Here is a 224,883-nt window from a genome sequence, read left to right as displayed (position 1 = left end):
AAGTAGTCCCAGGCCTTGCCGTCCTGGCCGACTTCGCTGGCCAGGATGCCGTACACCGGCGCCGACAACGTGGAGTCGTGGGTGGTGACGGCCTCGTAGTAATCGAAGTCGCGGCGCTTCGCGCCCAGATCGACGCCATCGCCAGCCAGCACCATCGCCATCACCACGTCAGCCTGCTTGCAGACCTGGTGGCGGTACAGGGTGAGCGGGTGGTAATCGAGCAACAGCGGGCGATGCGGCCCTTCGCGCCTGGGGAACGGCCAGCGCGGCTTGGCGAGGAAATCGTCGTCCTGCGGATGGATGCCGAGCGCCTCGTCCACCGGCAGGTGCATCGCGTCGGCGGCGCGCTGCCAGAGCGCGACTTCATCGGCATCGAGCCCGATGCGGCTGGCGAGGGTGCGCAGTGCGTCGGGGCGATCGGCGGACAGGCGGGCCCAGGCGTCGACGGCGCGCTGCAGGTGCCGCTGCGCCATGCGGTTGGTGTACCAGTTGTTGTTGACCAGCGTGGTGTATTCGTCCGGTCCCGTGACCTCGTGGATGCAGAACGCACCGTCGAGCCGCGGATTGAAATGGCCGGCCTGCGGCCAGATGCGCGCGGTCTCGAAAAGAATCTCGGCGCCAGCCTCGCTGAGGAAGTCGAGATCATCGCTGGCGTCGAGATAAAGCCCGATCCCGTAGGCGATGGCGGCATTGATGTGGTACGCCGCCGAGCCGCTGGGATAGTGCGCGGAACATTCGCGGCCGGCGATGGTGCGCCAGGGGTACAGCGCACCGCGGGGATGGTTCATGGCACGCGCGGTGTCGCGTGCGCCGTCCAGCGTGCGGAAGCGGTACATCAGCATCGCGCGCGCCACGTCCGGCGCGGTGAACGCCATGACCGGCAGCACGAAAGCTTCGGTATCCCAGAAGCAGTGGCCTTCATAGCCTTCGCCCGTGATGCCCTTTGCGGCCGTGCCGTTGATGCCGTCGCGTCCGGCCGACTGCAGCAGGTGGAACAAGTTGAAGCGCAGCGCGAGTTCCGCCGCGGCATCGCCCTCCACGGACAGGCCGGCGCGCTGCCAGAACGCATGCATGGCGTCGGCCTGCGCGGCCGCGATGCCGTCGAAACCGTCGTGCAATGCGAGCGCCAGCACGGCGTCCACGCCGTCCAGCGCCTGGCCGTTGCCGTCGTCGTAAGCGACGTATTTCTCGATCACCACGGACGCCCCTGGCGTCAGCGTGGCGCCGAAGCGCTGCTCCACGCGGCCATCGCCCGCCTGCGCGACGGTGAACACCAAGCCCGGCGACAGCCGGTGCTGCTGTGCGCACACCAGGGCGACGCCGCTGTGATGGGTGCGCTGCGTCAGCCGGGCGCCTTGGGCATCGGCGTGCTCGTCCGCGACGTGCAACTCTTTGCCGCCGTGCACGCCGATGCGGGGATCATCGCCCTGTTCGACAGCCGGGCGTCCGGTCTCGATCGATGAACACAGCGTCAGTGGGCCCGCATAGTCGATGGACGCCACTTCGAACCGGATGGCGAGCAACGCGCGCTCGGCCAGCGGCACCACGCGGCGCGCGCGAATCTCGAGCGTATGCCCCTGCGCGGTTTTCAGGCGCAGGCGGCGCTCGAGCGCCCCGGCGGCGAGATCCAGCGTGCGCTCGAAGTCGAGCCACTCCGCTTCCTGCAGGCGCAGCGGCGTGTCGCCGAGTTGCAGCCGGAGGTGCTTGCCCTCGGCGACCGGCACCCGCGTGTCGGTGCTGCGGGTGAAGCCGGGGAAACGCTCGTGGTAGTGGATGGGGTTCTGCTCGAACACGCTCGACAGGAACGTGCCGTCGCTGGGGCTGTCGTCTTCCTCCAGCGCCCCGCGCACACCCAGGGTGCCGTTGGCGAGGGCGAACAGGGTTTCATCACGCGCCGCGCGCTCGGCGTCGAACGCCCGTTGGGTAAGCCGCCAGGGATCGGACCGGCTTTCGCCCGCCGTGCCCTGACCCGATGTATGCGCCTGCTTCTGTTCCACCGACATCCTCGTGCTCACCTGTTACCGGCCGTGGCGGGACCACGGGCGGGGGCACGCTAGAAGTCGTTGTTATCGATGTCAAGTTATCGATGTCAAAGATGCCTCTCAAGGTCCGGAACCCTGCCAACGCCAAGGCAGGGACACAGACAAAACCCTTTTTATTCAATGGTTTGGCGGCAACAAGACGCGGATCGACGCGCCCGGATGTCCACCGGGTGGCCGCTGCGATGCAGCAGCACAATGCGCTCAGGTCGTGCGGACGACCAGATGGGTCGGCAGCGTCTCGGAAACCGCCTGGTCGCCCTCGATCAGGGCGCGCACCTTGCGGGCCAGCAGCACGCCGGCATCGATGAAGTTCTGGTGCACCGAGGTCAGCGGCGGCACGTAGGTCGCGCCCAGCGGGGAGTCGTCGTAGCCGATCACCGAGACATCCTCGGGTACCCGCCGCCCACGTTCGATCAGCGCGCGGATCGCGCCGATGGCCAACAGATCGCTGGCGGCGAACAGCGCGTCCACCTGGGGGTTCGCCAGCAACAGCGCATGCACCGCATCCGCGCCCGCACCGACGGTGAAACTGGTGACGGTCGGCGCGATCGGCGTGATGCCATGGCGCGCCAACGCGGCGCTGAAACCTTCCAGGCGTTCGGCGAACTCGCCATGGGCCGGATCGCCGAGGAACGCGGGGCGGCTGCGACCGAGCGCGATGAAACGCTCCGCCGCCAATGCACCGCCGCGGCGATTGTCGCTGCCGACCACGACCTGCGATTCGTGCCGGCTGACCGCACCCCACACCACCATCGGCCGGCCCCAGCGCTGCACTTCGTGCATCGCGTCCTCATGCGCGCCCTGGCCCAGCAGGATCACGCCGTCGGCGGCCTGCACGTTCGGCAGCGAACCGCCCTGCAGCGAGGTCAGCAGCACGCTGTAGCCGGTGGAGGTCAGTTCCTGGGTGATGCCGCCCAGCAGATCGAGCGGATAAGGCCCCGACATCTGGCGCTCGACGGTGGGCTTCATTTCCACCACCACCGCCACCGTCATGCTGCGGCGGAGCTTGAGGTTGCGCGCGCTGACATTGAACGAATATCCGTACTGTTGGGCGACCTCGCGCACGCGTGCGCGGGTTTCCGCATTCACCAGCGGGCTGTCGCGCAACGCGCGCGAGACGGTGATCGCCGATACGCCAGCCACTTTCGCCAGATCCGCCATGGTCAGGTGGTCGCCGGGCGACGGCAGCGCCGTGGCGCCGGTACGGCGCTTGCGTTTGGCAGGGGGCATGCGGGTCACGTCCGTGCGCGGCTGGCTTCGTATTGTGCAATAAGCGTGTCCACCGGCGTGGAGGCGATCACGCGGCCGATCACTTCGGGCAGCAGCTCGGCCGGCTTCTTGAAGCGCAGGCAGCTCTTGCCCATGTCCAGCTTCATGCCGGCGTCCGCGTAGGCGTTGCGCAGCACTACGTCCTGCGCGGAGTTCGCGTAGCACACCGTCAGGTAGAGCGCGTAGTACTGCTTCTGCGCGGCCAGCGCGACATACGGCAACGGCTGCTTGTTGTAGGTGGTCGGATAGCGCGACAGCGGCACCTCCCACGCGATCATGCCCCAGCTCATCGCCTCGACGTAGCCGTCGGGGATGTGCCGGTTGACCAGGTCGCGGACCGAGGCGATCACCGTGCGGCGATCCTCGGGCAGTTCCGCGAGGTATTCCTCGACCGTCTTCGCCTTGCTGCTCGCCATGGCGCCACTCCGTTTGCGCGAACAGTAGCGCAGGCCGGGGCGACCCGCCATGCCTGGCGGCGCCCCACGTAGCGATCGCTGGCACGGCGCAGGGCGTGAATGACGGGCCGCACGCGCTCAGCGAAATGCAGGCACCGTGAAATCGAAGCGCGAAAGGGTGCATTTTCAGCGCCGTTCTCGATTGGTTCACGTCGCGCAGCAGGAGGCATTCATGCAGTGGTGGTTACGGTGCGCTCGCCCTGACGGCGACGACGCATCACGCATCGCAACGCACGGAAGGGACATAAGAAAACAGAACAGGAGATTCCTGCATGAAATCCATTCGTACCCTCACGATTGCCCTGGCTTCCCTCATTGCCGTACCTGCCCTGGCGCAGGATGCAACGACCGATACGACGTCCGATGCCGCCAGCAAGCGCTTCGCCGTGGTCGGCGGCGCCGCCATCCTCAAGCCCGATCGCGATCCCGCGCCCGGCCTGAAGATCGACGGTGACGTGGCGCCCGTGATCAGCGCCAGCTGGTATGCCACCCCCAACATCGCCGTTGAACTGTGGGGCGCCGCCGACAAGTTCAACCACCGTGTCAAGGCCGATGGCGCCGGCAAGATCGGTACCGTCGACCAGCAGCCGATTGCGCTGAGCGGCCAGTACCACTTCGGTACGCCTGACCAGGTGATGCGCCCGTTCCTGGGCCTGGGCTACTACGAGTCCAATTTCAGCAACGAGAGCATCGGCGGTGACGGCGCGCATGTGGGCCTGGAAACCGCCAAGGGCGCCATCGCCACGGCGGGCATGGACTTCAACATCAACGAAATCTGGTTCGCGCGGACCGACGTGCGCTACATGAAGGGTGACGCCGGCGTGCGCGTGGCCGGCCAGGGTACCGGCGAAGAACTGACGATCGACCCGTGGGTCGTGGGCGTGGGTATCGGCGCGCGCTTCTGATCCATCGCTCCAACGCGCCGATAGGGCGGCGGGCTTCCGGGCCCGCCGCCTTTCTGCTTTCCGCCGTCAATGCGCGCCGTATCCCCGCAGCCGCTCCAGGCGCGCGACGCGCCACTTGGCGCCCCAGGCGTAGACCAGGTAGTAGCCGAGCAGCAGGCCGCCGACCGCGAGCAGGCTGCCATGCCCGCTCAGCAGGGCGTGCGTGGCGGGTTCGGCCTGCGAGCGCCAGTACTCCACCATCTGCACCATCCCCCACACGATGCGTGCGGCGACGATGACGACCAGCAGCAGGGCCAGCCAGGCATTGGGCTGGTAGAACACGCCCTGCGGCGCGACTTCCCAGCGCGTCAGCCACAGGCCCAGCAGGCCCAGCATGACGCCGGCCGCCAATCCCGCGCCCGCACCCAGCAGGCTGTCGGGCCACCAGATCAGGCCGAATGCACTGACGACGAGGAAGATCGCGACCGAGACCAGCAGGCTCCAGGCGTTGAGCGCCAGCAGCCACCCACGCGCCATGCGTCGCGAGCGCCCATAGCGGTATCGCTGCCACAGCGACAGCGGAAGCAGCACCACCCACAGGGCGAGCAGCAGGAAGACGAACAGCAGGACGAGGACGATGGGCATGCGCGCATGATGCCGCAAAACGCGGCGGCGTCAGGGGTGTTCCGACTCCACGTGCACGTTCTCCCGGCGCAGCAGATACAGGCCACTGGCGACGATGATGCCGGCGCCGATCCAGGTCACGCCGTCGGGCAGCACCGACCACAGCGTGACATCGAGGATCACGCCCCAGATCAGCGCGGTGTATTCGAGCGGCGCGATCAACGACGCCTCGCCGCGGCGGAAGGCTTCGGTCAGCGCGACCTGCGCCAGCGAGCCGGACACGCCCACCCCGGCGATGATCCAGCCGTGCGAGGCCTGCAGCGGCTTCCATGCGGGCAGTGCCAGCAACGACGCCCCGAGCGACAGCAGCACGACGAACCAGAGCACCAGCGCCTGCGTGCTGTCGCGTTGCGCGAGCATGCGCACGGTGACCGCGCCCAGCGCATAGCAGATGGCCGCAACGAGAATGGCCAGGCCACCGGCGGTCAACATGCCTTCGCCGGTCGGCCGCAGGATCACCAGGACGCCGACCAGACCGATGACGATCGCGGTCCAGCGCCCCGCCCCCACCCGCTCCTTCAACAGCGGCCCCGCCATCGCGGTGACCAGCAGCGGCGCCACGAAGGTGATCGCATAGGCCGTGGACAAGGGCATGGTGCGCAAGCCGTAGACGAAGCCGGCCATCATCGCGATGCCCAGCGCGCCGCGCAGCAGGTGCAGCGGCCAGTGCACGCGCAACAGGGAAACGGCCGGCACCGTCGCCAGCACCCAGATCGCCACCAGCGGCAGCGAAGACAGCCCACGCAGCGCTGCGACCTGCAGCGGCGGGTACTGCGCAGAGAGCAGCTTCAGGCCGGCATCCATCAGCGCGAACAGCAGCACCGCGGCCAGCATCAGCAGGACGGCGGACGTAAGCGAGGAACGGGGGGTGGTCATGCGGCATTATCGCCTCCCTGGTCATGTTCCGCCGCGCGTGCGCTACCCTGCGCGCGTCCATCCTGCAGGCAGGCCCATGACTGTGATCGCTCCAGGCACCCCTGCATCGCCCCGCTCGCGGCTTGCGGTGCGCTTGGCCTGGGCGGTGCTGTGGCTGTTGCTCGGGCTCGCCAGCATCGAGTTCCTGATCGCCGCGTATGGGAAATATCGGCATCTCGATTCGACCGCCTACGGCATGTTCATGACGAGGCGGGGCTGGCTGTGGATGCATCTGGCCGGCGGACTCACGACGGTATTGCTGGGTCCGGTGCAGTTCTTCACCCAGTCGCGCCGACGCCATCCGCGCATGCACCGCGTGATGGGCCGCGTCTACCTGTCGGGCATGCTGGTCGCCGCGACCGGCGCGGCCGGACTGATCGCCAGCTCGCCTGCGCCGCTCGCCATCCGCATCGCGTTCTCGTCGACCGCACTGGCTTGGCTGGCCACCGCGCTGGTCGGCTTCATCGCGATCAGGCGCGGAGGCGTGGACCGCCACCGCCGCTGGATGGTCCGCAACTACGCGGTGACGCTGGCGCCGATCGTCTTCCGCCTGTCGCTGCCCCTCGCCATTGCCAGCGGACTCATGCCGTCGCCGACCCTGATCGCGACCCTGCTCTGGTGCAGCTGGATCGTCCCGCTGTTGCTGTGCGAAACGGTGCGCCGCCTCGTGGGGCGACGACGTCCAGCCACCGCGCTGCCCTCGGCCGACGCGATCCGGCTTCCCGGCGCACGGTAGAATTCCGCGCCCGGTAACAGGAATCCCCCATGCCCTCCTTCGACGTCGTCTCCGAAGTCAACGTCCACGAGCTCACCAACGCCGTGGACCAGGCCAACCGCGAACTCTCCACCCGTTTCGACTTCAAGGGCGTGGATGCCAAGTTCGTGCTGGAAGAGAAGCTGATCACCCAGTCCGCGCCCAGCGATTTCCAGCTCAAGCAGATGACCGACATCCTGCGCGCGCGCCTGATCGCGCGCCAGATCGACGCCCGCTGCCTGGAGTTCGGCGATGTGGAAACCAACCTGGCCGGCGCGCGCCAGAAGATCACCGTCAAGCAGGGCATCGAGCAGAAGCTGGCGAAGAAGATCGTCACCACCATCAAGGACGCCAAGCTGAAGGTCGAAGCGCAGATCAACGGCGACAAGCTACGCGTCACCGGCAAGAAGCGCGACGACCTGCAGGACGTCATCGCGCTGCTGAAGAAGACCGAGTTCGAGCTGCCGCTGCAGTTCGACAACTTCCGTGACTGATATGCCGGCCACCACGGGCGCAGCAAACGACCCCATCGACGCCACGCGTCGCTGGGTGGAGCGCGCGGTGATCGGGCTTAACCTGTGCCCGTTCGCCAAGGCAGTGTACGTGAAGCAGCAGGTGCGCTTCGTGCTGAGCGATGCCAGCACGCCGGAAGCCCTGCTCGAGGAACTGGCGGAAGAACTGGTGCTGTTGCGCGACACCGATCCCGAGCAGGTCGACACCACGCTGATCGTGCACCCGGATGTGCTGACGGATTTCCTGGACTACAACGACTTCCTCGACAATGCCGATGCGGCCGTCGAGGCGCTCGACCTGCAAGGCGTCATCCAGGTCGCCAGCTTCCATCCGGACTACCAGTTCGCCGGCACGATGCCGGACGACATCAGCAACTACACCAACCGTTCGCCCTACCCCACCCTGCACCTCCTGCGCGAAGCCAGCATCGATCGCGCGGTGGAAGCCTTTCCGGACCCCGACATCATCGTCGAGCGCAACGTGAAGACGCTGGATGCGCTGGGACATGCGGGCTGGGCGAAGCTGTTTGCGGAGTGAGGACGAGGCTGCAGGATGGAGAAGTGATGTGGGAGCGACGTAAGTCGCGACGCTTTCAGCAATCATCAAACGGTCGCAGCCGTGTCGTTGCTTATCCAGACAGCATCCCACCACGCGTATTCCCCAACGCTGCATGCGAGTCCCGCACGCAGCGGATTCGCCACGACATATCGGGCGGTCGCAAGCACGCCGGATGCATCGCGCAACGCGCGATCATGAAACCCCTTCTCCCAGACCTGGCCGGTATCCGGATGACGCAAGCGGACGATCCTGGCGCTGTTCGATTTCAATCGCTGGACCAGCGTTGGCAGACTATCCAGTTCGCCCAGCTCGATCACGCCATGCCAATGATCCGGCATCAACACCCAGCACAGCAGTCTCGAGCGATACCACAGCCGTGAGCAGGTCATCGCGCGGCAGGCATCCATGGCCCGCCCTGGTTGCTTGAACAATGGCTTGCGTTCCGCTGTTGTGAAGGTCACCAAGTAGGCTCGACCGGGCTGGGAAACGCGCCCTTTTCTCAGATCCGAATATCCCGACATGCCAACCCTCCTGTAAAGGAGGTCAGCTTGGCGAACACCGCGCGAAGCGCCATCAGCGAATTCCCCAGCAGCGCCTCGGACTTTCGCTGAAACAGCTTCGCGACTTACGTCGCTCCCACGTCAGGTACGCGAAGACATCGCCAATCGCTGCTCCAGCAACAGTCGCGCATCGTCCAGCGACGGCAGGATGAGATGGCCGAGCGCACGCACCGCATCGTCCGGCACCAGCAGGTCGGGAATCTGTATCGGGTACATGCCGGCTGCCAGTGCGGCACGCACGCCCGTGGGGGAATCCTCCAGTACCAGGCAGCGCGACGGCTCGATGCCGAGCGATCGCGCGGCCAGCAGGTAGATGTCCGGGGCAGGCTTGGGATGTTCGACGTCGCTGCTTGTGCAGATCGCATCGAACCGGGTCAGCAGGCCGGCAGCCTCCAGCTTCTTCAACGCCAGCGGACGGCGCGTCGATGTCGCCACCGCGCGCGGGATGCCCTGCACCTGCAGGAAGTCCAGCATCTCGATGATGCCCGGCCGGTGTGGCATGCCAGCCGCGACAACGGCGTCGTACAGCACATGCGAGCGTCGCAGGATCCGTTCTCGCTCCGCCTCGCCGACTGCCTCGTCCAGCAAGTGGCGGCACACGGCTTCGCTATGGCCGACCATCGACAGCCACAGCAGCTCGGGCAGATCGTGGCCGCGCTCGCGCGCCGCCTCCGCCAGGCACGCGATGATGGCGCGCTCACTGTCCAGCATTAGCCCGTCCATGTCGAAGATCACCGCCGCCGGCGTGAACGGCAGTGCCGGTGTGCTCACGCGGTCGCCTCGAACAGCCGACGCAGGTCATCCGCATCCAGGATGCGCCACTGGCCTTCCGGCAGCCCGTCCAGCGTCAGTCCGCCCACCCGACTGCGATGCAGCGCCTCCACATGGTTGCCGACGGCGGCGAACATGCGGCGCACCTGGTGGTAGCGGCCCTCGGTAAGCGTCAGCTGCGCATGGCGCGGATCGATGACGTGCAGGCGGGCCGGCGCAAGCGGCGTTTGCTCCGACTCCAGCATCAGCGTGCCGCTGGCGAAGAGCGCGCCTTCGTCGCCGCGCAGGTCCTGCGCCAGCGTCGCGTCGTAGACCTTGGGAAGGTTGGCCTTGGGCGAAATGATCCGGTGCAGCAGGCCACCGTCGTCGGTGAGCAGCAGCAGGCCACTGGTCTCGCGATCCAGGCGCCCGACCGTGGACAGCACCGGCGAGCGATCGCGGAACCGGGGCGGGAACAGGTCGTAGACGATGCGTCCGGTGTCCTTGGTCGAGCAGGTGTAGCCCACCGGCTTGTGCAGCAGGATCGCGACGCCCGGTGCAGGGTCGAGCGGCTCGCCATCCACGCGGATGGCGTCGTGATCGACCGGATCATCGGCGTACAACACCTCGCCCGCGGCGTCGGTGATCCGGCCTTCGCGGAACATCCATTGCACGTCCTTGCGGCTGCCATAGCCGAGGTTGGCGATGTGCTTGACGATCTTCATGCGGTCACCGCCTCGCCTTGGTGGCGGCAATCACCTTGAAACCGTCACGCTCGCCGGCCACGCGCACGTCGCCGAAGCTGTCATTCAAGGTCTGCTCGTACGGCAAATGGCGATTGGCCACCAGCCACAACCGGCCGCCCGGCTTGAGTGCGGCGGCCGCGGCAGTGATGAAACGCTGGCCGATGTCCGGACGGTCCGCACGGCTTTGCGTGTGGAACGGTGGATTGCTGACGATGAAGTCGTAGCGCTGCGGCAATCCCGCAGTGACGTCGTGCCAGTGGAAATCGAGCGTTGCGCTCGCACCGGCATCCGCGAGGTTCTCCCTGGCCAGCGACAACGCACGCGCCTCGGCCTCGTACAGGTCGAGCGCGGTGATGCCGGGATTGCGCGCCAGCAGCGACAGCGACAGGAATCCCCATCCCGCGCCCAGGTCGGCGCCGTGTCCGGCGATATCCGTCGGCAGACATTCGACCAGCAGCGCAGAGGCCGGATCGATCCGGTTCCAGGCGAACACGCCCGGACGGCTGAGGTAGCGGCCACGCTCGATCCGGCGCGGCGCATCCAGCGCCGACCATTGCGCGAGCAACGCCTCGTCGACGCTGTCCGCGCGCTTGCGCGTCCAGAACGTGCGGCAATGGAACTTGGTCAGCGTGCCCGCCAGTCCCGCGAGTTGCTTCAGGTCGGTTTCGCCCGACTTGGCGCCCTCGTTGTTGGTCATCGCGGCGACGACGACGCCATCCGGCGCCGCCAGTTGCACGGCGCGCGCAAGCAACGCGCGCGCTTCTTCGCGCTGGCGCGGCGGCAACACCAGCACCAGGGCGTAGCGCGTCGGTTCGACCGCTGCATCGGCGACGACGCGCAGGCCATCGCGTTCCAGCAGTTCGGCGTCGGGACGGAAACTCTGTTCGCATACCAGCTGCGACAGCGGGAACTGGCGCAACGCGGCGCCATCGCGCGCGCGCAGGAACAGCACCGGCCCGGACGGCCAGGCGAGCACGCCCTGTGCGAAGGGCAGCATCAGGGCATCGAGAGCGGGATCGGAGAAAGGAGAGGCCACGATGCGACGCGCAGGCAGGGAATGAGGCGTCATTCTAACGGCAGCCACTCGCCACTGATTTCGCCGCCGCTGGTCGGGCATCGAAAATAAAATGAAAAAAGTGTTGCGCATCGCAAACAAGCGGCGTATTGTCCGCGCCCGTCGGCCACGTGGCCGTTTTTTCAGCAATCGAATTCTTCCCATGAAGCCCGCCTATTCCTTCGACAGCAAGCCCGCCCTGCAGCCATCGCGCTGCGGCCTGGCGCTGCGTGCGAACGGCAGCGACCTGCGCGATATCGAACGCGCACGGCACCTGGACTTCTGACATCCGGCTGACTCCCTGGGAGATCGGCCACCCCGATCTCCCGAGGAACGCGAACGCCCTCGGGTCGCCATACCCGGGGGCGTTTTGTTTTCAGCGTTCGCGGAGGATGCGCATGCATCGAGGTTCGTTTCTTTCCACCACGGAAGTTCCTTTCCGCCCTGGGGCATCCGGGTAGCGCGCGTGCGCGCCCCGAGGCAGGGGCGCGGCTGCGACTGGCGCATGTGCGCTGCGTCGTGATGCCCCGACGCGGGCTGCACGTGGAGAGAACACCCACAAGGGCGCGTCGCGCCCGAACGGATTGCCGGTTGGCGACAGCCGGCAATGGGGAACATCGATCGAACACGCTACAGCGGTACGGGCTAGCGTCCCGTCCGGTGCGCGCGGCGCTGCCGTGGCGTATGCCGAAGCGTGGGAGACGGTGTTCCTCGAGCGGACGGAAGCTCAGAGGCAGAGCAGCGGCGCATGCCGTTGGCCACCGGTTCGAATCCGGTTCGTCCACCACTGGATAGCTCAGATGGGTAGAGCATCGGACAGTTAATCCGAGTGTCGCGGGTTCGATTCCCGCTCCAACGCCTGCAAGGGCACATGACCTTTCACGTCATGACACCGGGACGCGAGTCCCACACAGGGAACGCCCCGTGCGGCGCGCCGTCTTTCCGCGATGGACTGCAGAAGACGGCGCGGCGCAGCGGGGTCGAAGCCGGTACCGCGCCCTCGACGCCGAAGCGCGCAGCGTTCGGCGCAGTCCATGGACCGCGCCCTCGTTGCGATGCTTCCGCCGACAGCGCCGATCGCCCGCATCGCCTCCGTCCAGGGGCGTTTCCACCTTCTTCCGTCGATCGCGAATCGCGATGGGCACCTTTCGTCGCGGGATTCGATCCACCGCGGCGATCCGTTGGATCCGGATCGAACCACCAGAGCCAACAAGGAGAACAACGCCATGTTCTGGACCAAGAGGGTCGTGATCGGTGACGGCGAGCGCGGCCTGGTGTATCGCAACCGTCGGTTCGAGCAATTGCTCGCGCCCGGCGTGTACCGCCGGTTCGACCCGATGGGTCGGATCGAGGTGCGCACCTTCAACATCGCAGCACCGGAATACGCCGGCCACGACGTCGACGCGCTGATCGCGCGCCTCGGCGAGCGCCTGGGCGACACCTTCGTCCTCGCCGACATCGGCGTGGACGAGGTGGGCCTGGTGCTGAAGAACGGCAAGCTGGAAGACGTGCTGCCGCCCGGCACGCGGCGCCTGTACTGGATCGGCCTGGTGAAGGTCGACGTGCAGGCGGTGGCGCTCGCCAAGCCGGACGTGGACGTCGCCGTCGCGCGGCGCCTGCGCCAGCTGGGCGCGTTGTCGAAGCTGGCGGTGGTGGCCGACGTGCCGGCGGAGTTCGCCGGCCTGGTGTTCATCGACGGCAAGCTCGAGCGCACGCTCGCCCCGGGCAGCTACGCCTTCTGGAATTTCCAGAAGAACGTGGTCGTGGACATCGTCGACCTGCGCGTGCAGGCGATCGAGGTCTCGGGCCAGGAGCTCCTGACCCGCGACAAGGTCAGCCTGCGCGTGAACCTGGCCGCCAGCACCCGCGTCACCGACGTGGTGGCCGCGCGCACCAAGGTCGCGAAGGTCGGCGACTTCGTCTACCGCGAGCTGCAGTACGGCCTGCGCAAGGCGGTCTCCGCCAAGACGCTGGACGAACTGCTGGGCGACAAGGCCTCGCTGGACGCCGACATCTTCGCCTACGTGCGCGGCCAGATGGCCGGGCTCGGCGTCGAGGTGCTGGGCGTGGGCGTGAAGGACGTGATCCTGCCGGGCGAGATGAAGGAGATCCTCAACGGGGTGGTGCAGGCGGAGAAGACGGCGCAAGCCAACGTGATCCGCCGCCGCGAGGAGGCGAACGCCACGCGCTCCCTGCTCAACACCGCGAAGCTGATCGACGAGTCGCCGGTGCTGATGCGCCTGAAGGAGCTCGAGGCCCTGGAGAAGGTCACCGAGAAGATCGACAAGCTCACCGTGTTCGGCGGCCTGGATGGCGTGCTGAAGCAATTGGTGACATTGAAGTAGCAAACCGTGGCGGCCGCATGGACGCGGCCGTCGCGGTCCACAAGGATGAAAGGACGACACATGCGCAACGACATGTTCAAGGTCATCGTGGAGCGGCCGCGACGCGGCGGAAGTCACGCCCGCGAGCGTGCGCCGCACGCCAACGATGAGGGCGCGCCGATGCAGGAAAGCCTGCGCTGGCGCCACCAGCACCGGAAATGGCTCAACGAGAATCTGCGACCGCTGGAACGCTACCTGCACGGACAGGTCGGCAGGCCGTGGGACAAGGTGTATTCGGAGATCTGTGCCGGCATTGATCGGCGAAGCACCGTGCAGCAGCACATCCACCAGCACCTGGCCGATTTCGTGGCGATGCGGCTGTCGATCATCGATGGCCGGCTGCACTGGCTCAAGGGCTGGGGACAACCGATGCCGTTGGCCGACCGCTGGGCACCGAAGCTCTACGTGGATCCCGCGACGGGACTTCTGCGCCGCAATCGCGAACGCGAGCAGCTTCGTCGGCAGGAACGGGTAACGTGGTCGATGCTCGAACAGACGCCCGACCGCATCGACCTGGGGCCGCTGCGTCAGCTGCACCGCCTGAAGGGCATCTGGTACGAGGTCGAGTTGGCCTTGATCCCGCCCGCCGGTCGTGGCCGAGGCGTCACCGACGTGGTGCGAGGCTGCACCGTCGTGGCCCACGGCCATCGCGGCGCAGGGCGGCACGTCGTCCAGGGCGACCGCGCGCTCTATGGCAGTGGCGAGGTCTACGCGCGCCACAAGCGACAGCTCGGTACACGCGAACTGCGCGTGCATCGACTCCACAACACGCAATGAAAGAGATCCGTCCGGGGCGCCGATGCTCGCGGACGAAAGGAAAAGGAACATGAGCACTACGTTTGAACTGCTGCACGCCGAGGGCAGCACCACGCCGATCAAGGGCTGGGTGCGCGGCGTACCCCTGGACCAGGGCGCCCACGAGCAGCTGCGGAACATCGCGGCCGTCCCCTTCGTCGGCCCGTGGGTCGCGGTGATGCCCGACGTGCACCTGGGCAAGGGCGCGACCGTGGGCTCGGTCATCCCGACGCGCGGCGCCATCATTCCGGCGGCGGTCGGCGTGGACATCGGCTGTGGCATGGCTGCGGTGCGGACCACGCTGCGCGCGAAGGACTTGCCGGACAACCTGGCGCAACTGCGCTCGAGCATCGAGCGCAGCGTGCCGGTCGGCAACGGGCGCGGCGGGGAGCACTGGAAGCTGCCGGACAGCATCCGCACGCGCATCACGCAGTCGGGACTGGAACCACGCCTGGAGGCGATCAAGCAGAAGCACCGCAAGATCCGTACCGACAAGCTGGATCGCCAGATCGGCACGCTGGGCGGCGGCAACCACTTCATCGAGATCTGCCTGGACGAGGCCGATGCCGTGTGGGTGATGCTGCACAGCGGTTCGCGCGGCACCGGCAACCTGATCGGCAACTACTTCATCGAGCGGGCGCGCGAGCAACTGGCGCACCGTGTGCTGGGCTTCCACCTGCCGGACAAGGACCTGGCCTTCTTCATGGAAGGCGAGCCCTTGTTCGACGACTACGTGGAAGCGGTCTCGTGGGCGCAGGACTACGCCCGCGAGAACCGCGAAGCGATGATGTCGCGCGTACTGGCGGAGATGCGCCACCGTCTGCCGAAGTTCCAGTTGGAGAAGATGGCGGTGAACTGCCACCACAACTACGTGCAGAAGGAAACGCATGGCGGCGTGGACCTGCTGGTGACCCGCAAGGGCGCGGTGAGCGCGCGCGCAGGCGAGCTGGGGATCATTCCCGGCAGCATGGGCGCGAAGAGCTTCATCGTGCGCGGCAAGGGCAACGCGGACAGCTTCCACAGCTGCAGCCACGGCGCCGGCCGCGTACTGAGCCGTACCGCGGCGCGCCAGCAGATCACGCTGTCGCAGCACCGCGAGGCGACGGCGCACGTCGAATGCCGCAAGGATGCCGGCGTGATCGACGAATCGCCGGCCGCCTACAAGGACATCGACGCGGTCATGGCCGCGCAGTCCGACCTGGTGGAGATCGTCCACACGCTGCGCCAGGTGGTGTGCATCAAGGGGTGAGCTTCGGCTCGCCCCTTTCTTTTAACGCTCTTGTGGGAGCGACGTAAGTCGCGATGAAGCTTTACCGGTAACCCATCGCGACTTACATCGCTCCCACACCAGCCAGACGCTTCAGCCCTGCAGCTCGCGCAGCGTCACCGACGGCGGCGCATCCAGCACCTTGCGCGTGGCGAACAGGCCGGCGCCCAGCGCTGCCAGCATGCCCAGGCCACCGCCGATGGCGGCCAGCTGCCAATTCGCCTTCCACGGCAGATCGAACACCTGCGTGGCGACCACGCCGGACAAGACCGAGGCCGCGATGGCGGCGACCAACCCTGCCAACAACCCGATGGCGGCGAACTCCGAGGCCTGTGCCAGCCGCAGCTGGCGGCGGCTGCCACCCAGCACGCGCATCACGCCACCTTCCAGCAGCCGTTCGTCCTGGCTGGCGCTCACGGCGGCCATCAGCACCAGCAGACCGGCCGCCAGCGAGAACCAGAACACCACCTGCACCACCTGCGAGACCTGCTCGGCCGTGCTGCGTACCTGCTTGAGCACCGCCTCCACGTCGATCACCGACAGATTGGGGAACTGATTGACCAGTTCGCGGGTGAAGGCGGCATCGCCGGAGGGCACGCTGACCGCGGTGATGTAGCTGGCGGAATAGCCGTCGAGTGCGCCCGGCGAGGCGACGACGAAGAAATTCGGCCGGAAGCTTTCCCAGTCCACGCTGCGCAGGCTGGTGATGCGACCTTCGAAACGCTGGCCGGCAATGTCGAAGGCGACGCGATCGCCGAGCTTCCAGCCCAGGTCTTCGGCGAAGCCCTCTTCCACCGACAATTCCGGCGACGTCGGGGTATGCCCGGTCCAGAACGCGCCCGCGGTCACCTTGTTGTCGTCGCGCAAGGTCGCCGCCATCGACAGGTTGAACTCGCGGTCGGCGCGCCGCTGCGCACGCGCGTCGGCCCCTTCGTAGTCGGCGCCGCTGGCGGGCTTGCCGTTGAGCTCGACCAGCCGGCCGCGGATCATCGGATACAGGTCCACCGCCGACAGCCCGCGCGACTGCATGAAGGATTTCACCGGGTCGACCTGGTCCGGCTGCACGTTGACGATGAAGCGGTTGGGTGCATTGGCCGAGAGCGCCAGTTGCCAGCGGTCCAGCAGGTCCGTGCGCACGAAGGTCAGCAGCAGCAGCGCCATCAGGCCCAGTCCCAGCGCGGATACCTGCGCGATCGACGTGCCCGCGCGACGGCTGACGTTGGCCAGTCCGTAGCGCAGGCTGCCGCGCAGGCGCGAGCGCACACGCCGGACCAGCAGGATCAGCAGCCACGCCAGCAGGGCGAGCACGGCGAGCGTGCCGACGATGCCCACCAGCATCGCGGTGCCGAGCGTCGGCGAGCCCGCCTTCCACCACAACAGCGCGCCCAGGCCAGCGAAGCCCGTCAGCGCGACCAGCCATGCGCTGGGCTCCGTGCGGTCCAGGTCGCGACGCAGCACGCGCAGCGCGGGCACGCGCCGCAGCGCCAGTACCGGCGGCGCACCGAAGGCGAGCAGCACGATCATGCCCACGCCATAGCCCTGCAGGGCCGGCAACATGCCCGCCGGCGGGATATCGATCTTCAACGATTGCTGCAGCCAGCTGCCTATACCCCATTGCAGGCCGAAGGCGATCAGCACGCCCACCGTGCACGCGGCCAGGCCCAGCAGCACCAGTTCGCCTACATGGATGCCGACCAGCGTGCGCTGCTGCGCACCCAGGCAGCGCATCACCGCCGTCCCGGACAGATGGCGTTCGCTGTGCCGGCGTGCCGCCATCGCGACCGCGACCGCGGCCAGCACCACCGACACCAGCGCGGCGAGGCCGAGGAAGCGGCTGGCGCGATCCAGCGCGGAGCGCACCTCGGGTCGCGCGTCCTGGATCGTTTCCATGCGCTGGCCGCGCGCGAGTTGCGGTTTGACGGCGGCGGTGAAGGTTTCGACCGCGGCTGCATCGCCGGCCACGACAAGGCGGTAGCGCAGGCGACTGCCTTCCTGCACGAGGCCGGTTGAAGGCAGGTCGGCGAGGTTGAGGAAAACCTTCGGGGCGACATTGAAGTAATCCAGCGCCGCGTCGGGCTCCTGCGTCACCAGCGCCGCAAGTTGCAACGTGCGCGTGCCGATGCCGATCCCGTCGCCGAGCCTGGCGCCCAGCGTCTCGGCGCCCGCCTGGCTGATCCAGACCGTGCCCGGCGCGGGAATGCCGGTCGCATTGCGCTCGGCAGCGCCGGAGGCGTCGATCACGCGGAAACTGCCGCGCAGCGGGAAGCCCTCGCCCAGCGCGCGCAGGTCGCCCAGCGACAGCGATTCGCCGGCGCGGATCATGCTCTGCAGTTCCTGCGTCTCGGTCACGCGCAGGCCGGGCGCATTCGCCAGCGCACGCAATGCCTCCGTCGGCGGCGCGTCGCCGCGCACGACCACGTCGCCCCCCAGCAGGCGGTTCGCTTCGATGGCCAGCGCGCGTTCGGCGCGGTCGGTGACGAAACCGACGGCCGTCACCGCCACGACTGCGAGCACGAGGGCGGCGAACAGGATGCGCACGTCGCCGGCCACCAAGTCACGGCGCAACTGGCGCCAGGCCAGGGCGAGGGTCCTCATGCGGCGGCGCCCTGCAGCCGCCCGGCATCGAGCCGGAGCAACCGCTGGCAGCGCGCCGCCAGATGGTCGTCGTGCGTCACCAGTACCAGCGTGGTACCGGCATCGGCGTTCAGCGCGAACAGCAGCTCGATGATCGCCTGCCCGGTGTGGGTGTCGAGATTGCCGGTGGGTTCGTCGGCGAACAGCAGCGAGGGACGGGTGACGAAGGCGCGCGCCAGCGCCACGCGCTGCTGCTCACCGCCGGACAGCTGGCGCGGATAGTGGCCCAGGCGCTTGCCCAGGCCGACCTTCTCGAGGATCTGCCGCGCGGGACCCTCCACGTCGGCATCGCCGCGCAGTTCCAGGGGCAGCATGACGTTCTCGAGCGCGGTCAGCGACGGCAGCAGCTGGAAGCTCTGGAAGACGAAGCCGACCTTCTCGCCGCGCACGCGGGCACGGCCGTCCTCGTCCATGTCCGACAGGCGCTCGCCATCCAGCGTCACGCTGCCCGCACTGGGCACGTCCAGGCCGGCGAGCAGCGACAGCAACGTACTCTTGCCCGAGCCCGAGGCGCCCACGATGGCGACCGTGTCGCCGTGTTCGATGCGGAACCCGATATCGTCGAGTATGGTCAGCGCGCCTTCGGGCAACGGCACCTGCTTGCCCAGTCCCTGCACGTCGAGCACGGCGTGGCGCGCGGCGGCGGGGGCTTCAGTGTGGAGTCTGCTGGCGTCGGCCATGATCGTCTCGTCGGTCGTTTCGTGAATCATCGGGAGCACGGATTAAATGTTTCTTAATTTGACCAGGTATGGGGTTGCGGGCGCGCGCATGCAATGGGCCGTGGGCCTGGCCCTGTTGCTGCTCGTCGCATTATCCGCACGGCCCGCCGCAGCGCAGGCGCCGTCGGCCGCGCCGGCACAGGGCGCACGCACCGTGCTGGTGATGGGCGATTCGCTGTCGGCCGCCTATGGGCTTGCGCCCGCGCAGGGCTGGGTCGCGCTGACCGCGGACCGCATCGCCAAGACCAGGCCGGGCTGGCGCGTGGTCAATGCCAGCATCAGCGGTGAGACCACCGCAGGCGGGGCGTCGCGTATCGCCGCGGAGCTGCAACGCCACCAGCCCGCCATCGTCGTCATCGCGCTCGGCGCCAACGACGGTCTTCGCGGGCTGCCGCTCGCGCAGACGCGCGCCAACCTCGAGAAGATGATCAAGGCCGCGCAGGCCCGCAAGGCGAAGGTCCTGCTGGTCGGCATGCGCATGCCGCCGAACTACGGCCCGGAGTACACGCGCGGTTTCGAACAGAACTTCAGTGCGCTGTCCAGGCAGTACGGCACGGCCCTGCTGCCCTTCCTGCTGGAGCCCATCGCGCTGGACCGCAATGCCTACCAGGCCGACAACCTGCACCCCGTCGCCAGCGCGCAACCCAAGCTGCGCGACCACGTGTGGAAGGCGCTGGAACCGCTCCTGCGCTGACTCCGGCCGCCTTCCTACCTTCGCGCAGGATTTTTCCTACGCGGATCCGGGGCATCCGCCGAATGTGAGAGCTGGCACATTCGCGCACAGTGCGCTCGCCGGTTCCCTGCCCGGCGCGTTGACCGGAGTCCATCATGCCCCGCCTGCTGTTCACCATCGCCGCCAATGACAAAGGCTGGCAACTCTACGAAGGCCAGTTCGGCCGTGACTGGTTCGACAACCTCGGCGATGCGCGCGAGAGCGCCAAGCTGCTCGCCGCCACGCTGCACCAGCACCACGGCATCCAGACCGCCGTCGTCGTCGAGATGCCCAGCAACGAATCCGTGTTGTTGGCGAGGCACGGCTGAGCATCCGGCGGCCTCCCGCGGCGGCACCCGTCGCGACCTCCAGGACATGAAAGAGCGTCGTGCCAGCGCATGCGCCCATCGCGCCCCCGCCTGACGCCCTGCCATCTGTCGGGCGGCGCGCTTTCCGGATCCGGACTCGCACGCCCCGCGGTCGCGACTCACGTCGCCCCTACAATGACTGTCCGGACAAGCCTGCCAGTTGCCGCAGCGCCTGCTCGAACACCTCGGGCGGCTGGCCGCCCTGCACCAGGTGGCGGTCGTTGAAGATCACCGACGGCACTGCGCGGATGCCCTGCTCCTGGTAGAAGCGCTCGCGCTCGCGCACCTGTTGCGCATACGCATCCGTGTCGAGGACCCGGCGCGCGTCCTCACCGTCGAGACCGGCGTTCGCGGCGATATCGACCAGCGTGTCGCGGTCCGACAGGTTCCGTCCCTCGCCGTGGTACGCCTGCAGCAGCGCGCGCTTGAGCGCGAGCTGCGATGCGGCGCCGCGCTCGGCCGCCCACTGCAGGAGGCGGTGGGCGTCGAAGGTGTTGTAGATGCGGTCGCGCTTCTGCAGGTCGAAACGGAACCCCAGCGCCTCGCCGCGCCGGCGCAGGGCTTCGCCGTTCTGCGCGAGCTGCTCCGCACTCAGCCCGTACTTCTTCGCGAGATGTTCCGCGATTGATTCTCCCTGCGGTTCCATGCCGGGATTGAGCTCGAACGGCTGGAACCGCAGCTCGACCTGCGGGTCGCCGCCGATGTCCGCCATCGCGCGTTCGAGCGCGGCCAGGCCGATCGCGCACCAGGGGCACGCGACGTCGGAAACGAAATCGATCTTCACGGGATTCGGCATTCGGCGGCGCTCACTCGTTCGCGTTCTTGTACACGCGGCCCTGCTTCATCACGAAGCCGACCCTCTCCAGCACGGAAACATCCTGCAGCGGATCGCCGTCGACGGCGATCAGGTCAGCGGAATAGCCCGGCTTCAGCACGCCCACGTCCTTGTCGATGCCGAACAGGCGTGCGTTCACCACGGTGGCCGAGCGGATGGCCTGCAGCGGCGTCATGCCGAACTGCACCATGCGCGAGAACTGGCGCGCATTGAGGCCATGCGGATACACGCCGCCATCGGTGCCGAAGCCCATGACCGCGCCGGCCTGGTGCGCCTTGCGGAAGTTCTCGCGCTGGGTGGCGCCCACGCGGCGTTCCTTCTCCAGCGATTCGGGCAGGAAGCCGGCCTTCTCGCCTTCGCCCAGGATGTATTCGGTGTTGTAGATGTCCATCACCAGCACGGTGCCGTTCTTCTTCGCCAGTGCGATGCCTTCGTCGTCGATGAAGCTGGCGTGCTCGATGGAATCCACGCCGGCCAGCAGTGCATTGCGGATGCCGGTGGCGCCATGCGCGTGCGAGGCGACCTTGCGGCCCAGCGCATGCGCTTCATCGACGAGTGCTTTCAGCTCCTCGAGCGAATATTGCGGCGCACCGACCTCGGTGCCCTTGGACAGCACGCCGCCGGTCGAGCAGGTCTTGATGAAATCTGCCCCGAACTTGACGTTCTGCCGCACCTTCTGCCGCGCGGCCCAGGGACCGTCGGCCACGCCCTCGCCCACCGCCTTGTATTCGGCCGGCAGCAGGTTGTTGTCGCTGCAGTGCCCGCCGGTGATGCCGATGGACACGCCACCCGCGAGGATGCGCGGACCATCGACTTCGCCCGTTGCGATCGCATCGCGCAGGGCGACGTCCGCGTAACCGGGTGAACCCGGCACGCGCACGGTGGTGAAGCCGGCCAGCAGCGTGGTGCGCGCGTTCTTCGCGCCCTTGATGGCGGCGGCCGGCAGCGAGATCGCCAGCCGCCGGTAGCCCTGCAGGTCCGCATCGCCATGCAGGTGTACGTGCGCGTCCATCAGGCCGGGCAGCACGGTCTTCGTCGACAGGTCGTGCACCGTTGCGCCCGCCGGCACCGACGTGGTCGCGGCCGGACCGATGGCGGTGATGCGCGCATCCTCGATGACGATGGCCTGGTCGGTCAGCAGGCGACCGGATTCGACATCGAGCAGGCGCCCGGCCTTGACGTAGGTGGTGGCTGCGAACGCAGGCGCGCAGGCGACGGACAGGACGGCGGCGAGGACACACAGGCGCATGGAGGACCCGGAAGTCGAATGAAGAGAAGGCGAATGTAGCAAGCCCACCCGGTAGGAGCGACGTAAATCGCGACCACGCACCTGGCCGCTCACGGAAAGCCGATGTTTTCTTTTAAGGGCGCGCTGCTGCGCGTTCTTGTTTCTGCACGGGGTATGGGCGCGGTCGCGACTTACGTCGCTCCCGCGGGGATTCCGTTGTGCGGCACGATCAGACCGGCGTGGGATTGCGGTAGGCGAAGCCGGCCTGGTGCCAGTAGGGGTAGGGCTTCGGGCGCTGGCTGGCCTTGTCCAGTTTCGCCACCTGCTCCGGGGTGAGGTTCCAGCCCACAGCGCCGAGGTTCTGCTTCAGCTGCTCCTCGTTGCGCGCGCCGATCACCACGGTGCTGACGGTGGGCCGCTGCAGCAGCCAGTTCAGCGCGACCTGCGGGATCGACTTGCCGGTTTCCTGCGCGACCGCGTCCAGGGCGTCGACCACGTCGTACAGATAGTCCATGTCAACCTGCGGACCGGCATCGTTGGCGGCCTGGGACTGCAGGCGGCTGGTCTCGGGCAGCGCCTGGCCGCGGCGGATCTTGCCGGTGAGGCGGCCCCATCCCAGCGGACTCCAGACCACCGCACCCACGCCCTGGTCGACGCCCAGCGGCATCAGCTCCCATTCGTAGTCGCGACCGACCAGCGAGTAGTACGCCTGGTGCGCGACGTAGCGCGTCCACCCGTGGCGATCGGCGGCGGCGAGCGACTTCATCAGGTGCCAGCCGGAAAAGTTGGACACGCCGAGGTAGCGGATCTTGCCGGCCTTCACCAGCGTGTCGAGCGTGGACAGCACTTCCTCGACCGGCGGACGCGCATCGAAGCCATGCAGCTGGAACAGGTCGATGTAGTCGGTGCCCAGACGCTTGAGAGCAGCGTCCACGGCGTGGATCAGATGATGGCGCGAAGAACCCACCTGGTTTTCGCCGTCGCCGAACCGGAACGTGGCCTTGGTGGAAATGATCAGCGAGTCGCGCGGCCTGCCCTTGATCGCTTCACCGAGGATCTCTTCGGCCGCACCCTTGGAGTAGATGTCGGCGCTGTCGAACATGTTCAGGCCGGCGTCGAGGCAGACATCGACCAGGCGGCGCGCTTCGGCCACGTCGGTACTGCCCCACGCGCTGAACAAGGCGCCCTGCCCGCCGAAGGTGCCGGTACCGAAGGAGAGCACGGGGACGCGGAAGCCGGAGGCGCCGAGATAGCGGTATTCCATGACGAGGGTCCTGAAACGGGGGAGTGCGCCATTGCACTCCCCCGCCACTGCAACGGCAAGCCCTCGCGATGGAACGCTTAGTTCGCGCTCGCGGCAGGCCGCACGATGACTTCGCTGACATCGACGTCGTCCGGCTGCTCCACCGCATAGGCGATGGCCCGCGCGACGGCCTCGGCGGGAATCGCGACTTGGCGGAAATCCTCAAGCCACGCCTTGATGCCGGCATCGCTGGTGGTCTCGGCCAGTTCGCTGGTGGTCACGCCCGGCGACACCACGGTGACGCGGAGATCGTCATGCTCCTGGCGCAGGCCTTCGGAGATGGCCAGCACCGCGTGCTTGGTGGCGCAGTAGACCGCCGCGCTGGGCCACACGCGATGGCCGGCGGTCGACGCGACGTTGATGATCTGGCCACCGCCCTGTGCCTGCATCACCGGCAGCGCAGCGGCGATTCCGTGCAGGACGCCGCGGATGTTGACGTCGATCATCTGGTTCCATTCGTCGATCTTCAGCGCGGCCAGCGGCGACAGCGGCATCACGCCCGCGTTGTTGACGATCACGTCGAGCCGGCCGAACTCGCTGCGGGCGAAGTCGACGAAGGCCTGCACGTCGTCGAGTCGGGTGACGTCGAGCGCACGCTGGCGGGCGGTGCCGCCGGCGGCTTCGATCCCGGCGACCAGCTTTTCCAGCCGGTCGGTGCGGCGTGCGCCCAGCACCACCTTCGCACCGCGACGGGCGAGTTCGCGTGCGGTGGCATCACCGATGCCGCTGCTGGCACCGGTGATGGCGATGACTTTTCCTTCGATTCCGGACATGGGATACCTCGTTTGGGGGAAACACGGCGCGGGGTGCGCCGGGACGGGGCGCAGTCTGGGCGCCGCTGCCGATGCGTCGATATCCGGTTCCTCCACGATCCTTGCCTGATCCTGCGAGCGCCCGGTCTATCCCATTCCATCGCCGGATCCACTGCGTAGACTCGCTGCATGCCCCACGTCCACCCCACAGGCGTTCCCATGCCCGATTCGCCCACCCCGCTCGATGACCGCGTCCGCGAACTCGCCGCGCTGATTGAACGATCCACCGGCACGGACGGTTTCCACACCACGGCGATCCCGGCCCTGAACTTCTCGCGACTGAGCGCGCCCATGCAGCTGCCGATGCGTGGGGTGCAGGAAGCCGCGCTGTGCCTGATCGTGCAGGGCGCCAAGCGCGCGATCCTGGCCGACGAGGTCTACGAGTACGATGCCAGCCGCTTCGTGGTGGCTTCGGTCGACCTGCCGGTGACCGGCCAGGTGGTCGAAGCGTCCGCCGAGGCGCCGTACCTGTGCCTGATCCTGAAACTGTCGGCCGCCACCATCGCCGAAATGGTCACCGAGGCCGAATCGGCGCAGGCACCGTTGCCGCCGCCGTCGCGCGGGCTGTTCCTCCAGCCCAGCAGCGTGGAGATGCTGGACGCGGCGACCAGGCTGGTGAAACTGCTCGATACGCCGCGCGACATCCCGCTGCTCGCACCGCTGGTCGAACGCGAAATCCTGTACCGCGTGCTGTGCAGCCCGCAGGGCGCGATGCTGCGCCACATCGGCATCGCCGACAGCCAGGGCCAGCGCGTGGCGAAAGCGATCCATTGGCTGCGCGAGCATTACGCCAAACCGCTGCGCATCGACCACATCGCCCGCGAGGTGCACATGAGCGCCTCGGCCCTGCACCACCACTTCAAGGCGGTCACCGCGATGAGCCCGCTGCAGTACCAGAAGCAGTTGCGCCTGCAGGAAGCGCGCCGGCTGATGCTCAGCGAAGTGCTGGATGCCGCCAGCGCCGGGCACCGCGTCGGCTACGAAAGCCCGTCGCAGTTCAGCCGCGAGTACAGCCGCATGTTCGGTGCTCCACCGGTGCGCGATGTCGAGCGCCTGCGCAACCTCTGAACCGTCCGGAAACCGTGACTGAACGTCGCGCCACGACGCGGGGCAGGCCGGTTGTTCCCCCTCCTGCGCGGGCGCACACTCTCGTGTGACACCTACGGAGGACCCGCCATGAAGGCGCCTGCCCTGCTGCTTACCGCCGTCGTCGCCCTGGCCATCGCCGTACCCGGCATGGCCAGATCCAGGAACGTCACCGATCCTGGCCTGCCGCGCAGCGTACCCACCGAAGGCGGCGCAGTGAGCGTCAGCTGGACCGATCCGGCCGCCTTCAGCGAGCTCAAGTACAGCGGCAACCGCTGGGAAGCAGAGCGCGGCACGTGGGTCACGGATCTGGCGACCTATCTGCGCGACGAAGCCGGCCAGCGTCTCGCCCGTGGCCAGACCCTGGACATCACCATCACCGACATCGAGCGTGCCGGCCGCTATGAGCCGGTCGTGCGCACGGGGATGGACCACATCCGCATCGTCAAGGACATCTACCCGCCGCGCATGAAGCTGAACTTCGTGGTGAAGGGTCCCGACGGGCAGGTGATCGCCGAAGGCGAGCGCAAGCTCGTCGACCATGGTTTCCTGACCGGATCCAACCTCAACAGCAGTGATGCGCTGCGCTACGAGAAGCGCATGGTCGACGACTGGTTGCGCCGCGAGTTCAAGGCCAACGCGGCGCTGACCTCGACGCCCTGATCCCGGGGCTCACGGCGCCGCATCGCGCGGCGCCGGTTCGTGCGGATAGACCGCCGATACCGAACACTGCACCCGTATGCCACGGCGCGACCAGCGCCGCTCGTCGCCGGGGATCCACGCATCCGCGTTGCCCGAATCGAAAAGGCTGTTGCCGCCGCTGTCCTGGGCGACGACGCGGTCGCCGGGATTGCCGCAGATGAGGCCGATGCCCACGCCGGAGCGGAAGGTGATGGCCGGTGCCGAATCCAGATCCGGGCAGCTCTGTGCGAGCTCGACCCGGTAGTAACGGTGTCCACCCGAACGTCGCGGCGAAAGCTCCACCAGCATGCCCTGGCTGTCCTCCGACCACGCGCGCAGGTAGCGCGGGTTGAAGCAGAAGCTCGAAGAACCGGCGAAACCGCGCCGCTTCGGCGCACGCACTTCCACCGTCTCCAGCGTGGTCAGGCCATCGTCCGCCGGCACCGTCGCGGCACGCGCCATCGCGGCGTATTCGCGTGCATCGATGGTGGCGATGGCCGTCACCGCGCAGGTCGCTTCGCCGATGCGCACATATTCCTTCCCGGTGCCGCACACCCAGCCTTCGCGGGCCAGCAGGACGGCATCGTCCCCGCCGGCGCCCGGACAGCCGCTGGACAGCGCGATGCGGAAACGCTGCCCGTCGCGGCCCTGCACGGCCAGTTCCGTCGACGAAGCCTGGCGCACTTCCGCCATCTGGCGGGCATCCAGGCAGCCCGGGGCGGGCGCAACGCGCGGCGGCGCGTCGGGGGCCTGCGCATGCGCCGCCGCGGGCAGCACCAGCGCCATCAACAAGGCCAAGCTCCATCGCATCCGTGCCATCTCCCCGGGGAACGCGGCGATGGTAAACCAGGGTTGTGGCATGCGGGTGGCGGCACCATATCGGGGACATCCCTCCCGCGGAGCACGTCCATGACTACCTTCGACCTCACCCCGCCCTCCGATGCCCAGCGCACGGCGTTGATCGCCGGCCTCAGCGAAGACGAGCGTCGGGTGCTGCTGCAGCACGGTACCGAAGCGCCGTTCTGCGGCGTGTTCCTGGACAACAAGCAGGACGGTACCTACACCTGCCGCCTGTGCGGCCTGCCGCTGTTCCGTTCCAGCGCGAAGTTCGACTCCGGCACGGGCTGGCCGAGTTTCTTCCAGCCCGTGGACGAGGCGCACATCGGCCGCATCCGCGACGCCAGCTATGGCATGGTCCGGACGGAGATCGTCTGCGCGCGCTGCCAGTCGCACCTGGGCCACGTGTTCCCGGACGGTCCCCCGCCGACCGGCGAGCGGCACTGCCTGAATTCGGTCTCGCTGGCCTTCACGCCACAAGGCGAGCCGCTCCCGGATCCGCTGCAGCGCGGCGGCGCGGAAGCGCAACCGGCCGGCTAGCGCCGCCGCTGTCACGGGACGGGCACATGACGGCGGTAGCCTGACCGTCATCCCACCGTCGTCCGGCGGTCACGCATGGCCGCATCCTCCGACACGCACGCGTTAACGGCGCCCCCTGGCGGGCTGCCGGGTGCGCTCTGGCTGTACCGGTTCGATGGCGAAGGGCGCGCGCACGCGCTCGACGCCGCATCCACCGGCTTCGGTGCGCCGGGCGCGCCCAACGCAGGCTGGCATTGGGTGCACCTGGACCTCAGCGACGTGCGCAGCGCGCAGGTGGTGGCGTGCCTGCCGATCCCCGACGACGCGCGCGACACACTGCTGTCGCCGGATTCGCACGTGAACCTGCAACGCGAAGGCCGCGCGATCCATGGGGCTTTCGTCGACTGGGTGCACCAGCGTGGCGTCGACCTGGCGGCCGAGGGCCAGCTGCGGGGCGACGACGGCATCGGCTGGCTGCACTTCGCGATGACGGAACACCTGCTGGTCACCGCACGCCGCCAAGCCCTGCGGTCGGTGGAAGCGGCGCGCCGCGCGCTGATCGCAGGCGCACCTGCGGAGACGCCGGTGCGCCTGCTGGAACTGGTGGCCAGTCGCTTCGCGGACACGGTCGAGCGCAGCAGCGACGGGCTGTCGACCCGGCTGGACCGCATCGAGGACCGCGTGCTGGCGGACAGCATCGGCGAAGAGCGACGCGACCTGGCCCAGCTGCGCCACCAGACCGTGCGCCTGCATCGGCCGCTCACCGCGATGCGGCGCGTGCTGAAGCCGTTCGAGCAACGCCACGCGGGGGATGCCGACGACGAACTGCTGTCCGCCATCGCGCGCCTCAACCAGCGCTTCGACGACCTCGACGGCGATGTCGGCACCCTGCAGGAGCGTGCGCGCCTGCTGCAGGACGAAGTGGCCGCCAAGCTCGCCGAACGCACCAACCGGCATCTCTACGTGCTGTCGATGATCACCGCGCTGCTGCTGCCGCCGAGCCTGGTCGCCGGCCTGTTCGGCATGAACCTGCCGGGGTTGCCGTTCGCGCACAGCTCCCACGGGCTGGCGTTCGCGCTGCTGCTGGGCGTGGCCTCGAGCGCGCTGGTCTACGGGCTGCTGCGGCGCATGGGCGTGGCGCGCTCGACCTGAGCGTCCCGTGCGGCCGCGCTATCCTAGCGGCCTGATGACGCTTCCCCTCCGCATCGCCACCCGTTACGTCACCCCGCTGCGCGAAGGCGGCTCGATGCCTGCCGTGGTCGAGGCCGACGACGACGGCCTGTATGTCCTGAAGTTCCGCGGCGCCGGCCAGGGACCGAAGGCGCTGGTGGCGGAAGTGATCGCCGGCGGTCTGGCGAAGGCGTTGAAGTTGCCGATGCCCCACCTGGCACTGATGGACCTGGATGCCGACCTCGCCCGCACCGAAGGCGATCCGGAGATTCAGGACCTGATCAAGGCCAGTGCAGGGCTCAACCTGGCGATGGACTACCTGCCCGGCGCCGTCAATTTCGATCCGGTGGCGGAACAGCCCGACGCGGACCTCGCCTCGCGGATCGTCTGGTTCGACGCCTTCATCAGCAATGTCGACCGCACGGCGCGCAACACCAACCTGCTGATGTGGCACCGCCGGCTCTACCTGATCGACCATGGGGCGGCGTTGTATTTCCACCACGGCTGGGATGGCGATACCACCGGAGCCGGCAAGCCGTTTCCGCTGATCCACGACCACGTGCTGCTGCGCTGGGCGTCCCGGTTGGCCGATGTCGATGGCGAGCTGGCATCGGCCCTGGCGGACGACGTGATCGCAACGATCGTGGCCGAGGTACCCGACGCCTGGCTGCAAGGCCCCGATGGCTTCGGCGACCCCGCGACGCAGCGCGCCGCCTACGTCGAGTACCTGGTCCGTCGGGTGGCGCAGCGTGGCGCCTTCGTGCAGGAGGCGATCCGTGCACGCGGCTGAAACGTACGATTACGCGGTGATCCGCGTGGTCCCGCGCGTGGAGCGCGAGGAGTTCGTCAACGTCGGCATCATCCTGTCGTGCGAGCGCGCGGGCTTCCTCGAGGCGCGCATCGAACTGGACGAGGCGCGCCTGCGCGCGCTCGATCCCGCGATGGATATCGAATCGCTGCGTCGCCACCTGCAGACCATTCCCGCGATCTGCCGCGGCGGCGAAGCGGCCGCGCCGATCGGACTGTTGCCCCCGCGCGCGCGCTTCCACTGGCTCACCGCCAAGCGCAGTTCGATCATCCAGACCTCGCCCGTGCACATGGGGCGCTGCGGCGATCTGCCGGCGACGCTGGAGCACCTGATGGACCGCATGGTGCGGCCGCCGAAGGCCACCACGCCCCGATGAGCGTCTATGTGGACGATGCGGTCACCGTGTGGCGCGGCCGCCGCTGGGCCCACCTGATGGCGGACACCCTGGACGAACTGCACGCGATGGCGGAACGGCTGGGCGTGCCGCGGCGCGCGTTCCAGGACAAGCGCAGCGGCGCGCACTACGACCTGACCGAAGAACTGCGCGAGGACGCGCTGCGGCTGGGGGCTCTGGCCATTTCCCGCCACCGCGACCGCGAGCAGGTCCGTGCGGTCATCCGCATCGCGCGCGCGCAGTGGAGCGGCCACGCGGCAGACCCCTGATGCCGTAGAGCCGAGCTCGCTCGGCTCCTTGGTCTTTCAATCCCCCGGTGGAGCCGGAGAGCAGCGGAGCAAGCTCCGCTCTACGGGGCACTCAGAGCTGTTGCGCCTTGCCGCTGCGGATCGCCTCGTCCAGCAGGCGATCGACGTCCCGCTGCAGCCTGTCGGTCGCCGCCATCTGCTTGCGCGCCAACGCCTCCTGCTGCCGCGCGAGCGGCTCCTGCTGGCGGGCGAGGACCTCCTGCTGGCGGGCCAAGGCCTCCTGTTCGTCCTGCAGCGCCTTCATGCGGCGGTCGTTGGCGGCATCGCGGGTGTCGTCGCCACGCAGCGCGGCGGCGGCCTGATGCTGCGCGATCTCCGACATCTTCACGCCCAGCTCGCCCTGTCTCGAGCCCAGCTCGCCCTGGCGTTCGCCGAGCGCCCCCTGCTGTTCGCCGAGCTTGCCCTGCTGCTCGCCCAGCGCATGGACCGGTGCATGCGCGTCTTTCATCCGCTGCACCGTGGCGGCATCGCGCACCACGTACTGCTTGCCGTTCTTCCGCACCCACAGCACCGGGGCTTTGCCCTGCCGCAGGCGCTGGGCGGTGCGGATGTCGTCGCTGTGGCCCGCCATCGTCACGTCGTCGCCTTCGATCAGCACGTAGGCATCGCCGCCGCGCGTATCACTGATGCTGAAGGTGCCCCGCGTGCGGAGCGTGGGCGGCGGCGGCGGTGCCGGCGGCGCGATGGTCGGCGCTGCGGGGGGAGCGGGCGGGGCTGGAGGGGCCGGCATGTCGCGCGCGTCGGCGACCACGACGGCACGGGGCGCGGCGCGCGGGGACGGCGCCACGGTGGGCGTGGCCGGTGGCGCGGGCGCGACGACGATCGGCACCACCGGTGCGGGAGGCGCCGGAGGCGCGGCCGGCGTGCCGCTGGCGATCACGCGGTACGGCACCACGCCCAGCAGCACGATGCCAAGGGTCAGGGCCAGCGCGCTGGCGCGGAGGGGGGAAGCGGTGTACTGCAGCATCAGCAGTCTCCTCTTGAGGATGCGGAACGTGGGGGACGCGCCGGCGAGTGCCGGTGTCGGGGTGTGGGAGACGCCCAGCTTCACCAGCAGGCGTCCGTAGTCGTGGGCGGCGTGCTGTTCGTCCTGCAGCACGGCGGCATCGCAGGCGACCTCGCGGGCGAAGGCGTATTCGCGCGCGGCCAGGTGCGCGACCGGATGGAAGAAGAACAGGTGCTGCGCTAGCGCCGGCATCCAGGCCCACCACAGGTCACGGCGCTGCAGGTGCGCGAGTTCGTGGTGCAGCGACATGTGCAGGTCGTTGTCGCTCATCGCGGCGATGCCGGTGGCCGGCAGCATCAGCACGGGGCGCCAGGGGCGGGCCAGCATCGGCGAATCGATCTCGTCGCTGACCATCAGTTCGGGCGCTGTCGCGATGTCGAGTCGGCCCACCAGCACGTCGTACACCGCGCGTACCCGGCGGTCGCGACACGGACGGGCGCGTGCGATCTGCCCATGCAGCCGCCAGGCGTGGCGCAGTGTGGTGGCCAGCATCACCGCGATGCCGGCGAGCCAGGCCGCAAGCAGCAGCACGCCGGTGTCGATCTGCGATGCCTGCGTCGTTGCCGTCGGCACGACCGTCATCGTGGTTCCGGCAGACGCCGAGGGTTCCGCCGTCATCGCCATCACCACGGGGGCGACGGCGGGCTCCGCCGGCAACAGCGGCAACCCCACCGGGGCGTGCCAGACCAGGCCCACCACCATCTGCGTGGCGACCAGCCACCACAGCCAGGCCCGCGTGCGCGCATCGAGGCGGGGCAGGAACCGGCACAGCGCCCAGACCAGGGCGGCCAGCAGCACGGCTTGCCCGCCGACAGCGAGCAGGCGCGACGCGATCAGGTCAGCGAAGGCGGCCAGGCCCATCTCAGCTCTCCTTCCGCTTGGATTGCAGGTTGGCCACCAGGGCTTCGAGTTCGGCCAGTTCGTCGTCGCTCACTTCCGAGCGTTGCGACATCCACGCGACGAAGGGAGAAAGCGAGCCCTGCAGGGTCTTCTCCACGAAACTGCCCACCGCCGTGCGCATGACATCGTCGGACTGGGCCACCGGCGCGTAGCGGTACACGCCGTCCACGGGCCGACGGCGCAGGTAGGCCTTGGCCCGCAGCCGCTCCATCATGGTCAGCACAGTGGAACGGGCAAGGCCGCGCGGTTCGCCGAACGCGGCGGCCACCTCGCCGACGCTGGCCTCGCCGTGTTCGGACAGGTGCTGCAGCAGCGCCAGTTCCTGGTCGCCGATGGACTTGCGGGCCTTGCCGGGCATGGGATCGCCTTGTGACTACAGTTGTCGTCAACATGCCCGTGACGACAATTGTAGTCAACCCTGCCGAAGGTCACTCCCGGGGCCATCCCGACGAACGGTCGCCCCTCAAGAAACCGGTGGACGGGCCGATCCAGAGGGAACCCCACCCCTGCCTCGTGTCGCCATGCTCATCATCGTCGGCTTCATCATCGTCACCCTGAGCGTGATCGGCGGCTACCTCGGCTCGCACGGCAAGCTCGGCGCCCTGTGGCAGCCTTTCGAGCTGGTCATCATCGGCGGCGCCGCGCTGGGCGCGTTCATGGCCAGCAATCCGACCAAGGTGGTCAAGAGCACGATCTCGGCGACGCTGTCGGTCTTCAAGGGCGCGAAGTACAAGTCGTCCGACTACCTCGACGTGCTGACGCTGATCCACGAAATGCTCAACAAGGCGCGCCGCGATGGCTTCATGTCGCTGGAAGAGCACATCGAGAACCCGACCAACAGTCCGCTGTTCCAGAAGTACCCCAAGATCCTCGCCGACCACCATCTGCTCGACTTCCTGACCGAGTGCCTGCGCCTGATGGTGGGCAGCAACATCGAACCGCACGAACTGGAGCCGCTGCTCGAGCTGGAGCTGGAGAAGCACCACCACGAAGCGATGGCGCCGGCGCATGCGCTGCAGAAAGTCTCCGATGGCCTGCCCGGCTTCGGCATCGTGGCCGCGGTGCTCGGCATCATCGTGACGATGGGCTCGATCGGCGGCGACATCGCCGCGGTCGGCGCGCACGTCGCCGCCGCGCTGGTCGGCACCTTCCTCGGCATCCTGCTGGCGTATGGTTTCGTCTCGCCGCTGGCCGCCGCCATCGAGGCGCAGGTGGAGCAGGACAGCCGCATGTACGAGTCGGTGAAGACCGCCCTGCTCGCCTGCCTGCGCGGCTACAACCCGGCCGTCGCGCTGGAGTTCGCCCGAAAGACGCTGCCCTCGGACGTGCGCCCGCCGTTCGCCGAGTTCGAAGCGCACCTGAAGGCCAACAAGTAAGCCTGCGGCGATGAGCGAGCAACGTCCCACCATCATCGTCCGCCGGGTCAAGAAGGTCGCCGGCGGCGGCCATCATGGCGGCTCGTGGAAGGTCGCCTACGCGGACTTCGTGACCGCGATGATGGCGTTCTTCCTGGTGATGTGGCTGATGGGCGCCACCACCAACAAGGAACGCGCGGCGATCTCGGAATATTTCCGCAATCCCAGCCCGCTGAGCGGCAAGAGCTTCTCGCCTGCCCCCGGTCCTGCCGGTCCCGGCGGCGCGAGTACGTCCATGATCAAGTTGGGCGGCACGATGGACCTGCCGAAGGGCGAAAGCGACAACCCGTTCGACAAGCCGCCGGGCGATGCGGACCAGGTGTCCGAAGAACAGCAGAAAGCGCAGGAGAAGCAGCGCCTGGAGACGCTGATGCAGGCGCTGGAGGAAGCCATCGGCAAGAGCCAGGCGCTGGAGCCGTTCAAGGACCAGCTGCTGCTCGACCTCACCCCGGAAGGCCTGCGCATCCAGATCGTCGACCAGCAGAACCGGCCGATGTTCGACCTGGGCGGCACGGTGCTGAAACCCTATACGCAGGCGATCCTGGGCGAGCTGGCCGGCTTCATCAACCAGGTGCCGAACCACATCAGCATCACCGGGCATACCGACGTCACCCAGTACTCGTCGAACCGCGGCTACACCAACTGGGAACTCAGCGCCGAGCGCGCCAACGCCGCGCGCCGCGCGCTGGTGGTGGGCGGCATGCACGAGGACAAGGTATCGCGCGTGGTCGGCCTGTCGTCGTCGGTCCTGTTCGACAAGGAACATCCGCAGAATCCGATCAACCGCCGCATCAGCATCGTGGTGATGACGAAGGCAGCGGAAGAAGCGCTGCAGGGCGAAGGCAAGCTGCTCGCACCGGGCGCGCCCAAGCCCGATGCCGACACCGCCATGCCGGGCGCTCCCGCGCAGGCGACCGCCGCGTTGACGCCTGCGGCGGCGCAGGATTCCGCCATTCGCTGAGGCGCCTGCATGGCGGCGTCGCCACGCCGATGCCCGACCCGACTCAGTCCACCGCGATGTCGAAGTGCATCACGTCCTCGCGCGTGCCCAGCTTGGTATACAGCGCCACCGCAGGGTCGTCGCCGTAGTCCGCCTGCACGAACACCACCCACGCGTCCTGCGCGGCGGCGATCCTTCGCAACTCGGCGATCAGCGCGGTCGCGATGCCGCGGCGGCGGTACGCATCCGCCACGGCAAGGTCATAGAGGTAGACCTCGCTGCGCGCCTGCTCGAACTTGGGCAACACGTAGGCGGCCAGCCCGCCGACCACCTCATCGCCCTGCACCGCCGCCACCGCGATGAACGTGTCGCGCGCGAGAAGGCGGCCCAGGTAAGCGTCATCCGGCGGGGCAGCGGTGTAGGTCGGCATGTCGTCGAACTCACGGCCGAATATCCGCAGCATGTCCCGCATCAGCCCCAGGTCGGAGGGACCCAGCGCGCGGATCGCGACCTCCGGCTCAGGCGCCGCCATCGGTGTCTCCCTGCGGCAGCGAAGCAGGCCGCGCCAGCGAGCGCACCAAGTCGTCCGGCACGGTGCGCACATGCAGGTCCTGCTGCGGGAAGGGGATCTCGATGCCCGCTGCGCCGAGTGCGGCGTGCAGCCGCATCATCAGGTCGCTGCGGATCGTGGACCAGTCGTCGTAGCGGCGACTCCATGCACGGATGGCGAAGTCCAGCGAACTGGCGCCAAAGCCGGTGAACAGCACGGCAGGCGCGGGGTCGTCGGCGATGCCGGGCGTCGCCCGCGTGGTCTCCTGCAGCAGCTGCATCACCCGCGTCACGTCGCTGCCGTAGGCCACCCCCACGTCAACATCGACGCGGCGGTTCTGGTCCATCAGCGTCCAGTTGGTCACCTTGTCGGACAGCAGCATGCCGTTCGGCACGATGACGTCGGCGCCTTCGAACGTGCGCACGGTGGTGGCGCGCATGCCGATGGCGCGCACACGGCCGGCGGTACCGCTGATGTCGACCGCATCGCCGGGTTTCACCGGACGCTCGAACATCAGGATCAGGCCGGAGACGAAGTTCTTCACCACGTCCTGCAGGCCCAGGCCGATCCCCACCCCGAGTGCGCCGAACATGAAGGCCAGTTGCCCGATCTTGAAGCCCGCGGCGGACAGCGCGGCCAGCAGTCCCAGCAACAGCAGCACGTAGTAGCTGAGCGAGGCGATGCTGTTGTCCACGCCGCGCGGCAGCGACATCCGCGGCAGGACTTCTTCGCGCAGCAGCGCGCGCAGCGTGCGCGCCACCCAGACCGCCAACACCACGCCGATGCAGAACACCAGCACGTGGCCCAGGCTTAGCGAGAGTTCGCCGTACTCGAAGCGGTGCGTGACGATGGCCCTGGCGACGTCGTACACCGGCCGGAAGATGCGGAAGCGGATCATCGTGTAGACGATCCAGCCGATCACCGCCGCGACGCGCGCCCACCGCGCGAGCGTGTCGAGCAGGTGGCCGCCATGCCGGCGCATCAACCACAGCCGACGCACTTCGGGGCGCGCGCCCAGCCGGCGCAACAAGGCTTCCAGCACCGTCACCGCCGCATACAGGACCAGCGCGAAGTAGCCGCTCTCGATGATGCCGGCCGTCAGCATTTCCGCCAGCGACACGTTGCCCACGACGTTCGCGACGATCGCCGTCGACAGGATCGCGACGCCGCCCCAGGCCAGGCCGTGGACCAGCTGTCCGGCACGACCGGCCACGCCGGCGTAGCGCTCGCCGCGCGAACGCCACAGCAGCCAGCCGGTGGCCGCGAGCGCCAGCAGGGAGAGCACCAGGTAGTACAGCCGGTACAGGTAATCGCTGGCCATCAGCAAGACAGCCAAATGCTGCAGCAGGTAGAACGCGGTCGCCAGGTAGGGCCACGGTCCCAGCAGGCGACGGCCTTGCTGCGGCATCAGCCGCAACACCGGCACCAGCGCGACCAGCATCGCCAGCTGGTGCAGGAACAGCGGCGCGTTCGGTTCGAACACCAGCACGCCGATCATGGACAGCAGCAACCAGGTGGAGAACGGACGTCCCACCACGCGCGACTCCGCGTCCGTCGCCAGCGCCGCCGTCGGATCCAGGCGGCGGCGCCGATGCCGCCACGCGATCCACAGCAGCGCCGGCAGCAACATCAACTGCAGCAGATGCAGCAACCGCTGGTTGCCGACATCCGCCGCGGTGTACTGGGCGACGAAGCTGTTCTCCTGCTGGACCTCACGCTTCAGGCTGTCGGCCACGTCCTGCCGCAGGACCGTGCGGTCCTGCACCTGCCACAAGGGCGACGCATCCAGGCGGAACAGGCGCCGGTCGGCGTAGGCGATGGCATCGTCCACCGCCTGCTGGCCGGCCTGGATGCGTGCGGCGAGCAGGTTGGCGCGTTGCCCCAGCCGGATCTGCCCCGCCAGCGGCGTGGACAGCGCCTGCTCGGCCGCCTGCAGCCGCGCGGACACGCCTTCCACGCGCGAGCGCAGCGCATCCGGCGTGCCGTCCGCGGCCATGCCCTGCCGGGTGAGTTCCCAGTCGGCGCGGCGCAGCGCCAGCTCCGCCGCATCCTGCGCATACGGTGCCACCGAAGCCTGCATGTCGCCGCGCCAGCGCGCGTACTGGCGCGCATCGAACTTCCAGTGGCGCTCCATGCTTTCCAGCCGCAGCACGGGCAGCGTGCGCAGTTCCCCGTAGGCGAACAGGCCGTTCTTCTCAGCCACCGACTTCTCGATGGTCGTCAGCCGCGGCACAAGTCGGCCGAGCGGATCGGCGCGCGCCGCGCGCAGCGACACTTCCTCCGCGTAGCGCTCGTCGGCATCGGCACGACCGGGGATGTCGGCCAGCGCGATCGCTTCGGGCGCCTTCGGCTTGGAAGGCGACAGCAGCGTGGTGACGTCCTGCGCCTTCGCGGCATTCGCCACCGACAGCACCAGGCAGGCAAGGCAGGCGAGCAGCACGCGCATGACGGACGATCCCGGAACGGAGGCGACGACGCGAGTCTAGCGTGCGCGCCATCGCGCGGTCGCGGTCAGAACGCGTCGCTGCCCGGCCGGATCTCCACGCCCATCACCGCGGCCAGCTGCTGCATGCCGTCGTCGTCGCGACGCAGCGCCATCCATCCGGCGTAGGCGTCGCCCCCCGTGTTCCAGTTCCACAGCGTGTAGCCATGCTCGCGCAGGCGGTCGTAGGCCGTGGCCATCAAGGCGGGAACGTCGGTCCCGTCGAGGAAATCCTCGTCGCTGGTATCGCCCCCCCAGTCGATCTCGACGGCATAGCGCGCGGCCAGCTGGTTGACGCAGTCGATGAAGGACTCCGTGTCCTTCCAGTCCACGTAGAAGCCCGACGTCCAGTCGATGGCGTCCTTCAGCGTCCACAGCACCTGGTCCGGCTCGACGCCGTCTTCGCCGCTCGCATCGCGATAGGCCGCGAACTGCCGCAGTGCGGTTTCCTCATCGCCGGGATTGATCAGCACCAGCAGGTTCCAGACCAGTGCCTCGGTGTCGTCCAGATCCCTGTCGTCTTCGTCGTCGAAGGCGTGGCGGAAGTTGTCGTCGGGATCGAATTCGTGGTCGGGCTGGGTCATGGGGCGTCTTCGTGTGGGTGCATGACGTCGCGCTGCGCGGCGCGGGCGATGTCAAGGTTGGCTGAATATTAAGGCCACGTGATGCATCCGCGCGTGAGGCCGTGGCGTACATGAGTCCGCAAGCGCAACAACCACACCCTCATCCACCCAGGAGATACCCATGAACCGTACCGTCCTTTCCGTCGCCCTGCTCGCCGCCTTCACCGCTGCTGCGTGCTCGCCGAAGACCGCCGAAGCCGAAGCCGACGCCGGCGCCGCCCCGATGCCGGTGGCCGAAGCCAGCGATCCGGCACCCGCCGATGCCGCCGCACCGGCCGTCGAGCAGAAGGACGTGGTGGATACCGCCATCGGTTCGCCGGACCACACCACGCTGGTCAGTGCGGTGCAGGCCGCGGGCCTGGTCGATACGCTGAAGGGCGCAGGCCCGTTCACGGTGTTCGCACCCACCAACGCCGCCTTCGAAGCGCTGCCCGCCGGCACCGTCGACACGCTGCTGAAGCCGGAGAGCAAGGCCGACCTGACCGCCGTGCTGACCTACCACGTGGTGCCCGGCATGGTGGACGCCGCCACGCTGACGCAGCAGATCCAGGCCAGCGGTGGTACCGCCACGTTGAAGACCGTGCAGGGCGGTGAACTGAAGGCGCAGGTAGTCGATGGCGGCGTCACCCTGACCGATGCCAAGGGCAACACCGTCAAGGTCACCACCGCCGACCTGAAGGCCAGCAACGGCGTGATCCACGTGGTCGACAAGGTGCTGATGCCGTAATTCCTCGACGGCAGCACACGCCGGGGCGGTCGTGGTGGGCCGCCCCGGCGTTCTTTTGTCTCCACCACCGCGAAGGTCTATCGTGGCGCCGCCGGCCCGCATGCCGGCGCCCGCGGGAGACCGTGCCATGTTCAACCCACGTCCCTCGGTGACGCAGGTTCCGCTGGGGCAGGGTCGCATCTGCGTCGTCCTCGACGACGCCCTGCTGTCGCCGGAACGCCTGCCCGCCTTTGCGGACGCCTACCGGGAAGACTTCCACCCCGCTTCGCCCGACGTGTTTCCGGGTCTCCGACTGCGCATGCCGGACGACTTCACCGGCTTGCTGCATGACGTACTGCGCGACCATGCCCGCCACGCGCTCGGCGTGCGACGCATCCTGCGCAGCACCAGCCGTCTTTCGCTGTTGACCCTGGCAGGCGACGCATTGCCGCCTTCGCACTGGCTGCCGCGTCGCGAGCGTTGGCCCGAACCCGACCAGCGCCTCGTCGCCGCAGAGCTGTTCCTGTTCCGGGACGCCACGCTGGGCGGGACGCATTTCTTCCTGCCCCTCGTGTCGCCGAAGCAGGTGGCGGAGATCGAACACGACGCCGATGCCCTGTCGCCGGACGCGTTCTCCCAACGCCATGGCGTGGCAGCGGGCCATCCGCACGCGTCCACGATCGCCTGCTTCGCGCACGCGGTCACGGTACCGGCACGCTGGAACCGCCTGGTGATGCACGATGCCGACGTATTCCGCGCCCCTGCGGTGCCGCATGGCGTCCGGCTGGACACCGCTCCGCGCCGCGGGCGGCTGACGCTGCAGGCCACGCTTGTCTGCAGCCGCAACCGCGTGGCCTGGTGAGGCGGGCGCTTCGGTTATCCTTGCGCCCCCGACGACCACGCGACGCCTTCCATGTCCGACACGCCTCCCGACCACCTGGCTTCCGACCCGCGCAGCCCCTTCTACAACGCCGAGGCGATGGACCGCGGCGTCGGCATCCGCTTCAACGGCGTGGAGCGCGACAACGTGGAGGAGTACTGCATCAGCGAAGGCTGGGTCCGCGTGCCGGTCGGCAAGTCGAAGGACCGCCGCGGCAACCCGATGACGATGAAGGTCAAGGGCACCGTGGAAGCGTGGTATAGATCGCCTGCGGGCGAGTGATCCGGGCACTGCCCGCGCCTGAACGGCTCTGTCATGCCCGCGTGGCACAATCCCGTCCTGCACGGCACGCCGGGAGGGCGCATGAAGTTCCTGTTGATGATCTACACGGATGACCAGCTGCTGGATGCGCTGCCCGAGGGCGCGTTCGACCGCATGATGCGCGGCTGCATCACCCACGCCGACGAACTGAAGGCCGAGGGTACGTTGATCGACTCCCAGCAGCTCGAGCATGGCAGCACCGCGCGTACCGTGCGCGTGCGCAACGGCAAGACGCACGTCGTCGACGGCCCCTTCGCCGAAACGAAGGAGATCCTCGGCGGCTATAACCTGATCGAGGCCGACAGCCTGGACGAGGCGGTACGCATCGCGCAGGAATTCCCGTGGATCGGCACCGGCAGCATCGAGGTGCGGCCGGTGCGCGATTTCGAGGCGGTACGCAGGCGCGTCGGCGCCTGATCCCCGGCTACTTCGCCTTCGCGCCGCCCAGGTGGCGCGACAGGAAGTCCAGCAACCTGGTGTAGTAGGTGCGTCGGTTGGCTTCGGCATAGAAGCCGTGGCCTTCGGTGCGCACGTACAGCGTCTCCACCGGCACGCCCACGGCCTTCAGCGCCTTCTCCATGCGCTCGGTGTGCGCCTGCGGCGCGATCTCGTCCTTCCCGCCCGCCGCCAGGAACACCGGCACCCTGATCTTCGCTGCCAGCGAAGTGGGCGAAATGTCGGCCAGCGCGGTGCGATCGTCACCCACCCAGTCGTTCATGTAGTTGCCGACCCATTTGGCATTGCGCGATTTCTGCCGGTGCATCAGCTCCAGGTCGTACACGCCGACATAGCCGGCCGCGCAGCGGTACATCGCCGGCTCCTTGGCCACGCCCATCAGGGCCGCATAGCCGCCATAGCTCGCCCCATACAGGCAGATCCGCTGCGGGTCCGCGATCTTCTGCTCGATCGCCCAGCGCGTTGCGTCGGTCAGGTCGTCCTGCATCGCGCCGCCCCACTCGCGCGCACCGGCCTGCATGTGCGCGCGCCCGTAATTGCCCGAGCCGCGGAAATTGAGGCGTAGCACCGCGTACCCGGCGCGCGCCAGCATCTGCGCCTCGTCGTCGATCTCCCAGCGGTCGAAGATGCCGATCGGCCCCCCATGCGGCATCACCACCAGCGGCAGCGGCCCCTGGCTACCGCGCGGACGCGTCAGGTAACCATGCAGCGGAAGACCGTCCCGCGCTTTCAACGCCACTGATTCGCTGGGCGACAGCGTCGCTGGATCCAACCATTTGCGCCTGCTGAAGATCAGATCGGCAGCATTGGTCTGCGTGTCGAACAGATAGAAATCGCCGGGACTGGTGTCGTTCCAGATATGGACGATCTTCAACTTGCCGTCGCGCGTGCCGGATGTAATCAGGATCGAATGTCCAGGAAACGATCGCTCCAGCTTGCGATACAGGCGCGCAGTCTCCGATTTTTCGTCGAAGAACACCGTGCGGAGCCGGTCGTGCATGAAGAAGCTGCCCACGGGCGTGCGCCCGCCCGGTGCGCGGATGATCCGGTAGGGATCCACCACTGCATCGCGCAGCACCTGCGTGCGCTCGCCGGTCTCCGTATCCAGGGCCACGATCGCGTCCGGCCCTTCGCGCTGCTCGACCTGCAGGTAGGCCGTGCGGCCATCGGGCGCGAAACCCAGCGGCACCTCGACACGCCGCGTCGCGTTCTCGTCGTTGACCAGCGCCCACGGGGTACCGCCACTGGGGCGGTGATAAAGCTTGCTGGCGTTGTCTTCGCCGGCCCCGAGCGCGAAGCGGACCTCGCCCGTCGCATCGACGACGAAGTCGGCACGGCGCACCGGGGCGGTGGCGAGCGTGTCCAGGCTGCCGTTGTAGGCATCCAGGCTCATCAACCGCGTGTTCGGCATGGACGTGTCGAGCGCGTACATGCTGATCAGCACCTTGCGCGGATCATTCGGCATCGGATCGACCAGCTCGGCCGCGCGCGGCTGGACCTCGTTTCCGTCCAGGCCATAGCGCGCAAAGATCTGCCGACGCACGGAGCCGTCCACGTTCGTCGCATACAGCTCGCCGGTGGCGTAGGGCTGGTCGCGCGAACCGTACTTCTTCGCCACCGACACGACGACGCGGTCGTCGCTCACCCACCAGACGTCGTCGATCACACTGTCCGCGCCGGCGCTGATCTTGGCGGTGATCTGACGGTCGCTGCGCCGCTGCACCGCGAGGATGGTCTGGTCCTCCAGCGGCACCGTCAGCGCGTAGTACTCGCCGGTGGGCGAGATCTTCAGGGTTTCCAGCACGTCCTGCTTAAGGAACGGCTCCAGGTCCACCTGCGCGTGCGCCCATGGCGCAAACAGGCATCCCAGCAGGATGCCCACACTCCTTGCTACCCGTTCCATGGATGCCTCCCGTGGCATCGTTTTCCCCGGGCGGATTAGACCGCAGGGCGACAGGAAGCGACAAGCATGTCTCAGCGCGCTAGCGCGGCAGGCTCGCGCTGTGGTTCTGCCGGCGCAGTCAGGGTGGGCGGCAATTCGTGCAGGCGCTGCTGCCCAGACCGCAACCACGCCTGTCCCGTCTCTCCGTGCAACTGCTCGCGCGCTAGGCGTTCGATCGCTCCGCCATCGCCCCGGCCTGCCGCGTCGAGCAGTTGCTCGACCATGCGGCCGTCACGGACGGGTTCCGCGGGTACCGCGCCGATGGCGACCGGCCGCCACGCCAGCGTCGAGGCCATCGCCTCGTTGCGCGGTTGCGCGTCCAGGCAGTCGATCCTGCACAGCGGCGCCGGCGCGAGTTCTTCCTGCATCCCGCGCACGCCGGCCCTGTCGTAGATCGAGGTGCGGTAGAAGAACTGGTGCTCCTCGGACCGATGGATGACGTTGCGCGCGGGATCCATCGGTTCCTCGCGCTTGGCCAGGTAGGGCCTGTCGCTCAGCGCATTGAGGTAGTCGATCATCAGGTTGCCGCTGCGGACGCCGATGCCGTCCTGGGTGTACCCGCCGCCGATGTCGCTGTGCGCGCCCGCGACGGTGACATTGAGGAAGCGTCCCCCATCGGTCACGCCCGGATCCATCACGCGCGTGGACTGGAACAGGTTGCGCCGCTCGTCGTCGGCGGTGATCTGGAAGCCCGACACCACAGAGGGCGGCAGACGGCGGTCGTGATCGCGCGGCTCGCCCGTACCGACCGGATCGAACAGGCCGACGGCCTGGATGACGGTGCCGGGTTCGCGCAGATTGGGGCGGGTCGGCTCCAGCCTTTCGATGCGGCCGTTGTGGTCGCGCACGACGTCCATGCCTCTCGGATCCTGGATACCCCGCTCCTCCACCAGGCGCGTGAAGCCCGCCGCCTGCTCGGCACCACGGCTGAATCCGATGGCGGCAATGCGGATGTCGGCGTCGGGATTGTCGCGCAACCACGCCGAAGCCTGCTGGATGAACTGGAAATACATTTCCTCCATGCGGGGTTCATAGGTACCGCCGGTGGCCTGGTCGATGACACCACCCAGTCCACCCTGCGTACCGGGACCTTCGACGTACCCAAAGCCGATCGTCGGATCCTTCGACTGCTCGAGCTGTTTCGCGATGCGCGCCACGTTGGTGTGGTTCTCCGGCGCATCCTTGTACATGCTGTTGCCGGTGCCGTCGAAGGCAGCGACGAACAGCCGGTGATCCGGCGCATCGCCGTCGCGGAGCAACGGCGCCGAGAAGCTCGCGAGTTGCCTGCTGGCGTCCGGGAATGTCGCCAGATCCGATGCCGTCGCCGGTACCGTGCTTACACCATCGGGATGCCGTTCGCCACCCATGCTCCACTCCCTGGAGGTGCGTCAGTAGGTTCTCGTCCAGGCCAGGACGAGATCGTCGCGGAAGCCGCTGTACTTGTTGCCCGGCACCTGCAGTGTCTTCGTCGGCACGAAGGCGCGCATGTAGACATTGATGGTGCGATCGTTGACTTCGAGGATGATGTCCGGATCACCCAGGTCTCCATGGATCTCCTCGCGCGGCACGTTGTGCAACACGATGCGGTCCTTGAAGATCTCGCCGATATCGACCTCGGCCTCATGCGGCACGCCGTCCTTGGAGCGCCATTGCACTTTCGCTGGTGCCGGAAAATTGCGCCGGGCGATGTGCCCAGCGCTGAGAAGCTTTTCGTGACTCGCACGATACGAAGAGATGGGAGGGCTTACCTCGTCGTCACGGTCGACGCCGTGGACGAAACCGCTGTACACGATCTTGCACCCGATGGTATCGAAGCAGTGCGCGCCGAAGTTGTGCTGGAAAAACTTCAATGGCCATGCCGACGCAGCCGTGTCGCCGGCCTTCCTTTCCTCAAGAGCTGATTCCTGCGTCATGGCCATGCTCTGGCATCCTGCGGTTGAGACGATCATCGCCGATATCAGCGCCAGCGATCGCGCGTGGCGCGAAGAAGGTCCGGGGAGTGTCGGCTTCCTGCCCTGCATTCATGCACCTCTCGCCTCATGCGTCGCTTCATCATTTACGACAGATGCACGACGCATGCAAGCTTTCGCAGCCGGTTCCGGGCGTCTGGCCGCCTACATTCATGTACATCAATCCGCCGGCATGGCGCCTTCGTCCATGTGCACGACCTCCCACAGGTGGCCATCGGGATCCTGGAAGCTGCGTTGGTACATGAAGCCGTAATCCTTGGCTTCCATCGGTTCGGTGCCGCCGGCGGCGAGGGCCTTGCCGACCATGGCGTCGACGGCCGCACGGTTGTCGGCGGACAGGCAGAGGATCACTTCCGTATGCGTGCGCGCGTCGCAGATCGCCTTGCGCGTGAAGCCCTGGAAGAACGGCTCCACCAGCAGCATGACGTAGATGGTGTCGCTGATGACGACGCAGGCCGCGTTCTCGTCGGTGAATTGCGGATTGGTCGCATGGCCTAGCGCGGCGAAGAAGGCCTTGGACTTGTCCAGGTCGCGGACCGGCAGGTTGACGAAGATCTGGGTGCTCATGAAAGTCCACTCACGGTTGATGGTCTGGCGAGATCTGCGCGGCGAGCCGTGCTTCCTGCTCGCGCAGCTCCGGCGTCAGCGCATCGCCGAAATCGTCGGCGTCGAACACCGGCCGCAGTTCGATCTCCGCGCCGCCATCGAACGGCGCGCGCTTGATCCACTCGATGGCTTCGTCGAGGCTGCGGACCTGCCAAAGCCAGAAGCCGGCTACCAGTTCCTTCGTTTCGCCGAAGGGTCCGTCGACGACCGTGCGCTGCCTGCCGTCGAAGCGCACGCGTACACCCCGCGAGCTGGGATGCAATCCCTCGCCGGCCAGCATGATGCCGGCCTTGACCAGCGCCTCGTTGAACCTGCCCATCTCCGTGAGCAATTCGGTATCCGGCATCCGGCCGGCTTCCGAATCGGCACTGGCCTTCACGATGACCATGACGCGCATTGCACCCTCCCGATCGTGCGGACCGGACACTCCGGCCGCTTTCAGGAGAACGACGAACCGCCAGGGCGCGGATCGACACGATGCTCCGGAACACTCACGGGCGCGGTTTCCCGCTACGGGAGCCGCAACTTCAGGTCGCGGCGACCCTGTGCCTCGTTGCCGCTGTAGTCGCGGGCGGTGATCCTGAGCGTGTAGTCGCCGGGCGAGAGTTCGCCGGCCCGCCATGCGCCTTCGGCCCAGTGGCCGTCGCGGACGGTATTGGTGACGCTGTATCGGAACCGGGTGACCGCACTGCCATGCACGGTGATGCCGCTTCCCGGTGCGTACGCCACCTGCACCGCATCGTCGGACGGCAACCGGAGGAAATCGAGCGTCATGCGCGGCGCTTCGAACCCCGCGACGGGCGTGCCGTCGTCGTGCAGCAGCTGGTAGCCCAAGGCATGCACGCCGAGGCGACGGCGCGGCAGGTTGCGGTCCACCTGGTCCCAGGCCTCCACGACGATGCGCACGCCCTGCAGGTCCCGGGGCACCAGCACGCGTCCGTCCGCGCGCTGGTCGATCGGCTGGTCCAGCGTGTCGAACAGCGCGACGTCGTCGATGCGCGGCGGATAGGTGTCGGTGAACCCGGTGAAGCCGAGCGCGATCGCGTTGCGCTCGTAGCCCGAAGGGCCGATCGACAGGTGCACGTGCGCCATGCGGTTGACCGTGCCCAGCGGGTCGCCCGCGGCGAAGCGCGTGCCGCGTCGCACGCGGATGCGGCTGGGCGCGCCACTGAGGTCGTGGAGCAGCTGGAAGCGCGCCGGATCCAGCAGCTCTCCGCGCGGCGTGCGGCCGACGCGCATGTGGATGTAGTCGAGCGGGCCAAGACCGAGTCCTTCGCTCAGGCCATCGAAGTTCCAGGCGGCGGATGGACTGCTGACCTTGCCGTCGGCGATGGCGAGAACGGTGGCGCCGACGTCGCCGCGGATGTCGAGACCGCCGTGCAGGTGGTGGCGACTTTCCCCGCTGTAGTCGCCCCGGACTTCGCCGAGCGTGCCGACTACCTCATGCCACTGGTCCTGCGGCTGCAGGGGCCAGCGACCTGCGGTGACGGGCAGTGGATCCTCCGCCGACGGACCGACGGTCGCGGGGGCAGGCGCGACGCCGGACGCCAGCGGCGCGATGCGATGCACCCGATGGGCACCCGCATCGGTGACGTGCACATCGCCACGCGCATCCACCGCCAGCCCCGCCGTGCGCGACAGCCGTTGCCCCGGCAGATGGCCGGCCAACACGTGCCAACGCCCATCGCGCATCACCTGCATCACCCGACCGGTGAACAGTTCGCCGACATACAGATGGCCATCGTGCGTGAGCGCCAGCGACAACGGCCTGCGCGGGCCTGCCTGCGTCGGCAGGTCCGGCTGCAGCGGCAAGGTGCTGACCCCGCCCTGCGGCCCGATCCTGCGGATGGCGTCGTTGCGCAGGTCCGCGACCCACGCAACGCCGGTGGCATCCACGGCGATGCCGGTCGGCGTGTCGAAGCGCGCTTCGCCGCCGGTGCCATCCACGAAACCGGGCGCATCGCCGCCGGCCAGCGTGGTGACCACGCCGTCCGGGGAGATCAGGCGGATGCGGTCGTTGTAGGTGTCGGCGACATAGACGCGACCGCTGCCATCCACCGCGACCCCGATGGGTCCGTTGAACTGCGCCTGCATCGCCGCGCCGTCGCGGAAGCCCGGCTCGCCCGTGCCGGCCAACGTCGTCACCACGCCCTGCGGCGTGACCTTGCGGATGGCGTGGTTGCCGGTATCGGCCACGTAGAGATTGCCCTGCGCATCGCGCGCCAGCGCGGACGGCGTATGGAAGGCCGCCACGGTGCCGGCGCCGTCGATGAACCCCTCGCGCCCCCCGGCCAGCGTCGCCACGCTGCCATCGCGCGCGATGCGGCGGATGCGGTTGTTGTCGCCGGCATCGGCGACATAGCGCGTGCCGTCTTCCATCACGACGATGCCCCAGGGATCGTCGAAGCGCGCGTTCGCACCCAGCCCGTCGCTCGCGCCACGCACGCCGTCACCGGCCGCCAGCGACAGCTGGCCGGTCCAGCCGAACGGCGTGACCGGCGGGCCGGCCTCGGGGACGGGAACGGGAAAACGCGGCGTGACCAGGAAGGTCGCGGCCAGCGCGATGGCGGTCGACAGCACCACCACCCACAGCCAGGCGGTACGGCTCATTGCATCAGTGGGGCGAAGAACGGAGCCGCATCATGGAGATTCGCCCCGCGCTTGGGAAGCTCGCCGGGAATCAGAGTCCGCTGGCCGTGACCTGGCAGGGCACGGTGAAGGTCACGGTGCCGCCCGATGGCAAAGTCGGCACGGCCACGCCGCCACTGACCAGCGTCGGCAACGCCGCCGCCCCCGGACACGCCGCGCCACCGCTGGCGACGCAGCTGATCGGGCTGCCGGATACCGGACAGCTCAGGCCTGCGCCCGGCGTATCGCTGACCACCGCGCCATCGGCCGCGGTGGGACCCGCGTTCGACACGACCACGGTGAAGTTGGTCACCTGTCCACTGGTGGCGGTGGCGGACGCGCTCGACTTCACCACCGACACATCCGTCACGCGCGCCCGGTTGGTGATCGTGCAGACGATGGCCTGGCCCGCGTGCGCGGCGGTCAGCGTCAACGTGTTGCCGCTGAGGTTGCCACCCGAGCAGGTCCAGGCACTGGCGGTATACGTGCGTGCGTTGCCGGCCGCCAGGGTTTCGGCCAGCGTGATGACGTTGCCCGGCACGACCTGCACGGCGGAGCCGGTGTCGGTCTCGGCAGCGCTGTTCGCGGTGGAGGCCAGCGATGCGGCATTGGCGCCGCCGGTCGCGGACAGCGTCGCGGTGTCGTTGATCGCGGCGTCGATCCACGTCTTGGCCAACGCGAGCGTCGCGGTCGCACTGTTGGTCAGCGTGCAGGTGAGGGTCTGGTTGGCGCGGTAGTCGCCCGCGGCGATCGTGACCTGGCGCGCGGCCGTGTTGACGGTCGCGGTGACGGCGGCGTTGTTCTGGTCCGTACAGGTGGCGCCCGTCAGCGCGTAGCCCGTCGGGACCGTGGTCTCGGTCAGCGTGATCGCGCCGGCGTGGTTCGTCACCGGGTAAGTCGTGGACGACACGGGCGTGTTCTGCGCGGTCGTCACCAGGTTGAACGCCTGCGCCAGTGCGTTGCTGGCGGTGATGCCGAAGGTGCCGGTGCCGCCGACCGATTGCTTTCGCACGATGACGTTGCTGCCCTGGAAGCTCCAGCGCAGCTCCACTTCGTCGCCGCCCGCCGGGCCGACCTGGGTGGTGGTGAAGGTCAGGCTGGTGATGCCGGTGCCGTTGAAGCGCACGGAACCGCAGGCGGTACCGCTGGCGACGGTGGCCGCGTTGCCCGAAAGACACTCGGCATTCGCGGTGCCGGAGAAGGCTGTGCCGGTCGAACGCACAAACGTGCTGCCGGATACCTGGAACTGCGTATTGCCGCTGAGCCGCGTCAGCGACACCGCACCGCCCTGGGCCACCGAATTGCTGAGCGTCCAGCGCGAACTGTTCGGATCGTTGCCCAGTGCGCCGCCGAGACGATCGACATGCAGCACCGGGTTGTCCACCGGCTTGCTGAAGGTGATCGTGTACGTGCGGCTGGCCGTTTCGTGGAGCAGCGTCAGCGAGCGGCCACCGGCGACCGTCTCGCCGTAGGGATCGCTCCAGCGGCTCGCATTGGTGGTGTTGAACGTCCCGTTGGCATAGGCCTGGTCGGACGTGCCGGTCCAGGTCACGGTGATGCCGTCGAGGGTGGTGGTCGCCGAGGTCGCGCCGTTGAGCGTCCACACCCCGGTGATCAACGCCAGCGCCGAGCCGGCCGCCAGCAGCGTGGCCAGCAGCAGTCCGGCCTGGAGGGCACGGCGCAGCCCGCGGCGCGACGTCGCGGCATCGGAACAAGGACGGGAAGACGGACGGACGGAACGCGCGCCCTGCGGGCGCAGCACATCACTGGCGCGGTACGACATCGATGGACGGATCCCCTGACGCTTCTGTGGAAGAGGCGTTCCCCGGGTTCGTCCGACTCACCGACTTTCCCGCCTGCCCCTGCTGGCACGCCGACCCAAGACGCCGTCCAGGCAAGGAGGGGCGGACTGCAAATGTGATCCGTATCTTAGCTTACGGAATTCACATTTGCGATCCACGTCACACTGTTCCGGAATGGCGGACCCTCCCCGGACAGGCCGGTGGCCACGGCGACATCCCGCCGTTGCAGCCCGTCCGGCCGGATCAGCCGGTCTCCCGGGGTTTGAACGGGGAATCCAGGACCACCGGACGCTGCGGGTCCGTGCCGCCGGCGGAGGCGGCCCTGCACTCGGGCGACTGCGCAGCCTGTTCCTTTTCCGCCCGCTCCGCGCGCCGCATGCCCATGCCGCCGCCCATGGCGAAATCCACCGGGATCGCCAGCTGGGTGGCGATCGGTACCCCATCGACCTGCTCGGGCACGTACCGCATCGCGGCCACCCAGTCGCGCAACGTCTTCTCGAACGGCTTCAGCGAGCCCTCCAACGGATCGATGCTGCCAACCGTCGCGGTACCGTCCTGGCCGACATTGATCACCACGCGAAACCTACCTTCGCGTGCCATACGTGCCGCATCCACCGGATACCGCGGCGGTGCTGCAAAAAGAGCGCCCTGCGCGAGAGCCGGGCCATTGGAACGGTAGTCCAGCGCCATGCGCATGCCGCCATCGGGCAGCGGCACGGCGCAGGCATCCATGAAGACATGGGTCACGCCGGTCTTGGCGACACCGCCCACCCGCGCCGGCTCGAAACGCCAGCGCAGCACGCGCTCCTCGATGACGCCACGCACCACGGCCGGCAGCTTCTCGTTCGCCTGCACCTGCTGCGGCACGCCCTGTTCGTCCAGGACGACGCGCGCATTGGCGTAGAACCTGACCGGCTCCGCTGCCTTCTCGCCGGCCGTCAGCGTGAACGACACGGCCAGCAACCCCACTGCGACACTGCCTTTCATATCCCTGCCCCTTCCCCGTCGAGGGAAGGAGCATAGCCCCATCGCGGCTCAACGCGCGGGCAGCGCGTCTTCCTTGTAGATCGCCACGTGCGGCACGCCGTCGGTCCCGATCCAGCCGCGGTACATGCCCTCGGTATTGAAGGGGAACGCCATGCTGCCGTCGGCGCCCAGCGCGATGGCGCCGCCGTCGCCGCCGGCTTTCGGAATGTCGCGGTTAATCACGCCCTCGGCGGCGCGTGCGATGCCGTAGCCGGCCAGGCGCACGCGCGCGCAGACCTCGTGCGCGGCGGATGCGCGGATGTAGTACTCGCCCCAACCGGTACCGGAGAACGCACAACGGTCATCGGCCCAGGTACCGGCGCCGATGATCGGCGAGTCGCCCACGCGGCCGTAGCGCTTGTTGGTCATGCCGCCGGTCGACGTACCCGCCGCCAGCTGCCCCTTCGCATCGAGCGCCAGCGCACCGACCGTGCCGAAGTAGGCCTTGCCAGGCAGTTCCAGCGGCGTGTTGCTCGCCTGCGCCTGCTTCTCTTCCTTCAGCGCATCCTGCAGCTGCTGCCAGCGCTTCTCGGTACGGAAGTACGACGGATCGACCAGGGTGACGCCCTGCTCCTTCGCGAACGCTTCGGCGCCGCCGCCGACCATCATCACGTGCCGGGATTTCTCCATCACCGCGCGTGCCAGGGTGATCGGATTCTTCACGCGATGCACGCCCGCGACCGCGCCGGCCTTGCCGGTGGCGCCGTCCATGATGGAGGAATCCAGTTCGTTCTTTCCGTCGTGCGTGAACACCGCGCCGCGGCCCGCGTTGAACTGCGGCGCATCCTCCAGCACGGTGATCGCCGCGGTCACAGCATCGAGCGCGGGCTTGCCGGCCTTCAGCTGCGCGTGGCCGGCGCGCAGTGCGGCTTCCAGCGCCTTGCGTGCGGCATCCTCGTCCGCCGGCGTCATGCCGGCGCGCTCGACGCCCGCACCCCCGTGGATCACCAGCAGCGGCGAATCCAGCGCCGCCAGCACGCCGTTGCGCACCGCGTAGCGGCGCTCGGCGGCAGGCTTGTCGACGCGCCCACTCGGCAGGTGCAGCACGGAATCGACGCCGGCGATGACGGTGTCGACACGCTCGAGGTTCATCGGTTCGTCTTCGACCTGCTTCTGTGCGAACCCGCCCTTCACCACCGTCGCACCCGCACCGGGCGTCGTGGCGTACACGCGCGCCGTCCCGTCGCCTTCCACGGCGACCGCGGCATCTTCATCCACGCCCAGCCCCAGGAGCGGGCGACCCGCCATCGACTCGGCCTTGGCGACGAACGCGATCAGCCGGCCCAGCCGGTTGCGTTCGCTGAAGTGCGTGTCGGTGAGCACGCCCTTCAGCAGCGCCAGTTGCAGGAAGCCCGTCTCGATCGTGTTGTCCGGGCCGAGCGGATCGGCCAGCGCACGCGGACTGATCTGGCTGCCGCCGTCCATCGCGCCGTACAGGTATTCGCCCTGCATCGCCAGGCCGGCGCTGGTGCCGCCCAGCGGCTTGCCGGCGCGCACGTGCGCATCCAGCGCCTCGCCTACCGGCGTGCCGCGCCAGTAGCGCACGTAGCGCGACTGGTCGCCGCCGGCCAGAAAGATGCCGTCGGCGCGCTTCAGGCTGCGCAGTACGGCCGGATCGCTCGCGCTTTCGCGGTCGCTGAAGACCCAGGTCTCCACCGAGGCGATGCCGCCGACCTCGTTGAAGAACTCCTCGCCGATCTCGCCCGCCTGCGAGGCGCGCAGCACGACGATGTGGCCGTTGCCGGCCTTCTTCATGAACCAGCGCATCGCATCGAAGTTGCGGTCGCCCCCGCCCATCAGCAGCAGCCCGGGCTGTACCTTTCCCGGCGTTTTCGCCGCGGTGTCGCCCAGCACGTAATGCGCGGGTGTGGCGGCGAACGCCGGCAGTGACAGGGCAAGCGCCACCACGCAGACCGCGCCGCGCCGCAACATGCCGAAGACAGACACCATGCCGTACTCCCTGAGTCGAAGGTCGCGGCAGGATGCCACGCGCCGATGACGTAGGGAGACGAACCGAGGGCACCGTTCCCCCATGCGGAAGCGTTCGTGCTTGGGCTAGAGTGCGGCCATGCCCACCGAATTCGACGACTGGTTCGTTCGCGAAGTGCTCGTCCACGAGCGCGCGCTGGCGCTGTTCCTGCAACGCAGCTGGCCGCACCGCGACGAGTGGCACGACCTTCGACAGGAGGTCTACGCGCGCGTCTACGAAGCGGCGGGCCGCGTGCGTCCGGACGCGCCGAAGGCATTCCTGTTCGCGACCGCACGGCATCTGATGACCGACCGCCTGCGTCGCAGCCGGGTGGTGTCGATCGAGCCAGTGGGTGATTTCGAGTCCTCGAACGTCTACCTGATCGACGAGGTGTCGCCCGAGCGGTGGACCGGGACCCGCCAGGCGCTCAAGCGCGTGGTCGAGGCCCTGGACCGGCTCCCCGACCGTTGCCGCGAAGTGGTGTGGCTGCGGCGCGTGGAGGAACTGCCGCAGAAGGATGTCGCCCGCCAACTGGGCATCAGCGAGAAGACCGTGGAAAAGCATTTGGCCAAGGGGATGCGCCTGATCGCCGACCACCTGTACGGCGGCGACGCCGTGCCCGCGCTGGAGGGGCGACGTGCCCGGCCCGTCACGGACGAGGACGACGGACATGGCCGACAGCAGACAGATTGAAGAGCAGGCCGCCGACTGGCTGGCGCGCCGCGACGCGGAGGGCTGGACGGCGGGCGAGCAACAGTCGCTGGAGGCCTGGCTTGCCGCATCGGCGCGCCACAAGGTCGCCTACCTGCGGCTGCAGGCGGCCTGGGCGGAAACCGGCCGCCTGCAGGCGCTCGCCGCCGGCCTGCCGGCGGGCGTGACGCCGCCGCGCAGGATGTCGGCGCCCGCGCGTCCGGATGCACGACCCGACCTGAGCGAGGTCACCTTCGCGCCGCGCGCGCGCCGCGGTGCGCGGCGACGTGGCTGGCAGCAGGGACTGGCGGCGACGCTGGCCGTGCTGGCGCTGGGCTCGCTCGCCTGGGGCAGCTGGCAACTGACCGGTCGCGAACAGGCCACCTATGCCAGTACCGTAGGCGAGATCCGGACGGTCACGCTCCCGGACGGCTCCACGGCGACGCTGAGCAGCGACAGCCGGCTGGACGTGCGCATCAGCCGGGGCGAGCGCCACCTGGCGCTGGCGCGCGGCGAAGCGTTCTTCGACGTGGCCCACGACACCCGGCGTCCGTTCGTGGTGGACACGGATGGGCGCCGCGTCGCCGCCGTCGGCACCCGCTTCTCCGTGCGCCGCGATCCGGACGAGATCCGCGTGGTGGTCACCGAGGGCAAGGTACGCCTGGAAAGCCGCGCCGGCCCCGACGGCCGCGCGCAGCCGGTGTCGCTGCTGCCCGCCGGCAGCGTGGCGACGGCCGGCCGCAATGGCGTGCTGGTGCGGTCGCTGCCGCTGGCCGACGCCGAGCGCTACCTGGAATGGCGCGACGGCTTCCTGACCTTCGATGACACCTCGCTGGCGGAGGCTGCCGCCGAATTCAACCGGTTCAACACGCGCAAGCTGGAGCTGGGCGACGCCACCGTCGCCGACCTGCGCGTGGGCGGCAATTTCCGCTGGTCCAACGCCGAAGGGTTCGCGCACCTGCTGGAACAGGGGTTCCCGGTGCGCGCGGAGCGGCATGCGGACCGCATCGTGCTGCACACGCGGTAGGTCGCCCGCGCCACGACGAAGGTCATGGGGGGATTTGCGCGGTTCGTTCGTCCTGATAGCCAATAGGTGCCATACCGAGCACCCCGGGGAGAGAGTCGATGCGGTATCCGATGCGCGTCCTGTTGTTGAGTACGGCCTGTAGCGTGGCGCTCGCTGCGCAGGCCCAGGCGGCCCCGGGCCGCATCGACCTGCCTGCGGGCGAACTGACGACGGCGCTCAACACGCTGGCCAAGCAGTCGGGCACGCAGCTGGTCTATCGCGCCGACCAGCTGAAGGGACGGCGCACCCGCGGGGTGCAGGGCGCCGCCACCACCGACCAGGCCCTCGACCGCCTGCTGCAGGGCAGCGGTTTCCAGGCGAGACGCGACGCGTCCGGCGCCGTGCTCATCGTGCAGGCGGACGCCACGCCGCGGCGCGCACCGGCGCCGCGTCCCGCGCCCCAGGAGGCGCCTCCCGGGGGCGGTGCCGCCCAGGCTGAAGAACCCGTGACCCAGCTGGAAACGCTGCAAGTCACCGGCTCGCGCATCCCGCGCGCGCAGATCGAAGGCCCGGCACCGATCACGGTGGTGACCGCCGAACAGATCCAGGCGGCCGGCTTCACCTCCGTGCCCGACGTGCTGCGCTCGCTCAGCCAGAACAGTGGCAGCGTGCAGGGACAGCAGAACACCACCAGCGCCCAGTCGACGCCAGGTGCACAGGCGGTCGACCTGCGCGGGTTGGGACCCAACCACACGCTGGTGCTGATCAACGGCCGCCGCACGGCGGACTTCCCGCTGCCGCTCAACGGCCGCAGCAACTTCACCGACATCGGCAACATTCCGCTCGGCATGATCGACCGCATCGAAGTGCTGACCGGCAGCGCATCGGCGGTCTACGGCTCCGACGCCATGGCCGGCGTCATCAACTTCATCCTCAAGAAGTCCACCGACGGCACCATCCTCGACTACCGCTACGGCAACACCGAGCGCGGCGGCGGCGAATCGCACCGGCTGACCGTGACGTCCGGCTTCGAACGCGATGCCTTCAGCGGCATCGTCGGCCTGGAGTTGCTCGACAAGCGCCCGCTGTGGGGCTACGAGCGCAAGAACCAGGATTCGACCCTCGACGCGCCGACCACCCGCCGCCAGCTGCCGCGCCTGACCGCCCAGCGCTACGACTGGGACGACGACGTCAACATCGCCCCCGACGACGATTGCGCAGCGATGGCGGGCCTGAACGACGGCACCACCGTGCTGGCGGAAGACCGCTTCGGCGAACCTTACTGCGGCAGCGAGCGCGCCATCGCGTATCGCACGATCCAGAACGAGCGCAAGGGCTTCACCGCGTACGGTTCGTTCGAATACCGCTTCTCGGACAGCCTGTCCTGGTTCGCCGATGTCCAGCTCGGCCGCCAGGAAGTGCGGCTGCTGACCGGCACCAACGGCAACGACGTGGTCAGCGATGTCATGGGCTGGGAGTTCCACGACCCCAACTCCACCGACAACAACGACAAGATCTTCTACAACGCGGTGACCGGCCACTACGAAATCTGGTCGCGCCAGTTCACGCCCGAGGAAATCGGCGGCCTGCGCAACCGCATGAACGTCACCACCCAGAAGACGTTCGCGGTGACCACGGGCCTGCAGGGCGCGTTCGGCGACAACTGGAACTGGGAAGCCGCCTACAACCACTCGCAGTACAAGGCCGACGTGGGCATGCCCCGCATCCGGGCCGCGGCCGCCAACCGCCTGTTCCTGGGGGAACAGCAGGGCTATGACGCGGATGGCTATGCGATCTTCAGTCCGGATCCGGACCGCCTGTTCACGCCGCTGACGCAGGCCGAGTTCGCATCGATCGCCGCGATGTCCACGTTCCGCCCCAAGGCCGACAACGACAACCTCAGCTTCACTGTCGATACGCCGACGCTGTTCACCCTGCCGGCCGGCGATGTCGGCTTCGCGGGCGCGATCGAGTACGGCCAGCAGTCGTACGAGATCAACCCCGATCCGCTCGCCCTGACCGCCGATGCCTACTACGGCCCGCGCTATGGCGACGGCAGCGGCGACCGCGACCGCTGGAGCGTGGCCGGCGAGTTCCGCCTGCCGCTGCTGTCCTCGCTGCAGGCCAGCCTGGCCGGCCGCTACGACCGCTACGAGTACGGCGACAAGAACCCGGGCAAGTTCACCTACAGCGCGGGCCTGGAATGGCGCCCCGTCGACACACTGCTGGTGCGCGGCTCCTACGGCACCGGCTTCCGTGCGCCCGACATGCACTACCTGTTCGCCGGCGACGACTACTACCGCACCTTGTCGACCGACTACTACCAGTGCCGCACAGATGAACCCACCTTCAGCGATGCCGACTGCTACGACGACGGCACGTGGGACATCAACACGTTCGACGTGTACACCGGCAACATGGACCTGGATGTCGAGACCAGCAAGTCGTTCTCGGCGGGCATCGTGTGGTCGCCCTTCGCCAACTTCGACCTGGCGCTGGACTACTACAAGATCCGCGTGGAGAACCAGGTGCAGAGCCAGAGCCGCGAGCAGCTGCGCATCGACGAGGCCAACTGTCGCCTCGGCACCAACGAGAACGGCGACCCCGTCGACATCAACTCGCCGACCTGCGTGGATGCCATCGCGCGCGTCATCCGCGATGCGGACGGCAACATCACCAGCGTCCGCTTCGCACCGATCAACATCGCCAACGAAGAGACGACGGGCGTCGACCTGACCGCCAACTACCGGCTGCAGACCGCCAGCGCCGGTGACTTCCGCTTCACCGGCACCTATACGTGGACGGACACGCACACGCGCCAGCAGTATCCCGGCGACCCCGAAGAGGACATGCTGGACCTCAGCTTCAGCGCCACCACCCTGCCTCGCCACAAGGGCAACCTGGGTGCCAGCTGGGATCGGGACAACCTGGGCGTGAGCCTGTTCGGCAACTACCTGGGACGGGTGGCGAACTACAACAACGATGCCTGGACCGGTTCCACCTGGCGTTTCAACGCGGGCGCGCGCTACGACATCACCGACCACCTGCGCCTGTCGCTGAGCATCAACAACCTGATGGACAAGATGCCGCCGAAGGATGCGACCTGGGCGAACTATCCGTACTACGACACCTCGTGGTTCGATTCCATGGGCCGCAGCTACTACCTGCAGGTCACGTGGAAACTGGGTGGCGAAGCGCTGTAAGCCTGTTCCGCCGCATCAGCGAAAAGGCCCACCGCAAGGTGGGCCTTTTACTTGCAGGTGGAAATCCCTGACGACGCAGCCGACGTGGCACCTCACCCCGCCATCCCAGCGCACGCGGGGACGACGTTGCTTCATCATCCCGGCGGCATTCAACCGCTGAAGGCTGGTCAGGCCTGGACCTGGCGTCTTGCGTGCGACACGCCGGCGATCAGGCCCATCACCGCGCGCCTCATACCGTCCCGCGATTCTTGCCCTGCCACGGCTGGTACCACGCGCGGATCGCGGCCATGTCGGTCTCCATGTCGCCCGTGGGGTAATACACGTCGCCGATGCCCACGACCTTGTCGGGGTAGTGGAAATAGGCCATCAGGATCGGCACCTGCGCCTGCTGCGCGATCTTCAGGAACCCACCCTTCCACTTGTCCACGCGCTTGCGCGTGCCTTCGGGCGTCAGCGCGAACCACATCCGGTCGGACTGGCGGATCATCCGCACCGCCTGTTCGACGGTGCCCTGCGGCGAGCTGCGATCCACCGGTACCACGCCCAGCTTGCGCAACAGCGTCGACAGCGGCCACCAGAACAGCTGCGCCTTGCCCAGCACGCGCACCTGGAAGCCCATGGCGATCTTCGCCGCCATGCCCCAGATGCCGTCCCAGTTGGACGAATGCGGGGCGACGATCATCACCAGCTTGGGGATGTCCGGCAGCGTGCCCACGATCTTCCAGCCGAACATCCGCAGGAACGTACGCCCCATCCAGCGGGTGAACCGGTTGGGCGGCACCTGCGGCATGTTGGGCGGGATGCGCGGAACGATGTCGTGGCTCAAACGGTTACTCCCATTGGTTCTTCTGCGAACGGCCGCGCTTGACCTGGCTGCGCTCGCGCTTGGCATCCAGCCGCCGCGCCTTCGCCGCACGCGACGGCTTGGTGGCGACACGCGTCTTCGGCACCACCAGCGCGGCGGCGATGATCGCCGCCAGGCGCTCGCGCGCGTCCTGGCGGTTGCGGTCCTGCGTGCGGAAGCGCTGCGCATCGATCACCAGCACGCCCTCGTCGGTCAGGCGGCGGTCGCGCCTGGCCAGCAGGCGCTCCCGCAACACATCCGGCAGCGATGGCGACCCCGCCACGTCGAAGCGCAGCTCCACCGCCGTGGCGACCTTGTTGACGTTCTGTCCGCCGGCACCGCTCGCCCGCACGAAACGTTCGACCAGTTCGTCGTCCGGAATCGCCAGTGTCGGCGTGATCTCGAGTGCGGTGCTCCCCATGCGGCGGATTGTAGTCAGGATGGGCGACGGTTCGTAGCGTGCTGCCGCGGGATCGCCGCCCGTTAACGGCAGTTTTACCCGTCGACAGGCACCCTGTGGCCCCGTTCCACGCCACCGCATCGCATGATCGCTGCCTCGCTGACCGCGGCCCGCCGTCTTTCCCTGCTGCTTCTCGCCACCGTGGCCCTGGCCTGCGCAAGTACGGCCTTTGCGGCCGAGCCCTCCGATGCCGACATCGATCGCCTGCTGAAGGCCTCCCGCGCAGAAAGCCTGCTCGCGGGCGTGGTGCCCCAAATGGAGGCGGTGCAGCAGCAGGAGTTCGACAAGCATTTCGCCGGCCAGGCGATGACGGAAGAGCAGAAGGCCGAGGTCGCGCGCATCCAGGCCAAGACCCGGGAGATCGTGCGAAAGGCGCTGTCGTGGGAAGAGATGCGGCCGGTCTACCTGGACGTCTACAAGAAGACCTACACGCGCGAGGACGTGCGCGCCATCACCAAGTTCTACGAGAGCGCCGCCGGCAAGCGCATGCTCGACAAGAATCCGGCCCTGATGCAGAACATCCTGACCGCCGTGCAGCAGAAGATGGTGCCGATGCTGGAGGAGCTTCAGGGCGAGATCAAGAACATCCCGGTCACCCCGCCCCCGCCCGTCTCACCGCCGCAGAAGCGTCGCCGTACGCGCTGACGCCGGACCCAGGATTCTCGGCTGTGGGAGCGACGTAAGTCGCGATGATTCGCCAGTAGTGCCTCATCGCGACTTACGTCGCTCCCACAACACCCCAAATGGATGGATCATGGTTCGTGCGCACGGCGCACGCTAGAGGACCAGCTTTTCCCGCGGCGGCAACCGCCAGTCGATGGGCGCCTGTCCGCGTTGCGCGAGGTACTGGTTGGTGGCGGAGAAATGCCCGCATCCCAGGAAGCCCCGGTGCGCCGACAACGGCGACGGGTGCGGTGCGCGCAGTACGCGGTGACGGCGCGTGTCGATGACCTTGCCCTTGGCCTGCGCGTAGCTGCCCCACAGCAGGAAGACCAGCCCCTCGCGTTCGCGCGCCAGGGTTTCGATGGCATGGTCGGTGAAGCCTTCCCATCCCTTGCCCTGGTGTGCGCCGGCACGTCCTTCCTCGACCGTCAGCACGGCGTTCAGCAGCAGCACGCCCTGCCGCGCCCAAGGCAGCAGGCAGCCGTGATCCGGCGGCGCGATGCCGAGGTCGGCGTTGATTTCCTTGTAGATGTTCATCAGCGACGGCGGCACCGGCACGCCCGGCAGCACCGAGAAACACAGCCCGTGCGCCTGCCCCGGACCGTGGTACGGGTCCTGCCCCAGGATCACCACCTTCACGGCATCGAACGGCGTGGCATCGAAGGCCGCGAAGATCTGCGGCCCCGGCGGATAGATGCGTGCACCCGCCGACTTGCGCTGGCGCAGAAAGGCCGACAGGTCGCGCATGTCCGGCCGCTGCAGCCAGTCGCCGATACGCGCCTTCCACGAAGGTTCCAGCTTGATGCGGTCGTCGTCGGTCATGCGCGTCGCGTGGCTCAGACCAGGCTGCGCGTTTCGTCCATGCGCGCCAGGCGCAGCTGGAAGAGCACCTTGGTCACCAGCAGGCGTTCGGCGATGGGCTTGAGCACCAGGTCGTTGGCGCCGGCCTGCAGCAACTCGGCCTGGTTGTCGCGATTGCTGTCGCCGGTCATCACCAGGATCGGCAGGCGCCGCTTGCCGTAGGCGAAGTCGATGCGGATGCGCTGCACGATGTCGCGACCGCTCAGTTCGCCCTTCAGGATCACGTCGGTCAGCACCAGGTCGAACTTGTGCGTCGACAGGCCCAGCGACTCGGCGGTGAGCAGCGCGAACGCGTCTTCCGCCTTCATCACATGCACCACGTTGAGCGACTGCCGTTCCAGCATGCGCCGCGTGGTCTCGGCGACGACGCGACTGTCTTCGATGTAGAGGATCGTGGCGCCCACCACCGGTTCGGGCTGCACGTAGCCGCGGATGAAGGCCGCCAGCGCCTCGTGGCCAAGCGCCTTGTCGAAATAGTCGGTGACGAATTCGGTGAACCGGCGTTCTTCGAGATGCTGCTGGGCATCGCCGGACACCACGATGACCGGCACGTACGCCTGGCCCGCGGCCTCGCGCACGCTGCGCGCGATCTCCAGGCCATCGCCATCCGGCAGGGCCAGGGCAGTGGTGACCAGGTGCACCTCGCCCGCCGCCAGCGCGGAACGCGCCTCGGCGATGCTCGCGCAGCCGATCACCTGCACGCCCGGCAACTCGCGTTGCAGGACATCGGCGATCAGCTTGCGGACCAGCTTCGACCCGTCCACCACCATCACGCGGGGCGCGTCGCTGATCAGATGCCGGAGCTCTTGGGCCATGAAGATGCGGGGGATGTCAGGTGGCGGTCGGGCGAGTCTGACGCAAGAAGTGCCCCGTCACCAGCCATGCGCCCAGCCAGCCGATCACCGTCGCCACGCCCATGACGATCGCCGCGCCGACCGGATCCAGTCCTGCGAGCACGAACGGGCTTCCGTAGCTGCGTGCCAGCGCGGCCAGCGGATCCCGCAACGCCCATGCCGCCAGCGTCAGCAGGCCGAGCGCCAGTGCGCCGGCGGCCAGCCCGTACCAGGCGCCCAGGTAGATGAAGGGACGGCGGATGAACCCGTCGCTCGCGCCCAGCAACTGCAGCACGCCGATCTCCTCGCGCCGCGACTGGATGTCCAGCCGCACGGTGTTCCCGACCACCAGCAGCGCGCCGAGTCCGAACAAGGACGCCAGCACCCACACCAGCCGCTTGCCGAAGCCCATCCAGCCGGCCAGGCGTTCGCGCCAGGCGGCGTCGTGCTGCAGCAGATCGGTTTCGGGCAGGGCTTCCAGCGCGGCGATGAGCCGCACCTCGTCGCCTTCGGGCACCACGACCAGCAGGCTCGGCAGCGGATTGCCGTCCAGCAGCGCCAGCGAATCGGCTAGGCCACTGCGCTCGCGGAATTCCGCCAGGCCCTGCTCGGGGGTGCGCAGCTCGACGCGGGCGACATCGTCGCGGGCGCGCAGCGATTCCGCGAGCGCCTGCGCGCGCGCGACCGGGGTGTCCGGGGCCAGGAACAGATCGATCTCGCGCGACTGCTGCACGTCACCGGCGAAGTGACCCACGTTCTGCAACGCCAGCCACAGGCCCAGCGGCAGCACGAAGGCCACCGCCATCACGCCGATCGTCAGCAACGTCGCCCAGGGGCGACGCACGGTGCGGCCAAGGCTGGAAACGAAACTGTAGAGATGCTGGTCCAGCCAGATGCCGAACCCGGAGCGCGCCTGCGCCCGGCTGTTCTTCGCGTCGCTCATTCGGCCAGGTCCGCGGGGGAAATGTCGTCGACCAGCTTGCCGTGGTCGAGGATCAGCACGCGCTTCTTCATGCGCTTGAGCAGCGACAGGTCGTGGCTGACGACCAGCACGCTGGTGCCACGCTCGGGCATGGACGCGAACAGCGACATGATTTCCGCCGCCAGCGTGGGATCGAGGTTGCCGGTCGGCTCGTCCGCCACCAGCAGGCGCGGTTCGGCGACGATGGCGCGCGCGATGCCGACACGCTGCTGCTCGCCGGCGGACAACTGCGTGGGCAGCGCGTTTTCGCGATGACCCAGGCCCAGCCGCGCCAGCACTTCGCGCACGCGCTTGCCGATGTCGCCGCGGCGGTCGCCGCGCAGGATCAGCGGCAGCGATACGTTCTCCATCACCGTGCGGTCGGTGAGCAGGCGATGGTCCTGGTAGACCGCGCCGACTTCGCGACGGTGCAGCGGAATGCGGCCACCGCGCACCTTCAACAGGTTCTTGCCGGCGAACAGGACCGCCCCCCGGCTGGGCCGCTCGCTCAGGTGGATCAACTTCAGCAGCGTGCTCTTGCCCGCGCCGGAATGACCGGTGACGAAGAGCATCTCGCCTTCGGCGACCTCGAAGCTGACGTCCTCCAGCGCCGCGTGGCCACCGGGGTACTGCTTGCTGACGTTTTCGAATCGAAGGACGCTCATGTGCGTCGATTATGCCGGACCGATCAAGAGGCTGGCGATGCCGATGCGCAAAGAAAAAGCCGGGACGTGCCCGGCTTCTTCTCGATACCCATGAGGGCGCAGGTCAGTTGCCCGAGACCAGCGAGCGGATCTTGCGCCCCAACTTCGTCAGGAAGCCTGCGTTGTCGTCGACCGGCTTCGGCGCGGCGGACGGCGTCGCGGCGACCGGCGCGGCATTCGCCACGACGCCCTCCGCACCCTCGAGCCGCTTGCCATGGCGACGGCGACGACGCTTCCTCGGTGGCTTGCGCTCGCCTTCCGGCAGCGCGACGGCGTCGGTGCGGACCGCGTCGTTCGCCGGCCGGGGCGCCGGCGGCTTCGCGGCTTCGCCCTCCGGACGCGCGGCGCGCGGCGGACGGGGCGGGCGCGGCTTGCCGTCGGCCGAACGCGGACCTTCGCGGCGACCGCCTTCACGACGACCCGCGCCACCGGAGCCACCGGGCTTGCGGCCACCGCCACGGCGCTCTTCGTCGGCGGCCTTCTGCTCGCGCGCTTCGCGGAAGATCTGCCCGATGCTCTCTTCTTCCTCGTCGACCTCGCCGGCGGCCGGCTTCGGACGCTCCGGGCGCGGCAGCGCGGTCAGCAGCTCGGCGGTGACCGGCTCGGACGGGATCTTCTGCTCGATGTAGGCCTCGATGTCGGGCAGCGACATCGCATAGCGCTCACAGGCGAAGCTGATCGCGTCGCCCTCCGCACCCAGGCGCGCGGTGCGGCCGATGCGGTGGACATAGTCTTCGGCATCGAACGGCAGGTCGTAGTTGAAGACGTGCGACACGCCGTCGATGTGCAGGCCGCGCGCGGCCACGTCGGTCGCCACCAGCAGCTCCAGCTGGCCGGCCTGGAAACGCTTCAGCAACGACTCGCGCTTCTTCTGCGGTACGTCGCCCGACAGCACGCCGACGCGGTAGCCGGCACGCTCCAGCGCGCGCGCCACTCGCTCGACGAACGCCTTGGTGTTCACGAACACCATCGTGCGCGCGCCTTCGCTGCGCGACAGCAGGCCGATCAGCAGCGGGATCTTCTCCTCGTCGGCCGGGTAGTACAGCTTCTGCCGCACCTTGGCCGCGGTGATGAATTCGGTCTCCACGACGAGCTTCTCCGGCTCGTTCATGTGCTCGTAGGCCAGTTCCAGCACGCGGTGCGACAGCGTGGCCGAGAACAGCAGCGTCTGCCGCGTGGTGCGCTCCGGCATGCGGCGCAGCAGGAAGCGGATGTCCTTGATGAAGCCGAGGTCGAACATGCGGTCGGCTTCGTCCAGCACGCACATCTCGCAGGCGTGCAGGCTGACCACCTTGTGCTGCTTGACGTAGTCGATCAGGCGGCCCGGGGTGGCGATGATGACGTCCACGCCCTGCTGGAGGATCTCACGCTGCTTGTCGTAGTCCACGCCGCCGTAGACCAGCGCGAAGCGCAGTCCGAGGTCGGCACCGAACTTCACGGCGTCCTTGTGGATCTGGATGGCCAGCTCACGGGTCGGCGCCAGGATCAGCGCGCGCGGGTCCTCGGGCTTGCGTTCGGCCAGGGCCGGACGCGTCAGCAGGCGGTTCATCACGGCGACGAGGAAGGCCAGTGTCTTGCCGGTGCCGGTCTGCGCCTGCCCGGCGACATCACGGCCCGCAAGGGCGACCGGCAGCGTCATCGCCTGGATCGGCGTGCAGCGGGAAAAACCTGCGCCTTCCAGGCCGGCAAGCAGCGCCGGATGCAGGTCGAACGAAGAGAAAGTTATATCGGTTAACGGTTTGTCGCTCATGCCTTCTTCTTTGCGTCGCTGTGTTCCGCGCGCGTCTCGTATGAATGCGGTGGGTGTGCTTGCAACGGCCTGACCGGCGTCGCACACTGCGCCCCCTGTGCCGGGTTGCGCGACCACCTGGGTTACCTTGAAAAGGTCGCGGAACGCCCCAGTTTACCCCAATCGTGGTGGCCGTCCCGGCCCGAACCCGTCCGCGCCTGCCCGCGGACCCCGCAGGAGATCCCCGTGAGCGACAAAGTGACCCACGTCGGCGATGCCGATTTCGATGCTGCCGTGCTGCAGTCCGGCGAGCCGGTGCTGGTGGACTTCTGGGCCGAATGGTGCGGCCCGTGCAAGATGATCTCGCCGGTCCTCGATGAACTGGCCGAGACCTATGGCGGCAAGCTGAAGGTCGCCAAGGTCAACGTGGACGAGAACCGCGCCACCGCCATCAAGTACCACGTCCGCTCGATCCCGATGCTGTTGCTGTTCAAGGATGGCCAGATCCAGGCGACCCAGATCGGCGCCGTCGGCAAGGGCCAGCTGACCCAGATGATCGACAAGGCCCTGGGCACCCAGGCCGCCTGAGTCTCCCCGCCACGCCCCCGCACTGCCGGGGGCGCCGGCTGAATCCGCTTGAACCCGACGCCTGCCCACCGCTTGCCGCCTTCCGGGGCCGGTGATAGTGTCGGACCCGAAATCCGGCGCAGGGGACGCGCCGCACCCATCTGAATACCCACTCTTCACTTCACCCCGCCGCCGCAACGCCGGCGCTCGCCACCTAGCGAGGATTCGCAACTTGTCCGACAGCAGCAACGAAACCGGCGCTCCCGCCGAGAAGCGCGTGCGCAAGACCCGCGCCCCCAAGACCCCGACCGCCGACACCGCCGCAGCGCCGGCCGAGCGCGCGCCCGAGATGGCGCCGCCGCTCCCGCTGCCGCCGGTCGCGGCCGAACGCGCACCCGCTTCCGCGGCGCCCCCTGCTCCCGCACCGTCCCAGGACGGAGGCGGCCAGGGCGATGCCCCGCCGCAGGCGCAGGGTGGCGGCCAGCACGATGGCGGCGAGCAGCGCGACGGCAACCGCTTCAACAACAACCGCCGCGACCGCTTCCGCAACCGCCGCGAGCGGAATCGCGACCGCCAGGGCCACGACGGCATGCCGCAGGACGGCAATGGCGGTGGTCAGGAGCAGTTCGTGCCGCGTGCGATGCCGAACGTGCCGGAGGGCTTCCCCCAGTATTCGCTGGGCGACCTCAAGCGCATGCCCGCGCCCAAGCTGCTGGACATCGCCGAGCAGCTGAACATCCAGGAAGGCGTCGCCCGCGCCCGCAAGCAGGACGTCATCTTCGCCCTGCTGAAGGTGCTGACCCGCCACGGTGAAGGCGTCGCCGCCGACGGCGTGCTGGAAATCCTGCCGGACGGCTTCGGCTTCCTGCGCGCGGCCGAGGCCAGCTACCTGGCCGGCCCGGACGACGTCTACATCAGCCCCAGCCAGATCCGCCGCTTCAACCTGCGCACCGGCGACCACCTGGCCGGCCGCATCCGCTGGCCGAAGGACGGCGAGCGCTACTTCGCGCTGTCGACGATCGACACGATCAACGGCGAACCGCTGGAAGCGTCGAAGAACAAGGTGCTGTTCGAGAACCTGACCCCGCTGTTCCCGCGCCGCCGCTTCACGCTGGAGCGCGGCAACGGTTCGTCGGAAGACATCGCCGGCCGCATCCTCGACCTGATGGCGCCGCAGGGCAAGGGCCAGCGCGCGCTGATCGTGTCGCCGCCCAAGGCCGGCAAGACGATCATGATGCAGCAGATCGCCACCGCCATCACGACCAACCACCCCGACGTGCACCTGATCGTGCTGCTGGTGGACGAGCGTCCGGAAGAAGTGACCGAAATGCAGCGCACCGTGCGCGGCGAAGTGGTGTCTTCGACCTTCGACGAACCGGCCGCCCGCCACGTGCAGGTCGCCGAGATGGTGATCGAGCGCGCCAAGCGCCTGGTCGAGCACAAGAAGGACGTGGTGATCATGCTGGACTCGATCACCCGCCTGGCCCGCGCCTACAACAACGTCGTGCCGAGCTCCGGCAAGGTGCTGACCGGCGGCGTGGACGCCAACGCCCTGCACCGCCCGAAGCGCTTCTTCGGCGCCGCGCGCAACGTGGAAGAAGGCGGCTCGCTGACCATCATCGCCACCGCGCTGGTCGAGACGGGCAGCAAGATGGACGAGGTGATCTACGAAGAGTTCAAGGGCACCGGCAACAGCGAAGTGCACCTGAACCGCCGCATCACCGAGAAGCGCGTCTATCCGGCCATCGACATCAACCGCTCCGGCACGCGCCGCGAGGACCTGCTGATCGAACCGGAACTGCTGCAGAAGATCTGGATTCTGCGCAAGCTGCTGCATCCGATGGATGAGATCGCCGCAATGGAATTCCTGCTGGACAAGATGAAGAACACGAAGTCCAACGACGAGTTCTTCAGCTCGATGAAGCGCTGATCCAGCGCGTCGTCCAGGAAAAAGCCCCGCAATGCGGGGCTTTTTCGTTGGGCGGAGCTTGCGTCCTCCAGACCTGCCTCTTCCATCGCGGCCTGCTGCAGGCCGCACGGTGGATCAGGATGCCGATTCCGCACGCAAAAAGCGGGGCCGCGCGCTATGCGCCGTCCAACGGCGTCAGCAGTTTCGGGCCCTGCTTGCCACCGGCCATGTGCACACCGCCTTCCGCGAGCGCGTCGGGCGAGAAGCCGGGGCGCTCGTCGTCCTGCGCCCAGGACACATGCTCGCGCGGGCCCGGCACATAGACTTCCCACTTGCCGTAGCGGGGCTTCTCGCCGAAGTTGAAATCGACCGGCACGCGCACGACCCAGTGCGGCTGCTCCGCGGCATCGCCGCGGGTGGGGGTATTGAAGGTCCACTTTTGCGCCGCGCCGATCGCCGCGCGCGCGAAGCGTTCGCGGAACTGGCGCATCTGCCCTTCGCTGGCGACCATGCGCAGGTTCACCTGCTCCGCGACCACGTCGTCGACAGTGCCGTCGCGGCCGATCTTCAACAGCAGGTACACGGTTCCCTGGACGCCGCCCTGGGCCGCCGCCATCGGATAACCCGGCGGTTTCATGCCGATGCTGCTGATGCGCTCCTCCGCCGGCATGGCCTGGTAGTCCCCGAAGTCCGCACCCCGGACAGTGACCTGCATCTTGCCGTCTCCGGTCGACTTCGCCACCAGGCGGGCGCTCATCCGCGTGCGCACCTGCCTGACGACGCCTTCCACCATGACCGGCTCGAAGCGCCACGACGTCGCGACCTGGGTCACGAAGGGCGCGATGCCCTCCGGCAACCGGTCCGGCGTGTCCAGGTCCACGGCGGCCACGCTGCCATCGGTGCGGATGGTGATCATGCCAGTGACCAGCATGCTGCCTTCGACCTGCTTGCGGACGGCACGCGGGCCCTCCGCATGGGCGCCCTGCGCGAACGCCACCAGCCCCACGAGCACCCACACCAGCCAGGCCATGCGCTGCTTCATACGTTCTCCTCGATCCCTGGAAACGGGTCCGTCGTGACCCTGTCCGCCGCATACTATCCCCGCGAGGTGACGCATGCACGGTAGTGGTCTGGAGTTGGCGCTGGTGTTCCTGCTGGCCGCGGTGATCGCGGTGCCGGTGTTCAAGCGGTTCGGGTTGGGGGCGGTGCTGGCCTATCTGGTGGCCGGGGTGGTGCTGGGGCCGGACGGGCTGGCGCTGGTGCGCGATGCCGATCGCATCCTCAACGCCGCGGAGATCGGCGTGGTGATGATGCTGTTCGTCATCGGCCTGGAACTGTCGCCTTCGCGCCTGCGGGTGATGCGCAAGCCGGTGTTCGGCGCCGGCGGCCTGCAGGTGCTGCTGAGCGCGCTGGTGCTGGGCGGCGTCGCGCTGCTGTTCGAACATCATTGGAAGACCGCGCTGGTGGTCGGCCTGGGCCTGGCGCTGTCGTCCACCGCCGTCAGCCTGCAGCTGCTGTCCGAACACAAGGAACTGACCAGCGAGCACGGCCGCCTCGGTTTCGCGATCCTGCTGTTCCAGGACCTGGTGGCGATCCCCCTGCTTGCCGCCATCCCGTTGCTCGGCGGTGCGAAGAACGAAACGCTGACATGGACGATGGTGTTCCACGCCGTCGGTGCCATCGCGATCGTCATCCTCGGCGGCCGGCTGGTGCTGCGGCAGCTGTTCCGCATCGTCGCGCGCACGCGCATGCCCGAGGTGTTCACCGCCACGGCGCTGCTGGTGGTGCTGGGCATCGCCTGGTTCATGCAGCTGGCCGGCCTGAGCGCGGGCCTGGGCGCGTTCCTGGCCGGCGTGCTGCTGTCCGACTCGGAGTTCCGCCACGAGCTGGAATCGCAGATCGATCCGTTCAAGGGATTGCTGCTGGGGCTGTTCTTCATCGCGGTCGGCATGGACATCGACCTGGATGCGGTGGCCGAGCAGCCGGAACTGATCGCTTCGGGCGTGCTGATCCTGCTGACGGTGAAGTTCGCCCTGCTGTTCGGCGTCGGCCGCTGGCCGGGCCGGCTCGATCCGCGCGGCGCGCTGATGCTGGCCGGCACGTTGTGGTTGGGCGGCGAATTCGCCTTCGTGGTGTTCAGCGAGGCCGCGCGCGTGAAGCTGATGGACGTGGCGCTGCGCAACCAGTTGAGTGCGATCGTGGGCCTGTCGATGGCGCTGACCCCCTTGCTGTTGCTGGGCCTGCACCGTCTGCTTGCCGACGTGAAACGGCCGACGGCCGCGCCGCGCTCGTTCGACGAGATCCCGGACGAGCAGCCGCAGGTGCTGATCGCGGGCATGGGCCGCTTCGGCCAGATCGTCGCCCGCTTGCTGACCGCGCAGCGCATCCCGTTCGTCGCGCTGGAGCACAGCCCCGAGACGGTGGACACCCTGCGGCGGTTCGGCAACATCCGGCTCTACTACGGCGATCCGACCCGGCCGGACCTGCTGAGGTCCGCGGGCGGCCAGCACGTGAAGGTGTTCGTGATCGCCATGGACGACCCGGACACGAACATCAAGGCGACCCGCTTGATCCGCCGCATGTTCCCCGACGCGCGCGTGCTGGCGCGTGCGCGCAACCGGCAGCATGCGTGGCGGCTGATGGACCTGAGTGCGGAGGCCTATCGCGAAACGCTGGGGTCGAGCCTCGAGATGGCGCAGCAGGTGCTGGTGGAACTCGGCATGCCGCCGGAAACCGCCGCCGAACACGCGCGGCGGTTCCGCCAGCACGACGAGAAGCTGCTGCGGGCGCAGTACCTGGTGTACGACGACGACGGCGCGGTGATCCAGACCGCGCGCGATGCGGTCAGCGACCTGGAGAAACTGTTCGAGGCCGATGCGACCGGCCAGGACGCGCCGGCGAAGTGAGCGCGCGCGTCAGCCGCGGTCGCGGAGGAAGCGGGCCATCGATGCGCCGGCGCCCGGCGTGGCGGGAACGAATTCCGCCGCTACGTCGATGAATCCGCGCATCACCGCGATCTCGCGCGGCGTCCGGTTCAGCGTGTCCCGCAGCTCCGGATCTGCGCCTGCCCGCAACAGGCGGCTGACGACGCGCAACAGGCCGTGCAGCGACGCCAGGTGCAGCGGACCGAAACCGCGCGGATCCTGCACGTCCAGCGAGACGCCTTCGTCCAGCAGGCGTTCCAGGCCCGCCAGCACCACCTCTTCGTCGCACGCGGTCCCCGGTTCGGCGCGCGCGCCCAGCAACAGCAGCAGCGGCGTCACCGCGCCTGCCGCCATCGCTTCGGATTCCGCACCGGACAACAGCAGCGTATCCAGCAGCGCCAGCAACCGCGGCTTCTCGCGGGCGGTGAATCCGTAGAGCGCGGCGCAGTGCAGCGGCGTGAGGCCCTGCGCATCGCCGGCCTGCACGTTGGCGCCGGCGGTGATCAGGCGGGCGGCGATCTCCGGCAGGCCGAGCGCCGCGGCCAGCATCAGCACGGTCACGCCACCGGGCAGGCGGTATTCGATGTCGGCGCCGGCCGCGAGCAGCGCGCCGACGATCTCGACCTGGCGCATGCTCACCGCAGCCGACAGCGGCGTGGCGCCGGTATGGGCGGCACGCTGCGCGTCGGCGCCGCGCGCGAGCAGCAGCTCGACGACGGCCGTGAAGCCTCCCCCCGCGGCGCGCAGCAGCGCCGTGCAGCCTTGCGCATCGGGCGAATCGACATCGAAGCCGAGATCCAGCAGGCGTCGCACGGCATCGCGATCACCGGCCATCGCCGCTGCCGGCAGGTCGGCGGGACGCAGCGCGCGCCGCGGCAGCGGCCAGATGCGCCAGTCGAGCCAGTCGGCCAGGTCGCGACGCCCGCACGCCAGGGCGACGCCGAGCGGGGTCTGGCCATCGGCTGCACGCGCATCCGGCGAGGCCCCCTTCGCGACCAGGTGCTTGAGCGCCGTCTCGCGGCCCAGCACGGCGGCCAGATGCAGCGCCGTCATGCCGTGGCTGTCGCGCGCTTCGCGGTCCACGCCGATGTCGAGCAGGCGGTCGAGCACGCGCTGCCACCCCAGGCGCACCGCCAGGGACAACGCCGGATCGCCCTGCCCCGACGACGCGAACGGATCGGCGCCACGTTCCAGCAGGTCCAGGGCACAGGATTCGAGTGCGCGCGCCGCCTGGTCGTCCGCCGCGCAGGCCGCCATGAAACGCGCAAGACCGCCGGCGCCGGAAGGCGATACCCCGCGTGCCAGCAGAGTGGCCAGCGCGGGCTGGCCAGCGACGCCCTGTGCCAGCACGGCGAAGACCAGACTGTCGCCACGCTCATTGCGGGTGTCGGGGTCGGCGCCGTGGCGCAGCAGCCACGCCAGGCGCGCGGGCCGCTGCATGTCGGCGTCGTGCAGCAGTGCACCCAGTTCGTCGCGGGAGCACAGCCGCGCCAGCGCATCCAGACCATCGAACTGCCCGCTCGCCAAGCCGTCGCGCAGCAGCGCCGAGGGGGCACGGTCGGGCGGCGTTTCGTCGTCGGCCGCAGCGACGGCGGTGGGCAACGCGTAACCGGGATCGAGGGCCGACACCAGCGCCCAGCGTCCGGCTTCGGCCGCTGCATCGACCGCGCGCCGGCCTTCCGCATCGGCAGCGGCAGGATCGACACCCCATTCCAGCAAGCGCCTCACCAGCGCGGGCGATGCATGGTCCGCGGTGCACGCCAGCATCAGGGCGTTGCGATGCCCGGCGTCGACGGCGGCGCGATCGGCGCCCGCGTCGGCCAGCTTTTCCAGCATGGCCAGATGCCCGCCGCGGGCGGCTTCCAGCCACGGCGTGCGCTGCTGGCTGTCGCGCGCATGCACGTCGGCACCCGCCGCCAGCAAGGTTGCGGCGATCTCGGCGTGGCCGGCGAAGGCAGCTTCGTGCAGGGCGCTACGGCGCTGCGCGTCGCGCGCGTCGACCTTGGCCTTGTGCTTGAGCAGCAACTGGACGCCCGCCGGGTCGTCCTCTTCGGTGGACGCAGCGGCCAGCAGAACCGGCTGCCCGCCCTGCGGGTCAGGGCGCGCGCCGCGTTCGAGCAGGAACTTCGCCAGCCGCCAGTTGCCGGCCACGCAGGCGACGCCGAGCGGCGTCAGTCCATCGTGGTTCAGTGCATCCAGTTCCGCCGCCGCGTCGCGCAGCAGTGCCACCACGCCGGGGTCGGAACTGCGGGCAGCGTGGTGCAGCGGCGTGTTGCCATCGCCGTCGGCAATGCGAGGGTCGGCACCGTTGGCCAGCAGGGTCGTGACGGCATCGGGGCGGCCATGCCAGCTGTCGCGCGTCGCCGCCAGCAGCGGAGTGACGCCGGCATGCGCGTGGTTGAGGTCGACCCCGTGGGCGATCAGCGTGCGCAGCAGCCGGAGGTCGGGCAGTACCGCAGCGAGGGCGCCGAGGCTGCGCTGGTCGCGCGCGCCTTCTGCCGGCAGCGCATGCGGGTCCGCGCCGGCGTCGATCAATTCCAGCGCGCGCTCGACGCGGCCGGTCCGCGCGGCGTCGAACAGCGCCTGCTCCAGGTCGGTCACCGGTCCGGCGGAGACCGGAACCTCCGCGAAGGCGTCGACGTCGACATCGCCGTCGGGCATCTCCACCACCGGCAGGACGCCTGCCCCCTGCAGCCGTTGCACGCCCAGGTGCAGGAGCGGCAGAGACACGGCGTAGACGATGGCCACCACCACGCGCGCCGCATCGGGCACCAGGCCGGGCCACGCCAGGCACAGCCCGCCGCCGACGGCGAGCGCCAGCAGCGTCGCCACGGCGAGCCCACGCCAGGCATGGAAGTCGCGCTCGACCAGCCCGCGCCAGTGGGCCGACAGCGCACCGCCGTCGCGCTCCAGCCCGTGCCATAGTGGCCATGTGCGCCAGAGTCCCACGATCACCGCGCCGACCACCGCACTGACGCCCAGCGCCGCCGGCAGGCTGCCGCTGTCGTGCAGCGAGGCCAGCGGCCAGGCCAGCAACGCGGCGCTGGCAGCGAACGCGATGCCCCAGGCCAACAGCAGCGCGGGCAGGTCTTCCCGCCAGGCACGGGCCGGTGCCAGCACGCGCGTGCCGCGCAGCCACGACACGGCCAGGGCGATCGCCGGTTGTGCGAGGCAGGCCGCGATGGCCGCCACCACGCCACCGGTCCATCCCCCCAGCGCCGCCAGCAGCACGCCCGCCAGCAGGGCAGCGACGGCGACGGCGACGGGACGGGTCTGCAGGCGCGACTCAGGCATCGGCACGGACGCGCGGATCGGGCGGCGGCGGAAACTGCACATGGAATCCGCGCGCGGCCAGGTTCTCCCGGACGACGGCGGCATCCTCGCGCGCCAGTTTCCGGTCCGGGGTCAGGGCCACTTCGAGCACGAACGACAGATCGCCCAACTGAGTGCGCAGCGGTTCCGGCACGAGGGTGAATCCATCGCGCGTGGCCAGGTATACGAACGTGTCGGCCTTGCGCTGGCTCTTGTAGACGTAGGCTTGCATGCGCGCGTGTCGCGCCCCGCGTATGGACAAGCGGAGATTGTGCGGGAAATGCGGTAGGCGCGAAACCCGCGCGCGTTGACGCCCGCGCATGACCATCGGCGGCCGGAACCGCGCGACGGGGCTGGTAATCTTGCGCCCTTCACCTCGCACTAACGGATGCCCGATGCGCCCCGTCCTGCTCGCCCTGCTGCTGCCGCTCGCCCTCGCGCCGTCCGCACGCGCACAGACCACCGCACCCTTCACGCTGGAACAGGCGATGGCGGAGCCGGACTGGATCGGTCCGCCGGTCGAGCGCGCCTGGTGGTCGTGGGACGGCAAGCAGGTCCAGTACGACCTCAAGCGCGACAGCAGCCTCGTGCGCGATACCTTCGAACAAGCGCTCGATGGCGGCGCCGCGCATCGCGTCGGCGATGACCGGCGCGCCGGCCTGGATGCCGCCAGCCCGGTGTACGACGTCCATCGCCAGCGCATGCTGCTGTCGCGCAACGGCGACCTGTTCGTGCGCGACCTGCGCAGCGGTGCGTTGACCCAGGTCACCCGCACCAACGACGCCGAGCAGCAGGCACGTTTTGCCCACGACGGCGCGGTGATCTGGCGGGCGGGCTCCACCTGGTACCGCTGGACGGCCGGCGCCGGCACCACGACCTTCGCCGAACTCAAGGCCGAGCGCGATCCGCTGGCGCCGCCGAAGGCCGACGCCCTGCGCGCGCAGCAGCTGCGCACCCTCCGCACGCTGGCCGACGACCGTGCCCAGGGCGAGGAAGCGCAGAAGCAGGCGGAGGCGTGGCGCAAGGCCGACCCGACGCGCGCGCCCGCACCGGTGTACCTCGGCAACGACGTGGAGATCGAAGCGAGCTCGCTGTCGCCGAATGGCCGCTGGCTACTGGTGGTGACCCGCAAGAAGGGGGCCGACGCGGGACAGGCCGGCAAGATGCCCAAGTACGTGACCGAATCCGGCTACGAGGAGTTCCAGGACGTGCGCACCCGCGTGGGACGCAACGCGCCCCTGCCGCATGCGCTGTGGCGCGTGGACCTGGCCGACGGCAGCGTGAAGCCGCTCTCGTTCGATCCGCTGCCCGGCATCGACAGGGATCCGCTCGCCGCGCTGCGCAAGAAGGCCGGCCAGGAGCCGCTGAAGGGCAACCGCGACGTGCGCGTGGAGAACGACAGCGACGGCGGCGCCATTGCCTGGACGAACGATGGCACCCAGGCCGCGGTGCAGATCCACGCGGTCGACAACAAGGACCGCTGGATCGCCACCGTCGACCTGGTGGGTGCCCGCCTGCTGCCACGCCATCGCCTGAGCGACGAGGCCTGGATCAACTGGGGCTTCAACCAGTTCGGCTGGCTGCCGGACAACCGCACGCTGTGGCTGCTGTCGGAAGAGTCCGGCTACTCGCACCTCTACACGGCGACGGGTTCCGAAAAGTTCCGCGCACGCACGTCGGGCAGGTGGGAGGTCTCCGAGCCGGAAGTCGCACCGGACGGCAACGGCTTCCTGTTCCTGTGCAACCGCGCCTGGCCGGGAGACTACGAAGTCTGCAGGCTCGACCTCGCCAGCAACCAGGTGCGCGAGGTGACCGCGCTCGACGGGGTGGAGAGCTTCAGCGCGTCGCCGGACGGGCGCCAGCTGCTGGTCCGCCACTCGCGCAGCTATACGCCGGCGCAGCTGTCCGTGGTCGGCATCGACGGCGGCGAGGCGAAGCCGCTCACCGACACCCGCACGGCCGCCTTCAAGGCCCGTACGTGGACCGAGCCGGAATACGTGCAGGTCCCGTCGAAGCATGGCGCCGGCGTGGTGTGGGGCAAATACTACGGCCCGAAGACGATGGAGCCGGGCAAGCGCTATCCCATCGTGATGTTCGTGCACGGCGCGGGCTACCTGCAGAACGTCACCGCCCGCTATCCGAACTATTTCCGCGAGCAGATGTTCCATCACCTGCTGGTGGAGCGCGGCTACATCGTGCTCGACCTGGACTACCGGGCCAGCGAGGGCTACGGCCGCGACTGGCGCACCGCGATCTACCGCAACATGGGCCATCCCGAACTCGAGGATTACCTCGACGGCCTCGACTGGCTGGTCGCGCAGAAGCAGGGGGACCGTGATCGCGCCGGCATCTACGGCGGCAGCTACGGTGGCTTCATGACGTTCATGGCGCTGTTCCGCGAACCCGGCACCTTCAAGGCCGGCGCCGCGCTGCGCCCGGTGGTCGACTGGACGCAGTACAACCACGAGTACACCAGTAACATCCTCAACACGCCAGAGCTGGATCCGGAGGCGTATCGCACCTCGTCGCCGATCGAGTATGCCGACGGCCTGCAGGACCACCTGCTGATCGCGCACGGCATGATCGACGACAACGTGTTTTTCAAGGATTCGGTGGTGCTGACGCAGAAGCTGATCGAACTGCGCAAGGACAACTGGGAACTGGCGGCCTATCCGCTGGAACGCCACGGATTCACGCGATCCGATTCGTGGCTGGACGAGTACAAGCGCGTACTCAAACTGTTCGAACAGACGCTCAAATAGCGATGCGACCTGACCCGGCCCACGCGACAGGCTCGCCCTTCGTCACTGTCACGGCGAAGGTATCGATCGTCATCGGCATCGCCGCCACCCTGTACGCCGTGGCGCAACTGATCGCGGCGCTGGTCCTGCTGGGGCCGGTGGATATGGAGGCGGTGCGCGGCTTCCTGGCGACGCGATCGGTCCCCGCCGCCGCGGTGTGGATACTCACCCACCTCACCGCGATCGCCGCCGGATTCCTGGCGGCCTCAGCGGCTTTCCTGGCCGTGTCCTTCGGCTTGCTTCGCCGCCGCGCATGGGGCTGGTGGGGCTTCGTGGCCTTCATGGTGGCCGGTGCCGCACTCAATTTCGCCGGCATTGCCGCCCTCGAGGCCGTGTTCGCCTGGGTGCGGGCGTTGCCGCCGCAGCCGGAGATGGAACGGATGCGGGCCGAACTCGCCGCGCTGCGCGTGGTCTCGCTGGCCACGCTGTGGGTGAGTGCCGTCGTGTTCGCGGCCCTGCATGGCCTGCTCGTCTGGCAGCTGTGCAGGCCCGATGTGCGCGCGGAATTCGGGATGCTGCGACCACCCCGGTAGAATGCGGGCCATGAACGATCTTTCGCCTGTCCGCGATTACCTGACCGACCTGCAGGACCGCATCTGCGCCGCCATCGAAGCGGCCGATGGCGACGCGCGATTCCATGAAGACGCATGGTCGCGGCCACCCGGCGACGCATCGCCCATCCGCGGCGGTGGCCGCACGCGGATCCTGCGCGACGGCGCCGTGTTCGAGCAGGCCGGCATCGGATTCTCCGATGTGTCGGGCGACCGGCTGCCTCCGTCGGCGTCGGCACATCGCCCTGAACTCGCAGGCGCGTCCTGGCGCGCAGTGGGCGTGTCGCTGGTCTTCCATCCGCGCAACCCGCACGTGCCGACCACGCACGCCAACGTGCGCCACTTCCGCGCCGAGCGCGATGGCGAAACGGTAGCGTGGTGGTTCGGCGGCGGCTTCGACCTCACCCCCTTCTATCCGGTCGACGAAGACGTGCGCCACTGGCACCGGACCGCGCGCGAGCTGTGCGAACCGTTCGGCGGGCAGGCCCGCTACGACGCGCACAAGCGCTGGTGCGACGAGTACTTCTTCCTCAAGCACCGCAACGAGACGCGCGGCGTGGGCGGGTTGTTCTTCGACGACCTGGGCGAGGATCCGGAGCGCGACTTCGGTTACCTGCGCGCGGTGGGCGACGGTTTCCTCGATGCCTACCTGCCGATCGTCGCATCGCGCAAGGACGTCCCCTACGGCGAACGCGAGCGAGCCTTCCAGCTGTACCGGCGCGGCCGCTACGTCGAATTCAACCTGGTCTACGACCGAGGCACGCTGTTCGGCCTGCAGAGCGGCGGGCGGGCCGAATCGATCCTCATGAGCCTGCCGCCGCTGGTACGTTGGGAGTATGGCTACACGCCCGAGGACGGCAGCGATGAGCAGCGGCTGCTCGACTACCTGCGCCCGCGCGACTGGCTGAACGAACTCGCCTGAGCTTGTTCTTGTGGGAGCGACGTAAGTCGCGAAGGTTTGCCGGGATCGCGATCGCGAGTTACGTCGCTCCCGCACCGGGGATCTCCGGCTGCCGGCCCACCACCGTGATATGCCCGTTGTTCTCCAGCACCGCCAAGCGGATGTCGGCCATGTCCAGGCAACCCGCTTCGCGCATCGCTTTCTCGAAATCCTCCCGGCTTATGAGCTCGCGGCGCAGGACATCCCGATAGACCTGTCCGTCGCGTGCGAGCAGCACCGGCGATCCTTCGACCCAGCGCTCCACCTTCGCCGATCGCGCGGAGGCCAGGCCCACGATCCAGTTCAGCGCGATCAACGTGGCGGCCAGCAGCAGGCCGCCGCCCACCGATGTGTCATCGCCAAGCAGCGCGTTCTGGACGGCATTGCCGAGCAGCACCACCAGCAGCATGTCGAAGGGCGTGAACTGGCCCATCGTGCGCTTGCCGGTCATGCGGATCATCGACAGCAGGATGAAGTACACGACGCATGCCCTCAGCACGAAGGCCCACCAGGGCATGGCCATGTGGAACATCTCGGCGAACGTCGCGCTCATGCATCACCCGGTGGCGAAAGGTTGCGCGCACGGTAGCGCACGCGGGCTTGGAGGACGACGGGCAATAAAAAGCCCCGCAGACCAGGGGGGGGTCGGCGGGGCCAGGGGAGCGGGACCTGGGGAGGGGTCGTCGCTCCGGGGGAGATCGCTCCAGGGGAAGGGAGAGATCAGTGACAGACGTTGCATCTGTCACGGGGCTATATGACCACTCCGGACATGGATGGTTCGTGAAGATTCCGGTTAAAAAACCGTAAGATTCAGGAGTAATTCATTTTATTGAACTGGTCGGTATACAAATATACCTGACAGGGTTTTCCTGAACTTTCCGCAAGTGCATGTTCCGGAAGGGAAAGCGTTTCCAGGCCGGGCTAATGCGCCTCTTCCCAGTTGTCGCCGACGCCGCTGTCGACGACCAGCGGAACGCTCAGTTGCGCGGCCGCCGCCATGCGAGCCGTCGCTTCCTGCAGCAGCTCGGGGACAAAACCGGCATCGGCTTCGAACACCAGTTCGTCGTGCACCTGCAGGATCATGAGCGCCTGTCCGCGGTGATCCGCCAGCCATGCGTCGACGCCGATCATCGCGCGCTTGATGATGTCCGCCGCCGTGCCCTGCATCGGCGCGTTGATCGCCGCGCGCTCGGCGCCGGCGCGCTGCCCCTGCGTTCCCTTGTTGATGTATTCCAGGTACAGGCGGCGACCGAAGACCGTCTCGACGTAGCCGAGCTCGCGCGCCTGCTGCCGCGTGCGCTCCATGTAGTCGCGTACGCCCGGATACCGGCTGAAGTACAGCGCGATGTAGTCCTGCGCCTCGCCGCGGCCGATGCCCAGCTGCCGCGCCAGGCCGAACGCGCTCATGCCGTACATCAGGCCGAAGTTGATCGCCTTCGCGGCGCGGCGCTCGTTGCCGGTCACGTCCTCGAGCTTGCGGCCGAACACTTCCGCCGCCGTCGCCTTGTGGATGTCGGCGCCGGACTCGAAGGCGCGCACCAGTCCCGGGTCCTGCGACAGGTGGGCCATGATGCGCAACTCGATCTGCGAGTAGTCGCAGGCGACCAGCTTGCGCCCCGGCGGCGCCACGAAGGCCTTGCGGATGCGCCGGCCATCCTCGGTGCGGATCGGGATGTTCTGCAGGTTCGGATCGGTGGACGACAGCCGCCCCGTCGCGGCACCGGCCTGGTGGTAGCTGGTGTGCACGCGACCGGTGTCGGGATTCACCATCTCCGGCAGTTTGTCGGTATAGGTGCTGCGCAGCTTCGCCAGGCCGCGGTACTCCAGGATCACGCGCGGCAACTCGTGCTGGTCGGCGATGGCTTCGAGCGCTTCTTCATTCGTGCTGGGCTGGCCGGTCGGCGTCTTCACCAGTACGGGCAGCTTCAGCTCGTCGAACAGCAGCGCCTGCAACTGCTTCGGCGAATCGAGATTGAAGGTGCGCCCGGCCAGCTCGGTCGCCTTCTGCTGCGCGGCCAGCATGCGCTTGGAGAGGTCGCCGCTCTGCCGGCGCAGTTCGTCGGCGTCGATCATCACGCCGTTGGCCTCGATGCGCGCCAACACGGGCACCAGCGGCATTTCGATGTCGCGGTACACGCGTTCCAGCCCGGGCTCGGCCATCAGTCTCGGCGCGATCGCGTGATGCAGCCGCAGGGTGATGTCGGCGTCCTCGGCGGCATAGCGGGTCGCGTCATCGACCGCCACCTGGGAGAACGGGATCTGCTTGGCGCCCTTGCCGGCCACGTCTTCGTACTTGATCGTATCGTAGCCGAGGAAGCGCTTGGCCAGGCTGTCCATGTCGTGGCGGTTGCTGCCCGAGTTCAGCACGAAGCTCTCAAGCATCGTGTCGTCGGCGTAGCCCTGGACCTCCACGCCGTGGCGGCGAAGCACGTGCAGGTCGTATTTCCCGTGCTGGCCCAGCTTGCGCTTGCCGGGATCGGCCAACACCGGCCGCAGCGCCGCGAGCACGCCCGCACGGTCGAGCTGCGGCGGCGCACCGGGATAGTCGTGGCCGACGGGCACGTAGACCGCCTTGCCCGGCTCGGTGGCGAAACTCAGCCCCACCAGGGTGGCACGCATCGGGTCGAGACTGTCGGTCTCGGTATCGAACGCGAACTCGTCGGCCCGCTGCAGCGCGGCCACCAGCGCATCGAGCTGCGCCGGCTCGGTGACGGCGGCATAGTCGCCGGCCATGCCCAGCGCGGGATCGAGGGGTGTTTCGTCGACGGCGGCAGCCGCCACGCGACCGGTGCCGCGCGCGCGGCCCGGTTCCTTCTCGGCGACGGAGGCCGCATCAAGGGCGCCGCCTTCCAGCTCCTTGAGGGCCTGGTTGAAACCGTAACGCGCGTACAGCTCGCGGAGTTCGTCGACGTGGCGGTCGCGCAGCGGCAGCGTGTCCGGGCCGCCTTCCAGCGCCACGTCGGTCTTGATGGTCACCAGGGTGCGGTTCAACGGCAGGCGCGGCAGCGCGGCGCGCAGGTTGTCGCCGATCTTGCCCTTGATCTCGCCGGACCGCTCGATGATCGCGTCCAGCGTGCCGTACTCGCCCAACCACTTCGCCGCCGTCTTGGGTCCGCACTTCTCGACGCCGGGCACGTTGTCGATGGCGTCGCCCATCAGGGCCAGGAAGTCGACGATCTGCTCCGGCCGCACGCCGAACTTCTCCACCACGGCATCCACGGAATCCAGCCGGCTGCCGCTCATCGTGTTGACCAGCGCCACTCCCGGACGGACCAGCTGCGCGAAATCCTTGTCGCTGGTGGAGATGGTGACCTCCATGCCCTGCGCCGCACCCTGCAGCGCCAGCGTGCCGATCACGTCATCCGCCTCCACGCCGTCGACGCGCAGCAAGGGGAAGCCCAGCGCCTGGACGATGCGGATCATCGGTTCGACCTGCGCGCGCAACTCTTCCGGCATGGGCGGGCGATTGGCCTTGTAGTCGGGATAGAGTTCGTCGCGGAACGTCGGGCCGCTGGCGTCGAGCACGAAGGCCACGTAGTCCGGTTTTTCCTTCAGCGTGGCGCGCAGCATGTTCACCACGCCGAACAACGCGCCGGTAGGCTCACCCTGTGCGTTGGTCAGCGGAGGCAGCGCATGGAACGCGCGGAACAGGTAGCTGGAGCCGTCGATCAGTACGAGTCGTGTCATGCCGGCATTCTACGCCCCGCCCTTGCGCGCGGCGTCACGCGCCCACCCTCGCATTGGGCGCATAATCGGGACGTCATTCCCCCGACCGGACGCCACCATGAACCGCATGACGAGCCTCGCACTGCCGTTGTCCTGCCTGCTGGCCATGGCCGGTTGCGCCTCGACAGGCGGCGGCAACCCGTCCGACATCGACCTGGCCAACGCGCAGGTGGCGGTGCGCACGGAAAAGAACGGCGACACCATCGAGGAATACCGCGTGGCGGGCAACCTGCGCATGGTCAAGGTCACGCCATCGCGTGGCGCGCCCTATTACCTGTACGACTCCGACGGCGACGGCCGCCTGGACAAGAGCAAGGACAACAGCGACATCTCGCCGGTGTACTGGAAGCTCTACGGCTGGTGAGCCGCCGCGTTCAGCGGATGACGAGCACCGGCACGCCGCAGCGGGCCAGCACTTCGCTGGTCTGGCTGCCCAGCAGCAGGCGGCCCAGCGCGCGGCGCCCATGCGAGGCCATGACGATCAGGTCGCAACCTTCGCGTTCGGCAGTGTCCACGATGGCCTCGGCCGCATAGCGGTCGGCCACGTGCAGCAGGTGCGGGTCGACGCCGGCCGCCTGCGCCTGCGCGGTGACGCCATCGAGGACCTTGCGGGCGGCCTCCTCGCGCGCTTTCTGGAAGTCCGGCAGCGAGGTCGCCACCGCGCTCCAGCCCAGCGCATCATCGAAGCCGGTGCTGATGGGTTCGCTCACCGTGAGGACCGTCGCCCTGGCCTGCAGCTGCAAGGCCAGGGCAAGGCCATGCTGCACGCCCTTGCCTGCCAGCTCGGAACCGTCGGTCGCGATCAGGATATGCCGGTACATGGCCGCACCTCGAGGTGATGGAGTGCGGCCATTAGACGCCCTGCCGGCGCAACGCGCCGTGATCTGGATCAATCGCCTAGACCGCCTGCAGGTTGGCGTAGGCGAGCACCAGCACCTTGGGACCGACCTCGGCGAAGTTCACGTGTACCAGCGTATGCGCCCCGCTGCCCTCGTAATCGGTAACCACGCCCTGACCGAACTTGGCGTGCGTCACCATCTGCCCGAGCTTCATGGAAGGCGACTCGATGGACGCGTGGCCGGCCACCGGCCGTGAAGCAAAACCCGGGGCGGCACGGCTGACCTGCACGCGCGGGCGGACTTCGTTCAACAGGCTCGCGGGGATCTCGCGCAGGAAACGCGACGGGATGCCGTACATGTCCTGCCCGTGCAGGCGACGCGCTTCGGCATAGCTCAGCACCAGCTTCTGGCGTGCGCGGGTGATGCCCACGTAGGCAAGCCGCCGCTCTTCTTCCAGCCGCCCGCTTTCGTCCAGCGAACGGTTGCTGGGGAACAGGCCCTCTTCCAGCCCTGCCAGGAACACCAGCGGGAACTCCAGGCCCTTGGCCGAGTGCAGCGTCATCAACTGCACGCCGTCCTCACCGGCGTCCACCTGGCCCTCGCCGGCCTCCAGCGCGGCATAGGACAGGAAGGCGACCAGTTCGCTCATGCCCTCCTGCACGTCTTCCTCGACGGCGACGTCCTCGCGGCGCACGAAGCGGGAGGCGACCGACACCAGTTCGTCGAGGTTCTCGGTACGCGATTCGGAATCGAGGCCGCCGCGGCTTTCGCGTGCCCAGTGCTCGCGCAGGCCGGAGCGCGCAAGCACGTGGTCGACGCGCTCGGCCAGCGTCATCTCGGCGGTTTCCTCGGCCAGCTGGTCGACCAGCGACGCGAACGCCGCCAGCGCGTTGCGTGCGCGGCCGGCGAGGTCGCTGCCCTGGGCCGCGAGCACCGCCGCGCCCCACAGCGACACGCGGGCGCCGCGTGCCAGACGGCGAACCTCGTCCAGCGTGCGCTCGCCGATGCCGCGCGTCGGCGTATTCACCACGCGCTCGAACGCCGCGTCGTCGGCACGGTTGGCCATCAGGCGCAGGTAGGCGAGCGCGTCCTTGATTTCGGCGCGCTCGAAGAAGCGCATGCCGCCATATACGCGATACGGCACCTGTTCGGACAGCAGCGCTTCTTCGAAGGCACGCGATTGCGCATTGCTGCGATAGAGGATGGCGGCATCGCCGAGGCTGCCGCCGTCGCGCACCCATTGGCGGATGCGCTCGACCACGAAGCGGGCTTCGTCCATCTCGTTGTAGGCGGCGTACAGGTCGATCGGCTCGCCGTCGCCGGTGTCGGTCCACAACTGCTTGCCGATGCGGCCCGGATTGTGCGCGATCACCGCATTGGCGGCGCCCAGGATGTTCGCGCTGGAGCGGTAGTTCTGTTCCAGCCGGATGGTCCGGGCGGAGGGATAGTCGCGCAGGAACTGCTGCATGTTCTCGACTTTCGCGCCGCGCCAGCCGTAGATGCTCTGGTCATCGTCGCCGACCACGAACACGTGCCCCGTATCGCCGGCGAGCACGCGGACGAACGCATACTGGATGGCGTTGGTGTCCTGGAATTCGTCCACCAGGATCTGTCGGAAGCGCGTGCGGTAATGCGCCAGCAATGCCGGCGTATCGCGCAGCAGCTCGTGCGCACGCAGCAGCAGTTCGGCGAAGTCGACCAGGCCGGCGCGGTCGCAGCGTTCCTGGTAGCCGGCATAGACCTGCCGGCGCACATCCAGCCAGTCGTCGTTCGGCGCGGGCTGGATGTGTTCCGGTCGGCGGCCTTCGTCCTTCTGCTCGTTGATCCACCAGGTGAGCTGCTTGGGCGGATACTTGCCTTCGTCCAGCTCCATCGCCTGGACGACGCGCTTGACCAGGCGCTGCTGGTCGTCGCTGTCCAGCACCTGGAAGGTCTCCGGCAGCTTGGCTTCCTGCCAGTGCAGGCGCAGCAGGCGGTGCGCGAGGCCGTGGAAGGTGCCGATCCACATGCCCCGGCTGCCATTGCGCAGCTGCACGTCGGCGCGCGCGCGCATCTCGCCCGCAGCCTTGTTGGTGAAGGTGACCGCGAGGATCCCGTGCGTGGGGACGCCATGGACTTCATTGAGCCAGGCGATGCGGTGGGTCAGCACGCGGGTCTTGCCGGAGCCGGCGCCGGCCAGGACCAGGTAATGCCCGGGTTCGGCGGAAACGGCGTCGCGCTGGGCGGGATTCAGGTCTTCGAGCAGGTGGGAAACATCCATCCGCGCATTTTACGGCCTGCGGCGGCCCAAACCCTGAGACGAAGGCGTTCAGGCCAGTTCGGCGACCTGCATGGAGACCTGCTTGCGACCGTTGTCCAGCCACTGGCGACCGGCTTCGACGAAGCCGTGGCGCGCATGGAACAGACGCGAAGGCTCGTTCGGCGGCACCACGTTGAACTCGCAGGTGACGCGCGGGATGCCGCGTTCACGGGCGAAGGCGAACAGGTCGGCATAGAGCCGCGACCCCAGGCCGTGCCCCTGCGCCGCCGCATCCACCACGATGCGGTCGACGTAGAGGAAATCCGGATAGCGTCCGGCGAACCACCCGAAGTTGTCGTTGCGGTAATCCGCACCGGCACGCATCGCCAGCAGGAAGGCGACCACGCGACCGTCGAGCGTCGCCACGCGGAGACAGTCGGACAGGGACGCCAGGTGGCGCAACCTGTCCACATCCATAGGGCTGGTGTGGCGGACCTCAGCTTCGTTCAGCGCGATGATGGCGGCGTGGTCGCCATCGTTCGCTTCACGGATCACGGGTTCCGCCACGGGGTCAGTGTGCGGCGTGCTTGGGCGTCGCGCTGTTGCTCATCAATCTGTCGGTGTAGGCGATACCGATTGCCGACAGAATGAAGATGGCATGGATGATCGTCTGCCACATCACGCCGGTCGGCGTGAAGTCGCTGCAGGTCTTCGCCGCCCACCCGGCCACCTTGGCCGCCTCCGCCGCAGCGAACGCAGCCGGCGTACCACATAGCGGCAGGCCACCGAGGGCGCTGGCGCCGATGAAGGTCTTCAGCAGATGGATGGACGAGATGCCGATGATCGCCATCGCCAGCTTGACCTTCAGCACCGATGCGTTGACGTGGCTGAGCCATTCCGGCTGGTCGGGGTGCTTTTCCAGCCCCATGCGCGACACGAAGGTCTCGTAGCCGCCGACGATCACCATCATCAACAGGTTGGAGATCATCACTACGTCGATCAGCCCCAGAACCAGCAGCATGATGTCCTGCTCACTAAGGCTGGTCGCGCCATGCACCAGGTGCCACAGTTCCTTCAGGAACAGGACCACGTACACGCCTTGCGCCACGATCAGGCCCAGGTACAGCGGGAGCTGCAGCCAGCGCGAACTGAAGATCAGGGCCGGCAGGGGTCCCAGGCGCGCGGATTTTGGTTCGGTCATGTCGGGAACAGTGCTTTCCAAGGATGCGGCAGGGTAGCGGCCGGATTTGACGCTGCCAAGTCTGCAGGCCGGTCTAGACTCGAAGGCCTCCCCACCCCGCGGACCCCGCCATGATCGACCTGTACTACTGGCCTACCCCGAACGGCCACAAGATCACGCTGCTGCTGGAAGAGCTGGCCGAGGCCGGCGCGAAGCTGGACTATCGCATCGTGCCGGTGAACATCGGCAAGGGCGACCAGTTCAAGCCGGACTACCTTGCGTTCTCGCCCAACAACAAGATGCCGGCCATCATCGACCATGCGCCGGCCGACGGTGGCGAGCCGATCAGCGTGTTCGAGTCCGGTGCCATCCTGGTGTACCTGGCCAACAAGACCAACCGCTTCTTCGGCAACGACACGCGGCACAAGGTGGCAGTGAACCAGTGGCTCATGTGGCAGATGGGTGGCCTGGGGCCGATGACAGGGCAGTATGGCCACTTCACCTTGTACGCACCGGACAAGATTCCCTACGCCATCGACCGCTACACCCGCGAAGTGCAGCGTTTGCTCGGCGTGCTGGACACGCAGCTGGCGAAGCACGCGTACGTCGCAGGCGACGAGTACAGCATCGCCGACATGGCGATCCATCCGTGGATCAACGCTTACGACAGGGCGCCGTTGGATATGTCGCCCTATCCCGCCCTGCAGCGCTGGCATGCGGAGATCGCCGCGCGTCCTGCCGTGCAGCGCGCGTACGCGCTGAAGACGCAGGTGAATCCCGATGCGGGCAAGCCGCTGACCGACGAGGAACGCAAGCACCTGTTCGGAAGGTAGCGTGCGCCATGCGCACGATGCGCGGTGCCGGATCCAGAGGTCGTGCGCATGGCGCACGCTACGGTTCGCGGGTGCAATAATCCGGGCCTGACCGGCCCCGCCGCCCGAGAAATCCGATGCGCCTCGCCCTGTTCGCCCTGATGACCCTCGCCACCGCCCTGCCCGCCCACGCCGAAAAACTGACGCTGGAAGCCATCACCGGCAGCGCGCCGCTGTCCGGCCCGACGCTGACCAAACCGCAGGTGGCGCCGGACGGATCACGGGTGACCTTCCTGCGCGGCAAGGACAGCGACCGCAACCGGCTGGACCTGTGGGAGTACGACATCGCCAGCGGGCAGACGCGCCTGCTGGTGGATTCGTCGGTGGTGCTGCCGGGCGAGGAAATGCTGAGCGACGAGGAAAAGGCGCGCCGCGAGCGCCAGCGCATCGCCGCGCTGTCCGGCATCGTCGATTACCAATGGTCGCCCGACGGCAAGGCGCTGCTGTTTCCGCTGGGCGGCGAGCTGTACTTCTACGACCTGGCCAAGACCGGCAAGGACGCGGTGCGCAAGCTCACGAACGGCGGCGGCTTCGCCACCGATCCGAAGATCTCGCCGAAGGGTGGCTTCGTCAGCTTCATCCGCGACCGCAATTTGTGGGTCATCGCGCTGGCCGACGGCAGGGAAGTGCAGCTGACCCGCGATGGCAGCGACACCATCGGCAACGGCGTGGCCGAATTCGTCGCCGACGAGGAAATGGATCGCCATACGGGCTACTGGTGGGCGCCGGACGATTCGGCCATCGCCTTCGCCCGTATCGACGAAACGCCGGTGCCGCTGGTGAAGCGCTATGAGGTCTATCCCGACCGGACGGAGGTCGTCGAACAGCGCTATCCGGCAGCGGGCGATGCGAACGTACTGGTGCAGCTGGGCGTGATTGCGCCGAAAGCGAGTGCCAGACCGCAGTGGATCGACCTGGGCACCGAGAAGGACATCTACCTGGCCCGCGTGGACTGGCGCGATCCGCAGCGCCTGACCTTCCAGCGCCAGTCGCGCGACCAGAAGACGCTCGACCTGATCGAGACGACGCTGGCAACCGGCAAGCAACGCACGCTTGTGACCGAAACGTCGAAGACTTGGGTGCCACTGCACAACGCCTTGCGTTTCCTGAAGGATGGACGCTTCCTGTGGTCGTCGGAGCGTGATGGATTCGAGCATCTTTACCTCGTATCCGAGAACGGGACTTCGCTGTCGCAGCTGACCCGCGGTGACTGGGTCGTGGACAGCCTGCTGGCAGTCGACGAAGGCAATGGCCTGGCGTACGTCAGCGGCACGCGCGATGGCGCCGCCGAAACCCACGTCTACGCCGTGCCGCTGACAGGCGGCGAACCGCGCAAGCTGACGCCTGCTGCGGGCGTGCACACGGCCAGCTTCGCCCGCAATGCCAGCGTCTTCGTCGACAGCTGGTCCAGCGACACGACACTGCCGCAGATCGAACTGTTCAAGGCGGACGGCACGAAGCTGGCGACGCTGCTGGAGAATGATGCCGTCGACGCCGGGCATCCGTATGCGAAGTACCTGGCCGCGCACCAGCCGACCACATTCGGCACGCTGACGGCGGCCGACGGCAAGACGCCGCTGCACTACAGCCTGATCAAGCCGGCGAATTTCGACCCGAAGAAGAAGTATCCCGTGGTGGTGTTCGTCTACGGTGGCCCTGCCGCGCAGACCGTCACCCGCGCCTGGCCCGGCCGCACTGACGCCTTCTTCAACCAGTACCTGGCGCAGCAGGGTTATGTGGTGTTCTCGCTGGACAACCGCGGCACCCCGCGCCGTGGCGCGGCGTTCGGCGGCGCGCTGTACGGCAAGCAGGGCACGGTGGAAGTGGACGACCAGCTGCGCGGCGTCGAATTGCTGAAGGCGCAGTCCTTCGTCGATGCAAAGCGCATCGGCGTGCATGGCTGGTCCAACGGCGGCTACATGACGCTGATGCTGCTGGCCAAGCACAGCGAAGCGTATGCCTGCGGCGTGGCGGGCGCGCCGGTGACCGACTGGGCGCTGTACGACACCCACTACACCGAACGCTACATGGACCTGCCGAAGGCGAACGAAGCCGGCTATCGCGAAGCCAGCGTGTTCACCCACCTGGCCGGCCTGCGTTCGAAGCTGCTGCTGATCCACGGCATGGCCGACGACAACGTGCTGTTCACCAACTCGACCCAGCTGATGAGTGACCTTCAGAAGCGCGGCACGCCGTTCGAGTTGATGACGTACCCAGGGGCCAAGCACGGCCTGCGCGGCAGCGACCTGCTGCATCGCTACCGGCTGACCGAGGATTTCTTCGCCCGTTGCTTGAAACCCTGATCCCCTCCGACCTAGGAGCATCGCAATGTCGACGCCTGTCCCCGCTCAATCCGGCTGGTGGCAACGCAATTGGAAATGGTGCGTTCCGGTATTGGCGACAACGCTGCTTGCATTGTTCGTTGCCTGCGTCATCGGCTTTGTGGCTCTCGTTTTCGGCATCCTCAGGTCCACCCCGCCTTACCCTCAGGCAGTCGCACGCGCACAGGCGGATCCATCGGTAATCGCCGCACTCGGCGAACCGATCGGCACGGGTTGGTTCGTACAAGGAAAAACCAGTACCAGCGGCGCGAGTGGTGAGGCCGAACTCGCGATCCCTTTGGTGGGCTCACGCGCCGAGGGCACGCTTTACGTCATCGCAAAGAAGAGTGCGGGCGAATGGCGCTACGAGACGCTGGCCGTCAACGTGGACGGTGGCGAGCGGATCGTGCTGGAGGGCGACGAAGCCGACACCGCGCCCGCGCCCGCGCCTTGAAGAACGTGTCAAAAGCGGTCGGCGGGAGCATGCGATATCGCATCGTGCTTGCACTGCTGGCCTGGACGCTGCCTGCCATCGTCCACGCGCAGGAAGCCCGACCGTCGGATGCACGCGAAGGTACGCGTGCCTGGCTGCAACCGCTGCTCGTCCACTCGCCCTACAAGCTGTCGAGCGCCGCACGGCACGGCGTCATCGAGTATCGATTGCGCGTCGATGGCATGCCGTGGTCTTGGCCGAGCACGCACGAACAAAAGGTGGCCGCCGCGAGCGGCACCATGTTGTTGCGCATCTGCCGGGATTGCGGGGAAGAATCTCCACCCGACGCGGACGCGTTGGACCGATACAGCCGAGGCAATGCGTATGTGAACAGCGAGAGCGCCTCCGTCAGAGCGTTCGCGAGAACCCATTCGCGCGGCCGAAGCACTCACCTGCGCATGCGGTCACTCGCGAACGCAGTTCGTGAGCACATGACCGGGCGCATATCCTTTGGCGAGTACATGAGCGCCAGCGAGGCGCTGGCCGCACGGTCCGGGGATTGCACCGAAAGTGCGGTGCTGTTGGCAGCCGCCGCGCGTGCACTTGGGATTCCCGCCCGGGTGGTCTCCGGCATCGCGTATTCCAGCCGATTCACCGGACAGGCACACGTCTTCAGTCCGCACATGTGGGTACAGGCGTGGGATGGCCAGCGATGGACCAGCTACGACGCCGGCTTGGGCGAATTCGATGCCGGCCACATCGCGCTCCATGTGGGCGATGGTGACCCCGCCGGCATGCCGCCTTTGCTGGAAGGCATCCGCAAACTGCGCATCCTGGATGCTTACGCGCCGGTGTCTTCGGAGGGTGCGGGCGCGGCGGGCCGCGTCGTCCCTTCGGCGCGCGCTTCGAACGAACCTTCCACGTGACGCTGCGGCAGGTCCGGCAGGCCCGAGTCATCGATCCACTCGGCGTTGCCGGGTTCGCTGATACCGCCCACCATCACGAGCATCAGTAGCGGATTGGCCTCGTCGGGCGCATCCGCAACGGTGGCGACCGTGTCGCCCTGCCCTTGCTCGGCATCCGGCGATCCGGCCACTGCAGGTGCGGCAGCAAGCAGCGCGGCGACCGCAAGCCCGGCCAGCGCGGGGCGCGGGAGACGGTAGGACACGCAGACCGGACCGGCTGCCTGCTTCATCCATGCGGCTCGCTGAGCCTCATCCATGTCATCCAGGCGCTGGACCGACTTGCCGCACTGACCGCAGAAACCCGCGATGCAGCGCTGCTGTTCGTCCGGTAACGGGCAGGCGCTCTCGATCTTGGGGAACCTCGCCACGGTCGTCCCCTCAGCGCTTCGCCGCCGGCTCCGGCACCACGATCGACGCATCCACCGGCGTCCCCGGCGGCACGTAGATCGCGACGCCCGCGGCCTGCTTCTGCGTGGTGGGGATGCCCATGCTGACGCCGCCGCCGGAGTGGCGGCCGTAACTGCCGGCGCCCACCGACATGCCGACCGGCGAGCCACTCGAGCCCACGCCGATCAGCACCACGCCGTTGGCGCCGAGGGCGGCGGCTTCGCGCTTGAGGCGCGCCACGGCGGCGTCGGTCTGGCCCTGGGTACCGAAACCGACCGCGCTCTTCGATTCCAGCTGCGCGATCTCCAGTGCGCCGGCCGGTGCCGTGCGGTAAACCTGGACCTGCGACGGATCGATGGCGGGGCGTGCCTGCCCCAGCATGACCTTGGAACTGCTGGCGCACCCGGCGGCCAGCAGCATGGCGAACACGACGGGGATGGTGCGGAACGTCATGACGGCTTCTCCCTGGGAACCCCGGCGATCTTCCGCCGCATGCCCTGAATGTTGGCACAGCCTGCGCCTGCCCGGCGTGACGGGATGGGCGGGTTATCATTTCGCCCCGACATGCCCCTGTTTCCCGCACGATGAGCTCCGCTCCCGACCGTCCCTCCGCGCCACAGCGGTTGGCCGTCGACTACATCCACGCGCCGACACCCCATGCATTGCTGGGCCTGCAGGAAACGCTCGCCGTGTTCGGTTTCGGCGCCCTGGCGCCGGTGACGTCGGCCATCGACGATCCCCGTTACCTGCGCGTGCCGCTGTCGCCGCTGCGCGAAGCCGCCGCGCCCTTCGAGGTGTGGCGCGCGGCCGGACCCGTGGCCACGGGCCGGGACGGGGCGGTGCGCTACAGCCACGATGGCACCCTGATGTTCGGCGCAGTGGAGTGGGAAGAGCCTGCGGGCGGCATCCTGCAGGCCAGCGCCCATGCCTATGCGGCGATGGCGGCGTTCTGGCGCCAGAGCGGCTATCCGCACCTGCTGCGCATCTGGAACTACTTCGACGCCATCACCGACGGCGACGGCGATGCCGAGCGCTACCGGCAGTTCTGCGTCGGCCGCGTGCAGGGCCTGGGCGAGGTCGACACGCGCGTGCTGCCAGCGGCGACCGCGATCGGCAGCCGCGATGGCCGGCGCGTCCTGCAGGTCTACTGGCTGGCGGCGCGCGAGCCCGGCCTGCCGCTGGAAAATCCCCGGCAGGTCAGCGCGTATCGCTATCCGCGGGAATACGGCCCGCAATCGCCGACCTTCGCGCGTGCGCTGCTGCCACCGTCGCCGCGCGTGCCTCTGCTGCTGTCGGGTACGGCCAGCATCGTCGGCCACGCCTCGCAGCATGCCGATTCGCTGCGCGCGCAACTGGATGAAACCCTGACCAACCTCGACAGCCTGCTCGGTGCGGCGCGCGAGCATGCGCCGTCACTGCCGGCGCACATGGATGCGAGTTCGCGGCTGAAGGTCTACGTGAGCGATGCCGGCGACGCCGAGGCGGTGGCCGCCCAGCTGGAAGCTCGCCTAGGCACGCGCGTGCCGTGGCTGATGCTGCATGCCGACGTCTGCCGGCGGGAACTGCTGGTCGAGATCGAAGGCATGCATGGCGTGACGGGTTGAAGCCGTCGTTGCCCGTCCGCATAGTGGGTCCATGAGGCGCCACGTCGCGCGCCGTGTCGGGGAGCATGTGCGATGGGACTGATCAGCCTGCTGTGGGGCATCGTGGCGATGATCCTGATGATCCTCGCCCTCATTCCGCTGCTGGGGGCCGCGAACTGGCTGGTGATCCCCTTCGCCGCCGTCGGCGCGATCATCGCGGCGGTCGGCATCCTGTTCACGCGGACCGGGAATCGCGGCCGCGCCAAGGCCGGGCTGGTGCTGAACGGCATCGTCATCGTCGTCGGCATCATCCGCCTATCGCTGGGCGGCGGCGTCATCTGAGGCCCTCGCGGACGCAGCGTTCCGCACTGCGACCGCCTGTCGCAGGCCCGCCCGCAGGACACCGGCGTATCATTCGCCGCTCTGCCAGGAGCCCGTGATGGCCTACCCCTATACCCGCCCGCGCCGCATGCGCCGCGACGAGTTCTCGCGCCGCCTGATGCGCGAACACGTACTGACCACCAACGACCTGATCTATCCCGTGTTCGTGCACGAGGAGAAGGGCCGGGTGCCGGTGGCATCGATGCCGGGCGTCGAGCGGCTGTCCATCGACGAACTGTTGCGCGTGGGCGAAGAAGCGCTGGAACTGGGCGTGCCCGTGCTGGATCTGTTCGGCGTGCCGGACCCGGCGGCCAAGACCGCCGACGGCCGCATCGCCTGGGACGAGGACGGCATCATCCCGCGCGCGATCCGTGCGCTGAAGGCACGCTTCCCCGAACTCGGCGTGATGACAGACCAGGCACTGGACCCGTACACGACGCATGGCCAGGACGGACTGATCGACGACACCGGCTACATCCTCAACGACGAGACGATCGAGGCGCTGGTGAAGCAGTCCCTCGCGCATGCCGCCGCCGGCGTGGACATCCTCTCGCCCAGCGACATGATGGATGGCCGCATCGGCGCGATCCGCGAGGCGCTGGAGAAGGCCGGCTTCATCAGCACCCGCATCATGTCGTACGCCGCCAAGTACGCCAGTGCGTTCTACGGCCCGTTCCGCAGCGCGGTGGGCAGCGCCGGCAACCTGGGCAAGGGCAACAAGTTCACCTACCAGATGGACCCGGCCAACTCGAACGAAGCGCTGCACGAGATCGCGCTGGACCTGGACGAAGGCGCGGACATGGTGATGGTCAAGCCGGGCCTGCCGTACCTGGACGTGATCCGCCGGGTGAAGGACGAGTTCGGCGTACCGACGTTCGCGTACCAGGTCAGCGGCGAGTACGCGATGATCAAGGCCGCCGCCGCGAATGGCTGGCTGGACGAGAAGGCCTGTGCACTGGAAGCACTGACCGCATTCAAGCGCGCGGGCGCGGACGGCGTGCTGACCTACTTCGCGCTGGATGCGGCGCGCTGGCTGCGGGCCAGCTGACATGATCTCTGTCATCATCCGCGATGCGCGGCATGACGATGCTGCCGAACTGGCACGCCTGTGCACGCTGCTCGCTTATCCGGTCGACGTCGCTGCCATGGCGAAGCGACTGGACAGCCTGCTGGCGTCGCCGACACATGCCGTGAGGGTCGCTGCATCGCCGGACAACGACCGTCGCCTGCACGGCATGGTGGCGGCGGAGTGGCGCCTGATGATCGAGTTCGGCATGCGCGCAGAAATCACGGCGCTGATCGTGGACACGCGGGTGAGGCGTTCAGGACTGGCGCGACGGCTGGTGGACGCGGCCTGCGAGTGGATACGACGTCAGGGCGGCAAGGATGTCTTCGTCCGCTCGAACATCCTGCGCCCGGAGTCGCATGCGTTTTATCCGTCCGCTGGCTTCGCGCTTGCCAAGACGCAGCATGTCTACGTGCGGGAGCTGGAGACATCCGTCGGGGCATAAAAAAACGGGAGCCTGCCGGCTCCCGTTTCTGTTTTCTGTTTCCGGATCAGAACCGCGCTTCGACGCCCAACGTCACCGTGTCGGCGCGGTTGAAGTCGCAGTCGTAGGTGTAGTCCTCGTCGCAGTCGCTGTCGTAGTACTCGTCCGCGTAGACGAACGCGGTGTAGCCCAGCGTCAGGTTGAGGTGGCGGTTGATGTCCACGCCCACCGCCAAGCCGGCATAGCCGCCATCGGTGGAGAAGTCACCGCCGCCCGGAACGTCCTGTTCCGCATCGAAATAGCCGCCCCGGACCATCATGAACCACGGGCTGTCGCCGAAGCTCATGCGGGCGTTGGCGCCCAGCGCCTTGTACGTGGCCTTCGGGTAGCGCCAACTGCCGTCGGTGGTTTCGTCCAGGCGGCCCGCCGACAGCTCGACGCCTACCTGGGTCCAAGGACCGGCCTGCCAGCGGTAGCCCGCGCTCATCGCCAGCGCATCCTGCTCGACATCCTCGTAGATCCATCCCTGGCCCGCCTGGGCGCCGATGAAGAACCCGCCGTTGTCCCGCTCCTCGCGGACAGGCGCGGGTGCGGCGTACGGTGCGGGCGCGGCATGGGCAGGCGCCGGAGGCGGTGCTGCGGGCGCCACGGGCGTGGCAGGCGCCGGGGTGGTCGGCGTCACGGGCTGGGCGGGTGCAGGCGGCGGCGTTTCCTTTTTCCGGAACGCGTCGTAGGCCGGCGAGATCGATTGCGCTTGCGCGTGCAGGGCGAAGGCCGCCAGCGCGAGCGGCAGGCAGCGGAGCAGAGGCTTCATGAGGTTTTCCCTTTCGGTGGTGGTGGAATCCCCGCGTCCTTGCGGTACCGGCGGGGCGGATCGGTGAATCGTGAGCATCGTTGCCGGAAGCTTGCGCGCGGACTGCGCGTTCCGTCGTCGGTCGACGCACGGCCCGCAGTGACAGCGTTTCGATGGGAGGCGACCGGTACTCCCCGTCCGGCCTGCCGTCGCCTCGATCCCTGGCGCGCCCTCTTCGGCGGCGGCACAGTGCGGCGCACCGTCGCGCCTGTCAAGCCGACGCGGGCGCGCGTAGACTGCGGACAACGACTGCAGACGGGGATCCGCACCATGACCAGCCAGCGCTACGCCGTCTTCGGCCATCCCGTCGCCCACTCGCTGTCGCCGCGCATCCACGCCGCATTCGCGCAGCAGGTCGGCATCGCGCTGGACTACACCGCCATCGACACCGCACCGCACGATTTCGTCGCGACGCTCGACCGGTTCGCGGGCGACCGCGGCATGGGTGCGAACGTCACCCTGCCATTGAAGGAAGCCGCTTTCGCGATCTGCGCGCAGACCAGCGATCGCGCGCGGCGCGCCGGTGCGGTGAACACGCTGACCCACCACGACGGCCAATGGCACGGCGACAACACCGACGGCGCCGGCCTGGTGCGCGACCTGACCGGCCGCCACGGACTGGACCTGCGCGCGCGGCGCGCGCTGCTGCTCGGCGCCGGTGGTGCGGCGCGCGGCGTCGCGCCCGCCTTGCTGGATGCCGGCATCAGCGAACTGATCATCGTCAACCGCACCGCGGAACGGGCCGATGCCCTGGCCGATGCACTGGGCGAACCGGATCGCGCGCACTCCCGTTACTGGAACGACCTGCGCGACCTCGGCGACTTCTCGCTGATCGTCAATGCGACCTCCGCCGCGCGCCAGGACCAGGGTGCGTTCTCCCTGCCGTTCACCCTGGCCACCCCGCGCACGCTGGCGGTCGACCTCAACTATGGCGAGGCCGCGATCCCGTTCCTTGCCTGGGCCCGCGCGGCCGGTTGCCACGATGCGGTGGACGGGCTCGGCATGCTGGTGGAGCAGGCGGCCGAAGCATTCGAGCACTGGCACGGCGTACGCCCGGAGACCGATGCGGTCTATGCCGCGCTGCGCGACAAAGACAAGGTGCTGGTGACGGCGGATTGAAGGCTGGCCTGCTACGCGGACTCGCATGCGGAGGGCTGTTCGCGCTCTCGTTCGCTGCGTCGGCGGACGACGGCGCCTCCACCCTCGCTCCCCCACTGAGCGCGTGGGTCGAGATTCCCGTTCCGCCGGAGGCATCGCACGAAGATCGTCTTGTCTGGGAGTACGCGGGCAACTATTCGCCCGTGTCCTGGCGGGTGGACCAGCGCGACGACGCCATTGTCGCCATCCGCCTGTCCCACTCCAGCCCGGCGGCCGGCCGGCCCTCGTTCCTGCCTTCGCCCGGCCAGTACGATGACGGCGTCATCGTCCAGCGTGTCGACGATGGTTGGCTGGTGGCCTTCAACAACGGGGAGTTCGGCGCCGTGCTGTACTGGCACAGCGTCGATGGGGCGACGCGTTATCCCGTGTCCTCCGACCATGTCGTGGCGTTCTTCGAATGGAAGGACCGATGGCATGCCATCGAAGGCCTTGCGCACCTGGGATCGTCGCGAGGCACTGTGGTCGCGCTCGACAAGTCCTTGGACAGGTGGCAGGCCACGACGCTCATGCACCTGCCCGGTGCTCCCCTGACCGTCTCCGTCACCGAACGCGACGACCTGCTGATCGCCCTGCACGACGCGTAGGTGCGTGTCGACGCAACGTCCGGCCTGCATATGGTTCTGCCAAAGGCACCCTGGCGCTTTTTCCACCCCCGTTCTTCGGCCTGAGACGAGCGCGCGGGCGTGCTGTACATCGGCATGCGGCAGTACGTGGCGCGTTACGAACCGGCGACCTCGACACTGACGATGCTGGCGCCTTCGCCCTCGGCCATCCACCACCTCACGCCCGACGAAGAACGTCGCATCCGCCGCCAGGCACGACAGACGACAGACGAATGAACCCGGCAGGGTGAAGCCGTACCTGGCTTTGCTATACATTGGACGTCCATCGGCACGGAGACATGCATGGACGGATTCCTCACCCAGTTGCTGACGATGCTCGGCTACCAGTTGCCCGACCTGCTGGCCTGCGTGGCCGGTACCGCAATGCTGGCGATGTGGGCGCCACCGGCACCCGGTCGCAAACTGGCGCTGGCCGGCATCTCGCTGATGCTGCTCACCACCGTGCTGCGCGGCGCGATGAGCGTGTGGCAGGCCTGGGTGATCAACCACGCGACAGACGGCTATGCATCGGTGAGCGGCATGATGGGTCTGTTCAGCGCCCTCGGCATGCTGATCGGCCTCGTCTCCGCCGTCGGCCTGGTCATGCTGGCCTGGGGTGCCTGCAAGGCGATGCAGGCCACGCACGCGGCGTAGGCGATATCCGCATAGGCGGCACCGCAAACGGAATAGCGCCGCGATGCTGCACGCTTCCTTGTCGGGCTAGCATGGCGGCATGAAACGCTTCCTGTTGTCGGTGCTCGTGTGCCTTGCCTGCTTCGCCGTGCCGGCGTTCGCACAGGGCGCTTTCAAGGTACTGGTCGTCGCCATCCCCAACCGTTATCACCATGACTACGCCGTGGTCGCCAAGCCGCAGTTCGAACGCATGGCGCAGGTGCACGGCTTCGACCTGACCTGGTCGTGGAACAGCACGCCGTTCGACGGCGACCTCTCGCCGTATGCGGCCGTGGTGCTCCTCAACACGCCGGGCGATGAACTGAAAGGGGCACAGCGCGGCACGCTCGAGGCCTACGTCCGCGCCGGGGGCGGCGTGATGGCGGTGCATCGCGCACTGATCTTCAATCCGCCCGGCGAGTGGCCCTGGTTCGAGAAACTGATCGGCCGCTCGTTCCGGGTCCACCCGATGGTGCAGACGGCGACGGTGCGCGTGGACGATCCCTCGTTCCCGGCGACATTCAACCTGCCGTCGCGCTGGATCTGGACGGACGAGTGGTACGAATTCCATGACCCGCTCATGCCCGGCCTGCGGACGGTGTTGAGCGTGGACGAGTCCACCTACGACCCGACCCGCATCTGGCCCGGGCAGGTGGCGCGGGGCATGGGCAAGGATCATCCCGTCGCCTGGTACCACGCTTACGACGGTGGCCGCGTCTTCGTCACGGCACTCGGACACACGCCGGCGCTGTACGACGATCCCGCCTATCTGGCGCATCTTTACGGCGGTCTGTGGTGGACCGCGACGGGCAGGGGCATCGACGACCGGCACTGACGCGCGCCAGGCCTCACTCGGCGACGGCGCAAAGGTCCAGGCGTTGGCACAGGAACGCGACCTGCGCGTCCTGCGTCTCCGGCCCTTCGTAGGGCAGGACGGTCCAGCGCTCGCGCGCCTGCATCGCCGCGCCCGGGGCGAGCGTGCGGAACGGCGCGTGCATTTCCATTTCCAGCAGTCCGGCGCGGAGGTCGCGGGCGTGGTCGAGATAGAGCTCGACCTGGCCATGGTCGGGATGGATGGCCTCGCGCCGTTGCAGGTCGAAACGGATCACGAACGCCTGGCCCTGCGCGAAGCCGGCCATCCAGCCCGCCGACGGCTGCAGCAATACCTTGCCGCGACGCATCGCCGTGCCCGGTGGCGGCGGCAGGAACGCGAACACGCCCGCGTCGATCCGCCAGGCGGGCACGGCGTCCGCTGCGCCCTCCACCCGCACGTCGCGCGCATCGGCGACCGGCACGTAGACGCGCGTCGCGGCGGACGTGCGCGTGTTGAACCACAGGTCACGGGCGAGAGGACGGTCGCGGATGTTGCGGGCGGTCGCCGTCACCACGACGGTGGCGGGATCCGCAGGATCGAACGCGAACGATTTCAGCAAGCGCACGCCGGTGACCGGGCTGTCGACGCCCTCGAGCACGAGCCGGTCCGGTGAGCGCGCGACCACCCGCGTCCGTGCGAATGCCAGGTAGGGATCCGGCGGCCAGACCGCTTTCTCGTCGCGCCGCGACGGATTCGCATCCTGGTCGGACCACCAGCCGCGCTGCGGACCCATCCAGACATCGTGGCCGAGATAGCCGATGTCGTCCGCATCCGCAGCCACCCGTGGCGTCGGTTGCGAGGCGACCGGCTCGCCGATCTTGATCAGGTTGCGGCGCCCGACGCGGCTCACGTGCAGGACGCGGCCGCCGAGCGATGGCGTGATCTCGACGACCACCGCATCCGATTGCAGCCGGATGCGTTCGACGCCGGCCGCGTCTTCGCCTGCGCCGGACAGGCCGGTTGCCCCCAGCAGCAGACACGCAGCGAGCGCCCGCATGCCCACGCTACAGCACCCCGTCCCGCTTGACGGCCAGATAGCGTTCCACCAGCGCCGCGGGGAGTTCGTCGGCGGTGACGTCCAGCACCATGACGCGATGGCTGCGAAGCGCCTCGTGCGCGGCCGTGCGCTGCTCGAGGTATCGCGCGACCGCGCCGGCATGGATCGCGCCCTGCAGATCGCGCACATCGTCGTCCAGCGCCTCGTCCAGCGACGTTTCGCGCAGGCTGGCCACGCAGACCAGGTGCCGCTTCTGCAGCAGGCGCACCGCGGCGAGCAGGTCGTCGATATCCTCGTCGCGGACATTGGTGACCAGCATCACCAAGGCACGGCGACGCTGCCGCAGGCTCAGTTCGGTGGCGGCGGCCAGGTAATCGGTGGCCACGGGGCGCGGTTGCAGGTCGTAGCTGGCGCGCAGCAGCGTATCGATGGCGGCCATGCCGCGTTGCGACGCGACCCAGCGGCTGTCGCCGCCGGCGGCGAACAGCCCCACGCCATCGCCCTGGCGCAACGCCAGGTAGGACACGACGAGCGACGCATTGAGCACGTGGTCGAAATGGCCCAGTTCGTCCTCGCGCGCCATCATCCGGCGGCCGGTGTCGATCAGCATGACCAGCTGCTGGTTCTTCTCGTCCTGGTACTCGCGCGAGATCAGCTTGCGCGAGCGCGCGGTGGCCTTCCAGTCGACCTGGCGCAGGCTGTCGCCGACGCGGTACTCGCGCATCTGGTGGAAGTCGGTGCCTTCGCCACGGCGCCGCTTGAGGTGCGCGCCCACCAGGCGGGAGGCCTGCTCCGCGCTGAAGAGTGCGAAACGCGTCAGCGGTGCGAAGTTCGGATACACGCGTACCCGCTGCGGCATGCCGGCGACCCGCGATTGCCGCCACAACGCCAGCCGGGAATGCAGGCGCAGCTGCACGCCGTCGAAGTGGGCATCGCCGCGCGCGGCAGGACGCAGGCGATAGGTGATGCGGGTCGCCGACATGGGCGCCAGTGCCAGCCGGCGCGGCAGGCCTGTCGATGCCCAGCCGCCCGGATGCAGGTCGAACACATCCAGCCGCTGGCGCACCCGCGACTCGAAGCCCAGCGCGACATCGCGCTCGATGCCCAGCGGCAGCGCATCGGGAATCTCGCGCGTGGCCTCGGGCGTGGGACGGGCGCGCAGCCCCCAGGCATCGAGCGCGGCGAGCACCAGCACCGCCGCGCCGGCCAGCTGCCACTGCCACAACGGCCAGCCGAGGAAAGGCACGGCCAGGCCGGCCAGTCCCCAGCCTGCGATCAGGGCGATGAGCAGCGGCGCCGGCCTCATTTGCGGGGCGCGTCCACCTTCGCCAGCAGCGCGCGCAGCGCGTCGTCCGGCGACTGTCCTTCGATCTGCAGTTCGGGCGCGAGGGTGATGCGGTGGCGCAATGCGGGGCGCGCGATGTCGCGCACGTCGTCGGGCGTGACGAAGTCGCGTCCCTGCAGCACGGCCTGCGCACGCGCCGCGCGTACCAGGGCGATGCTGCCGCGCGGCCCCGCGCCGAGCGAAATGCCCGGCCATTTGCGGGTGGCGGCGACGATGCGCACGGCGTAGTCGATGACTTCCGGATCCACACGGATCGCAGCGGTCTCCCGCTGCATCGCAGCGATGTCGGCCGCACCGACGACGCGCTTCACCTGCGAAAGATCGAAGTCGGCGGCGGTGCGGCCCGTGGTGATGGCATCGACCATGCGCTTCTCGTCTTCCAGCGCCGGATAGTCGATCAGCACCTTCAGCAGGAAGCGGTCCAGCTGCGCTTCCGGCAGCGGATACGTGCCTTCCTGCTCCACCGGGTTCTGCGTGGCCAGCGCGATGAACGGTGGCGACAGCGCGAACGACGTGCCTTCGATCGTGACCTGCCCTTCCTGCATCACTTCCAGCAGGGCGGACTGGGTCTTGGCCGGCGCGCGGTTGATCTCGTCGGCCAGCAGGATGTTGGTGAACACCGGACCGCGGCGGATCTGGAAGCTCTCCGTCTTCGGGTCGTAGACGGCATGGCCGCTGACGTCGCTGGGCATCAGGTCGGGCGTGAACTGCACGCGCGCGTAGGTCAACTCCAGCGCCTGCGACAGCGCACGCACCAGCAGCGTCTTGCCGAGGCCGGGCACGCCTTCGATCAGCACGTGGCCGCCGGCAAGCAGCGCGATCAGGATCTGGTCCAGCACGTCGGACTGTCCGATGAAGGCCTTGGACACTTCCTCGCGCACCGCCTCGACGCGCTCGGACAGGGCGTTGCGCGGCATCGGCGGAAGCGCGGGCGGCGCGGCGGCGGTCTCGTCGTTCATAGGCGGTTTCTCAGTTGGATCAACAGGGCGATGCGGTCGCGGAAAGCCTGCCGGTCGTGCGAGGCAGGGACGTTGAGGGCGGTGCGGACACGGTCGGCGGGCTGGCCGGTACGTTCGGCGATGGCCGCGACCTGCGGGTCGCCGGTGAGCGCGGCGGCGACCGGATCGCGCCGGCGCAGGCGCGCCAGGAACGCCTGCCGGACGGCGGAATAGAGCATCACGCCTCGACCGTAGCGATAGAGATGTTCGCCGCTGGCGCGGACATGTTCGAGCAACGAGCGTCGCTCGCCGGCTGGCGACGGCACCGGTGGACCGAAGCGCTGCATGCGCATCCACAGCCAGGCCAGCAGGGCGAGCAGCAACGGCGCCCACACCATCCAGCCCTGCAGGTAGAGGGTGCGCCACAACGATGGCATTTCCGCCGCGTAGACCAGGTGCATCGTGCCCTGGCCATAGTTGGGCGCCAGCACCTGCCGCGCCAGCGCGCGGTGCGGACCGTCGCGCAGGCCGCCGGACGGCGCGACATCCGGCGTGTCCTGCAGGAAGCCGCGCGCGGCGGTGTTGGCGAGGAAGTCGAAGTCGGCCAGCACGTCGACATGGCCCTTGCCCACCGCCAGGCGCGCATAGACGTAGCCGGCCTGCAGGTCACCCCAGGCCAGCTCGGGCACCACGTCGTCGAAGACGAAGCGGCGGCCGCGGCAGAACTCGACGTGGTGGCCTTCGCCCTCCACCTGGAGGTCTTCGCATCGGGGGCCCTCGTCCACCAGCCACGCCGACAGCAGGTCCAGCATCGCGGGCGGCGTCGCGTCCCGTCCGGACAGGTCTTCGCCCGGCGAATACAAGGGCGTGCGGATCAGCAGGTGGCCGCCTCCTTCCACCCACTCCAGCAGGCGTTCGGCCTCCGGCGGCGACAGCGCGCGCGGATCGTTGAACAGCAGCAGCGTGTCGCCGGGGGCGAGCGGGTTGTCGTCCAGCATCAGGCGCTGGCGCGCGTTGACCTTCACGCCGTCCGCTTCCAGGGTCTTCGCCAGCGCATACAGCGGGTTGTAGGCGGCCTCGCCGGAGGGCGGCAGGTGCAACGTCTTCTCGACCCGATGGAACGTGTGCCGGAACCACAGCACCAGCAGCACCGCCACGAGCAGCAGGACCATCAGGCCCGCGCCCACCCACCGGCCCTTGTGGCGTGCGGAGGTCATGTCGCCCACCCGTAGCGTTGCTGCAGTTCGCCCACCAGCGCGTCGAACTCGTCTTCGGCCGGCAGGCGTTCCGCGTAAGCGGCGTACTGCCACGTCCGCACCATGCGCGCGAAACTCTGCCGGTCTTCCGCCTGCGGCATGCGGCGCGAGGCACGCAGGCATTCGGCCTCGGTGGCCCCGGGCGGCAGCACGATGTCGGCGCGCTGGCTCATGCTGTCCACGCTGGCGCGGTAGAGCAGCGCAAGCGCGTGGCGCGGGCGACCTTCGCGCCACAGCCGGCGCGCGGCCGTGGCGATGTCGTGGGGCAGCGCCTCGGGCAGCACCAGCGCATCCGTCTGCGGTGCGTCGGGCGCGGCGACCGGGCCGCGCGCGATGCCGCGCATCCACGGCCACCAGTGGCGCACCGTCGCGAGCAGCACCGCCACCAGTACGCCCACGACCAGCCAGAGTCCCCACTCGCCGACGAAGGCCAGCACGTTGCCGATGCCGGCCAGCAACGCGTTGTCGCGATCGGGCGCTTCCTCGGGCGTTTCCTGCCCGGCGTTGCGGCGCTCCCAGTTGGACTGCACGAGCGTGCGGTCGAGGTCTGGATCGCGGTAGGCCTGGTCGGCCGCCTTGCGGAAGGCGCTGTCATCGACCCGCTGTTCGCCGAAGACCAGGGGCAGGGTGGGCGGCGTCGGCGCCGCGTCGGACGCCGTGGCCTCGGGCACGGGCGCTGCATCCGGCGCGCCATGGCGCTCCTGCGCATCGGCGACGCCGGCCGTGCCCATCCACAGCGCCGCGACCAGCACCAGCGGTGCGGCCGCCGCCAGGCGCGCGCGCAGCTTGCGGAACACGATCTCCAGGTCCCAGGCCTCGATCTGCGTGCGCCGGTTGAGGTACAGGCCGAAGCCGGCGCCTACGTAGAACGGTTCGACCACGCTGATCGCCGCCCAGGCCAGCGCGTTCCATGCGAGCTCGAGCCAGACGGGCCATTCGATGGCGGCCACGCGGAACGCCGCCTGCACGCTGTCCGGCAACAGGTCCTGCGGCAGGTACATGACCACGGCCATGGCCCCGCCCAGCATCAGCACCCCCTGGAACAGCAGGCAGATCCAGGTCAGCAGGATGCCGGTGCTGTACGCATCGCCGCCCAGCACGCGGCGACGCTGGCGCAGGCGTTCGCCCTGCACGCCCTCCAGCAGGTCGATCGGCATGTACAGCGAACGCACCGGACTGAAGCGGCGCCACGTGAGCAGGTGCGGTAGCATGCGCGTGCCCCAGCCCAGCTGCGCCCGCAGGGTCGCGCGCGTGCCGGGCACGCTGCCGAACACGGCGCGCGAGACCACGTACAGCGGAATGCGGTCGAACGCGGGCTTCAGCCACCACATCACCACCGCAGCCAGCCAGATACGGTCGATCCACCAGGCACCGAGGTTGAGCAGCGCGAACACCGGCAGGGTCAGCCACAGCCACGGCCTCCAGACCGCCCCGGCATGCCGCCGTACCAGCGCCATGCCCAGTTCGACGGCTTCCCAGTCCGAACGCGCGCGCAGACGGACCGTCAGGTCTTCAATCCTCATCGGCCACCCCGCGTCCGCCGAGGCCGAGCCACAGTGCGACCAGTGTCCACAGCACGCCGGACACGCTGTACTTCACGGCTGCGGGAATGGACTGCGTCGACGACCAGAACGCTTCGATGAAGGCCGCCACCAGCAGCATGAACGCCACCCCCAGGCACAGCCGCGCCCCTTTCCTCCCGGCGATCGCGAGCGCATCGATGCGGCGGTGCCGGCCGGGCGCCACCAGACCCAGGCCCAGGCGCAGGCCGGCGCCGCCGGCCAGGACGATCCCGGTCAGCTCGAACGGCGCGTGCCCGCAGACAAAACGCCACAACGGGTCGCCATAACCGATCTGCTGCAGGTGGCCGAACACCGTGCCGATGCCGACGCCGTTGACGACCAGCACGAACAGCGCGCCGACGCCGGCCAGCAACCCGCCCGCGAACGTGCGCAGGCCGATGCTGATGTTGTTCCAGATGTAGTGGCCGAACATCTGCCAGTCGGTGCCGCTTTCGCGGCCCAGGGCGTGGCTCGGGTCGGTGGGGTCGTACATGCGCTCGTACATCGCCACCTGTTCGGGCGACACGATGCTGTAGACCAGCTCGGGTCGCACCTGCAGCAGGACGAACATCAGCACCAGCGGGACCACGAACACCGCTGCCGCCACCCACATGCAGCCGGCCTCGCTGCGCACCAGCCGCGGGAAGTCCGCTAGCAGGAAGCGCACCGCACGCTGCCAGCGCGGCGGCGGCGTGCGGTACAGCACGCCGTGCCCCTGCTGCATCAGCCCCTGCAGGCGCTCCACGACCACCGGGCTGTAGCCGCGCCGGCGCGCCAGTGCGAGGTGCTGGCAGATGCGGCGGTAGCGGGCCGGGACGTCCTCGTCGGTCAGCTCGCCGTTGTTGCGCTCGCGACGTGCCTGGCGCGCGCTCTCGCCGCGCGCATGCAGCCAGTATTCGAAGGCCTGCCATTCGGCCTGGTGGCGGGCGACGAACTGTTCCTGCCTCATCGCCGCCCCAACAGCCAGTTGGCCATGCCATAGAGCCGCTGCACGCCGGCCTGTCCCTGCGCGGCGGTGATCGGTTGGGCGAGGTTGGCCAGTTCTTCCTGGCGCGAGGATGTCAGCTGGGGCGCACGTTCGCCGAACGCGACGATAGCGCCCTGTTCTTCGGGCAGCAGCTGCGCCGGGGGTACGAAGACCGTGTTGACCGGCGCCGGCGCGTGGCTGCGCTCGCGCCCGGCATGCACCACCAGCGTGCCCGCGACCATGTCGCCGAGACGGCGCGCATGCGGATCGACCAGGCTCGCGACCAGGCCCACCGCATAGCCGAACGGCAGCATGTCCACGGTGCGCAACAGGTTGCGGGTGATCGCCGCCAGCCAGCCGACCGGCGCGCCATCGGCCGCCACCACCCGCAGGCCCAGCGCCTTCTTCCCCGGCGTCTGCCCGCGCCACGCGGACTCCAGCACGATCGGATAGGCCCAGAACACCAGGAACACCACGATCAGGTACAGACCGTCTCCCACCTTGCCGAGCAGGGCGAGCAGCATGGCCATCACCATCACGATGCCGAGCCGGATCACCAGGTCGATCCCCCACGCCAGCGCGCGCGGCACCGGACCGGCCGCCGGAAGATGCAGGCCCACGCCCTCGGGGGTGACGACTTCGCGGTAGGTGTCCAGCATCACGCACTCACCACGGGCAACAGTCCCCTGGCGGCGTGGCGGCCGCGACCTGATCGATGTGGTGGAGCCTGCGTGTCCCGCTGTCCATGCGCTTTCCCCCTGCACGGCGACTTTAGCCGCGAACGCGGTGCTTGCCCAGCCGCGGCACGGCCTACACTGCGCGCCATCGTGGACACCGCCTTCCCTTGCCGTTCCGGCTGCGCCGCCTGCTGCACCGCGCCGTCGATCACTTCGCCGATCCCGGGCATGCCGCAGGGCAAGCCGGCGGGCGTGCCGTGCGTGCAACTGGACGACGCGCTGCGCTGCCGCCTGTTCGGCCAGCCCGAGCGACCCGCGTTCTGCGCCACGCTGAAACCCGGCCCCGACATGTGCGGGACCCGCCGCACCGAGGCGATGGCCCTGTTGGCGGCCCTGGAGCGCGCGACGGCGCCCTGAGGCCGCGCCGTGGTCACGCCACCTGCGTGGAGATCCACCAGGTAGTGCCGCCGGCATCGCGGAAGCCGCCACGGCGGTCGCCATCGCCTTTTTCCGCGGGCGCCTGTACCGGCTCGGCACCGGCGGCCAGCGCGCGCGACCAGGTGGCTTCCACGTCCGGCACATAGAGGTGCACGTGGCTGGCGATGGGCGGCCAGCCCTCCATGCCATCGGCGAGCATCAGTACCGTGTCGTCGATGCGGACTTCGGCATGGCCCAGGCGGTCGCCCACGGGATGCATGCGCAGCGGGTGCGCATCGAACACGGCGACGAGGAAGTCGATCGTGCGCTGCGCGCCATCGACGACGAGGTACGGGGCCACCGAGGTGTAGCCCTCCGGTTTCCAGGCCATGCGGTTCTCCCAGGGCGACGCGGACGCGCCGCCGGCCATCATGCCGCAGGCGCCGTCGCCTGCAGGTAACGGTCCTTCAGCTTCACGTAGTGCCCGGCGGAATAATGCAGGCTTTCGATTTCCCGGTCGGTGAGCGCACGGGCGAAACGGGCCGGATTGCCCAGCCACAGCTCGGCCTCGCCGACCACCTTGCCGGGGCCGAGGATCGCACCGGCGCCCAGGAAGCCGTACTTCTTCACGGTCGCACCGTCCAGGATGCACGCGCCCATGCCGATCAGGCACAGGTCCTCGATCGTGCACGCGTGGATGATGGTGCCGTGGCCGATGGTGACGTCGGCACCGATCAGCGTCGGATGGCCCGCCTTGTTGTACGGGCTGTGGTGGCTGACATGCACGATGGTGCCGTCCTGCACGTTGGTGCGCGCGCCGACCCGGATGTGATTGACGTCGCCGCGCAGGATGGTCCCGGGCCAGACGGACACGTCCTCGGCCAGTTCCACGTCGCCGATGACCGTGGCGGCCGGGTCGACGTAGACGCGCGGCCCGAGGACGGGAACGCGGTCAAGGTAGGGGCGCAGGGCGGTCAGATTCGGGTCCATGCCGGGATTGTAGTGCGCCGGCTCCGGAACGACGGCATACACTCGGCCGATGACCACCTTCCCGCATGCCGCCACCACTGCCGCGAATGCGGCCATCACCGCCGCCAACGCCGCGATCACGGCCGCCTCGGCGGACGCCGCGCCCGACGGCGATACGCCGCTCGACGACCTCGCGACGACGCTGCAACGGTTGCGCAGCGCATGGCAGCAGCGCAAGCCGGACCGTGCGCAGCGGCGCGACGACCTGCAGCGGCTACGCGATGCACTGAAGCGGCGGCTGCCGGAAATGGCGGACACGATCGCCGCCGACTTCGGCCATCGCTCACGGCATGAATCGCTGATCGCCGACGGCATGACCGTGCTCAACGAGATCGACCACCTCGCCTCGCACCTGCGCCGCTGGATGAAGCCGAAACGCGTCGGCGTGGGCTGGCGTTTCTGGCCCGCACGGGCGGAGATCCGTCAGGAACCCGTTGGCGTGGTGGGCGTGATTTCGCCTTGGAACTACCCGGTCAACCTGGCGCTGATCCCGCTGGCCACCGCCATCGCCGCCGGCAACCATGTCTACCTGAAACCCTCGGAGCACACGCCGCGCACCACCGCCTTCCTGCGTTCGCTGCTGGCGGAGGTGTTCCCGCCGGAGCGCGTCAGCGTCGCCGCCGGTGGTGCCGACGTGGCGGGCGCGTTCGCCGCGCTGCCGTTCGACCACCTGGTGTTCACCGGCTCCACCGCCGTGGGCCGCAAGGTGATGGCCGCCGCCGCGCCGAACCTGACGCCATTGACGCTGGAACTGGGCGGCAAGTCGCCGGCCATCGTCTGCGACGACTTTCCGGTGGACCAGGCCGCCGCGCGCCTGGCCACCGGCAAGTGGTTCAACGGCGGGCAGACCTGCATCGCGCCGGACTACGTGCTGCTGGTCGGCCGCGAGCGACGCGACGCGCTGGTGCAGGCGTTGCGTGAGCAGGTCGCCGCGCGCTACGGCGACCTGTCCGATGCCGGCGACTTCACCCGCATCATCAACGACGGCCAGTTCGCACGGCTGGACGGCTACCTGGACGATGCGCGCCAGCGTGGCCACGAGGTCATCCCGCTGGCACCGAAGCATGACCGCACGCAGCGCCTGTTCGCGCCCACGGTCGTGATCGAACCGGGCGACGACGCGAAGGTGATGCAGGACGAGATCTTCGGCCCCATCCTGCCGATCCGTACCGTCGGCTCGCTCGACGAGGCGCTGGCCTACGTCAACGCGCACGACCGGCCGCTCGCGCTGTATCCCTTCAGCCACGACCGTGCACGGGTGGAGAAGATCCTGGGCGCGACGCTGGCCGGCGGCGTCACCGTCAACGACACCGTGCTGCATTTCGGCATCAATGCACTGCCGTTCGGCGGCATCGGGCCCAGTGGCATGGGCGCGTACCACGGCCGCGCCGGCTTCGACGCGATGAGCAAGGCGCTGCCGGTGCTGTGGCAGCCGCGCCGCGCGGGCAGCGACCTGCTCAAGCCGCCTTATTCCAGGGTGGCGAAGTTCATCGACTTCATCATCCGCTAGTTCCGCATGCGCAAGCTCCGGCAAGCCAGCAACAGCCGTCGCGATCTCCGCGTGTACGGCATGCTGCTGGTCGGCGCCATGTTCGTTTACGCGGGCCTGGTCGTGGACCCTGCCAGCAACTGCGATGCGAGCGGACGCGAGTGCGCACCGTGGCTGGTGCCCATCGCGTTCGCGATGGGTGTCGTGCTGGCCGGATCGGCACTGGCAATGCTGGTGCATGCACGCCGCTGGGGCAGCCGGCTGGACATCGAAGCGCGCACGCTGTGGTGGTGGGACAACGCGGTGTCGCCGGGTGAACACGCGATCCCGCTGGACGACGTGGCGCGCATCCGCGTGCAGCGTCCGGAGGAAAGCGAGGACCGCGTCTTCCTGTACGGTCATGACGGAGAAAGCCTGCGCTTCCCATCGGAACGCGGCATTCCCTATGACGCCGCGCAGTGGGCACGGGACCTGGCCAGGCACTTTCCGCACATCACGGTGGACGTGGAAGGCGACTGACGCCGGCTGGCCGGCAGGCCGGCCCTGGTCGAGAATCGGCATGCCCGTTCGTCGAACGGGATGACACCCCCTGACGGACCGCCATGTCGACGACCGCCGTACCCGCCAAAGCCACCCGCCGCGAATGGATCGGGTTGGCCATCATCGCCCTGCCCTGCATGGTCTATGCGATGGACCTGACCGTGCTGAACCTTGCACTGCCGGCCATCAGCGCCGAACTGGACCCCAGCGCCAGCCAGTTGCTGTGGATAGTCGACGTGTACGGCTTCCTGGTCGCCGGCTTCCTGATCACGATGGGCACGCTGGGCGACCGGATCGGCCGTCGCAAGCTGCTGCTGATCGGCGCGGCGGCGTTCGCGGCGGCCTCGGTGATCGCCGCGTTCTCGCGCAGCGCGGAGATGCTGATCGCGATGCGCGCATTGCTAGGCGTGGCGGGCGCGACGCTGGCGCCGTCGACGATGTCGCTGATCCGCAACATGTTCCATGACGAACACGAGCGCCAGTTCGCCATCGGCGTGTGGATCGCGGCGTTCTCGGTCGGCGGCGCGATCGGCCCGCTGGTCGGCGGCCTGTTGCTGCAATGGTGGTGGTGGGGCGCGGCGTTCCTCGCCGCGGTGCCAGTGATGGTGCTGCTGTTGCTGCTGGGGCCGAAGCTGCTGCCCGAGTACCGCGACCCCGAGGCGGGCAAGCTGGATCCGGCCAGCATGGTCCAATCCCTGTTCGCCGTGCTGGCGGTGGTCTACGGATTGAAGCGCATCGCCGAGTACGGCATCGATCCGCGAGGCATCCTCGTGCTGGTGGCCGGCATGATCCTGGGCGTGCTGTTCGTCCGTCGGCAGAAGCATCTTGCGTATCCGTTCCTGGACGTGACGCTGTTCCAGCGCCCGGCCTTCTCCGCCGCCATCGTGGCGTACGCGCTGGCCGGCCTGTCGATGATGGGCGTGTACATCTTCATGACCCAGTACCTGCAGCTGGTGCTCGGCTTGACGCCACTGCAGGCCGGCATCGCGACCGTGCCGTGGTCTTTGTGCTTCACCGTCGGCTCGTTGCTCGCACCGCGGCTGGCACGCCACTGGGGTGCACGGCGGGTGATGGTGCGCGGGCTGCTGCTGGCCGCGGCGGGCTTCGGCATCACCGCACTGGTCATGCCACCGTACGGGTTGTGGATCCTGATCGCCGGCATGCTGGCGATGAGCCTGGGCATGGCACCGGTGTTCACCGTGGGCAATGAACTCATCATCACCACCGCGCCGCCGGAACGCGCGGGCGCCGCGTCCGCGCTGGCGGAGACGAGTGCCGAACTCAGCGGCGCGCTGGGCATCGCGATCCTTGGCAGCCTCGGCATGCTGACCTACCGTCTGTGGCTGGACCCCGCCTTGCCACCGACGCTGGCGGATGCGGACGCGACACGCGCGCTGTCGACGCTGGGTGGCGCGGTGACCGTCGCGCACGAAGTCGGCGGAACGGCAGGAACGGCCATCGCCGACACTGCACGCACCGCCTTCATCGACGCGATGCGCGCCATTGCCGTGTTCGGCATGACGATGATGTTGCTCGCCGCGTGGATGGCCGCTCGCCTGATGCGCGATGGCGAAGGCGCGGGACATGCCGCAACGACCGCCCACGTCCCGACGGACGCCTGACCCGCTTCCTCGCTTAGAATCCCGCCATGAAAATCGCCAGCTGCAATCTTTTTGAGCGTTTCAGGTCTTTTTTTGATGTTCGATAATTACCCATAGGTAATTGTTTTATCTGAACTTTTCATTTCACAACGTCCCATGTTGTTTTGTATCCTTGCGCCAAATTTGGGTAGCTAGGGAGGTAGCTAGGCGCCTAGCTACCCTCAAGGGGACGCATGGCGAAGACAACGCACCATCTCAACGACTTCCAGATCAAGCGCTGGATCGCCAAGGGCGAGCGCATTGCGAAATCAGATGGCGGCGGACTGACCTTCACCCTGTCCAAGGGTGGAACCGCTACGTGGGTTCTGCGCTACGCAATCGGCGGGCGCCGAAAGGAGCTCACCCTCGGGAACTACCCCGACCTTGGACTGGCCGCCGCACGCGAGAAGGCGCGTGCCCACCGCGTCGCCGTCGATGAAGGCCGTGACCCGGCCGCCGAGAAGCAGGAACAGAAAACACGCGCCATGGCGGCATGGACTATGCGTGAACTGGTGGACGACTACCGGACCAAGTGCCTGACGGAGTCAAGTCTGGCAGCGATCACGATCAAGTATCGGGGCTATGACCTCAAGGATGTGGTGCTCCCCCGCTTGGGCGCACGCGAGGTTCAGCGCATCACTACGACGGACGTCGTCTCGGTCCTGATCGATAGCAAGCGGACATGGACGATTACCCGGCGAGTCAAGACCACGCTTTCGCAACTGTTCGATCACGCCATCGCCCTGCGGATCATTCCGGCCAACCCCTGCACAGGGATCAAGATGAACGCCCTCAAGGGCGCCCGTCCCCCCGTGCGCAAGCGCGTGATGCTCTCCGAGACTGAGCTTCGAGCCTTGCTTCCCGGCATCGACATCATCGGCATGGAGAACGCACTGGCCTTCCGCATCCTGCTGGCTACCTGTGTCCGCACCTGTGAGCTGGTTAGGGCAAGGAAGACCGATATCGACCTCAAGCAAGGTGTGTGGTGGGTCCCCGACGAGAACGTGAAAACACGGACCGGCTTTCTGGTGCCGCTTACGCCTACGGTCGCTGGCTGGTTCCGCGAACTCATCGCACTCTCCGGCGATTCCGAGTTCCTGCTCCCGGCCCGGCAGGAGCGCCGCCGGCGCAACAAGGGTGGTGATATCCACGCCGCCGAGACGACTTTGTGGGCGGCGATTTGTCGCGCCTTCGACCGGCAGGACATCCAGATTCGCCGGTTCACACCCCATGACACCCGCTCCACCGCCAAGGGCCACATGCGAAACATGGGCGTGTCGCGGGAAATCTCCGAAGTGGCCCTGAACCACGTCCTTAAGGGCATGGACGCCATCTATGACGTTCGTGAGGAAATCCCCGAGCGCCGTGTGGCGCTCGAGAAGTGGGCGAATTTCATTGTCGCCTGCGAGAAGGGCGAACCCAGTCCTGCTCCGGCATCCAATGTCGTCCCCTTCCGTCCTGCCGCCTGACACAGAACTGCTTGAACCATGCCCACATCGCCCCGCCGCGTCACGTTGCCCCAGTTCCTGCTAGAGCAAGGGTGCCTTGACCCACGATCCGCAGCTCCCTATCTCGCCCAGATCGCCACCGACAAGCTTTCAGCCTCGATTCTCAAGCCTGCTGTCGTGTTGCCGCCAAACCCTACATTTGCACAAGTGTGTCAATACGGACTGCATCCAGAGTATGGGAATGAGAAAGAGATTCCTGCGCTTTCGATACCGAGCTTGCGGACCGAAATTCAGAAGGCGGCACGGGGGTTGCAGGCGGACTGGACGATGCTCGACGAAGTCGTGCTGAGCATTCCCGATAGCGGATCCGCCAGTGAAAGCACCGTAAAACCGCTCAAGCGCATCACGGCGGCGGCGGCGCATGAAGCTCGCATCCTCCGGACGCTTGAAGATCTGGGTGTGGCACCACTAGCCTTGCCTGAAGGCGAGCAAGGGAAGCGTGGGATCAAGTCAAGGGTGCGAGAGCACATTGGCGTAAAGACTCCGAAGAATCCCGATGGCCTGAGCGACGCCCAGTTTGATAAGGCTTGGAATGCCGCCTTGAAGAGCGGTGTCATCCGCACCGGCTGACGAAAACGGGCCCCTAGCTTGGGGGTCGGTAGCCGCTGTTTCGGGGGTGGGTGCCGCCGCTGAAATGACCTTCATCGTCCCAGCATGAAGGTCCACATGAAGCAAAGCGAAAACACCGTTGAACTGCCGACCGAGGGTTACGTCCGCTGGCCGACGGTCAAGCGCGTCACGGGCATCGGCTCGCGCACCACTGTCTGGCGCATGGAGAAGTCCGGCCGCTTCCCGCTCTCGATCCGCCTGACTGCCCGCATCACCGTCTGGAAGGTGCAGGAGCTCCGCGCGTGGCTGAGCAACCCCACCGAGTGGACGCCGGACCGCAAGGCGGGCAACTAACATGCCCCGCATCAGGCGCAAACACACCGGGCGCATGGAGAAAGGCACATTCACTGCCTTTCCCCACGCGCTGGAGCGTTCCCCGAACTGGCAAAAGTGCGGCGGCACTGCGATCAAGCTGCTGCACTTTCTGGCCGGCCAGTACAACGGCAGCAATAACGGCGACTTCTCGGCGGCGCTCTCACAGAAGCCGGCGGGCCTCAATTCCTCCTCGACGCTCGACCGCGCTCTGAACGAGCTGAAGCACTACGGCCTGATCGTGATGACGCGCCAAGGCGGGTTGAACAAGTGCAGTCTGTTCGCCGTCACGTGGCACGCCATCGACTACTGCGGCGGCAAGCTCGAGGTTGCCGCCACCAAGACCGCCCCAGCAACGTGGAAGGAGCCTCGCACCAAGTTCAAGTCCCCGCCCCAGAAAAAAAAGGCCACTCCGGAATCCGGCGGAAGTCGCTCCGGTTTCCGGCGCAGTGCCCTCCGGAAGGCCGCGTAGCCGCTCCGGAATCCGGATCTATCAGCTTCATTTCAGTCACTTCACCGCTCCGGAATCCGAACACCTTTATAGATCTACCAAGGGCTGTGGCGAGGGGCCGTATCGAAACCTCACCGCTGCCGCCAATAGGAAATCCCGCCGCACAATCACTTGGTCCGCGACATAGGCTAGATCCTGAGGTTAGAAGTTCCGCCGAAGCAGCCCCGGAAAGGCGCTTCCGCACTGGATTTAGGTATGGCCGCGAAGCTGAGAAACCGGAAACCCATCGAAGCGGCGACATATCTTTCAATCGACTGCCTGAGCCTTGCCCGCATGCCGGCCGGCCGGCACAAGCACGGCAAGGCAGTGCGGGCCGTCAAGATCCGGCATCGGCTCCAGAACCTCACTGTTGCGGAGACAGACCTTCAGGCCGAGTTTGACCAGACTGGAGGTGCTGTCGCGCTCAAGCATCGCGGGGTCGATGGAATGCTCATTGAGCATACTGTGCGCCTTGAGCCCGTCCCCCAGCACTTCGGTGGGCAGCGTTGGTTTTTCGTCTGCCCGAGGACCGGGGCGCGGGCCCGGAAACTGTACCGCTACCCGGGCATGCTCGAATTCAGCTGCAGACAGGGCCTGCCGACAAACATCACTTATCACTGCCAACGGGACAGTGGCGCAAAGCGCGTAATGCGCCAGATCTGGAAACTACGCACCAAGGTAGGCGACAGCCGCGGCCTCCTTGGAACACTCGGCCAACCCGAAGGCATGGACGACTCAGCGTATTTCCGCTCTGCCACTCGCTACTTGCAACTCGCTGACCGACTGGACTTCTCGACCCGTGACATCAAGCTACGGCGAACCCCATAGGGTGGCCAACCGAAAAGGCACCCGGCGCCGTCACGACGATGGACACTGACGACCAAAGGGCGTGGGTGACAAGGCTCGCCACGCCGCCGGCGGGGTCGAGGCTAGCACTTTCGCTAAGGGCTAGCAGAAATGCCGAGTTGGACGAGAACTCCGATACGGTCCCGCGAGGAGTGGGCAGAATCGTGCTGTCGCGCGGGACAGGACCGGGACAGGTACATGCCGCCACGCGGAACAAGCCTGGGACAGAGACGCGCGTTCCCGCGTGACAGGACACGGACACGAGATCCCTCAGGTCCCACCACGCCCCACCCTCCTAGCCGAAACATCCCTTGACCTGCAAGGTTATGCACCCGAAAGCGGCCTCGTGCTTCAATGTCAGGCTTGGAAACGGGAATTCTTCATGCTGACCGGCGACATCCGCAATCAAGTCAACGCCATCTGGGACTCGTTCTGGGCGGGCGGCATCTCCAACCCCATGGAGGTGCTGGAGCAGATCACCTACCTGCTGTTCATCCGCCGGCTGGATGACGCCCACACCCTGGAAGAGTCCAAGGCGCGGGTGCTGGGCAAGCCCATGGCCAAACGCATCTTCCCGGAGGGCAACGACCCCAAGGGCCGCCCCTACGACGACCTGCGCTGGTCGCGCTTCAAGAACTTTGCCCCGGCCGAGATGCAGGTGGTGGTGGGCGAGCACGTGTTCCCCTTCCTGCGCAGTCTTGGCGGCGACGGGTCCACCTACGCCCTGCACATGAAGGACGCCCGCTACACCATCCCCACGGCCGGCTTGCTGGCCAAGGTGGTGGACATGCTGGACCGCCTGCCCATGGAGGACCGCGACACCAAGGGCGACCTGTACGAGTACATGCTGGGCAAGATCGCCTCGGCCGGCCAGAACGGGCAGTTCCGCACCCCACGCCACATCATCCAGTTGATGGTGGCCCTGACCCAGCCTACGGCGAAGGACATCATTTGCGACCCGGCCAGTGGCACCTGCGGCTTCTTGGTAGCCGCCGGCGAATACCTGCGCGACGTGTACCCGAACCTGTTCAACGACACTGCCGCCCGCGAGCATTTCCACAACGGGATGTTCCACGGCTACGACTTCGACAACACCATGCTGCGCATCGGCAGCATGAACATGGCGCTGCATGGCGTCGATAACCCGGACATCCGTTACAAGGACTCACTGGCGCAAGACCATGCCAGCGACGAAGAACGCTACAGCCTGATCCTAGCCAACCCGCCCTTTGCCGGCAGCCTCGATTACGAGAACACCGCCAAGGACCTGCTGGCCATCGTCAAGACCAAGAAGACCGAGCTGCTGTTCTTGGCGCTGTTCCTGCGCCTGCTCAAGCCCGGTGGGCGCGCCGCCGTCATCGTGCCGGACGGCGTGCTGTTCGGCTCCAGCAAGGCGCACAAGGCACTGCGGCAGATGCTGGTGGAGGAGCAGAAGCTGGATGGCGTAATCTCCCTGCCGGCCGGCGCCTTCAAGCCTTATGCAGGTGTGTCCACCGCCATCCTGCTGTTCACCAAGACCAATTCGGGCGGCACCGACCATGTCTGGTTCTACGACATGCAAGCCGATGGCTGGAGCCTCGACGACAAGCGCCAGCCATTGCTAAGCGAGGACAAGCTCGGCACAACGCCTACGCAGCCCCTTAGCGAAAGGGAGCATGCGAAGAACAACCTCCCCGACGCGCTGATGCGTTGGAACTTGCGCGACAGCAGTGAACGCGAGCGAGCGCGTACCGCGCAGAGCTTCTGTGTGCCCAAAGCCGACATCGCGGCGCAGGGGTATGACCTGTCCATCAACCGCTACAAGGAAGTGGTGCATGAGGCAGCGGAGCATGAACACCCACTGGAGATTCTTGCCAAGCTGAAGGAGCTTCAGGCTGAGATTCACTCTGATATGGATGAGCTGGAAAGGATGCTGAAGTGACGACCGCTCAAGTTCGTGTCGGAGAGATTTCAGAGCAGGTTCGAGGCGTCACCTACGGAAAAGGCGACGCCAGCGATACCGCCCAGGACGGATACCTTCCCATCTTACGCGCAGGAAACATTACAGAGACCGGTGCGGTTTTTGATGACCTCGTATACGTTCCAGCGGGTCATGTAGCCCCAAAGCAGATTCTACGCTCGGGCGACGTATTGATCGCGGCATCCAGCGGAAGTTTGGACGTCGTGGGCAAGGCCGCTCCAATTCTGAGCGACTATGAAGGTGCCTTCGGTGCGTTTTGCAAGGTTCTGCGCCCGAATCAGGCCAGGGTAAATCCAAGCTATTTCGCACATTTTTTCAAGACCGCTGAGTATCGCCGCATCGTCTCTGGCTTGGCCGCCGGGGCAAATATCAACAATCTGCGAAATGAGCATTTGGACGATTTGCTCATTCCACTCCCTCCCCTCCCCGAACAACAGCGCATCGCCGCCATCCTCGACAAAGCTGATGCACTTCGCACAAAGCGCCGCGAGGCATTGACCCAACTCGGCCGTCTCGCGACATCGATTTTTCTCGAGATGTTTGGAGATCCGGCGAAGAACCCGAAGGGTTGGCCTGTTCGAGCACTCAAGGAGCTTGGCAGGGTTTCCACAGGGGGCACGCCACCGAGCGCTAAGGAAGGGATGTTTGGAGGCGATATACCCTTTGTTACCCCGGGCGATCTTGAGAGCGGCAAGCCTGTAAGGCGAACGGTCACCGAAGCAGGCGCTCAGGAAGCCGGGACTATCCGCGCTGGCGCCTCGCTGGTGTGTTGCATTGGCGCCACTATCGGCAAGATGGACGCTGCGTTAGTTCGCAGTTCGTTCAATCAACAGTTGAACGCCGTGGAGTGGTTCGAAGATTGTGTAGACGACAGTTACGGCTTAGCTTCCCTGAAGTTTTTCAAACCGACCATTGTCGCTTGGGGAGCTTCTACCACTCTGCCAATTCTGAAGAAATCTAGCTTCGAGAAGATTTCCATCCCGACCCCGCCAGTCGCAATGCAGCGAGAGTTTGCTAGGTGCGCTCGCGAAGTCTCTCGAATTGAAGAGAAGTTGCGAAGCGCGCTAGAGCGGGACACGGAGTTGTTTAGCTCGCTCCAGAGCAAGGCATTCCAAGGGAGCCTCTGAATGCGTGGCGAATTCATCGCTGTCTGGTCGGAGACATGGCAAGCAATTTGGCTCCCTTTGACTGAGGCCGAAGACGTGCCGGCGGATGTCTACTGTGAACTTTACCGTGAGTTGTCCAAATCCTTTGCGGAGCCTCCAAGCGTTGAGGCACTCGCTGACATCGTCGACGACTCCCAGCAGAGTCGGCAAGCACTCATAAACTCGGGAAATGCTCGATTCTCTAGCGAAAGAGCGCTAGTGCGCTTCTTCGAGGCAGCCTACGAAGTACTTGAAGACCTGCAGGGCGACGAACTAGCCAACCGCTATTTCGGCCTGCTCTCCGATTTCATCGAGAAGTACAGCCTCGGCTACTCCCTGCGTCGTCCTTGCGCTCTGAGCCCTACGTTGCCTGGCATGTTTGCCGACATGGCCAATGCACTAAAGCGCCTGACCAGTACAGATGCCCACCTTGCCGCTCTATCCCTCGCCCATGACGAGGCCGTTCGCGACCTCCGGTACGGCGCCACCGATGAACGCATCAAGACCTGTCTCAACAAGCAATTCATGTTACTGGAGGCAATTGCGTCAGTGACGCTAGGGATCCCCGCCCAAACGCTAGGTAGGGCTTGTAGCAACTTGACGACATGGCCGCACGCAACCATCAGAGAGTCGCTGAAGCAGTTGTATGGCTTTGCATCGGACTATCCGGGTGTCCGGCATGCTGGAAACCCGGCCGGTCAGCTTCGGGAGATTGACACTAACGACTTGGCGGCCCTGTCGATCCTGCTGATGGGTTACTCCCCGTACCTCACCGGAGCGCTAAAGACCAACCTTGGCGCCCTGCTGGCCCCAGAGAGCGGGCACTAGATAGGCAGCGGTCTGGCGTAGTTGGCCCACCCCAACTTTGGAGATATTCGGACAGTCTGCTCGAGTTATCCACTGTGAACAATTAGTGCAAAATATTGTTTTTAAAAGGCTTTTCTTGAATACCTGAAGATGCTTCGCCACTCTTTTGCAGATAATGTGGCAAACTCTCGGAGTTCCTGTTGGGGAGCGAACATGCCCACCTTCAACCATTACGACCTTGACCTGCTCAACCCCGGATTCGACTCCCCGCTGGTCGATGTCATCACCGAGCTTGAGCACCTGCGGCGCCTGCGGTTGGGCGGCAGCACACCCGAGCCGGTCTTCCTGCAGCTCAAGCACATCTTCCACATGCTGGAGAGTTTGGGGTCGGCCCGGATCGAGGGCAACCACACCACGCTGGCCGACTACGTGGAGAGCCGGCTGGACGTGAAGCCAACAAAGCCGTCCGACCAGCTGCGCGAGATGGCGAACATCGAAGACGCGATGAGCTTCATCGAAGACCACTTCGCGCCGGGTCAGGATGTGACCGAACACTTCTTGCGCGAGCTCCACGCCATGACCGTCCGGGGACTGGAGCGCGAAGGGGACCCGACGCCCGGGGCGTACCGGCTAAAGCCGGTCAGGATTTCGCAATCCGAGCACCTGCCGCCCGATCCCGTGGCGGTGCCGCAGTACATGGCAGAGCTGGTGGAGTTCATCAACCGGGCTGACTCGGCCAAGTACGACCTGATGAAGGTTGCGCTGGCGCACCACCGCTTCGCGTGGATCCATCCTTTCAGCAACGGCAACGGCCGGGTCGTGCGCCTGCTGACCTATACCCTGCTGATCAAGTACGGCTTCAACGTGAAGGCCGATGGCCGCGTGCTCAACCCGACAGCGGTCTTCTGCAACGACCGTGACCGCTACTACGCCATGCTCAGTCAAGCCGACACCGGCACGCAGGAAGGGCTTGAGAGCTGGTGCGTATACGTGCTCAGCGGCATGCTCGACGAACTCCAGAAGGTGGCCCGCCTCGCCAATGCGGAATACCTGATCGATCGGATCCTGATTCCGGCACTTCACTACGCCCGTGAACGTGAACTGGTGACGCCTGTCGAGGAGCGAGTCCTGCTCACTACAGCGCAACTCGGGGTCTCGAAAGCCAATGACCTGAAGGGTGTCATGCCGAAGCTGACCGACCGGCAGCGCACCTATCAGATCAGCAAGCTGGTGGAGCGCGGCATGTTGTTGCCCATTCGCGAGGGTGCGCGGCAGTACACCGTGGGATTCGCCAACAACTTCCTGATTCGTGGCGTCATCCGGGCGTTGTCGCACGAGGGCTTCATTCCTGACACATTGAATCGGCCGCAGTAGCAACGATAGGGCGTAGACATGAGCAACTTCAGCTTCCTGCGCCCCGAGTGGGGCTTCTTGCACGAGGCAGCGCATCGAGCGGAACTTGCGGTCCACAGCGACCCCCGAACGGCCTGCTTCTATGCGCGCCGGAGCTTGGAGCTTGCCGTGTCATGGCTCTACGCCCATGACAAGGCGTTCAAGCCTCCCTATCAGGACAACCTGAGTGCGCTGATCTTCGAGCCAAGCTTCCGCCAGCAGGTGGGCAATGCTTTGTTCACCAAGGCCAAGCTGATCAAGGACCTTGGCAACATGGCGGTCCACAGCCAGAAGAAAGTGCTGGAAAGCGACGCCATCGCCGCGACCCGCGAGCTATTCCACTTCTGCTTTTGGCTGGCCCGCCAATATGGACGTACCGACCGGCCCGATCCGGGCCTGACCTTCTCCCTTGCGCAAATTCCGAAGGCCGAGCAAGGCACCACGCTCACTCAGGCGGCCCTGCAAAAAGTTGCCGAGCAACTTGCGGAACGGAATGACGCCCTTGCGATCCTGCGTGATGAGAAATCCGCGCTAGACGCCGAGCTGCAGCAGCTGCGGGCCGAGGTGGCCGCCGCGAAGAAGGCCAATGCCGCCGAGCCGGACACTCATGACTACTCCGAGGCCGAGACCCGCAAGGCGTACATCGACCTGCTGCTACGCGAAGCCGGCTGGAACCTCGACCCAGAGAAGAACTTCGAAATCGAAGTCACTGGCATGCCGAATGCCGAGAACAAGGGGTTCGTGGACTACGTGCTCTGGGGCGACGACGGCAAGCCGCTGATGTTGGTGGAAGCCAAACGCACCACTCGCAGCCCCAAGGTCGGCCAGCAGCAGGCCAAGCTGTATGCCGACTGCTTGGAGGCCCAGTACGGCCAGCGCCCCGTCGTCTTCTACTCGAACGGCTACGAGCACTGGATCTGGGACGACCTTTCCTATCCGCCGCGTCCCGTACAGGGCTTCTACAAGAAGGATGAGCTTGAGCTGCTGATCCAGCGCCGCAGCAGCAGACGGAAGCTGGCCGAGGCCGTCATCAACCCCGCCATCATCGAACGGTACTACCAGACTCGGGCCGTACGCCGTGTCGGCGAGACGTTCGAGGTGGATCACCAGCGAAAGTCGCTGTTGGTGATGGCGACAGGCTCTGGCAAGACCCGCACGGTCATCGCGCTGGCGGATGTCCTAATGCGCAGCAACTGGGTCAAGCGCGTCCTGTTCCTTGCCGACCGCGTTGCGCTGGTGAACCAAGCGGTGAATGCGTTCAAGACCCACCTGCCAGACGCTGCCCCGGTGAATCTGGTGACCGACAAGAACACCGATGGCCGGGTGTTCGTCTCCACATATCCGACGATGATGGGATTGATCGACGAAGCCCAAGATGGGCAGCGCCGATTCGGCGTGGGGCACTTCGATCTGATCGTGATCGACGAAGCCCATCGCTCGGTCTACCAGAAGTACCGCGCCATCTTCGACTACTTCGATAGCCTTCTGGTCGGCCTGACTGCCACGCCCAAAGACGAGATCGACAAGAACACGTATGGCCTCTTCGATCTGGAGACCGGTGTCCCGACCGACGCCTATACCCTCGAGCAGGCCATCGCGGACGGACATCTGGTCAAGCCAGTCCCCATCTCGGTGCCGCTCAAGTTCCAGCGCCAAGGGATCAAGTACAGCGAGCTGAGCGAGGATGAGAAGGACCAGTGGGATGCACTGGAGTGGAACGAGGAGGGCACGATCCCCACCGAAGTGGATCCGGCAGAACTCAACCAGTGGCTGTTCAACACCGACACGGTGGACAAGGCGCTGGAGCTGGTGATGACCAAGGGCCACACGGTGGCCGGGGGGGATCGGCTGGGCAAGACGATCATCTTCGCAAAGAACAACGACCACGCCGACTTCATCGTCGAGCGGTTCAACGTGAACTATCCGCACTACAAGGGCCATTTCGCCCGCGTGGTCACCTACAAGACCGAGTACGCGCAAAGCCTGATCGACGACTTCTCCAACAAGGACAAGGCGCCCCACATCGCGGCATCCGTGGACATGCTGGATACCGGCATCGACGTGCCGGAAGTGGTGAATTTGGTCTTCTTCAAGATCGTCCGATCCAAGACCAAGTTCTGGCAGATGGTGGGGCGCGGCACGCGACTGTGCAAAGACCTCTACGGCCCCGGCGAGGACAAGCAGGATTTCTACATCTTCGATTTCTGCGGCAACCTCGAGTTCTTCAGTCAGAACCCGGAGTTCGTGGAAGGCTCCTCCACCGAACCGCTCTCGACCCGGCTGTTCAAGGCTCGGCTGCAGGTTGTACTGGAGCTCGATAAGCGACTGAAGCAGGACGGCAGCGTGGCCGAAGGCGACGTTGCCTACGGCGAAAGCCTCACCGAAGGGCAACTGCGAAGCGACATCGCCAAGATGCTGCACGAGAAGGTCGCGGCGATGAATGTGGACAACTTCGTCGTCCGACCGCAGCGCCGCTACGTCGAGAAATTCACCAATACCGAGGCATGGAGCTCGCTCGGCGCGGAGGACGTTGAGGATCTCACCACCAAGCTGGCCGGCCTTCCCTCGGCTCTCATCGATGACGACGAGGAAGCAAAACGCTTCGACATGCTCGTGCTGCGCGCCCAGCTCGCCATCCTGCAAGCCAAGCCCGAGTTCGCAGCCTTGCGGGAACGCATCCAGCGCATCGCCACCGAGCTCGAGGGCCAGATGGCCATCCCGGCCATCAAAGCCGAAGCGGTACTGATTCAGGCGCTGACCAGTGATGAATGGTGGGAGGGCGTGACCGTCCCGATGCTGGAGACAGTGCGCCGTCGCCTTCGCGCCCTCATCAAGCTCATCCCTAAGGGTCAGAAGAAGATCGTCTACACCGATTTCGAGGACGAGCTAGGCGAGAGCACGGTCATCGACTTGCCACAGGTGACGGCCGGCCTGAACATGACCAAGTTCAAGGAGAAGGCGCGTGCTTTCCTGAAAGCCCACGAAGCGCATTTGTCGCTGCAACGCCTGCGGCGCAACCAGCCGCTGACGGCGACCGACTTGGACGAGCTGGAGAAGATGCTGCTGGAAGCAGGCGGCACGCCGGCACTCATCCGAGAAGCCAAGGAGCAGAGCAGCGGCTTGGGCCTCTTCGTTCGCTCCTTGGTGGGCTTGGAGCGCGACGCCGCGATGCACGCTTTCAGTGAATTCATCAGCGGTGGCACCGCTACGCCGAACCAGATTGAATTCATCCATCTTGTCGTTCAGGAGCTGACCGAGAACGGGGTGATGGAGGCCGACCGGCTCTTCCAGTCCCCGTTTACCGACGTCAACGCCCAAGGGCCGCTGGGCGTATTCCCGCCAGCGAAGGTGACCCAGCTTGTTGGGGTATTGGCGCAGATTCGGGGGCGAGCGGTGGCGTAAGCAACCATCCCCTGACGACAATGAGGGTGGGCCGACCAGCGGCACTTCCCTCACTGTCCAATAGGCCATTTTTTGGTAGCTAGCCGGGTAGCTAGATCGGGATTTGTCGGACGAGATAGCTTTATCTTATTGACTTACCAAGGAATTATTACCTAGATGAAGATCGCCAGCTGGAATGTCAATTCGCTCAACGTGCGCCTGCCGCACCTCACGCAATGGCTCGGTGCGTTCGCACCGGATGTGGTGGGCCTGCAGGAAACCAAGCTGGAGGATCACAAGTTTCCCGACACCGCGCTGGCGGAGGCGGGCTATCGCAGCGTGTTCGCCGGACAGAAGACCTACAACGGCGTGGCGCTGCTGTCGCGCGAGCCGATCGGCGACGTGCAGGTCGGCATCCCCGGGTTCGAGGACGAACAGAAGCGCGTGATCGCCGCGACCGTCGGCGACGTGCGCATCATCAACCTCTACGTGGTCAACGGCCAGGACGTGGGTACCGACAAGTACGCCTACAAGCTGCGCTGGCTGGATGCGGTGCATGACTGGCTGGCCGCCGAACTGCAGGCGCATCCGAAGCTGGTGGTGATGGGCGACTTCAACATCGCGCCGGACGATCGCGACGTGTTCGACCCCAAGGTCTGGAACGACGACCACATCCTGACCTCAACCGCAGAGCGCGCCGCACTCCAGCGCCTCTATGCGTTGGGCCTGCACGATGCCTTCCGCCTGCACAGCGACGAAGCGAACGTCTACAGCTGGTGGGATTACCGGATGGGTGGCCTGCGCCGGAACCTGGGCCTGCGCATTGACCTGACGCTGGTCTCCGACGCGCTGCGCGCGCATGCGGTGGAATCCGGCATCGATCGCGAACCACGCACCTGGGAACGACCGAGCGACCATGCGCCTGCGTGGGTGCGGCTGGGCGGATGAACCACAGACATGAAGAAGGCCCGGCGGATGCCGGGCCTTCTTCGTGCCACGGGCCTTGGGTGCGTCTCGAACGCGCACGCGGCCGCAGCGGAACCGTTACCTCGCGCGGCCTCGCGTGAACAGGTTCACGATCAGCAGCAGTACCACCGCACCGATGAAGGCGGTGAGCAGGAAGCCGACCCAGCCGCCGCCCAGGCCCAGGCCCAGCGTCGGCAGCAGCCAGCCGCCCAGGAAGCCGCCGATGATGCCGACCACGACATTCAGGATGATGCCCTGGGAACCGTCGCGCTTCATGACGATGCTGGCGAGCCAGCCGGCGATACCACCCACGATCAGATAGATGAGAAAATTCATTGCGTTGCTTCTCCCTCGATGGACAGGACCCCTTGGCGCGGGGCACGCTTCAATTTCCAACGCACTGCGTGAAACCGTCGTTAACTCCGTGGGGGAAGCTTCCGTGCCCGTGCTTGATAGCGCCATCGCCGCAGGCTTGCACGCTGTGCCGCACCACGACGCAGCGTCGCTAACGTGAGTTGGCGCGACATGCCGGCGGACTGGCGATGCGACGGGATCGCGCTGTGGCTGCTGCCGCATGCGCCACGGCAACGCGGCGAGCCCGCTGCGCGCGCGCATCTCGCGCGTGCGCTGGACATGCCGCCGCAGGCGCTGCCGATCACCCGCGATGCACAGGGTCGGCCGCACTTCATCGCGCCGCTGCACCACCTGGAGACCGGCTGGAGTCACAGTGGAGACGCGCTGTTGCTGGCACTGGGCGAAGACGTCGAGCTGGGCGTTGACGTTGAACGCCTTCGCCCGCGTCCGCGCGCGATGGAACTGGCGCACCGCTTCTACCACCCCGAGGAAACCCGCTGGCTGCACGCCATCGAGGACGATGAGGTCCGCCTGCTCGCGTTCGTGCGACTGTGGTGCGTCAAGGAAGCCGTGCTCAAGACGCATGGCCAGGGGATTTCCTTCGGCCTGCATCGCTTCCACGTGGACCTCGGCGACGAGGGCGCACGCCTGGCCGCGTGCGATCCCGCGCTCGGCAAGGCCAACGACTGGCGCCTGCACGAATGGTCCCCCGCACCCGGCTACCGCGCCGCGCTGGCCTGGCATCCGCGCGGTGCGGCATGGCGGCCTGCGATAATGCCGCGATGAACGACACTGCCTTTCCCGCCGACCTGCGCGACGACCTCCACCGCGGCCTGGTGTCGCTGGGCCTCGACGCCGAGACGCTGGCGCCACGCCTGCTGGCCTACCTGGCCCTGCTCGATCGCTGGAACAAGACCTACAACCTCACCGCCATCCGCGACCCGCGCGAGATGGTCACCCGCCACCTGCTGGACTCGCTGGCGATGCATCCGTTCGTGGACGATCTCGCCGCGCGCGGCGGCGCGCTGGCCGACCTGGGCACCGGCCCCGGCCTGCCCGGCATCCCGCTGGCCATCGCCAAGCCCGGTCTGCGGGTGACCCTGGTGGAGAGCAACGGCAAGAAGGCGCGCTTCCTGCGCGAAGCCGTGCGCACGCTGAAACTCGACAACGCACGCGTGGCCGAATCCCGTGCCGAAGCGCTCGACGAACCGCAGGCCTACGACGCGCTCACCGCGCGCGCGCTCGACGTGCTGGCCGGCATCATCGCCGTCGGTGGCCACCTGCTGAAGCCCGGCGGCGCGCTGCTGGCGATGAAGGGCGTGCGCCCGGACGACGAGATCGCCGCCCTGCCGGGCGGCTGGTCGGTAGACACGATCCAGCCGTTGACCGTGCCCGGCCTGGTCGGCGAGCGCCACATGGTGGTCGTGCGTCGCGACTGAGCGCCTCGGGCATGCGCCCGCGCGACCTAAGCCGTTGAAAAGACTGGCGCCCGGTTCGGGATCCGTGGGGATCCTCGGACACGGTGACCGGCTGCCGCCGTGTTGCCCGTACTCCTGATTTCGCACGGCCCCGCCCCAGCCCGCATAATCCCCCCTCACCCCGGACCTGACCAAGGCGCCCTCGCATGGCCCGCATCATCGCCGTCGCCAACCAGAAAGGCGGAGTCGGCAAGACCACCACCGCCGTGAACCTCGCCGCCGCGCTCGCCCGCGCGCCGCAGCGGGTGCTGCTGGTCGACCTGGATGCGCAGGGCAACGCGACGATGGGCAGCGGCGTGGACAAGCGCGAGGTGGAAGCATCCACCTGCGACGTGCTGCTGGGCGAGGTCGATGCCAAGGCAGCGGTGGTCACCACGGCCGAAGGCTTCGACCTGATGCCGGGCAACATCGACCTGACCGCGGCGGAAATCCAGCTGATGGATGCCGATGGCCGCGAGCAGCGCCTCAAGAGTGCGCTGCAGCCCATCCGCGGCGACTACGACTTCATCATCATCGACTGCCCGCCCGCGCTGTCGCTTCTGACGCTCAATGCGCTGACCGCCGCCGACTCCGTGCTGGTGCCGATGCAGTGCGAGTACTACGCGCTGGAAGGCCTGTCCGCGCTGATGGAAACCATCGAGGCGCTGCGCGCGCGCCTGAACCCGGGCCTGGAGATCGAAGGCGTGCTGCGCACGATGTTCGACATCCGCAACAACCTGGCCAATGCCGTGTCCGGCGAACTGACCACCCATTTCGGCGACAAGGTGTTCCGCACCATCGTGCCGCGCAACGTGCGCGTGGCCGAGGCCCCCAGCCATGGCCAGAGCATCGTCGGCTACGACCGCGCCTCGCGCGGCGGCGTCGCCTACCTGGGCCTGGCCGGCGAGATCCTGCGCCGTGCCGCCGACCGCAAGAAGCAACAGCAGCACATGGAGCACGCGTGATGAGCGCCCCGAAGAAGCGCGGCCTGGGTCGCGGACTGGAAGCCCTGCTCGGCCCGAAGGCCGCCGAGACGCCCCCGCCGGAAGCGCAGCCGGGCGAAGCGCTGCGCACGCTGCCGGTGCAGCAGCTGCAGCCGGGCAAGTACCAGCCGCGCATGCAGATGGACGCTTCCAAGCTCACCGAGCTGGCCGAGTCGATCAAGGCGCAGGGCGTCATCCAGCCGATCGTCGTGCGCGAGATTTCGGCGGGCAAGTTCGAGATCGTCGCCGGCGAACGCCGTTGGCGCGCCTCGCAGGAAGCCGGGCTGGCGGAAGTGCCGGTGGTCGTGCGCGAGCTCGACGACCGCACCGTCATCGCGATGGCGCTGATCGAGAACATCCAGCGCGAAGACCTCAATCCGCTGGAAGAGGCGCAATCGCTGCAGCGCCTGATCAACGAATTCTCGCTGACCCACGCCGAGGCCGCCGAAGCCGTCGGCCGTTCGCGCGCCGCGGTCTCCAACCTGCTGCGCCTGCTGGAACTGCCCCCGGCCATCCGCGCCCTGCTCGAAGCCCGTCGCCTGGAAATGGGCCACGCCCGCGCCCTGCTGACGCTATCGCCGGACCTGGCCAGCAAGCTGGCTTCCGACGCCGCCGAACAGGGCTGGTCGGTACGCGAAGTCGAACACCGCGCGCAGCAGTTCGCCGCCGGCAAGGTGCCGGTGAGCGGCAAGAAGGCCAAGCCCGCCAAGGCCGCGCCGCAGCCGGACATAGCCTCGCTGGAAACCGAACTGTCCGAAAGCCTCGGCACGCGCGTGACCATCGCGCACGGTCGCGGCGGCAAGGGCAAGCTGATCATCCAGTACACCGACCTGGACACGCTGGACGGCGTGCTGGAACGGCTGCGCCCGAAGGGTTGAGGCTTAGGCTGTTGTGGGAAGGTGGCATGTGGGAGCGACGTAAGTCGCGATAGCGCTGAGCCTGATTCACCGACAAGCAACAAGCTCGCGACTTACGTCGCTCCCACAACCGCAGGCCATGCGCTCCGGACGAGCAGATGGCCCCTGCATTACCATCCGGTTTCCGCTTCCACCGGATGTCCGCCTTGAAATTCCGTACCGCCGCCCTGCTGCTCGCCTGCATGCCCCTGCACGCGCTCGCCTTCGCTCCCTCCGACGCCGACAAGCGCTTCCAGGCGATCTACGAGAAGGAGTGGGCATGGCGCCAGGAACAGACCGGCCAGGCCGACGAAGACACCGACACCAGTGGCGACAAGCGTCGCCTGCCGGACGTCGACGCCCCGACGCAGCAGGCACGCCTGAAGGTGTGGGAGCAGGTGCTGAAGGACCTGGACGGTCTCGACGCGGGGGCGCTGTCCGCCGACAACCGCATCAACCTCGCGATCTACCGCCCGCAGGTGGAGAACCTGGCGGCGGAGGTGCGGCTGCGGGCGTACGAGATGCCGTTCAATTCCGACTCGTCGTTCTGGTCGAACCTGTCCTTCATGGCGCGCCGGCAGATGAAGTCCGCCGACGACTACCGTGCGTACGCCGCTCGGCTGCGCGATGTGCCGCGCCATTTCGACCAGCACATCGCCAACATGCGCAGCGGACTGAAGCGCGGCTTCACCGTGCCGCGCGCGGTGCTGGAGGGGCGCGACGTGTCGATTGCCGCGGTCGCCGAACAACGCGACCCCGAACAGTCCACCTTCTACGCGCCCTACAGGAAGATGCCAGCCAGCATTCCCGCGGCCGAGCAGGAAGCGTTGCGCAAGGAAGCGCGCGCGGCGATCAGCGAACAGGTCGTGCCCGCGTTCGGCACGCTGCTGACGTTCTTCCGTACCGAATACGTCCCGAAAGCGCGCACCACGCTGGCGGCGGAAGCGATGCCGGGCGGCAAGGATTTCTACGCGCAGCAGATCCGCGAATACACCACGCTGGACCTGACCGCCGAACAGATCCACGCGATCGGCCTGGAGGAAGTCGCGCGCATCCAGGCCGAGATGCAGGCGGTGATCAGGCAGACCGGCTTCAAGGGAACGTTCGCCGAATTCCTGACCTTCCTGCGCACCGATCCGCAGTTCTACGCGAAGACGCCGCAGCAGCTGCTAGACCGCGCGGCGTGGATTTCCAAGCGCGTGGACGGTGAAGTCGGCAAGTTCATCGGCACGCTGCCGCGCGGGCGCTTCACCATCGTCGAAGTGCCCGCCGACATCGCGCCGTTCTGGACCGCCGGCCGCGGCGGCCTGGGTACCTACTGGCTCAACACCTACAACCTGCCCTCGCGCCCGCTCTACAACCTGCCGGCGCTCACGCTGCACGAATCCTCGCCCGGCCACTCGCTGCAGGCGGCGCTGGCGCAGGAACAGGGCGAGCAGCCCGCCTTCCGGCGCGACAACTACATCTCCGCCTACGGCGAAGGCTGGGCGCTGTACACCGAGAAGCTGGGCAAGGAGATGGGCATCTACGAAACGCCGTACGAGGATTTCGGGCGCCTGACCTACGAGATGTGGCGCGCCGCTCGCCTGGTCATCGACACCGGCGTGCACCACAAGGGCTGGACGCGTGAGCAGGCCCTGGCCTACCTGCGCGACCACACCGCCCTGTCCGAGCACGAAGTCACCACCGAGGTCGACCGCTACATCTCCTGGCCCGCGCAGGCGCTGAGCTACAAGCTGGGCGAGATCACCATCGTCCGCCTGCGCGGCGAAGCCGAGCAGGCGCTGGGACCGGCGTTCGACATCAAGGCCTTCCACGACGCCGTGCTGAAGCAGGGATCGGTGACGCTGCCGGTGCTGGAGGAGCAGATCCGTGCCTGGACGCGCGAACGCAAGCAGGCGCTCGCCGCTCACCCGTAATCGCGCGCCAGCCGCTTCACGCTGTCGATGAAGTGCCGCTGCACCGGCATCGGCGGCTCGCCGTCGCGCAGCAGCGCGTGCAGCATTACCGCCAGCGGCGGATCGAGCGGGCGGACCTGCACGGCGGGCCCCGCCGTTCGCGCGGTGAAGGCGTCCACCACGGCCACGCCATGCCCATCGGCGACCAGCGCGCGCGCCAGCGGGTACGTCTGCACGCGGATGCGCATGCGCGGCGGCGGTGCGAGATCCTGCAGATGCTGGCGTACGGCACGCCCCAGGGCGTCCCTCACGTCCAGGCCGACCATCACCTGGCCGGCCAGGGCAGACCGCGGCAGTGGTTCGCGCATGGCGTCATCACTCCAGTAGCTGGGCGGCGCGATCGCGTGCGCGGGGCTTTCGCCCAATACGAGCTGGCGGATGCCGGGAACATGCACCGCCTGCAACGTCAGGCCGATGTCCGCATCGCGCAACCGCAGTGCATCGACGATCTCCCGCGTGTGCTGCGTCAGCAGTTGCACCTGGGCATCGGCATAGCGCGCCGACAATGCGCGCAGCGCAGACGGCAGCAGCGCCCCGGCCAGCGTCGGCGTGGCCACCACCCGCAACGCCGTACCGCCCGGCGCGACCACATTGCGGGCCAGGCGGTCGAGATCGGCCAGTTCGTCGCCGACACGCTCGATGTGCTCGCGCATCATCCGGCCCTGCGGCGTCAGCACCAGGCGTCCGTTCACGCGTTCGAACAACGCGAAGCCCAATCCCGTCTCGGCGTGCTGGAGCAACTTGCTGGCCGCCGGCTGCGAGATGTGCAGCAGGCGCGCGGCGCCGGTCAGCGTGCCCGCCTGCAGCAGCGCCTGGAACAGTTCGATATGGCGCAGGCGCATGCGAGGCTCCTTCCCGGTGGCACCCATCATACGTAGCCCCGACCCGCCTCCCGGGTGATCAGGCGGGCGGATAGAGCTCCAGCAACCGGTCCGCGATGCGCGCCACGCCGTCGGCGACAGGGTCCTGGCATGGCAGGCCGAAGCGCTTCTCGACGTGGGAACACAGGCTGGCCGCGTGTTCGCGCGACAGCCGCGAGGTGTCCACCGCGATACCCGCCACCTGCACGCCCGGCGAGGTCAGGCGCGCCGCCTGCAGGTTCGCGGCGAGGCACTCCTCCAGCGCAGGCAGGGTGTAGTGGGGCAGGCCGCGCATGTGCTGGCGCGTCGGTTCGTGGCAGAGCACCAGTGCATGCGGCTGCGCGCCATGCAGCAGGCCCAGCGAAACACCAGCGAACGACGGGTGGAAGAGCGAACCCTGCCCTTCGATGAGCTCCCAGCCACCGTCGTCGCGTGCGGGTGATACCCATTCCGCGCCGCCGGAAATGAAGTCGGCGACGACCGCGTCGATCGGCACGCCATGCCCGCCGGCAATGAAGATGCCGGTCTGCCCGGTGGCGCGGAAGTCCGCCGCGATGTTGCGCGACCGGAGTTCGCGTTCGAGCGCCAGCGTGGTGTACATCTTGCCCACCGAACAGTCGGTGCCGACGGTGAGCAGGCGCCGCCCCGCGCGCGGCACAGCCTTGCCAACCTCGAGTGCCGGCGGGCGACGGGCATCGAACAGCACGCGTCCCAATCTGTCGGCCGCCTCCCGGATGCGCGGTTCGTCGGCCAGGCGCTGGTGCAGGCCCGAGGCCACATGAAGTCCCGCCTCCATCGCGGCCAGCACGGCCGCCACGGTATCGCCATCCATCACACCGCCGGCATTGGCCACGCCGACCAGCAGCGTCCGGGCGCCGGCGGCCTGCGCCTGCCCAACATCCAGATCAGGCAGCCCGACGCTGGTCTTGCAGTGCGGCCCGCGGACCTGGCCCACGCACCATTCCGGCCGCCAGTAGGCCAGGCCACGGGCGGTCTTGGCGGCCAGATCGTCTTGTGCGTTACCCAGGTAGAGCAGGTAAGGGGGTCCCCAGCTGGCGGACTCGGACATGCTCATTGCTCCTGGACACCGGCGGCTTCCGGCCCCGACACCGTAGCCAAGGGCGCCAGGGGCGGCCAATCGAAAACCGCGTGGGGTCCATAACCCTTGGTTGGGGTCGGGAGGCCGGCTACGCCAGCCGGCGGACCGCCGTAAGTACTTGCGCGCAAAGGAGAACCCACGCATAATGCGCGGCTCGCTGCGTCCGGCCTGTCCGGATCTGCGGCCGGAAACGCGATTCCGGCTTGGGTCAGCAGCGGTTTTCATGCCGTATCGCGTGGTGTCCGTCCTGCCCTGCAGGCCGTCCGCCGGGCCGCCGTCTCCCGGGCTATGGGCGACACAATTACTTATCGAGGTGCGTATGTCCCGCGTATGCCAAGTGACCGGCAAGCGTGTGATGACGGGTAACAACGTCAGCCACGCCAACAACAAGACCCGTCGTCGTTTCCTGCCCAACCTGCACGAGCGCCGCTTCTGGGTCGCCAGCGAGAACCGCTGGGTCAAGCTGAAGGTTTCCGCGCACGCGCTGCGCACCATCGACAAGAACGGCATCGATTCCGTTCTGGCCGAGCTGCGTGCCCGCGGCGAAAAGGTCTGAGGAGTAACTACACATGGCATCCAAGCGCGACAAGATCCGTCTGATCTCCTCGGCCAACACCGGCCACTTCTACACGACGGACAAGAACAAGAAGAACACCCCGGGCAAGATGGAAATCAAGAAGTACGACCCGGTCGTGCGCAAGCACGTGATCTACAAGGAAGGCAAGATCAAGTGAAATAGCGGCGCGCATGCTCTGAATGCGCCTATGCCGCTATTTCACCCCGGCGAAGGCCGGGATCCAGTGCCTCTCAGGAAACCCCGCCCCGGCGGGGTTTCCTGTTTTCCGGCTTCGGCGAGCCCAAAGCTGCCCCTCATCCGCCCTTCGGGCACCTTCTCCCCGCAAGCGGGGAGAAGGATTCCTTGGCGGGTTTTCATTTAGCCGTCTGCCTGCCCAGAATCAGGCATCCCCCCACGGATACCCGCCCCCCATGGACTGGTCCTACGGCACCGCGCTGCTGATCCTCGACTGGCTGATCCGCCTGGCGGCGCTGTGGTGGATTCCCAGCCGCACCACCCCGGCCGCCGCGCGCAGCTGGCTGCTGCTGGTCGGCTTCGTGCCGCTGCTCGGCCTGCCGCTGTACCTGCTGCTCGGCCACCCGTGGCTTTCGCGTGAACGCATCGAGCGGCAGGCGCGCGCATCGGACGTGATCCGCGAAGAACAGCGCCCCCTCAGCGCCCTGCGCTGGACTCCTCGCGACGGCGCCGCCGCCGAAATGGCGCCCCTGATCGAACGCCAGGGCGCGTTCATGCCCACGCACGGCAATGCGGTCGCGCTGCTCGACGACTACGACGCTTCGCTGCGCGCCCTGCTGGACGACATCGATTCCGCCACGCAGCAGGTGCACCTGCTGTACTACCTGATGTTCGACGACGCAGTGGGCGAAGCGGTGACCGATGCGCTGTGCCGCGCCGCCGGGCGTGGCGTGACCTGTCGCCTGTTGCTCGATGCCGTCGGCGCCAAGCGCGGCCTGCATGCCTACGCCGCGCGCCTGCGCATGGCCGGCGTGCAGGTGCACGCCATGCTGCCCGGCGGCCTGCAATGGCGCCGCAGTGGCCGCATGGACCTGCGCAACCATCGCAAGGTGGCGGTGATCGACAACGGCATCGGCTACGTGGGTTCGCAGAACCTCGCCGATGCCGTGTTCGTCGCTGGCCACCCGAACCGCGAACTGGTGGCGCGCGTGCAGGGGCCCGTGGTGTCGCACCTGGAAGGGGTGTTCGCCAGCGACTGGTACATCGAGACGGGCGAGCGCCTGGCCGTCCAGCCCGACCTGTCGGTGCAGTCCGAGGACGTGTCGACGCAGCTGCTGCCCAGCGGCCCGGCGTACCCGTTCGAGAATGCGCGCGACACCGTCAACGCGTTGATCCACCTCGCGCGTCGGCAGGTGGTCCTGACCACGCCGTACTTCGTTCCCGACGACGCGACCCTCAGCGCCCTGCGCATCGCGGCGCTGTCCGGCGTGGACGTACAGCTGGTGCTGTCGGCCACCAACAACCAGACGCTGACCGCGTGGGCGCAGCAGTCGTACTACGACGAACTGCTCGCCTGCGGAGTGAAGATCGCGCTGTATCGCCCGCACTTCCTTCACGCCAAGCACCTGACGGTGGACGACGACATCGCGCTGGTCGGCTCGATCAACCTTGATATCCGCTCGTTCGCGCTCAACGCGGAGATCGGCCTGGTCTGCTATGACGCAGGCGTGGTCGCGCGCATTCGCGCGATCGAGGCCGAGTACCTGGCGCAGGCGGACGCGGTCGACCGCGATGCCTGGCGCCGTCGTCCCGGTTGGCAGCGCAGTCGAGAAGGCATCGCGCGGCTGGCGGACTCGCTGATGTAGCGGCGCGCGGACGTCATCGACCGTTCGCCTACAATGACGGCATGACATCCGAGACGAACCTTCCCTTGCCGCCCTGCGACCTGGCCATCATCGGCGGTGGCGCGGGTGGCGTGCTGGCGGCGATGCAGGCGCTGCGGCAGGCGACCACGCCGCTGCGCATCGTGATGATCGAACCGCGCGACGTGCTGGCGCAGGGCGTGGCCTATGCGACGACGCATGGCGAGCATGTCCTCAACGTACCTGCGGCGCGCATGAGTGCCTTCGACGACCGCCCCGAGGATTTCCTCGACCATGTCGTCGCCACCACGCCTGCGGGCGGCCCCGGTCGCCATGACCTGGCGCACGCGTTCATCGAACGGCGCCGCTACGGCGACTACCTGCGCACGCGCCTGCACGAGATGATCGCCGCCAGTCCGGCGTCGCTGCAGATCGTGCGGGACATCGTGTCCGAGCTCGACGCACGCGCCGACGGCGCGACGCTGCATCTGGCGGCACATGGCGCCCTGCTGGCGCGCGGCGTGGTGATGGCGGTCGGCAACACGCCCAAGCCGCTGCCGGCGCGCGGCGCACCGCAGCTGCCGGAAGGTCGCTCGCTGGCGGCGTGGGACTTCGACGCGGTGAAGGCCCTGCCGGCCGATGCCGAAGTCTGCATCGTCGGTTCCGGCCTGAGCATGGTGGACACCGTGCTGAGCCTGGCCGACAACGGCCACGCGGGACCGGTCCACGTGCTGTCCCGGCATGCGCTGCTGCCGCTGCCGCACTGCCATGGCGGCGCGGCGACGTTCGACCCCGCCCCGCTGCAGGCCCTCGACCTGCGTGGTCGCCTGCGCTTCCTGCGCCAGGCCGCGCGACAGGCCGTCGCCGATGGCCTGCCCTGGCAGGCCGTGATGGAGCGCGTCCGCCCCCATGGCCAAGCGCTGTGGCAATCGATGTCCACGGACGACCAGCGGCGTTTCCTGCGCCATGTGGTGCGCCAGTGGGACGTGCACCGCCATCGCATCGCGCCGGAGGTGCACGCCATGCTGCAGGCGCTGCTCGACCGCGGCCAGCTGCGTCTCCACCGCGGACGGTTGGACACGGTGATGAACGAAGGCCGCCGGCTGCGCGTGACCACGCACACCCGCGACGGCCGCACCGACGAATTCGATGTCGACTACGTCGTCAACGCCACCGGCGTGGAGATGCGCGCCCAGACCATGCGCAATCCCCTGCTGCACGACCTGCTCGGCAAGGGCCATGCGCAGCCGGGGCCGCACGGCATCGGGCTGAAAGCGGCGCGCGACGGCCGCATGGTGGACGCCGACGGCCACGTGCAGCCGCGCATCTTCATCCTCGGCAGCCTGCGTATCGGCTGCGTCTGGGAAAGCATCGCCATCCCCGAACTGCGCGGGCAGGCCGAGACCGCCGTGCGCGAACTGCTGTCGCCGACAGCATCCTGATCCGCCGCCGCGCCACCCGGCAGCCGGTACACTCGGCGGCGGGTTGAGCGCCGGGAGAGGGCGTTGGTTTCCAGCTGGATCCTGCTGTTGGTGTCGATCGGCTATGCCGCGCTGCTGTTCGGCGTGGCGTGGTGGGGCGACCGCCGCCCGATGTACCCGGACCGCCCGTGGCTGCGCCCGGTGGTCTACAGCCTGGCGCTGGCGGTCTACTGCTCGTCATGGACCTTCTACGGCGCGGTCGGCAGCGCGGTGCGCAATGGTCTAGGCTACCTGCCGATCTACCTGGGCCCGATCCTGCTGCTGCTGTTCGGCTGGCGCATCATCGAGCGGCTGGCGTTGATCGCGCGCAGCGAGAACACGGTCTCCATCGCGGACTTCATTTCCTCCCGCTACGGCCGCTCGCGCCGGCTGGCCGCGCTGGTCACGGTGATCGCGCTGATCGGCGTGGTGCCTTACCTCGCGCTGCAGTACAAGGCCGTCGCGATGAGCCTGAGCGTGCTGAGCGGCGAAGGCGGCGACAGTGCGCATGGCTTCTTCACCGACCCCGCGCTGTACGTCGCACTGTTGATGGCGCTGTTCGCCGCCCTGTTCGGCACGCGCCAGGTCGATGCCACCGAACATCACCACGGCATGATGCTGGCGATCTCGCTGGAATCGGTGGTCAAGCTGGTGGCGATGATCTCCGTCGGCGTGTTCGCCTATCTGTGGCTGGACGACAACGCCTTCCGTGTCACCAATTCGGCACGCACGCTGTTCGAGAATGCGCCGCCGGTGGGCTTCATCGCGCAGACGCTGCTCGGCTTCCTCGCCATCGTCTGCCTGCCGCGCCAGTTCCACGTGGCGGTGGTGGAATGCAGCGACGTGGGCGACATCCGCAAGGCCCGCTGGCTGTTCGGTGCCTACCTTGTGCTGTTCTCGCTGATGGTCATTCCGGTGGCGGCCGCCGGGGCCTCGCTTTTCGGCGGCACCAGCGTGGCCGACGACAGCTACGTGCTGGCGCTGCCGCTGGCGGAAGGCCGCACCGCGCTGGCGATCATCGCGTACGTGGGCGGCTTCTCGGCGGCCACGGGCATGGTGATCGTGGCGAGCATCGCGCTGGCGACGATGGTCAGCAACGACCTGATCATGCCCGTGCTGCTGCGGCGCGGCTGGGCGGACCACCACGCCGAAGCCGACGTCGCCTCGCGCGTGCTGTGGATCCGCCGCGTGACGATCCTGCTGCTCGCGCTGACGGCGTACTCGTACTACCGCAGCAGCAGCAACGACAGCACGCTGGCGTCGTATGGCCTGATGGCCTTCGCCGCCGTCGCGCAGTTCGCGCCGGGCCTGATCGGCGGGCTGTACTGGCGCGGTGCCAGCCGCCGCGGCGTGGAAGTCGGCATGGTGCTCGGCTTCGCCACGTGGATCTACACCTTGCTGCTGCCGACGATGACGCAAGCCGGTTGGTTCGATGTGCTCTGGCTGCACGACGGCCCGTTCGGCATCCGCTGGCTGCGCCCGCAGCAACTGTTCGGCCTGAGCGGTTGGGACACGCTGACGCACGGGACGTTCTGGTCGCTGCTGGTCAACACCGGCGCGATGATGATCGTCTCCGCGCGCTCGCGCCCCGGGGTGGACGAGCGCCTGCGCGCCGCGCCCTTCCTCGACCCCTACGCGCAACGCCCCGCCCTGGTGGCCGGCGAGTGGCCGGGCAGCGTGCGCATCGGCGACCTGCGCACACTGGCCGAGCGCGTCGTCGGCGAACGCCATGCGCGCCGTGCGTTCGCAGAACAGGCGCACCTGCTCGATCGCGACCTGCAACCCAACGCCCCCGCGGACCGTGCCTGGGTGCAGTTCACCGAACGCCTGCTCGCGGCCGCCATCGGCGCGGCGTCGGCGCGCATCGTGCTGACCAGCGTGCTGCGCGGATCGGGCATGGAACTGGGCGAAGTGGTGGCGGTCCTCGACCAGGCCGGACAGGAACTGCGCTTCAACCGTGAAATCCTGTCGACCACGCTGGAGAACATCAGCGCAGGCGTGAGCGTCGTCGACCCCGACATGCGGCTGGTGGCCTGGAACCGCCGCTACCAGCAGATGTTCGGCTACCCCGATGGCATGCTCTACGTTGGCCGTCCCGTCGCCGACCTGATCCGCTACAACGCCGAGCGCGGCGAACTGGGCGATGGCGACATCGACGCGCAGATCAACAAGCGCATCCGCTACATGCGCGCCGGTTCGCCGCACATCTTCGAGCGCGTGCGCGCCGATGGCCAGGTCATCGAGATGCGCGGCCAGCCGCTGCCGGGTGGCGGCTACGTGACCAGCTACAACGACATCACCGACTTCAAGCATGCCGAAGCGCTGCTGCTGGAGACCAACGAAACCCTCGAGCAGCGTGTCGCCGAGCGTAGCGAAGCGGCCGAACATGCTCAGCAATCCCGTACGCGCTTCCTGGCCGCGATCAGCCACGACGTGCTGCAACCGCTGAACGCCGCGCGCCTGTTCGTCAGCGCCCTGCGCGACAGCGAGCAGGGCTCCGATGACCAGGCACAGGAGCGTAAGCACCTGGCGGAACGTGTCGATGCCTCATTGCGCGCCGCCGAGGAACTGCTGGATGGCCTGCTGGATGTCTCCCGCCTCGATGCCGGCGGCCTGCACACGCAGATCACCGATTTCGACGCTGGCGAACTGCTGCGTGAACTCGCGGCGCAGTACGCCCCGGTCGCCGCCGGGCGCGGACTGGCGCTGCGCGTCCACGCGCGCTCGATTCCCGTGCGCAGCGACCGACGCCTGTTGCGCCGCGTGCTGCAGAATTTCCTCGCCAACGCCCTGCGCTATACCCGTGCCGGCCGCATCGTGATCGGCATGCGCGCTCGTGGCGACCGCATCGCGTTGCAGGTGTGGGACACGGGACCCGGCATCCCCGAGAACCACATGCGGCAGATCTACGACGAGTTCCACCGCTACCAGCAACCCTTCGACTGGGGCGAGCGCGGACTGGGACTGGGCCTGTCGATCTGCCAGCGCATCTCACGCCTGCTGCAGCACGAACTGGACGCGCGCAGCACCGTGGATCGCGGCAGCATGTTCTCGATCATCGTCCCCCGCGGCGCGCACGTCGTCGAACGTCGCAGCACACGACGCGCTGCCTTGGGCAGCGATTCGCTCGCCGGACTGCGCGTGCTCTGCGTCGACAACGATCGCGAGATCATCGACGGCATGCAGGCCCTGCTCGGCCGCTGGCAGGCGGAGGTCATCACCGCAACGACCGTCGACGAAGCCTTGCAGAAGATCGCCGAAGGCCCGACCGTGATGCTGGTGGACTACCACCTGCACGACCGCCTCGACGGCCTGGCCACCCTCGACGCCCTGCGCGCCGCCAGCCCCGGCCCCATCGCCGGCGCCCTGCTCACCGCCGACGGCCGCGACGAACTCAAGCGCGAAGCCCGCGAACGCGGCTACCGCCTGCTGACCAAACCCGTGAAGCCCGCCTCCCTGCGCGCCTTCCTCGCCGCCCACCACGTACCGGATGCACCGCCCTCGTCCGATAACTGAATCGACTCATGCGAATGATGACCATGAATCGACACGTGGAACGCACGGATGACAGTCAGTACGCGATCTACACCGTCCCCCGCCGGTCGCCTCATGAATTCACCCAGCCTGCTATCACCAGATGGAGGCCCTGATAATCCCGAACCTCCTCGCTTCTGCCTGATAACACGGGCGTCTCAGGAATGAAGGCCTCGCTGCAAAGGCAGCGGAGCGCTTGTCCGGCAAGCCCCAGCCCTCGTTGACGCCCATTCCTCTTGGCTGAATACTCGGCGCTATTACCCCGGAATGGGGTCTACTAGGTGTTAGGGCTCATGAGACAGGCATTGGCGCTACCGTTAGCAACCTTAATCTGTGCAGGGACCGCCGCTATCACGGCCACACTTACCGCTTGGCTTATGTGGCTCAATGTCCCCGCTGACCGTATAGATCTCGGTTTCACTGCCTTTGTTGCATTTGTCGTCTGCATCCCTTACGTCATGATCGTCGGACTGCCAATTGGCCTTTTCCTAGTTCATAAGCGCATGTTTAGAGCGGTTCCAGCTCTGATAGCTGGAGCCATTGCTGCCAGCCCAATCCCACTGATATCTCTTGTCTCAGCACTCATCCGTGAGCCTGATGGGGTCGCCCTCGCGTTCACCTTTCTGCTCATGGCCATTTTTGCTGGGGCGATATCGGGTCTGGCGTTCTACTGGACACATCGGTTCATGAGCCCTAACAATTCATTCAAGCCGAACCCGCTTCGCGGGTCGGCTTAATTCCGGTGTTAGGTGCCTTGGGGAGGGCACGGCAAATGGAAATTTCTGCACTGCTAGGCGCGCTCACCTCCGCGTTCGTCCTTATCGTTCAATCCTCAATGCTTTGGCTTCAGGCTCGTGCACTCCGACGACACGGGCATCCGTCATTTCGCTGGCTGGCTGCTGGCAGCGCACTTGGTGTGCTTTACTGCGCTGCTTCCATTCCTCTCTATGTGCTGCAGCTCGGAGAGACGGCGTACTGGGCGTTAGTTGGCGGTTCTACTTTGCTGGCTTTTTCGGGTGCCGCGCTCGGCTTGACTGGTACGATTCTTCTGTTCCGGTCGTACGCCAAACTTGCGGAGCGTGCTGGTCCAAGCTCAGTAGCCGGCACCTAACAAGTCATTCAAGCCGAACCGGTAGTTCCTACGGTTTAGTGGACACCTTGACCTAACCCTCAGGAGTGTCCCCATGCCAAAGCCAGACTCAAGAACCATTCATCGCTACAGCGATGCCTTCAAGGCCTACGTCGTTCGCTTGAGCCAACAGATCCCCGTCGAGCCTGACAGTTCAGGCGAACCGTATCCGCGTCGCGGAGAGACACAAGGCGCTGGACATCACGGCGGATAGCCTGTCGACTGAGGACGCTGGGCCGGTAGCACACGAGCCACGCAGACTGCTGAATACGGCAAACCAGAGCCAGAGGCGGCGATCGTTCTTGAAGCCGCGCACACGATGCATCAGATCATGCATGCTGTGCTGAAGAACGTCGGATATGCCATCAGGAGCTTGCATGCAGAAGGACGACTATTGGTTCCGGGCGAAACGGTCCGGCTGGGGTTGGGCCTTGCCGATCCGATGGCAGGGGTGGCTGGTCTATGGTGTGTCTCTGGCGCTGTTGGTCTCTGTCTTCCTGTTGTTTCCACCCGACCGGCACGTCGTCCCCTTCATGATCGGCACGTGGGCCGTGCTGCTGGCGCTGATCGCGATCTGTCGGCTAAAGGGCGAGCCGCCGCGCTGGGGCAAGTAGCCGCGCCACAGGATCGTGGCAGACTCGATGCACTCCACTTTTCGACCACGTCTCCGGTAGGGAGCTGACGTACATGAGGATATCCCGCAAGCACGCACTGATCGGCGGTATCGCTGCCATCGCATTCGTCATCGCCTTGCAGGCCTTCAACAGCGCCGGCTGCTACGACCATACGCTGCTGGCGTTCCTGCAGGTGCTGGGCATGTTTCTTCTGGTGCCGTTGCTACCGGCGGTAATATCGCTGTTCACCGCTAACCCGTTGCGGGCCGCCGGCGCCTGCCTGCTGTTCGCGCCGTGGCTGGTGTTCGCCTACTACACCGATTGCGTGCGTCCCTATCAAGGCGGCGGTGCGTCGATGATCTACGTGGCGGTACTGCTATGGGGCACGCCGTGCGCCATCGTCGGCGCGCTGTTGACTGGAACGGTGATGCGACTGTTCGGCATGTCGGTGGCACCGCGTCGATAGCCTGGCGCGGATCGGCGCAACGACCGCGGCGCGCCCTATTCCGCCTCTTCCGGCGGCAGCACGATGCCGTCCGGATCCACCGCCAGGCGACCGGCGGCGAGCACGGCCTGGGTGCGGTTGGTGACGTGCAGCTTGCGCAGGATGGCGGTGACGTGGGCCTTGATGGTGGCTTCGGACACGCCCAGGTCGTAGGCGATCTGCTTGTTGAGCCGGCCGGCGCCGAGCATCTGCAGCACCTTGAACTGCTGCGGGGTCAGGTCGCGCAGGCGCTGTGCCGTTTCCTGCTCGTCGCGGCTGGTGGCGGGCGCGTTGTGCGCTTCTTCGGGCACCCAGCGTTCGCCGTCGAGCACCGCCCCGATGGCCTGGCCGATGGTGTCGGAATCGGCCGACTTCGGAATGAAACCCAGCGCACCATGGTCGAGCGCGCGACGCATCACCGCCGGCTCTTCGCGCGCGGACACGATGACGACCGGCAGCTGCGGATGCAGCGCGCGCAGGTGCACCAACGCATTGAAGCCGTGCGCGCCGGGCATGTTGAGGTCCATCAGCAGCAGGTCGGCGTCGGGATGCGCGTCGACCAGCACGTACAGCGCGTCGACACTGTCGGCTTCATGCAGCTTCACGCCGGGCATTACGCGCTGTACCGCGCCGCGGAGGGCTTCGCGGAACAGCGGGTGGTCGTCGGCGATCAACAGGGTGGGCATGGCGGTGCGATCCATCGTGATGGGAAAGGGTAATCCTTGATGCGTTGCCTGCACAGGGCGGCGTGTCCCGCCCCGTGCAGCCCGTCTGCCCTCCCCAGCAGCCGGTTACTTCACCTTGCGTTCGGCGACCAGCGATTCGACGACCGACGGGTCGGCCAGTGTCGAGGTGTCGCCCAACTGCTCGGGTGCGTTCTCGGCGATCTTGCGCAGGATGCGGCGCATGATCTTGCCCGAACGCGTCTTCGGCAGGCCCGGCGCCCACTGCAGGTGATCCGGCGTGGCGATCGGCCCGATCTCCTTGCGCACCCAGGCCACCAGTTCTTTCAGCAGTTCATCGCTCTGCGCTTCGCCGGCCTTCAGGGTGACGTAGGCGTAGATGCCCTGGCCCTTGATGTCGTGCGGGAAACCGACGACGGCCGCTTCGGCCACCTTCGGATGCGCGACCAGCGCGCTTTCCACTTCGGCGGTGCCGATGCGATGGCCGGAGACGTTGATGACATCGTCGACGCGGCCCGTGATCCAGTAATACCCGTCGGCGTCGCGACGGCAGCCGTCGCCGGTGAAATAGGTGCCCGGATACGTGCGGAAGTAAGTGTCGATGAAGCGCTGGTGGTCGCCGTACACGGTGCGCATCTGGCCCGGCCAGGAATCGAGCAGCACCAGGTTGCCCTCGGTCGCGCCGTCGAGCTGCTCGCCGTTGGCGTCGACCAGCGCGGGGCGTACCCCATAGAAGGGCAGCGTCGCCGAGCCTGGCTTGAGGTCGACCGCACCTGCAAGCGGGGTGATGAGGATGCCGCCGGTCTCGGTCTGCCACCACGTGTCGACGATGGGGCAGCGCGCGTCGCCGACCACGTCGTAGTACCAGCGCCACGCTTCCGGATTGATCGGCTCGCCGACGCTGCCCAGCAGGCGCAGCGAGGCACGCGAGGTCTTCTTCACCGGTGCTTCGCCTTCGCGCATCAGCGCGCGGATCGCGGTGGGCGCGGTGTAGAAGATGGTGACCTTGTGCTTGTCGATCACTTCCCAGAAGCGCGACACGCTGGGGTAGTTGGGCACGCCTTCGAACATCACCGCGGTGGCGCCGTTGGCCAGCGGGCCATAGACGATGTAGCTGTGGCCGGTGACCCAACCCACGTCGGCGGTACACCAGTAGATGTCGTCTTCGCGCAGATCGAACACGGCCTCGTGCGTGTACGCCGCGTACAGCAGGTAACCGCCGGTGGTGTGCAGCACACCCTTCGGCTTGCCCGTGGAGCCGGAGGTGTAGAGGATGAAGAGCGGGTCCTCGGCGTTCATGCGCTCGGGCTCGCACTCGGCCGGCTGCGCATCGACGACGGCGTCGAACCAGCGGTCGCGAGGCATCTGCATGTCCACCGCGCCTCCGGTGTGGCGGACCACCAGCACGGTCTCGACGGAGTTCGTGCCCGGCAGCTTCAATGCGGCGTCCACGTTCGCCTTCAGCGGCACCTTCTTGCCACCGCGCAGGCCTTCGTCGGCGGTGATGATCAGCTTGCTGGCGCAGTCGGACACGCGGTCGGCGATCGAGTTCGGCGCGAAGCCGCCGAACACCACCGAGTGGATGGCGCCGATGCGCGCGCAGGCCAGCATGGCGACGGCCGCATCGGGGATCATCGGCAGGTAGATGGTGACGCGGTCGCCCTTCTGCACGCCCAGTGCGCGCAGCGCGTTGGCCAGCTTGCAGGTGCGCTCGTACAACTCGCGATAGGTCACGCCATACGACGGCGAATCCGGGCCATCGGGTTCGAACAACAACGCGACCTTGTCGCCGCGTTCGGCCAGCTGACGGTCCAGGCAGTTGACGCTCGCGTTGAGCTCGCCGTCGGCGAACCAGCGGATGCGGAAGTCATCCAGCGCATAGTTGACGTCCTTGATCTGGGTCGGCTTCTTGAACCAGTCGAGGCGTTCGGCGGCCCTGCCCCAGAACGCGTCGGGGTCGTCGATCGAAGCCTGGTAGTCGCGCTGGTACTGCTCGCGCGTGATGCGGGCCTTGGCGGCGAATTCCGGCTTGACCGGATACAGGTCAGTCATGAGGTCCTCCCGGGACGTTCAAGTAATGCGTCGATTCTGAAGCAAGCAAGGCGGACGGCGCGCCTCCAGGTAACGGCGCCGGCGCATCCGGGGGTTCGAGTTTGACGCATACCGACGTGCGGCATTGCAGCATCGCGATTAGACGATGGTCGTAAAGCGCGCGCGGCGCGCGCCCCGACGGAGCGTCGCACCCCTGTTTTTGCAGGGCTTTGCGTTTGCTGCACTGCCGTTACGACTAATGGCGAATAGGCGGTGCCGGCACGCAGGGGCAAGTCTCCCTCCAGCCGCGCAACGCGGCCATCAACCTTTCGGGAGGGGTTATGACCCAACGTTCCGCAATCGCGCGACGGCCGCTGGCTGCCGCGCTGTTCGTCGCCTTGATCGCGCCGGGGATGGCGTTCGCACAGACCGCCAAGGAAAAAGCGCTGGAGGCGCGCGTCGCCGATCTTGAGCGGCAGGTGCAACTGCTGCTGTCCGCGCAGCAGCAACAGCAGACCCAGATCGCCACCACGCAGGAGCAGGTGACGCAGGTGCAGGCCAAGCAGGCCGCCGCACCCGCCGCCCTGCCCGCCGGCAAGCAGCCGATCCAGGGCACCACCATCCTGACCGCCGCCAATCCGGGAAGTACGTTCTCCTATGGCGGCTTCATCAAGATGGATGCGATGGCCACCGATACCAGCGACGGCCGCATCGCGGACGGCTCGTCGGGGCGCCTGTTCTACGTGCCCAGCACGATTCCGGTGGCCGGTGCGGGCGCCGATGGTGGCGATGCGTACACCGATTTCCACGCGCAGTTCTCGCGTTTCTGGCTGAGCGCCGACCACGTGACCGACAGCGGCGACAAGTTCAAGGGCTTCGTCGAGATGGACTTCTTCGGCGGCGGCAGCAATGCGCTGGCCGGCAACGAGACCGCGACGAACACCTACGCCGTCAGCCTTCGCCACGCGTACGTCAGCTGGAACAACTGGCTGGCCGGCCAGACCTGGTCCAACTTCATGGACGTGGCCGCGCTGCCGGACGCCGTCGACTTCGTCGGTCCCACCGATGGCACGGTGTTCGTGCGCCAGGCGCAGGTCCGCTACACCAAGGGCGCGTGGTCGTTCTCGGCCGAGAACCCGCAGACCACCGTCACGCCGTACCGCACCGGTGCCCGCTTCAACAGCGGGGACAACGCCATGCCGGACGTCACCGCGCGTTGGCTGACCAAGGGCGACTGGGGCCACTTCACCGTCGCCGGCATGGTGCGCCAGTTCAAGGTGCTGGACGAAACCGACACCGGCGCGTCCGTCAGCGTGTCGGGCAAGTTCAACCTGGGCAAGAGCGACGACATCCGCTATGCGGTGAATGCCGGCCAGGGCATCGGCCGTTACCTCGCCTTCGGCGTCGGCAGCGACGTGGTGACCGAAGCCAATGGCGACATCAGCGCACTGGATGGCTACGGCGGCTTCGTCGCCTGGCGCCACGTGTTCAGCCCGAAGATCCGCACCAACCTGATGTATGCGGCCTCGCATTTCGACAACGACGCCGCGCTGACCGGCTTCGGCGTCACCGAGCGCACGCAGTCCATGCACGCCAACCTGATCTATTCGCCGTTCCCGAAACTGGATATCGGCGCGGAGCTCATCTACGGGCAGCGTTCGCTCGAGGATGACCGCGAGGGCGACCTGAAGCGTCTGCACACCACCGTCAAGTACACATTCTGAGGGGAATCCACATGAGTTCCACGTCCGTGCAGCATTCGTCGAAGGGCGAGCTGACGAAGGGCCACAAGAAGGTCATCTTCGCCTCGAGCCTCGGCACCGTGTTCGAGTGGTACGACTTCTATCTCTACGGGTCGCTGGCGGCGATCATCGCCAAGCAGTTCTTCAGCGGCGTCAATCCCACCACCGGCATGATCTTCGCGCTGCTGGCATTCGCGGCGGGCTTCTTCGTCCGTCCGTTCGGCGCGGCGTTCTTCGGCAGCCTGGGCGACCGCATCGGCCGCAAGTACACGTTCCTGGTCACCATCCTGATCATGGGCATCTCGACCTTCCTGGTCGGCGTGCTGCCCAACTACGCATCGATCGGCATGGCGGCGCCCGTCATCCTGATCGTGCTGCGCCTGGCACAGGGCCTGGCGATGGGCGGCGAGTACGGCGGCGCGGCGACCTACGTGGCCGAGCATGCGCCTGACGGCAAGCGCGGCCTGTACACGGCCTTCATCCAGACCACCGCGACGCTGGGCCTGTTCCTGTCGCTGCTGGTGATCCTGGCCTGCCGCCTGTCGCTGGGCACCGAGGCGTTCGAGGCCTGGGGTTGGCGTATTCCGTTCCTGGCGTCGATCATCCTGCTCGGCATTTCGGTGTGGATCCGCCTGCAGTTGAGCGAATCCCCGCTGTTCCAGCAGATGAAGGCCGAAGGCAAGGGCTCGAAGACGCCGTTCCGCGATTCGCTGAAGGGCGGCAACCTGAAGCTGATGCTGCTGGTGCTGTTCGGCGCCACCGCCGGCCAGGCCGTGGTCTGGTACGCCGGCCAGTTCTACGCGCTGTTCTACCTGCAGAGCATCCTGAAGGTGGATTCCACCGTCGCCTACCTGCTGATCGCCGCCGCGCTGTTCCTCGCCACGCCGTTCTTCCTGTTCTTCGGCTGGCTGTCGGATCGCATCGGTCGCAAGAAGATCATCATGGCGGGCTGCCTGCTGGCCGCGGTGACCTACTTCCCGATCTTCAAGGGCATCACCCACTTCGCCAATCCGGGCGTGGAAGAGGCCAGCCGCAATTCGCCGGCCGTGGTGGTCGCGGACAAGGACACCTGCTCGTTCCAGTTCGACCCGATCCCGGGCACGCGCAAGTTCACCAGTTCGTGCGACCAGGCCACTGCCGCCCTCGCCCGTGCCGGCGTGCCGTACAGCGTGGAATCCGCCCCGGCGGGTACGCTGGCGCAGGTGCGCGTCGGCGATGCCTCGGTGGCGTCGTTCGAAGCCGCCGGCCTGTCCGGCGACGACGTGAAGGCCAAGACCGCCGCGTTCGGTGGTGAACTGAAGACGGCGCTGGGTGCGGCCGGTTACACGGAGAAGGCACCGACGGATCGCATCAATGTGCCGATGACGATCTTCCTGCTCTGGATCCTGGTGATCTACGTGACCATGGTGTACGGCCCGATCGCCGCCTACCTGGTCGAGCTGTTCCCGACGCAGATCCGATACACCTCGATGTCGCTCCCGTACCACATCGGCAATGGCTGGTTCGGTGGCTTCCTGCCGGCGATCTCCTTCGCACTGGTGGCGGCCACGGGCAACCTGTACTACGGCCTGTGGTACCCGATCGGCATCGCCGTGATGACGCTGATCATCGGCACGCTGTTCCTGCGCGAGACGAAGGACGTCGACATCACGAAGTAAACGCTCCTCCCCGGGCCGGTCCCTCCCAGGACCGGCCACCCGACGCCGGCCCCCGTGGCCGGCGTCTTCTTTTGTGGGACACGCGGCGGGATAGGCTGGGATCTTCATCCCGCCGGAGTTGCGCCATGCCCCTGGTCACCGTGACCGTCCGCAAGCCGAAGGACGCGGCTTTCAAATCGTCCGTGCTGGATGCGGTGCATGCCGCGCTGGTCGCCTCCGGCGTGCCGGCGACCGACCGTTTCCAGCGCGTGCTGGAGCTGTCCGACGACGACTTCCGCTACGATCCGGCCTACCCCGATGTCGCCGGCGCACGCGACGAAGACTTCGTGCTGATCGAGATCCTGTGGTCGGTCGGGCGCAGCGTGAAGGTGAAGAAGGCGCTGCTGGCCGACCTGATGCAGCGCCTGCGGGCGGCGGGGCGGAATCCCGAGAACGTCATGGTCTGCTTCAAGGAAACGACCTGGGAGAACTGGGCGTTCGCCGGTGGACGCCTGGTCCACACCTGACGTCATTCAGCGCGGCGGCGCCGCCAGTTCCTTCGCGCTGAGGAATCCATTGCCGTCGGCATCCTGCCGCTTGAAGCGGTCGGCGAGCTGCGCCAGATGCGCCTCGCGGGTGACCGGCTTGCCGCGGCCACCGGGCAGCTCGTCGAGGGACAGCACGCCATCGCGGTTGCGGTCCATTCCGTCGAAGGCATAGCTCATCCAGGCCTGGTACTCGATCAGGCTGACGCGGCCATCGCCGTCCGTATCCATGCGCGCGAGGTAATCGCCGGTGGCGGTGACCTGGGCCAGCGCGGCGACCGGAAGCAGGGCGAGGACCAGCAAGGAGGGCATGAGGCGCATGCCGGCATTGTAGGGCCGCCAGGCACGCCCGTTGACCACCATGATTCGGGTACGCTGCACCGGCAACCGCTCCCCCGCCCCGCGATGACTCCGTCTGCCTCCCCTGTCGCCACAACGCATGCGGCGCCCCTGTTCGAACTGGACCGCGCCACCGTCGTGCGGGGTGCCACCCGCGTCCTGCACGACCTGTCGCTGCGCATCCCGCTGGGCCAGCACACGGCGCTCCTGGGCCCGAACGGGGGCGGCAAGTCGACCTTCATCAAGCTGATCAACCGCGAGCTGTACCCGCTCGCCCGCGAGGGCGATGCGCCGGTCAAGGTGTTCGGCCTGCGCCGGTGGAACGTCAACGAACTGCGCAACCGCCTGGGCGTGGTGACCAGCGACCTGACCCGCGACCTGCAGCAGATGCCTTACCTGCGCGCCGAAGATGCGGTGGTCACCGGCTTCTTCTCCAGCTTCATGGTGCCGCCGCACCGGCAGGTCGATGAGGGCATGCGCAGACGTGCGCGCCGTGCGCTGGACGACGTGCGGGCGCTGTCGCTGGCCGACCGCCCGGTCGCCGAGCTGTCCACCGGCGAAATGCGGCGCGTGCTGATCGCGCGCGCATTGGTGCACGAACCGGAGGCGCTGCTGCTGGACGAACCGACCGCAGGCCTCGACGTGGTGGCGCGGCAACACTTCCTCGCGCTGATGCGCACGCTCGCGCAGCGCGGCATCACGCTGGTGCTGGTGACGCACCATATCGAGGAGATCATTCCGGAGATCGACCGCGTGCTGCTGTTGCGCGATGGCGTACTCCACGCCGACGGCGATCGTGCGGCCACGCTGACCGACGCCCACCTCAGCCATGCCTTCGGCGGGCCGGTGCGCGTGCGCCACGAAGGCGGCTTCTACCGTGCGGAGCCGGACCATGCCTGAGTTGCCCGAGGTCGAAACCACCCGCCGCGGGCTGGCACCGCACATCGAAGGCCGGCGCATCCGGTCGGTGACGCTGCGCCGGCCGGACCTGCGCTGGCCGATCCCGCCCGACATCACCCAGGCATTGCCCGGACAGCGCATCGACGCGGTGCGCCGTCGCGCGAAGTACCTGCTGATGGACACGGCGGCGGGCAGCGCGCTGCTGCACCTGGGCATGTCGGGCAGCCTCCGCGTCCTGCCTGCGGCGACACCGGTGACCGCGCACGACCACGTGGACATCGCGCTGGACGGGGCGGAGGGGCGCGTGCTGCGGTTCAACGATCCGCGCAGGTTCGGCTGCCTGCTGTGGCAGCCGGTCGGCGAGATCCATCCCCTGTTGCAGGGGTTGGGACCCGAGCCGCTGTCGGACGCTTTCGACGGCGACTACCTGTTCGCGCTGAGCCGTGGCCGCAAGGCCCCGGTGAAGACCTTCCTGATGGACCAGGCCGTGGTGGTGGGCGTGGGCAACATCTACGCGGCCGAGAGCCTGTTCCGCGCCGGCATCTCCCCGCTCCGCGCCGCGGGCAAGGTCTCGCGGGACCGGTACGTGGCGCTGGCCGGGGCCGTGAAGGAGATCCTCGCATACGCCATCACCCGGGGCGGCACCACGCTGCGCGACTTCCTGAGCCCGGACGGGGCGCCGGGCTACTTCGAGCAGGAACTGTCGGCCTACGGACGCGGCGGCGAACCCTGCCCGCGCTGCGGCCGGCCGATGAAGCACGCCAGCATCGGCCAGCGCGCGACCGTGTGGTGCGGCCACTGCCAGCGCTGACCCTGGAACGCGGCGTCGCTGCCCTCACGTCCTGTGAGAGAAATGACGTTATATTCGCGCCCTTGGCTCGTGGGGAAGACGGATGGCCGACGCACCTGACATCACCTTGTGGCTGGACTCGGCCCGGAGCGGCGATCGCGCCGCGCTGGACCGCGTGCTGGCCACGCTGTACCAGGAACTGCACACCATGGCGCGCCGCCAGCTGTCCGGCCAGCACGGCTACACGCTGGACGCCACCGCACTGGTGCACGAGTCGTACCTGAAGCTGCTCGGCTCCACCGGCACGGCCAAGTTCGAGGACCGTGCGCACTTCTTCGCCTATGCCGCCTCGTCAATGCGCAGCGTGGTGGTCGACTACGCGCGCAGCCGGCTGGCCCGCAAGCGCGGCGGCGACCTCAAGCGCGTGGCGGACATCCCGGAAGAGGTGGAAGGCAACCTGCGCCTGGACGAGGACATGCTGGCGCTCAACGATGCGCTGGAGAAGCTCGCCGCCGCGGACGAGCGCCTGGCCCAGGTGGTGGAGATGCGGTATTTCGCCGGCCTGTCGGAACTGGAAATCGCCGAGCTGCTGCAGCGCTCCGAGCGCAGCATCCGCCGCGACTGGCAGAAGGCGCGGCTGTTCCTGTTGTCGGCGATGGCGGATACCTGAGGCAGGCCGTCCGCGCCGCAACGATGGACGTCGAACGCTGGAAACGCCTGTCACCGTTGCTCGACGTCCTGCTGGAGCTGGAGCCGGAGGCGCGCGCGGACCAACTGGAGATCCTGCGCGCGGATGATCCCGACACCGCGCGCGAGCTCGAGGCGCTGCTCGCGCTGGAAGAGGAAGGCGACGGCTTCATCGACCAACCGCTGGTCGACAAGCCCGGCCAGCTGAAACCCGGCATGCGGGTCGGCCCCTACCAGCTCGAGTCCCTGCTGGGCGAAGGCGGGATGGGCCTGGTCTGGCTGGCGACCCGCGCGGATGGGCTGTACAAGCGCCGGGTCGCGCTGAAGCTGCTGCGCCCCGGGCTGGCCGACCCCAACCTGCGGCTGCGTTTCACCCGCGAGCGCGAGATCCTCGCACGCCTCGAACACCCCAACATCGCGCGCCTGCTCGATGCCGGCATCGGTAGCGAGGGCCAGCCCTACCTGGCGCTGGAATACGTCGAGGGCGTGTCGATCACCGATTACTGCCAGGCCAACAACGTGGGCCTGGAAGCGCGGCTCGCGCTGTTCCTGCAGGTCTGCGAGGCCGTCAGCCACGCACACGCGAACCTGATCGTCCACCGCGACCTCAAGCCGTCCAACATCCTGGTCACGCCGACCGGCGACGTGCGCCTGCTGGACTTCGGCATCGCCAAGCTGCTGGACGATCCCGAACCGGTGCCCGTGCATCCGCGTACCGAAGTCCGCGCCTTCACCCTGCATTACGCGGCGCCGGAACAGGTGCGCGGCGAACTCGTCACCACCATGACCGATGTGTATTCGCTCGGCGTGGTGCTGTACGAACTGATCGCGGGAACCAAACCCTACCGCCTGCGCCGACAGACCGACGCCGAGTGGGAGCAGGCCATCCTTGCGGTGGAACCGCTCAAGCCTTCCGTCGCCACCCTGCGCACCACCGACGGCAGCCGCAGCCGTTGCCCGGACGCGCGGCGCACGTCGCGCAAGCTGTCGGGCGACCTCGACAACATCACGCTGAAAGCCCTGCAGAAGTTGCCGGAGCAGCGCTATGCCTCGGTAGAGGCGCTGTCGCAGGACCTGCGGCGGCACATCGAGGGCCGTCCGGTGCACGCGCGTGCCCAGAGCATGGGCTATCGGATGAACAAGTATCTGGTGCGCCACCGCTGGGCACTGGGCACGGGCCTGGCGGTGGCGACCGTGCTGGTGGCGGCGCTGGCGGCCAGCGTGTGGCAGGGCCGGCAGGCGATGCGCGAAACCGCGCGCGCGCAGGCGATGCAGGATTTCGTGATCGGGCTGTTCGACAACGCGGCCGCGTCGCAACAGGGCAGCACGTTCGATGCGCGCGAACTGCTGGCCGCAGGCGAGCGCCGTGGCGAACGCGAACTCGCCGCCCAGCCGCGTGCACAGGCCGAGCTGCTCGGGGTGATCGCGCGCCTGCGCCTGGGCCTGGGCGACTACCACGAGTCCCTCGCGCTGCTGGAGAAACAGTCGCGCGTGCTGGCGGTGACGGACGATGCGCCCGACAGCCTGCGCCTGCAGGCCGCCACGCAGCACGGCCGCGTGTTGCGCCTGCTGGGACGTTCCCGCCAGTGCGTGCAGGTGATGGTGCCGATGGAAGCGCGCCTGCCCTCGCTCGCATCGCGCCTGCCGCTGCGGGTCGCGGAATTCCAGTCGCAGAACGGGCGCTGCCGCGCCGACGCCGGCGAGAAGCAGCTCGCCCGGCAGATGTTCGACCGCTCGCTGGACATCCGCCGCAACCTGAAGGACGAAGCCGGCGTCGCCGAGAACATGCGCGACCTGGCCCAGCTGGACGTGGAACTGGGCAACGCGGACGCCGGTGCGCGCGGTTATCTCGCCGCCCTGGCGCACCTGGAAGCGCACGGCCATGCGCGGCACCCGCTGGCCATCGAGATCCAGCGCAGCCTGGCGCTTCTGTATCGCAACCGCGGCGACACCGAGGAGGCGCTTGCGGCGTTCCGGCGCGCCCGCGCGCTGTCCGAGGATATCCATGGACCGCGCCATCCCCTGACCCAGGCCCTGCGGCGTCATATCGCGGCGGTGCAGGTGGACATGGGCCAGCTGCGCGAGGCCGACGAAGAGTTGCATCGCCTGCATGCGATGACGCTGGAATCGCTCGGTCCCCATCATCGCGATACGGCCTCGAGCTGGAATTCCATGGGCATCATCGCGTGGGAGCGCGGCGACAACGAAACCGCGGTCGCCGACGTGGCCCGCGCCGTGGCCATCTGGCGCGAGACGGAAAGCCTGCAGATCCTGCCGGGAGGCCTGTTCAACTACGGCATGGTGCTCTACAGCGCCGGGCGTTACGACGAGGCGTTGGCCGCGCTCGAAGAGTCGCGGCAGATGCGGGTGACCACGATCGGCGCCAGCCACGCGCTGATCGGCGAGACCGACCGCATGATCGGCGAAGTGCTGGCCGCGAAGGGCGACCTGAAGGGCGCCACCGAGCGCTTTGATCGGGCGGTACGGCTGACCCGGGTGGGGTTCGGCCCCGATCACCCGCGCACCTGGTTCGCGGAACTGTCGATGGCGCGCCAGCTCACGCGCCTGCACCGGCCGCAGAACGCCATCGCCCCCCTGCAGGCGCTCGCCGTGCACGAGGGTGGGGGCAGCGAAGCGCCCAAGCTGCGCTGGCTGGCGCGCGCCTATCTGGCGGAGGCGCGCTGCGGCCTGGGCGAAAAGGAGCGCGCGCGCCGCGAGCTGGATGCGCTGGCCGGCGAACTGCGCATCGCCCTGCCCGACGGCGGCATCATCCCGCGCGAAGTGGCGGGACTACGCGACGCCTGCCGCTGACGCCCGCGTCAGCCCAGCGGAAGATCGGGCTGCAGCGGATCGATGCGTCCTTCGCCGCGCGCGATCTTCTTGAACTCCGCGCGGCTGACCGACACGTAGCGTTCGTTGCCGCCGATCTCCACCTGCGGACCGTCCTGCACCGCCCGCCCCTGCTCATCGACGCGCACGGTCATGGTGGCCTTCTTGCCGGTGTGGCAGATGGTCTTGATCTCGCTCATCTCGTCGGCCCACGCCAGCAGGTACTGGCTGCCTTCGAACAGCTCGCCCCGGAAGTCGGTGCGCAGTCCGTAGCACAGCACCGGGATGCGCAGTGCGTCCACCACTTCACTGAGCTGCCAGACCTGCGCCCGCGTCAGGAACTGGGCCTCGTCCACCAGCACGCAGTCGAGCTTGCCGTTCACCGCGATGTCGTCGCGTATCCGCCGCTCGAGATCGTCGTCGCGCTCGAACGCCACCGCGTCGGCGCGCAACCCGATCCGCGACGCCACCACGCCGGTACCGGCGCGATCGTCCAGCCGCGGGGTCAGGATCGCCACGCGCATCCCGCGCTCACGGTAGTTGTGCGCGGACTGCAGCAGCGTGGTGGTCTTCCCGGCATTCATCGCCGAGTAGTAGAAGTAGAGCTTGGCCATGGCGCGGATTCTACCGCGCGGCTTAACGGTCGTCGGTGCCCGCCGGCTCCGTGGGAACGTTCTCCAACTCCCCCACTTTCACTCTTCCCTTCAGCGGCGCTTTCCAGATCGCGTCCTGCAATCGCCAGTACTGATCGGGCTGCCAATACTTGGGGGCGTAATACTGGTCGCCCGTCAGTGTCATCCCGGTGCCTGCCAGCGGACCGGTGTGCGGGATGATGGTGAGATTGCCGACGTAGCCCACGCGACTTCCGGTGACGTTCCGTTTCGCGCGGCGCAGGACCTTTTCCAGTCGTGGCTTGGCGACGTCGTCGCCGTACTCGGCCAGGATGGCCTGGCCGCGCGCGATGGCGTCGCGCCGCTCATCATCGTTCAAGTCCGACCACATGCCTTCGCGCCTTACCAGGAAGTCGTGGTAGTGGCGCTCGGCCGCGATATCCATCCAGGCGTAGGCGAGCGGTCGATCCACGGCAACGCCGATCCCACTCCAGTACATCTCGGCGATGATCGCCTGCGAGGCCTTGTCGGCATGGCTCGCCGCGCGCTTGAACTCGTTCATCGCGATGGCGTAGTCCTTGCGGTCGTACGATCGCACGCCCTCGGCACGCCAGCGAAGATCGGGGTGTGCGGCCAGGAAGCCTTCGGTCAGCACGGCCGGATCGATCTGCGCGTCCTGGGCGATGGCCGCCGACACCGGCATGGCGAGGAAGACGAGGAGCGCCAGGCGGTTGAGACGGTTCATGGGGCGGCCTGCGCAGGAGGGCGGATGCAGGCCATGCTAGGAGAAGCCGGGCGCCGTTGTCTGTAAACTGATGGCCTACGCCGAAGTACGCCCCATGCACGGTCTCAACCCCCCCCAACGCGCTGCCGTCCTTCACAGCAAGGGCCCCTTGCTCGTGCTCGCGGGTGCGGGCAGCGGCAAGACGCGGGTGATCGTGGAGAAGATCGCCCACCTGATCGCAGGCAACCACGTCCCGGCGCGCCGGATCGCGGCCATCACCTTCACCAACAAGTCCGCGAAGGAAATGCGCGAGCGCGTCTCCAAACGGATCAGGGGCGATGCCGCGGAGGGACTGACGATCTGCACCTTCCACGCGCTCGGCCTGAAGTTCCTGCAGATCGAACATGCCGCGGTGGGCCTGAAGCGCGGTTTCTCTATCTTCGATGCCGACGACGCCCATGCACAGGTCAAGGACCTCATGTACGGCGCCAAGCCCGACGACGTGGAGGCGGCCAAGAACCTGATCTCGCGCGCGAAGAACGCCGGGCTGTCGCCCGAAGAGGCATTGGCGGAAGCACGCACCAACCGCGAAAAGGACGCCGCGCTGCTGTACCAGCGCTATCAGGACCGCTTGACCACCTTCAACGCGGTGGATTTCGACGACCTGATCCGCTTGCCGGTGCAGATCCTCGAGAACAGCCCCGAGATCACCGCGGCCTGGCGCGAGCGCATCGGCTACCTGCTGGTCGACGAATGCCAGGACACCAACGACGCGCAGTACCGCCTGCTGAAAGCGATCGCCGGCGAGCGCGGCGATTTCACCTGCGTGGGCGACGACGACCAGAGCATCTATGCGTGGCGTGGCGCGAACCCCGACAACCTGCTGCAGATGGCGAAGGATTATCCGGCGCTGCAGATCATCAAGCTGGAGCAGAACTATCGCTGCAGCAATCGCGTGTTGCGCGCCGCCAATGCGCTGATCGCCAACAACCCGCACGAGCACCCGAAGGCGCTGTGGAGCGACCAGGCCGACGGCGAGCGGATCCGCGTCTGGGAATGCCGCGACAACGAGCATGAGGCGGAGAAGGTCGCGGCCGAGATCTCGTTCGTGCACGCGTCGAAGAGCGCTGCGTGGAGCGACTTCTGCATCCTGTTCCGCGGCAACCACCAGTCGCGCGCGCTGGAGAAGGCGCTGCAGTTGCTGCGCATTCCCTATCACCTGACGGGGGGCACGGCGTTCCTGGAGCGCCAGGAGGTGAAGGACGCAATGTCGTGGCTGCGCCTGCTGGTGAATCCGGACGACGATGCTGCCTTCCTGCGCGCGGTGCAGTCGCCCAAACGCGAAGTCGGGGCCACATCGCTGGCCAAGCTGGCTGAAATGGCGCAGCACGCCCACCTGCCGCTATCGCGCGCCGCCGAATCGATGGGCGCGCTGAAGGCCCTGCCGCCGCGGGCGGCGAACGGCCTCAGCGCCTTCGTCGATATCGTGCGCGATCTGCGCCGGCACGCCGAGGAGTTGCCGCCGGCCGACCTGGTACGGCGCTTGAGCGAGCGTTCGGGCCTGCTGGCGGACCTGCGCTCGCAATGCAAGGACGAAGCCTCATTCCAGCGCCGCCGCGCCAACCTGGACGAGCTGGCGGACTGGTTCGAGGGCGGACCGCGCGGCAGCTCGGCCGGCGATCTCGCCGCGCAGCTCGCGCTGCTGTCGCGCAACGACAAGGACGACGGCGGCAACCAGGTGCGGTTGATGAGCCTGCACGCGGCCAAGGGCCTGGAGTTCCGCTACGTCTTCATCGTCGGCTGCGAGGACGGCACGCTGCCGCACGAGACCAGCGTGGAGGAAGGCAACCTGCAGGAAGAACGGCGCCTGATGTACGTGGGCATCACGCGGGCGAAGGAGCAGCTCTGGCTGAGCCACAGCCGCGAGACGCGCCGCTTCGGCGAGCGCCTGCGACTGCAGCCCAGCCGTTTCATCGACGAGCTGCCCGCCGACGAACTGCAGCGCGACGGGGCGGACCCGGTCGCGGATGCCGAGCGAAAGAAGGAACGCGCCAGCGCGGGGCTGGCCGCGATCCAGGCGATGTTCGACTGACGCCGCGCAACCGCCGGGCGAGACGCGGTAGGCTTGGCCGGCACCCCTCGGAGCATCGACGATGACGCGCAACAGCCGGATCTGGTGGCTGGTGGGTTTCCTGATCGCCCTGGTCGGCGTGGGCTTCCCGTACTGGCGGGCGCCTTCCGCGATGACCGCGCTGCCCGGCGCCTTTTATGGGCCCGGCCTGGCTGCGGTCGGCGTGGTGGCGATGATGATGCGCGCGTTCGGCACCGGCCGCTTCTTGCCGCTGTGGTTGCTCATCGCGGCCGCCGCACCCGCGGCGGTGGTGGTGCGCATGCTGGTCGGCGATGTCGCCGGCACGCCGGTGTCCTGGCCACGGGAGTTGTTGATCGCATCGGTGCTGGGGCTCGCGGCCTCGCTGGCAGGTACGCTCATCGGCAGCCTGTTCCTGTTGCGCAGCAGCCGTCGACCCACGTGATTCCGCCGGAGGTGCTGCGATGACCGCGACGCTCTCGACCATTCGCCAGATCGCCATCACGGTGAGCAATGTCGACGCAGCCCTGGCGTTCTACCGCGATGCGTTGGGCCTGGTCTTCCTGTTCCAGCCCGCCCCGACGCTCGCATTCCTGCAGGCGGGCGATGTGCGCCTGATGCTGACCACGCCCCAGGGCGCAGGCGCCGTGGGCGCCAACTCGATCCTCTACTTCAGCGTGCAGGATATCGCCGCGACACAGGCCACGCTCGTGGCACGCGGCGCCACGGAAGAGCGCCCTCCGCAGATGGCCGCCCGGATGCCGGACCACGAGCTATGGACCGGCTTCCTGCGCGATCCGGATGGCAACCTCGTGGGGTTGCTGGAAGAGAAGCGCTAGCGCGTCCTGTACTGGCTCATCGCACCAGAGCGGGGGACTCGCGGGCGGGCTCGACGGGCGCCGCTTTGGGCGGTATCTCAGGCAACGACGGTTCTGCGCGCGCGGCAAGTTCCCTTGCGACATCGGCCTGGAACTGGCGCGCCCACGGACCACTCAGATATTCGCTGACGACGGTCGCCATCGGGTCGCCTCCTCTCACCGCACCTGCGCGCGACACGCGCTCCACAAGATCATTTAGACCGGGCCAGGTGGAACGGTCGCCGGGGTCGGGAAGCGATCGTTCACCGGCCTTGTCCATCGTCGGTGGCGATACCCCGGTGCGGCGCTCGAATCGGGCGTCAAGGACTTCGTCGATCGGCTCCTTGCGGTTGCAGTCGTCGAGCACGGCCCGCCGGCACAGCCAGCGTGTCCACCTGGTCGCGGATGCCGTCGCGGTCGTAGCCGCGCGTGCCGTACAGACCGCCCAAGTGCTGATCGGAGCGATGGATCACGTACTGGTCGGGATCGGTTGGAAGCGGACGCTTCTCAAGATAAGGCGTATCGCTGAGGCGATTGAGGAATTCGACACCGAGGTTGTGGCTGAGAGTACCGAGGCCGTTGCGGCCGTAGGTGTCACCGATGTTGCTGTGGCAGCCGAACACCCGTGCATTGTAGTTCCGGTCGTCTTCGCTGAAACCGGGGACGACGTGCTGGCTGGAGGGAAACATATCGCGACGTTCGTGTTGAGCGGTGACCTGGAAGGTCGAAAGGGTCGAGGGTGGCAGGCGGCGGTCATGCTCCTCGACTCCCGTCGACACGGGATCGAAGAGCAACGCGACTTGCGGCGTCTTGCCCGGCTCGACGAGCAGAGGTCTATCTGCGTACTGGATACCCACGACGAGATTTTCCGAATCACGCACTACCTTTGCGCCCACCGGATCGCGAATGCCTCGCTCGTGCACCATGCGCTGGAGCGCTGCAATCCCCTCGCCGCCGCGACTGAAACCCACGCCCGCTACACGGATCTGCGCTTGGGGATCCTCATCAAGCCATTTCTTGGCCTGTTCGCAGAACTGAAGGTAGGCCGTCTCCACACGCTCATCAAAGGTATGACCGAAGCGACCGTCCAACAGCTTTTCCGGTTTACTCAGCAGGCCATTCTGGGTATAGGTGCCTTCCACGTACCCCGTCGCAATATTGCTGACGCCCTCATCCTGCAATTCCCTGACTTGCTGGTGGATCTTCGCGACGACACTCCATCCCTCTGGCTTGTCGTCGAACATGCTATTGCCCGTGCCGTCCATCGCCGCCAGATACAGCTTTTCGTTTGGCCTGTCGGCGTGAAGCAGGATGGGAATACGAAGCCGTGACAGATCGGCTTCTGCCCGAAGGTAGCTTTCCCTGCCAGGATCGCCTGCCAGTTCCGCCTCAACCCCACCATCACGATGCTTTGATTTCTGCCCAGACTCCATGGCGAGCTCTCCCTGCTCAATAAGTCCGACTGAATACCTTGATCAGATCATCGCGGAAGTCACTGTGCGGCCGATCCGGCACACGCGGCTTCTTCAGCGCAATCATGTCGCGCATGTACACATTGATGGTGCGATCGTTGACCTCGAGGATGATGCCGGGCGTGCCACTCGACGCAGGGTCGAGTGCATCCTCCCGTGCCACATGGTGACGGATCAGTTGATCCCTGAAGATCTCACCGATGTCGATCTGCGCCTGGAGCGCCGTACCATCCCGCGATCGCCACGAGACGTTGGCAGGCGGGGGGAAGTTGGCGATGGGGCCCGCGCCCGCCGTCATGTTGGCTGGATAACGCGACCCTAGTGCCTCGGATGAGGATTGCAGGCGATCCGCTGGTTCGTCAGCACGCACTCGTCCCGCATATTCCACGCGACAGCCATAGGTGCTGTAGGTGGACACACCGAAATAGTGGGCCCTGAACTTCAACGGCCATTCGGCACCGACGTTGGTGTAGTGGCCTTCCGGCAGCGCGGAAGAGGGGCCGGCTGAACTCGATTGACCCATGCTGGCGTGGCATCCTGTCGTGGCGACGGAGATCATCGCGGTGGTGGCGATGCTCCGGATGAGGCGTCGTTCCATGGAAACGTTCCGTGTCGGTGGACGTGGCGAACGTAGCGCGATGCATGGGTGCATGCAACGCGTCGGCACGCGTATCCGCGTGTAGCATCGCTTTCATGCAGGCGAATGCAGCGTCATCCAGCCGATGATGAATGTGGACAACGCCCGCAGCGCGCGCAAGAATGACCGACGATGGCCGATTCACGTTGCTCGCGTCCTACAACACGTGGATGAACCAGCGCCTCTACGCTCCCACAGCGACGTTGCCGCACGACGCTCTCGCCGCGGATCGTGGCCCCTTCTCCGGTCGATCCTGGCACGCTCAACCACCTGGCAGTCAACGACACCCTCTGGCTGAAGCGCTTTGCCGCACGCTCGACGGTACGCCGATGCCGACGGAACGGGATGCGGTGCCCTCCGCCACCTGTCCGCGTTGCACGCAGGCGCGCCTGGCTCGATGCGGCGATCGTGGAATGGATCGCCACGCTGGCGACGCCTGCCCTCTCGTCGCGGCTGGTCTACCCGAAGCATGAGGGGTGAGACCTTCGCACGGCGCCTGGATGGCCTGCTGACGCACCTGTCCAACCACCAGACGCAGTATCGGGACCGGGCCACCACGCTGCTGTCGCAGGCGGGCGTGGAGGTCAGTGTGACCGATTTGGTGAGGCTGGCGCCGGACGAGGCGTGAGCGTCAGGAATCGCGCGAGGCCAGCAGTCCGGCCAGCTGTTCGCGCAGGGAAACGACCTCGTCCTCCAGTGCGGTAACGCGGGCTTCCAGCGCTACGGTCGCGGGCTCGCCCACCGAGGCTGCCGGAATGCGCGCGGCGATCGCCGCCACGTCCACCGCGCCGCTCAACAGATGCACGTACCGATCCTCGCGCTGGCCCGGGCCGCGCGGGATCTGCACGACAAGGGCCGGGTCGCGCTGGATCATGCGGTCGAGGTGATGGCGGACATCGTCCGCATCGTTGAACTTGAACAGGCGCTCGCTGCGTGCGAGCAATTCGTGCACGGTCTGCGCACCGCGCAGCATCAGCAGGCCCAGCAGCACGGCTTGCTGCCGGGGAATGCCGAAGAACGCGGCCGTGCGGTGCTCGTAGCGCTCGGCGCGCGAGGAGAACACCTGCTTCGCCAGTCCCTTCTGTTCCAACTGCCGCAACGCATGATTCACGGCGCCCGGATCCAGCGCCATCACCGGCTCGCGCGCGGTCTTCTGGTTGGCGGCGGCCTGCGCGGCATTCACCGTCAGCGGATACGTTTCCGGCGTGGTGGCTTCCTTTTCGATAAGGCAACCCAGCAGGCGGGCTTCGGCGGAGGTCAGGACGGGCGCGGTGTCTTCCATGGAGGCATCGGGAACTGGATCGGGCCGGCAGGATAACCCGCGCGCCGCAGCGTCGAACGACGGGTGTAATAGCGGTCGGCTAGAATTCCCGCACATTCGAAATGGGATCTTCCATGCGCGTTTCCCTGCTTGCCGCCGGTCTGGCGGCGTCGTTGCTGACCCTGGCCGCCTGCAAACGCACCGAACCGGCGGCGGCGCCCGCTGATGCCGCCCCACCTGCCGCTGCCGCGACGCCTGCGAAGGACGCTGGCACGCACGACAACCTCAATGCCGTGGCCTGGGTACAGACGTCGGTCGAGTATCGCGCGATCACCATGCAGACCTTCCGTGCCGCCGCCGACCATCTCGACGTGGCGCTGAAAGAGAAGACCTGGGACGCGCTGGTCCCGGGCGAGCGCGGCAATGCCGCCGCCGGCCTCAAGCCCGCCGTGGTGATGGACGTGGACGAGACCGTGCTGGACAACTCGCCCTACCAGGCGCGCCTGATCCGCGACGGCAAGGAATACGACGAGATCAGCTGGGACCAGTGGGTCGCCGAGAAGAAGGCCAAGCCGCTGCCGGGCGTGGTCGACTTCGCCAAGGCCGCCGCCGCGAAGGGCGTCACCATCCTGTACATCTCCAACCGCGCCGTGCATCTGAAGGAGGCGACGCTGGCCAACCTGCGCGAGGCCGGCCTGCCCGTGGCGGACGAGAGCGTGTTCCTCGGCCTGGGCACGGTGCTGGAAGGCTGCGAGCAGAACGGCTCCGAGAAGAACTGCCGCCGCCGCCTGGCGGGACAGCAGTACCGCGTGCTGATGCAGTTCGGCGACCAGATCGGCGACTTCGTCCAGGTGGAAGCCAACACGCGTGACGGACGCCAGGCGCTGTTCGACGAATACGACGACTGGTTCGGCGAGCGCTGGTGGATGCTGCCCAACCCGACCTACGGTTCGTGGGAGCCGGCGCTGTTCAACAACGCCTGGGACCAGCCGGCCGCCGCACGCAACCAGGCCAAGCGCGACGCGCTGGACTACGCACCGTGAGCCGTGGGCCGGTCGCCCTGAGCGCGCGCGAGCGCCTGATCTTCGCGCTGGATGCGCCGTCCGGTGCCGACGCGCTGGCGTGGGTCGATCGGCTGGGCGATGCCGTGCAGTTCTACAAGATCGGCATGGAGCTGCTCGCCAGCGGCGACTACTTCACCGTGCTGGACGAACTGGCCCGCCGCGACAAGCGGGTGTTCGTCGACCTGAAGTTCTTCGACATCCCCGCCACCGTGGCGGGCGTGATCCGCGGACTGTCCCGCTGGCCGGTGACCTACGCGACCATCCACGGCTGGCACGCGGGGATGATGGAGGCAGCCGCCGCAGCGCGCGGCGGCGACCTGCGCCTGCTCGCGGTGACCGTGCTGACCTCGATGGACGGCAGCGATCTGCGCGCCATGGGCATCAACAGCGGCGAGCCGGCCGACATCGTCGTGCAGCGCGCGCTGGCAGCGCAGGCCGCCGGGATCGACGGGGTGATCTGCTCGGGCCAGGAGGCCGGCATGATCCGCGCTGCGACCGGATCCGCTTTCTCCATCGTCTGCCCCGGCATCCGCCCGGGCGGTCCGGCGGGCGACGACCAGAAGCGTACCGTGGGGGTGGCCGACGCCTTCGCCTTCGGTGCCGACGCCATCGTCGTGGGCCGGCCGATCAGTCGGGCAGCCGATCCCCGCGCGGCAGCCGAGGCCATCCAGGCAGAAATCGGCGCCTCGTTGAATTAAATCAAATACTTGGAGCGCATTACTTCAGGTGTTGCCTTAGCATTGGGACGCAGGTAGTCTGTGCGCATCCGGCCTGCGGGCCGGAGATGTGCCACAACACTTCGTCCTCCGGCCTCGGCCGGATTTCAGGAGGTCGGCGACGTCGAAAGACGCCCCGGCCTCCTTTTTTATGGGCCGCCGGCGGAGAACTTGCGACGACGGTGCTTGCCGCCCGCCCACGCGGGCCGCGAAGATGCGGGGCGACTGGGGAGTCACACCGCATGAAGCCAAGGCCATCCGCGTCCGTCCCGCGCGTGCTGGCAGCCCTCGGGCTGTCGCTGCTGCTGCTGGCCGCCTGCAAGAAGCATGGACCGGAGGAGCTTGCCGGTGCCGCCAGTGGTCCGGCCGCCGCCGTGCGCCAACTGGCCACCCACCTGCAGCGGAATGACCTGGTCGGCTTCGCCCGCGACGCCGTACCTCCCGACCTCCACGACCGGCTGGATACCGCCTGGCGCGCCGGCCATAGCCGCTGGCCGCTGAGCGAGCTGCCCCTGGAGGACAAGCTGGTGCCGATGCTGGCCGCGCTGTCGGCGAAGGACGCGGAGAAGACGCTGCAGCGCAGCTTCGACCGCCAGTTCGCGCGCCAAGACCGGGACCTGAAGGAGGCCGCGCGCACGCTGGGGCTGTTCGGCGTGCAGTACGTGAAGAACGAGGGCGACTACACCCAGGAAGAACGCGACCATTACGCGCAGGTGATCGCCGCGCTCGGCGACTGGGCGCAGCAGGCACCCCTGGGTGACCCTGCGCTGGCGCGCACCACGCTGGCCCGACTGGCGCCGGCTGCACGTCGCAGCGGACTGACCACGGAGCAGGACCTCAGCGAGGCCGGCATGACGGCCAGCCTGCAACGGCTGACGCCGTTCTTCATCGAGGCCAAGGCGACCTTCTCCCGTTATGGGCTGCCGCTCGACACCACGTTCACCGACCTGCGCACGGGCCTGGTGGAGGAGAAGGGCGACACGGCCACCGTGCGCATCCACTACCCACTGGGCGAGCGCGAGATCGACACGGTGGTCAGCCTCACGCGGCGCGGCGATCGTTGGTACCTCACCGACTACCTCAAGCACGCCGAGGATGTCCTGGCGGCCTTGCCCCCGCCCGATGTCCCGGCCCCCGCGCCCTCCGAGCCCGAAACCCCACCGTCACCCTGATGATGCCGGGACACCACGCGAGAGCGGGGCTGGCGCTGGCCGCGTGGCTGGCGTGCGCCTCCTCGGTGCCTGCACACCCGGGGGGCGTGGACAAGCAGGGGTGCCATACCGACCGGAAAAGCGGTGACTACCATTGCCACCGCATCATCCCGCGCGCCAGGGCTGCACCGAAACAGCCGCTGGCGCCGCCGCACATGCAGCCGCCGGCGCCCGCACGCGCTTTCCGCAACTGCGACGAGGCCCGCGCGCGCGGGGCTGCGCCTGTGGGGCGCGGAGATCCTGGCTACGGGCCGCACCTGGACCGTGACAACGACGGCGTGGGCTGTGAGCCGTATCGGGGACGCTGAACCGCTACGTTTCCGCCACGTGCATCGCTCCCATCGCCGCCGCTGCGATCGGGGGAACTGAAGGGCGGCACTCGCTGCGCGCTGTAACCGCTTCCCAGCCGGCCATGGGGGTGGGCCATAATGCGGTCGATGCCTGAACAGAATTCCCTGCCGTTCCCGGACGGCCCGACCCCGACGCCGCCGGAGAAGAAGCCGGGCGCGACGGACGTGCCCGTGCCTGACGCGACCCAGCCTCCGGCCGCGGATGTCGACATGCGTGGGACGGCCGGCCTGCCGATGGCCCCGGTTGCCCGCCAGGCGAAACGTCCGCTGTGGGCGCGCCTGCTCGGGCGCCTGGCCGACCCCTGGCTGGCCCTGAACATCGAACCCGCCGCGCCGGCCGAGCTGCTGGACGGCCGCCCGGTCTGCTACGTGCTGGAAGACTACGGCCTGTCGAATGCGCTGATCCTCGATCGCGCCTGCCGCGACGCCGGCCTGCCGTCCCCGCTGGTGCCCCTGCCCGTCGGGGGCAATCCGCTGGGCCGCAAGCGCGCCTACGTGGCCCTGTCGCGCCGCAACGCCAGCACGCTGATCCCCGACCAGGTCAGCGCCAAGACGCATTCCGGTTCGCTGGCGCGCCTGCTGGAAGCGCATCGCGCCAGCGCGGGCCTGGACGTGCAACTGGTGCCGGTCTCGATCTTCGTCGGCCGCGCGCCGGACAAGCAGAGCGGCTGGTTCTCGGTGCTGTTCTCGGAAAACTGGGCCATCGTCGGCCGTTTCCGCCGCCTGCTGGCGATCCTGTTGAACGGTCGCGGCACCATCGTGCGGTTCGCCCCGCCCGTGTCGCTGCGCGATACCGTCGACGAGGGCCTGGAACCCGAACGCACCGTCCGCAAACTCTCGCGCGTGCTCCGCACCCACTTCCACCGCATCCGCGAAGCGATCATCGGCCCCGACCTGTCCACCCGCCGCCTGCTGGTGGACCAGGTGCTCGCCGCCGACCCGGTCAAGGAAGCCATCGCCGAACAGGCCAGGCGCGACAAGTCCAAGCCCGAGGACGCGTGGAAGAAGGCGCATGCCTATGCGTGGGAAATCGCCGCCGACTATTCCAACCCGGTGGTGCGCTCGGCCAGCTTCCTGCTGAGCCATGTGTGGAACCAGATCTACGACGGCGTGCTGGTCCACCACCTGGACAAGTTCAAGGAGGCCGCGCCCGGACACGAAGTCGTCTACGTGCCCTGCCACCGCAGCCACATGGACTACCTGCTGCTGTCCTACCTGCTGTACGAACGCGGCATCGTGCCGCCGCACATCGCGGCCGGCATCAACCTGAACCTGCCGGTGGTCGGCACGCTGCTGCGCAAGGGCGGCGCGTTCTTCATGCGCCGCAGTTTCCGCGGCAACCCGCTGTACTCGGCCGTGTTCACCGAATACGTTGCGCAGCTGGTCTCGGGTGGTTATTCGCTGGAGTACTTCATCGAAGGCGGACGCTCGCGCACCGGCCGCCTGTTGCCGCCCAAGGGCGGCATGATCTCGATGACGCTGCGCGCGTTCCTGCGCCAGCCGCGCAAGCCGGTGCTGTTCCAGCCGGTCTACATCGGTTACGAGAAACTGCTCGAGGGCACCAGCTACCTGGACGAACTCAGCGGCCGCCCGAAGGAGAAGGAATCCATCTGGGCCGTGCTGTGGGGCATTCCCAAGGTACTGCGGCAGAACTACGGCCAGGTGGTGGTGAACTTCGGCGAGCCGATCCCGTTGAACGACGCGCTGTCCCGGTACGCGCCCGAGTGGGACGGCACGCCGGTCGGCGAAGAAGAAAAGCCCGCGTGGCTATCCGACATCGTCGATGCGCTGGCGCAGCAGATCCAGGTCAACATCAACCGCGCCGCTGACGTGAACCCGATCAACCTGTTGGCGCTGGCGCTCCTGTCCACGCCCAAGCACGCGATGGGCGAGGCCGATCTGGTCGCGCAGATCGAACTGTCGAAGACGCTGCTGGCCGAACTGCCGTACTCAGACCGCGTGACGGTCACGCCGCACTCGCCCGACCGCATCATCTCCCACGCCGAAGAAATCAACATGCTGCAGCGGATCAAGCATCCGCTCGGCGACGTGCTGAGCGTGGACGACGACACCGCCGTTCTGCTGAGCTACTACCGCAACAACGTCCTGCACCTGTTCACGGCCTCGTCGTGGATCGCGTGCTGCTTCCAGAACAACCGGCGCATGAGCCGTGCCGGCGTACTGCGGCTGGGCCGCACGCTGTACCCGTTCCTGCAGGCCGAGCTGTTCCTGCCGTGGAGCGAGGACGAGTTCGCCGAGCGCATGGAACGGACGATCGACGTGTTCGTGCGCGAAGGCCTGCTGCAGCAGGTCAACGACGACGACGGCGGCATCCTGGCGCGCAGTGCAGGCCAGACCGACGAGGTCTTCCGCCTGCGCGCGATCGGCCACTCGCTGCAGCAGGCGTTCGAGCGCTACTACATCGCCATTTCGGTGCTGGTGAAGAATGGTCCCGGCACGCTGGGTGCCGCCGAACTGGAGGGCCTGTGCCAGCAGGCCGCGCAGCGCCTGAGCCTGCTGTATGCGCCGGCGGCGCCGGAGTTCTTCGACAAGACCCTGTTCCGCGGCTTCATCCAGAAGCTGCGCGAGATGAAACTGGTGTGGCCGGACGAGAACAGCAAGCTGGTGTTCGACGAGCGCCTGGACGCGTGGGCGCGCGATGCCAAGGCCATCCTCGGCCGCGAACTGCGCCACACCATCGAAAAGGTCAGCCCGGAAGCGGCGAAGGCCGCCGCGCCGGCCGAGGTGCCCCCCCCGCAGGAGTGAGCGTGGTGATGCGGCGCGCAGCTGCGCCCGTCAGTGCGCGGCGGCGCTGTCCGCCCCGGGGACACGACCGAGGCGGTATCCGGCCGCACCGTGGAGCACGGCCAGGCAGCCCACGTCGGGTGGCCGCTCACCCGTGACGCGGTCTGGCAGCCGCGAGGGCATCAGCACATCGCGTGGAACGACCGCGTCAGCCACGCCTTCGCCGGCAGCGCGCGGGCCGGATCGCGTATCAGCCGGTGCAGCGGCGAGCCGCATTCGGACAGATACGGCTCGTCCTCCATCACCAGCACCATGCGCAGCAGGTCCACGCCGCCCGGCAGGATCGCCGGCGGCAGGTACTCACGGAATCCGTAGTGCTCGAACACGCCGTGCAGGAAGGGCTCGCAGGCGAGCAGGCAGAACTGGATGCGCGATTCCTGCGCCCACCGGTAGGCCTCCTCCATCAAGCGATCCACCACGGGCTTGTTGCGCTCGTCCGCCTGCACCGCGAAGCGCGTGCCCACGGCCACCTGCGACAACGGCCAGGTCCGCGCGAAGTCGTCGATCCGGAATAGGTTGCCGTATTCGACCTGCACCGCCAGCGGCGAGAAGTCGTGCAGCCGCAGAGTGGCGATCGCGTGCGAACCCTTCTCCACCACCAGCGTGGTGCCGCAGCCATCCAGGCCGTCGGTGACGCGCTTGCTGCGGTCGCCGAACTGGCCCTGTTCGTGGAAGTACACCTCGCGGCGCAGGCGCGGAACGTCGCCCAGCGCCTCGCCGGGCAACATGCGCCGCATCCGCAGTCCGATGCCGGCCAGCGCTTCGTCGGTCGCCGCCGATGCCAACCGGGCCTCACGGGCCGAGACCGGGATGCGGGGGTTGAAGGGTTTGTCCTGCTCCATGCCACTCCCTCGCCACCGCACAGGCGTGCGCGTGGCATGTCGTTGGGAACCGCGGCGCCGGCAGGACGGCAGGCGGTCCTTGGTCGGGGAAATCCCCACACCCGGACTACCAAGCAAGCATCGGGCCAACTGCCGCCGCGACCCGCCGGGACCGCGAACGACACCTGCGGCGGGCGTGGCATGGCGCGGCGGAGCGCCTGACGTGCGCACGGGCGGCGGCGCGGCACGCTTCCCGGTGACGCAGTGCGTCAGATTGCGCCTCCATCACGCGATTCCCGCCTGCGCGGTCGCGCGGTCTCTGCCGACGTCGTGGCTATACCCGCCCGCGGCACACGGTGGAAACCCGGGCGCCACACGCAATGTCGACACACACAGGGGAATCCGGTGCATTTCATGCATCTCATCCACCTTGCCCGCCTGGCGACATGCGCGGCGGCTATCGCTCTGGTGAATGCCCGTCCCGCGCCCGACCGCTCCTTTTCGAGTGGCATACTCCCGGCCGCCCTGACGGTGGACGGCGGGGCACTCGACCCGGCCCCCCGCTCCTGCTTCCGTTGGCCCGCCTCGCGGGCCAACGCCATGTCCGTCGTGCGGAACTCAGGCGGGCTCGTCCGGGATCAGTGCGCTCTCCAGGCGCGCGATGCAGTCTTTCAGCCACAGCTTGCGCTTCTTCAAGCGCTTGATCGCCACTTCGTCCGCGTCCGCATCATCGACGAGGCGCGCAATGGCGTCGTCCAGATCGCGATGTTCGACCCGGAGCGCGGCGATCTTGTCGGTGATGTCGGCGAGACTGTCGATGTTCACGCGATGAGCGTACACCGTCGCCCTCCCCACCGTCACCGCGCGCCGGTGCCGGCCGCACGCGACGGGACGGTGGCTGCCAGGCACGACGCGCCCCTCCGTGCGCCGGGGCAAGGGCGCGTCGGGGCGCCGGGTAGAATGGAGGCATGAGTACCGTCCTGCCCCTGCCCGACCCCGTCCTGCGCCGCCCGGCCGTCGACCCGCGCCGTATCGCGCATGAGCAGGGCAAACTGGCCAGGCGCCTGCGCCGCCAGGTCGGCCAGGCGATCGCCGACTTCGGCATGATCGAGGACGGCGACAAGGTGATGGTGTGCCTGTCCGGCGGCAAGGACAGCTACACGATGCTGGACATCCTGCTGCAGCTGCAGAAGAAGGCGCCGGTGCGCTTCGAGCTGGTGGCGGTGAACCTGGACCAGAAGCAGCCCGGGTTTCCGGAACAGGTACTGCCGGAGTACCTGGAACGCGTCGGCGTGCCCTTCCACATCATCGAGCAGGACACCTACTCGGTCGTCAACCGGGTGATTCCGGAAGGCAAGACCATGTGCTCGCTGTGCTCGCGCCTGCGCCGCGGCGCGCTGTACAGCTACGCCGAGGACAACGGTTTCACCAAGATCGCGCTGGGCCACCACCGCGACGACCTGGTGGCGACGTTCTTCCTCAACCTGTTCTTCCACGCCAAGCTCTCGGGCATGCCGCCCAAGCTGCTGTCGGACAACGGCAAGCACGTGGTGATCCGCCCGTTGGCGTACGTCCGCGAGGACGACATCGCCGCGTACGCCGATGCGAAGGCGTTCCCGATCATCCCCTGCAACCTGTGCGGCAGCCAGGAGAACCTGCAGCGCAAGCAGGTCAAGAAGATGATGGATGCCTGGGAGCGGGACACGCCCGGCCGCATCGAGACCATCGCGCGCGCGCTGGGCGATATCCGTCCGTCGCAGTTGAGCGACGCAAGACTGTTCGACTTCCTCTCGCTGGGCCATCGCGACGGCGCCCCGCTGCCGGACGCCCATGCATGGCTGGCCGGTGAGCCGCACGCCGACGGCGAGACACCGCAGTAACGCTTCCGTTTCGATCACTCCGCCCGTCCACGGGAGGAGCGACTTTTCCCAACTTCTGGATAATTATGTTCTTCCGCAATCTCACGCTGTTCCGTTTCCCGACCTCCCTCGATTTTTCCCAGCTCGACGACTTGCTGCCGGAGGCGGTGCTCAAGCCGGTCGGCCCGCTGGAGCTGTCCTCGCGCGGCTTCATTTCCCCGTTCGGTCGCGGCGAAGACGCGCTTTCCCACCGCATCAACGACGCCATCTGGCTCAGCGTCGGCGGCGAGGACAAGATCCTCCCCGGCGCGGTGGTCAACGACCTGCTGCAGAAGAAGCTGCTGGAAATCGAAGCGAAGGAAGGCCGCAAGCCCGGGGGCAAGACCCGCAAGCGCCTTAAGGACGACCTGCTGCACGAACTGCTGCCGCGCGCGTTCGTGAAGCCGTCGCGCACCGACGCGCTGATCGACCTGGAGCACGGCTTCATCGCCGTCGATGCGTCTTCGCGCAAGACCGGCGAGAACGTGGTGTCGGAAGTGCGCCGCGCCCTGGGCAGTTTCCCCGCCCTGCCGCTCAACGCCGAAGTGGCGCCGCGCAGCGTGCTGACTGGCTGGATCGCCGGCGAGCCGTTGCCGGAGGGCCTGTCGCTGGGTGAGGAATGCGAGCTCAAGGATGCGATGGAAGGCGGCGCGGTGGTGAAGTGCCAGAACCAGGAACTGCAGAGCGACGAGATCGCCAAGCACCTGGAGGCGGGCAAGCAGGTCACCAAGCTCGCGCTGGTGCTGGACGACCACGTGTCGTTCGTCCTCGGCGAGGACCTGATCGTGCGCAAGCTGAAGTTCCTCGACGGCGCGGTCGACCAGCTGGAGAACACCGAACACGACGACCTGCGCGCCGAGCTCGATGCCCGCTTCGCCCTGATGGCGGGCGAGCTGAAGCGGCTGTTCCTGGTGCTGGAGCATGCGTTGAAGCTCAGCAAGGTCGAAAGCTGAATCGGTCCGCGGTCCGAGGGTGGGATGCCTTCGCATTGACACGCGTCCGGAGGCGGGCGCAGGATCGATTGCCGACCACACAAGGAGAGAGTGAGATGAAGTCGATCCTGATCGTGTTTTCCCTGGGTGTCGCCTTGACGACGGCGGGATCATGCATGGCCACGCCCGAGTCGGCGCCTGAGGCGTCCACGCACGCTGCGCGCCACGACTTCAAGCTTGTCACCCCGGACGTGCTGACGCCCTCCGGCAAGCAGTTCATCCGCCAATGCGACGACAAGGCCTTCGCCGCCACCGATGACGAACGCGGCTTGGCCAACCGCTGCGAACGGCTGTTGACCGGCTGGCGTCAGGAGGCCCACGCGCTTGTCGCCTCCCAACCTCCCGGTCCCCCGTCGGTGGGCGTTCCCTACGGACGCCCCATGGCCAGTTCCTCGGCCTACCGGTACCGACAGTGATCGCGCCGGCCTGATGTCCCCACGAAGAAGCCGGCGCCTACGCCGGCTTCTTCGTTCACCGCTACGGCGTGCCCATGCTCCGACTGCTCCACCGCAAACCCGCCCCCCCGCGAAGCATCGAACGCGATGTGGTTCACCTGACGCTGGATGACGGCGCGACCATCGAAGTCCGCCGCGTCCGCGATCCCCGTGCGAAGCGCCTGAAGCTCAGCGTCGACGAACGCGGCGCACGGCTGACGCTGCCGTGGCGCGCGAGTTTGGTTTCCGGCGACCGCTTCCTGCAGCAGCATCGCGGGTGGCTGGGCGAACAGCTCGCCCGCCATGCACCCGATGACGACGCGATACCCTGGGCGCCGGGCGTGACGAGCCACCTGCCGCTGCGCGGCGAAGACCTTCCGCTGCACTGGCACGAGGGACGTTTCGCGCGGATCGAACGGCAGCAGGACGGCATCCATGCATTCCTGCCTGCCCGCCTCAGCGATGCGACCTTGCGGAGGACGCTGCGCGGCTTCTACGAGGCCGAAGCGCGTGCCGACATCGGTCGTTGGCTGCCGGGCTATCTCGCGGGACTGCCCCGGGCGCCGCGGCAGATCCGCCTGAAGGTGATGTCCTCGCAATGGGGGTCGCTGGCACCCGATGGCACCCTGACGCTGGACCTGGCGCTGGTGCTGGGCCGCCCTTCGGCGTTCGAATACGTGCTGGTCCACGAGCTGTGCCATCTGCTCCAGGCCAACCATTCGCCAGCCTTCTGGCGGGAGGTCGAAGTCCGCTTTCCGGCCTGGCGCGACGAACGCGCCTGGTTCCATGCGGAAGGGCGTCGGCTGAAGGCCTCGCTGCATCGTCTCCTCGAGACCCGCCAGGGCGGATGAGAAGGGATTGCATGTCCTGAGTGAGACGTGCGTCACGATTCAGTGGGGAGCCGATGGTGGCGGCCCCCCTGGGGAGCGCCGACACCTCGTCGGATCCTTCCCACTGCCGGTATCGCCATGGATCACCGCCCGCTTACCCCCCGTTCCCCTTCCCCTGCCGTCTCCGCCACGCGCGACGAACGTGCAGATTCGATGCGGAAGTTCTCGCTGTATGCCGTCCCCGCCTCCGAGACAGCGGCCAGCCTCAATGCCCGTCGCGCCCTGATGAGCCGCAAGAGCCTGTCGGTGGAAGAGGCCGGCAACCGCGCACGCGAGCGTCGGCGGGCTGCCAGTGCGATCCAGCGATTCGACCGTGTCGCCAGGCTGCTCCTCGCGCTGTTGTTGGTGGCCGGAACCGTGGCGTGGGTGGGCAGCGCGCGGGATTCGATTCCCACCCTCCTGGCCGGCTACGTGCTGCTGGGCTTCGCCGCCATAGCACTCATTGCACGCCTGACCCGCACGCCGGAGGCTGCGCGGCTTCCGCTGGAGCGGTATTACCTTCCCGACGAGCAACTGGCCAGTGCGGAAGACATCACCCTGCTGCGCCGCCTGGCGCAGGACGACAGCGAACTGGATGCCGCCACCACCGCATGGTGGCGGAGCAGCGCGCCGATCCGGAAGGGCGATATCGCGCTGGCGGTAGCGTTCCATTCCGCCAAGCGCGGCGCGTCAGGGCAGCAGAAACGCTGAGACCAGCGCGGCGACCGTCGCGGGGTCTTCCATGTGCAGGTGGTGGGTGCCGGGGATGACATGCAGCCGGCCGTCGGGCAGCAGTGCCGCCCGCTGCGAGCGCAACGGTTCCGGGAAATAGGCCTGCGGCGGGTCCGCGTAGACCACGGTGGTCGGACAGGCGACGCCTGCCACCAGCGCTGCCAGCTGCGCCTCGTCCAGTCGTTGCGGGGTGGGCAGGGTCAGGCGCGGGTCGCTGCTCCAGACATAGCCGCCGTCGACCGCCCGTACCCCGCGCTCGACCAGCAGGCGCGCGGCGGGTTCGCTCAACTGGTTCGCCTGCATGCGCGCCCGCACCGGTGCCGCGAGGTCGCCGAACACGCGCAGCTGCTTGCCCGGCAGCGAACGCGCAGCGGCGATCGCCTCGCGCCACCGGTCGGCCGTGCGTTCGACGGTCTCGGCCAGGCCACCGAGCGCTTCGATCACCACCAGGCGCTCCACGCGCTGCGGCACGGCGGCCGCCATCAGGCTGGCGATCCCGGCACCCATCGAATGGCCGAGCAGCGAGAACGTCTCCCAGCCCAGCGCATCGGCGATATCGAGCGCCGCGTTGACCGCCACGCCACTGGTGTACTCCGCCCCGGGCGCAAGATGCGCGCTGCGCCCATGGCCCGGCAGGTCCGGCACTACGAGCTGTATCCCGGGCAGATGGCCGGCGAGCGGGACGAAGCTGGCCGCATTGTCGAGCCATCCATGCAGGGCCAGCACGCGCGGACCCGTCTTCGCCGCACTGCGCAGCCCGCTGATGCGGCCCAGCGCGATGTCGACCTCGAATGCCTCCAACGTCATGCGCGCGCGTCGTCCGCTTGGCGGACCAGCGCAGCCAGCGCATCGGCATGCTGCCCATCATCGTTGAGGCACGGGATGTAACGCAGCTCGCCGCCGGCGTGCGCGACCTGCTCCGCGAAGCCGATACCGACCTCCTCCAGCGTCTCCAGGCAATCCACCGCGAAGCCCGGACACACCACATCGACCTTGCGCACACCGCGCGCCACCAGCGCCTGCAGGGTGGTGTCGGTGGCCGGTTCCAGCCAGCGCTCCTTGCCGAAGCGGGACTGGTAGGTCAGCGTCCACTCGCCGTCGCGCAGTCCCAGCGCCTGCACGATGGCACGCGTGCTGGCCTCGCAGCGCTGCGGATACGGGTCGCCGTTGCGCGCCAGTCGTTGCGGCAGCCCGTGATAGGAGAACAGCAGGTGCTCGCCCGCCCCCTGCCGCGCGCGCCATTGGCGGATCGCATCGACGACCGCCTGCACCCAACCGGCATCGACGGAATAGTCCTCGATGAAGCGCACCTCCAAGCCCGTCGCCTCGCGCACGACCACGTCGCGCACCGACTCGGTGGTGGTCGTGGAGTACTGCGGATACAGCGGCAGCACGACCACGCGGCGGATGCCCTCGGCCCGCAGCGCCTGCAGGCGGCTGGCCACCGATGGCTCGCCGTAGCGCATCGCATCCCGCACGCGCCATGCCGGCAACCGTGCCTGCAGCGCAACGGCCAGGCGACGCGTGTACACGGCCAGCGGCGAACCCTCGGGCAGCCAGATGCTGGCGTACTTCGCGGCCGCCTTCGGTCCCCGCAGCGGCAGGATCAGGAAGTGCAGCAGCGGGCACCATAGCCATCGCGTCAGCTGCACCACGCGATGGTCGTGCAGGAATTCGGCCAGGTAGCGCCGGACGGCGCGGGGTGTCGGCGCCTCGGGCGTACCGAGGTTGACGACGAGCAGGGCGGTGGGCGTGTCGGACATCCGCGTATTGTGGCAGAGCCCCTGCATCGCACCGAGCCGGTCTTGCGCCACCGGTGGTCGGCGCCCGCTGTCAGCACCGATTCATCCCTGCGCGCCTACTTTCAAGCAGTTGCAGCGTCCTGCTGCGAAACCCCCTTATGGAGCCGCCATGAACCGCACCTCCCGTCGCCTGCTGCCGCCCACCGCGCTCGCGCTGGCCGCCGCCCTGTTCGCCGGCCAGGCCATCGCGGGGCCGAAGGAAGACGAGCGCGCCGCCAATGCAGTGCGCGTGCTCAACGAAATCCAGCGCATTCCGGAAAACGGCATTCCCGACAAGCTGCTCGACGAAGGGCGGGCGATCGTCGTGATCCCCGACACGCTGAAGGCGGGGCTGGTGATCGGCGGCCGTCGCGGCCACGGCCTGATGTCGGTGAAGAACCCGGACGGCAGCTGGTCGCAGCCGGTCTTCATCAAGCTCACCGGTGGCAGCATCGGCTTCCAGGCTGGCGTGCAGTCGTCGGACGTGGTGCTGGTGTTCCGCAACGACCGCTCGCTCGACTCCATCGTCAACGGCAAGTTCACCCTCGGCGCCGACGCAGGCGTGGCCGCCGGTCCGGTGGGCCGCAACGCCAGCGCATCCACCGACGGCCAGCTGAAGGCCGAGATCTGGTCGTGGTCGCGGGCGCGCGGTCTGTTCGCCGGGGTGGCGCTCGATGGCGCGGTGCTGCAGATCGACGACGAAGCCAACACCTCGGTCTACGGCAGCGCCGCCACGCCTCGCGCCATCTTCGAGAGCCGCGCCGGGCAGCCATCGGATGCGGTGGTCGGCTTCCGCGACGAGCTGGAGGAAGTCACCGAACTGGCACGCGGCAACCGTGGCACGACCGGCGTAACGGCATCGGCCGCTCCGCGCGCACCTGCGCCCGCCGTCGCGCCGGTGGTCGTCGAAGCCCCGGCCCAAGCGCAGGGATTCGAGCCCGTGCAGGACGGCGAGGTGCGCACCGAACCGCTGGATGGCACCCCGTAACGGAAGTAATGGGCGGTGGATCGCCATCCCGGCGGTCTGCCTGCGCTATCCTGAGCGCCCCAACTTTCCTGCGAGCACACCATGGGCGGTTTGAGCATCTGGCATTGGATCATCGTGCTGGTGGTCGTGTTGCTCGTCTTCGGCACCAAGCGCCTGCGCAATGCCGGTCAGGACCTAGGCGAAGCGGTCAAGGGTTTCAAGAAGGGCATGAAGGACGACGACAAGCCCGCCGGCCAGCTCGATGACCAGTCGCGCAGCGACGCATCCGACGCCGCCAAAGAGCGCGACCGCGACGCCCGCTGATCCGGCGGGACGTCCGCCGCGACCATGTTCGATATCGGTTTCAGTGAACTGCTGGTCATCGCGGTCGTCGCGTTGATCGTGCTCGGCCCCGAGCGCCTGCCCAAGGCGGCGCGGTTCGCCGGCCTGTGGGTACGACGCGCCCGCGCGCAGTGGTACTCGGTGAAGGACGAGCTGGAGCGCGAGCTCGCGTCCGAAGAACTCAAGCGCAACCTCAAGGATGCTCAGGACGCCCTGCGCGATACCGAGCAGCGTATCCGCGACAGCGCGCGCGAGACCGAACGCCAGTTCGAGGACGTGCGCCAGGCGGCGCGCGAGGACGCCAAGGCGCTTCGCGACGACGTCGAATCCGCCATCACGCCACCGGCCCTCGCCAGGCCACCGGAGGTGTCGCCCGATCCGGATCCGGCCGTCGGCGTGGACGAGGAGCGTACGCCGATCGCGACGACCGATACGCAGCACGGCCTGCCGGCAAGCGATGCGCCGGCACCGGATGCAGGCACCACGGCCGACCTCTTCCCGCCGAAGGAAACGCGATGAATCGCGCCTCCCCGGATCAGGAAGCCGAAAGCAGCCTGATGGAGCATCTGCTGGAACTGCGCACGCGGCTGGTACGCGGGCTGGCGGGCACCGGCATCATCCTGCTGGCGCTGCTTCCCTTCGTCCGGCAGCTGTACGACCATCTGGCGCAGCCCCTGATTTCGCAGCTGCCCGCAGGCCAGGCGACGCAGATGATCGCCAGCGACCCGACGTCCGGGTTCTTCGCGCCGATCAAACTGGCGTTCTTCCTCGCGTTGTTCCTGTCCTCGCCTTGGTTGCTGTACCAGGCATGGAGCTTCGTCGCGCCCGGCCTCTACAGGCATGAGAAGCGCCTGGCGATGCCGCTGCTGGTGTCAGCCATCGTGCTGTTCTACGCGGGGTGCGCGTTCGCCTACTTCCTCGTGCTGCCCAGCGTGTTCCACGCACTGACGGTGTTCACGCCCGACATCGTGACGCTGGCGCCTGACCCGGCGAAGTACCTGGACTTCGTGATGGTGATCTTCCTGGCCTTCGGCGTGAGCTTCGAGCTGCCCGTGGCCTTGGTGATCATGGTGCTGCTGGGCTGGGTGACGCCGCAGCAGCTCCGCGAAGGTCGCGGCTACGCAATCGTCGGTGTCTTCGTCATCGCCGCACTGATCACCCCCCCCGATGTGGTGTCGCAACTGATGCTCGCGATCCCGATGTGCCTGCTGTACGAACTTGGCATCATCGCGGCCGGATGGCTCAAACCGAAGCCGGGGCCCGAAGCGTCGTAGTCGCGCGGCTCTGCAAGCGATGCTGCCTCGACCGCAAGTGATCGCTTGTCGTAGCGCCGCGCTTGCTCCGCTGCTCCGACCGACGTTGGCCGGCGGCTCGGCCGAGCAAGCCCGGCTCTAGGGAATGCGGAGTGGGCGTCTGCGCCGGTCTCGGCCTGTGGCCTAAACCTCGATCCGCGACGGCGCCGTCGGCACACCCGCCGCATCCGCGCCTTCACCCAGCATCTGCCGCCACGCCGCGTACGCCGCGCCGGCCAGCACCGGCATCACCAGCGCCATCAGGGTGAACTGCCACAACCCCATCGCGATCGCCGCGCCCACCGCCAATGCCAGGATCGACGCGACCAGGAAGGAGCCCATGCCGATGGCGAAGATGGCGATGCCGGCCAGCAGGTAGAACACCAGCATCGCGGTCCAGTTGTGCAGGCAGGCACGCAGGCTGTTGCGCATCGCGTCCATCACAGGCGTGCTCGAGAACAGGATCTGGGGCGAGGCGATGAACGTCATCCACTTCACCGCCACGAAGGCCACCGCCACCAGGAGCAGCCACAGCAACAGGCGTCCGGCGGGCAGGCCTTCGACGAGCGAAGGATCGGGCTGGCCGCCGGCGGCCGCGATGGTCTGCATCTTCTGGTAGACGTCCGCCAGGTGCTGCAACTGTTCGGTGCCCACGAGCACGAACAGCAGCGCACCCATGGCCAGTGCCGCCAGCAGTTGCGGCAACAAGGTAGCCAGCAGCGCCGGCGCATGACCGTCGCGGACCGGTTGCAGCAGGTTCGACGGCTGCGCCGCGCGACCCTGGTCGACTTCGCGCACGGCCCAGAGCATGCCGGCGAAGAACAGCGGCCCCGCCAGCACCAGCAGGAACTGCATCGCCAGCGTCATCGCCGGCACCGAGACCGCCACCAGCGCCACGCCCATCGACAACAAGCCCCACAGCACCGCCAGCGTCGCCAGCGGCACCGGCGCGCGCTTCAGCAGCGCGAAGCCCGCCAGCAGCCATTCCGCGCCGGCACTGGCCGGCACCTTGTTGATCGTCGACATCGGGGATCTCTGGGAGAAGTACAGCAGGAAGGCTCAGCGCGCGTGCAGGCCACGCGCATGGCGGACGAACCGCCGCAATAGTTTGCGGGCTTGCGGCGCCGCCGTCACGCCGCGGGCGATGGTGCCGGGGCAGCGGCCCTCGCTGCGCAGGTGCTCGGCGCGGGCGTGCACGTAGCCGCGCATGTGGTGGGTGGCGAATTCGGGATGGAACTGCACGCCCCAGGCGCGATCGCGCCAGCGGAACGCATGGCAGTCGTCCTGCTCGGACCGGGCCAGCACGGTCGCGCCATCCGGCGGCCGGGCCACGGTCTGTACATGGGTGGCGTGGGCCGTGAACTTGCGCGGCAGCGCGGCGAAGAGCGGATCGTCCTGTGCCTGCGGGTGCAGGTCGATGTGGACCGTGCCGGATTCGCGCCCGGCCGGGTTGTACGCGACCTCGCCACCCAGCGCATGCGCCAGCAACTGGTGCCCGTAGCAGATACCGAGCAGCGGCAGGCCCTCGTGGGCGGCGTCGCGCAGCCAGTCGGCACTGCGCTCGCTCCAGTCGGCGCGGTCGGTGACCATGGCGGCCGAGCCGCTGACGATGACGCCGGCGAAGCCTTCGCGCGATGGCAGCGCATCGCCGCGCTCCACATTCGCCACCACGGTCTCGTGCGCCTCCAGCCCGGCGGCCACGCGGATCCAGTGCGGGAAGCCGCCATAACGCCGCATCGAGCGCACCGGCTGGCCGGTTTCGACGATGAGGAAAGGGGCTTTCACGGACATATCCACGACGGCGGCGAACGGGCGGAAAACGGCGGAAGGACAAGGGCTTGCCCGTATACTAGCCCGCTTTTCCGCAGTGCACGATAACGCGATGGCCGGACAAACCATTTCACCGGTAACCACCTTCCAGGGCCTGAGTTTCCAGGCGCTGATCCAGACCCTGAACCAGTACTGGGCCGACCAGGGCTGCGTGCTGATCCAGCCGCTGGACCTGGAAGTCGGCGCCGGCACCTTCCATCCCGCCACCTTCCTGCGCGCGCTCGGGCCCGAGCCGTGGAATGCCGCCTACGTGCAGCCCAGCCGCCGACCGACCGACGGCCGTTACGGCGAGAACCCCAATCGCCTGCAGCGCTACTACCAGTACCAGGTGGTGATGAAGCCCAACCCCGACAACATCCAGGAGTTGTACCTGGGGTCGTTGAAGGCGCTGGGCATCGATCCGCGCGTGCACGACCTGCGCTTCGTCGAGGACAACTGGGAGTCGCCGACGCTCGGCGCCTGGGGCCTGGGTTGGGAGGTCTGGCTCAACGGCATGGAAGTCACCCAGTTCACCTACTTCCAGCAGGCCGGTGGCCTGGAATGCCGGCCGGTACTGGGCGAGATCACCTACGGTCTCGAGCGCCTCTGCATGTACCTGCAGAACGTCGACAACGTCTACGACCTGGTATGGACGGTCGGCCCGCAGGGCGTGGTGAAGTACGGCGACGTGTACCACCAGAACGAGGTGGAACAGAGCACGTACAACTTCGAGCACGCCGACGTGGAAGAACTGTTCCACCGCTTCGACGCCTGCGAGAACGAAGCGCTGAAGCTGGTCGAGGCCGGCCTGCCGCTCCCCGCCTACGAGCAGGTCTGCAAGGCCAGCCACAGCTTCAACCTGCTGGACGCGCGACGCGCGATCTCGGTCACCGAGCGCCAGCGCTACATCCTGCGCGTGCGCAAGCTGGCGCAGGGGGTGGCCGAGGCTTACTACGCGCAGCGCGAAAAACTGGGTTTTCCTGGTTTGAAGAAAGAATCTGCTTGAAGCCCCTCTCCCACCGGGAGAGGAGTTGGGGAGAGGGTACGGCGGAATCCGGATCGTTCACCCCCAATGACTCCGCCGCACCCTCATCCGCCCTTCGGGCACCTTCTCCCGCAGGGAGATGGGAACAACGCAAGGTTGCATGCACATGAGCGAACAAAAACCCCTGCTGATCGAACTGGGCACCGAAGAACTGCCGGTCAAGGCACTGCCGGGCCTGGCGCAGGCCTTCTTCGATGGCGTGATCGCGGCGCTCGACAAGCGTGGCATCGGCCACGAGCGCGGCGACGCCAAGCCGCTGTACACGCCGCGCCGCCTGGCGTTGCTGCTGCCGGCCGTGGACGTGGAACAGCCCGAGCAGACATCCGAAGTGCTCGGCCCGTACCTCAACATCGCGCTGGACGCGAACGGGGCACCGACCCGGGCGCTGGAAGGTTTCGCTGCGAAAGCGGGCATCGACTGGACCGCGCTGGAGCGCACCACCGACGGCAAGGGCGAGCGCTTCGTCCATCGTTCGGTGAAGCCGGGCGCGAAGACCGCCGACCTGCTGGCCGATATCGTGCGCGAGGCGCTGGCCGGCATGCCGATTCCCAAGCCGATGCGCTGGGGCGACCACGACTACGCGTTCGCGCGGCCGGTGCACTGGCTGGTGCTGCTGCTGGGCAAGGACGTGGTGGACGCCGAGGTGCTCGGCGTGAAATCCGACCGCATGAGCCGCGGCCATCGCTTCGAACACGACAAGCCGGTCTGGATCGGCCAGCCAGATGATTACGTGGATGCGCTGCGTGGCGCCAAGGTGCTGGTCGATGCCGACGCGCGCCGCGCCCGCATCGTCGAGGAAGTGCAGAAGGCCGCGGCGCAGGCCGGCGGCAGCGCGCGCATCACCGACGACAACCTCGAGCAGGTGGTCTGCCTGACCGAGTGGCCGGCGGCGGTGCTGTGCAGTTTCGAATCCGCGTTCCTGGCCGTGCCGCAGGAAGCGCTGATCGAGACGATGGAGATCAACCAGAAATTCTTCCCGGTACTGAGCGACGGCGGCAGGCTGACCGAGCATTTCATCGGCATCGCCAACATCGAATCGCAGAACGTCGACGAAGTGCGCAAGGGCTACGAACGCGTGATCCGTCCGCGCTTCAGCGACGCGAAGTTCTTCTTCGACGAGGACCTGAAGCAGGGACTCGTCTCGATGGGCGACGGACTGAAGACCGTCACCTACCAGGCCAAGCTGGGCAGCGTCGCCGACAAGGTCGCGCGCGTGGCCGCGCTGGCGGAGACGATCGCCGCGCAGGTCGGTGCAGATCCGGAACAGGCTCGCAAGGCGGCGCTGCTGGCGAAGAACGATCTGCAGTCGCGCATGGTCAACGAGTTCCCCGAACTGCAGGGCATCGCGGGGCGCCACTACGCGCTCGCGGCGGGTGAAGCGAAGGAGATCGCGCTGGCCATCGACGAGGCCTACCAGCCGCGCTTCGCCGGCGACGACATCGCGCTGTCGCCGCTGGGCAAGGTGCTGGCGATTGCGGAGCGGCTGGATACGTTGGCGGGCGGATTCGCGGCGGGACTGAAGCCGACCGGCAACAAGGATCCGTTTGCGCTGCGGCGGAATGCGCTGGGGTTGGCGAGGACGGTGATCGAGAGTGGGTTCGCCCTCGACGTAAAGGGTTTGATCTCCGAATCAGTAGATTCCACCACAAACGCGATGCTTTTCGTCAAAGCAGAAAAGCAGTTGTCGGACGCAGAAGATGCGAAGAAGAAGGGCGTAGTCGTTGCCAATGTGCAGGTCGGCAGTACGCAAATGCGTGATAACGAAGACATCGCGATTGAAATCTACGACTTCATCCTCGACCGCCTCCGCAGCTACTATGCCGAGAAGGGCGTGCCTGCCGCGCACTTCAACGCGGTCGCCGAACTGAAGCCCGCCTCCCTCTACGACTTCGACACGCGCCTCGACGCCATCGGCACCTTCGCCGCACTGCCCGAAGCCGAAGCGCTGGCCGCCGCCAACAAGCGCATCGGCAACATCCTGAAGAAGGCCGACATCGCCATCCCGCATGCGATCGACCGCGCGCTGCTGACCGACCCGGCCGAGAGCGCGCTGGCCGAAGCGGTGGAAGCGGTGCTCGGCGAGACGGACGAAGCCCTGCACCACCACGACTACGTCACCGTGTTGAACCACCTCGCCCGCCTGCGGCCGCAGGTCGATGCGTTCTTCGACAGCGTGATGGTCAACGCCGACGACCCGGCCGTGCGTGCCAATCGCCTGGCCCTGCTGAAGCGCCTGGCTGATCGCTTCCGCGCGGTGGCGGCGATCGAGCATCTGTCGAGCTGAAGCTTGTTTCCTTCTCCCCGCATGGCGGGGAGAAGGTGCCCAGCGGGCGGATGAGGGGCAGAGCGCGGTGCTTGTACAGGCGCAGCAGTGCCCCTGCTCCGTTCGCCCCTCACCCGCCTTCGGCACCCTCTCCCCGCACGCGGGGCGAGGGATCACTCCACATGCGCGATCAGCGTGGCTTCCCGTGAACCGCGACTCGCGTGACGCCCGCGACCTTTCACCCCGCTTAACCCTCACCGGGTATCCTCCCCGCATGTGTCGATTCCCCCGCCTCGCCACCGTCGCCGTTCTGCTCGCCGCCACCGGTCCCGCCTGGGCTGCGGCCATCGTCGACAAGGTGCAGGTCGAGGGGCTGGACGACGAACTGATGGTCGAGAACATCAACGCCGCGCTGTCGCTCAACGACTCGCTCGGCAATCGCCTCGGCGAATCGCGGCTGGAATACCTGCTGGGCGAAGCCGTCGCCGAAACGCGCGAGGCCCTGGAGCCGTTCGGCTACTACTCGCCCACCATCACCATCGATGCCCCGCGCAGCGAGGCCGCGGAAGACGAGCGCCTGACGGTGGTCGTGCGCGTGCAGCTCGGCGAGCCGGTGCGGGTGCGCAGGCGCGACCTGTCCATCGAAGGCGAAGGCGGCGAAGACCGTTACCTCAAGGAAGACCTGGCCGCCTTCGCGCCGGATGTCGGGGATGTCTTCGACCACACCACCTATGAGGCGAGCAAGCTGGCCATCGTGCGGCGCCTGGCGGACCGCGGTTACTTCGATGCGGACTTCACCCATCGCCGCGTGGAGATCACGCGTGCCGACCACGCCGCCGACATCGCGCTCGGCTGGGTCAGCGGCATCCGCTACGACATGGGGGCGACGACCTTCCACCAGGACAAGTTCGACCCCGGTCTGCTCGACAAGCTGGTGTACTGGGAAGAAGGCAGCTACTTCCACCAGGGCAAGCTGGACCGGCTGCGCGAATCGCTGGTCGGGCTGGACTACTTCTCCAGCATCGACATCCAGGCCAATCCCGACAAGGCCGTCGACGGGCGCGTGCCGATCGACGTGAACCTGGAGCTGGCCAAGCGCGACATCTACACCGCCGGCCTGGCATACGGCACCGAGAGCGGCCCGGGTATCCGGCTGGGGCTGGACCGGCGCTACGTCAACTCGCGCGGGCACAAACTTTCCACGCACCTGGATTACGCGCAGAAGCGCAAGACGCTGCTCACGCAGTACCGCATCCCCGCGTTCAAATGGCTCGATGGCTGGTACACGGTCGGCTTGCAGGCCAGCGACGAACAGACGGATTACATCGACCTGCGCCATGTCGAGTTCACCGGCAGCCGCAGCGGCCAGGTCAGCGAGGACTGGACGGCGGTGGCCTCGATCCACGCGCTGCGGGAACGCTGGCGCTATGTCGAGGATGATCCGTTGACCGGCCTGCCCGACACCACCGTGCAGTACGCCACGTTCACCTACCCGTCGCTGCGCGCGGACTACACCAATTCGCCGGTCGGTTCGAACCGTCCCGACCAGCTGGCAGGGTCCCTCCTGTTGCGCGGCGGCGTCGACGGCGCGGGCTCGGACGCCAACTTCCTGCAGTTCCACATGCGCGCGCGCTGGTCGCAGCGCTACAAGGCCAACAGCACGCTGATCGTGCGCGGCGAATACGGGCACACCTTCACCAGTTCGCTGGTGGCGATGCCGCCTTCGCTGCGCTTCTTCGCCGGCGGCGACCGCAGCATCCGCGGCTACGCCTGGCGCGAGGTCGGGCCGCGCCGCGGCGACTACGCGCTTGGCGCGAAGAACGTGCTCACCAGCAGCGTTGAATACGAGTTCTATCCGAAGGGCGGTCCTTACGGCGGCGCGGTGTTCGTGGATACCGGCAGTGCGTTCGACGGCACGCGCCCCGACCTCAGCACCGGCATCGGCGTGGGCCTGCGCTGGCGTTCGCCGGTCGGTCCCGTCCGCCTCGACGTGGCGCATGGCCTGAACGACCCGGATTCCAGCTTCCAGATCTACCTCAACATCGGGACCGACCTGTGAGGAAGAAGGCGCTCCCCGACGACCTGACACCGGAAGAGCGCGAAGCGCGCATCGCCGAGTTGCGCGCGCGCCGCAAGGCGCGCATGCGCACGTTGGCGATCCGCAGCGCGATCGGCAGCGGCGTGCTGCTCGTGCTGCTGTGCATCGGCCTGTACTGGCTGTTGCAGACGGTGGCCGGGCGCGACGTGCTGCTGGCGCAGATCCAGGCGCGGCTGCCGGCGGACGCATCGCTGACATACAAGCAAGTCGATGGCCCCATCGCCGGTCCGCTGACGCTGCGCGGCGTGGATTTCCGCTGGGACACGATCCGCTTCACCGCAGACGAGGTCTATCTGGAACCCGACCTGCGGCCGCTGCTCGGCAAGCGCCTGCGCCTGGACGTGCTGAAGCTGCGCGGCGCGATGCTCGACGTGCCCGAAAGCGACGAACCGTTCGAGCTGCCGCGCTGGCCCGACGTGTTGCCGCAGATCGAGATGCCGCTGGCGATCCAGGCCGACGGCCTGGAGATCGACCGCTTCCTGATCCGCCAGAGCGGACAACCGGTCATCGACATTTCGCGCGCAACCGGCGCGATCGACATCGGCAACGGGTACGTGCATGCGCAGAAGCTGGCCATCGCCAGCGACCGCGGCGCATTCGGCGTGCATGGCAGTTACGCACCGCGTGACGGCTACGCCACCGACCTCACCGCGACGGGAGTGTTCCCTGCGCCACTGGGTCGCACGCCCGCGCGCATCGGCCTGGTGGCACGCGGCGATCGCGCGCGCATGAACGTCGGCGTGTCGGGCGCTGCGCCGGCCCCCGTGCGCGCCACGCTGACGCTGCGCGGCGAGACGAAGCCGACCTGGAACTTCGCGGCGAAGTCCGACGCCCTGGATCTCTCGCTGCTCGGCGTGATGGAGGACAGCACCCCCGTTTCGTTCGACCTGGTCGCGAAGGGCGCCGGGGGTGCCGCCGACCTGCAGGGCACGTTGCGGCAGGGCGACATCGCGGTCGTCATCGAACCCTCGCACGCGCGCATCGACGGCGAAGTGCTGACCGTGGAGCCGCTGGCGATCCGCGCGTTCGACGGCTATGCCTCGCTGCGCGGCCGCGCCGATTTCACCGCGCCGGAGAATCCCGGATTCCGATTCGCCGTCAACGCGCGCGGCCTGCGCTGGGGTACGGAAGCGGACAGCATGATCGGCGCCGAAGGCGACTTCGGCCTGGCCGGCAAGCTGGACGCCTGGGCCGCCATCGGCAAGGCCACGCTGACGCGCGGCGATGAAAGCGCGCTGCTGGAATTCGATGGCCGCGGCAATGCCGAGCGCGTGCAGCTGGAAACGCTGCGCGCCACCATGCCGACCGGCACGCTCGATGCGACCGGCACGGTCGGCTGGGCGCCGGTGCTGGATTGGGACGTGAAGGCGACGCTGGCCGGGTTCGATCCCGGCTATTTCGCAGCAGGATGGACCGGCAACGTCTCCGGCAACCTCGCATCGAAGGGGCGCCAGCGCGAGGATGGCCTGTTCCAGGGCGCGCTGGACATACCGAAGCTGAGGGGTCGCCTGCGCGACCGGCCGCTGGATGCACGCGGCACGTTCGCGCTCGACGGCAACAACGGCGAAGGCGATCTGGCCTTGTCGCTCGGCGGCAGCCGCGTCACCGCGAAAGGCAAGGTGGGCGATACGCTGGCCATCGACGCCGCGTTCCGCCCGTTCAACCTCGCGGACCTGCTGCCCGAGGCCAGCGGCACGCTCGCCGGCACGGTCAGCCTCACCGGCGCCCGCAATGCGCCGAACATCGATGCCGACCTCGGTGGCGAGAACCTGCGCTGGAACGACTGGAGTGCGGGCACGCTCAGCCTGCGCGGGCGCCTGCCCTGGCGCAGTGGCAGCGGCAACCTGGCGCTGCAGGGCAGCGCGGTGGACGTGGGCGCGGTACTGGACACCGTCGCTCTCAACGCCCGAGGCGCCGTGGAAGACCTGCGCTTCGATGGCGACGCGCGCAACGCGATGGGCGCCGTCGCGCTGTCCGGCACCGCGCAGAAACGCGGCGCCCACTGGCAGGGCACGCTCGACGCGTTGCGCATCGCGCCGTCGAAGGGCAACCCATGGACCTTGCGGCAACCGGCACGCTTCGCGCAGAACGGCGCCAACTGGACGCTGTCCGAGAGCTGCCTCGGCTCCGACATCGGGGGCGAACTGTGCGCCAGCGCAAACTGGCCGCGCCAGGGGCTGGCCGTGCGTGGCGAAGCGCTGTCGCTCGCACTGGTGCAGCCGTGGCTGCCGCCGGCCGATGGTCGTCCGCTGACGCTGCGCGGTGAGTTCACCCTCGATGCCACGCTCCGCCCCGCCGGCAACGCCTGGCAGGGCGAAGTGCACCTCGCGTCGCTGGATGGCGGCCTGAAGATGGGCACCACCGCGCGCGGCGAGATCATCCGCTACGACAACTTCACCCTCGACGTGGACTTCACCCCGCAACGCATCCAGGGCCGGCTGGGCACCGGCTTCAAGGGCGACGGTTACGTGGATGCGACGTTCAACACCGGCTGGGACGCATTCGCGCCGCTGAAGGGCGACCTGTACTTCCACAACTCGCGCCTGTTCTGGATGGAGCTGTTCTCGCCGGACCTGGTACGCCCGCGTGGCAAGTTGGCTGGGCATATCGGCGTGGCGGGCACGCGCGGACGACCGCTGCTGAGCGGCGAAGCGACGCTGACCGAATTCACCGGCGAACTTCCCGCGCTGGGCGTGTCGCTGACCGACGGTGGCGCGGAGCTGGTCGCACTGTCCGACGGCAGCGCGCGCATCGACGGAAGCATGAAGACCGTGTCGTCCACCGGCGGCACCGGCACCGGCGGCATCCTCAACGTGTCGGGCACGCTGGGCTGGAACAACGACACCACGCCACTGCAGTTCCAGGTGCGCGGCGACAACGTGCTGGTCGCCGACACCACCGACCTGCGCGCGGTGGCGTCGCCGAACATCCAGGTGGGCTTCGCCGACAACACCATCCAGGTCCGCGGCGAGGTAGGCATCCCGTCGGCGACCATCGATGTCGAAAAACTGGACGACGGTGTGTCTGCCTCGGAAGACGTCGTGATCCTGGACCCCGTCGATCCCGAGCGCGCACCCAGTTCGCGCCTCGACCTGGACCTGTCGCTGAAGGTCGGTGACGAGGTCAGGTTGAAGGGCTATGGGCTGGAAGGCACGCTGGCCGGCACGCTGCACGTGCGCTCGCAACCGGGCCGCGAAATGCTGGCGACCGGCCGGCTCGATGTGGACGGCCGCTACGAGGCGTACGGGCAGAAGCTGCGCATCACCCGCGGCGAACTGACGTGGAGCAACAACGCCGTCTCCGATCCGCGCATCAACATCCGCGCCGAACGCGACGTCGTCAGCGCCAGCGTCACCGCCGGTATCGACGTGACCGGCCGTGCCAGCCAGCCGCGTGCGCGCGTGTGGTCCAACCCGGCGATGTCCGAGTCCGAAGCACTCGCCTACCTGGTGCTGGGCCGCTCGCTCAACACGGCGAGCAGCGACGAAAGCCAGCGCATCAACGCGGCTTCGTCCGCACTGGGCGCGGGCGCAGGATTGCTCGCGTCGCAATTGGGCGCGAAGATCGGGCTGGACGATGCGGGGGTGCTGGAATCGCGCACGCTGGGCGGCTCCGTGTTCGGCGTGGGCAAGTACCTCTCACCCAAGCTGTACGTCAGCTATGGGGTCTCGATGATCGGCTCCGGATCGGCGGTGACGCTGAAGTATTTGCTGCGCAAGGGGTTCGACGTGGAAATCGAATCCAGCACCATCGAGACGCGCGGCTCGATCAACTGGCGCAAGGAGAAGTAGGCGTGCTGCCGTCGCTGACGGCACGACGCCTGCACGCGCAAGGCATAACGATGCCCCTTGCCGCGTCGCCTGCCGATGTTGTCCGCCACATGGGCGCGCTGCAGGCGCAGGACTACCATGCTGCGCTGTGGGCCATCGGCCTGCGGACGGAAGCGGCGACGCGGGCACAGGTGGAGGATGCGATCACGCGCGGCGAGATCGTGCGCACCTGGCCGATGCGTGGCACGCTGCACCTGCTTGCACGCGAGGACGTGCGATGGATGGTGGCGCTACTCGCACCGCGCGTGCAGGCGGCGCATGCCGCGCGCATCGCGCGCGACCTGGGTCTCGACGCGGCCACGCTGGCGACCGGGCGGCGCGTCATCGAGCGTGCGCTGGCCGAGGGCGCAGCGGTCCCGCGCGCCGACCTGTATGCCCGGCTCGACGCCGCCGGCATCGCCAGCTCCGGTCAGCGCGGCCTCCACCTGCTGAACTGGCTGGCGCATGAGAGCGTGATCTGCCAAGGGCCGCGCCAGAACAGACAGCCGACCTTCGTGCTGATGGAGGCGTGGGTGCCACCAGACGCACCGCTGGACCGCGACGAAGCCCTGCACCGGCTGGCGCTGCGCTACCTGCAGGGCCATGCGCCCGCCACCGCCGCCGACCTCGCCTGGTGGGCGGGACTGACGCAGAAGGATGCGGTGCACGCGCTGGCGCTCGCCAGCGCAGAGACCGAACGGGAAGCGCGCGACGGCACCACCTGGTGGTGGCGTGCCGGCGCACCGGCTGCGCCGCGGTCGCGCACGATCCACCTGCTGCCCGCCTTCGATGAATACCTGATCGGCTATCGCGACCGCACGCCGGTGCTGGACGCCGCGCATGCGCGCCGCGTGATCGGCCTCAATGGACTGGTCGCGGCCACCATCATCGTCGGCGGCCGGGTGGCGGCGACCTGGAAGCGCGGCGGCGGCAACGACGACGAGATCGTGCTCGATCCGCTGCGCGCACTCGCCGACGCCGAACATGCCGGCATCCGTCGCGCGGCGACGCGCTGGCGTCGCTTTCTCGGCGACGCTCCCTGACGGCACGGCACGCGCCTTCATTGCCGCAGCGGCGCAGGCCCGATATCGTCGCGGTCTCTCCGTTGGATGCTGACGATGCGCCGCCGACTTTCTAACTCCGTCCTCGCCCTGGGCGTCGCCCTGTCCCTGCCCGCCGAGGCCGACGAGGGCATGTGGATGCCCTCGCAACTGCCGCAGCTGGCCAAGACACTGCGCGACGCCGGTTTCACGGGCGATCCGAAGACGCTGGCGGACGTCACCGCCGCGCCGCTCAGTGCCGTGGTGCGCGCAGGCGGCGGGACGGGCGCGTTCGTGTCGCGGGATGGCCTGCTGCTGACCAACCACCACGTCGCCTTCGGCGTGATCCAGTACAACAGCAAGCCTGGGCAGAACCTGATCGATGAGGGCTTCATCGCAGCCGACCCCGCTGGCGAACTGCCCGCGAATCCCGACTTCCGCGTGTGGGTGACGGTGGGTTACGACAAGGTTACCGATACGGTGCTGAAGGACACCGCCGGCAAGACCGGGCGCGACTACTTCGATGCCGTGGACCGTGCAAGCAAGGCGATCGTGGCCGAGTGCGAAGCCGCCGGCGGCGTGCGCTGCAGCGTCGCCAACATGTACTACGGCACCGACTTCTACCGGATCACACAACTGGAACTGCGCGACATCCGCCTGGCCTACGCGCCGCCCCGCGCGATCGGCAACTACGGCGACGAGATCGACAATTTCATGTGGCCGCGCCATACCGGCGACTTCACCCTGCTGCGCGCTTACGTGGGGAAGGACGGCAAGCCGGCCGCCTACAGCCCGGACAACGTGCCCTATCGCGCGCCCGCACACCTGTCGCTGGCCAAGGATGGGCCGAAGGCCGGCGACTACGCCATGCTCGCGGGATACCCCGGCGTCACCTACCGGCACCGCACGGCGGCCGAGTTCGACGAGCAGGTCAACTGGACGCTGCCTGCGCGCGTGGCCGTGTTCGACCAGCTCATCGCCGTAATCGAAGCGGCCGGCAGGCAGGATGCCGACGCGAAGACGCGCTATGCGGCGCAGCTGCAGTCGCTGAAGAACAACCGCAAGCGCGCTGCCGGCGAACTGGAAGGCCTGCGCCGCAGCGATGCCGTGCGCGTTCGTGCCGAGGACGAGCGCGGCATGCTGGCGACCGACGCGGCAGCGAAGGAACGGTCGGACATCGATGCGCTTGCCGCCTCGATCGCCGGCGGATCGGCGGTGCGCGAGCGCGAGCTGCTGCTGTCGCTGTTCGGTTCGCAGTCGCAACTTATGCGCAGCGCGATCACGCTGGAGCGCTTGCGGCTGGAATCGGCCAAGCCGGACGCCGAGCGCGAGAGCGGCTCCCAGGCGCGCGACCATGCGTTGATCGAAGGCATCCTGAAGCAGGTGCAGCGCCGGTATTCGCCTGACGTGGAGAAGGCGCTGCTGACGGTGCTGTTGACGCGCTACCAGCAGTTGCCGGACGCGCAGCGCCTGCCGGGCTTCGATGCGGCCTTTGGCCGCACGCCTGCTGCGCTCAAAAAGGCATTGGATGTGCTGTATGCGGGAACGAAGCTCGGCGACGAGGCCGAGCGCCTGTCGCGCTTCGCAGCGGCGCGCGAAGGCAAAGCGCTGGCCACCGATCCCCTGATCGACCTGGCAACGGCGCTGGTACCGGTGCAGTTGGCGCTGGAGCAGGAACGCAAGACGCGTGAAGGCGAGCAGCTGCGGCTGCGCCCGGCCTACATGCGCGCGCTGTTCGCTTGGCGCAAGCAGCAGGGACGCGCCCTGTATCCGGACGCCAACGGCACGCTGCGGGTCAGCTTCGGCAAGGTCGACGGCTTCTCGCCGCGCGACGGCGTGCAGTACACGCCGGTGACCACGGTGGCCGGCATCGTCGAGAAGAACACCGGCCAGGTGCCGTTCGACGCGCCGAAGCCGCTGCTCGATGCCATCGCCAAAGGCGATTTCGCCGGCACCGAAGATCCCGCGCTGGAGACGCAGACGGTCAACTTCCTCACCAACCTGGACACGACCGGCGGCAACTCCGGTTCGCCCGTGCTCAACGCGCGCGGTGAACTGATCGGCCTGAACTTCGACAGCAACTGGGAATCCGTCAGCGCCAGCTGGATGTTCGACCCGCGCTACAAGCGCGCGGTGCACGTGGACATGCGCTACCTGCGCTGGCTGATGGGCAAGGTCTATCCGGCGCCGCACCTGCTGAAGGAAATGGGCGCACCGTGACGCCCGACGACGATCCGCGCCCGGTCGAACCCGAACCGCCGCTGCCCAGCGACTGCTGCAACAGCGGCTGCCCGATCTGCGTGCATGACCTCTATGCGGAGCAGTTGCAGCACTACCGGCAGCAGTTGGCGGCGTGGAAGGAACGGCATCCCGAAGAACCCCCTGCAGGAGCGACGTAAGTCGCGACCGCACGCCTTCCCGCGTGCAAGGCTCGCTCTCCTGCATGGATGGTGCGTCGTCACTGAAAATCCACGGTCGCGACTTGCGTCGCTCCTACCACAGCCGAGCGGCGCTTACGCCACGCGCGTGCGCCGCGCCCGCTCCAGGTGAACCAGCAGCAGCGAGATGGCGGCCGGTGTCATGCCGGGGATGCGCTGCGCTTGGCCGACGGTCTCCGGCTGGACGCGCTCGAGCTTCTGCTGCACTTCCGCCGACAGGCCCCGCACGCTGGCGAAATCGAAGCCGGCCGGGATCGGCGTGGACTCGTTGCGCTGCTGGCGCTCGATCTCGTCGCGCTGGCGGTCCAGGTAACCTGCGTACTTCACGCCGATCTCCACCTGCTCGGCGACCTGCGCATCGTCCACGCCGGGACCGATCGATGGCACGGCGACGAGCTTGGCGTAGTCCAGTTCCGGGCGCTTGATCAGGTCGAGCACGTTGGTCTCGCGGCTGACCTGCACGCCGAGGGTATCGGCCACTTCACGGCCCAGGGCATTGCCGGGCGTGGCCCACAGCGCGCGCAGGCGGCCGGTCTCGCGCGCGATGGCGTCGCGCTTGGCGTCGAAGCGCTGCCAGCGCGTGTCATCCACCAGGCCCAGCGCGCGGCCGGTTTCGGTCAGGCGCAGATCGGCGTTGTCCTCGCGCAGCTGCAACCGGTACTCGGCGCGACTGGTGAACATGCGGTACGGCTCCTTCGTGCCGTGCGTGATCAGGTCGTCGACCAGCACGCCGAGATAGGCCTCGTCGCGACGTGGCGACCACGCCTCTTTCTGCTGCGCGAAGCGCGCGGCGTTGAGGCCGGCGAGCAGGCCTTGCGCAGCAGCTTCCTCGTATCCCGTGGTGCCGTTGATCTGGCCGGCGAAGAACAGGCCGGCGACCGCCTTGGTCTCCAGCGACGCCTTCAATCCGCGCGGATCGAAGAAGTCGTACTCGATGGCGTAGCCCGGACGCGTGATGTGCGCGTTCTCCATGCCACGGATGCTGCGCACGAGCGCGAGCTGGACGTCGAACGGCAATGATGTCGAGATGCCATTGGGATAGATCTCCGCGACATCGAGGCCTTCCGGCTCGACGAAGATCTGGTGGCTGGCCTTCTCGGCGAAACGCACTACCTTGTCTTCGATCGACGGGCAGTAGCGCGGCCCGATACCTTCGATCTGGCCCGAGTACATCGGCGAGCGATGCAGCGAGCCGCGGATGATCTCGTGGGTCTGTTCGCTGGTATGCGTGATCCAGCACGACACCTGCCGCGGATGGTCGGACACGTCGCCCATGAACGACATCACCGGCAACGGATCATCGCCGGGCTGCTCTTCCATCACCGAATAGTCGAGCGAACGGCCGTCGATGCGCGGCGGCGTGCCCGTCTTCAGGCGATCGACCATGAAGGCGCCTTCGCGCAGGCGCTGCGCCAGCGCGGTGGCCGGTGGATCGCCTGCGCGACCGGCGGCGTACTGCGTCTCGCCGACATGGATCTTGCCGGCGAGGAAGGTGCCCGCGGTCAGCACGACCGCCGGCGCATGGAAGGTCAGGCCGGTCTGGGTGACCGCGCCGCGGACGGTACCGTTCTCGATGACGAGGTCATCGACGGCGGCCTGGAACAGGGTCAGGTTGGGCTGCGCCTCCACCGCGCGGCGGATCGCGCTGCGGTACAGCGCGCGGTCCGCCTGGCACCGCGTGGCGCGCACGGCCGGGCCTTTCGATGCATTGAGCGTGCGCCACTGGATGCCGGCACGGTCGGCCGCCCACGCCATCACGCCACCCAGCGCATCGATCTCCTTGACCAGGTGGCCCTTGCCGATGCCGCCGATGGCCGGGTTGCAGCTCATGGCGCCGACGGTTTCCACGTTGTGCGTCAGCAGCAGCGTGCGTGCGCCCGCGCGAGCGGAGGCGAGCGCGGCCTCGGTGCCGGCATGGCCGCCGCCGATGATGATGACGTCGTAGTGGTGGAAGCGCTGGGTCATGGGGTCGGTCAGGGGACGGCGCCGGGAAAGCCCGGGATCGGTGGAGGCGCGTCGTGCGCAGGGCGGGAAGTTGGCACGCTTCCTGCTGTATCCCCCTGCACCCGTCGTGGCAAGCGACCAGGGGCGCCGGGCTGGTAATTGGAACAGGGGCCAGCCATGCGCACGCCGGGGATGCCGAGGGGCCGGTAGTCGGGGGACTGCCGGCCCCTTTTTTGTGCGCGCAGGATACCAGAGCAAGAAAAAAGCCCGGCATGACCGGGCTTCTTGTTAGGCGCCGACGCCCGATGGGGCCGGAACAGGGGGGATCCAGATTTCCCCACCGGACGTCGACATTGAACCTTTATTGCCGCTTACGTCAGAAAGCGACGCAACCGGTCAACTGGGTTTGCAGCCTGCGACGGCAGCGGCGGGAAAGCAACGGACGGGGCGTTGCGGGGGACTGGAATCAGGGTTCTATCTGACGGGAGGTATCCCGTTCCGCCCGGGCGGGGCGGGACGGCGGGGCCGGACGCTCCATGCGGGGCGGCGGCGACGCACGTTCCATGGTGCGGGGACGCTCCTGCCTTGGCATGGACGGAGGCGCGGTGACACGCGGGCGCTGGTAGCCACCGCCATCGACACGGGGCTGGCTCGGGGACGGCGCGGCCTGGTTGGGACGCCCCGGGACCATCGGCTGCGATCCCCCTTCGCGCCAGCGGCCGGTCGGGTCGCGCCACGGCGGCGGGCGATTGCCGCCTCCGCCATTGGACGGCGGGGGCTTGGGTGGGGGATTGTTGTGGTCCGGGCGCGGGTGACGCGGCGGGTAATAGGGGTAGTGGGAGCCGTAGTACCCGTAGTACGGATAGCCGTAATAGCCGCCGTATCCATACCCGCCATACCCATAACCGCCATAGGCTCCACCGCCACCGTAGTAGCCGCCGTACGGGTCGTAATACTGCGTGCTGGGCCGGCCATGGTAATAGCCGCCCGGTGCGGTATCGCCGACATAGTCGTACGTCGCGCAGCCACCCAGCGCGAGGCTGGCGAATGCGATGGTCAGAAGAGATGTGCGCTTCATGGCAGGACCCCCGTTGCTTTGCAGGACCAGCATCGGCCTGCCGCATTGAATCCGTGCTTAACCCTGCCCCCTGCCCTGAGCGGTGAAATCGCCTGCTGGCGCAGGTTCATGTCGGGATGATGCGATAACCTTTCCGCATGCCGAGCCCCCTACCCACCTTCCACGATGTCCTCGCCGCCGCCGCCCGCATCGCTCCGCATGCCCATGCCACACCGGTGCTGCGCTCGGGCGCGCTGGACGCGCTCGCCGGTTGCGAGCTGCATTTCAAGGCCGAGCCGCTGCAGAGGACGGGGGCATTCAAGTTCCGCGGCGCGTGCAATGCCGTGTGGGCCCTCGACGACGCGACCGCCGCACGCGGCGTGGTGACGCACTCGTCCGGCAACCATGGGGCTGCGCTGGCCCTGGCCGCACGCACGCGCGGCATCGCCTGCCATGTGGTGGTGCCGGAAGGCGCGAATGCGGCCAAGCGGGCCAGCATCGCGCGGTACGGTGCGCAGCTGCACTCCTGTGCACCCACCATCGACGCGCGCGAGGCGACCGCCCACGCGGTGCAGGCCGACACCGGCGCCAGCCTGATCCATCCGTATACCCACCCCCATGTCATCGCCGGCCAGGGAACCGCGGCGCTCGAGCTGCTCAACGCACAGGGCCCGCTCGATGCGGTAGTGGCGCCGGTCGGTGGCGGCGGGCTGCTGTCCGGCACCGCTATAGCTGCTGCCACCCTCGCGCCCGCCTGCCGCATCATCGGCGCTGAACCGGACGGCGCGGCCGACACCGCCGCCTCGCTGTCGGCGGGCGAGCGCCGCATCGAATTCACCCCCGATACCGTCTGCGACGGCCTGCGCGGCACGCTTGGCGAGCCGAACTTCGCGGTGCTGCGCGCATACCAGGTGGACGTGGTCACCGTGCCCGACGCGGAGACGCTCGCGGCCATGCGACTGCTGTGGCAATGCCTGAAGGTGCTGGTGGAGCCTTCGTCGGCCATCGCGCTAGCGGCGATCCTGCGGGAGCGCGGCCGTTTCGCAGGCCAGCGCGTCGGCGTGGTGCTGTCCGGCGGCAATGTCGACCTGGATGCACTGCCCTGGGAGCGCGCGGCATGAGGGGCAGGCAGCGGAAGACGAGGCGCGGCATCGGCGGCTGGCTCTGGCGGCTGGCACTCCTGGTGCTGGTCTGGCTGGTCGGCGTGGCCGCCTACATCGTCTGGGTGGGGCAGCGCGACGACGCCGGCCCGGCGGACGCCATCATCGTGCTCGGCGCCGCCGCGTACGATGCCAAGCCCTCGCCCGTGTTCGAGGAGCGCATCCGCCATGGCATCGACCTGTACAAGCGCGGCCTGGCGCCGAAGCTCATCTTCACCGGCGGCTACGGCGGCGTGGGTGCACGGTTTTCCGAATCGCAGGTCGCGCGCCGCTATGCGCTGCGCCAGGGCGTACCCGACAAGGCCATCCTGATCGAATCGTTGTCGCGCAACACGCACGAGAACCTGCGGCAGGCCTCGCTGCTGATGCACGAGCACGACCTGCACCGCGTCATCATCGTCAGCGACCCGCTGCACATGGCGCGGTCGCTACGGATCAGCCGCGGCCTGGGCATCAACGCGGTGGGCTCGCCCACGCCGACCAGCCGCTTCCGCAGCTTCGCCACGCGCTGGCGGTTCCTGCTGCAGGAAGTCTACTTTTTCCACCGCGACCGGCTGCCGCGCTGACAGCGGGGCGTATCATCCCCGCCTTGCCCACCCCACGGGACTTCCCATGAAGATCGACGGCACGCGCCGGCAAGACCGCGCCACCGAACTCGTCCTGAGCTACTACACGGCGTTCAACCGCGGCGACTGGGAAGGCATGCTCTCGATGCTCACCGACGACGTGGTGCACGACCTCAACCAGGGTGCGCGTGAAACCGGACGCGAGGCGTTCGCGACGTTCCTGGGCCGCATGAATGCCTGTTACCGCGAGCAGCTGCGCGACATCGTCGTGCTGGTGACCCAGGATGGCCAGCGTGCGGCTGCCGAGTACGTGGTGCATGGCGAGTACCTGCACACCGACGAAGGCCTGCCCGAGGCGGACGGACAGACTTACATCCTGCCGGGCGGCGCCTTCTTCGAGATCCGCGACGACCGCATCGCGAGGGTCACCAACTACTACAATCTGCAGGAGTGGGTCCGGCAGGTGAGCCGCGCCAGCTCCTGAACCGACGCGGACGCGATAGGTCGCCGCAAGCTTTGGGGTGGCGACCCCGTCGGCGAGCTACTCGCCGCGTCGCCGGATCGGAATCTTCGACAGCGGCACCGCCGCGATGTCCTCGCCCTGCCCGCGGATCGGCGCGCCCGGCGGTGGCGCCCATGCGTGCGCGTAGATCACGTCCCAGGTGCTGGGCAGCTTTCCGTCCGCTCGTCGCAGCGGTTCGTACGCACGGGCGGCAGCGGCGAACCGCGCGCGCCCCGTCAGCGTATGGCGGCGATGGCGCAGTGCGTTGGTCGCGCCCATCGCGCGCAGTTCGCGCATCAGGGCGGGCATATCGTCGTAGGTCAGCGTGAAGCGATCGCGGTCGAGCACCGGATCACGGAAGCCCGCGAGCATCAACGCATCGCCGAACTGCGCGATGGGCGGGAACGGACTGACATGCGGCGTGTCGTCGGCTTGCGCGAACGCCTCGCGCAGTTCCTGCAGGGTTTCCGGGCCGAACGTCGAGCACACCAGCAAACCGCCGGGTTTCAGCACGCGACGAAAGCCATTGAACGCCGCCGGCAGGTCGTCGACCCATTGCAGGCTGAGATTGCAGAACAGCATGTCGACACTGGCCTCGGCCAGTGGCAAGGCGCGCAGATCGGCGCAGACGCGCTGGAACGGCTTCCACCAGCCGGCCTGTTTCTTCGCCTCGCGCAGCATCGGCAGCGCCAGGTCCAGCGCGATCACCTGCGCCTTCGGCCAGCGCTTGCGCATGGTGGCGGCCGCATGCGCGGGTCCGCACCCGACATCCAGCACGACGCGCGGAGCCACGGCGTCCGGTCCCTGCCGCAGGGCGAAGTAGTCCAGCGATTCCAGCAGGCGCTTCTCGACCTCGTGCTGCAGCGCCGCCGCCGCGTCATAGCCTGCGGCCGAGCGCGAAAAGGCGCGCCGGATGTGGCGTTGGTCGAAGGTGGTCATGCGACCTCGTCCTGCCGCAACGACTGCATGAACGCGTCCACGTCGCCCGCCACGAGATCGGCGTGGCCAAGGAACGGCGCATGGCCCCCGCCCGCGATCTCGACGAACGTGGCGTGCGGCGCGGCGGCGGCCGATGCCTGCATCGCCTTCGACGGCACCAGCAGGTCACGGCGTCCGGCAAGCCACAGGGTGGGCACAGCGAGTGCCGGCAGCGTCGCGCGCAGGTCGGACTGCTCGAGCAGCTTGAGACCGGCATGCAAGGCGGCAGGCGACGGTTCGCCGCGGGCATACAGATCCTGCTTCAACGTGCGCAACTCGCTGCGGGCGTGTTCGGAGCCCATCGTGTCGAGCGCGAGGAACCGGTCCAGCGTGCCTGCGTAGTCGTTGCGCAGGTCGTCGCCGAACTGGGCGAACACCCGTGCCTCGACCGCATGCGGCCATGTTTCGTCGCGGACGAAGCGCGGCGTCGCGGCGATCATCGCCAACCCGCGCACCTGCGGCGACGAGGCTGCCGCATGCAGCGCGAACAGGCCGCCCAGCGACCACGCCAGCCAGACGGCCGGCGGCGTGCGCGCGAGGATGGCGTCGACCGTGGCGTCCAGCGTCAGCGCGACCTCGCTGTCGCGGCTGTGGCCATGGCCCGGCAGGTCGACGAGATGCAGCGTGTAACGGTCGGACAGTCGCTGCACCAGGGGCGCGAAGACGCCGCCATGCAGCGCCCAGCCATGCAGCAGCACCAGGGAGGGGCCGCTGCCGAGGGTTTCGATATGCATGCCGCGTATTGTCGCCGATCCCGCGCGAGTCGGGACCGTGCGGCCGCGCGCGGGTTCGATCAGGCGACCGCGCCGTGCACGCGTTGCACCGCCTCCCACGCGCGCGACAAGGTCGTCACCAATCCGTCCACGTCCTGCGGCGAATGCAGGGCGGACAACGTCACCCGCAGCCGCGCCTTGCCGTCGGGTACCGTCGGTGGCCGGATCGCCGGCACCAGGTAGCCGGCGCTGTCCAGGGCGGCGGACAGCGCCAGCGCCGTGGCATCGCCGCCGCACAGCACCGGCTGGATCGCGGAGTCCGAAGCCATCAGCTGCAGCCCCGCGCGCTGCGCTCCACTGCGGAATCGATCGACCAGCGACATCAGCTTGTCGCGCCGCCAGTGGTCGCGGCGCGCATGCTTCACCGCAACGCGCGTGGCCGCGGCCAAGGCCGGCGGCATGGCCGTGGTGTAGATGTAGGGGCGCGCGGTTTCGGCCAGGTGCTGGATCAGCGTGTCCTCGCCGACCACGACCGCGCCGTAGCCGCCCAGCGCCTTGCCCAGGGTGACCAGCTGCAGCGGCACGTCGGCGACGCCCATGCGCGCTTCGGCCACGCTGCCGCGCCCTTCCGGCCCGCGCACGCCGACGCCGTGCGCGTCGTCGACGAAGAACAGCGCCTGCTGCATGCGGGCGACGAGACTGAGCGACCTCAGCGGCGCGGCGTCGCCATCCATGCTGAAGACGCCATCGGTGGCCAGCATCGCCGCGCCCTCCGGCTGCAGCTTCAGCTGGCGCAATGCGCCTTCGGGGTCGAGATGCGGATAGCGGCGCAGCTTCGCGCCCGCAAGCCGCGTGGCATCCAGCAGGCTGGCGTGGTTGAGGCGGTCCTGCACGCAGACATCGCCGTCCTCCAGCAGTGCCTGCTGTGCGGCGAGGTTGGCGAGGAATCCACTGCCGAACAGCAGCGCACGCGGATATCCCAGCCAGTCGGCGATGTCGCGCTCCAGCCCCTCGTGCGCGGCGTGGTGGCCGCTGACCAGGTGCGAGGCGCCGGCGCCGGCGCCTTCGCGCGCGGCGGCGTCCTGCAGCGCGTTGGTCACTTCGAACTGCTGCGCCAGTCCCAGGTAGTCGTTGCTGCTGAACTCGGTCAGCCAGCGCCCGCTGATCTCGACCCGCACGCCGTCGCGGCGCGCGACGGTGCGGCGGACGCGCTGCCGGCCCAGCGCGATGCGCTGCTGGCGCTGGGCGAGGATGCGGTCGTGCAGGTCGATGCGGGTCATGTCGGCGGGCCTGGCGGATGAGGACGCCGGGGCGCGGGAAGTCATCGACGACGACACGCCGGCCCGCGTTTCCGCGCCAGCGTCTTCGTCCGGTACTGCCCCCTGTCGCCCCGACTTACGCCGCCCGGCCGCAGGACGGCTCGGGACGGGTGATGTCGGCATGCACCGTACCGCTGCCCGGGGCATCGGTTCTGTAATGGTCGTGCACGTTTTCCACCAGCACGGCCATCGGACGCAGGCCCAGGCGGGCGAACAGCGCCTGGTCGCGCTCGGTGTCCGGGTTGCCCGTGGTCAGCAGCTTCTCGCCGTAGAAGATCGAATTGGCGCCGGCCAGGAAGCACAGCGCCTGCAGTTCGTCGCTCATCGCCTCGCGGCCGGCCGACAGGCGCACCATCGACGCCGGCATGACGATGCGGGCGACCGCGATGGTGCGTACGAACTCGAAGGGGTCCAGTTCGCTGGTGCCATGCAGCGGCGTACCGGCGACCTGCACCAGCCGGTTGATCGGCACCGAATCCGGATGCGAGGGCAGGTTCGCCAGCGCCTGCAGCAGGCCGGCGCGCTGGTCGCGCGACTCGCCCATGCCGACGATGCCGCCGCAACAGGTCTTCATGCCGGCGTCGCGCACGTGCGCCAGCGTGTCCAGGCGGTCCTGGTACTGGCGGGTGTGGATGATGTCGCCGTAGAAGTCGGGCGCGGTATCGAGGTTGTGGTTGTAGTAGTCCAGCCCGGCGTCCTTCAGCGCCTGCGCCTGTTCGCCGCTCAACATGCCGAGCGTGGCGCAGGTTTCCAGGCCCATCGCCTTCACGCCGCGGATCATCGCGGCGACCTTCGGGATGTCGCGGTCCTTCGGCGAACGCCACGCCGCGCCCATGCAGAAGCGCGAGGCGCCGGCCGCCTTCGCCTGCGCCGCCTTGGCCAGCACCTCGTCGGCGTCCATCAGTTTCTGCGCGGCCACGCCGGTGTCGTAGCGCTGGGCCTGCGGGCAGTAGGCGCAGTCCTCCGGGCAGCCACCGGTCTTCACCGACAGCAGTGTGGACACCTGCACTTCCGCCGGGTCGAAGCGGGCGCGATGGACCGTCGATGCCCGATGCAGCAGCGCGGGGAACGGCAGGTCGAACAGGGCCAGCAGTTCGTCGCGCTGCCAGTCGTGGCGCACGACCGGCGCATCGGGAGAAATGTGAAGGGACATCGCGGCCTCGGCGGACTACAGTCGGGGAAGTCTGGAAACCGGGCCCTGCCCTGTCAACCGCATGGATGCTTTGGAAGTTGACGGCTGGTGGCGCCGTGCGAGCCGGTGGCTGCTGGCGCCACGCTGCCTCATCTGCCTCGAACGCGGCCACAACGGCACCGATCTGTGTGCGTCCTGCACCGAACGGCTGCCTTGGAACCGGGTCGCGTGCGTCCGGTGCGGGCTGCCGATGCCGGCGGCCGGGGAATGCGGCGACTGCCTGCAGCACCCGTCCTCGCTGACGCACGTGCGCGCGGTGTTCGTCTACGGTTTTCCCCTGGACCGGCTGGTACCGCGCTTCAAGTTCCACCGCGACCTCGCCGCGGGCCGGCTGATGGCGAACCTGATGGTCGGGGTGCTGGCATCGGCCCCCCGGCCGGACGCCGTGGTTCCGCTTCCGCTGCACGCGCACCGCCTGCGGGAACGGGGCTACGACCAGGCGCTCGAACTCGCACGACCCTTGGCGACCACGCTCACTCTGCCGCTCCGCACCGACCTGCTGCTGCGGGTCCGCGCGACGGCACCGCAGTCGGAACTCGACGCCGGCCAGCGGCAGAAGAATGTCGCACGCGCCTTCGCGGTGTCGCCGCGCCTCACGCCGCCCGACCACGTGGTGTTGCTCGACGACGTGATGACCACGGGCGCCACGCTGGATGCAGCCGCGCGCGCGTTGCTGCGCGCGGGTGCGAAGCGGGTGGATGCCTGGGTCTGCGCGCGCGTGCCCTGAGGCCCTGCACTCCCTGACCCCTCCTGGCAGAGCGGTGGCGGTCACCCGGCACGGCAGCGTCAGCACAAGCTGGCCACCCACCGGGAAGGCCGGAATGCTCCCACCGCTCTTGCCGGTCAGGCTCGCGGACGGACACCGTTCACTCCGGGCAGAGGGCGCCGCCGGTCGCGATGTAGCCCGCCATCGGCGCAGGATCGGTGCACTTCAGGCGTCGCGCAGCATTGTTCCTTTTGCGGCGGCCGGGACCGGATTGCCGGCGGTCATCGTGTCCGTCACGACGCGGCCCGACAGCGCCGCAACGGGGCTGGCCGCTCGTGAAAGCGTTACGCGGCGCGAAGGGCAAGATCCAGTGCCAGGCCGGCGAAGATCACCGCACCCACCCAGTTGTTGTGCAGGAAGGCGCGGAAACATGCGGTGCGTTCGCGATGACGCGCCATCCAGAACTGTGAGATGACGAGCAGTATCGCCACCGCCAGGCTGATTCCGTAATACATGCCCAGCCCGGCCTGACGTCCCACCAGGTACAGGGCGATGATGACCAGCGCGTACAGCACGCCCTGTATGACCAGGTCCAGATCGCCGAACAGGATGGCGGTGGATTTCGATCCCGCGCGCAGATCGTCTTCGCGATCCACCATCGCGTACCACGTGTCATACGCGGTGGCCCACAGGATGTTCGCGCCATAGAGCACCCAGGCAACCGGCGGCACCTCGCCCTGCACCGCCGCAAACGCCATCGGGATGCCCCAACCGAACGCCAAGCCCAGGTAGACCTGCGGCAGGTACGTATAGCGCTTCAGATACGGATAGCTCGCCGCGAGGAACAGGCCGACCACACTCAACGCGACCGTGAGCCGGTTCATCGTCAGTACCAGGCCGAAGGCGGCCAGCATCAGCACCGCGAACACGACCAGGGCTTCGCGCCCGGATACGGCACCGGTCGCCAGCGGACGATCGCGCGTGCGCTCCACCTGCGGGTCCAGCCATCGGTCTGCGTAATCGTTGATCACGCATCCCGCCGACCGGGTCAGCCAGACGCCGGCGGTGAACACGACCAGCGTCCACCAGGGCGGCACGCCGCCGGCTGCCAGCCACAGTGCCCACCAGGTGGGCCACAGCAGCAGCAGCACGCCGACAGGACGGTCGCCGCGCACCAGCTTCCAGTACTGGCCCAGTCGCGCACGCCAGCGCAGCGCGCCGCCTTCTTCGAAACGCTCGTATCCCATGCGGAAAGGGTAGCAGGCGCGATGGCGCGGCCCGAGCATGTCCCCGCCCGGTCGGACGATATGCGCCTGGGCGCCGGTTTGCGGCTAGAATGCCCGTCCCGTGCGCCCGTAGCTCAGCCGGATAGAGTAGTGGCTTCCGAAGCCATTGGTCGGGGGTTCGAATCCCTCCGGGCGCGCCAATTAAATCAATGACTTCTCGCGCGGCGAGTGGTCAATTCTGATGCGAGTAGGACTATGTGCCCATCTTGGGCCCCATCCTGTGCCAACCCCGATCTACTCCTGTGGAGTCGATGAGTAGCGGCATACGGGAGCCAGTGACGTGGCATTTAGACACTTTCACTGAAAGCTCTGCATTCAAGTCCTCTCCCGGGCACCAAGACACAAAACCCCTGAGAAATCAGGGGTTTTGTGTTTCTGGGGCACTCGAAATGCCCCCTGTGAGTGCCCCTTGTCGTTGCCTCCTGCAACCCGAATCTCGGCGCCCTCGCTCCCGCATACAACACCGGCTCTCCAGTCACTAGCTCCGCGCTGCTGATGGCGCTAGCTTTAGCGTGCCTCGTGAGGCAAGGGATGCAGTCCGTGCAGTAAGCATTGCGACGACGTGGGGATGACGATGAGCGAAGGAACGACGGGGACGGGGACGGGGACCAAGCTAGTCTTGCCGGCACTGCCCAAGCTTCTAGAACCAAAACCTCCAGTACCAAAGGTTTGTGCCGCTTGGACTTCAGGGCAATGGCTGCCCCTCGAAGCCACCGGCGGCGACGAGAGCGACGCGGCAATAGCCGAGCGCAAGCGACGAGTGGCGCAAGTACTCGGACAGACCCTTGCATCCGATCAGTTGGCCGTTCTGCTGGGCCTTGGCCCTTCCGCGGGCATCAAAGGCCCCACGATGTCACGGCTGTGGGAGGCGGTTCGAGCCGCCGACACGCCTCTGTTCGACAAGATGCAGACGAGCGTCGGCGACAAGACGCCTGCGGATCAAACCGGAGACATCGAGACATTCCTGTCGAAGTGCCAACAGGTAGCAAAGGCCCCGGTCAACCCGAACAAGGACGCTCCAGCTTTCATAAGCAAGGCTGAGCAGGTCATCGCGAAGGCATGCAGGGACTTCGTAGACCCCAATGACCTCGGCGACCACTCACATCTTCTGCGCTTGGTAGAAAGACGATCAGCGGACAAGGCTAGGCCGCGCGTGTTCACCACGAACTACGATCTCTGTATCGAGAAGGCAGCAGCACAGAGCGGCATCCTTCTTATCGATGGCTTTGGCCACGAAAGCCCCCCGCTCTTCGACGGCAGCAACTTTGACGTCGACTTCGTTCGTAGAAGGCCGGAGGCGCGCTCCCCAGAGTATCTGGCGGGCATCGCGCATCTCATCAAGCTCCACGGCTCTGTCGACTGGGAAGTCGAAGGCAACCAAATCGTCCGCCGGGAAAATCCCAAACAGCCCGTCATCATCTACCCGCGCAGCGACAAGTTCGAGCTGTCCTACAAACAGCCGTTCCTCGAGGCGAGGTCACAGCTTCAGACCGCCCTACGCCAGCCTCACCTAGGCCTGTTGATCGCTGGCTTCAGCTTCTCCGACGCTCACCTGTCGGAAATGCTGTTCACTGCCGTGCGCCGGAACGTAGGACTAAATCTGGTCCTCTCCACGCTCGGCTGCGAGAAGCATTGCGATGACTTCGATCCCCCGAACCACCGCCAGAAGATCGACGACCTGCAGCGGCTGGCTGAGCGTGGCGACTCCCGAATCACCCTCCTCGATTGCACATTTTCACAGTTGGTACGACTCATCCCCGACGCCGGCACCGAGACGGAGGAGGATCGGCTAAGGAGGCTGCTTCGGGAGGTCGTCAAGTGACGTCGGATGAAGCGCGCTTGAGTGTGCTCGACGGCAATCGCCGGCTGGGTTCCGTCTGCGCGATCCACCCCAGTCACGCCCTCGTCAACCTTGCTGACGCGAGCGCCCGACCTCAGACCACGCTCTACGGAACCCCTCGTGGGTCTGGGCAGGTTGGGGAGTACGTACTCGTTGAAGTGGATCACCGCGTGATCATCGGTCGCGTAACGTCCATCCGATTGGTGGAGCGCGAACGACTAGCCATCAACCCAACCATGGGCGAACCGGTACCTGTCGATCCGATTGCCGAAGTCGGCCTTCTCGCGACGCTTGATGCCGCAAGCGGCGAGTTAAGCCCTGGCATAGAAGCATCGCCTCGGCTGGGTGCCGCCGTGTACTCACCCGCACCCGCCCTGCTAGCGGACCTGGTTTCCAAGCAGCGCGGCTCCCAACCGGCAACTCAGCTAGATCTCGGCTCAGCGATGGCGATGCCCGAGGCGCGTGTTCGGATTTCGCCGGAACGCCTATTCGGTCGACACTGTGCAATCTTGGGGGCGACTGGCGGAGGCAAGAGCTTCACTATCGCCAAGCTCCTCGAGGAGATTTGCAAGTGCGAGGGTAAGTCGATACTGATCGACGCTACAGGCGAATTCTATACGCTGCAGGATAAGGCGGAACATCTTGCCCTCGGATCTCCGCTTCACGGTGAAGACGCGGTCTACCTGCCTCTCTCCGCCTTGGACGAGCAGGATCTCTACGCGCTCTTCCAACCTTCCGGAAAAGTGCAAGGACCAAAACTTCGCGAAGCGATCTTCAGTTTACGTATCGCGCATATTCTCATCCACACTACAGACCCCCCTCTGGTCGCCCAGCGCAACAGCTTCGCTACCTCGGGTCTACTGAAGGGCGGCCTGATTCAAAAGGCAGACCAAGATCGACAGCCCTTCGAAGCACTAACCACTGCTCTGCGTGCCCAGATCGAAGCTCCGAACGCTCCATTCGACGTCTCCTTGCTTGCCGCCCAGATCACACATGAGTGCGTCAGCCCGAACTGGAAGAACCCGACTCGCTACGGCCCACATGACGATGCAGCCGACGGCTGGTGTGCCCCTCTAACCGCGCGCATCCAGACAGTCACGAGGGGGACAGAACTTAGGGTCTTCTTCAGCAAGACTGGAGATGACCTTCTCGACAGAATCGAGAGATTTCTGTCATCCCCGCGGCACCTGTTGCGAATCTCACTGGCTTCTGTCCCCTATAGCTTCAACGCTCGAGAGATCGTTGCAAATGCACTTGGCCGATGGCTGCTGAGGCAGGCGCGTGATGGCGTTTTCAAACAGGGGAAGCCGACGATTGTTGTGCTGGATGAAGCACACAACTTCCTCAATCGCCGGATTGGCGAGGAGGACAGCGTCATCAAGCTTGACGCCTTCGACCAGATAGCCAAGGAAGGACGGAAGCACTGGCTCACCATCGCGCTGGCCACTCAGCGTCCTCGCGACCTACCCGAGGGCGTCCTCAGTCAGATGGGCACAATGTTGGTCCACCGGCTGACCAACCACCGTGATCGAGAGGTTGTCGAGCGCGCATGTGGAGACATCGACCGGACGTCGGTCGCCATGCTTCCAACGTTCGCTCCCGGACACGCAGCCATCATCGGCGTGGACTTCCCGTTTCCGCTCACCGTCCAGATCGACAAGCCAGTTAGTGAGCCTGACTCTCGCGGCCCGCAGTATCAACAAATGTGGAAAAGCTCGGGCGGAGAGGGATCTGGCGATGGCGATGACGGCGATAGTCCGCGCCCGTCAGCTCCTACCGCTCCGAGCGCGCAACCTATCACCCTGTCCAATGCAGCCTCAGCCGTAGCGGCAACGGCCGCAGCCATTTCCGAGCGATTCGTGCTGCCACTTGATCGGCCTTCCGAAGATGACGAGATCCCGTTCTAGCGCACGCTTGCAGATCTGCCTGCGCTGCTGGCGACGGGTACTCATGGTTTTGGCACAAAATCCGCGAGGGTATTGAACAGTCGAACGCCTGCGATTCCCCCATGGGGTGGGTTAAGCGATGGCGTCGAAGAGTCTCTCGCGCCAGCTCAGCTTCTTGAGGTGCTCCAAGTAGCCTTCTGATCGGAGCGTGTCGTTGTGCGACGGCCAGCGGAGCGACTCAATGTGCCCGGGGTCGTCCGAACTGATGGCAGCCGTCTCTGCATCGACCTCAGATAGAGACAAGTCAGCCCAGCGCCCTTGCAACTTGCAGTACGCCTTTCTCATCAGCTCGTGCGCTGTCGCCTTCGCCCCGAAGTCCCAGACGAGATCCGCTATCCCACAGACGGCAACTAGCATGCCCCCTACTCCCATCAACCTAGGGCTACCTGCGAAGACGCTGGAGAACGCCGAGGCACTCCCGACGGCGGCAACAAAGGTCACCACCGCGCGCATTCGACGGTAGAGTCTGGCGTGCCTGTAATGAAGCCTGATCTCGTACTTGAGATCATTGAGCGCCTCAAGCTTGGTCCGCTTCTGTGCCTGATTTTCTGACACCCGGCGACTTACTTCTTAGATGGAGGCGGTGGGGTGCTGGGCCTTGCTGGTGGCGCAGGAGTTGACGGCATTCGCCCCGGAGGATTGCCCCTAGGGTCAGGCGTTGAGGGAATGCCGATTACGGGACGCTGGCGAACCATTGCAACCTCCACGGTGGCGAAGTCCAGCCAATTTACTGCTACCCGCCCCCGGCAGACAATCCAAGTCTCGCAAGGAGATTTGCGACAGACGACCGATACCACTTCGCATTGCGAACGGTGAGGATGCCTCTCGCGTTCAGCTCTCCCGGCACCCCGCCGGCCATGGGCTATCCGTTGCCTTCGTCAACGTACGTAAGCAAGTCGCCAGGCTGACAACTGAAATACCTGCACAACTTATCAATGATGTCCGTGCCCACATTCGCACCGGGCTGATTAGCGACCTTGGAAAGCGTGGCACGGTGAATTCCCGTGGCCTCCGCCACCTCCGACAGGGAAACAACACGCCTTTCGCGAAACGCCTTGTCGGCGATTAGTTCAGCAAGTCGGAATCTAATCATATGAACAAATACTGAATTCTGTCGCCCACAGGCGACATTTGTCGTTGACACTCGCCATACGTTGACTATTATGACCAACAGACGTCGCTTATACGCGACAGCCGTTGACGATGAACGACAAGGAGCGCGCCGTGCAAACTTACCTCACCACCGAAGAACTGGCTAGCCGGATCCATTACGACGTCCGCACGATCAGGAATCGCCTCAAGGACAGCGTCCTGCTGGAGGGCACGCATTACATCCGACCCTTTGGTGGCCGGAAACTCCTGTTCCTGTGGGAGGCAATCGAGAGGGACATCGGTAACGCGTCCGCCAGCCGGGCGCCTCTGATCCCGATGGCCAACGGGGGCCGGGCACATGGCTAACGTCCGCCGCCGCCCCGAGACGGGCTGCCTGTTTCTTGATTTCCGATACCGCGGCGTTCGATGCCGAGAGCAGACGACCCTGCAGGACACGGCGGCCAACCGCCGGACTCTGGAGGCCTTTGCCAACCGCATCAAACGCGAGATTGCCAAAGGATCGTTCGACTACAGGGCGTTCTTCCCCGACAGTCCTCGCGCCACCCAGTTTGACGGCGACATGCAGGCCACTCCGACGGTGGTGGCGACAAGCAGCCATGCCTCGCCGGATAGGGGTCCCTCCACCCCGACGCTGGGGCAGTTCGCCGGGACCTGGTACCAAGAGAACCTGCCGCGATGGCGCCAGACCCATGCCGACACGGTTCAAGGCACCCTGCAACAACACATCATTCCCAAGCTGGGTGAGAAGCCGCTGGCTGAAATCACCCGAGCGGATCTGCTGGCCTTCCGGGCCGAACTGGGCAAGCAAACCGGCAAAGGCGGCGGCGCCCTGTCTCCCTCGAGGATCAATCACATCATGACGCCCTTGCGCATGTTGATGGCCGAGGCTTCCGAGCGCTACGAGTTCCTCACCCCGTTCCGGAACATCAAGCCTCTGCGCCTACCCAAGCTAGACATCCAGCCGCTTTCGCTGGATGAGGTCCACCGCGCCCTTGGCACCGTCCGCAAAGACTGGCATCCGTACCTGGCTACCCGCTTTTTCACGGGGATGCGGACAGGCGAGATCAATGCGCTGGAGTGGAAGCACATCGACTTCGAGCAGGATCTGATCCTGGTCCGCCAGTCGATCGTCAAAGGGAAGTTGGAGAACACCAAGACCGATGGCTCGATGAGGGATATCCCCATGGTTCCCTTGGTGCGCACGGCCCTGCTTGAACAGCGGAAACTGGTTTCTGAGGATTGCCGCTGGGTCTTTGCACAGCGCAACGGTGATCCGATCAACCTGGTCAACTTCACCAATCGGGTCTGGCATCCCCTGCTCCGCCATCTCGGCTTGGCGCCCCGCAGGCCCTATCAGACCCGCCATACGGCAGCCACGCTGATGCTGGCCTCGGGCGAGAATCCGGAGTGGGTGGCCCGAACCTTGGGCCATGCCAATACGGAGATGTTGTTCCGGGTCTACTCGCGCTACGTGCCGAACCTGACCCGCAACGACGGCAAGGCCTTCACGGGGCTGGTCACCGCCTCCTCCATGCCGACCAGTAGCAATCCCCGGACAAAGGATGCCCCGCAGGGCACGACCCCTCCTTTGTCTGTGCTGACCCGCAAACAGCTCGAAGCCCTGGTCGCTCAACTTCAGCAGCAGTAGCGGCTCCGCCAAGCAGCCTCTCCAACCGCCGAACAGGCCCCGCTTGACGCACTCGCGACGAGCCTAGCCCTCCTGTGCCTCAAAACCCACTCCACAGCAACTCATCCAAGGAAGACCCATGAACAAGCATCCCCTCATCACCCAGCCCGTCACCTTCGATGCCGTTCTCGAACCTGGCCTGATCAGTGGCGATGGCCTCCAGTCGGTACGTGTGCTCCATCCGGACGGCGAGCTCGCCGCGTGGACCTGGCATCACTTCGATGCAGCCAACACGGACTCCGTACTGACTGCCACCGTGAGCATCCATCCGCTTGGCTATCCCGTGGGACTGACCTCGGTCATTGAACGCATCCAGTGGCAGCCGGCCCTGCAGGTCATCGACCTCATCCCCGAGGTCACAGGCACCGCGAAACTGGTCGCTCGCTTCCGCGCGTTGGTGGATCAGATCCGCCACCCGGGTATGCAGCAGCTGCTCCAGGACGTCTTCGCCCTGCGCCCGCTGTTCTACAACTACTGGAACACGACCATCGAAATCGACGGCAAGACATGCTCCCTGGCGCAGAAGGCCATCACGAATGCGGAACTGGTGCATTGGGGAGTTGGATTGTCGTCCTTCCAGCGCGCCGTAGGCATGACGTTCGCCCTGCTCCGAAACGCAGGACAGGCTTGGCCACGGGAGCAGTGGTCAGATGGCGAACATGCCTTGCACCTGCTTCGGCAGATCGATGGATCCATGTCGCATCTTGCCCAAGGGTACTCGGAGGATGCGGACGTGCTGAGGGAACTGATGGAGCACGAGTATCGCCTCTCCCTCAGCCCGCTGGCATTGTCCACCCTGGAACATGTCAATCATCTGGCTGACACGAGCTGGCTCGATGCCCACTGGGATGGACTGGACGGACAACAGGCTGGCACCCGGAGCAATCTGGTTTCCCTGGATGCCTTCCGGCGTCGTCGAGCCTCGGGGTCTAGCTGACACCCTCATGCTGTCCAATATGGACGCAGCCGACGATCTGGCTGTAAGGCTGCTTCACAGGCTCAACCATTCTGTCCGCCTGCGATGGATTGGAGATATCGCAGGACCTTGTCCGTTTCGCCGGCGCCGATGACCTGCAACATCGTCCTGCCATTGAACACCCTCACAGGCACCCTCCCCATCTGCGGCAGCGCATCATGCGAGCCACGCTTCATCTCAAGGAATTTGGCCGAGACGTGTTCGACATCCGCCAGCTTCCTCTGCAAAGCAGAAGTCCGCCAGATCTCTGGCTGCGTCTCCTCTTGGCATTCCAAAGCCGCCGCTAGCTCCGAAAGCGTCAAGCCGAGGCCGGCGGCGACTTGCGCCGGGTCAATAGAGGATTGCCCAGCTGGACGCTTCCCCGTACCCGCTCCAATCCTGCTCATTACCCAATCTCCCGGACGTCATGGATCGAACGTTCGCCACCAAACGTCTCACTCGCTGACATCTGCGCAAGCCATGCTCTCATCAAACTACCCCGAGGCCGCTACATGACCATGCCAGATGAACGAACACGAGCGCTTTTGTGGGCGGGAAGCTTCCTTGTCGACATTGCGCGTGACAAGACACTTCCCATGCCGCTGAGGCGAAAGGCTGTAACGATCGCAAGGCACTTTCCTACCGTGGAAGACGTCACCTGGCTGACAGAGTCCATTCGCGACTCTGTCTTCAGTATCCAACTCGCTTCACCGGCACAAGCGCTTCCCGATCAAGGGGACTGGGATTTCGCGCCCTTGAGGCATTCCACAAGGCTCAGCTGGCCTGAAGACCCCTAGATTGAGCACCTGGCGGCTGTTCGACGGGCTCGAGCCCGGAATGGAGTCGGCGGGCCGGACTGTCCGCATGCTCTCGCGACTTGGCTTGGCTGACCGACAAATTCCATACGAGTAAGACCATGAAATCCACTTCGGAAAAGCGAACAAAAGACTTCGTAGAAAGGCTATGTGAAAACGAAGCCATCTCTCCCAGACTCTTCGCCGCACAGTTTCGCATTGACCTGGAAACGCTCGCCGAGCTTGCGCATGTGGAACTGGCTGTCATCCAGCTCACTCCAGGGTCGGAGATAGTGCAGTCCTACATGCTCGACGCCGTGAGCGTGATCTCGGCGCTCCTTGATCAAGGTGATGTGGACATCGAGCGTGCCATTGATTGGTTTCGCCACACCCCCTTGATCGAACTGGGAGGCGCTACTGCCGAGCACTACGTGTCTCAGGGAAAGAGCAGCGCAGTTCATCGCTACGCTCAAAGCCTCGCGGCAGGAGCCACGGGCTGACGGTGGATCAAGCGCCGATGCCTCTGGTAAAGACGGCTCTGCTGGCTTGACCACCACTGCCAGAACGACTCGCGAGCCAGGCAAGCGTGTAATAGTATCTGCCAAGCAGCTTCAACATCATCCTCTTGGGGAAGGGGACCCGGATGAGAATCGAATCATCTGTTGTCAATGAGCTGGTTGCCAACGCCGACCGCCTGCAGCTGGCGGCCGTCATCCCTGCAGACTACGGCCGCATGGATGTCCCCAAGGAACTGACAAACCTTCGGCTACGGCTTGGAGAGAAGATCGACGAGAAGCTACAACCTTGGTTCATCCTGCTAGACGAGAGCGTCCAGTTCTTCGTGCAGTTCGAGCGGTTCTTGTATCAGTTCCCGCTTGGCAGCGAGCTCATGGGTTACGCCGTGATGGTATCCAAGCTCAAGAGAGACATCCTGTCGATAAGGGAGCTTCTTGCCATCGGGCAAGACATGACGGCCCGGGTTCTTGCTCGAACTTTTATCGAGGACATCGAGATCGCGATGGCCTTGGCACTTAGTGCAGACACATGCCGTGCCTTTGCGAGCACACATGATACGAACGACTTTTGGAACAAGAACATCGGCTACGGCAAGGTGTACGACAAGATGACCCAGTACCTTGTTGCCTGCGGCGTTCCAGATGATCGCGCGGGTTTGCTGGTGGATCGCCATCGAGAAGCCAAGAAGATGTTCTCCGAGAGCACCCATGGGGGCCGAACCTCATCTCTGTTCAGTGCGTTCTCCCCAACACTTTCGGAACCAGACCGGGTCAACTTCCTTTCGCTCGGGGCACTCACCTACGTCACAGCTGAATTGGCGCTCTTCGTCGCCCAGGAAACGCACGCATTCGCAGGATCAGTCGTCAATGGGACCATGCACCCGCGCCCCCTCCACCTGTATGACCAGTTTGTGACCACGGGCAGGTTCATGAATGCGGCTGGATCGGCCTATGTACTCCAAGAGCTCCTGCTTCGATATGAGGACACGCTTCAAGTTCTGAGAGAGTCACTATGAGCTACCTGATCCGGCCTGTGCAGAAGTGCCATTTGATTCAACATAGAGATCAGACTAGGTACGCAAAGAGGGGAAGCGAATGAAGTATCTGAAAGGTGAGCGCGTGATCCACCCAGGAATGTCAGCCTGGGGTGTTGGCGAGGTCCTTGAAGACAGCGGCGAGAACAATGTTCCGGTCTTTTTCGTGGGTACAGGCGAGAAGACGCTTTCCTTGAAGCACGTCACCCCTACTCGCGTTTCCGGGCAGGACGCGGCGCACCCTGTCCTGGATAACCTGAAGATCTCAAAGTCTGCAAGCGGCATTCGTTATCAGAGCTTGCCCGAATCCATACAGGTTTTCCTTTCCCAGTTCCCCGGAGGATTCCGAGGAGAACGGTTCTGCAAACATGAGCGGGATTACAAGGACAAGGCAAGCCGGCAAACGTCTGACCTGCTTGGTAAAGAACCATTCGACGCACTCTTGGCGGCAGGCGATCATGAAGAGGTGGCCCGACGGGCAATAAAGCTCATCAATGCTACGAACCTTGTTTACCCTGGCGAGAAGATTTCCCTCCGTGACGGCCTGAAAGACGAATCGGCACGCAGTCTCTTCTCGTTAGCTCTGCATGGACTTTTGCATGGAGAGGGCCCATTTGAAGACCGGTTCTCCGGGTTCGCCACAGTCTTGGATGACATCGGCGCCGGCAAGTGGACGACAGCCACCTACTTCCCGTTCTTCCTTCACCCCAGTCAATATATGTTCGTAAAGCCGACGATTACACAGTTCGCGGCCGAGCTGTGCGGATTCGAATTGAACTACACGCCTCAACTCAACTGGCGCACCTATCACTCTGTCTTGGGCTTCTCGCGCTATCTCTTTGACGCCCTGGCCGAACTGGAACCTCGAGATATGATCGACGTCCAGTCCTTCATGTGGTGCATTGCACCCGGCACCTATACCGATGGGGACTAGTTTGGCAGCCAAGGCTGCGGCTTTTCGCTCGGAGCTTGCGAGAAGCTATCTATCGGGCCAGGAGGTACAGTCGATTCTTCGCGTTGATGTCGCGACTCTGACAGCTTGGCGCAAGGAGCGGCGGCTGCTTGCTGTTTGGCATCGAGCCGCCGACGAATGGCTCTACCCTGACTTCCAGTTCGATGACGGCGCGTTGATCAAAGAAATTCCCGACCTGTTGTTGGTCTACGAGACCTACTACGGCCATGTCTGGAAGAACTCGTGGGGCATCGTGGCGTGGTTCATGACTCCACATCTGCTGCTCGACGGTGCGCGGCCGGTGGACGTGATGGCCGAGCGCCCCCAGCAGGTGCTCACGGTGGCGCGAACAGAGTTCCTCCAGGATCCATCCACCTTCTGGTGACGGGCGCCGTCACCGTCTTGGCTCTCGCCATACCCGTTACGCCGTACGGGACGGAATTCTCCTAGGCCAGCCAACAACGTTGGCGGGATACCCACCTCCACCCACCCTGCTCTTTCACATACTGAATCAGTCGACTCGGCATGGCAGGTGGGTTGTCGTTGGCTGCCAGATCAGGGGTATTCTACCGGCGCGAGCCGTGGGCACGCTGGTCGAGCGCACCAGCCGCCTGCTGATGCTGGTCAAGCTGCCGCACCCCAAGCCCGCCAGTGCGGTCAGCGTGCTGCAGGCCTTCACGGAAAAACTCAACAGCATTGCCAAGCCCATGCGCAAGACGCTCACCTACGACCAGGGCCGGGAGATGGCCCGCCACAAGGAGTTGACGGCCAAAACGGGCATCGCGGTGTACTTCTGCGATCCGCACAGCCCCTGGCAGCGAGGCAGCAACGAGAACATCAATGGCCTGGTGCGCCACTACCTGCCCAAGGACGCGGACCTGAGCGGCTACAGCCAGGAGCAGCTCGATGCCATTGCCGATGAGATCAACAACCGCCCCCGCAAGGGGCTGGGCGTGAGAACGCCGCTGGCGGTGTACCGCCAATTGCTGCTCTCTCACACTGAACCACAATCCAGCCTCGTTCAGTGAAACTGTGGGTGTTGCACTTCAGGTTTGAATCCGCCCTACTTCTTGTGAAATGGCTGCAAGCTCACCGCCGAAACAGATCGGCAGCGACAAAACCCGTAGCTCCTTCGGCGCTTCGCCGCTCAGCACTATTTGACCGCCACAACATCCCAGCGTTCGATCACTACTGGTTTCGCGAGAAGCTCGTCCGCATGCTTCATGAGCGCTGCGGCGATAGGCCCATTGAGGTGGGCGGCTCGACCATCTTCGGCTTCGAAAGCGTCGAAGATTGCGAAACTGCTGGGACCGAATTTCAAGGCATACCAGACCGGCGTACCGGTCTCCGCTCGTGCAAGTGGAAGCGCTCCTTTAAGGAACTCCTCTAGCGCGGCTTCCTTACCAGGCTTGGCATCGAGCCGAACAAACAAACCCATCTGCGTCATCTTGATGATCTCCTCGGTGAATGGTTGAGGTTTGTGCTGCCAGGACATTTCAATGATCGGCTGCACACCCAAATCTAGCATCGCAACACCATAAGGGGACTTGGCAAGATTGCCAATTGTGATACCGTTCTCGCCATGATGACACCAACGACAATTTTGGCACTCGATGGCGTGTTCGATACAGGGCTGGCGGCGATACAGGACACCCTGGCGACTGCACGCGACTTGGCTCCCCCTGGGTCCAACGACGCGTGGAAAGCGCAAGTTTTCAGCATCCGCCGCGTAGCACATACCGCGCATGGCCTTGCCATCCCCACCATGCAGGCAGAAGCTCGCTCAAATCCTGAATTTGTGTTTGTCCCAGCCTTGGGTGCCAAGACGGAGGAAGGAATCGATAAAGCCCTTGCCCATCCGGACGTGCGCCGCGCTGGCGAACTGTTAGGGCGCTGGCAATCGCAAGGAGCCACCATTGCGGCCGCGTGTACGGGGACGTTTGTCTTGGCCGAGGCGGGTTTACTCAACGGGCAAGAGGCCACCACAAGTTGGTGGCTCGCTCCCTTCTTTCGCTCGCGCTATCCCGGTGTCACGCTCGATGACAGTCGTTCACTCTTACCAGGGAATGCTGTCGTTACCGCAGGCGCGGTGTTGGCACATTTCGACCTGGCGCTTTGGTTCGTTCGTCAACGCAGTCCAGAATTAGCTGACACAGTCGCACGTTACCTCCTGCTAGACCCCCGGTCGCCTCAGTCCACCTATGCCATTCCCGACCATTTGCGTCACACGGACCGGTTGGTGATGCTCTTCGAAAAGTGGGCTCGTCAAAACCTCGATGCGGGCTTCTCCTTGGGACGGGCTGCGACCTTTGTCGGCACGAGCGAGCGGACCTTATCTCGCCGGCTTTACACGATCTTGGGTCGTTCGCCCCTGGCATACTTCCAAGACCTTCGTGTTGAGCGAGCAACTTATCTGCTGAAAACGACCCAGCTGAGCATTGACGAGGTCGCAACACGTACCGGCTACGACAACGGGGCCACGCTCCGCACGCTGTTACGCCGAAAGACTGGCCGCACCGCGTTGGAGATCCGACGCTCAAACCAATTCGGAACGTAGATGCGCAAAGCGCGAACTGGAGTTACCAGCATCTTGTGGACAGGTCTAGCATCCATGCGATCAGCGGGAGGCAAGCATCATGTCTTCGAAGAAGGCTCCAAGCCGGACTCGGCGGGCTTATCAGTTCATTGAGTCGCATCGGAATGAGTTCAGCGTTCAGATGATGTGTCGGCTGCTTGGAGTTGCTCGTGCTGGTTACTACGCTTGGCTCGATCATCCGGTGTCCGACCGAGCCCAGGAAGATGCGCGCCTGCTACGTCTCATACGATCATCTTTCACCGCAAGTCACGGGATTTATGGCGCCCCCAGGGTGCTGCAGGATCTACGCGAACGCGGTGAGAAATGCAGCAAGCACAGGGTTGCACGCCTCATGCGCGAGAACGGCCTCCAGGCGTTACACGGCTACCGAATACGTCATATCCCGGTTGCAAAGCCGCACGCATTGATCCCTAACGTGCTGCAGCGTCAGTTCACGGTGCCGAGGCCCAACGAGGCCTGGGTTACGGACATCACCTACATCCGTACCTGGCAAGGATGGCTCTATTTGGCCATCGTCGTGGACCTCTTCTCGCGCAAGGTCGTAGGCTGGGCCGTCAAGCCGACGATTCATCGAGAGCTGGTCCTGAAAGCAGTCTTGAAGGCCGTTCGTGCTCGGCGCCCAAGAAAGACCCTGATCCACTCGGATCAGCGAACGCAGTATGGAAGCGACGCGTGGCGACGCTTCTGCAAGGCCAACCATCTTGAGCCAAGCATGAGCAGGCGGGCGAACTGCTGGGATAACGCAGTTGCCCAGTCTTTCTTCGGAAGCTTGAAGAAGGAGCGCATCAAGAAGCGCATCTACGCGGACCGCCAAACGGCTGCCTTGGACGTATCCGAGTACATCGAAGGCTTCTACAATCCGATCCGTCGGCACAGCTACCTCGGTGGCGTTAGTCCCATCGAGTTCGAAGCGGCACATCGGTCCCGCCGCTCAGGTGTCCACTAAATCCTGGTAACTCCATCCTGAACACAAGAGGTGAAGGGACGTCATGTTCTGACTTAACGTGCACGCCTCACTTTAGCGGACAGGTATGAGTTTTCTCGCACATCACGTCAGATAAGTCCGTCTTCGCGAGACACACTAGCCTGCCCCACGGTGGGCACACAAGCAGCGCACGGCTAAGGCAGGCTGGGCGAATGGTGCGCATAGGCCCACGGCCCGAATCGGATAACACCGCCAGTATGCAGTGGTCTAGGTGCGATCACAGATCGTACAGCGTCGATCTCGACTGCGCTGGCCGCCCCTGTCCCTCTCAAGGGCCTCTGACGAGCCCACAGCAGCCACATGCCCGCTCGGTCGCCGACGGGCAGCGGGGGCTGGCCGTTCCAATCCCGTCCGGCTGTCAAATCCTGTCAGTGCTCGGCGCATTCATTACCCCGACAAGAACGACTGATGTCAGCTCCAAGGTCGCGGAAAGCGGACATTACGCAAACCGTAAATTGAGTCGACGAGCGAAGCAGGCTTGGTCTGAATGGCGGACGTTAGACTGGCCTGCTCTGGAGCATGCGGTGGAGCAGCTCTTGAAGAAGCCGCTGATCCGACGCGCCGAGTTGGCCGATCACCGGCGCCAAGGCCTTTTGCCCTTGCGCACGCAGTTGCTTGATCAGTTTGGTGCCCTCGGCGGTGATCAGCACATCGGTGGCGCGACCATCGAGTTCATTGGGCGCACGCGCCACTAGGCCTCGTTTTTCCGCCCGGGCAATCAGCCCGGACATCGTGTGCTTCTCTAGGCCCAGGTATGCGGCTAGCTCGTTCATGCGTGGGCGTCGGTCGGCCAGGATGCCCAGCACCCGAACCAGGGAGAGCGAGAGATCGTGCTCGGCGCCGATCTTGTTGATGACGGCCATGGTGACAAAGGCGCTAGTCACCAATGCATCGGCCAACCCTTCTTCGGGAGCAGAGGGCTGTTTCAAGCTGCGGGTCGGGCTCATGAGCACAGCTTGACATAATTCGTATAGCGAACCAATATTAGGTCGTATTACGAACTATGGCGCCAGCGGTGCCGAAGGAACTTATTTGAAAGCGGCCCTTATCACCTCGTATGACGCCCCACCCCAGTACTGCGATGTTGCCGATCCTCCTCCCGTGGAGTCCGATCAGATGCTTGTGGACGTGCTGGCGGCCGGTTTGCATCACATCACCCGCGGTCGCGCCTCGGGCCAGCACTACTCCATCAACGGCACCTTGCCCGTCATTGCCGGCGTCGATGGCGTCGGTCGCGGCACCGATGGCCGGTTGCGCTACTTCGTCCAAGAGCCCGGTTTTTCCGGCTCGATGGCCCAGCGCACTGTCATCGCACTGGATCACAGCATCGAGCTCCCCCATGACGTCGACCCGGTCCTGTTGGCCGGCGCCATGAACCCAGCGATGGCCTCCTGGCTGGCGTTACGTTGCCGAGTGCCGGGATTTGGCCGGCGTTTGCCGTTTCAACAGCGCAAGCGGGTGCTGGTGCTGGGCGCCACTGGCAGCTCGGGACGCTTGGCCGTCCAGATCGCCCGACATGTGGGCGCCGGCGAGGTCATCGCCGCCGGCCGCGATCCGGGCCGGTTGGCGCAATTGCCGGCGCTAGGGGCGACCGACACCGTGACCCTGGGCGATCCCCGGTTAGGCGTACTGGCGAGTGAGGTGGATGTGGTCCTGGATTTTGTGTGGGGTCAAAGCGCGGTGATCGCCATGGAAGCGGTGCTTCGGCATCGCCAGCGACGCGATCGGCCGCTGGATTGGGTCCATCTGGGGTCTATGGCCGGCGAGAGCGCACCGCTTCCCGGGTCTTTTCTGCGCTCGACCAAGCTCCAGGTCATGGGCTGTGGGCACGGCGCCCTGTCAGGTCGCCAGATGCTGACCGAACTGCCCGCGCTGGCCGAAGCGCTGGGCCGCGGCGCTTTCCAGACGCAGGTACGGACCCTGCCGCTGAGCGAGGTGACGCGGGGGTGGGAGGCGCCAGATGACGGGGCTCGCCTGGTCTTCACGCCATGACGGGTGTGATGGCCGCCCATGGCAATCATCGAGCCGGATTGCCAGCGCCCCCTAACATCGTTAGAGTGGACGAACTAACAGTGTTAGGGCACCTATGCGCAGCCCCCTGAAACAGGAGCACATCATCGAGGCGGCCTTCCGCTTGCTCGATGAGAGCGGCATCGAAGGCGTGAGCCTGCGCAAGCTGGCCTGCAGCCTGGGCATTCGGGCTCCCTCGCTGTATTGGCATTTCAAAAGTAAGCAGGCGCTGATCGATGCCATGGCCGACGCCATGATCGCGGATGTCGCGCGTGACATTCCCGCCGGTCAGCACTGGCGCAGCACGATGCACCAGATCGCCAATGAGTTTCGGACCGCGTTCAAGGCCCACCGCGACGGCGCACGTGTGTATGCCGGCACCTTCCTGGCCACCGAGAACGTGCTGCGTGTGGGCGATGCCACCATTTCTGCCCTGGTGGAGGCAGGTGCCGATGTCGAGTTCGCCGCGACCACGGCGCTGGACTCGATCTACTACGTGATGGGCTTTGTCATCGAAGAGCAATCCCTGCCCGAACAACCCGGCGTGATCGAAGGCGTGCAACAAGCCTTCTTCGAACTGGCCAAGGCGCGGTTTCCCCGCTGTTGGGAGGCACGCGAAGTGCTGGCCGAACCGAAGTTCGATGAGCGCTTCACCAACGGCATTGAGCTGATTCTCGATGGCGTTGAGCAGCAGATTTTAAAGAGAACTTAATGCGTCCTAAGAAGAATCAGGCCGCACCGATGGTCCCGCTGTCTTCATTCACAGCCATGCGTAAGCCCTCGGGCGCAGCGCAGTAGCAAGCAACACCAAACCCCCCACATCCTGGCTTCCCTATGCGCGCACCGATCCTGCGTTGGTCACTCCTGCTCGTTTCATTGCCCCTACTCGCTGCCTGTGGCGACAAAGAAGACGAGGCAGCCGCCGAGCCGTCCTCGGCCTCGACCGTTGCCCTGACCCCTGTCCAGACCTATGCCCTGGCACGCAGCGTGACCGTGTCCGGGCCGGTCTCGCCCTACGAAGAAATGCAGCTGGGCGTAGAGCTCAGCGGTCAGCGCGTCACCGCCCTGAATGTGGATGTGGGCCAACAGGTCAAGAAGGGGCAGGTCCTACTCGAACTAGACCATCGCACGCTGGACAGCTCGCTTGCGCAAGCCGAAGCCTCGACCCAAGAGGCCAACGCTGCCCTGGTGCTGGCACAGGCTCAACATGCACGCGGATCGAAGTTGGCGGCCGAGCAGCTGATCAGCGCGGCGGACCTGGATCAGTTGCGCGCAACCTCTACCCAAGCGCAGGCGCAACTGACCACTGCGCGTGCCTCGCGTGATGCCGCCAAATTGCAGCGCGACTTCGCCCAGTTGCGAGCACCGGCCGATGGCGTGATCTCCAAGCGCCTGGTCCAGCCAGGCCAGGTGGTCGCTGCGGGCACCGAGCTACTACGCCTGATTCGAGATGGGCGTTTGGAATGGCGCGCCGAACTGCCGGAGAACCAATTGGCACAGGTGACAGTGGGCAATGAGATCGTGCTGTCCTATGCCGGCCAGCAGATCACCGGCCGCGTGCGCGCTGTTACCCCCGGCATCGATGCGCAAACCCGCACCGGCACGGTCTATGCCGACCTGCCCTCCCCTGGGCCGCTCAAGCCGGGCACGTTTGTCGAAGGCCGGATCCTGACCGGTGAGGGCCAGGCCTTCATGGTGCCCAGCGCGGCCGTGGTCCAGCGCGACGGCCACAGCTATGTGTTCGTCACCCCCGACAAGCAAACCGTACAACGCCGACGTGTCCGCACCGGCCAGACCACACAGGGACGCATCGAGATCGTGGACGGCCTCAAAGCCGGTGAGCAGGTGGTCTCCGAAGGCGCCGGTTTCCTAGGCGATGGCGATCGTGTGCGGGTGGTGGCCGGTAAGAAGTCCAGCACCCCATGAATATCTCCGCCTGGGCCATTCGCCGGCCGCTGCCGGCCCTGATGGTGTTCTTCGTGCTATGCGTGGCCGGCTTGTGGGGTTTTTATCAGTTGCCGGTAGCGCGCTTTCCAGACATCGCCTTCCCGATGACCACGGTGACGGTGACCCAGCCGGGCGCCTCGCCCAGCCAGCTGGAAACCGAGGTCACCCGCAAGGTCGAGGACTCGGTGGCCACCATCACCAACGTCAAGCGGGTGATGTCGACCGTCAGCGAAGGTATCAGTACCACCAGCATCGAGTTCGAACTGGAAACCGACCTGGCCACGGCACTCGATGACACGCGCGATGCGGTCACCCGGATCCGTACAGACCTGCCGCAAGACATCCAGGAGCCGGTGATCTCCAAGGTCGATATCGGCGGTTCGCTGATGACCTATGCGTTGGTCGCGCCGCAGATGACGGAGGATGAGGCAAGCTGGTTCGTCGACCGGGAAATCTCCCGCGCGATGTATGGCGTGCATGGCGTGGCCCGGGTCACGCGCATCGGCGGTGTCCAGCGCCAGGTGCGGGTGGATCTGGATCCCAATGCCCTGCTCGCCTTTGGCGTCACCGCCGGCGATGTCTCCCAGCAACTGGCGCAGATCCAGGTCGAGCGTGCCGGCGGCAAGGCTGAGCTCGATGGCGCCCTGCAGACCATTCGCACCTTGGGCACCGTCGCCAACGCCCATGCCTTGCGCGACTACTCCATCAGCCTGCCCGATGGCCGTTCGGTCCGGCTCTCGGCCTTGGCCACCGTCACTGACGCCGCGGCCGATCCCACCGAGGCCGCGCTGCTGGATGGCAAGGACGTGGTGGCCTTCTCCATGTCGCGCACGCGCGGCTCCAGTGAGGTCAAGGTCGAAGAAGGTGTTCACCAAGCCTTGGATGAGCTCAAGAAGGCCCACCCCGGCGTGGACTTTCGCCTAGTCACCACAGCGATCGATGAGACCCACCGCTCCTACGACTCGTCGATGACAATGTTGTACGAGGGCGCCTTGCTGGCGCTGCTCGTGGTCTGGGCGTTCCTGCGCGACTGGCGTGCCACGTGGGTGTCGGCTTTGGCCTTGCCGCTGTCCATCATCCCGACGTTCGCGGTGATGTACGCGTTCGGCTTCACCCTCAACATGATCACCCTGCTCGCCCTATCGGTGGTGGTCGGCGTGCTGGTCGATGATGCGATCGTGGAGATCGAGAACATCGTCCGCCACCTACGGATGGGCAAGTCACCAGAGGAAGCGGCCACGGAAGCCGCCGGTGAGATCGGCAATGCGGTCATTGCGACCTCGCTCACCTTGGCGGCCGTGTTCGTGCCGGTGGCCTTCATGCCGGGCATCGCCGGCAAGTTCTTCCGCGAATTCGGCTGGACTGCGGCCACCGCGGTGCTGTTCTCGTTGCTGGTGGCGCGCCTGCTCACGCCGATGATGGCGGCCTATTTGCTCAAGCCCCATGGCGAGGAGAAGCCCGACTCCCGGCTCATGACCTGGTACCTGCGCTGGGTCGATGCCGCCTTGCGCCACCGCGCACGCACGCTCTGGATCGCCACGGGCCTGTTCGTCGCCTCGCTGGCGCTGATCCCCCTGATCCCGGCCACCTTCATTCCCCAGTCCGATTTGGGCCGCAGCAATCTGAGTCTGGAACTGCCACCGGGCACCCGGCTGGAAGAAACGGTGGCCGTGGCCGAGCGCGCACGTGCGTTGCTCAAAGACATGCCCGAGCTCAAGCAGGTCTACACGGCCGCAGGCAGCGTACTGGATCTGGGCGATCCCTCTACCGTCGGCGTGGCCGATCCGCGTAAGGCCACGCTGGTGCTGGACTGGGGCCTGGCCGATGACCGGGACCGTGACCAGCGCGAGTTGGAGCGCGATGCGCGGGCTCGGCTGGCCGACATGCCCGGCGTGCGTGTGAGCTATGTCAGCTCCGAGCCGGGCAACTTGCTGCAACTGGTGCTGTCGGGCGATGACCCGCAGCGCCTGCAGGAAGCCTCGCTGGCCCTGGAGCGCGATCTTCGCGGCCTGTCCGGGCTGGGCAGCGTGACCTCTTCGGCTTCGTTGCTGCGCCCTGAAATCCAGATCGTGCCCAACGCGGCACGTGCGGCCGATATGGGTGTGTCCACCGCGGCGATCGCCGAGGCCGCACGCATCGCCACGGCCGGCGACTACGAGCAGCGTCTGGCCAAGCTCAACCTCCCCGATCGACAGATCCCGATTCGGGTCGGCTTCTCCGAGGCCACCTTGGCCAATCCTGCCCTGATCGGGCAGTTGCGCGTACCGGGCCGTTATGGACCGGTGCCCCTAGCCGCTGTGGCCGACATCCAGATGGGCAGCGGTCCCTCGCAGCTCTCGCGCTATCAGCGCCAGCGCAACGTGACCCTGACCGCCGAACTCAATGGCCGCCCGCTGGGCGAGGTCATGGAGCAGGTGCAGCAGTTGCCCAGCGTCACCCGGTTGCCGCCGGGCGTGAGCTTCCTTAACACCGGCGATGCCGAGGTCTTTGTCGAGTTGTTCGTGGGCTTCTTGCTGGCCATGGCCGCCGGCATCGTGTGCATCTACATGGTGCTGCTGTTGCTGTTCAACCATGCCTTGATGCCTCTGACGATCCTGATTGCGGTGCCACTGTGTGCCGGCGGCGCCTTTGGCGCGCTGCTGTTGACCCAGAACATGCTCTCGCTACCGGCGCTGATCGGCTTGCTGATGCTGATCGGTATCGCGACCAAGAACTCCATTTTGCTTGTCGACTACGCCGTCATCGCCGAAGACGAGCACGGGCTGAGTCAGCACGATGCCTTGATCGACGCCTGCCGCAAGCGTGCACAGCCCATCATCATGACCACCCTGGCCATGGGCGCGGGCATGATGCCGATTGCACTGGGGTTCGCCGGCGACTCCAGCTTCCGGGCTCCCATGGCGATCGCGGTCATCGGCGGCCTGGTCACCTCTACGCTCCTGAGCCTGATCGTCATCCCGGCAGCCTTCACCCTGATTGATGACATGGGCGAATGGCTTTCCCGGCGGTTCCGGGGACGCTCATCTCATCGGGATTCTCAGACGCTGCGTAACTAGTACGAGGCGCATCGTCAAAGTCTAATGAGCTCGACTGTCCGCTTTCGACCGCGGATTCATATGATCGACGCAACACACGGATAGCTGCATAGGCAGCGGGAGTGTTGCAGATGAAGCGTAGGAAGA

Annotated in this window: 213 protein-coding genes, 3 tRNA genes and 2 pseudogenes (1 of these 218 only partly in view); 129 read left to right on the top strand and 89 right to left on the bottom strand. The window is 67.2% G+C overall.

The features are described from left to right. The 3 genes from pgmB to Q0907_RS13730 all read right to left on the bottom strand — a co-directional run. Nucleotides 1–2,003 carry the 5' portion of a beta-phosphoglucomutase gene (gene pgmB / locus Q0907_RS13740; protein ID WP_299345703.1) on the bottom strand. Its footprint begins 1,009 nt before the window's first position, so 2,003 of the gene's 3,012 nt are visible here — the first part of the coding sequence; its start codon is at nt 2,001–2,003; its stop codon lies beyond the left edge, outside the window. A gap of 240 nt (nt 2,004–2,243) precedes the next feature. Next, on the bottom strand, nt 2,244–3,272 hold the full coding sequence (locus Q0907_RS13735; RefSeq protein ID WP_299345700.1) for a LacI family DNA-binding transcriptional regulator: 1,029 nt from the start codon (nt 3,270–3,272) through the stop codon (nt 2,244–2,246). A 5-nt stretch (nt 3,273–3,277) separates the two neighbouring features. Next, nucleotides 3,278–3,727 carry a DUF1801 domain-containing protein gene (locus tag Q0907_RS13730; RefSeq protein ID WP_296278978.1) on the bottom strand — a complete coding sequence of 150 codons (450 nt, stop codon included), beginning with the start codon at nt 3,725–3,727 and terminating at the stop codon, nt 3,278–3,280. Nucleotides 3,728–4,038: 311 nt separating this feature from the next. Between Q0907_RS13730 and Q0907_RS13725 the strand changes: the two genes are divergently transcribed. After that, entirely contained in the window at nt 4,039–4,671 is a 633-nt protein-coding gene (locus Q0907_RS13725) for an OmpW family outer membrane protein (protein ID WP_299345697.1), read from the top strand. A gap of 66 nt (nt 4,672–4,737) precedes the next feature. Here Q0907_RS13725 and Q0907_RS13720 read toward each other — a convergent pair whose 3' ends face one another. Continuing rightward, nucleotides 4,738–5,295: a DUF1453 domain-containing protein gene (locus Q0907_RS13720; protein WP_299345694.1), complete on the bottom strand. Its 558-nt coding sequence runs from the start codon at nt 5,293–5,295 to the stop codon at nt 4,738–4,740. Nucleotides 5,296–5,325: 30 nt separating this feature from the next. Then, entirely contained in the window at nt 5,326–6,210 is an 885-nt protein-coding gene (locus Q0907_RS13715) for a DMT family transporter (protein ID WP_299345691.1), read from the bottom strand. 76 nt (nt 6,211–6,286) lie between these two features. Between Q0907_RS13715 and Q0907_RS13710 the strand changes: the two genes are divergently transcribed. The 3 genes from Q0907_RS13710 to Q0907_RS13700 are packed head-to-tail and all read left to right on the top strand — an operon-like array spanning nt 6,287 to nt 8,053. Beyond that, the gene (locus Q0907_RS13710) at nt 6,287–6,985 is read left to right on the top strand and encodes a DUF2306 domain-containing protein (protein ID WP_299345688.1); all 699 of its coding nucleotides are present in this window, start codon (nt 6,287–6,289) and stop codon (nt 6,983–6,985) included. Nucleotides 6,986–7,014: 29 nt separating this feature from the next. After that, nucleotides 7,015–7,497, top strand: coding sequence for a YajQ family cyclic di-GMP-binding protein (locus tag Q0907_RS13705; protein WP_093489837.1), 483 nt, complete (start codon nt 7,015–7,017; stop codon nt 7,495–7,497). Nucleotide 7,498: 1 nt separating this feature from the next. Then, complete coding sequence (locus Q0907_RS13700; RefSeq protein ID WP_299345965.1) at nt 7,499–8,053, top strand: DUF1415 domain-containing protein; 555 nt, start codon at nt 7,499–7,501, stop codon at nt 8,051–8,053. Between the two features lie 65 nt (nt 8,054–8,118). Here Q0907_RS13700 and Q0907_RS13695 read toward each other — a convergent pair whose 3' ends face one another. From Q0907_RS13695 to Q0907_RS13680, 4 genes are all read right to left on the bottom strand, one after another. Then, a complete protein-coding gene (locus tag Q0907_RS13695; RefSeq protein ID WP_299345685.1) occupies nt 8,119–8,595 on the bottom strand; it encodes a transposase in 477 nt (158 codons plus the stop codon). Between the two features lie 120 nt (nt 8,596–8,715). Then, nucleotides 8,716–9,405 (bottom strand): HAD family phosphatase, encoded by a 690-nt coding sequence (locus tag Q0907_RS13690; protein ID WP_299345682.1) that lies wholly within the window; start codon nt 9,403–9,405, stop codon nt 8,716–8,718. After that, complete coding sequence (locus Q0907_RS13685) at nt 9,402–10,109, bottom strand: pseudouridine synthase (RefSeq protein WP_299345679.1); 708 nt, start codon at nt 10,107–10,109, stop codon at nt 9,402–9,404. The genes Q0907_RS13690 and Q0907_RS13685 overlap by 4 nt, the downstream gene beginning before the upstream one ends. A gap of 4 nt (nt 10,110–10,113) precedes the next feature. Continuing rightward, the gene (locus Q0907_RS13680; RefSeq protein ID WP_299345676.1) at nt 10,114–11,199 is read right to left on the bottom strand and encodes a class I SAM-dependent methyltransferase; all 1,086 of its coding nucleotides are present in this window, start codon (nt 11,197–11,199) and stop codon (nt 10,114–10,116) included. Between the two features lie 148 nt (nt 11,200–11,347). Between Q0907_RS13680 and Q0907_RS13675 the strand changes: the two genes are divergently transcribed. From Q0907_RS13675 to Q0907_RS13650, 6 genes are all read left to right on the top strand, one after another. Then, nucleotides 11,348–11,470: a hypothetical protein gene (locus tag Q0907_RS13675; RefSeq protein WP_255412318.1), complete on the top strand. Its 123-nt coding sequence runs from the start codon at nt 11,348–11,350 to the stop codon at nt 11,468–11,470. A gap of 431 nt (nt 11,471–11,901) precedes the next feature. Beyond that, nucleotides 11,902–11,971 (top strand) — tRNA-OTHER (locus Q0907_RS13670). Nucleotides 11,972–11,973: 2 nt separating this feature from the next. Then, nucleotides 11,974–12,039: transfer RNA gene (locus Q0907_RS13665), tRNA-Asn, on the top strand. Nucleotides 12,040–12,410: 371 nt separating this feature from the next. After that, complete coding sequence (locus tag Q0907_RS13660) at nt 12,411–13,529, top strand: slipin family protein (RefSeq protein WP_299345674.1); 1,119 nt, start codon at nt 12,411–12,413, stop codon at nt 13,527–13,529. A 60-nt stretch (nt 13,530–13,589) separates the two neighbouring features. Further along, on the top strand, nt 13,590–14,345 hold the full coding sequence (locus Q0907_RS13655) for a hypothetical protein (RefSeq protein ID WP_299345671.1): 756 nt from the start codon (nt 13,590–13,592) through the stop codon (nt 14,343–14,345). Nucleotides 14,346–14,394: 49 nt separating this feature from the next. After that, nucleotides 14,395–15,612 (top strand): RtcB family protein, encoded by a 1,218-nt coding sequence (locus Q0907_RS13650; RefSeq protein WP_299345668.1) that lies wholly within the window; start codon nt 14,395–14,397, stop codon nt 15,610–15,612. 111 nt (nt 15,613–15,723) lie between these two features. Here Q0907_RS13650 and Q0907_RS13645 read toward each other — a convergent pair whose 3' ends face one another. Together Q0907_RS13645 and Q0907_RS13640 are read right to left on the bottom strand one after the other, a co-directional pair. After that, entirely contained in the window at nt 15,724–18,225 is a 2,502-nt protein-coding gene (locus Q0907_RS13645) for an FtsX-like permease family protein (protein ID WP_299345667.1), read from the bottom strand. Further along, complete coding sequence (locus Q0907_RS13640; RefSeq protein ID WP_296279002.1) at nt 18,222–18,944, bottom strand: ABC transporter ATP-binding protein; 723 nt, start codon at nt 18,942–18,944, stop codon at nt 18,222–18,224. The genes Q0907_RS13645 and Q0907_RS13640 overlap by 4 nt, the downstream gene beginning before the upstream one ends. Nucleotides 18,945–19,032: 88 nt before the next feature. On the opposite strand from Q0907_RS13640, the gene Q0907_RS13635 reads away from it, so the two are divergent. After that, on the top strand, nt 19,033–19,677 hold the full coding sequence (locus tag Q0907_RS13635; RefSeq protein ID WP_299345665.1) for an arylesterase: 645 nt from the start codon (nt 19,033–19,035) through the stop codon (nt 19,675–19,677). A gap of 134 nt (nt 19,678–19,811) precedes the next feature. Beyond that, nucleotides 19,812–20,024, top strand: coding sequence for a hypothetical protein (locus tag Q0907_RS13630; protein WP_296278964.1), 213 nt, complete (start codon nt 19,812–19,814; stop codon nt 20,022–20,024). Between the two features lie 169 nt (nt 20,025–20,193). Here the strand turns inward: Q0907_RS13630 and Q0907_RS13625 are convergent, their stop codons facing one another. The 4 genes from Q0907_RS13625 to Q0907_RS13610 form a co-directional block, all read right to left on the bottom strand. Continuing rightward, entirely contained in the window at nt 20,194–20,847 is a 654-nt protein-coding gene (locus Q0907_RS13625) for a DsbA family oxidoreductase (protein ID WP_343229819.1), read from the bottom strand. Between the two features lie 22 nt (nt 20,848–20,869). Continuing rightward, on the bottom strand, nt 20,870–22,147 hold the full coding sequence (locus tag Q0907_RS13620; protein ID WP_299345661.1) for an amidohydrolase family protein: 1,278 nt from the start codon (nt 22,145–22,147) through the stop codon (nt 20,870–20,872). Nucleotides 22,148–22,355: 208 nt separating this feature from the next. Next, complete coding sequence (locus tag Q0907_RS13615; protein ID WP_299345659.1) at nt 22,356–23,390, bottom strand: aldo/keto reductase; 1,035 nt, start codon at nt 23,388–23,390, stop codon at nt 22,356–22,358. A gap of 77 nt (nt 23,391–23,467) precedes the next feature. Continuing rightward, a complete protein-coding gene (locus tag Q0907_RS13610) occupies nt 23,468–24,202 on the bottom strand; it encodes an SDR family oxidoreductase (RefSeq protein WP_296278960.1) in 735 nt (244 codons plus the stop codon). A gap of 198 nt (nt 24,203–24,400) precedes the next feature. Between Q0907_RS13610 and Q0907_RS13605 the strand changes: the two genes are divergently transcribed. Together Q0907_RS13605 and Q0907_RS13600 are read left to right on the top strand one after the other, a co-directional pair. Then, the gene (locus Q0907_RS13605; RefSeq protein WP_299345657.1) at nt 24,401–25,309 is read left to right on the top strand and encodes an AraC family transcriptional regulator; all 909 of its coding nucleotides are present in this window, start codon (nt 24,401–24,403) and stop codon (nt 25,307–25,309) included. Nucleotides 25,310–25,417: 108 nt separating this feature from the next. Further along, a complete protein-coding gene (locus Q0907_RS13600) occupies nt 25,418–25,990 on the top strand; it encodes a DUF3016 domain-containing protein (protein WP_299345655.1) in 573 nt (190 codons plus the stop codon). Between the two features lie 9 nt (nt 25,991–25,999). Here Q0907_RS13600 and Q0907_RS13595 read toward each other — a convergent pair whose 3' ends face one another. Next, nucleotides 26,000–26,818, bottom strand: coding sequence for a hypothetical protein (locus Q0907_RS13595; RefSeq protein ID WP_299345653.1), 819 nt, complete (start codon nt 26,816–26,818; stop codon nt 26,000–26,002). Between the two features lie 99 nt (nt 26,819–26,917). Here Q0907_RS13595 and msrB point away from each other — a divergent pair, with 99 nt between their 5' ends. The 5 genes from msrB (at nt 26,918) to Q0907_RS13570 (ending at nt 30,005) form a co-directional block, all read left to right on the top strand. After that, a complete protein-coding gene (gene msrB, locus Q0907_RS13590) occupies nt 26,918–27,385 on the top strand; it encodes a peptide-methionine (R)-S-oxide reductase MsrB (RefSeq protein WP_296278956.1) in 468 nt (155 codons plus the stop codon). A gap of 75 nt (nt 27,386–27,460) precedes the next feature. Beyond that, complete coding sequence (locus tag Q0907_RS13585; RefSeq protein WP_299345651.1) at nt 27,461–28,516, top strand: CorA family divalent cation transporter; 1,056 nt, start codon at nt 27,461–27,463, stop codon at nt 28,514–28,516. A gap of 34 nt (nt 28,517–28,550) precedes the next feature. Then, complete coding sequence (locus tag Q0907_RS13580; protein ID WP_299345650.1) at nt 28,551–29,324, top strand: HipA family kinase; 774 nt, start codon at nt 28,551–28,553, stop codon at nt 29,322–29,324. Then, nucleotides 29,311–29,718 carry a DUF3037 domain-containing protein gene (locus Q0907_RS13575; RefSeq protein WP_299345648.1) on the top strand — a complete coding sequence of 136 codons (408 nt, stop codon included), beginning with the start codon at nt 29,311–29,313 and terminating at the stop codon, nt 29,716–29,718. Before Q0907_RS13580 ends, Q0907_RS13575 begins: the two co-directional genes overlap by 14 nt. Continuing rightward, nucleotides 29,715–30,005, top strand: coding sequence for a DUF4031 domain-containing protein (locus tag Q0907_RS13570; RefSeq protein ID WP_299345646.1), 291 nt, complete (start codon nt 29,715–29,717; stop codon nt 30,003–30,005). Before Q0907_RS13575 ends, Q0907_RS13570 begins: the two co-directional genes overlap by 4 nt. A gap of 91 nt (nt 30,006–30,096) precedes the next feature. Here Q0907_RS13570 and Q0907_RS13565 read toward each other — a convergent pair whose 3' ends face one another. Both Q0907_RS13565 and Q0907_RS13560 read right to left on the bottom strand, forming a co-directional pair. Then, a complete protein-coding gene (locus Q0907_RS13565) occupies nt 30,097–31,911 on the bottom strand; it encodes a M56 family metallopeptidase (RefSeq protein WP_299345645.1) in 1,815 nt (604 codons plus the stop codon). A 1-nt stretch (nt 31,912) separates the two neighbouring features. Continuing rightward, nucleotides 31,913–32,308, bottom strand: coding sequence for a BlaI/MecI/CopY family transcriptional regulator (locus Q0907_RS13560; RefSeq protein ID WP_056880756.1), 396 nt, complete (start codon nt 32,306–32,308; stop codon nt 31,913–31,915). Nucleotides 32,309–32,471: 163 nt separating this feature from the next. Between Q0907_RS13560 and motA the strand changes: the two genes are divergently transcribed. Beyond that, the gene (gene motA, locus Q0907_RS13555; RefSeq protein WP_056880755.1) at nt 32,472–33,326 is read left to right on the top strand and encodes a flagellar motor stator protein MotA; all 855 of its coding nucleotides are present in this window, start codon (nt 32,472–32,474) and stop codon (nt 33,324–33,326) included. 10 nt (nt 33,327–33,336) lie between these two features. After that, on the top strand, nt 33,337–34,326 hold the full coding sequence (motB, locus tag Q0907_RS13550) for a flagellar motor protein MotB (protein ID WP_296278949.1): 990 nt from the start codon (nt 33,337–33,339) through the stop codon (nt 34,324–34,326). Nucleotides 34,327–34,369: 43 nt separating this feature from the next. Here the strand turns inward: motB and Q0907_RS13545 are convergent, their stop codons facing one another. From Q0907_RS13545 to Q0907_RS13535, 3 genes are all read right to left on the bottom strand, one after another. After that, entirely contained in the window at nt 34,370–34,837 is a 468-nt protein-coding gene (locus Q0907_RS13545) for an AAC(3)-I family aminoglycoside N-acetyltransferase (RefSeq protein ID WP_299345641.1), read from the bottom strand. Next, nucleotides 34,824–37,301 (bottom strand): mechanosensitive ion channel domain-containing protein, encoded by a 2,478-nt coding sequence (locus Q0907_RS13540; RefSeq protein WP_299345639.1) that lies wholly within the window; start codon nt 37,299–37,301, stop codon nt 34,824–34,826. Before Q0907_RS13540 ends, Q0907_RS13545 begins: the two co-directional genes overlap by 14 nt. Before the next feature lie 65 nt (nt 37,302–37,366). After that, nucleotides 37,367–37,921 (bottom strand): hypothetical protein, encoded by a 555-nt coding sequence (locus tag Q0907_RS13535; protein WP_299345637.1) that lies wholly within the window; start codon nt 37,919–37,921, stop codon nt 37,367–37,369. Between the two features lie 262 nt (nt 37,922–38,183). Between Q0907_RS13535 and Q0907_RS13530 the strand changes: the two genes are divergently transcribed. The 4 genes from Q0907_RS13530 (at nt 38,184) to Q0907_RS13515 (ending at nt 40,284) form a co-directional block, all read left to right on the top strand. After that, nucleotides 38,184–38,687, top strand: a complete 504-nt coding sequence (locus Q0907_RS13530; protein WP_296279000.1) for a fasciclin domain-containing protein — start codon at nt 38,184–38,186, stop codon at nt 38,685–38,687. A 127-nt stretch (nt 38,688–38,814) separates the two neighbouring features. Continuing rightward, complete coding sequence (locus tag Q0907_RS13525) at nt 38,815–39,528, top strand: DUF6445 family protein (RefSeq protein WP_299345635.1); 714 nt, start codon at nt 38,815–38,817, stop codon at nt 39,526–39,528. Between the two features lie 51 nt (nt 39,529–39,579). Further along, complete coding sequence (locus Q0907_RS13520) at nt 39,580–39,828, top strand: DUF3297 family protein (protein WP_296278944.1); 249 nt, start codon at nt 39,580–39,582, stop codon at nt 39,826–39,828. A gap of 81 nt (nt 39,829–39,909) precedes the next feature. Then, complete coding sequence (locus Q0907_RS13515; RefSeq protein ID WP_299345633.1) at nt 39,910–40,284, top strand: YciI family protein; 375 nt, start codon at nt 39,910–39,912, stop codon at nt 40,282–40,284. A 7-nt stretch (nt 40,285–40,291) separates the two neighbouring features. Here the strand turns inward: Q0907_RS13515 and Q0907_RS13510 are convergent, their stop codons facing one another. The 10 genes and pseudogenes from Q0907_RS13510 to Q0907_RS13465 form a co-directional block, all read right to left on the bottom strand. Then, entirely contained in the window at nt 40,292–42,226 is a 1,935-nt protein-coding gene (locus Q0907_RS13510) for a S9 family peptidase (RefSeq protein ID WP_299345631.1), read from the bottom strand. Nucleotides 42,227–42,297: 71 nt separating this feature from the next. After that, a complete protein-coding gene (locus Q0907_RS13505) occupies nt 42,298–43,632 on the bottom strand; it encodes a DUF2235 domain-containing protein (protein ID WP_299345629.1) in 1,335 nt (444 codons plus the stop codon). Nucleotides 43,633–43,653: 21 nt separating this feature from the next. Continuing rightward, on the bottom strand, nt 43,654–44,184 hold the full coding sequence (locus Q0907_RS13500; protein ID WP_299345627.1) for a hypothetical protein: 531 nt from the start codon (nt 44,182–44,184) through the stop codon (nt 43,654–43,656). Between the two features lie 210 nt (nt 44,185–44,394). Continuing rightward, a complete protein-coding gene (locus Q0907_RS13495) occupies nt 44,395–44,802 on the bottom strand; it encodes a VOC family protein (protein WP_299345624.1) in 408 nt (135 codons plus the stop codon). A 10-nt stretch (nt 44,803–44,812) separates the two neighbouring features. Further along, complete coding sequence (locus tag Q0907_RS13490) at nt 44,813–45,238, bottom strand: YciI family protein (protein WP_296278938.1); 426 nt, start codon at nt 45,236–45,238, stop codon at nt 44,813–44,815. Nucleotides 45,239–45,351: 113 nt separating this feature from the next. Next, complete coding sequence (locus Q0907_RS13485; protein ID WP_299345622.1) at nt 45,352–47,451, bottom strand: gluconolaconase; 2,100 nt, start codon at nt 47,449–47,451, stop codon at nt 45,352–45,354. 70 nt (nt 47,452–47,521) lie between these two features. Beyond that, nucleotides 47,522–49,252 carry a hypothetical protein gene (locus Q0907_RS13480; RefSeq protein ID WP_299345619.1) on the bottom strand — a complete coding sequence of 577 codons (1,731 nt, stop codon included), beginning with the start codon at nt 49,250–49,252 and terminating at the stop codon, nt 47,522–47,524. 262 nt (nt 49,253–49,514) lie between these two features. Then, a complete protein-coding gene (locus Q0907_RS13475; protein WP_299345616.1) occupies nt 49,515–50,258 on the bottom strand; it encodes an energy transducer TonB in 744 nt (247 codons plus the stop codon). 48 nt (nt 50,259–50,306) lie between these two features. Then, nucleotides 50,307–51,287 (bottom strand): isoaspartyl peptidase/L-asparaginase, encoded by a 981-nt coding sequence (locus Q0907_RS13470; RefSeq protein ID WP_299345962.1) that lies wholly within the window; start codon nt 51,285–51,287, stop codon nt 50,307–50,309. A 198-nt stretch (nt 51,288–51,485) separates the two neighbouring features. Then, nucleotides 51,486–52,052 (bottom strand): annotated as a pseudogene (locus Q0907_RS13465) (cyanophycinase); the annotation flags it as partial. A 313-nt stretch (nt 52,053–52,365) separates the two neighbouring features. Between Q0907_RS13465 and Q0907_RS13460 the strand changes: the two are divergent. The 3 genes from Q0907_RS13460 to Q0907_RS13450 all read left to right on the top strand — a co-directional run bounded on the left by Q0907_RS13460 (nt 52,366) and on the right by Q0907_RS13450 (nt 57,165). Next, nucleotides 52,366–52,959 (top strand): sigma-70 family RNA polymerase sigma factor, encoded by a 594-nt coding sequence (locus Q0907_RS13460; protein WP_296278934.1) that lies wholly within the window; start codon nt 52,366–52,368, stop codon nt 52,957–52,959. Further along, the gene (locus Q0907_RS13455; RefSeq protein ID WP_299345612.1) at nt 52,937–53,983 is read left to right on the top strand and encodes a FecR domain-containing protein; all 1,047 of its coding nucleotides are present in this window, start codon (nt 52,937–52,939) and stop codon (nt 53,981–53,983) included. The genes Q0907_RS13460 and Q0907_RS13455 overlap by 23 nt, the downstream gene beginning before the upstream one ends. 98 nt (nt 53,984–54,081) lie before the next feature. Beyond that, nucleotides 54,082–57,165: a TonB-dependent receptor gene (locus tag Q0907_RS13450; protein ID WP_299345609.1), complete on the top strand. Its 3,084-nt coding sequence runs from the start codon at nt 54,082–54,084 to the stop codon at nt 57,163–57,165. A gap of 229 nt (nt 57,166–57,394) precedes the next feature. Here the strand turns inward: Q0907_RS13450 and Q0907_RS13445 are convergent, their stop codons facing one another. After that, nucleotides 57,395–57,955 (bottom strand): lysophospholipid acyltransferase family protein, encoded by a 561-nt coding sequence (locus tag Q0907_RS13445; RefSeq protein ID WP_299345961.1) that lies wholly within the window; start codon nt 57,953–57,955, stop codon nt 57,395–57,397. A gap of 40 nt (nt 57,956–57,995) precedes the next feature. Then, on the bottom strand, nt 57,996–58,430 hold the full coding sequence (gene arfB / locus Q0907_RS13440) for an alternative ribosome rescue aminoacyl-tRNA hydrolase ArfB (RefSeq protein WP_296278931.1): 435 nt from the start codon (nt 58,428–58,430) through the stop codon (nt 57,996–57,998). 123 nt (nt 58,431–58,553) lie between these two features. Here arfB and Q0907_RS13435 point away from each other — a divergent pair, with 123 nt between their 5' ends. After that, the gene (locus Q0907_RS13435; protein ID WP_299345606.1) at nt 58,554–59,114 is read left to right on the top strand and encodes a DUF2059 domain-containing protein; all 561 of its coding nucleotides are present in this window, start codon (nt 58,554–58,556) and stop codon (nt 59,112–59,114) included. Nucleotides 59,115–59,246: 132 nt separating this feature from the next. Here the strand turns inward: Q0907_RS13435 and ung are convergent, their stop codons facing one another. The 5 genes from ung to rhlB form a co-directional block, all read right to left on the bottom strand. After that, complete coding sequence (gene ung, locus Q0907_RS13430) at nt 59,247–59,954, bottom strand: uracil-DNA glycosylase (protein ID WP_296278929.1); 708 nt, start codon at nt 59,952–59,954, stop codon at nt 59,247–59,249. Between the two features lie 14 nt (nt 59,955–59,968). Beyond that, a complete protein-coding gene (locus tag Q0907_RS13425) occupies nt 59,969–60,808 on the bottom strand; it encodes a response regulator (protein WP_296278928.1) in 840 nt (279 codons plus the stop codon). Nucleotides 60,809–60,824: 16 nt separating this feature from the next. Beyond that, nucleotides 60,825–61,769: a permease-like cell division protein FtsX gene (gene ftsX / locus Q0907_RS13420; protein ID WP_296278927.1), complete on the bottom strand. Its 945-nt coding sequence runs from the start codon at nt 61,767–61,769 to the stop codon at nt 60,825–60,827. Next, on the bottom strand, nt 61,766–62,452 hold the full coding sequence (gene ftsE, locus Q0907_RS13415) for a cell division ATP-binding protein FtsE (RefSeq protein ID WP_296278926.1): 687 nt from the start codon (nt 62,450–62,452) through the stop codon (nt 61,766–61,768). Before ftsE ends, ftsX begins: the two co-directional genes overlap by 4 nt. Before the next feature lie 103 nt (nt 62,453–62,555). Beyond that, on the bottom strand, nt 62,556–64,241 hold the full coding sequence (gene rhlB / locus Q0907_RS13410) for an ATP-dependent RNA helicase RhlB (protein WP_299345601.1): 1,686 nt from the start codon (nt 64,239–64,241) through the stop codon (nt 62,556–62,558). Between the two features lie 225 nt (nt 64,242–64,466). On the opposite strand from rhlB, the gene trxA reads away from it, so the two are divergent. Continuing rightward, nucleotides 64,467–64,808, top strand: a complete 342-nt coding sequence (trxA, locus tag Q0907_RS13405; RefSeq protein ID WP_055939299.1) for a thioredoxin TrxA — start codon at nt 64,467–64,469, stop codon at nt 64,806–64,808. A gap of 211 nt (nt 64,809–65,019) precedes the next feature. Further along, nucleotides 65,020–66,717: a transcription termination factor Rho gene (rho, locus tag Q0907_RS13400; protein ID WP_299345598.1), complete on the top strand. Its 1,698-nt coding sequence runs from the start codon at nt 65,020–65,022 to the stop codon at nt 66,715–66,717. 154 nt (nt 66,718–66,871) lie between these two features. Here the strand turns inward: rho and Q0907_RS13395 are convergent, their stop codons facing one another. After that, nucleotides 66,872–67,738, bottom strand: coding sequence for an energy transducer TonB (locus Q0907_RS13395; protein WP_299345595.1), 867 nt, complete (start codon nt 67,736–67,738; stop codon nt 66,872–66,874). A gap of 73 nt (nt 67,739–67,811) precedes the next feature. Here Q0907_RS13395 and Q0907_RS13390 point away from each other — a divergent pair, with 73 nt between their 5' ends. Beyond that, nucleotides 67,812–69,602 carry a monovalent cation:proton antiporter-2 (CPA2) family protein gene (locus Q0907_RS13390; protein ID WP_299345593.1) on the top strand — a complete coding sequence of 597 codons (1,791 nt, stop codon included), beginning with the start codon at nt 67,812–67,814 and terminating at the stop codon, nt 69,600–69,602. A gap of 9 nt (nt 69,603–69,611) precedes the next feature. Here the strand turns inward: Q0907_RS13390 and Q0907_RS13385 are convergent, their stop codons facing one another. Next, entirely contained in the window at nt 69,612–72,914 is a 3,303-nt protein-coding gene (locus Q0907_RS13385; RefSeq protein ID WP_299345590.1) for an ankyrin repeat domain-containing protein, read from the bottom strand. Continuing rightward, nucleotides 72,907–73,164: a YcgL domain-containing protein gene (locus tag Q0907_RS13380; RefSeq protein WP_299345587.1), complete on the bottom strand. Its 258-nt coding sequence runs from the start codon at nt 73,162–73,164 to the stop codon at nt 72,907–72,909. The genes Q0907_RS13385 and Q0907_RS13380 overlap by 8 nt, the downstream gene beginning before the upstream one ends. Before the next feature lie 163 nt (nt 73,165–73,327). Between Q0907_RS13380 and Q0907_RS13375 the strand changes: the two genes are divergently transcribed. Genes Q0907_RS13375 through hemF form a run of 3 tightly spaced genes read left to right on the top strand, consistent with a single transcriptional unit; the run spans nt 73,328 to nt 77,206 of the window. Then, nucleotides 73,328–75,694 carry a S9 family peptidase gene (locus tag Q0907_RS13375; protein ID WP_299345584.1) on the top strand — a complete coding sequence of 789 codons (2,367 nt, stop codon included), beginning with the start codon at nt 73,328–73,330 and terminating at the stop codon, nt 75,692–75,694. Between the two features lie 2 nt (nt 75,695–75,696). Further along, nucleotides 75,697–76,266, top strand: a complete 570-nt coding sequence (locus Q0907_RS13370; protein ID WP_299345580.1) for a hypothetical protein — start codon at nt 75,697–75,699, stop codon at nt 76,264–76,266. A 10-nt stretch (nt 76,267–76,276) separates the two neighbouring features. Next, entirely contained in the window at nt 76,277–77,206 is a 930-nt protein-coding gene (gene hemF / locus Q0907_RS13365) for an oxygen-dependent coproporphyrinogen oxidase (protein ID WP_299345577.1), read from the top strand. A gap of 58 nt (nt 77,207–77,264) precedes the next feature. Here hemF and Q0907_RS13360 read toward each other — a convergent pair whose 3' ends face one another. Continuing rightward, nucleotides 77,265–77,777, bottom strand: coding sequence for a YetF domain-containing protein (locus Q0907_RS13360; RefSeq protein WP_299345575.1), 513 nt, complete (start codon nt 77,775–77,777; stop codon nt 77,265–77,267). Between the two features lie 368 nt (nt 77,778–78,145). Next, nucleotides 78,146–80,911 carry a DNA polymerase I gene (gene polA, locus Q0907_RS13355; protein ID WP_299345572.1) on the bottom strand — a complete coding sequence of 922 codons (2,766 nt, stop codon included), beginning with the start codon at nt 80,909–80,911 and terminating at the stop codon, nt 78,146–78,148. A gap of 97 nt (nt 80,912–81,008) precedes the next feature. Between polA and Q0907_RS13350 the strand changes: the two genes are divergently transcribed. Beyond that, nucleotides 81,009–81,314 (top strand): DUF2782 domain-containing protein, encoded by a 306-nt coding sequence (locus Q0907_RS13350; protein ID WP_296278913.1) that lies wholly within the window; start codon nt 81,009–81,011, stop codon nt 81,312–81,314. Between the two features lie 10 nt (nt 81,315–81,324). Here Q0907_RS13350 and Q0907_RS13345 read toward each other — a convergent pair whose 3' ends face one another. The 4 genes from Q0907_RS13345 to Q0907_RS13330 form a co-directional block, all read right to left on the bottom strand. Next, nucleotides 81,325–81,771: a universal stress protein gene (locus Q0907_RS13345; RefSeq protein ID WP_296278912.1), complete on the bottom strand. Its 447-nt coding sequence runs from the start codon at nt 81,769–81,771 to the stop codon at nt 81,325–81,327. 76 nt (nt 81,772–81,847) lie between these two features. Beyond that, complete coding sequence (gene uvrD, locus Q0907_RS13340) at nt 81,848–84,049, bottom strand: DNA helicase II (protein WP_299345568.1); 2,202 nt, start codon at nt 84,047–84,049, stop codon at nt 81,848–81,850. Between the two features lie 48 nt (nt 84,050–84,097). Continuing rightward, complete coding sequence (locus tag Q0907_RS13335; protein WP_299345565.1) at nt 84,098–84,595, bottom strand: GNAT family N-acetyltransferase; 498 nt, start codon at nt 84,593–84,595, stop codon at nt 84,098–84,100. 4 nt (nt 84,596–84,599) lie between these two features. Further along, nucleotides 84,600–85,229, bottom strand: coding sequence for a TIGR00645 family protein (locus Q0907_RS13330; RefSeq protein WP_299345562.1), 630 nt, complete (start codon nt 85,227–85,229; stop codon nt 84,600–84,602). Between the two features lie 110 nt (nt 85,230–85,339). On the opposite strand from Q0907_RS13330, the gene Q0907_RS13325 reads away from it, so the two are divergent. The 4 genes from Q0907_RS13325 to Q0907_RS13310 all read left to right on the top strand — a co-directional run bounded on the left by Q0907_RS13325 (nt 85,340) and on the right by Q0907_RS13310 (nt 89,760). Further along, nucleotides 85,340–86,041, top strand: coding sequence for a glutathione binding-like protein (locus tag Q0907_RS13325; protein ID WP_299345559.1), 702 nt, complete (start codon nt 85,340–85,342; stop codon nt 86,039–86,041). A gap of 116 nt (nt 86,042–86,157) precedes the next feature. Further along, nucleotides 86,158–88,383: a S9 family peptidase gene (locus Q0907_RS13320; RefSeq protein ID WP_299345557.1), complete on the top strand. Its 2,226-nt coding sequence runs from the start codon at nt 86,158–86,160 to the stop codon at nt 88,381–88,383. Nucleotides 88,384–88,408: 25 nt separating this feature from the next. Then, nucleotides 88,409–88,855 (top strand): cytochrome c oxidase assembly factor Coa1 family protein, encoded by a 447-nt coding sequence (locus tag Q0907_RS13315; protein WP_299345555.1) that lies wholly within the window; start codon nt 88,409–88,411, stop codon nt 88,853–88,855. Between the two features lie 29 nt (nt 88,856–88,884). Then, on the top strand, nt 88,885–89,760 hold the full coding sequence (locus Q0907_RS13310) for a transglutaminase-like domain-containing protein (RefSeq protein ID WP_299345553.1): 876 nt from the start codon (nt 88,885–88,887) through the stop codon (nt 89,758–89,760). On the opposite strand, the gene Q0907_RS13305 is transcribed toward Q0907_RS13310, so the two are convergent. After that, a complete protein-coding gene (locus tag Q0907_RS13305) occupies nt 89,676–90,167 on the bottom strand; it encodes a hypothetical protein (protein ID WP_299345550.1) in 492 nt (163 codons plus the stop codon). The two genes, Q0907_RS13310 and Q0907_RS13305, sit on opposite strands and share 85 nt — an antisense overlap. 10 nt (nt 90,168–90,177) lie before the next feature. Then, entirely contained in the window at nt 90,178–90,639 is a 462-nt protein-coding gene (locus Q0907_RS13300) for a hypothetical protein (protein WP_296278905.1), read from the bottom strand. Nucleotides 90,640–90,770: 131 nt separating this feature from the next. Here Q0907_RS13300 and Q0907_RS13295 point away from each other — a divergent pair, with 131 nt between their 5' ends. The 4 genes from Q0907_RS13295 to Q0907_RS13280 all read left to right on the top strand — a co-directional run bounded on the left by Q0907_RS13295 (nt 90,771) and on the right by Q0907_RS13280 (nt 93,661). Continuing rightward, nucleotides 90,771–91,790, top strand: a complete 1,020-nt coding sequence (locus Q0907_RS13295; RefSeq protein WP_343229818.1) for a pteridine-dependent deoxygenase — start codon at nt 90,771–90,773, stop codon at nt 91,788–91,790. 72 nt (nt 91,791–91,862) lie between these two features. After that, nucleotides 91,863–92,111 carry a hypothetical protein gene (locus Q0907_RS13290; protein ID WP_299345547.1) on the top strand — a complete coding sequence of 83 codons (249 nt, stop codon included), beginning with the start codon at nt 91,863–91,865 and terminating at the stop codon, nt 92,109–92,111. 97 nt (nt 92,112–92,208) lie between these two features. Continuing rightward, complete coding sequence (gene hemB, locus Q0907_RS13285; RefSeq protein ID WP_299345544.1) at nt 92,209–93,198, top strand: porphobilinogen synthase; 990 nt, start codon at nt 92,209–92,211, stop codon at nt 93,196–93,198. 1 nt (nt 93,199) lies between these two features. Continuing rightward, complete coding sequence (locus tag Q0907_RS13280; protein ID WP_299345541.1) at nt 93,200–93,661, top strand: GNAT family N-acetyltransferase; 462 nt, start codon at nt 93,200–93,202, stop codon at nt 93,659–93,661. Nucleotides 93,662–93,707: 46 nt separating this feature from the next. On the opposite strand, the gene Q0907_RS13275 is transcribed toward Q0907_RS13280, so the two are convergent. Next, a complete protein-coding gene (locus tag Q0907_RS13275; protein WP_299345539.1) occupies nt 93,708–94,454 on the bottom strand; it encodes an outer membrane beta-barrel protein in 747 nt (248 codons plus the stop codon). 309 nt (nt 94,455–94,763) lie between these two features. Here Q0907_RS13275 and aroE point away from each other — a divergent pair, with 309 nt between their 5' ends. The 5 genes from aroE to Q0907_RS13250 all read left to right on the top strand — a co-directional run bounded on the left by aroE (nt 94,764) and on the right by Q0907_RS13250 (nt 97,760). Continuing rightward, on the top strand, nt 94,764–95,612 hold the full coding sequence (gene aroE, locus Q0907_RS13270) for a shikimate dehydrogenase (protein WP_299345536.1): 849 nt from the start codon (nt 94,764–94,766) through the stop codon (nt 95,610–95,612). Further along, on the top strand, nt 95,609–96,235 hold the full coding sequence (locus tag Q0907_RS13265; protein WP_299345533.1) for a hypothetical protein: 627 nt from the start codon (nt 95,609–95,611) through the stop codon (nt 96,233–96,235). Before aroE ends, Q0907_RS13265 begins: the two co-directional genes overlap by 4 nt. A gap of 99 nt (nt 96,236–96,334) precedes the next feature. Next, nucleotides 96,335–96,490 carry a hypothetical protein gene (locus Q0907_RS13260; RefSeq protein ID WP_299345530.1) on the top strand — a complete coding sequence of 52 codons (156 nt, stop codon included), beginning with the start codon at nt 96,335–96,337 and terminating at the stop codon, nt 96,488–96,490. A gap of 66 nt (nt 96,491–96,556) precedes the next feature. After that, nucleotides 96,557–96,907 (top strand): hypothetical protein, encoded by a 351-nt coding sequence (locus Q0907_RS13255; RefSeq protein ID WP_299345528.1) that lies wholly within the window; start codon nt 96,557–96,559, stop codon nt 96,905–96,907. A gap of 79 nt (nt 96,908–96,986) precedes the next feature. Then, nucleotides 96,987–97,760, top strand: coding sequence for a ThuA domain-containing protein (locus tag Q0907_RS13250; RefSeq protein ID WP_299345525.1), 774 nt, complete (start codon nt 96,987–96,989; stop codon nt 97,758–97,760). A gap of 13 nt (nt 97,761–97,773) precedes the next feature. Here Q0907_RS13250 and Q0907_RS13245 read toward each other — a convergent pair whose 3' ends face one another. Genes Q0907_RS13245 through Q0907_RS13215 form a run of 7 tightly spaced genes read right to left on the bottom strand, consistent with a single transcriptional unit; the run spans nt 97,774 to nt 105,523 of the window. Further along, complete coding sequence (locus Q0907_RS13245; RefSeq protein ID WP_299345522.1) at nt 97,774–98,796, bottom strand: DUF4380 domain-containing protein; 1,023 nt, start codon at nt 98,794–98,796, stop codon at nt 97,774–97,776. 7 nt (nt 98,797–98,803) lie between these two features. Beyond that, on the bottom strand, nt 98,804–100,102 hold the full coding sequence (locus Q0907_RS13240) for a DUF58 domain-containing protein (RefSeq protein ID WP_299345520.1): 1,299 nt from the start codon (nt 100,100–100,102) through the stop codon (nt 98,804–98,806). Continuing rightward, nucleotides 100,099–101,058, bottom strand: a complete 960-nt coding sequence (locus tag Q0907_RS13235; RefSeq protein ID WP_299345959.1) for a MoxR family ATPase — start codon at nt 101,056–101,058, stop codon at nt 100,099–100,101. The genes Q0907_RS13240 and Q0907_RS13235 overlap by 4 nt, the downstream gene beginning before the upstream one ends. Before the next feature lie 38 nt (nt 101,059–101,096). After that, on the bottom strand, nt 101,097–102,296 hold the full coding sequence (locus tag Q0907_RS13230) for a DUF4350 domain-containing protein (RefSeq protein WP_299345517.1): 1,200 nt from the start codon (nt 102,294–102,296) through the stop codon (nt 101,097–101,099). Continuing rightward, a complete protein-coding gene (locus tag Q0907_RS13225) occupies nt 102,293–103,858 on the bottom strand; it encodes a DUF4129 domain-containing protein (protein WP_299345514.1) in 1,566 nt (521 codons plus the stop codon). The genes Q0907_RS13230 and Q0907_RS13225 overlap by 4 nt, the downstream gene beginning before the upstream one ends. Beyond that, the gene (locus tag Q0907_RS13220) at nt 103,848–104,846 is read right to left on the bottom strand and encodes a stage II sporulation protein M (RefSeq protein WP_299345511.1); all 999 of its coding nucleotides are present in this window, start codon (nt 104,844–104,846) and stop codon (nt 103,848–103,850) included. The genes Q0907_RS13225 and Q0907_RS13220 overlap by 11 nt, the downstream gene beginning before the upstream one ends. Beyond that, a complete protein-coding gene (locus Q0907_RS13215; protein WP_296278891.1) occupies nt 104,843–105,523 on the bottom strand; it encodes an RDD family protein in 681 nt (226 codons plus the stop codon). Before Q0907_RS13215 ends, Q0907_RS13220 begins: the two co-directional genes overlap by 4 nt. A gap of 168 nt (nt 105,524–105,691) precedes the next feature. On the opposite strand from Q0907_RS13215, the gene Q0907_RS13210 reads away from it, so the two are divergent. After that, nucleotides 105,692–105,958 (top strand): YkgJ family cysteine cluster protein, encoded by a 267-nt coding sequence (locus Q0907_RS13210; protein ID WP_299345508.1) that lies wholly within the window; start codon nt 105,692–105,694, stop codon nt 105,956–105,958. A gap of 13 nt (nt 105,959–105,971) precedes the next feature. Here Q0907_RS13210 and Q0907_RS13205 read toward each other — a convergent pair whose 3' ends face one another. Both Q0907_RS13205 and Q0907_RS13200 read right to left on the bottom strand, forming a co-directional pair. After that, the gene (locus tag Q0907_RS13205) at nt 105,972–106,349 is read right to left on the bottom strand and encodes a VOC family protein (RefSeq protein ID WP_299345505.1); all 378 of its coding nucleotides are present in this window, start codon (nt 106,347–106,349) and stop codon (nt 105,972–105,974) included. A 38-nt stretch (nt 106,350–106,387) separates the two neighbouring features. Then, a complete protein-coding gene (locus Q0907_RS13200) occupies nt 106,388–106,936 on the bottom strand; it encodes a gamma carbonic anhydrase family protein (protein ID WP_299345957.1) in 549 nt (182 codons plus the stop codon). 127 nt (nt 106,937–107,063) lie between these two features. On the opposite strand from Q0907_RS13200, the gene Q0907_RS13195 reads away from it, so the two are divergent. The 14 genes from Q0907_RS13195 to xth all read left to right on the top strand — a co-directional run bounded on the left by Q0907_RS13195 (nt 107,064) and on the right by xth (nt 124,054). Then, the gene (locus Q0907_RS13195) at nt 107,064–108,497 is read left to right on the top strand and encodes a coniferyl aldehyde dehydrogenase (protein WP_299345954.1); all 1,434 of its coding nucleotides are present in this window, start codon (nt 107,064–107,066) and stop codon (nt 108,495–108,497) included. 6 nt (nt 108,498–108,503) lie between these two features. Beyond that, nucleotides 108,504–108,995 (top strand): hypothetical protein, encoded by a 492-nt coding sequence (locus Q0907_RS13190; RefSeq protein ID WP_299345503.1) that lies wholly within the window; start codon nt 108,504–108,506, stop codon nt 108,993–108,995. 83 nt (nt 108,996–109,078) lie between these two features. Then, nucleotides 109,079–110,638, top strand: coding sequence for an MFS transporter (locus Q0907_RS13185; RefSeq protein WP_299345501.1), 1,560 nt, complete (start codon nt 109,079–109,081; stop codon nt 110,636–110,638). Between the two features lie 212 nt (nt 110,639–110,850). After that, the gene (locus tag Q0907_RS13180) at nt 110,851–112,125 is read left to right on the top strand and encodes a site-specific integrase (protein WP_299345498.1); all 1,275 of its coding nucleotides are present in this window, start codon (nt 110,851–110,853) and stop codon (nt 112,123–112,125) included. 18 nt (nt 112,126–112,143) lie between these two features. Then, nucleotides 112,144–112,734: a hypothetical protein gene (locus tag Q0907_RS13175; protein WP_299345495.1), complete on the top strand. Its 591-nt coding sequence runs from the start codon at nt 112,144–112,146 to the stop codon at nt 112,732–112,734. A gap of 96 nt (nt 112,735–112,830) precedes the next feature. Then, nucleotides 112,831–113,067: an AlpA family phage regulatory protein gene (locus Q0907_RS13170; protein WP_299345493.1), complete on the top strand. Its 237-nt coding sequence runs from the start codon at nt 112,831–112,833 to the stop codon at nt 113,065–113,067. Nucleotide 113,068: 1 nt separating this feature from the next. After that, entirely contained in the window at nt 113,069–113,557 is a 489-nt protein-coding gene (locus Q0907_RS13165; protein WP_299345490.1) for a hypothetical protein, read from the top strand. Between the two features lie 234 nt (nt 113,558–113,791). Then, nucleotides 113,792–114,403 carry a hypothetical protein gene (locus Q0907_RS13160; protein WP_299345488.1) on the top strand — a complete coding sequence of 204 codons (612 nt, stop codon included), beginning with the start codon at nt 113,792–113,794 and terminating at the stop codon, nt 114,401–114,403. Nucleotides 114,404–114,803: 400 nt separating this feature from the next. Next, nucleotides 114,804–116,342: a class I SAM-dependent DNA methyltransferase gene (locus Q0907_RS13155; RefSeq protein WP_299345485.1), complete on the top strand. Its 1,539-nt coding sequence runs from the start codon at nt 114,804–114,806 to the stop codon at nt 116,340–116,342. Continuing rightward, on the top strand, nt 116,339–117,508 hold the full coding sequence (locus tag Q0907_RS13150; RefSeq protein ID WP_299345482.1) for a restriction endonuclease subunit S: 1,170 nt from the start codon (nt 116,339–116,341) through the stop codon (nt 117,506–117,508). Before Q0907_RS13155 ends, Q0907_RS13150 begins: the two co-directional genes overlap by 4 nt. Further along, entirely contained in the window at nt 117,509–118,354 is an 846-nt protein-coding gene (locus tag Q0907_RS13145; RefSeq protein ID WP_299345480.1) for a hypothetical protein, read from the top strand. It begins immediately after the preceding gene. Nucleotides 118,355–118,546: 192 nt separating this feature from the next. Continuing rightward, nucleotides 118,547–119,707 (top strand): Fic family protein, encoded by a 1,161-nt coding sequence (locus Q0907_RS13140; RefSeq protein ID WP_299345477.1) that lies wholly within the window; start codon nt 118,547–118,549, stop codon nt 119,705–119,707. Nucleotides 119,708–119,725: 18 nt separating this feature from the next. After that, entirely contained in the window at nt 119,726–123,127 is a 3,402-nt protein-coding gene (locus Q0907_RS13135) for a DEAD/DEAH box helicase family protein (protein WP_299345474.1), read from the top strand. Nucleotides 123,128–123,283: 156 nt separating this feature from the next. After that, the gene (gene xth, locus Q0907_RS13130) at nt 123,284–124,054 is read left to right on the top strand and encodes an exodeoxyribonuclease III (protein ID WP_299345471.1); all 771 of its coding nucleotides are present in this window, start codon (nt 123,284–123,286) and stop codon (nt 124,052–124,054) included. Nucleotides 124,055–124,150: 96 nt separating this feature from the next. Here xth and Q0907_RS13125 read toward each other — a convergent pair whose 3' ends face one another. Next, on the bottom strand, nt 124,151–124,408 hold the full coding sequence (locus tag Q0907_RS13125; protein WP_055939203.1) for a GlsB/YeaQ/YmgE family stress response membrane protein: 258 nt from the start codon (nt 124,406–124,408) through the stop codon (nt 124,151–124,153). 189 nt (nt 124,409–124,597) lie between these two features. Between Q0907_RS13125 and Q0907_RS13120 the strand changes: the two genes are divergently transcribed. The 5 genes from Q0907_RS13120 (at nt 124,598) to Q0907_RS13100 (ending at nt 129,681) form a co-directional block, all read left to right on the top strand. Next, nucleotides 124,598–125,212 (top strand): 4'-phosphopantetheinyl transferase superfamily protein, encoded by a 615-nt coding sequence (locus Q0907_RS13120; protein ID WP_299345951.1) that lies wholly within the window; start codon nt 124,598–124,600, stop codon nt 125,210–125,212. Next, nucleotides 125,209–125,865: a 16S rRNA (guanine(527)-N(7))-methyltransferase RsmG gene (rsmG, locus tag Q0907_RS13115; protein WP_299345468.1), complete on the top strand. Its 657-nt coding sequence runs from the start codon at nt 125,209–125,211 to the stop codon at nt 125,863–125,865. The genes Q0907_RS13120 and rsmG overlap by 4 nt, the downstream gene beginning before the upstream one ends. 185 nt (nt 125,866–126,050) lie before the next feature. Further along, nucleotides 126,051–126,848: an AAA family ATPase gene (locus Q0907_RS13110; protein WP_296278883.1), complete on the top strand. Its 798-nt coding sequence runs from the start codon at nt 126,051–126,053 to the stop codon at nt 126,846–126,848. Beyond that, complete coding sequence (locus Q0907_RS13105) at nt 126,848–127,744, top strand: ParB/RepB/Spo0J family partition protein (protein WP_299345464.1); 897 nt, start codon at nt 126,848–126,850, stop codon at nt 127,742–127,744. Before Q0907_RS13110 ends, Q0907_RS13105 begins: the two co-directional genes overlap by 1 nt. A 221-nt stretch (nt 127,745–127,965) precedes the next feature. Next, nucleotides 127,966–129,681 (top strand): DUF885 family protein, encoded by a 1,716-nt coding sequence (locus Q0907_RS13100; protein ID WP_299345948.1) that lies wholly within the window; start codon nt 127,966–127,968, stop codon nt 129,679–129,681. On the opposite strand, the gene Q0907_RS13095 is transcribed toward Q0907_RS13100, so the two are convergent. Further along, nucleotides 129,672–130,562: a LysR substrate-binding domain-containing protein gene (locus tag Q0907_RS13095; protein WP_299345461.1), complete on the bottom strand. Its 891-nt coding sequence runs from the start codon at nt 130,560–130,562 to the stop codon at nt 129,672–129,674. The genes Q0907_RS13100 and Q0907_RS13095 overlap by 10 nt on opposite strands. A 58-nt stretch (nt 130,563–130,620) precedes the next feature. Next, complete coding sequence (gene dgcN, locus Q0907_RS13090; protein WP_299345457.1) at nt 130,621–131,649, bottom strand: N-acetyltransferase DgcN; 1,029 nt, start codon at nt 131,647–131,649, stop codon at nt 130,621–130,623. Between the two features lie 349 nt (nt 131,650–131,998). On the opposite strand from dgcN, the gene rpmB reads away from it, so the two are divergent. The 7 genes from rpmB (at nt 131,999) to Q0907_RS13055 (ending at nt 141,276) form a co-directional block, all read left to right on the top strand. Next, nucleotides 131,999–132,235 carry a 50S ribosomal protein L28 gene (gene rpmB / locus Q0907_RS13085; protein WP_192273867.1) on the top strand — a complete coding sequence of 79 codons (237 nt, stop codon included), beginning with the start codon at nt 131,999–132,001 and terminating at the stop codon, nt 132,233–132,235. A gap of 13 nt (nt 132,236–132,248) precedes the next feature. Further along, nucleotides 132,249–132,413 (top strand): 50S ribosomal protein L33, encoded by a 165-nt coding sequence (gene rpmG / locus Q0907_RS13080; RefSeq protein ID WP_027070918.1) that lies wholly within the window; start codon nt 132,249–132,251, stop codon nt 132,411–132,413. 253 nt (nt 132,414–132,666) lie between these two features. Further along, nucleotides 132,667–134,076, top strand: coding sequence for a cardiolipin synthase (gene cls, locus Q0907_RS13075; RefSeq protein ID WP_299345454.1), 1,410 nt, complete (start codon nt 132,667–132,669; stop codon nt 134,074–134,076). Between the two features lie 41 nt (nt 134,077–134,117). Further along, nucleotides 134,118–135,515: an FAD/NAD(P)-binding protein gene (locus Q0907_RS13070; protein ID WP_299345451.1), complete on the top strand. Its 1,398-nt coding sequence runs from the start codon at nt 134,118–134,120 to the stop codon at nt 135,513–135,515. A gap of 63 nt (nt 135,516–135,578) precedes the next feature. Then, nucleotides 135,579–139,049: a PAS domain-containing hybrid sensor histidine kinase/response regulator gene (locus Q0907_RS13065; RefSeq protein WP_299345448.1), complete on the top strand. Its 3,471-nt coding sequence runs from the start codon at nt 135,579–135,581 to the stop codon at nt 139,047–139,049. Nucleotides 139,050–140,573: 1,524 nt separating this feature from the next. Next, nucleotides 140,574–140,810, top strand: coding sequence for a hypothetical protein (locus tag Q0907_RS13060; protein ID WP_299345445.1), 237 nt, complete (start codon nt 140,574–140,576; stop codon nt 140,808–140,810). A gap of 73 nt (nt 140,811–140,883) precedes the next feature. Continuing rightward, nucleotides 140,884–141,276 carry a Na+:solute symporter gene (locus tag Q0907_RS13055; RefSeq protein WP_299345442.1) on the top strand — a complete coding sequence of 131 codons (393 nt, stop codon included), beginning with the start codon at nt 140,884–140,886 and terminating at the stop codon, nt 141,274–141,276. A 35-nt stretch (nt 141,277–141,311) separates the two neighbouring features. Here the strand turns inward: Q0907_RS13055 and Q0907_RS13050 are convergent, their stop codons facing one another. After that, complete coding sequence (locus Q0907_RS13050; RefSeq protein ID WP_299345439.1) at nt 141,312–141,980, bottom strand: response regulator transcription factor; 669 nt, start codon at nt 141,978–141,980, stop codon at nt 141,312–141,314. A 105-nt stretch (nt 141,981–142,085) separates the two neighbouring features. Further along, on the bottom strand, nt 142,086–144,029 hold the full coding sequence (gene acs, locus Q0907_RS13045) for an acetate--CoA ligase (RefSeq protein ID WP_299345436.1): 1,944 nt from the start codon (nt 144,027–144,029) through the stop codon (nt 142,086–142,088). Nucleotides 144,030–144,349: 320 nt separating this feature from the next. Here acs and Q0907_RS13040 point away from each other — a divergent pair, with 320 nt between their 5' ends. From Q0907_RS13040 to Q0907_RS13030, 3 genes are all read left to right on the top strand, one after another. Beyond that, complete coding sequence (locus tag Q0907_RS13040) at nt 144,350–145,732, top strand: DcaP family trimeric outer membrane transporter (protein ID WP_299345433.1); 1,383 nt, start codon at nt 144,350–144,352, stop codon at nt 145,730–145,732. A gap of 11 nt (nt 145,733–145,743) precedes the next feature. Continuing rightward, nucleotides 145,744–147,408 (top strand): MFS transporter, encoded by a 1,665-nt coding sequence (locus tag Q0907_RS13035; protein ID WP_299345430.1) that lies wholly within the window; start codon nt 145,744–145,746, stop codon nt 147,406–147,408. Nucleotides 147,409–147,533: 125 nt separating this feature from the next. Continuing rightward, nucleotides 147,534–147,914, top strand: a complete 381-nt coding sequence (locus Q0907_RS13030) for a tautomerase family protein (RefSeq protein WP_299345427.1) — start codon at nt 147,534–147,536, stop codon at nt 147,912–147,914. A 6-nt stretch (nt 147,915–147,920) separates the two neighbouring features. Here Q0907_RS13030 and Q0907_RS13025 read toward each other — a convergent pair whose 3' ends face one another. Further along, entirely contained in the window at nt 147,921–148,253 is a 333-nt protein-coding gene (locus Q0907_RS13025) for a hypothetical protein (RefSeq protein ID WP_299345424.1), read from the bottom strand. Nucleotides 148,254–148,337: 84 nt separating this feature from the next. On the opposite strand from Q0907_RS13025, the gene Q0907_RS13020 reads away from it, so the two are divergent. From Q0907_RS13020 to Q0907_RS13005, 4 genes are all read left to right on the top strand, one after another. Beyond that, the gene (locus tag Q0907_RS13020) at nt 148,338–149,171 is read left to right on the top strand and encodes an ATP-binding cassette domain-containing protein (protein WP_299345421.1); all 834 of its coding nucleotides are present in this window, start codon (nt 148,338–148,340) and stop codon (nt 149,169–149,171) included. Then, nucleotides 149,164–149,982 (top strand): bifunctional DNA-formamidopyrimidine glycosylase/DNA-(apurinic or apyrimidinic site) lyase, encoded by an 819-nt coding sequence (gene mutM / locus Q0907_RS13015; protein ID WP_299345418.1) that lies wholly within the window; start codon nt 149,164–149,166, stop codon nt 149,980–149,982. The genes Q0907_RS13020 and mutM overlap by 8 nt, the downstream gene beginning before the upstream one ends. A gap of 82 nt (nt 149,983–150,064) precedes the next feature. Then, nucleotides 150,065–150,631 carry an ECF-type sigma factor gene (locus Q0907_RS13010; RefSeq protein ID WP_055939119.1) on the top strand — a complete coding sequence of 189 codons (567 nt, stop codon included), beginning with the start codon at nt 150,065–150,067 and terminating at the stop codon, nt 150,629–150,631. A gap of 23 nt (nt 150,632–150,654) precedes the next feature. Then, nucleotides 150,655–153,459 carry a serine/threonine-protein kinase gene (locus Q0907_RS13005; RefSeq protein WP_299345414.1) on the top strand — a complete coding sequence of 935 codons (2,805 nt, stop codon included), beginning with the start codon at nt 150,655–150,657 and terminating at the stop codon, nt 153,457–153,459. A gap of 8 nt (nt 153,460–153,467) precedes the next feature. Here Q0907_RS13005 and Q0907_RS13000 read toward each other — a convergent pair whose 3' ends face one another. Together Q0907_RS13000 and Q0907_RS12995 are read right to left on the bottom strand one after the other, a co-directional pair. Then, on the bottom strand, nt 153,468–154,091 hold the full coding sequence (locus tag Q0907_RS13000) for a thymidine kinase (protein WP_296281594.1): 624 nt from the start codon (nt 154,089–154,091) through the stop codon (nt 153,468–153,470). Nucleotides 154,092–154,113: 22 nt separating this feature from the next. Then, nucleotides 154,114–154,833, bottom strand: coding sequence for a hypothetical protein (locus Q0907_RS12995; RefSeq protein WP_299345411.1), 720 nt, complete (start codon nt 154,831–154,833; stop codon nt 154,114–154,116). Between the two features lie 94 nt (nt 154,834–154,927). Between Q0907_RS12995 and Q0907_RS12990 the strand changes: the two genes are divergently transcribed. The 3 genes from Q0907_RS12990 to Q0907_RS12980 all read left to right on the top strand — a co-directional run bounded on the left by Q0907_RS12990 (nt 154,928) and on the right by Q0907_RS12980 (nt 157,740). Beyond that, the gene (locus tag Q0907_RS12990; RefSeq protein ID WP_299345409.1) at nt 154,928–156,904 is read left to right on the top strand and encodes a UvrD-helicase domain-containing protein; all 1,977 of its coding nucleotides are present in this window, start codon (nt 154,928–154,930) and stop codon (nt 156,902–156,904) included. Between the two features lie 61 nt (nt 156,905–156,965). Next, a complete protein-coding gene (locus Q0907_RS12985) occupies nt 156,966–157,346 on the top strand; it encodes a hypothetical protein (protein ID WP_299345407.1) in 381 nt (126 codons plus the stop codon). 19 nt (nt 157,347–157,365) lie between these two features. Next, a complete protein-coding gene (locus tag Q0907_RS12980) occupies nt 157,366–157,740 on the top strand; it encodes a VOC family protein (RefSeq protein ID WP_299345404.1) in 375 nt (124 codons plus the stop codon). Nucleotides 157,741–157,756: 16 nt separating this feature from the next. Here the strand turns inward: Q0907_RS12980 and Q0907_RS12975 are convergent, their stop codons facing one another. The 3 genes from Q0907_RS12975 to Q0907_RS12965 are packed head-to-tail and all read right to left on the bottom strand — an operon-like array spanning nt 157,757 to nt 159,828. Continuing rightward, entirely contained in the window at nt 157,757–158,125 is a 369-nt protein-coding gene (locus Q0907_RS12975; protein ID WP_299345401.1) for a hypothetical protein, read from the bottom strand. Continuing rightward, nucleotides 158,079–159,191 carry a DUF2235 domain-containing protein gene (locus Q0907_RS12970; RefSeq protein ID WP_299345398.1) on the bottom strand — a complete coding sequence of 371 codons (1,113 nt, stop codon included), beginning with the start codon at nt 159,189–159,191 and terminating at the stop codon, nt 158,079–158,081. Before Q0907_RS12970 ends, Q0907_RS12975 begins: the two co-directional genes overlap by 47 nt. Nucleotides 159,192–159,207: 16 nt before the next feature. Next, complete coding sequence (locus Q0907_RS12965) at nt 159,208–159,828, bottom strand: hypothetical protein (protein WP_296281603.1); 621 nt, start codon at nt 159,826–159,828, stop codon at nt 159,208–159,210. A gap of 508 nt (nt 159,829–160,336) precedes the next feature. On the opposite strand from Q0907_RS12965, the gene Q0907_RS12960 reads away from it, so the two are divergent. Then, the gene (locus tag Q0907_RS12960) at nt 160,337–160,495 is read left to right on the top strand and encodes a DinB family protein (RefSeq protein ID WP_299345395.1); all 159 of its coding nucleotides are present in this window, start codon (nt 160,337–160,339) and stop codon (nt 160,493–160,495) included. A gap of 3 nt (nt 160,496–160,498) precedes the next feature. On the opposite strand, the gene Q0907_RS12955 is transcribed toward Q0907_RS12960, so the two are convergent. After that, nucleotides 160,499–161,149, bottom strand: coding sequence for a DUF480 domain-containing protein (locus Q0907_RS12955; RefSeq protein WP_299345392.1), 651 nt, complete (start codon nt 161,147–161,149; stop codon nt 160,499–160,501). 113 nt (nt 161,150–161,262) lie between these two features. Here Q0907_RS12955 and Q0907_RS12950 point away from each other — a divergent pair, with 113 nt between their 5' ends. The 5 genes from Q0907_RS12950 to plsB all read left to right on the top strand — a co-directional run bounded on the left by Q0907_RS12950 (nt 161,263) and on the right by plsB (nt 167,235). After that, nucleotides 161,263–162,171, top strand: coding sequence for a 5'-nucleotidase, lipoprotein e(P4) family (locus Q0907_RS12950; protein ID WP_299345389.1), 909 nt, complete (start codon nt 161,263–161,265; stop codon nt 162,169–162,171). Then, nucleotides 162,168–162,890 carry an orotidine-5'-phosphate decarboxylase gene (pyrF, locus tag Q0907_RS12945; protein ID WP_299345386.1) on the top strand — a complete coding sequence of 241 codons (723 nt, stop codon included), beginning with the start codon at nt 162,168–162,170 and terminating at the stop codon, nt 162,888–162,890. Before Q0907_RS12950 ends, pyrF begins: the two co-directional genes overlap by 4 nt. 260 nt (nt 162,891–163,150) lie before the next feature. After that, complete coding sequence (locus tag Q0907_RS12940) at nt 163,151–164,080, top strand: hypothetical protein (protein ID WP_299345383.1); 930 nt, start codon at nt 163,151–163,153, stop codon at nt 164,078–164,080. Beyond that, nucleotides 164,080–164,427 carry an excalibur calcium-binding domain-containing protein gene (locus Q0907_RS18995; RefSeq protein ID WP_343229817.1) on the top strand — a complete coding sequence of 116 codons (348 nt, stop codon included), beginning with the start codon at nt 164,080–164,082 and terminating at the stop codon, nt 164,425–164,427. Before Q0907_RS12940 ends, Q0907_RS18995 begins: the two co-directional genes overlap by 1 nt. Nucleotides 164,428–164,547: 120 nt before the next feature. Further along, entirely contained in the window at nt 164,548–167,235 is a 2,688-nt protein-coding gene (gene plsB / locus Q0907_RS12935; RefSeq protein ID WP_296281613.1) for a glycerol-3-phosphate 1-O-acyltransferase PlsB, read from the top strand. Between the two features lie 161 nt (nt 167,236–167,396). Here plsB and Q0907_RS12930 read toward each other — a convergent pair whose 3' ends face one another. Beyond that, nucleotides 167,397–168,116: a hypothetical protein gene (locus Q0907_RS12930; protein ID WP_299345379.1), complete on the bottom strand. Its 720-nt coding sequence runs from the start codon at nt 168,114–168,116 to the stop codon at nt 167,397–167,399. 597 nt (nt 168,117–168,713) lie between these two features. Then, the gene (locus tag Q0907_RS12925; RefSeq protein ID WP_296281618.1) at nt 168,714–168,920 is read right to left on the bottom strand and encodes a YdcH family protein; all 207 of its coding nucleotides are present in this window, start codon (nt 168,918–168,920) and stop codon (nt 168,714–168,716) included. Nucleotides 168,921–169,063: 143 nt separating this feature from the next. On the opposite strand from Q0907_RS12925, the gene ttcA reads away from it, so the two are divergent. The 5 genes from ttcA (at nt 169,064) to Q0907_RS12900 (ending at nt 172,999) form a co-directional block, all read left to right on the top strand. Further along, the gene (ttcA, locus tag Q0907_RS12920) at nt 169,064–169,975 is read left to right on the top strand and encodes a tRNA 2-thiocytidine(32) synthetase TtcA (protein WP_299345376.1); all 912 of its coding nucleotides are present in this window, start codon (nt 169,064–169,066) and stop codon (nt 169,973–169,975) included. A 65-nt stretch (nt 169,976–170,040) separates the two neighbouring features. Beyond that, nucleotides 170,041–170,946, top strand: coding sequence for a recombination-associated protein RdgC (locus tag Q0907_RS12915; protein WP_296281621.1), 906 nt, complete (start codon nt 170,041–170,043; stop codon nt 170,944–170,946). A gap of 95 nt (nt 170,947–171,041) precedes the next feature. Beyond that, nucleotides 171,042–171,401, top strand: coding sequence for a hypothetical protein (locus Q0907_RS12910; protein WP_299345374.1), 360 nt, complete (start codon nt 171,042–171,044; stop codon nt 171,399–171,401). A 74-nt stretch (nt 171,402–171,475) separates the two neighbouring features. Continuing rightward, nucleotides 171,476–172,270, top strand: a complete 795-nt coding sequence (locus tag Q0907_RS12905; RefSeq protein WP_299345372.1) for a SprT family zinc-dependent metalloprotease — start codon at nt 171,476–171,478, stop codon at nt 172,268–172,270. Nucleotides 172,271–172,462: 192 nt separating this feature from the next. Further along, the gene (locus tag Q0907_RS12900; protein WP_299345369.1) at nt 172,463–172,999 is read left to right on the top strand and encodes a hypothetical protein; all 537 of its coding nucleotides are present in this window, start codon (nt 172,463–172,465) and stop codon (nt 172,997–172,999) included. Here the strand turns inward: Q0907_RS12900 and Q0907_RS12895 are convergent. Continuing rightward, nucleotides 172,979–173,827 (bottom strand): alpha/beta hydrolase, encoded by an 849-nt coding sequence (locus Q0907_RS12895; protein WP_299345366.1) that lies wholly within the window; start codon nt 173,825–173,827, stop codon nt 172,979–172,981. The genes Q0907_RS12900 and Q0907_RS12895 overlap by 21 nt on opposite strands. Beyond that, nucleotides 173,824–174,783: a ferrochelatase gene (gene hemH / locus Q0907_RS12890; RefSeq protein ID WP_299345363.1), complete on the bottom strand. Its 960-nt coding sequence runs from the start codon at nt 174,781–174,783 to the stop codon at nt 173,824–173,826. The genes Q0907_RS12895 and hemH overlap by 4 nt, the downstream gene beginning before the upstream one ends. Before the next feature lie 148 nt (nt 174,784–174,931). Between hemH and Q0907_RS12885 the strand changes: the two genes are divergently transcribed. From Q0907_RS12885 to tatC, 4 genes are all read left to right on the top strand, one after another. Continuing rightward, nucleotides 174,932–175,789 carry a lipid-binding SYLF domain-containing protein gene (locus Q0907_RS12885; RefSeq protein ID WP_299345360.1) on the top strand — a complete coding sequence of 286 codons (858 nt, stop codon included), beginning with the start codon at nt 174,932–174,934 and terminating at the stop codon, nt 175,787–175,789. Between the two features lie 81 nt (nt 175,790–175,870). Beyond that, complete coding sequence (gene tatA / locus Q0907_RS12880) at nt 175,871–176,092, top strand: Sec-independent protein translocase subunit TatA (RefSeq protein WP_296281632.1); 222 nt, start codon at nt 175,871–175,873, stop codon at nt 176,090–176,092. 24 nt (nt 176,093–176,116) lie between these two features. Then, nucleotides 176,117–176,629 (top strand): Sec-independent protein translocase protein TatB, encoded by a 513-nt coding sequence (tatB, locus tag Q0907_RS12875; RefSeq protein WP_299345357.1) that lies wholly within the window; start codon nt 176,117–176,119, stop codon nt 176,627–176,629. Further along, on the top strand, nt 176,626–177,384 hold the full coding sequence (tatC, locus tag Q0907_RS12870) for a twin-arginine translocase subunit TatC (protein ID WP_299345354.1): 759 nt from the start codon (nt 176,626–176,628) through the stop codon (nt 177,382–177,384). Before tatB ends, tatC begins: the two co-directional genes overlap by 4 nt. A gap of 162 nt (nt 177,385–177,546) precedes the next feature. On the opposite strand, the gene Q0907_RS12865 is transcribed toward tatC, so the two are convergent. Together Q0907_RS12865 and Q0907_RS12860 are read right to left on the bottom strand one after the other, a co-directional pair. Further along, a complete protein-coding gene (locus Q0907_RS12865) occupies nt 177,547–178,428 on the bottom strand; it encodes a BPSS1780 family membrane protein (protein WP_299345352.1) in 882 nt (293 codons plus the stop codon). Between the two features lie 33 nt (nt 178,429–178,461). Beyond that, nucleotides 178,462–179,193: a glutamine amidotransferase gene (locus Q0907_RS12860; RefSeq protein WP_296281636.1), complete on the bottom strand. Its 732-nt coding sequence runs from the start codon at nt 179,191–179,193 to the stop codon at nt 178,462–178,464. A 91-nt stretch (nt 179,194–179,284) separates the two neighbouring features. On the opposite strand from Q0907_RS12860, the gene glyQ reads away from it, so the two are divergent. The 7 genes from glyQ to Q0907_RS12825 all read left to right on the top strand — a co-directional run bounded on the left by glyQ (nt 179,285) and on the right by Q0907_RS12825 (nt 191,865). Beyond that, a complete protein-coding gene (gene glyQ / locus Q0907_RS12855; RefSeq protein WP_299345350.1) occupies nt 179,285–180,217 on the top strand; it encodes a glycine--tRNA ligase subunit alpha in 933 nt (310 codons plus the stop codon). Nucleotides 180,218–180,362: 145 nt separating this feature from the next. Beyond that, nucleotides 180,363–182,540, top strand: coding sequence for a glycine--tRNA ligase subunit beta (gene glyS / locus Q0907_RS12850; protein WP_299345347.1), 2,178 nt, complete (start codon nt 180,363–180,365; stop codon nt 182,538–182,540). A gap of 253 nt (nt 182,541–182,793) precedes the next feature. Continuing rightward, nucleotides 182,794–184,578, top strand: coding sequence for an autotransporter assembly complex family protein (locus Q0907_RS12845; protein WP_299345345.1), 1,785 nt, complete (start codon nt 182,794–182,796; stop codon nt 184,576–184,578). Beyond that, the gene (locus Q0907_RS12840; protein WP_299345342.1) at nt 184,575–188,408 is read left to right on the top strand and encodes a translocation/assembly module TamB domain-containing protein; all 3,834 of its coding nucleotides are present in this window, start codon (nt 184,575–184,577) and stop codon (nt 188,406–188,408) included. The genes Q0907_RS12845 and Q0907_RS12840 overlap by 4 nt, the downstream gene beginning before the upstream one ends. Nucleotides 188,409–188,458: 50 nt before the next feature. Then, nucleotides 188,459–189,469, top strand: a complete 1,011-nt coding sequence (locus Q0907_RS12835) for a winged helix DNA-binding domain-containing protein (protein WP_299345339.1) — start codon at nt 188,459–188,461, stop codon at nt 189,467–189,469. A 69-nt stretch (nt 189,470–189,538) separates the two neighbouring features. After that, nucleotides 189,539–191,686: a S46 family peptidase gene (locus Q0907_RS12830; RefSeq protein WP_299345945.1), complete on the top strand. Its 2,148-nt coding sequence runs from the start codon at nt 189,539–189,541 to the stop codon at nt 191,684–191,686. Then, nucleotides 191,683–191,865 (top strand): oxidoreductase-like domain-containing protein, encoded by a 183-nt coding sequence (locus tag Q0907_RS12825; RefSeq protein WP_296281642.1) that lies wholly within the window; start codon nt 191,683–191,685, stop codon nt 191,863–191,865. Before Q0907_RS12830 ends, Q0907_RS12825 begins: the two co-directional genes overlap by 4 nt. Nucleotides 191,866–191,979: 114 nt before the next feature. On the opposite strand, the gene mnmG is transcribed toward Q0907_RS12825, so the two are convergent. Both mnmG and Q0907_RS12815 read right to left on the bottom strand, forming a co-directional pair. Continuing rightward, nucleotides 191,980–193,869: a tRNA uridine-5-carboxymethylaminomethyl(34) synthesis enzyme MnmG gene (mnmG, locus tag Q0907_RS12820; protein WP_299345336.1), complete on the bottom strand. Its 1,890-nt coding sequence runs from the start codon at nt 193,867–193,869 to the stop codon at nt 191,980–191,982. A gap of 445 nt (nt 193,870–194,314) precedes the next feature. Continuing rightward, nucleotides 194,315–194,926 (bottom strand): hypothetical protein, encoded by a 612-nt coding sequence (locus Q0907_RS12815; RefSeq protein WP_299345971.1) that lies wholly within the window; start codon nt 194,924–194,926, stop codon nt 194,315–194,317. A 137-nt stretch (nt 194,927–195,063) separates the two neighbouring features. Here Q0907_RS12815 and Q0907_RS12810 point away from each other — a divergent pair, with 137 nt between their 5' ends. From Q0907_RS12810 to Q0907_RS12800, 3 genes are read left to right on the top strand one after another with little or no spacing between them, the layout of a single operon-like run. Next, entirely contained in the window at nt 195,064–196,026 is a 963-nt protein-coding gene (locus tag Q0907_RS12810; RefSeq protein WP_299345334.1) for a pyridoxal-phosphate dependent enzyme, read from the top strand. Continuing rightward, complete coding sequence (locus tag Q0907_RS12805; RefSeq protein ID WP_299345331.1) at nt 196,023–196,631, top strand: YdcF family protein; 609 nt, start codon at nt 196,023–196,025, stop codon at nt 196,629–196,631. The genes Q0907_RS12810 and Q0907_RS12805 overlap by 4 nt, the downstream gene beginning before the upstream one ends. Before the next feature lie 46 nt (nt 196,632–196,677). After that, on the top strand, nt 196,678–197,115 hold the full coding sequence (locus Q0907_RS12800) for a ketosteroid isomerase-related protein (RefSeq protein WP_296281650.1): 438 nt from the start codon (nt 196,678–196,680) through the stop codon (nt 197,113–197,115). A gap of 57 nt (nt 197,116–197,172) precedes the next feature. Here Q0907_RS12800 and bioC read toward each other — a convergent pair whose 3' ends face one another. The 4 genes from bioC to bioB form a co-directional block, all read right to left on the bottom strand. After that, a complete protein-coding gene (gene bioC / locus Q0907_RS12795) occupies nt 197,173–198,072 on the bottom strand; it encodes a malonyl-ACP O-methyltransferase BioC (RefSeq protein ID WP_299345329.1) in 900 nt (299 codons plus the stop codon). Further along, the gene (gene bioH, locus Q0907_RS12790; protein ID WP_296281654.1) at nt 198,069–198,845 is read right to left on the bottom strand and encodes a pimeloyl-ACP methyl ester esterase BioH; all 777 of its coding nucleotides are present in this window, start codon (nt 198,843–198,845) and stop codon (nt 198,069–198,071) included. The genes bioC and bioH overlap by 4 nt, the downstream gene beginning before the upstream one ends. Before the next feature lie 59 nt (nt 198,846–198,904). Then, a complete protein-coding gene (bioF, locus tag Q0907_RS12785; RefSeq protein ID WP_299345327.1) occupies nt 198,905–200,104 on the bottom strand; it encodes an 8-amino-7-oxononanoate synthase in 1,200 nt (399 codons plus the stop codon). A 115-nt stretch (nt 200,105–200,219) separates the two neighbouring features. Then, complete coding sequence (gene bioB, locus Q0907_RS12780; RefSeq protein ID WP_299345325.1) at nt 200,220–201,296, bottom strand: biotin synthase BioB; 1,077 nt, start codon at nt 201,294–201,296, stop codon at nt 200,220–200,222. Between the two features lie 61 nt (nt 201,297–201,357). On the opposite strand from bioB, the gene Q0907_RS12775 reads away from it, so the two are divergent. Then, nucleotides 201,358–202,062, top strand: coding sequence for a ComF family protein (locus Q0907_RS12775; RefSeq protein ID WP_299345323.1), 705 nt, complete (start codon nt 201,358–201,360; stop codon nt 202,060–202,062). 323 nt (nt 202,063–202,385) lie between these two features. Here the strand turns inward: Q0907_RS12775 and ubiA are convergent, their stop codons facing one another. After that, complete coding sequence (gene ubiA, locus Q0907_RS12770; protein WP_299345321.1) at nt 202,386–203,288, bottom strand: 4-hydroxybenzoate octaprenyltransferase; 903 nt, start codon at nt 203,286–203,288, stop codon at nt 202,386–202,388. Between the two features lie 102 nt (nt 203,289–203,390). Here ubiA and Q0907_RS12765 point away from each other — a divergent pair. The 3 genes from Q0907_RS12765 to Q0907_RS12755 all read left to right on the top strand — a co-directional run bounded on the left by Q0907_RS12765 (nt 203,391) and on the right by Q0907_RS12755 (nt 207,074). Then, a tRNA-Arg gene (locus tag Q0907_RS12765) sits at nt 203,391–203,467 on the top strand. Between the two features lie 428 nt (nt 203,468–203,895). Further along, nucleotides 203,896–205,149, top strand: a complete 1,254-nt coding sequence (locus Q0907_RS12760; protein WP_299345319.1) for an SIR2 family protein — start codon at nt 203,896–203,898, stop codon at nt 205,147–205,149. A 188-nt stretch (nt 205,150–205,337) separates the two neighbouring features. Beyond that, complete coding sequence (locus tag Q0907_RS12755) at nt 205,338–207,074, top strand: ATP-binding protein (RefSeq protein WP_299345316.1); 1,737 nt, start codon at nt 205,338–205,340, stop codon at nt 207,072–207,074. Nucleotides 207,075–207,185: 111 nt separating this feature from the next. On the opposite strand, the gene Q0907_RS12750 is transcribed toward Q0907_RS12755, so the two are convergent. Together Q0907_RS12750 and Q0907_RS12745 are read right to left on the bottom strand one after the other, a co-directional pair. Beyond that, the gene (locus tag Q0907_RS12750; RefSeq protein WP_299345315.1) at nt 207,186–207,470 is read right to left on the bottom strand and encodes a hypothetical protein; all 285 of its coding nucleotides are present in this window, start codon (nt 207,468–207,470) and stop codon (nt 207,186–207,188) included. Nucleotides 207,471–207,975: 505 nt separating this feature from the next. Next, nucleotides 207,976–208,206 (bottom strand): helix-turn-helix transcriptional regulator, encoded by a 231-nt coding sequence (locus Q0907_RS12745; RefSeq protein WP_299345313.1) that lies wholly within the window; start codon nt 208,204–208,206, stop codon nt 207,976–207,978. 110 nt (nt 208,207–208,316) lie between these two features. Between Q0907_RS12745 and Q0907_RS12740 the strand changes: the two genes are divergently transcribed. The 3 genes from Q0907_RS12740 to Q0907_RS12730 all read left to right on the top strand — a co-directional run bounded on the left by Q0907_RS12740 (nt 208,317) and on the right by Q0907_RS12730 (nt 210,850). Next, nucleotides 208,317–208,571, top strand: coding sequence for a hypothetical protein (locus tag Q0907_RS12740; RefSeq protein WP_299345311.1), 255 nt, complete (start codon nt 208,317–208,319; stop codon nt 208,569–208,571). Next, on the top strand, nt 208,564–209,874 hold the full coding sequence (locus tag Q0907_RS12735; protein WP_299345310.1) for a DUF3596 domain-containing protein: 1,311 nt from the start codon (nt 208,564–208,566) through the stop codon (nt 209,872–209,874). The genes Q0907_RS12740 and Q0907_RS12735 overlap by 8 nt, the downstream gene beginning before the upstream one ends. Before the next feature lie 118 nt (nt 209,875–209,992). Continuing rightward, nucleotides 209,993–210,850: a hypothetical protein gene (locus tag Q0907_RS12730; protein WP_299345307.1), complete on the top strand. Its 858-nt coding sequence runs from the start codon at nt 209,993–209,995 to the stop codon at nt 210,848–210,850. A gap of 62 nt (nt 210,851–210,912) precedes the next feature. Here Q0907_RS12730 and Q0907_RS12725 read toward each other — a convergent pair whose 3' ends face one another. After that, nucleotides 210,913–211,275, bottom strand: coding sequence for a hypothetical protein (locus tag Q0907_RS12725; RefSeq protein WP_299345305.1), 363 nt, complete (start codon nt 211,273–211,275; stop codon nt 210,913–210,915). A gap of 509 nt (nt 211,276–211,784) precedes the next feature. Here Q0907_RS12725 and Q0907_RS12720 point away from each other — a divergent pair. The 5 genes and pseudogenes from Q0907_RS12720 to Q0907_RS12700 form a co-directional block, all read left to right on the top strand. Next, a complete protein-coding gene (locus Q0907_RS12720; protein WP_299345303.1) occupies nt 211,785–212,162 on the top strand; it encodes a hypothetical protein in 378 nt (125 codons plus the stop codon). 143 nt (nt 212,163–212,305) lie between these two features. Next, entirely contained in the window at nt 212,306–213,193 is an 888-nt protein-coding gene (locus Q0907_RS12715) for a hypothetical protein (protein WP_299345300.1), read from the top strand. A 79-nt stretch (nt 213,194–213,272) separates the two neighbouring features. Further along, a complete protein-coding gene (locus Q0907_RS12710) occupies nt 213,273–214,145 on the top strand; it encodes a DUF3553 domain-containing protein (protein ID WP_299345297.1) in 873 nt (290 codons plus the stop codon). A 1-nt stretch (nt 214,146) separates the two neighbouring features. Continuing rightward, the gene (locus Q0907_RS12705; RefSeq protein WP_299345294.1) at nt 214,147–214,548 is read left to right on the top strand and encodes a hypothetical protein; all 402 of its coding nucleotides are present in this window, start codon (nt 214,147–214,149) and stop codon (nt 214,546–214,548) included. A gap of 169 nt (nt 214,549–214,717) precedes the next feature. Further along, nucleotides 214,718–215,191: pseudogene (locus Q0907_RS12700) on the top strand (IS30 family transposase); the annotation flags it as partial. A 125-nt stretch (nt 215,192–215,316) separates the two neighbouring features. Here Q0907_RS12700 and Q0907_RS12695 read toward each other — a convergent pair. Then, nucleotides 215,317–215,610 (bottom strand): antibiotic biosynthesis monooxygenase, encoded by a 294-nt coding sequence (locus Q0907_RS12695; RefSeq protein WP_204735960.1) that lies wholly within the window; start codon nt 215,608–215,610, stop codon nt 215,317–215,319. A 135-nt stretch (nt 215,611–215,745) separates the two neighbouring features. Between Q0907_RS12695 and Q0907_RS12690 the strand changes: the two genes are divergently transcribed. Together Q0907_RS12690 and Q0907_RS12685 are read left to right on the top strand one after the other, a co-directional pair. Next, nucleotides 215,746–216,720 (top strand): helix-turn-helix domain-containing protein, encoded by a 975-nt coding sequence (locus tag Q0907_RS12690; RefSeq protein ID WP_299345289.1) that lies wholly within the window; start codon nt 215,746–215,748, stop codon nt 216,718–216,720. Nucleotides 216,721–216,799: 79 nt separating this feature from the next. Further along, a complete protein-coding gene (locus Q0907_RS12685; RefSeq protein WP_299345286.1) occupies nt 216,800–217,705 on the top strand; it encodes an IS3 family transposase in 906 nt (301 codons plus the stop codon). Between the two features lie 536 nt (nt 217,706–218,241). Here the strand turns inward: Q0907_RS12685 and Q0907_RS12680 are convergent. Next, nucleotides 218,242–218,691: a MarR family transcriptional regulator gene (locus tag Q0907_RS12680; RefSeq protein ID WP_299345283.1), complete on the bottom strand. Its 450-nt coding sequence runs from the start codon at nt 218,689–218,691 to the stop codon at nt 218,242–218,244. A gap of 169 nt (nt 218,692–218,860) precedes the next feature. Here Q0907_RS12680 and Q0907_RS12675 point away from each other — a divergent pair, with 169 nt between their 5' ends. From Q0907_RS12675 to Q0907_RS12660, 4 genes are all read left to right on the top strand, one after another. Then, complete coding sequence (locus Q0907_RS12675) at nt 218,861–219,736, top strand: hypothetical protein (protein ID WP_299345280.1); 876 nt, start codon at nt 218,861–218,863, stop codon at nt 219,734–219,736. A 94-nt stretch (nt 219,737–219,830) separates the two neighbouring features. Further along, entirely contained in the window at nt 219,831–220,466 is a 636-nt protein-coding gene (locus tag Q0907_RS12670) for a TetR/AcrR family transcriptional regulator C-terminal domain-containing protein (protein WP_299345277.1), read from the top strand. A gap of 122 nt (nt 220,467–220,588) precedes the next feature. Then, nucleotides 220,589–221,680: an efflux RND transporter periplasmic adaptor subunit gene (locus tag Q0907_RS12665; RefSeq protein ID WP_299345274.1), complete on the top strand. Its 1,092-nt coding sequence runs from the start codon at nt 220,589–220,591 to the stop codon at nt 221,678–221,680. Then, nucleotides 221,677–224,757 (top strand): efflux RND transporter permease subunit, encoded by a 3,081-nt coding sequence (locus Q0907_RS12660; protein WP_299345272.1) that lies wholly within the window; start codon nt 221,677–221,679, stop codon nt 224,755–224,757. Before Q0907_RS12665 ends, Q0907_RS12660 begins: the two co-directional genes overlap by 4 nt. Nucleotides 224,758–224,883 lie beyond the last annotated feature (126 nt).

The sequence above is a fragment of the uncultured Pseudoxanthomonas sp. genome (assembly GCF_947498795.1).
Lineage (GTDB): Bacteria > Pseudomonadota > Gammaproteobacteria > Xanthomonadales > Xanthomonadaceae > Pseudoxanthomonas_A.
Note: the sequence above shows the minus strand (reverse complement) of the source record. Positions and strands in the feature narration are given on the sequence as shown.

What these genes read in the sequence shown, in the direction of transcription:
- Q0907_RS13735 (WP_299345700.1), bottom strand. Translation starts at nt 3,272, where the DNA reads ATGCCCCCTGCCAAACGCAAGCGCCGTACCGGCGCCACGGCGCTGCCG.
- Q0907_RS13730 (WP_296278978.1), bottom strand. Translation starts at nt 3,727, where the DNA reads ATGGCGAGCAGCAAGGCGAAGACGGTCGAGGAATACCTCGCGGAACTG.
- Q0907_RS13725 (WP_299345697.1), top strand. Translation starts at nt 4,039, where the DNA reads ATGAAATCCATTCGTACCCTCACGATTGCCCTGGCTTCCCTCATTGCC.
- Q0907_RS13720 (WP_299345694.1), bottom strand. Translation starts at nt 5,295, where the DNA reads ATGCCCATCGTCCTCGTCCTGCTGTTCGTCTTCCTGCTGCTCGCCCTG.
- Q0907_RS13715 (WP_299345691.1), bottom strand. Translation starts at nt 6,210, where the DNA reads ATGACCACCCCCCGTTCCTCGCTTACGTCCGCCGTCCTGCTGATGCTG.
- Q0907_RS13710 (WP_299345688.1), top strand. Translation starts at nt 6,287, where the DNA reads ATGACTGTGATCGCTCCAGGCACCCCTGCATCGCCCCGCTCGCGGCTT.
- Q0907_RS13705 (WP_093489837.1), top strand. Translation starts at nt 7,015, where the DNA reads ATGCCCTCCTTCGACGTCGTCTCCGAAGTCAACGTCCACGAGCTCACC.
- Q0907_RS13700 (WP_299345965.1), top strand. Translation starts at nt 7,499, where the DNA reads ATGCCGGCCACCACGGGCGCAGCAAACGACCCCATCGACGCCACGCGT.
- Q0907_RS13695 (WP_299345685.1), bottom strand. Translation starts at nt 8,595, where the DNA reads ATGTCGGGATATTCGGATCTGAGAAAAGGGCGCGTTTCCCAGCCCGGT.
- Q0907_RS13685 (WP_299345679.1), bottom strand. Translation starts at nt 10,109, where the DNA reads ATGAAGATCGTCAAGCACATCGCCAACCTCGGCTATGGCAGCCGCAAG.
- Q0907_RS13680 (WP_299345676.1), bottom strand. Translation starts at nt 11,199, where the DNA reads ATGACGCCTCATTCCCTGCCTGCGCGTCGCATCGTGGCCTCTCCTTTC.
- Q0907_RS13675 (WP_255412318.1), top strand. Translation starts at nt 11,348, where the DNA reads ATGAAGCCCGCCTATTCCTTCGACAGCAAGCCCGCCCTGCAGCCATCG.
- Q0907_RS13660 (WP_299345674.1), top strand. Translation starts at nt 12,411, where the DNA reads ATGTTCTGGACCAAGAGGGTCGTGATCGGTGACGGCGAGCGCGGCCTG.
- Q0907_RS13655 (WP_299345671.1), top strand. Translation starts at nt 13,590, where the DNA reads ATGCGCAACGACATGTTCAAGGTCATCGTGGAGCGGCCGCGACGCGGC.
- Q0907_RS13650 (WP_299345668.1), top strand. Translation starts at nt 14,395, where the DNA reads ATGAGCACTACGTTTGAACTGCTGCACGCCGAGGGCAGCACCACGCCG.
- Q0907_RS13645 (WP_299345667.1), bottom strand. Translation starts at nt 18,225, where the DNA reads ATGAGGACCCTCGCCCTGGCCTGGCGCCAGTTGCGCCGTGACTTGGTG.
- Q0907_RS13640 (WP_296279002.1), bottom strand. Translation starts at nt 18,944, where the DNA reads ATGGCCGACGCCAGCAGACTCCACACTGAAGCCCCCGCCGCCGCGCGC.
- Q0907_RS13635 (WP_299345665.1), top strand. Translation starts at nt 19,033, where the DNA reads ATGCAATGGGCCGTGGGCCTGGCCCTGTTGCTGCTCGTCGCATTATCC.
- Q0907_RS13630 (WP_296278964.1), top strand. Translation starts at nt 19,812, where the DNA reads ATGCCCCGCCTGCTGTTCACCATCGCCGCCAATGACAAAGGCTGGCAA.
- Q0907_RS13620 (WP_299345661.1), bottom strand. Translation starts at nt 22,147, where the DNA reads ATGCGCCTGTGTGTCCTCGCCGCCGTCCTGTCCGTCGCCTGCGCGCCT.
- Q0907_RS13615 (WP_299345659.1), bottom strand. Translation starts at nt 23,390, where the DNA reads ATGGAATACCGCTATCTCGGCGCCTCCGGCTTCCGCGTCCCCGTGCTC.
- Q0907_RS13610 (WP_296278960.1), bottom strand. Translation starts at nt 24,202, where the DNA reads ATGTCCGGAATCGAAGGAAAAGTCATCGCCATCACCGGTGCCAGCAGC.
- Q0907_RS13605 (WP_299345657.1), top strand. Translation starts at nt 24,401, where the DNA reads ATGCCCGATTCGCCCACCCCGCTCGATGACCGCGTCCGCGAACTCGCC.
- Q0907_RS13600 (WP_299345655.1), top strand. Translation starts at nt 25,418, where the DNA reads ATGAAGGCGCCTGCCCTGCTGCTTACCGCCGTCGTCGCCCTGGCCATC.
- Q0907_RS13595 (WP_299345653.1), bottom strand. Translation starts at nt 26,818, where the DNA reads ATGCGATGGAGCTTGGCCTTGTTGATGGCGCTGGTGCTGCCCGCGGCG.
- msrB (WP_296278956.1), top strand. Translation starts at nt 26,918, where the DNA reads ATGACTACCTTCGACCTCACCCCGCCCTCCGATGCCCAGCGCACGGCG.
- Q0907_RS13585 (WP_299345651.1), top strand. Translation starts at nt 27,461, where the DNA reads ATGGCCGCATCCTCCGACACGCACGCGTTAACGGCGCCCCCTGGCGGG.
- Q0907_RS13580 (WP_299345650.1), top strand. Translation starts at nt 28,551, where the DNA reads ATGACGCTTCCCCTCCGCATCGCCACCCGTTACGTCACCCCGCTGCGC.
- Q0907_RS13570 (WP_299345646.1), top strand. Translation starts at nt 29,715, where the DNA reads ATGAGCGTCTATGTGGACGATGCGGTCACCGTGTGGCGCGGCCGCCGC.
- Q0907_RS13565 (WP_299345645.1), bottom strand. Translation starts at nt 31,911, where the DNA reads ATGGGCCTGGCCGCCTTCGCTGACCTGATCGCGTCGCGCCTGCTCGCT.
- Q0907_RS13560 (WP_056880756.1), bottom strand. Translation starts at nt 32,308, where the DNA reads ATGCCCGGCAAGGCCCGCAAGTCCATCGGCGACCAGGAACTGGCGCTG.
- motA (WP_056880755.1), top strand. Translation starts at nt 32,472, where the DNA reads ATGCTCATCATCGTCGGCTTCATCATCGTCACCCTGAGCGTGATCGGC.
- motB (WP_296278949.1), top strand. Translation starts at nt 33,337, where the DNA reads ATGAGCGAGCAACGTCCCACCATCATCGTCCGCCGGGTCAAGAAGGTC.
- Q0907_RS13545 (WP_299345641.1), bottom strand. Translation starts at nt 34,837, where the DNA reads ATGGCGGCGCCTGAGCCGGAGGTCGCGATCCGCGCGCTGGGTCCCTCC.
- Q0907_RS13540 (WP_299345639.1), bottom strand. Translation starts at nt 37,301, where the DNA reads ATGCGCGTGCTGCTCGCCTGCCTTGCCTGCCTGGTGCTGTCGGTGGCG.
- Q0907_RS13535 (WP_299345637.1), bottom strand. Translation starts at nt 37,921, where the DNA reads ATGACCCAGCCCGACCACGAATTCGATCCCGACGACAACTTCCGCCAC.
- Q0907_RS13530 (WP_296279000.1), top strand. Translation starts at nt 38,184, where the DNA reads ATGCCGGTGGCCGAAGCCAGCGATCCGGCACCCGCCGATGCCGCCGCA.
- Q0907_RS13525 (WP_299345635.1), top strand. Translation starts at nt 38,815, where the DNA reads ATGTTCAACCCACGTCCCTCGGTGACGCAGGTTCCGCTGGGGCAGGGT.
- Q0907_RS13520 (WP_296278944.1), top strand. Translation starts at nt 39,580, where the DNA reads ATGTCCGACACGCCTCCCGACCACCTGGCTTCCGACCCGCGCAGCCCC.
- Q0907_RS13515 (WP_299345633.1), top strand. Translation starts at nt 39,910, where the DNA reads ATGAAGTTCCTGTTGATGATCTACACGGATGACCAGCTGCTGGATGCG.
- Q0907_RS13510 (WP_299345631.1), bottom strand. Translation starts at nt 42,226, where the DNA reads ATGGAACGGGTAGCAAGGAGTGTGGGCATCCTGCTGGGATGCCTGTTT.
- Q0907_RS13505 (WP_299345629.1), bottom strand. Translation starts at nt 43,632, where the DNA reads ATGGGTGGCGAACGGCATCCCGATGGTGTAAGCACGGTACCGGCGACG.
- Q0907_RS13500 (WP_299345627.1), bottom strand. Translation starts at nt 44,184, where the DNA reads ATGGCCATGACGCAGGAATCAGCTCTTGAGGAAAGGAAGGCCGGCGAC.
- Q0907_RS13495 (WP_299345624.1), bottom strand. Translation starts at nt 44,802, where the DNA reads ATGAGCACCCAGATCTTCGTCAACCTGCCGGTCCGCGACCTGGACAAG.
- Q0907_RS13490 (WP_296278938.1), bottom strand. Translation starts at nt 45,238, where the DNA reads ATGCGCGTCATGGTCATCGTGAAGGCCAGTGCCGATTCGGAAGCCGGC.
- Q0907_RS13485 (WP_299345622.1), bottom strand. Translation starts at nt 47,451, where the DNA reads ATGAGCCGTACCGCCTGGCTGTGGGTGGTGGTGCTGTCGACCGCCATC.
- Q0907_RS13480 (WP_299345619.1), bottom strand. Translation starts at nt 49,252, where the DNA reads ATGTCGTACCGCGCCAGTGATGTGCTGCGCCCGCAGGGCGCGCGTTCC.
- Q0907_RS13475 (WP_299345616.1), bottom strand. Translation starts at nt 50,258, where the DNA reads ATGAAAGGCAGTGTCGCAGTGGGGTTGCTGGCCGTGTCGTTCACGCTG.
- Q0907_RS13460 (WP_296278934.1), top strand. Translation starts at nt 52,366, where the DNA reads ATGCCCACCGAATTCGACGACTGGTTCGTTCGCGAAGTGCTCGTCCAC.
- Q0907_RS13455 (WP_299345612.1), top strand. Translation starts at nt 52,937, where the DNA reads ATGGCCGACAGCAGACAGATTGAAGAGCAGGCCGCCGACTGGCTGGCG.
- Q0907_RS13450 (WP_299345609.1), top strand. Translation starts at nt 54,082, where the DNA reads ATGCGGTATCCGATGCGCGTCCTGTTGTTGAGTACGGCCTGTAGCGTG.
- Q0907_RS13445 (WP_299345961.1), bottom strand. Translation starts at nt 57,955, where the DNA reads ATGCCGCAGGTGCCGCCCAACCGGTTCACCCGCTGGATGGGGCGTACG.
- arfB (WP_296278931.1), bottom strand. Translation starts at nt 58,430, where the DNA reads ATGGGGAGCACCGCACTCGAGATCACGCCGACACTGGCGATTCCGGAC.
- Q0907_RS13435 (WP_299345606.1), top strand. Translation starts at nt 58,554, where the DNA reads ATGATCGCTGCCTCGCTGACCGCGGCCCGCCGTCTTTCCCTGCTGCTT.
- ung (WP_296278929.1), bottom strand. Translation starts at nt 59,954, where the DNA reads ATGACCGACGACGACCGCATCAAGCTGGAACCTTCGTGGAAGGCGCGT.
- Q0907_RS13425 (WP_296278928.1), bottom strand. Translation starts at nt 60,808, where the DNA reads ATGGCCCAAGAGCTCCGGCATCTGATCAGCGACGCGCCCCGCGTGATG.
- ftsX (WP_296278927.1), bottom strand. Translation starts at nt 61,769, where the DNA reads ATGAGCGACGCGAAGAACAGCCGGGCGCAGGCGCGCTCCGGGTTCGGC.
- ftsE (WP_296278926.1), bottom strand. Translation starts at nt 62,452, where the DNA reads ATGAGCGTCCTTCGATTCGAAAACGTCAGCAAGCAGTACCCCGGTGGC.
- rhlB (WP_299345601.1), bottom strand. Translation starts at nt 64,241, where the DNA reads ATGAGCGACAAACCGTTAACCGATATAACTTTCTCTTCGTTCGACCTG.
- Q0907_RS13395 (WP_299345595.1), bottom strand. Translation starts at nt 67,738, where the DNA reads ATGAAGCAGCGCATGGCCTGGCTGGTGTGGGTGCTCGTGGGGCTGGTG.
- Q0907_RS13390 (WP_299345593.1), top strand. Translation starts at nt 67,812, where the DNA reads ATGCACGGTAGTGGTCTGGAGTTGGCGCTGGTGTTCCTGCTGGCCGCG.
- Q0907_RS13385 (WP_299345590.1), bottom strand. Translation starts at nt 72,914, where the DNA reads ATGCCTGAGTCGCGCCTGCAGACCCGTCCCGTCGCCGTCGCCGTCGCT.
- Q0907_RS13380 (WP_299345587.1), bottom strand. Translation starts at nt 73,164, where the DNA reads ATGCAAGCCTACGTCTACAAGAGCCAGCGCAAGGCCGACACGTTCGTA.
- Q0907_RS13375 (WP_299345584.1), top strand. Translation starts at nt 73,328, where the DNA reads ATGCGCCCCGTCCTGCTCGCCCTGCTGCTGCCGCTCGCCCTCGCGCCG.
- Q0907_RS13370 (WP_299345580.1), top strand. Translation starts at nt 75,697, where the DNA reads ATGCGACCTGACCCGGCCCACGCGACAGGCTCGCCCTTCGTCACTGTC.
- hemF (WP_299345577.1), top strand. Translation starts at nt 76,277, where the DNA reads ATGAACGATCTTTCGCCTGTCCGCGATTACCTGACCGACCTGCAGGAC.
- Q0907_RS13360 (WP_299345575.1), bottom strand. Translation starts at nt 77,777, where the DNA reads ATGAGCGCGACGTTCGCCGAGATGTTCCACATGGCCATGCCCTGGTGG.
- polA (WP_299345572.1), bottom strand. Translation starts at nt 80,911, where the DNA reads ATGACACGACTCGTACTGATCGACGGCTCCAGCTACCTGTTCCGCGCG.
- Q0907_RS13350 (WP_296278913.1), top strand. Translation starts at nt 81,009, where the DNA reads ATGAACCGCATGACGAGCCTCGCACTGCCGTTGTCCTGCCTGCTGGCC.
- Q0907_RS13345 (WP_296278912.1), bottom strand. Translation starts at nt 81,771, where the DNA reads ATGTACCGGCATATCCTGATCGCGACCGACGGTTCCGAGCTGGCAGGC.
- uvrD (WP_299345568.1), bottom strand. Translation starts at nt 84,049, where the DNA reads ATGGATGTTTCCCACCTGCTCGAAGACCTGAATCCCGCCCAGCGCGAC.
- Q0907_RS13330 (WP_299345562.1), bottom strand. Translation starts at nt 85,229, where the DNA reads ATGACCGAACCAAAATCCGCGCGCCTGGGACCCCTGCCGGCCCTGATC.
- Q0907_RS13325 (WP_299345559.1), top strand. Translation starts at nt 85,340, where the DNA reads ATGATCGACCTGTACTACTGGCCTACCCCGAACGGCCACAAGATCACG.
- Q0907_RS13320 (WP_299345557.1), top strand. Translation starts at nt 86,158, where the DNA reads ATGCGCCTCGCCCTGTTCGCCCTGATGACCCTCGCCACCGCCCTGCCC.
- Q0907_RS13315 (WP_299345555.1), top strand. Translation starts at nt 88,409, where the DNA reads ATGTCGACGCCTGTCCCCGCTCAATCCGGCTGGTGGCAACGCAATTGG.
- Q0907_RS13310 (WP_299345553.1), top strand. Translation starts at nt 88,885, where the DNA reads ATGCGATATCGCATCGTGCTTGCACTGCTGGCCTGGACGCTGCCTGCC.
- Q0907_RS13300 (WP_296278905.1), bottom strand. Translation starts at nt 90,639, where the DNA reads ATGACGTTCCGCACCATCCCCGTCGTGTTCGCCATGCTGCTGGCCGCC.
- Q0907_RS13295 (WP_343229818.1), top strand. Translation starts at nt 90,771, where the DNA reads ATGAGCTCCGCTCCCGACCGTCCCTCCGCGCCACAGCGGTTGGCCGTC.
- Q0907_RS13290 (WP_299345547.1), top strand. Translation starts at nt 91,863, where the DNA reads ATGGGACTGATCAGCCTGCTGTGGGGCATCGTGGCGATGATCCTGATG.
- hemB (WP_299345544.1), top strand. Translation starts at nt 92,209, where the DNA reads ATGGCCTACCCCTATACCCGCCCGCGCCGCATGCGCCGCGACGAGTTC.
- Q0907_RS13280 (WP_299345541.1), top strand. Translation starts at nt 93,200, where the DNA reads ATGATCTCTGTCATCATCCGCGATGCGCGGCATGACGATGCTGCCGAA.
- Q0907_RS13275 (WP_299345539.1), bottom strand. Translation starts at nt 94,454, where the DNA reads ATGAAGCCTCTGCTCCGCTGCCTGCCGCTCGCGCTGGCGGCCTTCGCC.
- aroE (WP_299345536.1), top strand. Translation starts at nt 94,764, where the DNA reads ATGACCAGCCAGCGCTACGCCGTCTTCGGCCATCCCGTCGCCCACTCG.
- Q0907_RS13255 (WP_299345528.1), top strand. Translation starts at nt 96,557, where the DNA reads ATGGACGGATTCCTCACCCAGTTGCTGACGATGCTCGGCTACCAGTTG.
- Q0907_RS13250 (WP_299345525.1), top strand. Translation starts at nt 96,987, where the DNA reads ATGAAACGCTTCCTGTTGTCGGTGCTCGTGTGCCTTGCCTGCTTCGCC.
- Q0907_RS13245 (WP_299345522.1), bottom strand. Translation starts at nt 98,796, where the DNA reads ATGCGGGCGCTCGCTGCGTGTCTGCTGCTGGGGGCAACCGGCCTGTCC.
- Q0907_RS13240 (WP_299345520.1), bottom strand. Translation starts at nt 100,102, where the DNA reads ATGAGGCCGGCGCCGCTGCTCATCGCCCTGATCGCAGGCTGGGGACTG.
- Q0907_RS13235 (WP_299345959.1), bottom strand. Translation starts at nt 101,058, where the DNA reads ATGCCGCGCAACGCCCTGTCCGAGCGCGTCGAGGCGGTGCGCGAGGAA.
- Q0907_RS13230 (WP_299345517.1), bottom strand. Translation starts at nt 102,296, where the DNA reads ATGACCTCCGCACGCCACAAGGGCCGGTGGGTGGGCGCGGGCCTGATG.
- Q0907_RS13225 (WP_299345514.1), bottom strand. Translation starts at nt 103,858, where the DNA reads ATGAGGATTGAAGACCTGACGGTCCGTCTGCGCGCGCGTTCGGACTGG.
- Q0907_RS13220 (WP_299345511.1), bottom strand. Translation starts at nt 104,846, where the DNA reads ATGAGGCAGGAACAGTTCGTCGCCCGCCACCAGGCCGAATGGCAGGCC.
- Q0907_RS13215 (WP_296278891.1), bottom strand. Translation starts at nt 105,523, where the DNA reads ATGCTGGACACCTACCGCGAAGTCGTCACCCCCGAGGGCGTGGGCCTG.
- Q0907_RS13205 (WP_299345505.1), bottom strand. Translation starts at nt 106,349, where the DNA reads ATGGCCTGGAAACCGGAGGGCTACACCTCGGTGGCCCCGTACCTCGTC.
- Q0907_RS13190 (WP_299345503.1), top strand. Translation starts at nt 108,504, where the DNA reads ATGCGCAAGCTCCGGCAAGCCAGCAACAGCCGTCGCGATCTCCGCGTG.
- Q0907_RS13185 (WP_299345501.1), top strand. Translation starts at nt 109,079, where the DNA reads ATGTCGACGACCGCCGTACCCGCCAAAGCCACCCGCCGCGAATGGATC.
- Q0907_RS13180 (WP_299345498.1), top strand. Translation starts at nt 110,851, where the DNA reads ATGGCGAAGACAACGCACCATCTCAACGACTTCCAGATCAAGCGCTGG.
- Q0907_RS13175 (WP_299345495.1), top strand. Translation starts at nt 112,144, where the DNA reads ATGCCCACATCGCCCCGCCGCGTCACGTTGCCCCAGTTCCTGCTAGAG.
- Q0907_RS13170 (WP_299345493.1), top strand. Translation starts at nt 112,831, where the DNA reads ATGAAGCAAAGCGAAAACACCGTTGAACTGCCGACCGAGGGTTACGTC.
- Q0907_RS13165 (WP_299345490.1), top strand. Translation starts at nt 113,069, where the DNA reads ATGCCCCGCATCAGGCGCAAACACACCGGGCGCATGGAGAAAGGCACA.
- Q0907_RS13160 (WP_299345488.1), top strand. Translation starts at nt 113,792, where the DNA reads ATGGCCGCGAAGCTGAGAAACCGGAAACCCATCGAAGCGGCGACATAT.
- Q0907_RS13155 (WP_299345485.1), top strand. Translation starts at nt 114,804, where the DNA reads ATGCTGACCGGCGACATCCGCAATCAAGTCAACGCCATCTGGGACTCG.
- Q0907_RS13145 (WP_299345480.1), top strand. Translation starts at nt 117,509, where the DNA reads ATGCGTGGCGAATTCATCGCTGTCTGGTCGGAGACATGGCAAGCAATT.
- Q0907_RS13140 (WP_299345477.1), top strand. Translation starts at nt 118,547, where the DNA reads ATGCCCACCTTCAACCATTACGACCTTGACCTGCTCAACCCCGGATTC.
- Q0907_RS13135 (WP_299345474.1), top strand. Translation starts at nt 119,726, where the DNA reads ATGAGCAACTTCAGCTTCCTGCGCCCCGAGTGGGGCTTCTTGCACGAG.
- xth (WP_299345471.1), top strand. Translation starts at nt 123,284, where the DNA reads ATGAAGATCGCCAGCTGGAATGTCAATTCGCTCAACGTGCGCCTGCCG.
- Q0907_RS13125 (WP_055939203.1), bottom strand. Translation starts at nt 124,408, where the DNA reads ATGAATTTTCTCATCTATCTGATCGTGGGTGGTATCGCCGGCTGGCTC.
- Q0907_RS13120 (WP_299345951.1), top strand. Translation starts at nt 124,598, where the DNA reads ATGCCGGCGGACTGGCGATGCGACGGGATCGCGCTGTGGCTGCTGCCG.
- rsmG (WP_299345468.1), top strand. Translation starts at nt 125,209, where the DNA reads ATGAACGACACTGCCTTTCCCGCCGACCTGCGCGACGACCTCCACCGC.
- Q0907_RS13110 (WP_296278883.1), top strand. Translation starts at nt 126,051, where the DNA reads ATGGCCCGCATCATCGCCGTCGCCAACCAGAAAGGCGGAGTCGGCAAG.
- Q0907_RS13105 (WP_299345464.1), top strand. Translation starts at nt 126,848, where the DNA reads ATGAGCGCCCCGAAGAAGCGCGGCCTGGGTCGCGGACTGGAAGCCCTG.
- Q0907_RS13100 (WP_299345948.1), top strand. Translation starts at nt 127,966, where the DNA reads ATGCCCCTGCACGCGCTCGCCTTCGCTCCCTCCGACGCCGACAAGCGC.
- Q0907_RS13095 (WP_299345461.1), bottom strand. Translation starts at nt 130,562, where the DNA reads ATGCGCCTGCGCCATATCGAACTGTTCCAGGCGCTGCTGCAGGCGGGC.
- dgcN (WP_299345457.1), bottom strand. Translation starts at nt 131,649, where the DNA reads ATGTCCGAGTCCGCCAGCTGGGGACCCCCTTACCTGCTCTACCTGGGT.
- rpmB (WP_192273867.1), top strand. Translation starts at nt 131,999, where the DNA reads ATGTCCCGCGTATGCCAAGTGACCGGCAAGCGTGTGATGACGGGTAAC.
- rpmG (WP_027070918.1), top strand. Translation starts at nt 132,249, where the DNA reads ATGGCATCCAAGCGCGACAAGATCCGTCTGATCTCCTCGGCCAACACC.
- cls (WP_299345454.1), top strand. Translation starts at nt 132,667, where the DNA reads ATGGACTGGTCCTACGGCACCGCGCTGCTGATCCTCGACTGGCTGATC.
- Q0907_RS13070 (WP_299345451.1), top strand. Translation starts at nt 134,118, where the DNA reads ATGACATCCGAGACGAACCTTCCCTTGCCGCCCTGCGACCTGGCCATC.
- Q0907_RS13060 (WP_299345445.1), top strand. Translation starts at nt 140,574, where the DNA reads ATGCAGAAGGACGACTATTGGTTCCGGGCGAAACGGTCCGGCTGGGGT.
- Q0907_RS13055 (WP_299345442.1), top strand. Translation starts at nt 140,884, where the DNA reads ATGAGGATATCCCGCAAGCACGCACTGATCGGCGGTATCGCTGCCATC.
- Q0907_RS13050 (WP_299345439.1), bottom strand. Translation starts at nt 141,980, where the DNA reads ATGCCCACCCTGTTGATCGCCGACGACCACCCGCTGTTCCGCGAAGCC.
- acs (WP_299345436.1), bottom strand. Translation starts at nt 144,029, where the DNA reads ATGACTGACCTGTATCCGGTCAAGCCGGAATTCGCCGCCAAGGCCCGC.
- Q0907_RS13040 (WP_299345433.1), top strand. Translation starts at nt 144,350, where the DNA reads ATGACCCAACGTTCCGCAATCGCGCGACGGCCGCTGGCTGCCGCGCTG.
- Q0907_RS13035 (WP_299345430.1), top strand. Translation starts at nt 145,744, where the DNA reads ATGAGTTCCACGTCCGTGCAGCATTCGTCGAAGGGCGAGCTGACGAAG.
- Q0907_RS13030 (WP_299345427.1), top strand. Translation starts at nt 147,534, where the DNA reads ATGCCCCTGGTCACCGTGACCGTCCGCAAGCCGAAGGACGCGGCTTTC.
- Q0907_RS13025 (WP_299345424.1), bottom strand. Translation starts at nt 148,253, where the DNA reads ATGCGCCTCATGCCCTCCTTGCTGGTCCTCGCCCTGCTTCCGGTCGCC.
- Q0907_RS13020 (WP_299345421.1), top strand. Translation starts at nt 148,338, where the DNA reads ATGACTCCGTCTGCCTCCCCTGTCGCCACAACGCATGCGGCGCCCCTG.
- mutM (WP_299345418.1), top strand. Translation starts at nt 149,164, where the DNA reads ATGCCTGAGTTGCCCGAGGTCGAAACCACCCGCCGCGGGCTGGCACCG.
- Q0907_RS13010 (WP_055939119.1), top strand. Translation starts at nt 150,065, where the DNA reads ATGGCCGACGCACCTGACATCACCTTGTGGCTGGACTCGGCCCGGAGC.
- Q0907_RS13005 (WP_299345414.1), top strand. Translation starts at nt 150,655, where the DNA reads ATGGACGTCGAACGCTGGAAACGCCTGTCACCGTTGCTCGACGTCCTG.
- Q0907_RS13000 (WP_296281594.1), bottom strand. Translation starts at nt 154,091, where the DNA reads ATGGCCAAGCTCTACTTCTACTACTCGGCGATGAATGCCGGGAAGACC.
- Q0907_RS12995 (WP_299345411.1), bottom strand. Translation starts at nt 154,833, where the DNA reads ATGAACCGTCTCAACCGCCTGGCGCTCCTCGTCTTCCTCGCCATGCCG.
- Q0907_RS12990 (WP_299345409.1), top strand. Translation starts at nt 154,928, where the DNA reads ATGCACGGTCTCAACCCCCCCCAACGCGCTGCCGTCCTTCACAGCAAG.
- Q0907_RS12985 (WP_299345407.1), top strand. Translation starts at nt 156,966, where the DNA reads ATGACGCGCAACAGCCGGATCTGGTGGCTGGTGGGTTTCCTGATCGCC.
- Q0907_RS12980 (WP_299345404.1), top strand. Translation starts at nt 157,366, where the DNA reads ATGACCGCGACGCTCTCGACCATTCGCCAGATCGCCATCACGGTGAGC.
- Q0907_RS12970 (WP_299345398.1), bottom strand. Translation starts at nt 159,191, where the DNA reads ATGGAGTCTGGGCAGAAATCAAAGCATCGTGATGGTGGGGTTGAGGCG.
- Q0907_RS12965 (WP_296281603.1), bottom strand. Translation starts at nt 159,828, where the DNA reads ATGGAACGACGCCTCATCCGGAGCATCGCCACCACCGCGATGATCTCC.
- Q0907_RS12960 (WP_299345395.1), top strand. Translation starts at nt 160,337, where the DNA reads ATGAGGGGTGAGACCTTCGCACGGCGCCTGGATGGCCTGCTGACGCAC.
- Q0907_RS12955 (WP_299345392.1), bottom strand. Translation starts at nt 161,149, where the DNA reads ATGGAAGACACCGCGCCCGTCCTGACCTCCGCCGAAGCCCGCCTGCTG.
- Q0907_RS12950 (WP_299345389.1), top strand. Translation starts at nt 161,263, where the DNA reads ATGCGCGTTTCCCTGCTTGCCGCCGGTCTGGCGGCGTCGTTGCTGACC.
- Q0907_RS12940 (WP_299345383.1), top strand. Translation starts at nt 163,151, where the DNA reads ATGAAGCCAAGGCCATCCGCGTCCGTCCCGCGCGTGCTGGCAGCCCTC.
- Q0907_RS18995 (WP_343229817.1), top strand. Translation starts at nt 164,080, where the DNA reads ATGATGCCGGGACACCACGCGAGAGCGGGGCTGGCGCTGGCCGCGTGG.
- plsB (WP_296281613.1), top strand. Translation starts at nt 164,548, where the DNA reads ATGCGGTCGATGCCTGAACAGAATTCCCTGCCGTTCCCGGACGGCCCG.
- Q0907_RS12930 (WP_299345379.1), bottom strand. Translation starts at nt 168,116, where the DNA reads ATGGAGCAGGACAAACCCTTCAACCCCCGCATCCCGGTCTCGGCCCGT.
- ttcA (WP_299345376.1), top strand. Translation starts at nt 169,064, where the DNA reads ATGAGTACCGTCCTGCCCCTGCCCGACCCCGTCCTGCGCCGCCCGGCC.
- Q0907_RS12915 (WP_296281621.1), top strand. Translation starts at nt 170,041, where the DNA reads ATGTTCTTCCGCAATCTCACGCTGTTCCGTTTCCCGACCTCCCTCGAT.
- Q0907_RS12910 (WP_299345374.1), top strand. Translation starts at nt 171,042, where the DNA reads ATGAAGTCGATCCTGATCGTGTTTTCCCTGGGTGTCGCCTTGACGACG.
- Q0907_RS12905 (WP_299345372.1), top strand. Translation starts at nt 171,476, where the DNA reads ATGCTCCGACTGCTCCACCGCAAACCCGCCCCCCCGCGAAGCATCGAA.
- Q0907_RS12900 (WP_299345369.1), top strand. Translation starts at nt 172,463, where the DNA reads ATGCGGAAGTTCTCGCTGTATGCCGTCCCCGCCTCCGAGACAGCGGCC.
- Q0907_RS12895 (WP_299345366.1), bottom strand. Translation starts at nt 173,827, where the DNA reads ATGACGTTGGAGGCATTCGAGGTCGACATCGCGCTGGGCCGCATCAGC.
- hemH (WP_299345363.1), bottom strand. Translation starts at nt 174,783, where the DNA reads ATGTCCGACACGCCCACCGCCCTGCTCGTCGTCAACCTCGGTACGCCC.
- Q0907_RS12885 (WP_299345360.1), top strand. Translation starts at nt 174,932, where the DNA reads ATGAACCGCACCTCCCGTCGCCTGCTGCCGCCCACCGCGCTCGCGCTG.
- tatA (WP_296281632.1), top strand. Translation starts at nt 175,871, where the DNA reads ATGGGCGGTTTGAGCATCTGGCATTGGATCATCGTGCTGGTGGTCGTG.
- tatB (WP_299345357.1), top strand. Translation starts at nt 176,117, where the DNA reads ATGTTCGATATCGGTTTCAGTGAACTGCTGGTCATCGCGGTCGTCGCG.
- tatC (WP_299345354.1), top strand. Translation starts at nt 176,626, where the DNA reads ATGAATCGCGCCTCCCCGGATCAGGAAGCCGAAAGCAGCCTGATGGAG.
- Q0907_RS12865 (WP_299345352.1), bottom strand. Translation starts at nt 178,428, where the DNA reads ATGTCGACGATCAACAAGGTGCCGGCCAGTGCCGGCGCGGAATGGCTG.
- Q0907_RS12860 (WP_296281636.1), bottom strand. Translation starts at nt 179,193, where the DNA reads ATGTCCGTGAAAGCCCCTTTCCTCATCGTCGAAACCGGCCAGCCGGTG.
- glyQ (WP_299345350.1), top strand. Translation starts at nt 179,285, where the DNA reads ATGGCCGGACAAACCATTTCACCGGTAACCACCTTCCAGGGCCTGAGT.
- glyS (WP_299345347.1), top strand. Translation starts at nt 180,363, where the DNA reads ATGAGCGAACAAAAACCCCTGCTGATCGAACTGGGCACCGAAGAACTG.
- Q0907_RS12845 (WP_299345345.1), top strand. Translation starts at nt 182,794, where the DNA reads ATGTGTCGATTCCCCCGCCTCGCCACCGTCGCCGTTCTGCTCGCCGCC.
- Q0907_RS12835 (WP_299345339.1), top strand. Translation starts at nt 188,459, where the DNA reads ATGCCCCTTGCCGCGTCGCCTGCCGATGTTGTCCGCCACATGGGCGCG.
- mnmG (WP_299345336.1), bottom strand. Translation starts at nt 193,869, where the DNA reads ATGACCCAGCGCTTCCACCACTACGACGTCATCATCATCGGCGGCGGC.
- Q0907_RS12815 (WP_299345971.1), bottom strand. Translation starts at nt 194,926, where the DNA reads ATGAAGCGCACATCTCTTCTGACCATCGCATTCGCCAGCCTCGCGCTG.
- Q0907_RS12810 (WP_299345334.1), top strand. Translation starts at nt 195,064, where the DNA reads ATGCCGAGCCCCCTACCCACCTTCCACGATGTCCTCGCCGCCGCCGCC.
- Q0907_RS12805 (WP_299345331.1), top strand. Translation starts at nt 196,023, where the DNA reads ATGAGGGGCAGGCAGCGGAAGACGAGGCGCGGCATCGGCGGCTGGCTC.
- Q0907_RS12800 (WP_296281650.1), top strand. Translation starts at nt 196,678, where the DNA reads ATGAAGATCGACGGCACGCGCCGGCAAGACCGCGCCACCGAACTCGTC.
- bioC (WP_299345329.1), bottom strand. Translation starts at nt 198,072, where the DNA reads ATGACCACCTTCGACCAACGCCACATCCGGCGCGCCTTTTCGCGCTCG.
- bioH (WP_296281654.1), bottom strand. Translation starts at nt 198,845, where the DNA reads ATGCATATCGAAACCCTCGGCAGCGGCCCCTCCCTGGTGCTGCTGCAT.
- bioF (WP_299345327.1), bottom strand. Translation starts at nt 200,104, where the DNA reads ATGACCCGCATCGACCTGCACGACCGCATCCTCGCCCAGCGCCAGCAG.
- bioB (WP_299345325.1), bottom strand. Translation starts at nt 201,296, where the DNA reads ATGTCCCTTCACATTTCTCCCGATGCGCCGGTCGTGCGCCACGACTGG.
- Q0907_RS12775 (WP_299345323.1), top strand. Translation starts at nt 201,358, where the DNA reads ATGGATGCTTTGGAAGTTGACGGCTGGTGGCGCCGTGCGAGCCGGTGG.
- ubiA (WP_299345321.1), bottom strand. Translation starts at nt 203,288, where the DNA reads ATGGGATACGAGCGTTTCGAAGAAGGCGGCGCGCTGCGCTGGCGTGCG.
- Q0907_RS12760 (WP_299345319.1), top strand. Translation starts at nt 203,896, where the DNA reads ATGACGATGAGCGAAGGAACGACGGGGACGGGGACGGGGACCAAGCTA.
- Q0907_RS12750 (WP_299345315.1), bottom strand. Translation starts at nt 207,470, where the DNA reads ATGCTAGTTGCCGTCTGTGGGATAGCGGATCTCGTCTGGGACTTCGGG.
- Q0907_RS12745 (WP_299345313.1), bottom strand. Translation starts at nt 208,206, where the DNA reads ATGATTAGATTCCGACTTGCTGAACTAATCGCCGACAAGGCGTTTCGC.
- Q0907_RS12740 (WP_299345311.1), top strand. Translation starts at nt 208,317, where the DNA reads ATGAACGACAAGGAGCGCGCCGTGCAAACTTACCTCACCACCGAAGAA.
- Q0907_RS12735 (WP_299345310.1), top strand. Translation starts at nt 208,564, where the DNA reads ATGGCTAACGTCCGCCGCCGCCCCGAGACGGGCTGCCTGTTTCTTGAT.
- Q0907_RS12730 (WP_299345307.1), top strand. Translation starts at nt 209,993, where the DNA reads ATGAACAAGCATCCCCTCATCACCCAGCCCGTCACCTTCGATGCCGTT.
- Q0907_RS12725 (WP_299345305.1), bottom strand. Translation starts at nt 211,275, where the DNA reads ATGAGCAGGATTGGAGCGGGTACGGGGAAGCGTCCAGCTGGGCAATCC.
- Q0907_RS12720 (WP_299345303.1), top strand. Translation starts at nt 211,785, where the DNA reads ATGAAATCCACTTCGGAAAAGCGAACAAAAGACTTCGTAGAAAGGCTA.
- Q0907_RS12715 (WP_299345300.1), top strand. Translation starts at nt 212,306, where the DNA reads ATGAGAATCGAATCATCTGTTGTCAATGAGCTGGTTGCCAACGCCGAC.
- Q0907_RS12710 (WP_299345297.1), top strand. Translation starts at nt 213,273, where the DNA reads ATGAAGTATCTGAAAGGTGAGCGCGTGATCCACCCAGGAATGTCAGCC.
- Q0907_RS12695 (WP_204735960.1), bottom strand. Translation starts at nt 215,610, where the DNA reads ATGACGCAGATGGGTTTGTTTGTTCGGCTCGATGCCAAGCCTGGTAAG.
- Q0907_RS12690 (WP_299345289.1), top strand. Translation starts at nt 215,746, where the DNA reads ATGATGACACCAACGACAATTTTGGCACTCGATGGCGTGTTCGATACA.
- Q0907_RS12685 (WP_299345286.1), top strand. Translation starts at nt 216,800, where the DNA reads ATGTCTTCGAAGAAGGCTCCAAGCCGGACTCGGCGGGCTTATCAGTTC.
- Q0907_RS12680 (WP_299345283.1), bottom strand. Translation starts at nt 218,691, where the DNA reads ATGAGCCCGACCCGCAGCTTGAAACAGCCCTCTGCTCCCGAAGAAGGG.
- Q0907_RS12675 (WP_299345280.1), top strand. Translation starts at nt 218,861, where the DNA reads ATGCTTGTGGACGTGCTGGCGGCCGGTTTGCATCACATCACCCGCGGT.
- Q0907_RS12670 (WP_299345277.1), top strand. Translation starts at nt 219,831, where the DNA reads ATGCGCAGCCCCCTGAAACAGGAGCACATCATCGAGGCGGCCTTCCGC.
- Q0907_RS12665 (WP_299345274.1), top strand. Translation starts at nt 220,589, where the DNA reads ATGCGCGCACCGATCCTGCGTTGGTCACTCCTGCTCGTTTCATTGCCC.
- Q0907_RS12660 (WP_299345272.1), top strand. Translation starts at nt 221,677, where the DNA reads ATGAATATCTCCGCCTGGGCCATTCGCCGGCCGCTGCCGGCCCTGATG.